At 72.3% G+C, this 224,887-nt stretch carries 213 protein-coding genes, 1 rRNA gene and 1 pseudogene (1 of these 215 cut by a window edge); 77 read left to right on the forward strand and 138 right to left on the reverse strand.

The features are described 5' to 3' along the window. The 4 genes from AOM07_RS08045 to AOM07_RS08060 all read right to left on the reverse strand — a co-directional run. Window positions 1-324: ribosomal RNA gene (locus AOM07_RS08045) — 16S ribosomal RNA — on the reverse strand; the annotation flags it as partial. 562 nt (window positions 325-886) lie between these two features. Next, window positions 887-2,152, reverse strand: coding sequence for a tyrosine--tRNA ligase (tyrS, locus tag AOM07_RS08050; protein ID WP_062312635.1), 1,266 nt, complete (start codon window positions 2,150-2,152; stop codon window positions 887-889). A gap of 45 nt (window positions 2,153-2,197) precedes the next feature. Beyond that, on the reverse strand, window positions 2,198-2,803 hold the full coding sequence (locus AOM07_RS08055) for a uridine kinase family protein (protein ID WP_156171872.1): 606 nt from the start codon (window positions 2,801-2,803) through the stop codon (window positions 2,198-2,200). Next, complete coding sequence (locus AOM07_RS08060; RefSeq protein ID WP_062312638.1) at window positions 2,800-3,090, reverse strand: putative quinol monooxygenase; 291 nt, start codon at window positions 3,088-3,090, stop codon at window positions 2,800-2,802. Before AOM07_RS08060 ends, AOM07_RS08055 begins: the two co-directional genes overlap by 4 nt. A gap of 70 nt (window positions 3,091-3,160) precedes the next feature. Between AOM07_RS08060 and AOM07_RS08065 the strand changes: the two genes are divergently transcribed. After that, a complete protein-coding gene (locus tag AOM07_RS08065) occupies window positions 3,161-3,643 on the forward strand; it encodes a YbaK/EbsC family protein (RefSeq protein ID WP_062312641.1) in 483 nt (160 codons plus the stop codon). On the opposite strand, the gene AOM07_RS08070 is transcribed toward AOM07_RS08065, so the two are convergent. The 9 genes from AOM07_RS08070 to argC all read right to left on the reverse strand — a co-directional run bounded on the left by AOM07_RS08070 (window position 3,630) and on the right by argC (window position 14,190). After that, window positions 3,630-5,630, reverse strand: a complete 2,001-nt coding sequence (locus tag AOM07_RS08070; RefSeq protein WP_062312643.1) for a C40 family peptidase — start codon at window positions 5,628-5,630, stop codon at window positions 3,630-3,632. The genes AOM07_RS08065 and AOM07_RS08070 overlap by 14 nt on opposite strands. A gap of 70 nt (window positions 5,631-5,700) precedes the next feature. Next, window positions 5,701-7,119: an argininosuccinate lyase gene (gene argH, locus AOM07_RS08075; RefSeq protein WP_062312645.1), complete on the reverse strand. Its 1,419-nt coding sequence runs from the start codon at window positions 7,117-7,119 to the stop codon at window positions 5,701-5,703. Window positions 7,120-7,193: 74 nt separating this feature from the next. After that, window positions 7,194-8,393, reverse strand: a complete 1,200-nt coding sequence (locus AOM07_RS08080; RefSeq protein WP_062312647.1) for an argininosuccinate synthase — start codon at window positions 8,391-8,393, stop codon at window positions 7,194-7,196. A 27-nt stretch (window positions 8,394-8,420) separates the two neighbouring features. Next, window positions 8,421-8,906 carry an arginine repressor gene (gene argR / locus AOM07_RS08085; protein ID WP_062312649.1) on the reverse strand — a complete coding sequence of 162 codons (486 nt, stop codon included), beginning with the start codon at window positions 8,904-8,906 and terminating at the stop codon, window positions 8,421-8,423. Then, window positions 8,903-9,844, reverse strand: a complete 942-nt coding sequence (gene argF / locus AOM07_RS08090) for an ornithine carbamoyltransferase (RefSeq protein ID WP_062312651.1) — start codon at window positions 9,842-9,844, stop codon at window positions 8,903-8,905. The genes argR and argF overlap by 4 nt, the downstream gene beginning before the upstream one ends. After that, a complete protein-coding gene (locus AOM07_RS08095; protein WP_062312653.1) occupies window positions 9,841-11,076 on the reverse strand; it encodes an acetylornithine transaminase in 1,236 nt (411 codons plus the stop codon). Before AOM07_RS08095 ends, argF begins: the two co-directional genes overlap by 4 nt. Continuing rightward, a complete protein-coding gene (gene argB / locus AOM07_RS08100) occupies window positions 11,073-11,972 on the reverse strand; it encodes an acetylglutamate kinase (protein ID WP_062312655.1) in 900 nt (299 codons plus the stop codon). Before argB ends, AOM07_RS08095 begins: the two co-directional genes overlap by 4 nt. After that, on the reverse strand, window positions 11,969-13,144 hold the full coding sequence (gene argJ / locus AOM07_RS08105; RefSeq protein WP_062312657.1) for a bifunctional glutamate N-acetyltransferase/amino-acid acetyltransferase ArgJ: 1,176 nt from the start codon (window positions 13,142-13,144) through the stop codon (window positions 11,969-11,971). Before argJ ends, argB begins: the two co-directional genes overlap by 4 nt. Beyond that, entirely contained in the window at window positions 13,141-14,190 is a 1,050-nt protein-coding gene (argC, locus tag AOM07_RS08110) for an N-acetyl-gamma-glutamyl-phosphate reductase (RefSeq protein WP_228374422.1), read from the reverse strand. Before argC ends, argJ begins: the two co-directional genes overlap by 4 nt. A 43-nt stretch (window positions 14,191-14,233) precedes the next feature. On the opposite strand from argC, the gene AOM07_RS08115 reads away from it, so the two are divergent. After that, window positions 14,234-15,223, forward strand: coding sequence for a quinone oxidoreductase family protein (locus AOM07_RS08115; protein WP_062312660.1), 990 nt, complete (start codon window positions 14,234-14,236; stop codon window positions 15,221-15,223). Between the two features lie 38 nt (window positions 15,224-15,261). After that, window positions 15,262-15,762, forward strand: coding sequence for a GNAT family N-acetyltransferase (locus tag AOM07_RS08120; RefSeq protein ID WP_062312662.1), 501 nt, complete (start codon window positions 15,262-15,264; stop codon window positions 15,760-15,762). Between the two features lie 8 nt (window positions 15,763-15,770). Here AOM07_RS08120 and AOM07_RS08125 read toward each other — a convergent pair whose 3' ends face one another. Beyond that, window positions 15,771-16,466, reverse strand: coding sequence for a hypothetical protein (locus AOM07_RS08125; RefSeq protein WP_156171873.1), 696 nt, complete (start codon window positions 16,464-16,466; stop codon window positions 15,771-15,773). Window positions 16,467-16,591: 125 nt separating this feature from the next. On the opposite strand from AOM07_RS08125, the gene AOM07_RS08130 reads away from it, so the two are divergent. From AOM07_RS08130 to AOM07_RS14715, 4 genes are all read left to right on the forward strand, one after another. Next, window positions 16,592-17,635, forward strand: coding sequence for an NAD-dependent epimerase/dehydratase family protein (locus tag AOM07_RS08130; protein WP_062312665.1), 1,044 nt, complete (start codon window positions 16,592-16,594; stop codon window positions 17,633-17,635). Between the two features lie 74 nt (window positions 17,636-17,709). Next, window positions 17,710-17,871 (forward strand): hypothetical protein, encoded by a 162-nt coding sequence (locus tag AOM07_RS14710; protein ID WP_156165474.1) that lies wholly within the window; start codon window positions 17,710-17,712, stop codon window positions 17,869-17,871. A gap of 40 nt (window positions 17,872-17,911) precedes the next feature. Beyond that, complete coding sequence (locus AOM07_RS08135; RefSeq protein ID WP_062312667.1) at window positions 17,912-18,901, forward strand: zinc-binding alcohol dehydrogenase family protein; 990 nt, start codon at window positions 17,912-17,914, stop codon at window positions 18,899-18,901. 285 nt (window positions 18,902-19,186) lie between these two features. Further along, window positions 19,187-19,552, forward strand: a complete 366-nt coding sequence (locus AOM07_RS14715) for a hypothetical protein (RefSeq protein WP_156171874.1) — start codon at window positions 19,187-19,189, stop codon at window positions 19,550-19,552. 42 nt (window positions 19,553-19,594) lie between these two features. On the opposite strand, the gene AOM07_RS08145 is transcribed toward AOM07_RS14715, so the two are convergent. The 4 genes from AOM07_RS08145 to tal all read right to left on the reverse strand — a co-directional run bounded on the left by AOM07_RS08145 (window position 19,595) and on the right by tal (window position 23,578). Beyond that, entirely contained in the window at window positions 19,595-20,728 is a 1,134-nt protein-coding gene (locus AOM07_RS08145; protein ID WP_062312671.1) for a DUF222 domain-containing protein, read from the reverse strand. A 219-nt stretch (window positions 20,729-20,947) separates the two neighbouring features. Next, a complete protein-coding gene (locus tag AOM07_RS08150; RefSeq protein ID WP_062312673.1) occupies window positions 20,948-21,862 on the reverse strand; it encodes a hypothetical protein in 915 nt (304 codons plus the stop codon). A gap of 112 nt (window positions 21,863-21,974) precedes the next feature. Next, a complete protein-coding gene (locus tag AOM07_RS08155; protein ID WP_062312675.1) occupies window positions 21,975-22,484 on the reverse strand; it encodes an O-acetyl-ADP-ribose deacetylase in 510 nt (169 codons plus the stop codon). After that, a complete protein-coding gene (gene tal / locus AOM07_RS08160; RefSeq protein ID WP_062312677.1) occupies window positions 22,481-23,578 on the reverse strand; it encodes a transaldolase in 1,098 nt (365 codons plus the stop codon). The genes AOM07_RS08155 and tal overlap by 4 nt, the downstream gene beginning before the upstream one ends. A 99-nt stretch (window positions 23,579-23,677) precedes the next feature. On the opposite strand from tal, the gene AOM07_RS08165 reads away from it, so the two are divergent. From AOM07_RS08165 to gnd, 3 genes are read left to right on the forward strand one after another with little or no spacing between them, the layout of a single operon-like run. Then, entirely contained in the window at window positions 23,678-24,640 is a 963-nt protein-coding gene (locus tag AOM07_RS08165; protein WP_062312679.1) for an SDR family NAD(P)-dependent oxidoreductase, read from the forward strand. Then, entirely contained in the window at window positions 24,637-26,040 is a 1,404-nt protein-coding gene (zwf, locus tag AOM07_RS08170; RefSeq protein ID WP_062312681.1) for a glucose-6-phosphate dehydrogenase, read from the forward strand. The genes AOM07_RS08165 and zwf overlap by 4 nt, the downstream gene beginning before the upstream one ends. A 1-nt stretch (window position 26,041) precedes the next feature. Beyond that, window positions 26,042-27,064 (forward strand): phosphogluconate dehydrogenase (NAD(+)-dependent, decarboxylating), encoded by a 1,023-nt coding sequence (gnd, locus tag AOM07_RS08175; protein ID WP_062312683.1) that lies wholly within the window; start codon window positions 26,042-26,044, stop codon window positions 27,062-27,064. Between the two features lie 7 nt (window positions 27,065-27,071). Here the strand turns inward: gnd and AOM07_RS08180 are convergent, their stop codons facing one another. Next, a complete protein-coding gene (locus tag AOM07_RS08180; RefSeq protein ID WP_062312685.1) occupies window positions 27,072-27,392 on the reverse strand; it encodes a DUF202 domain-containing protein in 321 nt (106 codons plus the stop codon). Between the two features lie 120 nt (window positions 27,393-27,512). On the opposite strand from AOM07_RS08180, the gene AOM07_RS08185 reads away from it, so the two are divergent. Beyond that, window positions 27,513-28,724: a LamG domain-containing protein gene (locus AOM07_RS08185; RefSeq protein ID WP_062312687.1), complete on the forward strand. Its 1,212-nt coding sequence runs from the start codon at window positions 27,513-27,515 to the stop codon at window positions 28,722-28,724. A gap of 39 nt (window positions 28,725-28,763) precedes the next feature. Here the strand turns inward: AOM07_RS08185 and AOM07_RS08190 are convergent, their stop codons facing one another. The 3 genes from AOM07_RS08190 to AOM07_RS08200 all read right to left on the reverse strand — a co-directional run bounded on the left by AOM07_RS08190 (window position 28,764) and on the right by AOM07_RS08200 (window position 35,050). Beyond that, window positions 28,764-29,789, reverse strand: a complete 1,026-nt coding sequence (locus tag AOM07_RS08190) for a CE1 family esterase (RefSeq protein WP_062312689.1) — start codon at window positions 29,787-29,789, stop codon at window positions 28,764-28,766. Window positions 29,790-29,865: 76 nt separating this feature from the next. Then, complete coding sequence (locus AOM07_RS08195; protein WP_084830200.1) at window positions 29,866-32,610, reverse strand: glycoside hydrolase family 3 protein; 2,745 nt, start codon at window positions 32,608-32,610, stop codon at window positions 29,866-29,868. Window positions 32,611-32,617: 7 nt separating this feature from the next. Then, a complete protein-coding gene (locus AOM07_RS08200; protein WP_062312692.1) occupies window positions 32,618-35,050 on the reverse strand; it encodes a glycoside hydrolase family 3 C-terminal domain-containing protein in 2,433 nt (810 codons plus the stop codon). A gap of 115 nt (window positions 35,051-35,165) precedes the next feature. Between AOM07_RS08200 and AOM07_RS08205 the strand changes: the two genes are divergently transcribed. Next, the gene (locus AOM07_RS08205) at window positions 35,166-35,753 is read left to right on the forward strand and encodes a TetR/AcrR family transcriptional regulator (RefSeq protein WP_062312693.1); all 588 of its coding nucleotides are present in this window, start codon (window positions 35,166-35,168) and stop codon (window positions 35,751-35,753) included. Between the two features lie 7 nt (window positions 35,754-35,760). Here AOM07_RS08205 and AOM07_RS08210 read toward each other — a convergent pair whose 3' ends face one another. Together AOM07_RS08210 and AOM07_RS08215 are read right to left on the reverse strand one after the other, a co-directional pair. Continuing rightward, the gene (locus AOM07_RS08210; RefSeq protein WP_062312695.1) at window positions 35,761-35,946 is read right to left on the reverse strand and encodes a hypothetical protein; all 186 of its coding nucleotides are present in this window, start codon (window positions 35,944-35,946) and stop codon (window positions 35,761-35,763) included. 238 nt (window positions 35,947-36,184) lie between these two features. Then, window positions 36,185-37,099 (reverse strand): radical SAM protein, encoded by a 915-nt coding sequence (locus AOM07_RS08215; protein ID WP_084830202.1) that lies wholly within the window; start codon window positions 37,097-37,099, stop codon window positions 36,185-36,187. A 1,129-nt stretch (window positions 37,100-38,228) separates the two neighbouring features. Here AOM07_RS08215 and AOM07_RS08220 point away from each other — a divergent pair. The 9 genes from AOM07_RS08220 to AOM07_RS08255 all read left to right on the forward strand — a co-directional run bounded on the left by AOM07_RS08220 (window position 38,229) and on the right by AOM07_RS08255 (window position 44,213). Then, window positions 38,229-38,741: a hypothetical protein gene (locus AOM07_RS08220; RefSeq protein WP_062312696.1), complete on the forward strand. Its 513-nt coding sequence runs from the start codon at window positions 38,229-38,231 to the stop codon at window positions 38,739-38,741. 245 nt (window positions 38,742-38,986) lie between these two features. Continuing rightward, entirely contained in the window at window positions 38,987-39,874 is an 888-nt protein-coding gene (locus tag AOM07_RS08225; protein WP_062312698.1) for a P22 phage major capsid protein family protein, read from the forward strand. Window positions 39,875-39,897: 23 nt separating this feature from the next. Next, the gene (locus tag AOM07_RS08230; protein WP_156160799.1) at window positions 39,898-40,275 is read left to right on the forward strand and encodes a hypothetical protein; all 378 of its coding nucleotides are present in this window, start codon (window positions 39,898-39,900) and stop codon (window positions 40,273-40,275) included. Window positions 40,276-40,510: 235 nt separating this feature from the next. Beyond that, the gene (locus AOM07_RS14720; RefSeq protein ID WP_156171876.1) at window positions 40,511-40,669 is read left to right on the forward strand and encodes a hypothetical protein; all 159 of its coding nucleotides are present in this window, start codon (window positions 40,511-40,513) and stop codon (window positions 40,667-40,669) included. Between the two features lie 318 nt (window positions 40,670-40,987). After that, window positions 40,988-42,028: a hypothetical protein gene (locus AOM07_RS08235; RefSeq protein ID WP_062312700.1), complete on the forward strand. Its 1,041-nt coding sequence runs from the start codon at window positions 40,988-40,990 to the stop codon at window positions 42,026-42,028. A 6-nt stretch (window positions 42,029-42,034) separates the two neighbouring features. Next, window positions 42,035-42,298: a hypothetical protein gene (locus tag AOM07_RS08240; protein ID WP_062312702.1), complete on the forward strand. Its 264-nt coding sequence runs from the start codon at window positions 42,035-42,037 to the stop codon at window positions 42,296-42,298. Continuing rightward, window positions 42,295-42,588 carry a hypothetical protein gene (locus AOM07_RS08245; RefSeq protein ID WP_062312704.1) on the forward strand — a complete coding sequence of 98 codons (294 nt, stop codon included), beginning with the start codon at window positions 42,295-42,297 and terminating at the stop codon, window positions 42,586-42,588. The genes AOM07_RS08240 and AOM07_RS08245 overlap by 4 nt, the downstream gene beginning before the upstream one ends. Before the next feature lie 40 nt (window positions 42,589-42,628). Beyond that, window positions 42,629-43,129, forward strand: coding sequence for a hypothetical protein (locus AOM07_RS08250; RefSeq protein WP_156171877.1), 501 nt, complete (start codon window positions 42,629-42,631; stop codon window positions 43,127-43,129). A 187-nt stretch (window positions 43,130-43,316) separates the two neighbouring features. Next, window positions 43,317-44,213 (forward strand): toll/interleukin-1 receptor domain-containing protein, encoded by an 897-nt coding sequence (locus AOM07_RS08255; protein WP_062312707.1) that lies wholly within the window; start codon window positions 43,317-43,319, stop codon window positions 44,211-44,213. A gap of 152 nt (window positions 44,214-44,365) precedes the next feature. On the opposite strand, the gene AOM07_RS08260 is transcribed toward AOM07_RS08255, so the two are convergent. The 4 genes and pseudogenes from AOM07_RS08260 to AOM07_RS08275 all read right to left on the reverse strand — a co-directional run bounded on the left by AOM07_RS08260 (window position 44,366) and on the right by AOM07_RS08275 (window position 47,459). Beyond that, window positions 44,366-44,662 (reverse strand): hypothetical protein, encoded by a 297-nt coding sequence (locus AOM07_RS08260; protein ID WP_156171878.1) that lies wholly within the window; start codon window positions 44,660-44,662, stop codon window positions 44,366-44,368. A gap of 10 nt (window positions 44,663-44,672) precedes the next feature. Then, on the reverse strand, window positions 44,673-46,394 hold the full coding sequence (locus AOM07_RS08265; protein WP_062312711.1) for a recombinase family protein: 1,722 nt from the start codon (window positions 46,392-46,394) through the stop codon (window positions 44,673-44,675). Window positions 46,395-46,462: 68 nt separating this feature from the next. Beyond that, window positions 46,463-46,681: pseudogene (locus tag AOM07_RS08270) on the reverse strand (Rv2578c family radical SAM protein); the annotation flags it as partial. Window positions 46,682-46,733: 52 nt separating this feature from the next. After that, a complete protein-coding gene (locus AOM07_RS08275) occupies window positions 46,734-47,459 on the reverse strand; it encodes a hypothetical protein (RefSeq protein ID WP_156171879.1) in 726 nt (241 codons plus the stop codon). A 223-nt stretch (window positions 47,460-47,682) separates the two neighbouring features. Between AOM07_RS08275 and AOM07_RS08280 the strand changes: the two genes are divergently transcribed. The 5 genes from AOM07_RS08280 (at window position 47,683) to AOM07_RS08300 (ending at window position 54,481) form a co-directional block, all read left to right on the forward strand. Continuing rightward, window positions 47,683-49,587 carry a DUF4914 family protein gene (locus AOM07_RS08280; protein WP_062312716.1) on the forward strand — a complete coding sequence of 635 codons (1,905 nt, stop codon included), beginning with the start codon at window positions 47,683-47,685 and terminating at the stop codon, window positions 49,585-49,587. A gap of 52 nt (window positions 49,588-49,639) precedes the next feature. Then, a complete protein-coding gene (locus AOM07_RS08285) occupies window positions 49,640-50,059 on the forward strand; it encodes a VOC family protein (RefSeq protein WP_062312718.1) in 420 nt (139 codons plus the stop codon). A gap of 82 nt (window positions 50,060-50,141) precedes the next feature. Beyond that, on the forward strand, window positions 50,142-52,853 hold the full coding sequence (locus AOM07_RS08290) for a cation-translocating P-type ATPase (protein ID WP_062312720.1): 2,712 nt from the start codon (window positions 50,142-50,144) through the stop codon (window positions 52,851-52,853). 9 nt (window positions 52,854-52,862) lie between these two features. After that, entirely contained in the window at window positions 52,863-53,477 is a 615-nt protein-coding gene (locus AOM07_RS08295; RefSeq protein WP_228374412.1) for a sugar O-acetyltransferase, read from the forward strand. Continuing rightward, window positions 53,474-54,481 carry a phosphotransferase family protein gene (locus AOM07_RS08300; RefSeq protein ID WP_062312722.1) on the forward strand — a complete coding sequence of 336 codons (1,008 nt, stop codon included), beginning with the start codon at window positions 53,474-53,476 and terminating at the stop codon, window positions 54,479-54,481. Before AOM07_RS08295 ends, AOM07_RS08300 begins: the two co-directional genes overlap by 4 nt. A 3-nt stretch (window positions 54,482-54,484) precedes the next feature. Here the strand turns inward: AOM07_RS08300 and AOM07_RS08305 are convergent, their stop codons facing one another. Genes AOM07_RS08305 through AOM07_RS08320 form a run of 4 tightly spaced genes read right to left on the reverse strand, consistent with a single transcriptional unit; the run spans window position 54,485 to window position 57,596 of the window. Continuing rightward, complete coding sequence (locus tag AOM07_RS08305; protein ID WP_062312723.1) at window positions 54,485-55,333, reverse strand: alpha/beta hydrolase; 849 nt, start codon at window positions 55,331-55,333, stop codon at window positions 54,485-54,487. Between the two features lie 52 nt (window positions 55,334-55,385). Then, window positions 55,386-55,784: an ACT domain-containing protein gene (locus AOM07_RS08310; RefSeq protein ID WP_062312725.1), complete on the reverse strand. Its 399-nt coding sequence runs from the start codon at window positions 55,782-55,784 to the stop codon at window positions 55,386-55,388. Between the two features lie 26 nt (window positions 55,785-55,810). Beyond that, window positions 55,811-56,728 (reverse strand): phosphotransferase, encoded by a 918-nt coding sequence (locus AOM07_RS08315; protein ID WP_062312728.1) that lies wholly within the window; start codon window positions 56,726-56,728, stop codon window positions 55,811-55,813. Window positions 56,729-56,747: 19 nt separating this feature from the next. Next, a complete protein-coding gene (locus tag AOM07_RS08320) occupies window positions 56,748-57,596 on the reverse strand; it encodes a phosphodiester glycosidase family protein (protein WP_062312730.1) in 849 nt (282 codons plus the stop codon). Window positions 57,597-57,702: 106 nt separating this feature from the next. On the opposite strand from AOM07_RS08320, the gene AOM07_RS08325 reads away from it, so the two are divergent. Next, window positions 57,703-58,608: an NAD(P)-dependent oxidoreductase gene (locus AOM07_RS08325; RefSeq protein ID WP_062312732.1), complete on the forward strand. Its 906-nt coding sequence runs from the start codon at window positions 57,703-57,705 to the stop codon at window positions 58,606-58,608. Between the two features lie 143 nt (window positions 58,609-58,751). After that, complete coding sequence (locus tag AOM07_RS08330) at window positions 58,752-59,204, forward strand: GNAT family N-acetyltransferase (protein WP_062312733.1); 453 nt, start codon at window positions 58,752-58,754, stop codon at window positions 59,202-59,204. A gap of 1 nt (window position 59,205) precedes the next feature. On the opposite strand, the gene AOM07_RS08335 is transcribed toward AOM07_RS08330, so the two are convergent. The 4 genes from AOM07_RS08335 to AOM07_RS08350 form a co-directional block, all read right to left on the reverse strand. After that, window positions 59,206-59,763 (reverse strand): hypothetical protein, encoded by a 558-nt coding sequence (locus AOM07_RS08335; RefSeq protein ID WP_062312735.1) that lies wholly within the window; start codon window positions 59,761-59,763, stop codon window positions 59,206-59,208. 382 nt (window positions 59,764-60,145) lie between these two features. Continuing rightward, window positions 60,146-60,901 (reverse strand): amino acid ABC transporter ATP-binding protein, encoded by a 756-nt coding sequence (locus AOM07_RS08340; protein ID WP_062313042.1) that lies wholly within the window; start codon window positions 60,899-60,901, stop codon window positions 60,146-60,148. A gap of 8 nt (window positions 60,902-60,909) precedes the next feature. Next, complete coding sequence (locus AOM07_RS08345) at window positions 60,910-61,872, reverse strand: amino acid ABC transporter permease (RefSeq protein WP_062312737.1); 963 nt, start codon at window positions 61,870-61,872, stop codon at window positions 60,910-60,912. Between the two features lie 74 nt (window positions 61,873-61,946). Next, window positions 61,947-62,861 (reverse strand): ABC transporter substrate-binding protein, encoded by a 915-nt coding sequence (locus tag AOM07_RS08350; RefSeq protein WP_062312739.1) that lies wholly within the window; start codon window positions 62,859-62,861, stop codon window positions 61,947-61,949. A gap of 228 nt (window positions 62,862-63,089) precedes the next feature. On the opposite strand from AOM07_RS08350, the gene AOM07_RS08355 reads away from it, so the two are divergent. From AOM07_RS08355 to AOM07_RS08370, 4 genes are all read left to right on the forward strand, one after another. Then, window positions 63,090-64,136, forward strand: a complete 1,047-nt coding sequence (locus AOM07_RS08355; protein ID WP_062312741.1) for a transglutaminase domain-containing protein — start codon at window positions 63,090-63,092, stop codon at window positions 64,134-64,136. Window positions 64,137-64,281: 145 nt separating this feature from the next. Continuing rightward, window positions 64,282-65,679: a hemolysin family protein gene (locus tag AOM07_RS08360; protein ID WP_062312743.1), complete on the forward strand. Its 1,398-nt coding sequence runs from the start codon at window positions 64,282-64,284 to the stop codon at window positions 65,677-65,679. Further along, window positions 65,676-66,725, forward strand: coding sequence for a hemolysin family protein (locus tag AOM07_RS08365; RefSeq protein ID WP_062312745.1), 1,050 nt, complete (start codon window positions 65,676-65,678; stop codon window positions 66,723-66,725). Before AOM07_RS08360 ends, AOM07_RS08365 begins: the two co-directional genes overlap by 4 nt. An 89-nt stretch (window positions 66,726-66,814) precedes the next feature. Then, window positions 66,815-67,939 (forward strand): DUF2510 domain-containing protein, encoded by a 1,125-nt coding sequence (locus AOM07_RS08370; RefSeq protein ID WP_062312747.1) that lies wholly within the window; start codon window positions 66,815-66,817, stop codon window positions 67,937-67,939. A gap of 6 nt (window positions 67,940-67,945) precedes the next feature. On the opposite strand, the gene AOM07_RS15190 is transcribed toward AOM07_RS08370, so the two are convergent. Continuing rightward, on the reverse strand, window positions 67,946-68,089 hold the full coding sequence (locus AOM07_RS15190) for a methionine/alanine import family NSS transporter small subunit (RefSeq protein ID WP_156171880.1): 144 nt from the start codon (window positions 68,087-68,089) through the stop codon (window positions 67,946-67,948). After that, window positions 68,086-69,693 carry a sodium-dependent transporter gene (locus AOM07_RS08375; RefSeq protein ID WP_062312749.1) on the reverse strand — a complete coding sequence of 536 codons (1,608 nt, stop codon included), beginning with the start codon at window positions 69,691-69,693 and terminating at the stop codon, window positions 68,086-68,088. The genes AOM07_RS15190 and AOM07_RS08375 overlap by 4 nt, the downstream gene beginning before the upstream one ends. A gap of 217 nt (window positions 69,694-69,910) precedes the next feature. On the opposite strand from AOM07_RS08375, the gene AOM07_RS08380 reads away from it, so the two are divergent. After that, entirely contained in the window at window positions 69,911-71,350 is a 1,440-nt protein-coding gene (locus AOM07_RS08380) for a hypothetical protein (protein WP_062312751.1), read from the forward strand. Between the two features lie 66 nt (window positions 71,351-71,416). On the opposite strand, the gene AOM07_RS08385 is transcribed toward AOM07_RS08380, so the two are convergent. From AOM07_RS08385 to AOM07_RS08425, 9 genes are all read right to left on the reverse strand, one after another. Further along, window positions 71,417-71,983: an HAD domain-containing protein gene (locus AOM07_RS08385; protein ID WP_062312753.1), complete on the reverse strand. Its 567-nt coding sequence runs from the start codon at window positions 71,981-71,983 to the stop codon at window positions 71,417-71,419. Window positions 71,984-72,311: 328 nt separating this feature from the next. After that, entirely contained in the window at window positions 72,312-72,800 is a 489-nt protein-coding gene (locus tag AOM07_RS14730; protein WP_156171881.1) for a hypothetical protein, read from the reverse strand. A 666-nt stretch (window positions 72,801-73,466) separates the two neighbouring features. Beyond that, entirely contained in the window at window positions 73,467-74,522 is a 1,056-nt protein-coding gene (locus tag AOM07_RS08395) for a phospholipase D-like domain-containing protein (protein ID WP_082101643.1), read from the reverse strand. Window positions 74,523-74,686: 164 nt separating this feature from the next. Further along, a complete protein-coding gene (locus tag AOM07_RS08400) occupies window positions 74,687-75,655 on the reverse strand; it encodes a hypothetical protein (protein ID WP_156171882.1) in 969 nt (322 codons plus the stop codon). Window positions 75,656-75,793: 138 nt separating this feature from the next. After that, a complete protein-coding gene (locus tag AOM07_RS08405; protein ID WP_062312761.1) occupies window positions 75,794-76,375 on the reverse strand; it encodes an HAD domain-containing protein in 582 nt (193 codons plus the stop codon). Next, window positions 76,372-76,893 (reverse strand): hypothetical protein, encoded by a 522-nt coding sequence (locus AOM07_RS08410; RefSeq protein ID WP_156171883.1) that lies wholly within the window; start codon window positions 76,891-76,893, stop codon window positions 76,372-76,374. The genes AOM07_RS08405 and AOM07_RS08410 overlap by 4 nt, the downstream gene beginning before the upstream one ends. A 34-nt stretch (window positions 76,894-76,927) precedes the next feature. Beyond that, window positions 76,928-77,710, reverse strand: coding sequence for a metallophosphoesterase family protein (locus AOM07_RS08415; RefSeq protein WP_062312765.1), 783 nt, complete (start codon window positions 77,708-77,710; stop codon window positions 76,928-76,930). Between the two features lie 92 nt (window positions 77,711-77,802). Further along, a complete protein-coding gene (locus tag AOM07_RS08420; protein ID WP_062312767.1) occupies window positions 77,803-78,516 on the reverse strand; it encodes a hypothetical protein in 714 nt (237 codons plus the stop codon). Next, window positions 78,513-79,736 (reverse strand): hypothetical protein, encoded by a 1,224-nt coding sequence (locus tag AOM07_RS08425; RefSeq protein ID WP_062312769.1) that lies wholly within the window; start codon window positions 79,734-79,736, stop codon window positions 78,513-78,515. The genes AOM07_RS08420 and AOM07_RS08425 overlap by 4 nt, the downstream gene beginning before the upstream one ends. A 101-nt stretch (window positions 79,737-79,837) precedes the next feature. On the opposite strand from AOM07_RS08425, the gene AOM07_RS08430 reads away from it, so the two are divergent. From AOM07_RS08430 to AOM07_RS08445, 4 genes are all read left to right on the forward strand, one after another. Beyond that, the gene (locus tag AOM07_RS08430) at window positions 79,838-80,413 is read left to right on the forward strand and encodes a metallophosphoesterase family protein (protein WP_062312771.1); all 576 of its coding nucleotides are present in this window, start codon (window positions 79,838-79,840) and stop codon (window positions 80,411-80,413) included. A gap of 137 nt (window positions 80,414-80,550) precedes the next feature. After that, window positions 80,551-80,997 (forward strand): hypothetical protein, encoded by a 447-nt coding sequence (locus AOM07_RS08435; RefSeq protein ID WP_156171884.1) that lies wholly within the window; start codon window positions 80,551-80,553, stop codon window positions 80,995-80,997. Continuing rightward, entirely contained in the window at window positions 80,994-81,428 is a 435-nt protein-coding gene (locus tag AOM07_RS08440) for a hypothetical protein (protein WP_062312775.1), read from the forward strand. The genes AOM07_RS08435 and AOM07_RS08440 overlap by 4 nt, the downstream gene beginning before the upstream one ends. 186 nt (window positions 81,429-81,614) lie before the next feature. After that, entirely contained in the window at window positions 81,615-81,944 is a 330-nt protein-coding gene (locus tag AOM07_RS08445) for a hypothetical protein (RefSeq protein ID WP_156171885.1), read from the forward strand. 82 nt (window positions 81,945-82,026) lie between these two features. Here the strand turns inward: AOM07_RS08445 and AOM07_RS08450 are convergent, their stop codons facing one another. The 6 genes from AOM07_RS08450 to AOM07_RS08475 form a co-directional block, all read right to left on the reverse strand. Next, window positions 82,027-82,839: a hypothetical protein gene (locus tag AOM07_RS08450; RefSeq protein WP_062312779.1), complete on the reverse strand. Its 813-nt coding sequence runs from the start codon at window positions 82,837-82,839 to the stop codon at window positions 82,027-82,029. Window positions 82,840-82,938: 99 nt separating this feature from the next. Beyond that, a complete protein-coding gene (locus AOM07_RS08455) occupies window positions 82,939-83,367 on the reverse strand; it encodes a hypothetical protein (RefSeq protein WP_062312781.1) in 429 nt (142 codons plus the stop codon). Between the two features lie 137 nt (window positions 83,368-83,504). Further along, a complete protein-coding gene (locus tag AOM07_RS08460) occupies window positions 83,505-84,431 on the reverse strand; it encodes a hypothetical protein (protein ID WP_156171886.1) in 927 nt (308 codons plus the stop codon). Window positions 84,432-84,494: 63 nt separating this feature from the next. Next, complete coding sequence (locus AOM07_RS08465) at window positions 84,495-85,358, reverse strand: hypothetical protein (protein ID WP_156171887.1); 864 nt, start codon at window positions 85,356-85,358, stop codon at window positions 84,495-84,497. A gap of 371 nt (window positions 85,359-85,729) precedes the next feature. After that, window positions 85,730-86,377, reverse strand: coding sequence for a HEPN domain-containing protein (locus tag AOM07_RS08470; protein WP_062312786.1), 648 nt, complete (start codon window positions 86,375-86,377; stop codon window positions 85,730-85,732). A gap of 30 nt (window positions 86,378-86,407) precedes the next feature. Then, window positions 86,408-90,121: a TM0106 family RecB-like putative nuclease gene (locus AOM07_RS08475; protein ID WP_084830206.1), complete on the reverse strand. Its 3,714-nt coding sequence runs from the start codon at window positions 90,119-90,121 to the stop codon at window positions 86,408-86,410. Window positions 90,122-90,986: 865 nt separating this feature from the next. Here AOM07_RS08475 and AOM07_RS14735 point away from each other — a divergent pair. The 4 genes from AOM07_RS14735 to AOM07_RS08495 all read left to right on the forward strand — a co-directional run bounded on the left by AOM07_RS14735 (window position 90,987) and on the right by AOM07_RS08495 (window position 94,235). Continuing rightward, window positions 90,987-91,943, forward strand: a complete 957-nt coding sequence (locus AOM07_RS14735; RefSeq protein WP_156171888.1) for a hypothetical protein — start codon at window positions 90,987-90,989, stop codon at window positions 91,941-91,943. 216 nt (window positions 91,944-92,159) lie between these two features. Further along, complete coding sequence (locus AOM07_RS08485; protein WP_156171889.1) at window positions 92,160-92,942, forward strand: hypothetical protein; 783 nt, start codon at window positions 92,160-92,162, stop codon at window positions 92,940-92,942. 136 nt (window positions 92,943-93,078) lie between these two features. After that, the gene (locus tag AOM07_RS08490; protein WP_062312178.1) at window positions 93,079-93,363 is read left to right on the forward strand and encodes a transposase; all 285 of its coding nucleotides are present in this window, start codon (window positions 93,079-93,081) and stop codon (window positions 93,361-93,363) included. A 20-nt stretch (window positions 93,364-93,383) separates the two neighbouring features. Continuing rightward, window positions 93,384-94,235, forward strand: a complete 852-nt coding sequence (locus tag AOM07_RS08495) for an IS3 family transposase (protein ID WP_084830207.1) — start codon at window positions 93,384-93,386, stop codon at window positions 94,233-94,235. A gap of 242 nt (window positions 94,236-94,477) precedes the next feature. Here AOM07_RS08495 and pheT read toward each other — a convergent pair whose 3' ends face one another. From pheT to AOM07_RS08520, 5 genes are all read right to left on the reverse strand, one after another. Next, on the reverse strand, window positions 94,478-97,060 hold the full coding sequence (gene pheT / locus AOM07_RS08500) for a phenylalanine--tRNA ligase subunit beta (RefSeq protein ID WP_062312794.1): 2,583 nt from the start codon (window positions 97,058-97,060) through the stop codon (window positions 94,478-94,480). After that, window positions 97,060-98,145 (reverse strand): phenylalanine--tRNA ligase subunit alpha, encoded by a 1,086-nt coding sequence (pheS, locus tag AOM07_RS08505; protein ID WP_062312796.1) that lies wholly within the window; start codon window positions 98,143-98,145, stop codon window positions 97,060-97,062. Before pheS ends, pheT begins: the two co-directional genes overlap by 1 nt. A gap of 238 nt (window positions 98,146-98,383) precedes the next feature. After that, the gene (locus AOM07_RS08510) at window positions 98,384-99,895 is read right to left on the reverse strand and encodes a GGDEF domain-containing protein (protein ID WP_062312798.1); all 1,512 of its coding nucleotides are present in this window, start codon (window positions 99,893-99,895) and stop codon (window positions 98,384-98,386) included. Between the two features lie 24 nt (window positions 99,896-99,919). Next, entirely contained in the window at window positions 99,920-100,375 is a 456-nt protein-coding gene (locus AOM07_RS08515; RefSeq protein ID WP_062312800.1) for a hypothetical protein, read from the reverse strand. A 10-nt stretch (window positions 100,376-100,385) separates the two neighbouring features. Next, a complete protein-coding gene (locus AOM07_RS08520) occupies window positions 100,386-102,140 on the reverse strand; it encodes a GGDEF domain-containing protein (RefSeq protein WP_169748144.1) in 1,755 nt (584 codons plus the stop codon). Between the two features lie 185 nt (window positions 102,141-102,325). Between AOM07_RS08520 and AOM07_RS08525 the strand changes: the two genes are divergently transcribed. Then, a complete protein-coding gene (locus AOM07_RS08525) occupies window positions 102,326-103,825 on the forward strand; it encodes an HNH endonuclease (protein WP_062312804.1) in 1,500 nt (499 codons plus the stop codon). Between the two features lie 289 nt (window positions 103,826-104,114). Here AOM07_RS08525 and AOM07_RS08530 read toward each other — a convergent pair whose 3' ends face one another. From AOM07_RS08530 to infC, 4 genes are all read right to left on the reverse strand, one after another. Beyond that, on the reverse strand, window positions 104,115-104,966 hold the full coding sequence (locus AOM07_RS08530) for a TrmH family RNA methyltransferase (protein ID WP_062312806.1): 852 nt from the start codon (window positions 104,964-104,966) through the stop codon (window positions 104,115-104,117). A 28-nt stretch (window positions 104,967-104,994) separates the two neighbouring features. Further along, entirely contained in the window at window positions 104,995-105,375 is a 381-nt protein-coding gene (gene rplT, locus AOM07_RS08535) for a 50S ribosomal protein L20 (RefSeq protein WP_062312808.1), read from the reverse strand. 37 nt (window positions 105,376-105,412) lie between these two features. Continuing rightward, window positions 105,413-105,607 (reverse strand): 50S ribosomal protein L35, encoded by a 195-nt coding sequence (rpmI, locus tag AOM07_RS08540; protein WP_062294442.1) that lies wholly within the window; start codon window positions 105,605-105,607, stop codon window positions 105,413-105,415. Between the two features lie 94 nt (window positions 105,608-105,701). Then, window positions 105,702-106,337 (reverse strand): translation initiation factor IF-3, encoded by a 636-nt coding sequence (gene infC, locus AOM07_RS08545; RefSeq protein ID WP_082101645.1) that lies wholly within the window; start codon window positions 106,335-106,337, stop codon window positions 105,702-105,704. Between the two features lie 414 nt (window positions 106,338-106,751). Between infC and AOM07_RS15015 the strand changes: the two genes are divergently transcribed. The 5 genes from AOM07_RS15015 to AOM07_RS08570 all read left to right on the forward strand — a co-directional run bounded on the left by AOM07_RS15015 (window position 106,752) and on the right by AOM07_RS08570 (window position 110,016). Further along, the gene (locus tag AOM07_RS15015) at window positions 106,752-107,054 is read left to right on the forward strand and encodes a DUF1844 domain-containing protein (protein ID WP_062313046.1); all 303 of its coding nucleotides are present in this window, start codon (window positions 106,752-106,754) and stop codon (window positions 107,052-107,054) included. A gap of 104 nt (window positions 107,055-107,158) precedes the next feature. Then, a complete protein-coding gene (locus tag AOM07_RS08555; protein WP_062312812.1) occupies window positions 107,159-107,908 on the forward strand; it encodes a hypothetical protein in 750 nt (249 codons plus the stop codon). Next, on the forward strand, window positions 107,905-108,654 hold the full coding sequence (locus AOM07_RS08560) for a S1 family peptidase (RefSeq protein ID WP_228374413.1): 750 nt from the start codon (window positions 107,905-107,907) through the stop codon (window positions 108,652-108,654). Before AOM07_RS08555 ends, AOM07_RS08560 begins: the two co-directional genes overlap by 4 nt. A 137-nt stretch (window positions 108,655-108,791) precedes the next feature. Next, window positions 108,792-109,313 (forward strand): hypothetical protein, encoded by a 522-nt coding sequence (locus AOM07_RS08565; RefSeq protein WP_062312814.1) that lies wholly within the window; start codon window positions 108,792-108,794, stop codon window positions 109,311-109,313. Next, window positions 109,306-110,016: a S1 family peptidase gene (locus AOM07_RS08570; RefSeq protein ID WP_062312816.1), complete on the forward strand. Its 711-nt coding sequence runs from the start codon at window positions 109,306-109,308 to the stop codon at window positions 110,014-110,016. The genes AOM07_RS08565 and AOM07_RS08570 overlap by 8 nt, the downstream gene beginning before the upstream one ends. A gap of 18 nt (window positions 110,017-110,034) precedes the next feature. Here the strand turns inward: AOM07_RS08570 and AOM07_RS08575 are convergent, their stop codons facing one another. From AOM07_RS08575 to AOM07_RS08610, 8 genes are all read right to left on the reverse strand, one after another. After that, the gene (locus tag AOM07_RS08575) at window positions 110,035-110,760 is read right to left on the reverse strand and encodes an SseB family protein (protein ID WP_062312818.1); all 726 of its coding nucleotides are present in this window, start codon (window positions 110,758-110,760) and stop codon (window positions 110,035-110,037) included. A gap of 31 nt (window positions 110,761-110,791) precedes the next feature. Next, on the reverse strand, window positions 110,792-111,283 hold the full coding sequence (locus AOM07_RS08580; RefSeq protein WP_156171891.1) for a hypothetical protein: 492 nt from the start codon (window positions 111,281-111,283) through the stop codon (window positions 110,792-110,794). 88 nt (window positions 111,284-111,371) lie between these two features. Beyond that, window positions 111,372-112,109, reverse strand: a complete 738-nt coding sequence (priA, locus tag AOM07_RS08585) for a bifunctional 1-(5-phosphoribosyl)-5-((5-phosphoribosylamino)methylideneamino)imidazole-4-carboxamide isomerase/phosphoribosylanthranilate isomerase PriA (protein WP_062312823.1) — start codon at window positions 112,107-112,109, stop codon at window positions 111,372-111,374. Between the two features lie 43 nt (window positions 112,110-112,152). Next, complete coding sequence (hisH, locus tag AOM07_RS08590) at window positions 112,153-112,809, reverse strand: imidazole glycerol phosphate synthase subunit HisH (RefSeq protein WP_062312825.1); 657 nt, start codon at window positions 112,807-112,809, stop codon at window positions 112,153-112,155. Beyond that, window positions 112,806-113,258 (reverse strand): hypothetical protein, encoded by a 453-nt coding sequence (locus AOM07_RS08595; protein ID WP_062312827.1) that lies wholly within the window; start codon window positions 113,256-113,258, stop codon window positions 112,806-112,808. The genes hisH and AOM07_RS08595 overlap by 4 nt, the downstream gene beginning before the upstream one ends. Beyond that, complete coding sequence (gene hisB, locus AOM07_RS08600; protein ID WP_062312829.1) at window positions 113,255-113,854, reverse strand: imidazoleglycerol-phosphate dehydratase HisB; 600 nt, start codon at window positions 113,852-113,854, stop codon at window positions 113,255-113,257. The genes AOM07_RS08595 and hisB overlap by 4 nt, the downstream gene beginning before the upstream one ends. Then, entirely contained in the window at window positions 113,851-114,945 is a 1,095-nt protein-coding gene (locus tag AOM07_RS08605; RefSeq protein WP_062312831.1) for a histidinol-phosphate transaminase, read from the reverse strand. The genes hisB and AOM07_RS08605 overlap by 4 nt, the downstream gene beginning before the upstream one ends. A 75-nt stretch (window positions 114,946-115,020) precedes the next feature. After that, window positions 115,021-116,286, reverse strand: a complete 1,266-nt coding sequence (locus tag AOM07_RS08610; protein ID WP_082101646.1) for an Nramp family divalent metal transporter — start codon at window positions 116,284-116,286, stop codon at window positions 115,021-115,023. 289 nt (window positions 116,287-116,575) lie between these two features. Between AOM07_RS08610 and AOM07_RS08615 the strand changes: the two genes are divergently transcribed. After that, the gene (locus tag AOM07_RS08615) at window positions 116,576-118,804 is read left to right on the forward strand and encodes a RecQ family ATP-dependent DNA helicase (protein WP_062312833.1); all 2,229 of its coding nucleotides are present in this window, start codon (window positions 116,576-116,578) and stop codon (window positions 118,802-118,804) included. Window positions 118,805-118,843: 39 nt separating this feature from the next. On the opposite strand, the gene hisD is transcribed toward AOM07_RS08615, so the two are convergent. From hisD to dnaE, 3 genes are all read right to left on the reverse strand, one after another. Continuing rightward, entirely contained in the window at window positions 118,844-120,148 is a 1,305-nt protein-coding gene (hisD, locus tag AOM07_RS08620) for a histidinol dehydrogenase (protein ID WP_062312835.1), read from the reverse strand. A 91-nt stretch (window positions 120,149-120,239) separates the two neighbouring features. Then, window positions 120,240-120,632 carry a DUF4260 domain-containing protein gene (locus tag AOM07_RS08625; protein WP_062312837.1) on the reverse strand — a complete coding sequence of 131 codons (393 nt, stop codon included), beginning with the start codon at window positions 120,630-120,632 and terminating at the stop codon, window positions 120,240-120,242. A 113-nt stretch (window positions 120,633-120,745) separates the two neighbouring features. Further along, complete coding sequence (dnaE, locus tag AOM07_RS08630; RefSeq protein ID WP_062312839.1) at window positions 120,746-124,288, reverse strand: DNA polymerase III subunit alpha; 3,543 nt, start codon at window positions 124,286-124,288, stop codon at window positions 120,746-120,748. 88 nt (window positions 124,289-124,376) lie between these two features. Here dnaE and hrpA point away from each other — a divergent pair, with 88 nt between their 5' ends. Both hrpA and AOM07_RS08640 read left to right on the forward strand, forming a co-directional pair. Continuing rightward, window positions 124,377-128,633: an ATP-dependent RNA helicase HrpA gene (gene hrpA / locus AOM07_RS08635; RefSeq protein ID WP_228374414.1), complete on the forward strand. Its 4,257-nt coding sequence runs from the start codon at window positions 124,377-124,379 to the stop codon at window positions 128,631-128,633. Between the two features lie 10 nt (window positions 128,634-128,643). Further along, window positions 128,644-129,612, forward strand: a complete 969-nt coding sequence (locus AOM07_RS08640) for an alpha/beta hydrolase (RefSeq protein WP_062312843.1) — start codon at window positions 128,644-128,646, stop codon at window positions 129,610-129,612. A 4-nt stretch (window positions 129,613-129,616) separates the two neighbouring features. Here the strand turns inward: AOM07_RS08640 and AOM07_RS08645 are convergent, their stop codons facing one another. From AOM07_RS08645 to mraZ, 21 genes are all read right to left on the reverse strand, one after another. Next, window positions 129,617-130,105: a GNAT family N-acetyltransferase gene (locus tag AOM07_RS08645; protein WP_062312845.1), complete on the reverse strand. Its 489-nt coding sequence runs from the start codon at window positions 130,103-130,105 to the stop codon at window positions 129,617-129,619. Beyond that, entirely contained in the window at window positions 130,105-131,022 is a 918-nt protein-coding gene (locus AOM07_RS08650; RefSeq protein WP_062312847.1) for an RluA family pseudouridine synthase, read from the reverse strand. The genes AOM07_RS08645 and AOM07_RS08650 overlap by 1 nt, the downstream gene beginning before the upstream one ends. Then, a complete protein-coding gene (lspA, locus tag AOM07_RS08655; protein ID WP_228374415.1) occupies window positions 131,015-131,653 on the reverse strand; it encodes a signal peptidase II in 639 nt (212 codons plus the stop codon). The genes AOM07_RS08650 and lspA overlap by 8 nt, the downstream gene beginning before the upstream one ends. Continuing rightward, window positions 131,650-132,102: a TraR/DksA family transcriptional regulator gene (locus tag AOM07_RS08660; protein WP_062312849.1), complete on the reverse strand. Its 453-nt coding sequence runs from the start codon at window positions 132,100-132,102 to the stop codon at window positions 131,650-131,652. Before AOM07_RS08660 ends, lspA begins: the two co-directional genes overlap by 4 nt. Window positions 132,103-132,202: 100 nt before the next feature. Continuing rightward, a complete protein-coding gene (locus AOM07_RS15045) occupies window positions 132,203-133,066 on the reverse strand; it encodes a DivIVA domain-containing protein (protein WP_084830210.1) in 864 nt (287 codons plus the stop codon). Between the two features lie 101 nt (window positions 133,067-133,167). Further along, window positions 133,168-133,464 carry a YggT family protein gene (locus AOM07_RS08670; protein ID WP_082101649.1) on the reverse strand — a complete coding sequence of 99 codons (297 nt, stop codon included), beginning with the start codon at window positions 133,462-133,464 and terminating at the stop codon, window positions 133,168-133,170. Between the two features lie 21 nt (window positions 133,465-133,485). Further along, the gene (locus tag AOM07_RS08675) at window positions 133,486-133,968 is read right to left on the reverse strand and encodes a cell division protein SepF (protein WP_062312851.1); all 483 of its coding nucleotides are present in this window, start codon (window positions 133,966-133,968) and stop codon (window positions 133,486-133,488) included. Window positions 133,969-134,025: 57 nt separating this feature from the next. Beyond that, entirely contained in the window at window positions 134,026-134,757 is a 732-nt protein-coding gene (locus tag AOM07_RS08680) for a purine nucleoside phosphorylase YfiH/LACC1 family protein (RefSeq protein WP_062312853.1), read from the reverse strand. Window positions 134,758-134,763: 6 nt separating this feature from the next. Then, window positions 134,764-135,936, reverse strand: a complete 1,173-nt coding sequence (gene ftsZ / locus AOM07_RS08685) for a cell division protein FtsZ (protein ID WP_062312855.1) — start codon at window positions 135,934-135,936, stop codon at window positions 134,764-134,766. Window positions 135,937-136,086: 150 nt separating this feature from the next. After that, window positions 136,087-137,139, reverse strand: coding sequence for a cell division protein FtsQ/DivIB (locus tag AOM07_RS08690; RefSeq protein ID WP_062312857.1), 1,053 nt, complete (start codon window positions 137,137-137,139; stop codon window positions 136,087-136,089). Further along, window positions 137,132-138,487, reverse strand: coding sequence for a UDP-N-acetylmuramate--L-alanine ligase (murC, locus tag AOM07_RS08695; protein ID WP_062312860.1), 1,356 nt, complete (start codon window positions 138,485-138,487; stop codon window positions 137,132-137,134). The genes AOM07_RS08690 and murC overlap by 8 nt, the downstream gene beginning before the upstream one ends. After that, window positions 138,484-139,596: a UDP-N-acetylglucosamine--N-acetylmuramyl-(pentapeptide) pyrophosphoryl-undecaprenol N-acetylglucosamine transferase gene (locus AOM07_RS08700; protein ID WP_228374416.1), complete on the reverse strand. Its 1,113-nt coding sequence runs from the start codon at window positions 139,594-139,596 to the stop codon at window positions 138,484-138,486. Before AOM07_RS08700 ends, murC begins: the two co-directional genes overlap by 4 nt. Beyond that, the gene (locus tag AOM07_RS08705) at window positions 139,589-140,800 is read right to left on the reverse strand and encodes an FtsW/RodA/SpoVE family cell cycle protein (RefSeq protein WP_062312863.1); all 1,212 of its coding nucleotides are present in this window, start codon (window positions 140,798-140,800) and stop codon (window positions 139,589-139,591) included. The genes AOM07_RS08700 and AOM07_RS08705 overlap by 8 nt, the downstream gene beginning before the upstream one ends. A gap of 8 nt (window positions 140,801-140,808) precedes the next feature. After that, window positions 140,809-142,185: a UDP-N-acetylmuramoyl-L-alanine--D-glutamate ligase gene (gene murD / locus AOM07_RS08710; protein ID WP_228374417.1), complete on the reverse strand. Its 1,377-nt coding sequence runs from the start codon at window positions 142,183-142,185 to the stop codon at window positions 140,809-140,811. Continuing rightward, window positions 142,182-143,267, reverse strand: a complete 1,086-nt coding sequence (gene mraY / locus AOM07_RS08715) for a phospho-N-acetylmuramoyl-pentapeptide-transferase (RefSeq protein ID WP_062312865.1) — start codon at window positions 143,265-143,267, stop codon at window positions 142,182-142,184. The genes murD and mraY overlap by 4 nt, the downstream gene beginning before the upstream one ends. After that, entirely contained in the window at window positions 143,264-144,652 is a 1,389-nt protein-coding gene (locus AOM07_RS08720; protein ID WP_062312867.1) for a UDP-N-acetylmuramoyl-tripeptide--D-alanyl-D-alanine ligase, read from the reverse strand. Before AOM07_RS08720 ends, mraY begins: the two co-directional genes overlap by 4 nt. Further along, the gene (locus AOM07_RS08725) at window positions 144,649-146,187 is read right to left on the reverse strand and encodes a UDP-N-acetylmuramoyl-L-alanyl-D-glutamate--2,6-diaminopimelate ligase (protein WP_156171892.1); all 1,539 of its coding nucleotides are present in this window, start codon (window positions 146,185-146,187) and stop codon (window positions 144,649-144,651) included. Before AOM07_RS08725 ends, AOM07_RS08720 begins: the two co-directional genes overlap by 4 nt. Before the next feature lie 2 nt (window positions 146,188-146,189). Further along, window positions 146,190-147,980, reverse strand: a complete 1,791-nt coding sequence (locus AOM07_RS08730) for a peptidoglycan D,D-transpeptidase FtsI family protein (protein ID WP_156171893.1) — start codon at window positions 147,978-147,980, stop codon at window positions 146,190-146,192. Window positions 147,981-147,985: 5 nt separating this feature from the next. Continuing rightward, window positions 147,986-148,375, reverse strand: a complete 390-nt coding sequence (gene ftsL, locus AOM07_RS14745; protein ID WP_062312871.1) for a cell division protein FtsL — start codon at window positions 148,373-148,375, stop codon at window positions 147,986-147,988. After that, window positions 148,372-149,382, reverse strand: coding sequence for a 16S rRNA (cytosine(1402)-N(4))-methyltransferase RsmH (gene rsmH, locus AOM07_RS08740; protein ID WP_062312873.1), 1,011 nt, complete (start codon window positions 149,380-149,382; stop codon window positions 148,372-148,374). Before rsmH ends, ftsL begins: the two co-directional genes overlap by 4 nt. Window positions 149,383-149,494: 112 nt before the next feature. Further along, entirely contained in the window at window positions 149,495-149,923 is a 429-nt protein-coding gene (gene mraZ / locus AOM07_RS08745; RefSeq protein WP_500778339.1) for a division/cell wall cluster transcriptional repressor MraZ, read from the reverse strand. A 238-nt stretch (window positions 149,924-150,161) separates the two neighbouring features. Between mraZ and AOM07_RS08750 the strand changes: the two genes are divergently transcribed. Genes AOM07_RS08750 through AOM07_RS08760 form a run of 3 tightly spaced genes read left to right on the forward strand, consistent with a single transcriptional unit; the run spans window position 150,162 to window position 154,560 of the window. Next, complete coding sequence (locus tag AOM07_RS08750) at window positions 150,162-151,157, forward strand: AAA family ATPase (RefSeq protein WP_062312877.1); 996 nt, start codon at window positions 150,162-150,164, stop codon at window positions 151,155-151,157. Further along, window positions 151,154-152,410 carry a DUF58 domain-containing protein gene (locus tag AOM07_RS08755; RefSeq protein WP_062312879.1) on the forward strand — a complete coding sequence of 419 codons (1,257 nt, stop codon included), beginning with the start codon at window positions 151,154-151,156 and terminating at the stop codon, window positions 152,408-152,410. The genes AOM07_RS08750 and AOM07_RS08755 overlap by 4 nt, the downstream gene beginning before the upstream one ends. Continuing rightward, a complete protein-coding gene (locus AOM07_RS08760; RefSeq protein WP_062312881.1) occupies window positions 152,407-154,560 on the forward strand; it encodes a transglutaminase TgpA family protein in 2,154 nt (717 codons plus the stop codon). The genes AOM07_RS08755 and AOM07_RS08760 overlap by 4 nt, the downstream gene beginning before the upstream one ends. A gap of 140 nt (window positions 154,561-154,700) precedes the next feature. Here AOM07_RS08760 and AOM07_RS08765 read toward each other — a convergent pair whose 3' ends face one another. Then, window positions 154,701-155,066, reverse strand: coding sequence for an SCO2097 family morphological protein (locus tag AOM07_RS08765; protein ID WP_062312883.1), 366 nt, complete (start codon window positions 155,064-155,066; stop codon window positions 154,701-154,703). A gap of 81 nt (window positions 155,067-155,147) precedes the next feature. On the opposite strand from AOM07_RS08765, the gene AOM07_RS08770 reads away from it, so the two are divergent. Then, the gene (locus AOM07_RS08770) at window positions 155,148-155,927 is read left to right on the forward strand and encodes a spermidine synthase (RefSeq protein WP_062312885.1); all 780 of its coding nucleotides are present in this window, start codon (window positions 155,148-155,150) and stop codon (window positions 155,925-155,927) included. Between the two features lie 85 nt (window positions 155,928-156,012). On the opposite strand, the gene AOM07_RS08775 is transcribed toward AOM07_RS08770, so the two are convergent. Together AOM07_RS08775 and AOM07_RS08780 are read right to left on the reverse strand one after the other, a co-directional pair. Continuing rightward, window positions 156,013-156,216 carry a cold-shock protein gene (locus AOM07_RS08775; protein WP_062312887.1) on the reverse strand — a complete coding sequence of 68 codons (204 nt, stop codon included), beginning with the start codon at window positions 156,214-156,216 and terminating at the stop codon, window positions 156,013-156,015. Between the two features lie 144 nt (window positions 156,217-156,360). Next, on the reverse strand, window positions 156,361-157,290 hold the full coding sequence (locus tag AOM07_RS08780; protein ID WP_156165437.1) for a PAC2 family protein: 930 nt from the start codon (window positions 157,288-157,290) through the stop codon (window positions 156,361-156,363). Window positions 157,291-157,440: 150 nt separating this feature from the next. Here AOM07_RS08780 and AOM07_RS08785 point away from each other — a divergent pair, with 150 nt between their 5' ends. Next, a complete protein-coding gene (locus AOM07_RS08785) occupies window positions 157,441-159,630 on the forward strand; it encodes a HelD family protein (RefSeq protein WP_062312889.1) in 2,190 nt (729 codons plus the stop codon). A gap of 140 nt (window positions 159,631-159,770) precedes the next feature. Here AOM07_RS08785 and AOM07_RS08790 read toward each other — a convergent pair whose 3' ends face one another. Beyond that, the gene (locus AOM07_RS08790; protein WP_169748143.1) at window positions 159,771-160,580 is read right to left on the reverse strand and encodes a hypothetical protein; all 810 of its coding nucleotides are present in this window, start codon (window positions 160,578-160,580) and stop codon (window positions 159,771-159,773) included. A gap of 96 nt (window positions 160,581-160,676) precedes the next feature. Here AOM07_RS08790 and serA point away from each other — a divergent pair, with 96 nt between their 5' ends. Both serA and AOM07_RS08800 read left to right on the forward strand, forming a co-directional pair. Then, window positions 160,677-161,882 (forward strand): phosphoglycerate dehydrogenase, encoded by a 1,206-nt coding sequence (gene serA / locus AOM07_RS08795; RefSeq protein WP_062313063.1) that lies wholly within the window; start codon window positions 160,677-160,679, stop codon window positions 161,880-161,882. A gap of 5 nt (window positions 161,883-161,887) precedes the next feature. Next, window positions 161,888-163,600, forward strand: coding sequence for a DEAD/DEAH box helicase (locus AOM07_RS08800; protein WP_156171894.1), 1,713 nt, complete (start codon window positions 161,888-161,890; stop codon window positions 163,598-163,600). Here AOM07_RS08800 and nrdR read toward each other — a convergent pair. Further along, complete coding sequence (gene nrdR / locus AOM07_RS08805; protein ID WP_062312893.1) at window positions 163,563-164,048, reverse strand: transcriptional regulator NrdR; 486 nt, start codon at window positions 164,046-164,048, stop codon at window positions 163,563-163,565. The genes AOM07_RS08800 and nrdR overlap by 38 nt on opposite strands. Before the next feature lie 82 nt (window positions 164,049-164,130). Continuing rightward, a complete protein-coding gene (locus AOM07_RS08810) occupies window positions 164,131-164,445 on the reverse strand; it encodes a LysM peptidoglycan-binding domain-containing protein (protein ID WP_062312896.1) in 315 nt (104 codons plus the stop codon). 177 nt (window positions 164,446-164,622) lie between these two features. On the opposite strand from AOM07_RS08810, the gene lexA reads away from it, so the two are divergent. After that, window positions 164,623-165,369, forward strand: a complete 747-nt coding sequence (gene lexA / locus AOM07_RS08815; RefSeq protein ID WP_062312898.1) for a transcriptional repressor LexA — start codon at window positions 164,623-164,625, stop codon at window positions 165,367-165,369. A 48-nt stretch (window positions 165,370-165,417) separates the two neighbouring features. On the opposite strand, the gene AOM07_RS08820 is transcribed toward lexA, so the two are convergent. Together AOM07_RS08820 and hflX are read right to left on the reverse strand one after the other, a co-directional pair. Beyond that, window positions 165,418-167,334: an ATP-dependent DNA helicase gene (locus AOM07_RS08820; protein ID WP_062312900.1), complete on the reverse strand. Its 1,917-nt coding sequence runs from the start codon at window positions 167,332-167,334 to the stop codon at window positions 165,418-165,420. Beyond that, window positions 167,331-168,833, reverse strand: a complete 1,503-nt coding sequence (hflX, locus tag AOM07_RS08825) for a GTPase HflX (protein ID WP_062312903.1) — start codon at window positions 168,831-168,833, stop codon at window positions 167,331-167,333. Before hflX ends, AOM07_RS08820 begins: the two co-directional genes overlap by 4 nt. Window positions 168,834-169,004: 171 nt before the next feature. Between hflX and AOM07_RS08830 the strand changes: the two genes are divergently transcribed. Continuing rightward, window positions 169,005-169,592, forward strand: coding sequence for a class I SAM-dependent methyltransferase (locus tag AOM07_RS08830; protein ID WP_062312904.1), 588 nt, complete (start codon window positions 169,005-169,007; stop codon window positions 169,590-169,592). 90 nt (window positions 169,593-169,682) lie between these two features. On the opposite strand, the gene AOM07_RS08835 is transcribed toward AOM07_RS08830, so the two are convergent. Together AOM07_RS08835 and dapF are read right to left on the reverse strand one after the other, a co-directional pair. Continuing rightward, on the reverse strand, window positions 169,683-170,267 hold the full coding sequence (locus tag AOM07_RS08835) for a YdeI/OmpD-associated family protein (RefSeq protein WP_084830214.1): 585 nt from the start codon (window positions 170,265-170,267) through the stop codon (window positions 169,683-169,685). A 1-nt stretch (window position 170,268) separates the two neighbouring features. Further along, a complete protein-coding gene (dapF, locus tag AOM07_RS08840; RefSeq protein ID WP_062312908.1) occupies window positions 170,269-171,141 on the reverse strand; it encodes a diaminopimelate epimerase in 873 nt (290 codons plus the stop codon). A 68-nt stretch (window positions 171,142-171,209) separates the two neighbouring features. On the opposite strand from dapF, the gene AOM07_RS08845 reads away from it, so the two are divergent. Continuing rightward, the gene (locus AOM07_RS08845; protein WP_062312909.1) at window positions 171,210-171,620 is read left to right on the forward strand and encodes a hypothetical protein; all 411 of its coding nucleotides are present in this window, start codon (window positions 171,210-171,212) and stop codon (window positions 171,618-171,620) included. Here the strand turns inward: AOM07_RS08845 and miaA are convergent. The 9 genes from miaA to pgsA form a co-directional block, all read right to left on the reverse strand. After that, a complete protein-coding gene (gene miaA / locus AOM07_RS08850) occupies window positions 171,602-172,546 on the reverse strand; it encodes a tRNA (adenosine(37)-N6)-dimethylallyltransferase MiaA (RefSeq protein ID WP_062312911.1) in 945 nt (314 codons plus the stop codon). The two genes, AOM07_RS08845 and miaA, sit on opposite strands and share 19 nt — an antisense overlap. Before the next feature lie 2 nt (window positions 172,547-172,548). After that, complete coding sequence (miaB, locus tag AOM07_RS08855) at window positions 172,549-174,048, reverse strand: tRNA (N6-isopentenyl adenosine(37)-C2)-methylthiotransferase MiaB (RefSeq protein ID WP_062312914.1); 1,500 nt, start codon at window positions 174,046-174,048, stop codon at window positions 172,549-172,551. 3 nt (window positions 174,049-174,051) lie between these two features. Further along, window positions 174,052-175,512 (reverse strand): ribonuclease Y, encoded by a 1,461-nt coding sequence (gene rny / locus AOM07_RS08860; RefSeq protein WP_062312916.1) that lies wholly within the window; start codon window positions 175,510-175,512, stop codon window positions 174,052-174,054. Window positions 175,513-175,539: 27 nt separating this feature from the next. Further along, on the reverse strand, window positions 175,540-176,094 hold the full coding sequence (locus AOM07_RS08865; protein ID WP_062312918.1) for a regulatory protein RecX: 555 nt from the start codon (window positions 176,092-176,094) through the stop codon (window positions 175,540-175,542). Between the two features lie 3 nt (window positions 176,095-176,097). Next, the gene (recA, locus tag AOM07_RS08870; RefSeq protein WP_062312920.1) at window positions 176,098-177,180 is read right to left on the reverse strand and encodes a recombinase RecA; all 1,083 of its coding nucleotides are present in this window, start codon (window positions 177,178-177,180) and stop codon (window positions 176,098-176,100) included. A 185-nt stretch (window positions 177,181-177,365) separates the two neighbouring features. Further along, window positions 177,366-177,599, reverse strand: a complete 234-nt coding sequence (locus AOM07_RS08875; RefSeq protein ID WP_062312922.1) for a DUF3046 domain-containing protein — start codon at window positions 177,597-177,599, stop codon at window positions 177,366-177,368. A 4-nt stretch (window positions 177,600-177,603) separates the two neighbouring features. Further along, a complete protein-coding gene (locus AOM07_RS08880; RefSeq protein ID WP_062313068.1) occupies window positions 177,604-177,915 on the reverse strand; it encodes a helix-turn-helix domain-containing protein in 312 nt (103 codons plus the stop codon). 91 nt (window positions 177,916-178,006) lie between these two features. Further along, window positions 178,007-178,489 carry a CinA family protein gene (locus tag AOM07_RS08885; protein ID WP_062312924.1) on the reverse strand — a complete coding sequence of 161 codons (483 nt, stop codon included), beginning with the start codon at window positions 178,487-178,489 and terminating at the stop codon, window positions 178,007-178,009. After that, window positions 178,476-179,045: a CDP-diacylglycerol--glycerol-3-phosphate 3-phosphatidyltransferase gene (gene pgsA, locus AOM07_RS08890; RefSeq protein ID WP_228374418.1), complete on the reverse strand. Its 570-nt coding sequence runs from the start codon at window positions 179,043-179,045 to the stop codon at window positions 178,476-178,478. The genes AOM07_RS08885 and pgsA overlap by 14 nt, the downstream gene beginning before the upstream one ends. Window positions 179,046-179,130: 85 nt before the next feature. Between pgsA and AOM07_RS08895 the strand changes: the two genes are divergently transcribed. Continuing rightward, on the forward strand, window positions 179,131-180,474 hold the full coding sequence (locus AOM07_RS08895; RefSeq protein ID WP_062312926.1) for a CapA family protein: 1,344 nt from the start codon (window positions 179,131-179,133) through the stop codon (window positions 180,472-180,474). A 10-nt stretch (window positions 180,475-180,484) separates the two neighbouring features. Here AOM07_RS08895 and AOM07_RS08900 read toward each other — a convergent pair whose 3' ends face one another. Next, window positions 180,485-182,269, reverse strand: a complete 1,785-nt coding sequence (locus AOM07_RS08900; protein WP_062312928.1) for a sugar phosphate isomerase/epimerase and 4-hydroxyphenylpyruvate domain-containing protein — start codon at window positions 182,267-182,269, stop codon at window positions 180,485-180,487. A gap of 134 nt (window positions 182,270-182,403) precedes the next feature. On the opposite strand from AOM07_RS08900, the gene AOM07_RS08905 reads away from it, so the two are divergent. From AOM07_RS08905 to AOM07_RS08935, 7 genes are read left to right on the forward strand one after another with little or no spacing between them, the layout of a single operon-like run. Beyond that, window positions 182,404-182,949, forward strand: coding sequence for a TRAP transporter small permease (locus tag AOM07_RS08905; protein ID WP_062312930.1), 546 nt, complete (start codon window positions 182,404-182,406; stop codon window positions 182,947-182,949). Then, entirely contained in the window at window positions 182,946-184,220 is a 1,275-nt protein-coding gene (locus tag AOM07_RS08910) for a TRAP transporter large permease (protein WP_062312933.1), read from the forward strand. The genes AOM07_RS08905 and AOM07_RS08910 overlap by 4 nt, the downstream gene beginning before the upstream one ends. Next, complete coding sequence (locus AOM07_RS08915) at window positions 184,217-185,122, forward strand: shikimate dehydrogenase (RefSeq protein WP_062312934.1); 906 nt, start codon at window positions 184,217-184,219, stop codon at window positions 185,120-185,122. The genes AOM07_RS08910 and AOM07_RS08915 overlap by 4 nt, the downstream gene beginning before the upstream one ends. Further along, window positions 185,119-186,174 carry a DctP family TRAP transporter solute-binding subunit gene (locus AOM07_RS08920; protein WP_062312937.1) on the forward strand — a complete coding sequence of 352 codons (1,056 nt, stop codon included), beginning with the start codon at window positions 185,119-185,121 and terminating at the stop codon, window positions 186,172-186,174. The genes AOM07_RS08915 and AOM07_RS08920 overlap by 4 nt, the downstream gene beginning before the upstream one ends. Before the next feature lie 26 nt (window positions 186,175-186,200). Next, a complete protein-coding gene (locus tag AOM07_RS08925) occupies window positions 186,201-187,160 on the forward strand; it encodes a phosphotriesterase family protein (RefSeq protein ID WP_228374419.1) in 960 nt (319 codons plus the stop codon). Between the two features lie 49 nt (window positions 187,161-187,209). Further along, window positions 187,210-187,857, forward strand: a complete 648-nt coding sequence (locus AOM07_RS08930; protein WP_062312942.1) for a TetR family transcriptional regulator — start codon at window positions 187,210-187,212, stop codon at window positions 187,855-187,857. A 14-nt stretch (window positions 187,858-187,871) separates the two neighbouring features. Then, window positions 187,872-188,405, forward strand: coding sequence for an IclR family transcriptional regulator (locus AOM07_RS08935; RefSeq protein WP_062312944.1), 534 nt, complete (start codon window positions 187,872-187,874; stop codon window positions 188,403-188,405). Window positions 188,406-188,415: 10 nt separating this feature from the next. Here AOM07_RS08935 and AOM07_RS08940 read toward each other — a convergent pair whose 3' ends face one another. From AOM07_RS08940 to AOM07_RS08960, 5 genes are all read right to left on the reverse strand, one after another. Beyond that, window positions 188,416-190,674, reverse strand: a complete 2,259-nt coding sequence (locus AOM07_RS08940; RefSeq protein WP_082101653.1) for a putative bifunctional diguanylate cyclase/phosphodiesterase — start codon at window positions 190,672-190,674, stop codon at window positions 188,416-188,418. After that, window positions 190,659-193,340, reverse strand: a complete 2,682-nt coding sequence (locus AOM07_RS08945) for an FtsK/SpoIIIE family DNA translocase (RefSeq protein WP_084830215.1) — start codon at window positions 193,338-193,340, stop codon at window positions 190,659-190,661. Before AOM07_RS08945 ends, AOM07_RS08940 begins: the two co-directional genes overlap by 16 nt. A 94-nt stretch (window positions 193,341-193,434) precedes the next feature. Then, on the reverse strand, window positions 193,435-195,117 hold the full coding sequence (locus AOM07_RS08950; RefSeq protein WP_062312946.1) for a ribonuclease J: 1,683 nt from the start codon (window positions 195,115-195,117) through the stop codon (window positions 193,435-193,437). 10 nt (window positions 195,118-195,127) lie between these two features. Beyond that, window positions 195,128-196,021: a 4-hydroxy-tetrahydrodipicolinate synthase gene (gene dapA, locus AOM07_RS08955; protein WP_062312948.1), complete on the reverse strand. Its 894-nt coding sequence runs from the start codon at window positions 196,019-196,021 to the stop codon at window positions 195,128-195,130. Window positions 196,022-196,133: 112 nt separating this feature from the next. Continuing rightward, the gene (locus tag AOM07_RS08960) at window positions 196,134-198,005 is read right to left on the reverse strand and encodes an alkyl/aryl-sulfatase (RefSeq protein ID WP_062312951.1); all 1,872 of its coding nucleotides are present in this window, start codon (window positions 198,003-198,005) and stop codon (window positions 196,134-196,136) included. A gap of 133 nt (window positions 198,006-198,138) precedes the next feature. Here AOM07_RS08960 and AOM07_RS08965 point away from each other — a divergent pair, with 133 nt between their 5' ends. The 9 genes from AOM07_RS08965 (at window position 198,139) to AOM07_RS09005 (ending at window position 204,814) form a co-directional block, all read left to right on the forward strand. Continuing rightward, window positions 198,139-198,816, forward strand: a complete 678-nt coding sequence (locus AOM07_RS08965) for a GAP family protein (protein ID WP_062312953.1) — start codon at window positions 198,139-198,141, stop codon at window positions 198,814-198,816. Between the two features lie 199 nt (window positions 198,817-199,015). Then, window positions 199,016-199,831 carry a hypothetical protein gene (locus tag AOM07_RS08970; RefSeq protein WP_062312956.1) on the forward strand — a complete coding sequence of 272 codons (816 nt, stop codon included), beginning with the start codon at window positions 199,016-199,018 and terminating at the stop codon, window positions 199,829-199,831. A 117-nt stretch (window positions 199,832-199,948) separates the two neighbouring features. Further along, on the forward strand, window positions 199,949-200,749 hold the full coding sequence (locus AOM07_RS08975; protein ID WP_062312957.1) for a thymidylate synthase: 801 nt from the start codon (window positions 199,949-199,951) through the stop codon (window positions 200,747-200,749). 7 nt (window positions 200,750-200,756) lie between these two features. After that, a complete protein-coding gene (locus AOM07_RS08980) occupies window positions 200,757-201,281 on the forward strand; it encodes a dihydrofolate reductase (protein ID WP_062312958.1) in 525 nt (174 codons plus the stop codon). Between the two features lie 60 nt (window positions 201,282-201,341). Beyond that, window positions 201,342-201,956 carry a GNAT family N-acetyltransferase gene (locus tag AOM07_RS08985; protein WP_062312959.1) on the forward strand — a complete coding sequence of 205 codons (615 nt, stop codon included), beginning with the start codon at window positions 201,342-201,344 and terminating at the stop codon, window positions 201,954-201,956. A gap of 42 nt (window positions 201,957-201,998) precedes the next feature. Continuing rightward, a complete protein-coding gene (locus AOM07_RS08990; RefSeq protein ID WP_062312960.1) occupies window positions 201,999-203,219 on the forward strand; it encodes a GNAT family N-acetyltransferase in 1,221 nt (406 codons plus the stop codon). Beyond that, window positions 203,216-203,899 carry an AzlC family ABC transporter permease gene (locus AOM07_RS08995; RefSeq protein ID WP_228374420.1) on the forward strand — a complete coding sequence of 228 codons (684 nt, stop codon included), beginning with the start codon at window positions 203,216-203,218 and terminating at the stop codon, window positions 203,897-203,899. Before AOM07_RS08990 ends, AOM07_RS08995 begins: the two co-directional genes overlap by 4 nt. Before the next feature lie 14 nt (window positions 203,900-203,913). Next, on the forward strand, window positions 203,914-204,219 hold the full coding sequence (locus AOM07_RS09000; protein ID WP_062313072.1) for an AzlD domain-containing protein: 306 nt from the start codon (window positions 203,914-203,916) through the stop codon (window positions 204,217-204,219). A gap of 112 nt (window positions 204,220-204,331) precedes the next feature. Beyond that, window positions 204,332-204,814 (forward strand): GNAT family N-acetyltransferase, encoded by a 483-nt coding sequence (locus AOM07_RS09005; protein ID WP_062312963.1) that lies wholly within the window; start codon window positions 204,332-204,334, stop codon window positions 204,812-204,814. 29 nt (window positions 204,815-204,843) lie between these two features. Here the strand turns inward: AOM07_RS09005 and AOM07_RS09010 are convergent, their stop codons facing one another. The 19 genes from AOM07_RS09010 to infB all read right to left on the reverse strand — a co-directional run. Further along, window positions 204,844-206,148, reverse strand: a complete 1,305-nt coding sequence (locus AOM07_RS09010) for an HNH endonuclease signature motif containing protein (RefSeq protein WP_062312965.1) — start codon at window positions 206,146-206,148, stop codon at window positions 204,844-204,846. Window positions 206,149-206,318: 170 nt separating this feature from the next. Continuing rightward, window positions 206,319-206,771, reverse strand: coding sequence for a tetratricopeptide repeat protein (locus AOM07_RS09015; RefSeq protein WP_082227088.1), 453 nt, complete (start codon window positions 206,769-206,771; stop codon window positions 206,319-206,321). 2 nt (window positions 206,772-206,773) lie between these two features. Continuing rightward, window positions 206,774-207,517, reverse strand: a complete 744-nt coding sequence (gene dapB / locus AOM07_RS09020) for a 4-hydroxy-tetrahydrodipicolinate reductase (RefSeq protein WP_062312966.1) — start codon at window positions 207,515-207,517, stop codon at window positions 206,774-206,776. Window positions 207,518-207,558: 41 nt separating this feature from the next. Continuing rightward, window positions 207,559-209,553 (reverse strand): efflux RND transporter periplasmic adaptor subunit, encoded by a 1,995-nt coding sequence (locus AOM07_RS09025; protein WP_062312968.1) that lies wholly within the window; start codon window positions 209,551-209,553, stop codon window positions 207,559-207,561. After that, window positions 209,553-210,461: a hypothetical protein gene (locus AOM07_RS09030; RefSeq protein ID WP_062312970.1), complete on the reverse strand. Its 909-nt coding sequence runs from the start codon at window positions 210,459-210,461 to the stop codon at window positions 209,553-209,555. The genes AOM07_RS09025 and AOM07_RS09030 overlap by 1 nt, the downstream gene beginning before the upstream one ends. Before the next feature lie 29 nt (window positions 210,462-210,490). Beyond that, the gene (locus tag AOM07_RS09035) at window positions 210,491-211,723 is read right to left on the reverse strand and encodes an ABC transporter permease (RefSeq protein WP_228374421.1); all 1,233 of its coding nucleotides are present in this window, start codon (window positions 211,721-211,723) and stop codon (window positions 210,491-210,493) included. Next, window positions 211,720-212,445, reverse strand: a complete 726-nt coding sequence (locus AOM07_RS09040; protein ID WP_062312973.1) for an ABC transporter ATP-binding protein — start codon at window positions 212,443-212,445, stop codon at window positions 211,720-211,722. The genes AOM07_RS09035 and AOM07_RS09040 overlap by 4 nt, the downstream gene beginning before the upstream one ends. Before the next feature lie 38 nt (window positions 212,446-212,483). Beyond that, a complete protein-coding gene (locus tag AOM07_RS09045; protein ID WP_062312975.1) occupies window positions 212,484-213,674 on the reverse strand; it encodes an efflux RND transporter periplasmic adaptor subunit in 1,191 nt (396 codons plus the stop codon). A gap of 189 nt (window positions 213,675-213,863) precedes the next feature. After that, window positions 213,864-215,183 carry a M16 family metallopeptidase gene (locus AOM07_RS09050; protein WP_062312977.1) on the reverse strand — a complete coding sequence of 440 codons (1,320 nt, stop codon included), beginning with the start codon at window positions 215,181-215,183 and terminating at the stop codon, window positions 213,864-213,866. Between the two features lie 231 nt (window positions 215,184-215,414). Further along, window positions 215,415-217,637 carry a polyribonucleotide nucleotidyltransferase gene (locus AOM07_RS09055; protein WP_062312979.1) on the reverse strand — a complete coding sequence of 741 codons (2,223 nt, stop codon included), beginning with the start codon at window positions 217,635-217,637 and terminating at the stop codon, window positions 215,415-215,417. Window positions 217,638-217,956: 319 nt separating this feature from the next. Beyond that, on the reverse strand, window positions 217,957-218,226 hold the full coding sequence (rpsO, locus tag AOM07_RS09060; RefSeq protein WP_062297203.1) for a 30S ribosomal protein S15: 270 nt from the start codon (window positions 218,224-218,226) through the stop codon (window positions 217,957-217,959). Window positions 218,227-218,349: 123 nt separating this feature from the next. Next, a complete protein-coding gene (locus tag AOM07_RS09065) occupies window positions 218,350-219,417 on the reverse strand; it encodes an amino acid ABC transporter permease (RefSeq protein ID WP_082101535.1) in 1,068 nt (355 codons plus the stop codon). Then, window positions 219,414-220,067: an amino acid ABC transporter permease gene (locus AOM07_RS09070; protein WP_062312981.1), complete on the reverse strand. Its 654-nt coding sequence runs from the start codon at window positions 220,065-220,067 to the stop codon at window positions 219,414-219,416. Before AOM07_RS09070 ends, AOM07_RS09065 begins: the two co-directional genes overlap by 4 nt. 57 nt (window positions 220,068-220,124) lie before the next feature. Further along, complete coding sequence (locus tag AOM07_RS09075; protein WP_439644854.1) at window positions 220,125-221,021, reverse strand: glutamate ABC transporter substrate-binding protein; 897 nt, start codon at window positions 221,019-221,021, stop codon at window positions 220,125-220,127. Between the two features lie 61 nt (window positions 221,022-221,082). Then, window positions 221,083-221,832: an amino acid ABC transporter ATP-binding protein gene (locus AOM07_RS09080; RefSeq protein WP_062312985.1), complete on the reverse strand. Its 750-nt coding sequence runs from the start codon at window positions 221,830-221,832 to the stop codon at window positions 221,083-221,085. A gap of 93 nt (window positions 221,833-221,925) precedes the next feature. After that, window positions 221,926-222,900, reverse strand: coding sequence for a bifunctional riboflavin kinase/FAD synthetase (locus tag AOM07_RS09085; RefSeq protein ID WP_062313079.1), 975 nt, complete (start codon window positions 222,898-222,900; stop codon window positions 221,926-221,928). Window positions 222,901-222,915: 15 nt separating this feature from the next. Next, window positions 222,916-223,860, reverse strand: a complete 945-nt coding sequence (truB, locus tag AOM07_RS09090) for a tRNA pseudouridine(55) synthase TruB (RefSeq protein WP_062312987.1) — start codon at window positions 223,858-223,860, stop codon at window positions 222,916-222,918. Between the two features lie 3 nt (window positions 223,861-223,863). Beyond that, on the reverse strand, window positions 223,864-224,307 hold the full coding sequence (rbfA, locus tag AOM07_RS09095; protein WP_062312989.1) for a 30S ribosome-binding factor RbfA: 444 nt from the start codon (window positions 224,305-224,307) through the stop codon (window positions 223,864-223,866). After that, window positions 224,307-224,887: the 3' end of a translation initiation factor IF-2 gene (gene infB / locus AOM07_RS09100; protein WP_062312991.1), read on the reverse strand. Its footprint extends 2,155 nt past the window's final position; 581 of the gene's 2,736 nt are visible here — the last part of the coding sequence; its start codon lies off the right edge, out of view; its stop codon occupies window positions 224,307-224,309. The genes rbfA and infB overlap by 1 nt, the downstream gene beginning before the upstream one ends.

Here is a 224,887-nt window from a genome sequence, read left to right on the forward strand (position 1 = left end):
CTCAGTTCCAGTGTGGCCGGTCGCCCTCTCAGGCCGGCTACCCGTCGTCGCCTTGGTGAGCCATTACCTCACCAACAAGCTGATAGGCCGCGAGTCCATCCCAGACCGAAAAACTTTCCCAACCCTCACCATGCGGTGGAGTCGCGTATCCGGTATTAGCCCCGGTTTCCCGAGGTTATCCCAGAGTCTGGGGCAGGTTACTCACGTGTTACTCACCCGTTCGCCACTGATCAGAAAAAGCAAGCTCTTTCATCACCGTTCGACTTGCATGTGTTAAGCACGCCGCCAGCGTTCGTCCTGAGCCAGGATCAAACTCTCCGTAAATGAATGGCGTACAACCACAGAACGTGGCATACAACATTACAGAGTACGTCTCCGAAGAGACTTATTTGACCTCTGACATCGAACAAAACATCATTGCTGACATTTCGTTGTCTACCAAAGGAATCCTGCACCCCCTCAAACGAAGGGATGCCGGGTTTTGGCATCGACATGTGGCACACTGTTGAGTTCTCAAGTTTCGGACGCGCACCGCCTCGACCCTTATTCAGGACCTCGCTCGGGGCAACCCTTCTAACTTACTCTCATCATTTCCCCGTGTCAAATCGGCCCCTCGGGCCTGACTTTCCACCAAAGAAACGAACAAGAGCTCGTCGGTGATCCTTCGAGTGGTGCGGGGCACGAATGCCCGCCGCTTCCATCGGATCATCGTCACCGGGGCGTCTCCTGCAGGACCTTGTTCAGTCCCTGCCTGGCGCGTTCCTTGCGGCGACGTGGAAAACATTACGGGCACCGTGTGCCACCGGTCAAATCGCGTGCATCCCGGGCGTGTCGCGAGCGTCACCCCTGGAAGACCCCCGGATGGACCGGAGGCCGGCCGCCTTGGTCAGGCGACCGGCCTCACGATTCCCACCGATTTCTTTCCGCGACGCACCACGACCCAGCCGCCGGCGAGCGCGTGGTCGGAACCGAGAGCGAGCTCCGGGTCGTCGACCCGCTCGTTGTTCACGTACGCACCGCCTTCCTGGACCGCACGCCGCGCCGCCGACTTCGAGTCGACGATGCCGGCCGCGACGAGCGCGTCCACGATCGTCGTGCCGGCGGGCACCTCCGCTCCCCCGAGCTCCTGCGCACAGCCGGCGAGCGTGGACTCGTCGAGCGAGCCGAGCTCGCCGCGTCCGAACAGCGCCTGCGACGCATCGACCGCACCCTGGGCCGCGGCCTCGCCGTGCACCAGCGTCGTGACCTCCCACGCCAAGGTGCGCTGGGCCTCGCGACGGAAGGGCTCCTCGGCGACCTTCACCTCGAGGGCCTCGATCTCCTCGCGCGTGAGGAAGGTGAAGACCTTGATGTAGTTGACGACGTCCGCGTCCGCCTGGTTGAGCCAGAACTGGTAGAACGCGTACGGGCTGGTCATGGCGGCGTCGAGCCAGACGGTGCCGGACTCGGTCTTGCCGAACTTGGTGCCGTCCGCCTTGGTGATGAGAGGCGTCGACAGCGCGTGGACGCTGACACCCTCGGCCTTGCGGGTGAGCTCGGTGCCCGACGTGAGGTTGCCCCACTGGTCTGAGCCGCCGGTCTGCAGCGTGCAGCCGTAGCGGCGGTACAGCTCGAGGTAGTCCATGCCCTGCATGACCTGGTAGCTGAACTCGGTGTACGAGATGCCCTCGTCCGAGTGCAGGCGACGCGCGACGGTGTCCTTCGCGATCATCGTGCCGAGGCGGAAGTACTTGCCCACGTCGCGCAGCAGCTCGATCGCGGACATGTCCTTGGTCCACTCGTAGTTGTTGACCATGCGGGCGGCGTTCTCGCCCTCGAAGGACATGAACGGCTCGATCTGGCCGCGGATGCGCTCGACCCAGGCGTGAACGACCTCGACCGGATTGAGGGTGCGCTCCCCCGCCATCTTCGGGTCGCCGATGAGTCCCGTGGCGCCGCCGACCAGCATGAGCGGCTTGTGGCCGGCCAGCTGGAAGCGGCGGACCGTGAGGATCTGGACGAGGTTGCCGATGTGCAGGCTCGGCGCGGTCGGGTCGAAGCCGCAGTAGAGGGTGATGGGTCCCTCATCGAGAGCCGCGCGCAGCTCGTCGTCGCCGGTGGTCTGCGAGATCAGCCCGCGCCAGGCGAGCTCGTCGAGAAGGTGCTCAGTCATGATGGGTGACATTGTGCCAGGACGATGCGGCGGTCGAGGCGGCCCTCAACCCGGGACCGGCAGGGTGCCGTCGACGGCCGCGTCCGCGGCGGTGCGCACGCCCGACGCCTCGAGGTGCGCGCCCTCGGTCTCGTTCCACCGCAGCCACTCGCCCCGCATCGCCTCACCGTCGCGCTCGAGGCCGCGGGCGAGCCGCGTCTCCCAGGGCGCGTCGACGTAGACGACGAGGGACGCGAGCTCACGCGCCTCCCGGGACGCGACGCCGACGCCCTCGATCACGAGGAACGGCCGCGGCGGCACCGGGACGGTGTGGGTGCGCCGCGATCGATGCCAGTCCCACATCCGGAACGCACCGGCATCTCCTTGCGCGAGCGGCGCGAGGATCTGGTCGACGAGGACGCGGTCGAGCGTGGCGAGACCGCTCCAGCCCTCGTACATGTCGTCGCCGTGCAGCACGTCGGGCGGCGGCGCCTCGGGGTCGAACGTGCCGGCGCCGGCCGAGGGCCGCCCGCCGAGCGCGACCGCGATCCGGTTCGCGAGCGTGGACTTCCCCGCCCCCGCGGGCCCGTCCACGAGCACGAGGCGTGTCCCGCCGAGCCGTGCCGGTGCTTCCCGTGCCGCGGCGGCAAGCGCGGAGATCGACGGATTCACGCGTCCAGGCTAGCGATGGGTCTCGTGACGACCCGCATCCCCATCCCGGTCAGGTGCGGCCGGGCCCGCGCGATCGCGGCCCGCACGGATGGCAGGTCGAGCGAGGCACGATGCTCCGCCTCCGACTCCCACACCTCCGTCACCCAGACCGAGGCCGGATCCTCGGCGTCCTCCGCGACGAGGTACGCGACGTTGCCCGGCATGTCGCGCGCCCCCTCGAGCAGGGCCGCGACGACCTCCGAGCGTCCCGCCTCCGTGGTCCGCAGCTGACCGATGAGCCCGTACATGGCCTCCCCCTTCCAATCCCGACCACGGTATGTCGGGGGTCCGACAAGGCTCCCGGTCTACGGTGGAGTCATGCACCCTTCGAGCGCGAAGATCATCGACCTGCTCGGCGCGCACGGCCTGCACTCGCAGGTGCGCACGCTCACCGACTCGACGCGGACGGCGGCGGAGGCCGCGGCCGCGCTCGGCTGCGAGGTGGGCGCGATCGCGTCGAGCCTCGTCTTCGTCGCGGACGGCGCGCCCATCCTCGTGCTGACGAGCGGCTCGCATCGCGTCGACACCGACCTCCTCGCGCGGCAGATCGGCGTGCGCGTGATCTCCCGCGCCGATGCCGCCACGGTGCGCGGCGCGACCGGGCAGCCGATCGGCGGTGTCGCACCCGTCGGGTACGCGAACCCGATCCCCACGTACATCGACGTCGAGCTCAAGAAGCACGGCGAGCTGTGGGCGGCCGCGGGCACGCCGCACTCGGTCTTCGAGATCGCCTACGAGGACCTTCTCAGCCTCACGGGCGCGACCGAGGTCAGCGTCGAGGAGGGCGTCACAGCGGAGTGACGCTCAGCAGCCACTGGCTCGGCGTGATCGCTGTGCTGCGCACCGTCGACCAGGCCGTGAGCCGCCCGCGCGTGCCGCCCCACGAGGCCCGCCACCCGTAGGCGCCGCCGTCCGCGGCCTTCCGGTTCACCCCGGTGAAATACAGGATGTCCGTGCTGCCGTCGCCGTCGACGTCGCCGAGCGCGAGCTCGCGCGACCGCGGCGTGATCCCCCGGTTGGTGGCCGCCTGCCAGCGGGTCATCGTCCCGTCGCCGCGTCCGTAGGCGATGCTCCACCCGTACGGCTCGCCCGCGGCGGCCTTCGCCTTCGTCCGACCCGTGAACCACAGCACGTCGGTGCGGCCGTCGCCGTCGAAGTCGCCGAGGGTGAGCGTGGACGATGCGGGGGTCACGTCGTAGTCGCGGACCGTGACCGCGGGCGTCATGTCGCCGCGCACCCCACCGTGCGAGAGCGTCCACCCGGCGCCCGTGAGGGCGAGCACGTCGGTGGATCCGTCGCCGTCGAAGTCGCCGAGCTCGAGCGCGGTCGCGGCGGGCGACGCGGTGCTGCCGAGCACGGTCGCCTGCCAGGTCATCGTGCGCGACTCGCGCCCGTACGAGACGACCCAGCCGTAGACCTGGCCGGCCTTGGCGTCGGCCTGCGCGCGGCCGGTGAACTGGATGACGTCCGTGCGGCCGTCGCCGTCGAAGTCGCCGGTAGCGAGCTGCTGACCCGTCGGCGTCGCGGTCGAGGCGAGCGCGGCCCTCCACCCGGTCATCGTGCCGCGCGGCCCGCCGTACGAGATCACCCAGCCCGACGGCTGCCCGGGCTCGGCCTCGGCCTTCGCCACGCCGGTGAACCACAGCACGTCGGTCGCGCCGTCGCCGTCGAAGTCGCCCAGCGTGAACTCGAGCGTCGCCGGGGTCATCGTGGTCTTGCGGACGCGCTCCCACGGCGTGAAGGCGCCCGTCTCGGTGCCGTACGCGACGAGCCAGCCGAAGTCCTCGCCGCCGCCGGCGTCGGCGCGCGTGCGCCCCGTGAAGTCGATGACGTCGGTGAGGCCGTCCCCGTCGAAGTCCCCGTACGCGAGCTCGCCGATGGCGCCGGCCGAGTCGAGGGCCGCGGTCCAGCGGCCCATCGAGGGAGACCCGCGGGACACCCGCCAGCCGCGCGACTCGCCGTCGGCGGCCCTCGCGGCGGTGACGCCCGCGAGGTCGACGATGTCGGCGCTGTCGTCGCCGTCCACGTCGACGACCCACTCGCGGACGCCGTGGCAGTACTGGCTCGACGCGTCGCGGTCGGGGTTGGCGCTGCCGCACTCGACCGTGCCGCCGGTCGTGGTGGTGATCGCGGACCCGACGGTTCCCGAGGTCGGCACTGCGCCGTCGAGCGTGCCTCGCTCCGCCTTGAGCCGGAAGTAGCCGATGAACCACCCGTCGCGGGTCGAGACGTTGCCGTACGCGGCGACGCTGCCGGGCGCGATCGCCTCGTAGTCGTGCCCCGTGCCGTCCGTGATCGACACGTGGGTGACGTTCCACCACACGCCGGTCTCGGGGTCGCGGAAGTCCTTCTGGGACGCCGTCCTCCCATCCCACACCTCGCCGAAGAACACGACGTCGCCGGGCAGGGCCGCGGCGTCCCCGAGCGGGTAGAACTGCGACACCTGCGTGTTGGTGCCGCCCTCGCCGAGGTCGATGCCGGCGCGCGAGTACGCGTACCTCACGAGTCCCGAGCAGTCGAGGAAGCCGTCCTTCCACGAGATGCGCACGTCCTCGCCCACCCCGGCGACCTTGGTGGGCCCGGCGCGCCGGGACGAGTGCCCGTAGCCGGTGGTCCTGCCGTAGCCGATCTCCCGCTCGACCACGTACGCGGCGCCGGCGACGATGGCTGCGCGCGAGCCCTGCACGACGTCCGGCTCGGCGGCCGCGGCGGGGCTGCCCACGGCCGTGAGGCCGGCGAGCGCGAGCACGACGGCGAGAAGCGTCGAGACGACAGGACGGACGGTCATGCCGGACATATCGGCGTGCCGGGGCGCGGCGTTGAGGCCGCGCGCCCCGGTCGCCGGACTATCAGGGACGTCAGGCCGTCGTCCAGGGACGGAAGTGGCGCACGCGCGCACGCGCCGCCTTGCCCTGCTCGACCACTTGGGACGGTGCGGTGCCGCCGGCGCCGTCGCGCGCGGCAAGCGAGCCGTCGACGGTGAGCACCTCCAGCACACCGGGCGTGAGCTCGGGGTGGATGGCCGCCATCTCGTCCTCGGTGAGCTCGTGGAGCTCCTTGCCGCGCCGCTCGCACAGGCGCACGCACGCGCCGGCGACCTCGTGGGCCTCCCGGAACGGGGTGCCGTTCTTCACCATCCACTCGGCGATGTCGGTCGCGAGCGAGAAGCCCGCGGGCGCGAGCTCGGCGAGGCGCTCGGTACGGAACACGAGCGTGCGGACCATGCCGGTGAAGGCCGGCAGGATCACCTCGAGCGTGTCGACCGCGTCGAACACGGGCTCGTGGACCTCCTGGATGTCGCGGTTGTACGCAAGCGGCAGGCCCTTGAGCGTGGCCAGCAGGCCCGTGAGGTCGCCGATGAGCCGGCCCGACTTGCCGCGCGCGAGCTCGGCGATGTCGGGATTCTTCTTCTGCGGCATGATGCTCGACCCGGTGGAGTACGCGTCGTCGAGCGCGACGAAGCCGAACTCGACCGTCGCCCACGCGATGATCTCCTCGGAGATCCGCGACAGGTCGACGCCGATCATCGCGGCGACCCACGCGAACTCGGCGACCACGTCGCGCGAGGCGGTCGCGTCGATCGAGTTCTCGCAGGGGCCCAGGAAGCCGAGCTCGGACGCCACGGCGGCGGGGTCGAGCCCGAGGGTGCTCCCGGCCAGCGCGCCCGCGCCGTACGGGGAGAACGCGGCGCGCGCGTCCCAGTCCGTGAGGCGCTCGACGTCGCGCAGCAGCGGCCACGCGTGCGCCATGAGCGCGTGGCCGAGGGTCACCGGCTGCGCGTGCTGGAAGTGGGTGCGGCCGGGCATGGGCGCGTCGATGTGGCGGTCCGCCTGGCCGAGCAGCGCGTCGACGAGGTCGAGCAGCTCGGACGCGATCAGGCGCGCGTGGCGGCGCAGGTACATGCGCGGCAGGGTCGCGATCTGGTCGTTGCGCGAGCGGCCGGCGCGCAGCTTGCCGCCCAGGTCGGGGCCGATCCGCTCGATCAGCAGCCGCTCGAGCGCGCCGTGGACGTCCTCGTCGGACTCGGAGGGCAGCAGGGTGCCGGCGCGGACGTCGACGCGCATCGTCTCCAGGGCCGCGACCATCTCCCCCGCCTCGGAGGCCGTGAGCAGCCCCGCCCGCTCGAGGCCGTGCGCGTGGGCGATCGAGCCGAGGAGGTCGTCGTCCGCGTAGCGCCAGTCGAAGTGCGTGGACTTCGACAGCCGCGCGAGCGCCGCGTCGGGCCCGCCCTCGAAGCGTCCGCCCCAGAGCGCTCCCTCGTTGGTCTCCCCTGCCATGACCTGCTCCTTAGATAGTGGTGCGGCGGCCGCGCCCTCCCCGGGCGCGGCCGCCGCGATGCCCTGCTCCGACCCTAGGACAGGCGCGACTCGCGCGCCGCCGCCTGCTTCGCGGCGAGGCCGTAGATCTCGATGAAGCCGCGCGCCGCCGACTGGTCGAAGGTGTCGCCCTCGTCGTAGGTCGCGAGGTTGAAGTCGTACAGCCCGGTCTCCGAGCGGCGGCCCGTGACCACGGCCTTGCCGCCGTGGAGGACCATGCGGATCTCGCCGTTGACGTGGCGCTGGGTCTCGTCGATGAACGAGTCGAGCGCGCCCTTGAGCGGGGCGTTCCACATGCCGTCGTAGACGAGCTCGGTCCACTCGTGCGAGACGCGGCGCTTGTAGCGCGCGAGCTCGCGCTCGAGGGTGACGTTCTCGAGCTCCTTGTGCGCCTCGATGAGCGCGATGGCGCCGGGCGCCTCGTAGATCTCGCGGCTCTTGATGCCCACGAGACGGTCCTCGACGATGTCGATGCGGCCGATGCCCTGCGCGCCGGCGCGGCGGTTCATCTCCTCGATCGCCTGCAGCGGCGACACGGCCTGGCCGTCGATCGCGACGGGGACGCCCTGCTCGAACGTGAGCACGACCTCGTCCGGGACGGGCGGGAAGGCCGGGTCGTCGGTGTAGTCGTAGATGTCCTTGGTGGGCGCGTTCCAGATGTCCTCGAGGAAGCCGGTCTCGACGGCGCGGCCCCACACGTTCTGGTCGATCGAGAAGGGGTTCTTCTTCGTGGTCGCGATGGGCAGCGCGTTGCGCTCGGCGTAGTCGATCGCCTTGTCGCGCGTGAGCGCGAGGTCGCGGACGGGCGCGATGCACTTGAGGTCGGGGGCCATCGACACGATGCCGACCTCGAATCGGACCTGGTCGTTGCCCTTGCCGGTGCAGCCGTGGGCCATGGTCGACGCGCCGAACTGGCGGGCCGCCTTGACGATGTGCTTGACGATGACGGGCCGCGACAGGGCCGAGACCAGGGGGTACTTGTCGTGGTAGAGCGCGTTCGCCTTGAGCGCCGGCATGCAGTACTCCTCGGCGAACTCGTCGCGCGCGTCGGCGACGTAGGCCTCGACGGCACCGCAGTCGAGCGCGCGCTGACGGATGACCTCGAGGTCCTCGCCGCCCTGGCCGACGTCGACCGCGACCGCGATGACCTCGGCGCCGGTCGCCTCCGCGATCCAGCCGATGGCGACGGAGGTGTCGAGGCCTCCCGAGTAGGCCAGCACGATGCGCTCTGCCATGTTCTTCTTCCTTACCTTGAGATGGGACTACAGACCGCTGGCGCGGTGCAGGAACTTGCTCGCGAGGCTCTCCCCGCCGTGGGGGTCCGCCGCGATGACGAGAATCGTGTCATCGCCGGCGACGGTTCCCAGGACCTCCGGGTCCTCGTGCGTGTCGATGGCCATCGCGAGGAACTGCGCGGCCCCGGCGGGGGTGCGCAGCACGGTGAGGTTGGCGCTGCCGGCCGCGGAGTGGAGCAGCTCGGCGCACAGGCGGTTGAGGCGCGCGCCGGTGTCCTCCATCGACTCGAGGATCGCCTGGGTCGCGTACGTGATGCGGCCCTCCGCGTTGCGCACCTTGACCGCGCCGATCTCCTCGAGGTCGCGCGACAGCGTCGCCTGGGTCGCGTGGATGCCCTGGCGCTCGAGGAGCACGGCGAGCTGGCTCTGCGACTCGACGGAGGCGGTCTCGATGAGCTGGCGCACGAGCGCCTGGCGGGCGGCCTTCGTCTGCGGGACGGTGTGGCCGCTCATCGCGTCACCAGCCACGTGAGGAGCGCCTTCTGCGCGTGGAGGCGGTACTCGGCCTCGAGCCACACGATCGACTGCGGGCCGTCGATGACCTCGGCGGTGATCTCCTTTCCGCGGTAGGCGGGCAGGCAGTGGAGCACCTGGACCCCCGGGTTCGCGAGCTCGAGCGTGCGGGCGTCGACCTGGAACGCACCGAAGACGCCGGCCCGCACCTGGTACTGCTCCTCGTCGCCCATCGACACCCACGTGTCGGTGGCGATGACGTCGGCGCCGGCGACCGCATCGTCGTGATCCGTGGTGACGGTGACGGAGCCGCCCTGCTCGGCCGCGATGCGCTTCGCGTCGAGGACGATGCGCTCGTCGGGCTGGTAGTCGGCAGGCGCCCCGACGCGGACGTGCATGCCGGCGAGCGCGCCGCCGAGCAGGTACGAGTGCGCCATGTTGTTGGCGCCGTCGCCCACGTACGTGAGGGTGAGCCCGGCGAGGGCGTCCACTCCCCCGCGCGCATCGGCCACGGCGGCGAGGTCGGCGAGGATCTGGCACGGGTGGAACGAGTCGGTGAGGGCGTTGACGACCGGCTTGCGCGAGTGGGCCGCCATCTCCTCGATGAGGTGCTGGCCGAAGGTGCGCCACACGATCGCGCTCACCATCGACTCGAGCACGCGCGCGGTGTCGGCGACGGGCTCCCCGCGGCCGAGCTGCGAGGTCGCCGAGTCGATGACGAGCGGGTAGCCGCCCAGCTCCGCGATGCCCGTCGAGAACGACACGCGGGTGCGGGTCGAGGGCTTGTCGAAGATCACCGCGACGGCCTGGGGCCCCGCAAAGGGCTGGTGAAGGTGGCGGTCCTGGCGGAACGCGAGCGCCAGCTCGAGGATCTCGCGCTGCTCGGCGGCCGTGATGTCGTCGTCGCGGAGGAAGTGGCGGACGGCGCTGTCGGTCATGGGTTCTCCGTGATGAGGCGGGTGCCGTGCTCGGCGAACCACGCGATGAAGAGGTCGGCCTCGGGCCGGGTGAGCGTGAGGGCGGGCACCAGGCGGATGGTGTCCGGCGAGGGCGGGTTGACGATGAAGCCGGCGTCGACCGCGGCGCGCGCGAGGGCGGCGCTCACGGGGGCCGCGAGGCCGATGCCGAGCATGAGCCCCTCGCCGCGCACCTCGACCACGCCGTCGAGGGCCTCGAGGGCGGTCCGCAGGTGCTCGCCCACGGCCTTCGCGTTCGCGATGAGCCCGAGCTCCTCGATGGTGTCGAGCGTCGCGTTGGCCGCGGCGGCGGCGAGCGGGTTGCCGCCGAACGTGGTGCCGTGCTCGCCCTTGGTGAGCAGCGCGCCGGCGCGCTCGCCGAAGGCGACGACGGCGCCCACGGGGAAGCCGCCGCCGAGCCCCTTGGCGAGGGTCATGACGTCGGGGTGCACGCCGGTGAGCTGGTGCGCGAACCAGGCGCCGGTGCGGGCGACTCCGGTCTGCACCTCGTCCATGATCAGCAGCGCGTCGTGCCGCAGCGTGAGCTCGCGGGCGGCGGCGAGGACGTCGTGGGAGACGGGCCGCACGCCGGCCTCGCCCTGGATGGGCTCGAGGATGACCGCGGCGAGGTCGTCACCCACCGACGCGACGGGCTCCTCGAGCGCCGCGACCTCGGGGGCGACGAAGACGACGCGCTCGAGCAGCGGCGCGAACGGGGCGCGGAGGGCCTCCTTGTGGGTCATGGACAGCGCGCCCATGGACCGGCCGTGGAAGCCGCCCTCGAGGGCGATGATCGTCCCCTTGCCCGTCTTGCGGGCCATCTTGAAGGCGGCCTCGTTGGCCTCGGTGCCGGAGTTGCAGAGGAAGACGCGGGAGCCGTGGGGCGCCTGCGCGAGCTCGATGAGGCGCTCGGCGAGGCGGATCTGCGGCTCGGTCGCGAAGAAGTTGGAGGCGTGCGCGAGGGTCGCGGCCTGGGTGGTGACGGCGGCCACCCATGCGGGGTGGGCGTGACCGAGCGCGTTGACGGCGATGCCGCCGAGCAGGTCGAGGTAGCGGTTGCCGTCGGCGTCCCAGACCCAGGACCCCTCGCCGCGCGTGAGGACGCGCAGGGGCTCGCCGTAGGTGCCCATGAGGGCGTGGTCGTAGCGCTGGAGCTCGACGCGGCCGCGCTCGAGGCCCGCCTCTCCGTGCGTCGCCAGCGGTTGCCCGTTCATACCCAGACCTCCTTGTCCTGGAGCACCATGGTGCCGAAGCCCGCGGAGGTGAAGACCTCGGCCAGGATCGAGTGGGCCTCGCGGCCGTCGATCACGTGGGCCTGCGGCACCCCTCCGCGGACGGCGCGCAGGCATGCCTCCATCTTCGGCCGCATGCCGGACTCGAGCGAGGGCAGCATCTCCTCGAGGTGGCTCGCGTTGATCTCGGAGATCAGGGAGTCCTTGTCGGGCCAGTCGCCGTAGAGCCCCTCGACGTCGGTGAGGACGATGAGCTTGCGGGCGCGCAGGGCGACGGCGACGGCGGCGGCGGCCGTGTCGGCGTTGACGTTGAGGACCGTGGTGGGGTCGTCGACGTCGGGCGCGACGGTGCTGACGACCGGGATGCGGCCGGCCTCGATGATGTCGACGATGGCGCCGGGGTTGACCTTGACGACGTCCCCGACGAGGCCGACGTCGACCGGCTCGCCGTCGACCACGGCGTGGCGGCGCTTGGCCTGGAGCATGCCGGCGTCCTCGCCCGACAGCCCGACGGCGTAGGGACCGTGGTCGTTGATGAGGCCCACGAGCTCGCGCGACACCTGGCCGGTGAGCACCATGCGGACCACGTCCATCGCCTCGGGGGTGGTGACGCGCAGGCCGCCGCGGAACTCGGACTCGATGCCGAGCTTCGACAGCATCCCGGAGATCTGAGGGCCGCCGCCGTGCACCACGACCGGGTGCAGGCCGAGCAGGCGCAGGTGGACGATGTCCTGCGCGAACGAGCGCTTGAGGGTGTCGTCGATCATGGCGTTGCCGCCGTACTTGATGACGACGGTGGCGCCGCGGAACGTCTCGATCCACGGCATGGCGTCGATGAGGACGCTCACCTTCTGCTGGGGCGTGAGGTCAAGGTTCATGAGGAGTACGCGCTGTTCTCGTGGACGTAGTCGTGGGTGAGGTCGTTGGTCCAGACGGTGGCCCGGGCGCCGCCGGCGTGGAGGTCGACCTCGACGAGGACCTCGCGGCCGGAGAGGTCGACGCCCTCGCGGGGGTCGCCGACGCCGGAGGCGCGGCAGACCTGGACCCCGTTGACGGAGACGTCCAGCGCGGTCGCGTCGAAGGGTGCCACCTCCTCGGGGACGGTGCCGGCGGCGGAGATGATGCGGCCCCAGTTGGGGTCGTTGCCGAAGATCGCGGCCTTGAAGAGGTTGGACCGGGTGATGGCGCGGGCGACGGCCTCGGCCGCGTCCTCGGTGGTGGCGTTGACGACGGTGACGGCGACGTCGTGGCTCGCGCCCTCGGCGTCGGCGACGAGGCCCCGGGCCAGGGTCGCGCACACCTCGGTGAGGGCCGCCTGGAAGGCGTCGGGCTCGGGGACGATGCCGGTGGCGCCGCTCGCGAGCAGCAGCACGGTGTCGTTGGTGGACATGCAGCCGTCGGAGTCGACGCGGTTGAAGGTGGTGCGGACGGCCTCCCTCAGGGCCTCGTCCGCGGTGGCCGCGTCGATCTGCGCGTCCGTCGTGATGACGCACAGCATCGTCGCGAGGCCCGGGGCGAGCATGCCCGCGCCCTTGGCCATGCCCCCGACGGTCCAGCCGTCGACCTCGACGGCGGCCTCCTTGGGTACCGTGTCCGTGGTCATGATGGCGAGGGCCGCATCGGCGCCGCCGTCGGCCGCCAGGGCCGCCACCGCATCGTCCACGCCGTCGAGGAGCCGGCCCATGGGCAGGCGCACGCCGATGAGTCCGGTCGAGCACACGGCGACGTCGCCCGGGCCGATGTCGCGGCCGCTCCCCTGGAGCGACGATGCGACGTGCTCGGCGGTGCGGTGGGTGTCGAGGAAGCCGTCGGGCCCGGTGGCGGCGTTCGCGCCGCCCGAGTTGAGGACGACGGCGTCGACCCGCGCGTCAGCGAGGACCTGGCGGGTCCAGGTGACGGGGGCGGCGACGACGCGGTTCGAGGTGAGGACGCCGGCGGCGACCTTGGAGGGGCCCTCGTTGACGACGACGGCGACGTCGCGCGCGCCGGTGCTCTTGAGGCCGGCGACGACGCCGGAGGCGAGGAATCCCTGTGCTGCGGTGACGCTCACGGTGCCACTCCGATCGTGGTGAGGCCGGTGGTCTCGGGCAGGCCCAGGGCGACGTTCATCGACTGGAGGGCGGCGCCCGCGGTCCCCTTGACGAGGTTGTCGATCGCGGCGACGACGACCACGCGGCCCGCCTTGCCGTCGACGGCGACCTGGATCAGGGCCGTGTTCGCGCCGAGCGTGGCGGCCGTCGTGGGCCACTGGCCCTCGGGCAGGAGGTGGACGAAGGGCTCGTCGGCGTAGGCGTCCTCCCAGGCGGCGCGGACGGCCTCGACGTTCACTCCCGTCGCGAGCGGCGCGGTCACGGTCGCGAGGATGCCGCGCGCCATCGGCACGAGGGTGGGCGTGAAGCTGAGGCGGACGTCGGCCGCCCCGGCGGAGGTGAGGTTCTGGACGATCTCGGGGATGTGGCGGTGGGAGCCGCCGACGGCGTAGGGCTGCGCGCTGCCGAGCGCCTCGGACGCCAGGTACGGCACCGCGAGCTTCTTGCCGGCGCCCGAGTAGCCGTTCGCGAGGACGGCGACCACGTCGGACGGGTCGACGACGCCGGCCGCGACGCCGGGCTGGAGGCCGAGGGTCACCGCGGTGACGTTGCAGCCGGGGACCGCGATCCGCTTCGTGCCCGGGAGCGCGTCGCGCTGGTGGCCGGTGGGCGTGATGAGCTCGGGCATGCCGTAGGGCCAGGTGCCGGCGTGATCGCCGCCGTAGTACTCGGCCCAGGCCTGGGCGCTCTCGAGGCGGTGGTCGGCACCGCAGTCGATGACGAGGGTCTCGGGCGGCAGCTGGGCGGCGATCTCGGCGGAGGCGCCGTGCGGCAGCGCGAGGACCACGACGTCGTGCCCGGCGAGGTTCTCGGGCGTGGTCTCGACGACCACCCGCTCGGCGAGGTGCCGCAGGTGCGGCTGGTGCGCGCCGAGCGCGTCACCCGCGCTCGAGTGCGCGGTGAGGGCGCCGAACTCCACGTCGGGATGAGCGGAGAACACGCGCAGGACCTCGCCGCCGACATAGCCGGAGGCGCCTGAGACGGCGACACGGATGCTCATATGCATAACCATACATGCCCATGCATGAGGCTGTGTAGCACGACGTACCATGCGTGATGTGAGAGCGATCCAGGTGACGCGGCCCGGTGGTCCGGAGGTGCTCGAGCTGGTCGAGCTCGAGCGTCCGGTCGCCACGCCCGGGCACGTCGTGGTGCGGGTCGAGGCGGCCGGCGTCAACTTCGTCGACACGTACCAGCGCTCGGGCGTATACCCCATGGAGCTGCCGTTCGTCCCCGGCAAGGAGGGCGCCGGCGAGATCGTCGAGGTGGGCGAGGGCGTCCACGACTTCGTCGAGGGCGAGGGGGTCGCGTGGGCCTTCACGCAGGGCTCCTACGCCGAGTACATCCGCGTGCCGGTCACCGACCTCTACCGGGTCCCCGAGGACGTCGAGCTCGACATGGCGGCGGCCGCGATGCTCCAGGGGCTCACCGCGCACTACCTCGTCACCTCGTCCTACGCAGTGATGCCGGGCGACACGGTGCTGGTGCATGCCGCCGCGGGCGGCGTGGGGCTGCTCCTCACGCAGCTGGCGGTCGCGCGCGGCGCGACGGTGATCGGCACGGTCGGCTCGGCCGACAAGGTGCGGATCGCAGAGCAGGCGGGCGCGTCGCACGTGCTGCGCTACGACCTCATGGACGACATCACCCGCGACCTCCCGGAGGCCGTGCGCCGCATCGTCCCCGAGGGCGTCGCGGCCGTCTACGACGGCGTGGGCCGCACGACGTTCGACGGCTCGCTCGCATCGGTGCGCCGACGGGGATCCATGGTCCTCTTCGGGGCCGCCTCGGGCCCGGTCGACCCGGTCGACCCGCAGCGGCTCAACTCCGCGGGCTCGGTGCTGCTGAGCCGGCCGACGCTGGGCGACTTCACGGCGGACGCCGAGGAGCGGGAGTGGCGCGCGAGCGACATCTTCCACGGGATCCTGCTCGGCGACCTCAGCGTGCGGATCGACCACGGCTACGCGCTCGAGGAGGCCGCGGAGGCGCATCGTGCGCTCGAGTCGCGCACGACGTCGGGCAAGCTCCTGCTCCACCCGTAGGACACATTCCCGACACATCGACCAGGCACAATGTGACCATGCAGAACCTGCGACTGCGCGTCATGCGCGCCGCCGACGTGCCGGCGGTCACGGCGCTCAACGCGGGCGCCTCGCCCGCGGTCAACCTCCTCGAGGAGGACGAGCTCGCGGCGCTGCACGCGATGAGCGACGTCGCGCTCGTCGCGACGAACCGGGACCGCGAGGTCATCGCGTTCCTGCTGAGCCTGGGCATGGGCCAGCCGTACGAGTCCGAGAACTACCGCTGGTTCGAGGACCGCGGGGTGCGTCACCAGTACATCGACCGGATCGTGGTGGCGCCGTCGGCGAAGGGCACGGGCGTGGGTCGCGCGCTCTACGAGTCGGTGTTCGAGCGGGCGCGCGAGCGCGGCGCCAGCGAGGTGACCACGGAGGTCCAGCTCGACCCGCCGAACCCGGGCTCGGTGACGTTCCACGAGCACCTGGGCTTCCAGCGGGTCGCGGAGCAGCGCACGCGGGGCGGGTCCGTGCTCGTCGCGCTGCTGGCGCGGGCGGTCTACTGACCCCCTGCCTACTTGGCGATGAACATCCCGGCGTTGCGGGCGCGCTCGTCGGCGACGCGGTGGAGGCCGTAGCTCAGCACGCGCTCGTCGGAGCCGAGGCGGTGCGCCGTCCGGCGGATGAGGTCGCCGATGGCGGAGCGGTCCATCGCGTCGACCACCTCGGCGTCCTCGGCGGATCCCGCGAGGGAATCCTTCACGAGGGCGACGACGTCGTCGTTGGGCGGGATGGGCGCGTGCACCATGAAGGCGATGGACGCCCAGGTGCCGGGGCCGAGCCCGCGGATCGAGAGCAGCAGCTTCGCGACCTCGTCGGTGCGGGTGCGGATCGCGTCCTGCATGTCGAAGGCGGACCTCACGCCCGAGTGGGTGAGCAGGCGGGCGGCCTCGTGGATGACGTCGGCGCGCCGGCGCGGGACGCCGAGCACGGTGGAGTCGCCCCAGCGGTCGCCGAGGATCGAGCGGAGGTCGACCGGATCGATCGCGGCGAGCTCGACGAGGTTGTCGAGGCTGCTGCCGGGTCGGCGGCGCATGACGGAGTCGGCGATGTCGCCGACCGCCTGCTCCGGCAGCTGCGATGCGAACACGCCCGTGATGAGGGCAAGCTCGCTCTGAGCGGGATAACCCCACGGCGCGGCGTCCCTCCAGCCGGCCGGGAGGATCCCCCCAAGCGCCGCCCTCAGATTCGGCACCAGGTCCTCGACCATGGACCCACGGTACTCCCCGGACTGCATCAGCGGCACCCGTGCAAAAGGGGCATATCCCACGACTTTCGGGGCCTCCGTTTCCGGCATCCGAGCGCGCTTCTCAGGGGCCGTCCTAGGCTCGGGGCATGCGCATCCTCATCGTCGGCGGCACGGGCCTGATCTCGTCCGAGCTCGCCTCCCAGGCCGCGGCGGCCGGCCACCATCTCACGCTCGTCACCCGCGGGCGCTCGCCGCTCGAGGCTCCCCCAGGCACGGCATCGATCCACGCGGACGCGACCGACGCATCGGCCCTGCGGGAGGCCCTGCACGGCATGCGGCTGCGGGGCGAGCGCTTCGACGCGGTGGTGCAGTTCATCGCGTTCACGCCCGAGCAGGTGGCGGCGGATGTCGAGACGTTCGCCCCGCTCACGGACCAGTACGTGCTGGTGGCGACCTCGGCCGCTTACAAGACGTTCGACCGGCTCCACCCGCTCACCGAGGACACGGAGCAGGAGAACCTCCACTGGGAGTACGCGCGCCTCAAGGCGGAGTGCGAGGCGGTGCTGCGGGCGAGCGGAATCCCGTGGACCATCGTGCGGCCGGCGCACACGTACGGCCCGTCGAAGATCCCGGGCTACACGGGCAACAGCTCGCATCCGTGGACGCTGGTCGACCGGATGCGGCGGGGCGCGGACATCGTGATCCCGGGCGACGGCACGTCGCTGTGGACGCTCACGCACGCGCGGGACGTGGCGGCGGGGATGCTGGGGCTGCTGGGGAACGAGGCGGCGCTCGGGGAGGCGGTCCACATCACCTCGGACGAGGCGCTCACCTGGAGGGGCATCCACGCGGCGATCGCGGCCGCGGCGGGACTGACGCCGGAGCAGTTCGCGGCGCAGGTGGTGTGCGTGCCGTCGGACGCGCTGGTGGCGGCGCGGCCGTCGGAGGCGGGCTCGATCTACGGCGACAAGATGCATCCGGCGGTCTACGACACCTCCAAGATCAGGCGCCTGGTGCCGGGCTGGGAGGCGCGGGTGGCGTTCGAGCAGGGCGTCGCGGAGGCGGTCGCCTGGTTCGAGGCGGACCCGGCGCGACAGCAGGTGAACGAGGACGCGAACGCGATGCTCGACGCGGTGGCGCGCATCTATCGGGACGCGCTCGACCGGGTGCGGGCCGAGGTGGGGCCCTGACCGGCGAGGAACCCCCGAAGGGACGGGACCCGGAGGTCGCGTTCCCGCTCGCGATCGCGTCGACGGCGCTGGGCGTGGTGGGCCTCACGGTGCCGACGCTCGCCTGGGTCGCGCTGCTGCTCGCGGTGGCGGGCTACCTCCTCAATGTCCGGCACGCCCCGACGCGAGCGTTCGCGATCGCGGGCGCGGCGTTCGCGCTGGTGGGGATCGTGACCGCGATCGTCGGGTCGGGCTGACCCTCCCGGGCGTACTGTCGAAGGGCGAGAAGGGATCGCCATGCACGCCATCGCCGCCTTCGCCGGGCTCCCGATCGAGAGCCACGAGGCGCTCGTCGACGTCGAGCTGCCGATGCCCGACCACGGTCCCCTCGACCTGCTCATCCGGGTCGAGGCGGTGTCCGTCAACCCGGTGGACGTGAAGGTGCGCGTCTCGCGTTCGACGCCCGACTCTCCGCGGGTCCTGGGTTACGACGGGGCGGGCGTGGTGGAGGCGGTCGGCGCGGAGGTGGCCGGCTTCGCCCCGGGCGACCATGTCTGGTGGGCCGGAGACATCGGCCGCGCGGGCTCGAACGCCGAGTACCAGGCGGTCGACCATCGGATCGTCGCACATCTGCCGTCGACCTGGACCTTCGCGGAGGCCGCGGCCCTGCCCCTGACGGCGCTCACCGCGATGGAGGCGTTCCGCGACCACCTGCGGCTCGAGCCACGCTCGGAGGGCACGCTTCTCATGGTCGGGGGCGCGGGCGGGGTGGGCTCGGCGGCGATCCAGCTGGCGAAGGCCACCACCGGCCTCAGCGTGCTGGCGACCGCGAGCCGCGAGGCCTCGGCCGAGTGGGCGACCGCGATGGGCGCGGACGCCGTCGTCGACCACCGGAACCTCGCGGCGGCGGTGCTCGGGGCCGCCCCGGAGGGCGTCGACCACATCTTCTCCGCCTTCACGCCGGGCAACATCGGCGCCTTCGCGGAGATCGGGCGCCCGTTCTCTCAGGTGGTCGTGATCGACGGCGGCTTCGAGGACATCGCGCCGCTCAAGCCCAAGTCGATGTCGGTGCACTGGGAGTACATGTTCGCGCGTGCCCTGCACGGGACCGCCGACCTCGGCCGCCAGGGCGAGTACCTCGCGGAGGTCGCCCACCTCGCGGAGCGCGGGCTTGTGCGAACGACCGCGAACGAGCTCCTCGAGGGGTTCACGGCGGCCAACCTGCGCGAGGCGCATCGGCGCGTGGAGTCGTCGTCGATGATCGGCAAGGTCGTGGTGCACCGGTAGCGGGCAGAGTTCTCCCGTGGTCATGCGGCGTCTTGTTCGTCGTGGTGGTCGTCGAGGTCGATGTGGAGTCGTGCGATGCCACCTTGGATGGGGGTCCGGGTGGGGTCGATGGTGGCCGGTGAGATGAACCATGGTCTGCCGTCGCGCATCTCGAGCTCCCAGTCGGTGGTGTGGAGCCTGACGTGGCAGCCGGTGCACAGCGGGACCCCGTTGGGCGCACATGCGGTGCGCCTGATCGCGCCGCGCGCTAAGCCCTGACGTCGGAGTGCTCAGTAGGCTCAGGGCATGCTGAGAGAACTTCGCGCCAATCGCGGCTGGAAGAGACTGCTCACGCCAATTCCGCAGTTCAGCGTCCACTTCTCGAAGGAAACATGCGCTTCGAGCCTTTGGGCCTATGGCGAGGATGACCTCGCAGACCGCGCACTGACGATGACCGACGCCGAACTGACTCACGTTCAGACCATCGCGTCGCACTTCGAGGATCCAGACTTCGCGCTGCCTGCGGCGGCCAAGCGCATCACGCACAATCACGTGATGGCACTCGCGGCGGTCGCGTACTTCGAGCGCCGGATTCGCCCGCTGGCACTCGGACGCCGCCGACCGCAGAAGCTCCGGCCCGCAAAGTTTGCCCCCACGGCTCCCGAGCTCTAGTCCCAGCCCGGCCACCGAGTGTCGCGACGCGCAGCCGGTGTATTAACGAGTTGCTCCGTCCTTGAGGTCGGTGCGGCCGCCGTCGCGACCCCAATAGCGCCAGTGGTGCACGATGCACCACGTCGGTGGTGCCAGGCACCACGCACAGCCGCCGTCACGTTCCATCAGCGCCTTGCGTTGATCGGCGGTGTACAGGCGGCGTGCACGACCCCAGTCCAACGGCACCGAGTCCCCACCCATCACGACGGGCAGGATCCGTGCGTCGACGGCCATCAGCCGCATCGTGCCCACGGTGATCGGGCCCGGCAGCGAGTCGCACGAGCCCATGGCCAGGTCGTCCTCCAGGTCGGCCTTGTTCACGCGGACGATGACCTCGGTGCGCACCCCCGACCCGGGCCGGTCGCAGCCCAGCCCATGCTGGGCGAGCATCGCCAACGCGTCCACCCTCACCTGCACCGCGGTGCGCCGATCCGCCTGCGCCAGCACAGGATCGTCCTGGCGCCGCTGGAAGGCGTCCTTGAGCTGGGCGTCGACCCACGCCACGATCGGTGCCGCCGACGCCACATCCAAACGCGCCGACAGCCGGGTCATGCCGTCGGCGTCACGCGAGATCACCAGCGCACGCTGGTCACGGTGGCGGCGCTCCTTCGCAGCCAACGCCTCCCGGTCCAGGCGCGCCCGCAGCTGCTCGCACGCCCGCCGCAGATCCCGCAACGACAACCGCTCCGCCTTCGCCACCAGCCTGGCCTCCAGCCCCTCAGGAACCTCGGTCAGGGAGTCGAGGGTGTCGGTCAACACCGTGACCGCGCCGGCTCCGATCCGTCCCTCCTCATGCGCGGCCGCGATCAGCGGATACCTCTCCTTCTTCGCCGAGTCGCCCGCATCGATGAGCTTCTGCGCCTCCCCCTCACCGATACCAAGATCCTCGGCGACCTTGCCCCGTGCGTTCGCGTGCCCGTGGCGGCGTGCCCACCCGTTCGCGCCCCGCTCGCGCGCCGAGCGTCGTTGCACGGCGGCCCCCGCGTCCGCCGCGGCCACGCCCGCGTGGCGGTACACCGACGCCACGCACTCCTGGAACAGCCCGAACTCCTCCTCGCCCAACGCATCCAGGTCCGCACCCTCGAAGTGGCGCAACGCGGCCAACGCAGTCGTGAGGCGGGCCGCGGAGAACGTCATGAACCCAGTCCACCACGAGGGTCTGACAACCACACCGGCCAGAATCCACAGGAATACCAGGGAGGATAACTTCCCCACCCCACGAGACCGGGGACATCACCCCGCGGCGCCACGACGCCGCGGCACCACCGCCGCGCGCACCAGGGACGATGCGCGAAACGCCCCCGCAAGGACTGGTCGAGAAGCCGACGCGAGGGCGGGCGCGAGTGCCCCGCACGTCTACGAACGGGGCGGGTTGACGGTGTCGCCGTCCCAGTCGAGCCGGTCGTCGGGGCCGACCTCGAACGCCTCGAGGCCCGGCTCCGCGAGCACCGCATCCACCACCCCGCGCGAGCCCGCGACGATGGTCGAGTCCCAGTCGATCTCGCTCGCGACGAGCCACCCATGGTCGGCGGGCCACGCGTACTGCGGCATCGGCTCGCGGAACGGCGCCCACCACCCGATCCCCGCCCCGAAGCCCCAGTCGGGGTCGGCGAGCTCGGCCAGCGCACCCGACAGCATCAGGTACTCGCGGCCCGTCCCCTCCATCCCAGGGATCTCGAGCAGCTCTCCGCGCGCGACCGCCTCGACCACGTCCTCCGCGAGCACGGGAACGTCCGGCGACGGACCGGCACCGGAGCCGCCAGCAGCGCCGGCACCCGCATCGACGCCTGCATCGTCGGCGCGGGTCGCGATGATCACGTGCCGCCCGCCGGGGTGCAGCTCGCTGTACCCGGCCCAGATCCCGAGCGTCACCGGCGAAGCCCCGTCGCCCTCCGGCAGATGAGGCACGAGCGCCGCCCAGAGACGCGGCTCGAGCCAGCCGTCGCGCGTGGGCCCGATCTCCCACCCGTCGTCGAGCCGGACGAACTCCTCGTCGCCCGCGAGCGCGTGCCACTGCACCAGCGGGTGCACGACCCCGCCGACCGCATCGGCCACCGACGCCCACGTCCACTCGCGCTCCTCGACCACGCGCGGGACCATGCCGCCGCCCGGGTCCTCCCAGGAGAGCCGTCGCGCGGGCACGGGGTGGAGGATGCGGGCGTACGCCTCGAAGCCGGTGCCGGCGACGCCACCCACGGTCGCCCACGTGCCGATGCGCCCGCGCAGCCATTCCCCCGCCTCAGCGGCGGCGGCGCCCCGCAGCGCCCTCACGGCCGCACCTTCACAGCAGCACCTTCACAGCAGCACCCCACGACCACGCACATTCACCACAGCACCCCGACAGCCTCGCGCCTTCACACCCGCACCCCCACGCCCAGGCACCCTACCGCCCGAGAAGCTCCCGGTAGATGGCCAGATCGGCGTCGGAGAACACGCAGAAGATGACCTCCTCGACCCCGGGCGCGGAGGCCAGCGCCCGCCCGACGGAGCGCACCGCCACGCGCGCGGCCTCCTCGGCCGGATAGGCGAACGCCCCGGTCGAGATGCAGGGGAAGGCGATCGACCGGCACCCGTGCTCCTGCGCGAGCGCGATCGACGTGGCGTAGGCGGACGCGAGCCGCGCCTCCTCGCCCTGGTCGCCCCCGTGCCACACCGGCCCGACCGCGTGGATGACGTGCCGCGCGGGCAGCGCGTGACCGCCGGTGATCTTCGCGGACCCGACCGCGCACCCGCGCAGCCCCATGCACTCCTCGAGCAGACCCGGCCCGGCCGCCCGGTGGATCGCGCCGTCCACTCCCCCGCCGCCCAGCAGCGACGAGTTGGCGGCGTTGACGATCGCGTCGACGCCGAGCGTCGTGATGTCGGCGCGCCGCACCGCCAGGACGGCGGTCACGCGAGCGCCTCGCCCACGGTCGCGAGCAGGCCCTCCCACGATGCGATGAACTTGTCGACGCCCTCGCGCTCGAGCTGCGCGGTCACGTCCGCCATGTCGATCCCGACCTTCTCCAGGTGCGCGAACGCGGACTGGGCCTCGTGGTACGTCCCCTCGATGGTGTTCCAGCCGCCCTCGTGCGCCTCGCCGTGGTCCTCGAACGCGCGCAGCGTCGCCTCCGGCATCGTGTTGACGACGCCGGGCGCGACCAGCTCGTCGACGTACATCGTGTCGGGGTACGCGGGGTCCTTGACCGAGGTCGACGCCCACAGCGGCCGCTGCGGCCGCGCGCCCTTCTCCGCGAGCGCCGCCCAGCGCTGCGTGGTGAGGACGTGCTCGTGCTGCTCGTACGCGAGCCGCGCGTTCGCGATCGCGGCGATCCCGCACAGCCCGGAGTTCGGGTCGATCGCGCGCAGCCGCTTGTCGACCTCGGTGTCGACGCGGCTGACGAAGAACGAGGCGACGGATCCCAGCCGCGACACGTCGCGTCCCGCCGCCACGGCGCCCTCGACCCCGGACAGGAACGCGTCCACGACCGCCCGGTAGCGGGCGAGCGAGAAGATCAGCGTGACGTTGACGGAGATGCCCTCGGACAGCGCGGTCGTGATCGCCGGCAGGCCCTCGACCGTCGCAGGGATCTTGATCATGAGGTTCTCGCGCCCGACCTCGTCCCACAGCTCCCGCGCCTGCTCGATCGTCCCGATGGAGTCGTGCGCGAGGCGGGGGTCCACCTCGATCGACACGCGCCCGTCGACGCCGTGCGTGTGCCGGTACACGTGGTGGAGGACGTCGCACGCGTCGCGCACGTCGGCCGTCGTGATCTCGCGCACGGCCTCCTCGGCGGTCGCCCCGCGCGCGGCGAGCGCGGAGAGCTGCTCGTCGTACTGCGACGACCCGGACACGGCGGCCTCGAAGATCGACGGGTTCGTCGTGACGCCCGCGAGCGACAGCGAGTGGATCTCCTCGGCGAGCGAGCCCGACGCGAGCCGGTCGCGGCTGAGGTCGTCGAGCCACACGGACACCCCGGCGGCGGAGAGCAGGTGCAACGCGCTCATGATGGCCTCCCAAGTCCCCCTCGCCCCACCCTAGGTCGCCCGGCGGAACATGCGCACCTCGTTCTAGGTTGGCCTGTGGGGACACACGAGGGAGCACACATGAGCTGGACCGCCGACGACATGCCCGACCTCACCGGCCGCACGGCCGTCATCACCGGCGCGAACGGCGGGCTCGGCCTCGCCTCCGCGATCGCGCTGGCGCGCCGCGGCGCGCACATCGTGATGGCCGCGCGCGACCCCGCCAAGACGGACGATGCGCGGGCGGCGGTCCTCGCGGAGGTCCCGGGGGCCTCGCTCGAGACCGTGCCGCTCGACCTGGCCTCGCAGGCAGGCGTCCGCGACGCGGCCGCGACGATCCTCGCGGCGCACCCGTCGATCGACATCCTCCTCGCCAACGCCGGCGTCATGGCGATGCCCGAGCGCCGCACGGAGGACGGCTTCGAGATGCAGCTCGCGGTCAACCACCTGGGCCACTGGACGCTGGTCTCGCGCCTCCTCCCCAGCCTCCTCGCGGCCCCGGCGGCGCGCATCGTCACCCTGACGTCGATCGCGCGCCTCAACGCGACGTCGGTCGACCCCGCCAACCCGAACCTCGACGGCGAGTACGAGGACTGGCGCGCGTACGGCCAGTCCAAGCTCGCCGCCCTGCAGACGGCCCTGGGTCTGGACGATGCGCTGCGCGCCGCGGGCGCCGAGGCCCGGGCCCTCTGCGCGCACCCCGGCATCTCGCACACCGACCTGCAGAAGCGCACCGTGCGCGAGGGCGGCGGCGGCAGGCAGGGACCGTTCTGGGAGGCGTACGCGGAGCAACGCGGCATGCCGCCCGAGCAGGGCGTGCTCCCCCAGCTGCGCGCCGCCACCGACCCGCACGCCCGCGGCGGCACGCTGTGGGGGCCGCGATGGGGGCTCTCGGGCCCGCCGACCCGCAAGCTGCTGGTGCGGCGCGGCCCGATCGAGGCCGGCATCCCCGGCCTGTGGGAGGCGTCGATGGCGCTCACCGGGGAACGCATGGACGTCGAGGCGGCCGCCGCGGCCGCCCGCGCACGGGAGGCGACCCCGTGACCACCGCCGAGCACTCCGACGTCCTCGTCTTCTTCGGCGCGACCGGCGACCTCGCGCGCAAGATGATCTTCCCCGCGCTCTACGGGATGGTCGTGGCCGACGAGCTCCACGTCCCCGTCGTCGGCGTGGCCTTCTCGGAGTGGGGCCTCGACGATCTCCAGCGGCGCGCACGCGAGTCCGTCGAGGCGGCCGTGCCGGACGCGGATCCCACGGCGCTCGACACCCTCGTCGGCCTGCTGCGCTACGTCGACGGCGACTACCGCGACCCTGCCACCTTCGACGCCCTCCGGGAGGCCGTGGGGGACGCGCATCGTCCCGTCCACTACCTCGCGATCCCGCCCGTGATGTTCGCGACGGTCATCGAGGGCCTCGCCCGCGCGGGGCTGAACACGGACGCGCGCGTGGTGGTCGAGAAGCCCTTCGGGCGCGACCTCGCCTCCGCGCAGGAGCTCGACGCGGTGGTGCGGAGGGCGTTCCCCGAGGAGTCGGTGTTCCGCATCGACCACTACCTCGGCAAGGAGGAGATCATGAACCTCCTCTACTTCCGCTTCGCCAACGGGTTCCTCGAGCCGGTGTGGAACCGCAACCACATCGCGAGCGTGCAGATCACGATCGCCGAGGACTTCGGCGTCCAGGGCCGTGGGTCGTTCTACGAGTCCGCGGGCGCGCTGCGCGACGTCCTCGAGAACCACATGCTGCAGATCGTCGCGCTGCTCGCGATGGAGCCGCCGGCGTACCAGGGCTACGGCGCGGTGCACGAGGCGAAGGCCAACGTGTTCCGCGCGATCCGACCGCTCACCAGGAACGACATCGTGCGGGGGCAGTTCGAGGGCTATCGGGACGAGCCGGGCGTCGCGCGCGGGTCGGACGTCGAGACGTACGCGGCCGTGAGGCTGTTCATCGACTCGTGGCGGTGGGCGGGCGTCCCCTGGTACCTCCGCACCGGCAAGAACCTGCCGGTCACGGCGCACGAGGTGGTCGTCGAGTACAAGAAGCCGCCGCAGGCGCTGTTCGACGACGCGATGATGGCGCAGCACCCCAACCACCTGCGCTTCCGGCTCAAGCCGGACGGGGAGATCGCGCTCGGCGCGCGCGTCAAGACGCCCGGCGAGGAGTTCGTGGGCGAGCAGCGCGAGCTCGTGGCGTCGACCGAGGGGGCGGCGGCGCGCCAGCCCTACGAGCGGCTGCTCGGGGATGCGATCCAAGGCGACCGCGCGCTGTTCACCTCGGAGGACTCGGTCGAGGCGGCGTGGCGCGTCGTCGATGCGATCCTCACCGACCACGCTCCCGCCATCCGCTACGCCCCGGGCACGTGGGGCCCGACCGAGGCGGACACGCTCATCGGGGCGGACGGCCCCTGGCACGACCCCACGGTTCCCGACTCCGACGGAAGGAAGTGACATGCAGCTGGGCATGATCGGGCTGGGGCGCATGGGCGCCGGGCTCACCCGCAGGCTGATGCGCGACGGCCACACGGTCGCCGTCCACGACGTCTCCCCCGACGCGATCGACGCGCTCGCCGCCGAGGGTGCGGTGCCCGTGCGCGAGCTCGCGGGCTTCGTCGAGGCTCTCGAGGCGCCCCGCGCGGTGTGGGTGATGGTCCCCGCGGGCGCCATCACCCAGCAGGTAATCTCCGACCTCGCCGCGGTCCTCGAGCCCGGCGACACCGTCATCGACGGCGGCAACAGCTACTACCGCGACGACATCGCGCACGCCGCCGCGCTGGCCGACAGCGACCTCCACCTCGTCGACGTCGGCACCTCGGGCGGGGTCCACGGCCTCGCGCGCGGCTTCTGCCTCATGGTGGGCGGGGACGATGCGGTGGTCGCGCGGCTCGCGCCCATCTGGCGGACGATCGCGCCGGGCGCGGACGCGGCGCCGCGGACCCCCGGGCTGACGGGCGACCTTGCGCCGGGCGAGGAGGGCTGGCTCCACTGCGGCCCCACCGGCGCGGGCCACTTCGTCAAGATGGTCCACAACGGCATCGAGTACGGGCTCATGGCCGCGTACGCCGAGGGCCTCAACGTGCTGCGCAACGCCAACATCGGCGCGCAGGAGCGCACCGCGGACGCGGAGACCGCGCCGCTCGCGAACCCCGAGTTCTACCGGTACGACGTCGACACCGCGGCCGTCGCGGAGGTGTGGCGTCGCGGCTCGGTGATCGGGTCGTGGCTGCTCGACCTCACCGCGCAGGCGCTGCGCCAGGACCCGGAACTCGACTCGTACTCGGGGCACGTGTCCGACTCCGGCGAGGGCCGCTGGACCTCGATCGCCGCGATCGACGAGGGCGTGCCCACCCCGGTGCTCACCACCGCCCTGTACAGCCGGTTCGCGTCCCGCGACCTCGACGACTACGCGCAGAAGACCCTGTCCGCCATGCGCAAGGGCTTCGGCGGCCACGAGGAGAAGCCCACCGGCGAGTAGCGACCCGTCAGGTCATCACCCAGCCGACGAGCAGGAGCAGCACGGCGACGACCACGCCCCACGCGATCCACGAGCCGATGCGCAGGTCCGGCGGGGCGTCGCCCGCAGCGCCCGCAGCGCCCGCATCGTCCCGAGCGGCGCGCGCGTGGGTGCGCCACGAGTAGATGCCCTGCGCCGCGCCGGCGATGGCGAGCAGCAGGAGCAGCCCCGCCGCGCCCAGCCGCCAGCCCTCGTCGATCGGGACGTCGAGCGCGACGAGAAGCAGCGCGGCGATCAGCAGCCCGACCGCCGTGCGGATCCAGGCCAGGAACGTGCGCTCGGCGTCCACAGCTCGACGCTACCCCGCGCGCACGATCCGAGAGGCGTAGTCTCGAGTCGGCCCGCTCCGCGCGCCTCGCACACGCCGCCCCGGGCCCGACGTCGATGTCGCGCTCCGGGGGGAGGCCGCATGTCGGAGAAGATCGCGTCGCGTTCGATCCACGCACGCCCATGGTGGCGCTGGGTCGCGGGAGTCGCTGCCGGCACCCTCGCGCTTGCCGTGCTGCCCGCGTGCGCTGCGGACGACCCGCCGGAACCGACGTGGGCCTGGCCGCTCATGGGGGACGGGGCCGCGTCCGCGGGCGGCGTCGACCTCGACTTCGCCGGCACGTACGTGCTCGACCCGGCCGGCCTCGCGCTCGACGGCACCTCCGGCTTCGCTGCGACGTCCACGCCGGGTCCCGTCGTCACCACGGAGAGCTTCACGGTCGTGGCGTGGGTCTCGCGCACGCCCGACCGCCTCGAGGGCGCCGCCGCGGTGAGCCAGATCGGCGAGGTCGCGGGCGCCTTCTACCTCAGCTGCGACGACGGCTCCTGCGACTTCACGATGAAGACCGCGGACTCCTCGGACTCGAGCACCACGTTTCGCGCCGCCGGGGAGGCACCCCAGGTGACGGACGGCGCGTGGCACCACGCGGCGGGCGTGTACGACGCGGAAGCGGGCGAGCTCCGCCTGTTCGTCGACGGCACGCTGACTGCGACCACCCCCTTCAACCGGCCGTGGCAGGCGACGGGGCCCCTCGAGATCGGCAGCTCGCTCAGCGACGGCGTCCCGGTGAACTTCTGGCCCGGCGCGATCGCCGGCGTGGCCGTCTACGACAGCGCGCTTACCGACGACGAGGTAGCGACGGTCGCGGCGACCGAACCGCCGTCCGCCGCTCCCCCGCCCGCTGCCGAGCCCGATCCCGCGACGTACGGTGACGGCGTCCTGACCGGCACGTGGGAGTTCGAAGCCCCGCCCGGGGAGCTCCACGACTGGCTCGCCGACACCGACACCGGGACCGGCGCCGAGAGCATCGTGCTCCGTGTATCGATCGAGGACAACCGATGGTGGCGCCGCTACGTGCTCGACGGCGAGGTGTGGGAGGACGGCGGCGAGCCCGTCGGCGACGTCGGGACCTTCACCGTCGACGGGGACCAGTTCACCATGCTCGGCGAGGACAGCGAGGAGAGCGTCACCTATGCCTGGAGCCTCGACGGCGACGAGCTCGCCCTGACCGTGGTGGAGTACTGCAACCTCATCCCGCCCGCGAACTGCGTGTCGGACCACAGCCTCGTCGCGACGCCGCTGCTCAACCTCATGGAGCACACGTACACCCGCGTGAGCGACGAGGCGGAGTAGGGGCGGGCGGGACGCCTCGCGCCCCGGCCGCCTTCCCCGTCAGGCGGCGCCGAGGAAGAAGTCGACCGCCGCGGCCGGGCCGTCGAGGTATGCGGTGGTGCCGCCCATGACGCGCGGCTGCGAGTAGACGGGGTTGGGGATGACGTGGCCGCCGCCGTCGACCGAGAACAGCAGCACGGGAGCCGCGCCGTCGTAGACGGTGACGGCGACGTCGCTCGTGCCCGCCGCGTCGGTGTTCGCGAAGGCCGCGATCTCCGGCGTCATGTCGAGGCCGTTGCGCTCGGCGACGAACGCGGCGCTCTCCTCCGCGGACATCACCTCGCCCAGGCTGCCGCCGACCGTGCCGGCCTCGCCGCCCTCGAAGGGGTTGATCGGGTCGTCGGTGCCGAGGACGAACATCGTGGGCACCGCGGCGCCGCTCGACTCGCACACGTTGTTGGACTCGGCGGGGTACGCGGCCGCGAAGGGCGCGATGCCCTGGACCAGGTCCGGGGCCTCCTCCGCGAGGCGGATCGACATGTGGCCGCCGTTGGACAGGCCGGTCGCGAAGACCATGTCGGTGCTCGCGCCGTCCTGCTCCGCCACGTCGGCGACGACCGCGCGGACGAAGGCGACGTCGTCGACGTCGTCGAGGCGGGCGGGGTACGGGGTCTCGGCACGGCAGCCGTGCCACGTCATCTCGTAGCCCTCGGGGTACACCGCGACGAAGCCGCGCTCGACGGCGAGCTCGTCGAAGCGGTAGCCGGCCGCGGCGCGGACGCCCTCGGCGTCCATGCGTGAGCCGTGGAAGGCCAGCACGACCGGTGCATCGTCCGGCAGGCCGTCGGGCACGACGGCGAGGTACTCGCGCGTCATGCCGTCGACCTCGAGCGTGCGGCGCTCGACGCTCGCGGCGAGGCCGGGCTCGTCGGGCGCGGGCGCGTAGAGGAACCACGCGCCGAGCGCGCCGCCGACCAGGACGAGGCCGCCGACGACGGATCCGGTGATGGCGAGCGCGCGCTTCCAACGCCGGCGGGGCTGAGGTGCGGACGCGGGCGCGTCCGTGGCGACGGTGGTGTCGGTCATCGGGGGTCGTCTCCTTGGACGAGGGAGGAACGGCGGGGCGGCCGCGTGGGCCGCCCCGCCGTCCTCCGGGGGTGGGTCAGCCGACGGCGTTCGTCTTCGCGATGGTGAAGAGGATCGCGTGGACGCGGTCGCGCAGGCTCGCGCCCATGCCCGCCGGATCCGCGTCGACGGCCGCCTTGGTGGCCTTGACCGTCGCCGAGGGGAACACCGCGAGCATCCAGTCGTTGCCGCCGCGGGCCGCGAGCTCGGGGGCCATCCAGCCGCCGAGCACAGCGTCGGTGGACACGAAGCCCTCGAAGCCCCACTCGCCGCGGAGGACCTCCTGGAGCAGGTCCTCATTGCCGCCGGCCCAGCTGCCGCCGAGGTTGATGAACGAGCTCATCGCGCCCGCCGCATCGGCCTCCTTGACCGCGATCTCGAACGGCTTGAGGTACAGCTCGCGCAGCGCCTGCTCCGACGCGAACACGTTGATGCCGGTGCGCGCGTTGACCTCCTGGTCGTTGAGCACGAAGTGCTTGATCGTGACCGGGACGCCCTGGTCCTGCGAGCCCGCGACCACGGCCGCCGCCATCTTGCCGGTGAGCAGCGGGTCCTCCGAGAAGTACTCGAAGTCGCGACCGCCCAGCGCGGTGCGGTGGAGGTTCATGCCCGGCGCGTACCAGACCTCGACGCCGTAGGCCTTGGCCTCGGTGCCGACCGACTCGCCCCACGCGTAGGCGAGGTCGTCGTTCCACGTCGAGGCGATGACGACCTCGGTCGGGTAGGCCGCGGAGTCGAGCGGCGAGAACAGCGAGTTGAGGCCCGCCGGGCTGTCGAGCATCGTGATCGACGGCACGCCGAGGCGCTCGATCGCGACGGACTGGTAGGCGCCGTACGAGAACAGGTCGATCTGCTCGTCCAGCGTGAGCTGGTCGAGGAACGCGTCCCACTGCGGATCGTCGTACGCGACGCCCGCCATGTCCGCGAGGGTGAGGCCGTTGTCCGCGCCGTAGGTGGGCGCGTCGCCGTCGGCGGGCTCGAAGGTCGGATCCATGAGCGCGAGCACCTCGTCGGAGGCCGTCTCGGTGCCGTCCGGCGCCGCCGGGTAGGTGCCGTCCCAGTCCGCGCGCGACAGGTACGTGAGGTCACCCTCGACGTAGTCGAAGCGGTTCTCGTACGCAACGCCGGTGTCGGCGTCCGCCTCGTAGGTCACGTCGTTCGCGACCGTCACGGTGGACGATGCGACGGGCGTGTGCACGTCGGTGCGCGCCGAGATCGCGTAGTCGCCCGCCTCGAGCACGTAGGCGCCGCCCGCGGCGGTGTCCCACGACGCCATGTCCTGGACAGCGAACGTCACCGTGACGGTCTCGGAGGCGCCGGGCTCGAGGACCGACGTCTTCGCGTAGCCGCCGAGCTCGATCGCCGACTTCTCGATGCCGCCGGATGTGTAGGGCGCGGCGAAGTAGACCTGGACCACGTCCTTGCCCGCGACCTCGCCCGTGTTGGTCACGGTGACGTCGACGGACACGGCGTCGTCGGCCACGACCGCCTCGGCGGCCTCCCAGGTGAAGTCGGTGTAGCTCAGGCCGTAGCCGAACGGGTACTGGACGGTGCCGGCGTATCCGGCCTCATCGCCCTCGAAACGGGTCTCGTAGTAGCGGTAACCGACGTAGATGCCCTCCTCGTAGTCGAGGAAGCCGCGCTTCACGTTGGTGTAGTTGTAGTCGCCGAAGTTCTCGACAGCCGGCGCGCTCGCGATGTCGTACGCGTAGGTGTCGGTGAGGCGGCCGGACGGGTTGACCTGCCCGGTGAGCACCTTCGCGAGCGAGGCGGCGCCCTGCGGTCCGGGGGTGCCCATCCACACCGCGGAGGTGATCTGCGGGTACTCGTCCAGGAAGCCGAGCTCCATCTGGTTGCCGGAGTTCACCACGACGATCACGTTCTCCTGGACCGCGGTGACCGCGTCGAGCAGCGCGCGCTGCTCCGCCGTGAGCTGGAGCTGCTCCTGCACCAGGTCCGAGCCCTCGACACCGTCGTTGCCGACCACGACGATCGCGGTGTCGGAGAACGACTGCGCCTGCGCGAGGACGTCGTCGGTGAGGTAGTCGGGGGCCGGCTCGTGGTCGGCGCCCGCGCCGGTGAGCGCGCCCGCAATCTGGACGAACGCGTTGGACGAGCCCTCGGAGTGCTCGGCACCCGCCTCGTGCATCGTCGCGTAGAGGTCGGCGTTGTACTCGACGCCCTGCGCCTCGAGCGCCTCGTAGAGCGTGGGCGCGCCCGCGGTGTTCGAGCCGCCGGAGCCGCCGCCGCCCAGGCGGAGGTTGAACGACGCGAACGAGAACACGTTGACGCCCCCGTCGAGGGGCAGGACGCCCGCCTCGTTCTTCAGCAGCACGATGCCCTCGTCCGAGATGCTCTCGGCGACGCCGAGCGCAGCCTCGCGGGCCGCGGCGGCCTCGGGGGTGTCGTCCGTGAAGCTCAGCGAGGCGACGCGCATGATGCCGCCGACATAGGGAGCGGCGAGCACGACGACGCCGACGCCGGCGGCGGCGGTGACGCCCCAGCCGATCGCGCGACGCGGACGGTGCTTGACCTTGCGGTACACCCGCTCGCGACGCTTCGCCTCGCGGCGCTGGGCGCGGTTCATCGTGGCGCGCACCTCCGCGCGCTCCTCCTTGGCCGTCCTCTTGGCGTCGCGGGCCGCGCTGCGGTCCGCGGCCTTCGCCGCCGTGCGCTCCTCGGGCGTCATCGCCTGGAGCTCGTCACGACGAGCGCGCTTCGCCGCACGCTCCTCGCTGACGCGTGCAACGGCTTCCTGCTTGATCTCTTTGCGCGTAGACATGTCTCTCTCAGTTGTTGCTCTGGACGCGCTCGCTCCTTCGCCGAGCGCGCCATGCCGATGCGACCTGGCGCACACCGCGCCAGAATCGGCCGTTGACCATGAGCAGGAGGCCGTCGAGCATCGCGTCGTCGACCCTTCCGCCGCTCATGCGCGCGACCGACCGGAACGGCAGGTCGAGCACGAATCGGGTGTTGTTGGCCGCGTGCGGCCGTCCCAGCGCCATGAGCAGCGCGTAGGCGCCCTCGATGAGCCGGTACAGGAGGCCCGCGAACCCGCCGCGGCCCCGCGTCTGGGCGATGATGTCGTCCCGCGTGAGCGGCTCGCCCATGGCCCACCGCGACGGCGGCAGGGGGCGGCCGAGCAGCGCCTCGAACTCGCGGTCGTTGACGCGGTCGACGCGGCCGTCGACGTAGTGCGGGAGCCGCTCCGCGTCGACCGCGGGCATCGGCTCGCCGTCGACGCCCAGCTCGCGACGCAGGCGGATGTCGCGGGACGATGCGCCGGCCAGGACGGCGTAGGTGCCGCCGACGGTGCGCCAGCCGTGGCGCTCGACGTCGTAGACGTCGAAGGCGTGCTCGGCGTACGGGATCTCGACCGTGGCGCTCTCCCCCGGCGCGAGCGCGACCTTCGCGAAGCCGCGGAGCTCGCGCGGGGCGCGGACCTCGCCCACGGCGGCGTCGGGTGCCTCGACGTAGAGCTGGACGGTCTCCTCGCCGGCCCGGTCGCCGGTGTTGGTCACGGTGACCCGCGCCGACGTCTCCCCCGCCTCGAGCTCCTCGTAGCGGAACCGCGTGTAGCTGAGACCGTGGCCGAACGGGAAGCGGACGGGGGTCTCGATCTTGTCGAAGTACCGGTAGCCGAGGTAGATGCTCTCGCGGTGCTCGGACGTGGCCTCGGTGCGCGCGAACGAGGTCGAGGACGGCACGTCGGCGTACACGAGGGGGTAGGTCTCGGCGAGGCGGCCGCTGGGGTTGACGCGCCCGGTGAGCACGTCGGCGACAGCCCGGCCGCCGCCCTGCCCCGCGAGGTAAGTGTGCACGATCGCCGCGGCCTCGTCGGCGAACGGCAGCTCGACGGGCGCGCCGCCCGCGAGCACCACGACCACCGGGACGCCCGACTCGATGAGCCGGTGCGCGAGCACCAGCTGGTTCTGCGCGAGGCGCATGTGGGCGCGGTCGACGCCCTCGGCCTCGGCGGACTCGTCGAGGCCGAGGAACAGCAGCACGACGTCGGCGCGACGCGCGAGCCGGGCGGCGCGGCGACGGAGGCGGCGCGAGGGCTTGTCGCGGCGCGCGAAGCCGGGCTCGTAGCCCACGATGTCGAGGCCGCTCGCGCGCAGGGCGTCGAGCGCCGAGTCCACGCGCGTGGGGTTGACGAGCGAGCTGCCGGCGCCCTGGTAGCGCGGCCGGGCGGCGAAGTCGCCGATGACCGCGACGCGGCCCGCGTCCGGCCCGAGGGGAAGGATCTCGAGCGGGTTGTCGAGCAGCACGATCGAGCGGCGCGCGGCCTCGACCGCGAGCTCGTGGTGGGCGTCGTGGTCGACCGGGGCCGGCGCATCGTCCCGGCGGGTGCGCGCGATGAGCGCGAGCACCTCCGCGACGCGGGCGTCGAGGACGTCCTCGTCGAGGTCGCCGTTCTCGACGGCCGCGACGATCTCGCGGTCGGTGACGCCGCTGGTCGACGGCATCTCGAGCGCGTTGCCGGCGACGAGGCCCGCGACGCGGTCGTTGTTCCCGCCCCAGTCGGTCACGACGAGGCCGTCGAAGCCCCAGGTGCGCCGCAGGGTGGTGTCGAGCAGCTCGACGTTCTCGTTCGCGTAGGTGCCGTTGACCTTGTTGTACGAGCTCATCACGGTCCACGGGTCGCCCTGGGCGAGCGCGATGCGGAAGCCTTCGAGGTACGTCTCGTGCAGGGCGCGCTCGTCGACGATCTCGTCGATCGTCATGCGGTGCGTCTCCTGGCTGTTGACCGCGAAGTGCTTGGCGCACGCGGCGACGCCCTGCGACTGGATGCCGCGGATGAGCGCGGCCGCGGAGGTGCCCGACAGCAGCGGGTCCTCGGAGAAGTACTCGAAGCTGCGGCCGGCGAGCGGGTTGCGCTTGATGTTGAGGCCGGGGCCGAGCAGGACGCTCACGTCCTCGGCGGCCGCCTCCGCGCCCAGCGCCGCGCCGACCAGCTCGAGCAGGCTCGGGTCCCAGCTGCTCGCAAGCGTCGCGGCGGGCGGAAAGCACGTGGCGGGGATGCTCGCGTTGAGGCCGAGGTGGTCGGCGGCGCCGCCCTGCTTGCGCAGGCCGTGGGGACCGTCGGTGAGCATGATCGACGGCACGTCGAGGCGCTCGACGGGCTTCGTGTTCCAGAAGTTCGCGCCGGACATGAGGGACGCCTTCTCGGCGAGCGTCAGCTCGGTCCGCAAGCGTCGTCGGTTGTCGGATATCGTCATCGCTCAGTACCTTGGTTCAAGTTCCACCATGTGGTGGACTTCTGCGGATGAGCGTAACAACTTCCACCGCTTGGTGGAAATCGCGGCCGTCCACCCTGGATTGAGAGGACCTCCGATGCCCGAGGGCTATGCGACCGGACGCGCGACCAAGCAGTCGATCGTCGAGAGCGCCGCCGCGGCCTTCGCGCAGAAGGGCTTCTACGGCGCCTCGCTGCGGAGCATCGCCAAGGAGGCCGGCGTCGACCACTCGACCCTCCTGCACCACTTCGGCAACAAGACCGCGCTGCTCCTCGCCGTGATCGAGTGGCACGACGCCCAGGGCATGCCGGAGGAGCTGCCCGAGACCATCAGCGCCGAGTTCATCGCCGACGGCTTCGCGGCGACCGCCGCGCGCAACGCGGAGACCCCGGGCCTCGTGCAGCTCCTCTCGGTGCTGTCGGCCGAGGCGGGCGCGGAGAACCACCCCGCGCGCGAGACGCTCCAGCGCCGCCACGAGCTCGTCACGACGCTGATCGCGTGGACCATCCGCACGCAGCGCGCCGAGCACGGGGGCCACGACGACCCGCTCAGCCCCGAGGACCGGGCCGCCGTGCTCGTGGCGAGCTGGGAGGGGATGCAGGTCTACGACGCCCTCCACCCCGGCCGGCTCGACGTGCCCGCGCTCGTACGGTCGATGCTGCGCGAGGCCTTCCTCCTCGACTGACGCCGCCTCAGGCCAGCCGCGCGCGGGCCTCCGCCCGCCGGGCGCGGGCGAGTGCGCGGGTCAGAGCGCGCACCTCCGCGGCGACGATGCGGCGGTGCAGCGCGCGGAACGGGCGGCGGGACGGACGCTGGGCGAGCGCCGCGCCCGCGAGACGCTGGGCCTGGGCGATCGCGATCGGGTCGGTGGTGAACATGGGTGCTCCTTCGCTGGGGCTGCGGAGGAGCTGTCGGACAGGACGCAGCGGGTGGTGTCGCGAGGGGCGGTGGGCCGACGCGGCCATCGGCGGCTCGCACTGTCGGCACGGGCGGGATCCGTCGGGGATCGCGTCCGCGGGTGGGCGGCGGGGCGGGAAGCCCTCTGCTCGTCTCACGAGGTCCGTGAGGACCTGATCCGACCTTATGACACCGCGCGACCGCCGCGCAAAACGGCGGTCAGAACAGGGTGAGCGGCTCCGCCCGCGGGGCCGGCGCATCGTCCCCGTACGCGCGGGTGCGGCGCCACTCCCCCTCGTCGTCGCGTGCGTTGGCCCGCGACGCGACGGTGCCGGTGTTGGGATCCTCGGGGGTGCGCTCCAGCCCGTGGGCGGCGATGAGCGGCTTGATGCGGGCGGCGAGCCACCGGCGGTACTCCTTCGGGGCGTACGCGCCGTCACCGTAGAGGTCGCGGTAGCGCCCGACCAGGTCGGGACGATGCGCGTGCAGCCACTGCGCGTACCACTCCTTCACGCCGGGGCGGAGGTGGAGCGCGGTGTACGTGACCGAGGTGGCGCCCGCGGCCTTGATGCGGCCGAGCGCGGCGTCGAGGTGCTCCTCGGAGTCGGTGAGGAACGGCAGGATCGGCATCATGAAGACGGCGACGTCGAAGCCGGCCTCCGCGGCGGCGGTCACGGTCGCGAGCCGCGCCTGCGTGGTGGGCGTGCCGGGCTCGATGGCCTGCTGGAGCTCGTCGTCCGCGATCGCGATCGACAGCGCGAGGTCGACCGGGGCCTGCTTGCGCGCCTCGGCCAGCAGCGGGAGGTCGCGGCGCAGCAGCGAGCCCTTGGTGAGGATCGACAGGGGCGTGCCGGAGTCCGCGAGCGCGCGGATGATCCCGGGCATGAGCCGGTAGCGGCCCTCGGCCCGCTGGTACGGGTCCGTGTTGGTGCCGAGCGCGACGTGCTCGCGGCTCCACGACGGCCTCGCGAGGTCCTTGCGCAGGGCGTCGGCGACGTTGATCTTCACGATGATCTGCCGGTCGAAGTCGACGCCCGCGTCGAGCTCGAGGTAGCGGTGCGACGGCCGCGCGAAGCAGTAGACGCAAGCGTGATGACTCTTGTCATCCGACTGGGCTCTCGCTCTAGTCGCCACCCGTCACCCCGTTTACACTAGACGGCCTGCCCCCGTCTGATCGGTGCCCCCCAGCGATCGCGGCGGGGGCTATCTCGTGCCCGGGCGACGTCGCCGGGAGGGGCGCCGGAGGCGGCCGGGAGTGGTGAAGTGACGAAAGTGACCCTGTTCCCTGTTACCCGCTATGGAGATCTCTTCTTCTTCTCATAGCGAGTAACTAGAGAGACCCTCACTTTCACCACTTCACCACGCCGCCCGCCCCGGCGCCCGCTCGGCGTCCCTTGATTGCGGCCCGGTAACGATGCGCATCCGCGCCCTCCGAAACCGCCCGAATCGGGCCCCTACGCGAGCACCCCGGCCTACTCCTACCTCGGAGGCAGGGAACCCGCCTCGTGAGCCGCTCGACCCTCTGGAGGTGCCCCCGTGTCCGACTCCCGCACGTGCGCTCTGTGTCGCGGCCCGATCCCCGCCGCGCTCCGTGCCGACGCCGTCCACTGTTCGGCCAAGTGCCGCTATCGCGCGACCTACATCCGTCGCCGCGAGTGGATGGAAGCAGGCCGCGCCGCGCTCGCGGCCTCCTAGATCTCACAGGCGCCGGACCGTCTCCTCATTCCGAGGGCAAGCGGTCGAGCGGACGGCTCCGGCGCCTGTACCCCTGTCCCGGGCTCCCTCCTTCGCCCGGGCACTCCCCCTCGGCGTGATGCGCCGTCGTGCCGGTTGTCGCGACGCGACGCACCGCCGAGGGGACTCTCTTCAGCGGGCCACGCGCCCGCCTCAGTAGTCCGGCCTAGGAACCGGATCAGCCCGCGTCGACCTCTCTCAATCGACGCGGGCGCCTCTCCGGTGGTGGGCTTGCTTACCCCGCCCGGGCAATCCGGAGAGGTTGCGGCTCGATCGCCGCGCTCGTTTCTTCAGGGGTGAAGGTGTGCGAGCACAAGCGCGATTGCCGCGACCCTGCCCAGACCGGGACGTGACTTTGGTCGGTCACCCGCCCCGCGTCCTCCTGGTCGCTCCGTCGTCGCCTCCCTCCCTCGGCGGCGACGGAGCGCGAGGACACCCCGCAGACTTCCCGGCCCGCCGCCCTCGGCGTGGCCCTCCCTCACCCGCGCCCGGGATCCCCGAGCGCCTACGTCCCAGGAGGACACCGAGCATGACCGAGCAGACTCCCGCCCCGGCGCCCGCCGCCGACGCGAAGGCCGCACCGTGGGGTGAGGACTTCGATCCGGCCCGGGCCTGGACCCTGGTCCAGAACCTCCGCGCCGAGCGCGACGAGGCCCGCGCCGCGCGCGACGCCGCGACCGCGAAGGCGACCGAGGCGACCGAGGCCCTGACCGCCGCCCAGGCCGCCCAGAGCGACGCCGAGCGCGCTCTCTGGCGCGAGTCCGCTCTCCGGCGCCACCCGCTCCCCGAGGGCCTCGACGCCGCCGCCGAGGCCGACGCGCTCGCGTTCCTGTCCGGCGACTCCGCCGAGGACGTCGAGCGCAAGGCCGCGACCCTCGCGGCGCTCCGTGGCGCCGCCGAGGTGCCCGCCCCGGGCTCGGATCTCCGGACCCGCCCGGAGCCCCGCCTCGCACCCGTCCCGGGTCACTCGTCCGGCGACGCCGATCCCGTGCCGACTGATCTCGGCGCCCTCGCGGCGAAGATCGCCGCCGAGCGGATCTAGCCCCCACCGACTCCCGCCTCGCGCTTCTGGGCTCGCGCGACGCGGTCGACGCACCGCCCCCGGCCGGACCCGTGAGACAGGTCCGCCGGGGGCTCTCGCGTCTCTGTCTCTACGAGCCCAGACCCCTCCGATCGCCAGGCGCGACGCGGAGCCCAGCCTCGCCCCCGGCCAGCGCATGACGCGGCCCGGCATCGCCGCTCGGCGAGGACGTCCCACCCTCACACCCCTCCCCGATTGGACAACAAATGTCGAACACCCTTCTGGATCCTCGCGACCTCGCGGGCGTGACCGCCGACCTGGCGAAGGCCGATTTCGGCCTCGCGGGCCTGGTCTACACCGAGGCCTCGATCGGCTTCGCGCCGGGCCAGGGCTCGACCGTGAACATCGCCGTGCCGGGCTCGACCTCGGCGTCGGAGCGCGCCCTCGGCGTCACGACCGACTACACGGTCGACGGCGTCGTCGAGCAGACGTTCCCGATCTCGGTCGACGCCGAGGCCTACTCGACCGTGTCGCTCTCGCTCTCGGAGTCGACGCTCGACCTGGAGAACTACACCCGCCAGATCCTCGCCCCGCAGGCCCGCGCGGTCGCGGGCAAGATCGAGGGCAAGGTCGCCGCGCTGATCGACGGCATGGCGACCGAGGCCTCGATCACCTACGACAGCGCCAACCCGAAGGCCGCGCTGGTCAAGGCCCGCGCCATGCTCCGCGCGAACCAGGTCCCCGGCGAGATCGTCGTCGTCGCGGGCTCGACCGCGTACGCCGACCTCCTCCTCTCGGGCGACGACGTCGACACCTCGGCGGCTGTGCCGAAGGTCGCCGGGATGACGATCGTCGAGAACAACCGCGTGGCGCCGACCGCCCTCGTGGTCATGGTCCGCGCCGCGATCGGCCTCGCGATCGTCGCGCCGGAGCCACTCGACGAGACCAACTCGGCCGCGCACCGCACCGCCGACGGCGGCTTCGCCGTGCGCGTGCTCCGTGGCACCAACCCGGCCAACGGTCAGAGCCTCTCGACCGTGTCGACCTTCGTCGGCGCCGCGCTCCTGCCGATCCCGAAGCACGACGCCGAGACCGGCGAGACCGTGCTCACCGACGGGATCGGCGCGGTCGCGATCAACACGACCGGCGCGTAAGCGTGGCGGCCCTGCCGCCTGACGTGTCCGCCCTGGAGACCCGCCTCGGCTTCGAGCCCGGCGGGCTCCAGGGCTCGGACCTCGCCCGCGCGGTCGCCGCCCTCGACGACGCTACGGCCGTCGTGCTCGCCACCGTCCCCGAGCGCGTCGCCGAGGCCTGGGAGGCCGACGCCCCGCCCCTGGCGCGCGTCATCACCCTGAAGGCCGCCCGGCGCGAGTGGGAGAACCCGCAGGGCCTCCGCTCGGAGACCCTCGACGGGAACGGCTTCACGCTCGACACGGCGACCGGCGTCATGCTCACGCACCGCGAGCGCGCCGACCTGAAGCGCCTCGCCACGGGCCGCCCCGGCGGCTTCGTCGGCGACGTCCGCACGCCCTCGGCCTACGACGCCACCGCCTGACAAATCGCAGGCGCCCCGCTCCCGCCCTCTCGCGTGCCACCCCTGCCCGGCCCTAAGCCTCGCAGGCCTGGCCGTGAGAGCGGCCCTGAGAGCCTCTCCGGCTCTCGCGAGCAGGCCCGGGCTTCCCGGCCTACTCCACCAACGCCAACGCCCCCGGCCCGGTCCTTAAAGGCTCGCCCGTGCCGGGGGCGTTGCGCTTGCCCTCGCTCCGTAACGCCTGCCCGAAGGACCCACGATGACCGCGCACCTCGTCGCCTGCCGCACCTGCCGCCGCCCCCTGCCCGTCGACGCCGACCCTCGGCGCGTGACGTGCTCCAACGCCTGCCGCCAGCGCGCCTATCGCCGCCGCCTCGCCGAGGCCCGGGCCGCTCTCGGCGCCCGGGTGACGAAGTGACGGTTCTAGGTGTGTTTCCTGTTAGTCGTTAAGGCTTCTTCTCTCCCTAGGTACCCCCTTGCCCCCTTGCCCCCTAGTGGCACCTAGCAGGAGCTTCTAAATCGCCGGCTGACCCCATGCCCAACCCCCCTTGCCCCCTGCCTCGCCGCCCTTATTAGTTGCGCTGGCAATGGCGCTGTTCAGGCGCCGGGGGTGGCTCCGCCACCTTGACCGGCCGGAGGCCGTTTACACACGCGGCTACTCCGTTGCGCGCCCATCTTCCGCCCGCCCTCAGTCCCGGGCACCGCCCGCACCCCACTCCGAAAGGCAACCCCGACCATGCCCTCGACCCCGCTCGCGGACGTCCTCGCCGACGCGCGCGCCCGCCTCGACCTCCCCGCCCTCCCGATCGCCGCCCCGGGCGGCCTCGTCGCCTGGTGCCTCGACGCCGACCTCGACGCCTCGCCCCTGCCGCCCCTCGCCGACCGGATCCAGCGCCGGACCGGCCCGCGCCCCTGGCGCGTCGGGCACATGCCCGCCGAGCCCCTCGCGGCTGACCTCGCCGCGCGCGGTCTGACGTACCGCCATGGCCTCGGCTACGCCGTCCACGGCGAGCCCGTCGAGCCCTCGCAGGCCGCTCGCCTCCTGGCCGACGTCCTCGACGATGCGGCCGCCGCTCTCGGCGCCCTTTCCAAGACGCGCGCCGCACTCGCCGACCAGGCCGCCGAGATCGCCCTCGTCGCCGAGTACGAGATCGAGATCGCGGAGTCGTCCGGCGAGTCCCTCCCGACCTCCTGGCTCGCCGCCGCGCGCGCCGCCGGGCGCGCGGATCTCGCCGCCGCCGGGACCTCGGCGTCCCTCCGCGACTGGCTCGCCCTGCTCGATTGGGCGACGCCCCTGGAGCGCGCGCTCGCCGCCGCCCTCCGCGCTCGCGGCGACGACCTGCCCCTCGATCCCGCGCGCGACGCCCGGCTCGCCGAGGTAGGCCTCGTCCCGGACGGACCGCCTACGACGCGCGGCGACCGCCTCGACTGGCACGCTGACGCCCTCCGCGCCACCGCCCTCGACCTCCGCGCCTCCCGCGCCGCTCAGGGCGCCGCTCTGGCCCTCGTCCGGCCGTACCTGCCCGACGGCCGCCCCGTGGTCGACGAGGACGCCGTCGCGGCGTTCCTGGCGACCTTCGACGACGCCGAGGCGATCGCCCGCCCGGACCTCGGTCGCGCCTACGTCGACGCGGGCGCTCCGGGCGGACTCGACGTGCTCCCGCTCTACGCCCTCGCCGCCGAGCGTTGGGGCGCCCCCGTGAAGCGTCGCGGCACGATCACGTTCCGCCCGGCGCCCCTGACCGACCGCCGCCCCGCTCTCCGCCTGACCCGATAGGACCCCATGCCGACCCTGACCCCCTGGACCGCCCGCCCGGCGGGCCCGCTCGACCCCGAGGACAGGGCCGCGATCGCGGTCGCGTCCCTGAGCAAGCCCGCCCGCCTGGCCGACTCCGTCGACGCCAGCACCCGACCGAAAGGACCCGCCCGCATGACCCCCACCGACCACGGCCTCGGCCGCCCCGCCCCGGCGCTCACGCCGACCCGCACGCCCGCCCACGACGAGCCGCTCCCGGTCCTCGTCGGCGTCCCGGGCCACCTCGGATGACCGCCCTCGCCCTGGCGCCCCTGGCCGCCCACGTCGACCCGCCCTGCCGCTACCCCGCCCGGAGCACGGCCCGCGCCCACGCGCGCCGCGCGCTCCAGCGCCGCCTCTCGGCGATCCTCGATGACAAGGCGCACGCAGCCGAGGCCCGCGAGATCCTCGACCGCCTCAACGGTCCGACCGTCGAGCGGATCTCCCTCGGCGAGTCCGTGGAGCGTGACGCCCGCTTCACGTCTGGGCCTCTCGCGACCCTCGGCGCCCGTGCCCGCGCCGCCGCCCTCGCCGTCGCGTAGGTCATTCCGCCGTGGCACCCGGCACAAGTAGCCTGGTGTCGTGGCGGAACCACTCACTGACGATGAGGTCGCGCGACTTGCCGTGTTCTGGGCGCATGCCGCACGCGCGCAACTAGCGCGACTCGGCAAAGCCCTGAACCGCCTCGACAACTCCTCGGGGCGCGGCGAGGCGTCACCTACCGTCGGCGACTGGTGGCAAGTCGCCGCCGAACGTCACTTCGCCCTCCTCGCAATCGCGCACGTCGTCAAAGCCTGCTCACGCCTGGAAGCCCTACCCCGTTTCCCGGATGCCGATCTCTTCACCTACCTCCGCCACTATGCCGAGCACTGGGAAGACCCGAGCGGACGGGCCGGGCGGACCCTCGCCGAGATCCGACCAGAGCACACCGAGGAGCCGATCGCATTCTGGCCGGAACGGTTCGCGCTTCACGGCGTGTTCAGCGATGACCTCGACGCGTGGCTCGCCGAGGTCGACCGCGTCGCGCGGTCGACCGACGGGTCAGGACTCCCAATGCCCGATCCGTCCACCCCGCTCGACTGACATCGCGGGGTGGGGGGAGGACTTCTACACCCCCTCGGCCAGAAGCCCAGTAGGCATAGCGCCTCACTACGCGCGCGGGATTGGGACTCGGCAACAATGCCGATCTTTAACTCACCCCTGGTAGTTGAACCTTCGCGCTACGATGCGCGAGCGAGAGGTTCAGAGATTGGCCCCGGGGGGCAACAGCATGGCTACGAAGGTGTTCATTAGTTGGTCGGGCGATACGGCGAGGTCTGTCGCGCGCGTACTGAGCCCATGGCTTCAGGACCTCATTCAGGCGTGCGCGCCGTTCATGAGCGAGGACGGTCTACAGAAGGGCGTTGGCTGGCCCGGCGAACTCCGCAAGGAACTAGGCAGCGCGCGCTTCGGCATCGTCATCGTCACGCCCGAAAACAGCGGCTCGCAATGGCTCCATTTCGAGGCGGGCGCGCTGGCGGTTGCTTTCGAGGACAACCGCGTCGTGCCGTTCCTCATCGGCACGACCACCGCCGATCTTGACGGCCCGCTTCGCCTCTTCAACGCTGTCACTTCACCCACACGGGAGGAAGTCTTCCGGCTTGTTTGCTCACTGAATGGCGCGCTAGAGACACCTCTCGAAACTGGACCACTCGACCGCGCGTTCGAGCGCCTGTGGCCCGAGTTGGAGCGCGACCTCGCACCGATTCTCGAAGCCGCTAACGCCTCGAAAGGCTCGGATCCTGCGCCCGCTGAGAAGGAACGCGACGACCGCCTCTTGACGCGGCTCGATTCGCTAGAGCGGCAAGTTGCCGCACAGCGCGTCCAAGGGCTACGGATGCCCTCAGGCCATGACGTGGCGCGCCTCTCGAATGCCATCAATGCGACGCTGAAGCGTGCCAACTGGCCGATGGGTGTCAACGTCGCGATCGACGGTGAGCGGATTCGCGTCGAGTTCACGGGCCCCCTGCCCGAGCCAGTCGTGCGAGAGGTTGAGAGCCACATTGACGCCCTGGGCGTCAACGCCGAGATGCTTGTCCCGGTTGACCGGGACCCATCGCTGTCGCAGGCTGAAGACCGGTCTATCGCGACCGCGACCGGCAGGAGACACTTCTTAACCGCGGGCTAGCCGATTCAACTTTCAGCACACTGCGCAACGTGTCCTAGTCAGGCAGTGTCCGACGCTCAGAGCCAACCCTCTCAGGCCCTCGGCCCGACACCCCTCCCAGGGTCCGGGTCGGGGGCCATTCGCGCACCCTGGGGGCTCTGGCGATTGCTGGGCTACGGCAGGAGCCGCGCGACCGCCGCCTCGGCCTCCAGGCGCTCGCGAGCGGCGATAAACGCGAGCATCATGGCGGCCCCGTCGGCGGAGGTCGCCCCGTCGGCCTGGGCGGCCTGGATCGTGTAGAAGCACGCCTTCGCGGCGGCCTCGGGGAGATCGGTCTCAGGGCGGGCCGCGATCGCCGCCAGAGCGGCCTCCACGGCCTCCGGAGCGGGCTCCGGGGACGGGTCCGGGCGGAAGCCCAGGGCGAGGAGGTGGTCGCGATCGCGCGGGTCGAGCGGCTCTCTGGCGTCCATGCCGCCGAACCTACCGGCGACCTCCGACCACACAACAGACCCCCCCGGCCGCATCATGGCGACCGGGGGCTCGGCAGGGTGTAAACGCGCTACGTGCGGCGACCGCCTCGGCGGGCGAGAGGATCTCGCGCGCATCCTCTCCCGTCAGACGCCAGTAAATCGTGACCCGCGACGAGTCGACGCGCGGCGTGCTCTTCGATGCCGGGGCCACCTCGACGAGGTCGATCCTCGCGGCGAGGAACGCGCGACGGTCGACCAGATCGGCAGACTCCCACGCCTCGGCGAACGTCTCGCCGGTCTCGCGGACGACCGTCCGCGTCTCCGGCGCGGCGACACCGAGCGCGTCGTGGCGCTCCCACAGCGCCGCCTCCTCCGAGAGCAGGCGCCGACGATCGGCCGGGCTTGCGGCGCGCTTGCGCGCCTCCAGATCCGAGAGCAGGCCGTCGACCTCCTCGCGCTCCGCCGCGAGCGCTGTGTCGTCGGCGACTTCTTCGACGATCGTCACCAGGAGTCGCCCATACGCCCCGAGGAACGCCTCCTCGACGATCGCGTCGAGGGCCGCCCGGCGAATGCTCACCCCCGAGCAGAGCGCGCCACCGCCGGGCCGGTCGCACCGATACGACGGCGAGCCGCCCGAGGTGCCGCCGTTCATAGTGCCGCCACAGAGCCCGCACTTGGCGAGCCCGTCCTTGCCCGAAAGGAGGCCGCTCGGCTTGCGGCCCTTCACGGGCCCGGCGGGTGCCTTGCGCGTCGACGCCGGGAATCGCTTCCGGAGCGCGCGCAGAGTCGAGCCGTCGACCACAGGCGACCATACGACCTCGGGCGCGCCGTGCGCGTCGCGGACGACATCGAGGCTCGCAGGGTCGGGCCGATCCTTCCCGATCCGCTCCGGGTCGCGCGTCATGTACCCGGCGAGCGCGTTCCCGCGCATAAGCGCGCGCACCGTCGAGGCGTTCCATTTGCCCCGGTCGAGCACCGCGAGATCCTCGACGGGTCGACCGTCGAGCGCGGCGAGTTGCGCGCGCCGGTAGGCCGATCGCGGCGCCGGGATGCCGTCCGCTGTGAGTCGACGCGCGATCGCGTTCGCCGAGCCGTGGCGCTTCGCGGGATCGGTCGCGGCGCCATGCGGGAGGAACTCCGCGACCATGCCGCGAAGGATCTCGACCTCGTTCGGGACCTGCACCAGGCCGCGCCCCTTCCCGCTCGGATGCGGCGCCGACCGATAGCCGTAGGGCGGGCGCGTGCCTGCCCACCGGCGGGCCTCGATTAGGTCCACGCGCCCCTGCTTCACACGGGCTTGGATGGTGGCCGCTTCCATTTCGGCGAACGCCGCGAGGATATTCGCGGTGAACCGTCCGCCGGGGGTCGAAAGGTCGAGCGACTCTGCGACCGAGACCAGGGCGACTCCGTGCCCCTTCGCCTCCTCGGCGAACGTATTGAAGTCCACGACGTTGCGCGCGAGGCGGTCGATCTTTGCGAAGATCACCACGTCGATATCGGCCCAGCGCTTGCGGATCTTCTTCAGACCCGGCCGGTTGAGGCGGTCCCCCTTGTCAGACCCCGACACGTCGAGGTCTTCGACGACCTCGACGACTTCCCAGCCCTTCGCCTCGGCGAACGCCTCACAGCGCTTGCGCTGTGACTCCGGCGACGTCGACGGGTCGGCCGCGCCCTGGTGGCGCGACAGACGCACATATACGACGGCACGTTTCGGCGTGGCGGTCGCGTTCATGGTGGGCCATCCTCTCATCCGGGCGTGCATCGCCCGATCGAGAGCCTAGATCGGAAAGGTCACTAAGCGCACGCATGCGTGCAGCCGCGGTACGGGTTGACGGTCCACGTGAACGGCACCGCGGTGCCCGGGCCGACGCGGTTGAGCGCGCTCTTGGCGAGCACCTCGTGGAACGTCACGCCGGCGAACTCGGGCGTGGTGACCGTCCGCACGAGGTTCGACATCCTCGCGAGCGCGGGCAGCGCGTCGTCGCTCTCGGCGCGCAGCGCCTGTCCCTCCCACCGCATGCGTCCATTCGAACACCTGTTCGAAGCGCGGTCAAGCAGGCGCGCGGGCCGCTCACCCCTCCGCGGCGGCCACCTCGACCTCGGACCGCCCCTCCGCGGGCGACTCGAGCGCGAACGTGAAGAGGGGCCGCGAGCCCTCCGCCACCTTGATCGCGAGGGTGTGCACCGTCGCGTCGAGCGCCGGCTGGCCCCCCACGACCCACGTGGCGGTCTCGCCGTCCTCGCGGGACTCGAGGGCGCCGTCGCCGTTGCACCACGAGTCGAGCACCCAGCCGCGACCGATCGGCTGCGGCTGCAGCTCCTCCTCCCCGGTGCAGGGCGCGAGCACCGTCGCGTCCGCGAGAAAGACGTTCGAGAGGTGCGGCTCCGAGGACGAGAGCGAGAGGGTCGTGGGGCCGGCGGCGGGAGCATCGACGGCGACCCGCATCGGCAGGGACCAGCCGTCCGTGGTGGTCCAGTAGGCGGTGACCGCCGCCTCGTAGTAGTCCGCGCTCGGGTCGAGGTCGTCCACGCGGTACACCTCGACGCACGCGTGGACGGCGCCGGAGGCGGCCACCTGGACGTCCAGGATCGCGTACCTGACCGGCGGCTCGTACCAGGACCCGGCGAGGCAGCCGCCGCCCACGCGCTCGCCGTCGAATCCCGCGCGCGCCACGCCCAGCTCGGGATCCATGGGCGGCGCCTCGGCCTCGGGCACGGCGCCCACGACCGCGCGAGCGGCGAACCACCCGGCCGCGGCGACGATCAGCACCGCGACGACGACGAGCACGCGCCTCATGATCCCCCCGATCGGCGACGCCCCCGCGCGCGGCCTGGCGCGAGCCTATCCGTCGGACCCTCGCCCAGCCAGCGCATCGTCCCTGCTCCCTGCCGTGTCCCGGAAGACAATTCATGACCCGTGACCTACGTCCCTTTTACCTTCCCTTTTGGATCGGCAGACTCGCCGGGACGGGCGCACCATGGACGATGACGCCTGCCACGCGAGCCGAAGGAGACGAGCGATGCACACCCTCACCGAGCTGGACCGCCTTGACCTCGCGCCGGAGGTGCGCGCCGCCCTCGAGGCGGCGCCCTCGGTGACCATCCCCGCGACGCGCGAGGAGCTGTACCGGCTGTCCCTGGGGCCGGAGGGCGGGCCGGTCTTCTGGGTCGACTACGACGTCGACGGGGAGGTGGTCACGGAGGCGACCGTGACCCGCTGCCGCAACGGCATCGCGGTCAACTACCCCGAGGACTACATGCGGCGCCGCGACCCCCAGTGCATGGTCATCGCGGACGACCGCCCCACCGACAAGACGCGCTTCCGCGACCGGTTCGGCCACCGCTTCGACGAGACCCGTGCGGAGACCCTCGCGTGGCTGTCGCACCAGGACCTCGTGGTGGTGCCGTTCAAGGCCGGCGGCCCGGTGCACGGCTCGCCGTCGCTCGCGATCGTGCCCGCCAACTCGGCGTTCTTCGCGACCGCGCTGGTCGACCTCCAGGGCTGGGTGACGTTCGAGGAGCTCGGCGAGTTCGCGCCGCGCTCGATCCTCTACGTCGCTCCCCCGTTCCGCCACACGCACTTCGACGGCAAGCAGGTGGTGGTCCACGACCGCTCGGAGACGCTCCACGAGATCTTCGCCTACAACCTCTACCCGGGCCCGAGCGCGAAGAAGGGCGTCTTCTCGGTGCTGCTCGACATCGGCGAGCAGGAGGGCTGGATCACGGCCCACGCGTCGGCGGTGCGCGTCACCACCCCGTACGACAACGAGACCGTCATCATGCACGAGGGCGCCTCGGGCGGCGGCAAGTCCGAGATGTGCCAGGAGCTGCGCCGCGAGGACGACGGCCGCATCCTGCTCGGCACCAACGTCGCCACCGGCGAGCCGTACCTCATCACCCTGTCCGAGACCTCGGACCTCGCGCCCGTCACCGACGACATGACGCTGTGCCACCCCGACGTCCAGGACGGCTCCGGGAAGATGGTGGTCGCGGACGCCGAGTCCGGCTGGTTCGTGCGCGTCGACAACCTCAAGTCCTACGGCGCGGACGTGCACTTCGAGCGCGCGGTCATCCACCCCGACGAGCCGCTCGTGTTCTTCAGCATCGACGGCGTCTCCGACGCGACCGCGCTGCCGTGGGAGCACACCTTCGACTCGACCGGGAAGCCGTGCCCCAACCCGCGCGTGGTGATCCCCCGCACCATGATCCACGGCATCGTGCACGAGCCCGAGCCGGTCGACGTCCGCACGTTCGGCGTCCGCATGCCCGCGTGCACCACCGAGAAGCCCAGCTACGGGATCATGGGCATGACCCACTTCGTGCCGCCGGCGATCGCGTGGCTGTGGCGCCTCATCGCGCCGCGCGGCGACAAGAACCCGTCGATCGGCGAGGCCGCGGACGCGGTGAAGAAGCTCGAGCACGGCGGCATGGTGTCCGAGGGCGTCGGCTCGTACTGGCCGTTCTCGACCGGCACCCAGGTCGAGGCCGCGAACCTCCTCCTCAAGCAGATCCTCGACTACCCGCGCACCCGCTACGTGCTCACGCCCAACCAGCACGTGGGCGCGTACAAGGTCGGCTTCTCCGCCGAGTGGCTCACGCGCGAGTGGCTCGCCCGCAAGGGCGGCGGCCGCATGCGCGCGGACCAGCTCGAGCCCGCGCGCTGCCCGCTGTTCGGCTACTCCCCCAAGGAGATGACGCTCGACGGCCAGCCCATCCGCCGCACGCTGCTGCGCCCCGAGAGCCAGTCCCACGTGGGCGACGCGGCCTACGACCAGGGGTGCGCGATCCTCACGGGCTTCTTCAAGTCCGAGCTGCAGAAGTTCCTCACCGACGACCTCGACCCGCTGGGCCGGCAGATCATCGAGACCTGCCTGCGGGACGGCACCGTCGAGGACTACGAGGCGCTCACGCCGATGTACCTGTAGCGGCCGCCGGCCAACGGTTGACGGCGCGGCCGGGGCGGCGCACGGTGGGCTCATGACCGAGCCCACCGGCGCCCTCCAGCTGCGCCTCGTCGTCCACGCGGAGGACCTCGACGCCGCCGTCGCGTTCTTCCGCGACGCGCTCGGGCTGCCCGCGGAGCTCGACCTCACCACGCCCGGCGACGGCGAGGACGCGCGCGTCGTGGTGCTCGACGCGGGCCGCGCGACGCTCGAGCTCGTCAACACGCCGCAGCGCTCCCTCATCGACTCCCTCGAGGTGGGCCGCGACGTCTCGCGCGAGATCCGGGTCGCCCTGGAGGTGGACGATGCGGCGGGCGCCACCGCGCGCGCCGTCGCCGCCGGCGCCGAGGAGGTCGCCCCGCCCACGACCACCCCGTGGGGCTCGCTCAACGCACGCCTCGAGGGCCCCGCGGGCCTCCAGCTCACGCTGTTCCAGCAGGTCGAGCCCGAATAGGGCGCGCTAGCGTGGAAGGCGAGGCGCCCCGGCCGCCTCGCGGACCGACGACGAGGCGGCGATGCCGCCGCTGGGAGGGGCGATGGCTGCAGCCGCGGTGACCGACCCCTCGACGCGCGACGCCGCCGAGGTCGCCCTCGCGCTCGACGCCGACCTCGACCGCGGCCTCACCCGCGCCGAGGCCGCCGCGCGGCTCGAGCGCGACGGCCCCAACCGGCTCGAGGAGGAGCGCGCGGTCCCCGCGTGGCGGCGCCTGCTCTCCCAGTTCGCGGACCCGCTCGTCTACCTCCTCCTCGCGGCCGCGCTCATCTCGCTCGTCGCGTGGTCGGCGGAGGGCGCCGAGGGCGTGCCGTACGACGTCCTCGTCATCATGGTCGTGGTGCTCGCCAACGCCGCGCTGGGCTTCATCCAGGAGCGACGCTCGGCGCAGGCGGTCGCGGCGCTGCAGCGGATGGCGGCCGCGAGCGCGGCGGTGATCCGCGACGGGGGCCTCGCGCGCGTGTCGGCGTTCGACGTCGTCGTGGGCGACCTGCTGGTCCTCGCCGAGGGCGACGCCGTGCCCGCCGACGCGCGGCTCGTCGACGGCACCCTGTGGGCCGCGGAGGCGCCGCTCACGGGCGAGAGCACGCCGGTCGCGAAGTCCCCCGCCCCCCTCGCCGAGCCCGCCGAGGTGGGCGACCGCACCTCGATGGTCTTCGCGGGCACCGCGATCACGCGCGGCACCGCGCGCGCCGTCGTCACCGCGACCGCGATGGACACCGAGACCGGGCGCGTGGCGCGGCTGCTCGGCGCGACCGAGTCCGACCCCACGCCCCTCGAGCGGGAGATCGCGCGCCTGGGCCGTGTGCTCGGCCTGGGGGTGCTCGGCATCGCCGCGGTCATCGTCGCGACCGTCGCGCTCACCCAGGACATCTCGTCGCTGCAGGACGGCGTCGACGTGCTGCTGCTCGGCGTCGCGCTCGCCGTCGCCGCGGTGCCCGAGGGGCTGCCCGCGATCATGTCCGTGGTGCTCGCGCTGGGCGTGCAGCGCATGGCCCGGCGCAACGCGATCGTCAAGGACCTCGCGTCGGTGGAGACGCTCGGCTCCGCCTCCGTCATCTGCTCCGACAAGACGGGGACCCTCACGCAGAACCGCATGGCCGTCACGCGCCTCGTCACCGCTGACGGCACCGCGGCACCCGGCGAGGCCGCGCGCGTCGCGCGCGAGGCGGTGGCCTTCGGCGCGCTGGCCTCGGACGCGACGGTCGCGGGCGACGGCGGCTTCGAGGGCGACCCCACCGAGGTGGCCTTCCTCGAGGCGGAGCGGGAGCTCGAGGCCGAGACCCTGCGGTCGGGCTTCGACCGCGTCGACTCGGTGTCCTTCAGCTCCGAGCGCCGCCGCATGTCCGTGCTCGCGACTCACGACGAGCGCGCCGACGTGCTCGCCGTCAAGGGCGCGCCCGACGTGGTGCTCGCGCGCTGCGCGCGGGTGCGCACCGAGGACGGGGACGTCGCGCTCGGCCCGGACCGCCGCGCGGGCCTGGACGCCGCGATCGACGCGCTCGCCGACGACGGCATGCGCACCCTCGCGGTCGCGATCCGGGAGGCCCCCGCATCGTCCGCGCGCGAGGAGCACGAGGCTGACCTCACGCTGCTCGGCGTCGTCGGCCTCGAGGACCCACCGCGCGACGAGGCGCGGGCCGCGGTCGCCGAGGCGCAGGCGGCGGGCATCCGCGTGGTGATGATCACGGGCGACCACCCGCGCACCGCGTCCGCGATCGCGGCGCAGCTCGGCATCGTGCCGCCGGGCTCCCCCGCCCTCGCCGGCGCGGCGCTGTCGCGCATGGACGATGCGGCGCTCGCCGCGGCCGTCCGGGACGCCTCGGTCTTCGCGCGGGTCGCGCCCGAGCACAAGCTCCGCATCGTCGACGCGCTCCAGGCGCACGGTGAGGTGGTCGCCATGACCGGCGACGGCGTCAACGACGCGCCCGCGCTGCGCAGCGCGGACATCGGCGTCGCGATGGGACGCGGCGGCACCGAGGTCGCGCGCGAGGCCGCGAACATGATCCTCACGGACGACGACTTCGCGACCATCGTCGAGGCGGTGCGCGAGGGGCGCGGCATCCTCGACAACATCACGCGCTTCCTGCGCTTCCTCATCGCGTCGAACCTGGGCGAGGTGCTCGCGGTGTTCCTCGGCGTGGTGCTCGCGGGCTGGCTGGGGCTGCGCGACGCGTCGGGCGCGGTGGTGGCGCCGCTGCTCGCCACCCAGATCCTGTGGATCAACCTCCTCACCGACCTCGCGCCCGCGCTGGCGGTGAGCGCCGAGCCGTACGCCGACGACCTCATGGAGCGCCGCCCCCGCCGGCCGGGTTCCCCGATGATCGGCCGCCGCATGTGGACCGGCATGGCCTTCACGGGCGCCGTCATGGCGGCCGTCACCCTCATCACGTTCGACCTGTTCCTGCCGGGCGGGCTGCTGCCGGGCTCCTCCGACCTCGACACGGCCCGCACCGCGGCCTTCACCGTGCTCGTGATGGCGAACCTCACCGTCGCGTTCGCGGCGCGCTCGGAGACCCGCAGCACGCTGCACCGGCTGTTCTCGAACCCGTGGCTGTGGGGCGCCGTCGGGCTGTCGCTCGCGCTCCAGGTGGCCGTGGTCCACCTGCCGGTGCTCAACGACGCGTTCTCGACCGCGCCGCTCACGCTCGCCCAGTGGGGGCAGTGCGCGGCGCTCGCAGCCGCCGTCCCGCTCGCGATCGAGGTTCGCAAGGCGGTGCTGAGGTCCCGCGACCGGGCCGCGGCGCGCGGGTAGGTTGGGGCCGTGACCAGCCCGCACGAGATGAAGGCCGCGATGGCCGAGGTCCCCGTCGAGGACCCCACGCGCACCGAGTACGAGAAGCTCCAGAACGACGAGTGGTTCAAGTACCGCTCGGGCCCCGAGCTCGCCGACATGCAGCGCGCTACGCTCGCGCGGCTGCGCGACCTCAACGGGGGCTACTTCGACGACCCCGAGGGCTCGACGGCGGCGCTGTCCGCGCTGGTCGGCGAGTGCGGCGAGGGCCTCGACTTCCGCCCGCCGATCTACCTCGAGTACAAGGAGCGCGTGCGCTTCGGCCGCAACGTGTTCATCAACTCCAACCTCATGATCTTGGGCTCGGGCATCGTCACCATCGGCGACAACGCGCTCATCGGCCCCGAGGCGCGCTTCTACACGGTCAACCACGCGTTCGACGTGGACATCCGCCGCGAGGGCTGGGAGCGGGCCTTCCCCATCACGCTCGAGGCGGACGTGTGGCTCGGCGGCTCGGTGGTGATCTGCCCGGGCGTGACGATCGGCCGCGGATCGGTGGTCGCGGCCGGGGCCGTCGTGACGAAGGACGTGCCGCCGATGTCGGTGGTCGGCGGCAACCCCGCGCGCGTGATCCGGACGCTGTGACCGACCTCCTCCCCACGCAGCGGCCGCTCGCACGCGACGAGCTCGAGGCCGTGCTCGCGCCGCTCGGCCGGGTGACCGACCACTGGCTGCTGTCAGGCGGCACCTTCTCCGCGGTCCAGGGCGTCGAGCTCGACGGCGGCGGCACCATCGTGGTGAAGACGTCGGTGCCGGAGGTCCGCGACGGCGCGGGCCGGTCGCGACTGCTCGGCTACGAGCACGACATGCTGCGCTCCGAGCGCGACAACCTCGCGCTCGTGGCGGGACTCGGCCTCCCGGCGCCGCGCGTCCTGCTCGAGGACTTCTCGCGCGCGGTCGCGGACGTCGACGTGCTGGTGATGAGCCTCGTCCCCGGCATGCCGTGGGACGACGCGACCGCCGTCATGACCCCCGAGGCGAACGCGCGCGCCTTCCACGAGGTGGGCGAGATCCTCGCCGCGCTCGGGGCCGTGCGCGGCGCGCGGTTCGGCTTCCCCGCGGGCGGCTTCCGCCTGGGGGACGACACCTGGCCGGGCTTCCTGCGCCGTCTGGTCGCCTCCGCGGTGGACGATGCGGCGGCCTGGGGCGTCGACGTCGAGGCGGGACGCCTCGCGGCCGCCGTTGAGGCCTCGTCCGGGGCGCTCGCCGAGGTGACGGCGCCGACCCTGGTCCACGCCGACCTGTGGCACGGCAACGTGCTCGTCGACCCGCAGACCGGCGAGGTCACGGGCGTGGTCGACTTCGAGCGCTCGCTGTTCGGCGACCCGCTGTGGGGCCTCGCGGGCGGCGAGACCCACTCCTCGGGCCCGTTCGAGCCGGCGAAGGTGCGCGGCTACGAGGCGGGCACCGGGCAGCCCCTCGTCATGGACGACGCCGCCGTGCGCCGGGTCGCGCTCTACCGCCTGTGGTCGATGGCGGTCCAGCTCACCGAGATCGAGCCGCGCGGCTTCGCAGGCGACTGGCTCGACGGCCACCGCGCGTCGATCCGCGCCAACCGGGACCGGCTGCACGCGATCCTCGGCGTGTGACCCCTAGCGGAAGCGCTCGAGGTACGCGATCACCTTGTCGGCGACCTCGGTCCAGCCCGAGTCGATCATGAGGGTGTGCCCGCGATCGGGGAGGTCGAGGAACTCGGTGTCGCACGAGTTGCGGCTCTGGATCCGGAACGTCTCCGCGCTGATCGCCGGAGCCACCAGGCGGCTGCGGCCCGCGGAGACGATGAGCATGGGTCCGCGGTCGCGGTTGACCGTGTCGACGCTCGCGGGGGCGCGGGGGTCGCGGCGCTGCGCGGCGAGCTCGAAGCCGACGCGCGCCGGGCCGGGCACGTGCCGCGTCTCCCACAGGTGGCGTGCCTCGTCCACGTTGACCGCGTTCGCGTAGGCGTAGCGGAACTCGGGGAAGGTCATCCGGATCGCCCGGTCGCGGTTCTCGGGATCGCGCAGCACGGGCGCGGCCGCCGCGAGCATCGAGTCCGGCGCGCGCGTCGACCCCTTCATGGGTGCGGGCGCGACCGCCACGGTCGCCCGTGCGAGCCCCTTGCCCGCGACCTGCTGCGCCGTGAGCGCGCCCACGCCGTGCCCCACGAGGAACGGCGGCTGCCGCAGCGCCGCGACGACGGCGAGCGTGTGCTCGCGCACGTCGACCAGGCTGATGCCCGCGACCGCGTCGGGGTCCGCGAGCGCCTCCGCGAAGGTGTCGGGCTCGCGCGGCCACGCCACGGCCACGGAGGAGAGGCCCGCCTCGGAGAGGCGCTCGCGCCACGGATCCCACGCCGAGGCGAGCGACCACAGCTCGTGCAGGAGCACGACGGCGGGGCCGTCCGCCGCGTTCGCGGCGTCGACCTGCTCCCGCTCGCGCGGCGTGAGGGACCGTGTGGACATGGCTCTCCCTCGAATCTAACGGCGTGCCAGGCTGCTCGCCACGGCAGGGGCGTCAGCGGCCGCGCGATCCGGCCTCGAGCCGCTCGAGGGCCGCGAGCGCGTCCTCGCGGCGGTCCCACGGCACGAAGACGTGGTCGTGGTGGAAGCCCGCGACCACGTTCGCGCTGACGCCCGCGTCGGCGAGCACCCGCGCGAAGGCCGCGGTGAGGCCGACGGCCTCGAGCGAGGAGTGGACCTCGAGGGTGATCCGCGCGGAGGGGAACTCGTATGCGAGGTCTAGCGCCGTCGCATCGTCCTCCCGCAGGACGACCGTGACGCCCTCGGACTCCTCGACCGTCACGACAGGGCTCCACCCCTCGGGGACGACGGACACCGAGGCCCACACGTACCGCTCCGGGTCGAGGCGGACGCTGAGGTTCGACAGCAGCTCCGCGAGGTCGGTGATGGCCATGGGGTCAGCGTAGGCGCGGAGAGGCCTCAGGCGCCCGCGAGCGCCAGCCGCTCGTCCCCGTCGCGCAGGATCTGCGCGGTCACCGCGCCGGGGCCGCCGTGGAGGTGCTCGAACGCGGCGTTGTAGCACGCGAGCCACGCGGTCGCGGCCCACGCGACCTCGCGGGCGTCCGCGTCGAAGGCGCGGCCGGCGACGTCCTCGTAGGCGGCGATGACGCGCTCCCCCGTCGCGACGTCCGCGATGGCGCCGGCGTCGGGGGCGGCCACGTGATCGACGGCGAGCGTCCCGACGAGGACCGCCTCGGGCAGCAGCGCGATCGAATCCCAGTCGTGGACGATCGGTCGGTCGCCGACCCAGCGCACGTTGAGGCCGTTGAGGTCCGCGTGCCCCAGCACCGGCGGGAGATCGGACGCGCGCAACCGCGCACGGGCTGCGCGGGCGATCACCGCGAGCGCGGGCGGCAGGTCCGCCTCGATGCGGTGGGGGTCCCAGCGGTCGGAGGCGGGCGGCGGCCACACCCGCCCGGGGGCGTCGTGCGCGTAGTGCAGCCACGGCGGCGGCTCGAGGCCCTCGGCGTCGACCGTCGCGAGCGCCGCGACGAGGTGTGCCAGCAGCCCCGCGAACAGCACGGGCGCGTCGCCCTCGGGGAGCAGCGCGCCCTCCGGCCGCCACTCCTCGGCGGTGAGCCACTGCTCCTCACCGGCGATGTCGGGACCGGCGAGCAGCGCGGGGGTGTCGATGCCGGCCCTCTCGGCGGCGCGGTGCGCGGCCGCGGAGATCGCGAGCCGCTCTCCCCCGCCGCGGCGCTTGACGGCGACCCGGCGCCCGTCCGCGAGCGCGACTCCCCACACCTCGGACATCGACCTCGCCTCGAAGAACACGCCCTGCGGGGCGGCGCCCAGGCGCGACTCGACCCAGGTCGCGACCGGCGCGTCGAGGGTCATGATCCGAGGCTAGCCGGGCTCAGCGCGGGTAGGCCGCGATCACCCCGGCATAGGGCCCGAGGTACGAGGTCGGCTCGGGCGCGCCCGAGACCCACAGCTGGGAGATCTGCCCGTCGAGGTAGAGCGCGTCCTCGACGCCGAGCTCGTCGCGGAACATCGCCGCGAAGTCCCAGAGATTGACGTACGTGCGGGTGATGGCCAGGTAGACGGTGCCGCCGTCGGGGCTCACCCCGACCCCCGTGCGCAGCGCGGTGTTCTGGCTGCCCTCGGTGAACTGCGGGTGGATCTCGCCGTCGAGCAGCAGCGCGGGGCCCGACTGGGTCGCCTGCGTCACACCCGCGGCGGCGTAGAGCGTCGAGTCGACGATGGCCGCGGTGCCGTCCTCGCGGATCTCGAAGACCGCGTTGGGCTTGAGGTGGAAGTTGCCGTAGCCGTCGGCGAGGTTGAGCGCGCGCAGCTCCTCGCCGTCCGCGACGAGGAGGCCGCCGGGCGTGAGGTCGTCCGAGAAGATGCCCGCGTTGGTGAGCACCGCGATGCCCGGGTGGTCGTCGATGTACTCCGCGAGGTCCGTGCCGTCCGGGTCGTCGGGCCAGTCGACCCGCACGTCCCACGCGTCGAGGTCGAGCGTGACGACGCCGTACGAGCCCTGCTCGGCCAGGTTGATCACGCGCGTCGGCACGTCGCTCGCGGACGATGCGGCGGTCGCCGAGGGCGTCGCGCTCGCCTCGGTCGCGGCGGGCGTCGCGGACGGTTCCGGCGCGGACCCCGACGCGGAGCGCGAGCCCGAGGGCGCCGCGCCCAGCAGCGCGCACCCCGAGAGAGTCGCGGCGGCGAGCGCTGCGACGGGGGCGAGGAGCAGGCGGGGCACGCGACGAGGCTAGTCGACCGCGGCCTCCTCGAGAGGCGAGGGAAGCCTCACGGGGTCCCGAGACGTTGTACCTCCGGACCGAAACCGTCGACCGCAGGAGCCCCCGATGACGCAGACCGCCCCCACGCCCTCTCCCGAAGGTGTGTTCCGCACGCTCACGATCGCGGTGCTCGGCACCGGGATCATGGGTTCCGCGATGACCCGCAACCTCGTGCGCGCGGGTCACGGCGTGCGGGTCTGGAACCGCACCCACGCCACGGCGGCGGCCCTCGCGGCCGACGGCGCCACGGTCGCATCGACCCCGACCGAGGCGGTCGCCGAGGCCGACGTCGTGCTCACGATGCTCCACGACGGCCCCGTCACGCTCGAGGTCATGCGCCACGCCGCGCCGGGCCTGCGCCCGGGCACCCTGTGGGTGCAGTGCGCGACCGTCGGGCTCGACCTCCAGCCCGCGATCGCCGCCCTCGCCGACGAGCTCGACATCACCCTCGTCGACGCCCCCGTGCTCGGCACCCGCGAGCCCGCGGAGCTGGGCACCCTCACCGTGCTCGCCGCGGGGCCGGAGGACGTCCGCGCCACCCTGGCGTCCGTCTTCGACGCGGTCGCGATGCGCACCTTCTGGGTGGGCGACGATGCGGCCGCCGGCGCGGCGCAGCGGCTCAAGCTCGTCGCGAACGCGTGGGTCCTGTCCATCAACAACGCCGCGGGCGAGGTGATCTCGCTCGCGCAGGGCCTGGGCGTCCCGCCGGAGCTGTTCTTCGAGCTCATCGAGAACGGCCCGCTCGACCTCGGCTACCTGCGCACCAAGGCCGCGCTCATCCTCGAGGACCGGCTCGCCGAGGTGAGCTTCGGCGCGACCACCGCGGCCAAGGACGCGGACCTCATCCTCGCGGCCGCGGGCCTCGCCGGAGTGCGGCTCGACGGGCTCGAGGGCGCGCGGGCGCGCCTCGACCGCGTGGTCGAGGACGGGCACGGCGCGGAGGACATGGCGGCGGCGTACCGGGCCAGCTGAGCCGGCCCGCCGCACGCCCGCCCCCCCGCCGGGGCGACCCGCGCCTCGCCCACCGATCCCCCGCTGCGGGGACCTCACCGACGGCTCCGAAGGTTCTCCGGCTCCCCTGGGAGATCGGCGACGCTGAGGCGTACCGTGGAGGGGTGATCCGCACGGCCGGGCCCGGCGATGCCGCCGAGGTCGCGAGGCTGCTCGACGCGTTCAACCGCGAGTTCGACACCCCGACCCCGGGACCCGACGTGCTCGAGGCGCGGCTGCGGCCGATGCTCGGCACCCCCGACACCGTCGCGTTCCTCGCGGGCGAGCACTCGGTGGGCCTCGCGCTCGTGACGTACCGGCCCAACGTGTGGCACGACGGCCCGGTGGCGCTGATCGACGAGCTCTACGTGCGCCCGGACTACCGGGACCACGGGCTGGGCACCGAGCTGGTGGACGCCGTGGTCGCCGACGCCGCCGAGCGCGGCTGCCGGATCGTCGAGGTGAACGTCGACGAGGGCGACGGCGACGCGCTGCGCTTCTACGCGCGCCACAGGTTCGCGCTGCTGCAGCCCGACACGGGCGAGCGGGCGCTCTACCTCGCGCGCGACGTGCGGTGAGCTAGAGAGCCGTGTAGCCGCCGAGCAGAAGGAACACCGCCGCCGGTACGCCGATCAGCGTGCCCAGCGCGGTGCCGGCGATGCGGAGCGCGAGCGCGGTGCGCGCTCCGAGCCTGGCTCGTGGTGTCACCGCGACCGCCGCCGCGTACAGCACTGTCGCCGAGACCGTCGCGGCCCAGTACGCCGCCAGCTCGCCGGCCGAGAGGCTCCCGGCGGTGACCAGCACGGCGATCGCAGGGCCCGCGACCGCGATGAGCGACCACCAGCGCGAGATCGACGTCCCCGCGTCGCGTCGGCGCACCACCCAGCGGAGCCCCAGGAACGTCCCCAGCAGCACCATCTGCAATGCCGTCACCACGACGGCGTCGAGCAGGTACCCGAACTCGCGCACGCCTCCCAGCGGGTCGCCCACGGCCAAGGGCGCCAGCAGGTAGCCCGCGACGAGCCAGCCGAGCGCCGCGGCGGCGAGGAGCGTGCAGACGAGGAACGCGGCCTCGGTCGTGAGCGACAGCGGCTGGCGGCCGGACCCTACGGCGGGCTCGACGACGGGCGTCTCCATGCCCCGCATCGTGCCCTATCCAGGCACGACGCCGCTAGGGCACGCGTGCGCACCACACGCACGCGACAGGGGGTGAGCGCGACAGCCGAGGCTCGGCGTTTCGTCGCGGGAGGCCCTGCTCGCTTCCGCGTATCTCACGAATTCCTGAAACAGCCGCTTCTCGGCGGCCGGTGCAGGCCGTCTACCAGCGCATTCGCGCCGCCGTCCGAGGCCATTTCAGCCACGGCTGGAATACGCGAACACGACGCACGCCGCGCTCCGCGACGGCCACGGCAGCCACGGCAGCCACGGCAGCCACCACGGCCACGACGGCCACGACGGCCACGACACACGCCACCGCGCCCGGAAGGTGGGGATGGGGGCGTGGGCACCCCGGCCCGAGCTAGAGCACGTGCGAGAGGAAGTCCCGCGTGCGCTCCTCGGCCGGCGCGTCGATCACCGCGGAAGGCGCGCCCTCCTCGACGACGACGCCCTCGTCCATGAAGACCACGTGATCCGCGACCTCGCGCGCGAAGCCGATCTCGTGCGTCACCACGACCATCGTCATGCCGCCGGCCGCGAGGTCCTTCATCACCGCGAGCACCTCGCCCACGAGCTCGGGGTCGAGCGCGGACGTGGGCTCGTCGAAGAGCATGATCTCGGGGTCCATCGCGAGCGCGCGGGCGATCGCCACGCGCTGCTGCTGACCCCCGGAGAGCTGCGCCGGGTAGTGGTGCATGCGGTCCGAGAGCCCGACGCGATCGAGCAGCTCGACGGCCTTGGCCCGCGCGGCCGCCTTCGACCGCTTGAGCACCTGGACCTGCGCCTCCATGACGTTCTCGAGGGCGGTCATGTGCGGGAACAGGTGGAAGCGCTGGAACACCATGCCGATGCGGGAGCGCTGCTGCGCGATCGCCGTCGGGTGGAGCCGGTGCAGCGTGCCGTGCGCGTCCTCGCGGTAGCCCAGCAGCTCGCCGTCGATCCGCACGGAGCCGCCGGTGAGCACCTCGAGCTCGTTGAGGCAGCGCAGCAGCGTGGACTTGCCGGAGCCGGACGGGCCGAGCACCACGCACACCTCGCCGGGCGCGACCGTGAGGTCCACCCCGCGCAGCACGTGGAGGTCGCCGAACATCTTGTGCGCGCCGCGCACCTCGACCATCGGGGTGGTCACGGGGTCACCTCCAGGAAGGGGTCGTCCTTGGCCGTGCCGGAGGCCTTGATGGCCGCCTGGCGTCCGAAGCGGGGCCGGCGCGGGCCGCCGCGCCTGGGGCGCTCGGATCCGGTGCCGCGGCCGTAGTAGCGCTCGAGGTAGCTCTGGCCGACCATGAGGACCGACGTGATGAGCAGGTACCAGAACGCGCTCACGATGAGCAGCGGGATGGGCTCGAAGAGCCGGTTGCCGATCGCGTTCGTCGCGTACGTGAGGTCGAGCGTGAACGGCACCGCGAGGACCAGCGAGGTGGTCTTGAGCATCGAGATCGTCTCGTTGCCGGTGGGCGGCACGATGACGCGCATGGCCTGCGGGATGACGATGCGCCGCAGGATCGTGCGCTCCTTCATGCCGAGCGCGCGGGCGGCCTCCTCCTGGCCCTTGTCCACCGAGCCGAGGCCCGCGCGGACGATCTCCGCGAGGTACGCGGCCTCGTTGAGGCCCAGGCCGAGCAGCGCCGCCCAGAACGCGGTGATGACCACGTCGGTCTGGAAGGTGACGAACTCGGGCCCGAACGGGATGCCCAGGCTCAGCGTCGGGTACAGGACCGAGATGAGGCCCCAGAACACCAGCTGCGTGTAGATCGGGGTGCCGCGGAAGAACCAGATGTAGAACCAGCTGACCGAGCGCAGCACGGGGTTGTCCGAGCGGCGCATGATCGCGAGGATCACCGCGAGCACGACGCCGATCACCATCGACCCGAAGGTCAGCAGCAGCGTCCAGCCGACGCCGCGGATCACGGTGACGTCGCGCAGGTACGCCCACACGATGTCCCAGCGGAACTTGGGGTTGGTGACCAGCCCGTGGACGGCCATCGCCGCGAGGACGACGACGATCGCGGCGGCGATCCAGCGGCCGGGCCGCGGGACGGGGCGGGCGTGGATGCGGTTGGGGACCGGGTCGTGCGCGGTGTCGCTCATGGGTGCTCCCTTGTCGGCGCTCGGGCGACCGGCGCATCGTCCCCGGCGGAGGGACGATGCGCCGGTCGGCCTCGCTAGGCCGGGTTGACCTCGGCGGTGGTGAGCATGCCGTCGGCGGCGCCCCACGCGTCGAGGATCGACTTCAGCGTGCCATCGTCCATGAGGCCCTGCAGGGCGGCGGCGACGGCGTCGGTGGCCTCGGAGCCCTGCGCGGTGACGACGCCCTGAGGGGCGGTCGCGAACGCGTCGCCGAGCTGCTCGAGCTTGTCGCCGGTCTGGGTGACGGCGTAGCCGATGATCGGCGAGTCCGCGAAGAGCACGTCGGCCTTGCCTCCGACCACGTTGGTGGCCGCGTCGGCGTTCGAGTCGTACGTGAGGATCTCGAGCGCGTCCTTGCCGGCGGCCTCGCAGTCGGCGGCCATCTGCATGGCCTCGTCCTGCTGGATCGTGCCGGTCTGGAGCGCGACGGTCGCGCCGCAGAGGTCGTCGGCGGAGATGCCGGCGGGGTTGCCGGCGGCGACCGCGAAGGCCTCGCCCACGGACAGGTACGAGGTCATGTCGGCGACCTCGACGCGCTCGGGGGTGATGGTGAAGGACGAGATGCCGGCGTCGTACTTGGTGCCGATGCCCGGGATGATCGAGTCGAACGCCGCCGACTCGATGTCGACCTCGAGGCCAAGCGCGGCGGCGACCGCGGCGGCGATGTCGACGTCGTAGCCGATCGGGGTGGTGCCGTCGACGTCGAGGTACTCGGCCGGGGCGTACGACGTCTCCATGCCCACGCGCAGCGTGCCGCGGTCCGCGATGTCGGCCGGCAGCAGCGCGGCGGCCTCCTCGTTGACGGCGACGGTGGCGACGTCGAACGCGTCCGCGGTCGCGGAGGCGCCGGCGGACGAGCCGGTCGCGGCGGTCTCCTGCGACGCGTACGTGCAGGCGGACAGCGAGGCCGCGGTCATCGCCGCGAGCATCACGAGGGCAGGCTTGCGCATGGGGGTGCTCCTTCGAGGGTGTGAGGGCGCATGGGACCGCGGGTCCGGGGTGGGGACTCCCGCGGGCGCCGCGCTGGCGGTGACGCCCGGCGGCGGTTCATGCATCGCTATGCATCATTATGCATGACTCCAGCCGGGACCCTGGGCCGCTTCGGCGTTTTCGCAGTCTCATCAGGGACGATGCGGTGGTAGCGTCCGGGGCACGCGCGACCGCATCGGGGGGATGGGATGGCGGAGTTCTGGGAACCGGGGTGGACGGATCCGCACGCCCCGCCGCCGCCCACGCAGGCGCCGCCTCGTCTCGCGCCCACGGTCGCGACCGCGTACGCGCCGCATCATCCCGCTCCCCCGCGCCGCTCGAGGCGTTCGGGATGGATCGCCGCCGCCCTCGTCGCCGCGGCCTACGGAGCGTGGCACTGGGGCGACCTCGCCGCGGTCGTCGACGCGCTGCCCTTCGGGCCCCAGCCGGCCTACGCGCTGCCCGCGGTCGAGACGCTGTCGGCGGAGGCGCCCGCGGAGGGCTACGCGGTCTTCGGCAGCGACGACCTGGTGCGCCACCTCGAGCGCGAGCTCATGGCCCACACCGCGCGCATCGACGTGACCGCGTGGGTGCGGCTCGACGACGACTTCGACGCGGTCTGGGACGCGTGGGACGAGGCGGTCGCCCAGAACCCGTACCTGTACGTCGACACGGGGCACGCGTACCGGGTGCCGGGTCGCGTCGAGCTGCGCCCCACCTACACGTATTCGGCCCGCGAATCCGAGCGGCGCCGCGCGCTCACGGTGTCGGCGGCGCGGGCCGGCCTCGCGGCGGCGGGCGTGGCGGAGGCCCCCGACGACGCGGCCAAGGTGGGGCTCATCTACGACTACATCGCGGCCGTCGCGGAGTACGACGACGACGCCGCGGAGGAGATCGAGCAGGACATCTCGTCCGGGCGCGTCGACCACTCGCAGGAGGCGTACGCGATCCTCGTCGACGGCTACGCGGTGTGCGCCGGCTACTCGAAGGCCTTCATCGCGATGGCGCACGAGGCGGGCCTCGAGGCCGTCGAGGTGACGGGCTCGGACACCGCGGGACGCTTCGGCGGCTCGCACGCGTGGAACAAGGTGCGGGTGGACGGGCGCTGGCTGCTCGTGGACATCACGTGGGACGACAACGGCGCGTACGCCGGCGACGACTACCTCCTGCTCCGCGACGACGCGGACATCCTCGACACCCGCACCGCGGACGAGTTCTGGATGACCGACGCGCGGCTCACGGACTACCGCGGCTGACACGCGCCCGCGCCGCTGCAGAGCCGGCGCGGTCAATTACACTCGACGCCATGTCCGACGGCCATAGTCCCGAGCGCCGGCGCGAGGTCACCGACCCGCAGCCGGCGCCAGCCCCCACCCGCCCCTCGCGCCACGGAGGCCGCCGATGACCGAGGCCTGGCTCCTCCTTCTCCTCGCGATCGTCCTCATCGCCGCGAACGCGCTGTTCGTCGCGGCCGAGTTCGCCTTCGTGACCGTCGACCGGCCCACGGTGGACCGCGCCGCCGAGACCGGCGATCGCCGCGCGCGCTCGCTCCAGGCGGGCCTCCGCAAGCTGTCGACCGAGCTGTCGGGCGCGCAGCTGGGCATCACCCTGTCGTCCCTGCTCGTCGGCTTCATCGCGGAGCCGTCGCTCGCGACGCTGCTGCGCGTCCCGCTCGAGTCCGCCGGCCTGCCGGAGGCGTCCGCGCTCGGCGTCGCGCTCACGCTCGCGTTCATCCTCGCGACCGGCACGCAGATGGTCTTCGGCGAGCTCGTGCCCAAGAACTGGGCGATCGCGGAGCCGCTGCGCATCGGCCGCGCCGTCGCCGGCGCGCAGCGCGGCTTCACGTGGTTCGCGGGCCCGCTCATCCGCGTCCTCAACGGCGGCGCCAACCGCATCGTCCGCATGCTCGGGATCGAGCCGCGCGAGGAGCTCGCGTCGGCGCGATCCGCGCGCGAGCTGCAGTCCCTCGCCGAACGGTCGGGCGAGCAGGGCACGCTCGAGCCGCGCGTCGCGCGCCGCCTCGCGCGCGCCGCCGAGATGCGCGAGCGCACCGCCTCGGACGCGATGACGCCGCGCACGCGCGTGCACTTCCTCGAGGCCGATGCGACGGTCGCCGACGTGCTCGAGCTCGCCTCGCGCACGGGCCACGCCCGCTTCCCCGTCATGGGCGAGAACGTCGACGAGATCGTGGGCGTCGCGCACTTCAAGCGCGCGCTCGCGGTGCCCGCCCGGTCGCGCAGGACCACGCCGGTGACCGAGATCGCGCTGCCCGTCGCGTCCGTGCCGTCGACGATGCCGCTGAGCGCGGTGCTCGCGGCGCTGCGCGAGGGCGCCCAGGTCGCCGTGGTGGTCGACGAGTACGGCGGCACCGACGGCGTCGTCACGCTCGAGGACCTCGTCGAGGAGATCGTCGGCGAGATCGAGGACGAGCAGGACCGGCCCGTGAGCCGCCACCGCCGCCTGCGCGACGGCCGCTGGTCGCTGTCCGGGCTGCTGCGCCCCGACGAGGCGGGCGAGGTCATGGGCCTCGAGCTGCCGGAGGCACGCGAGTCCGACACCCTCGGCGGCCTACTGACCGAGCGGCTCGAGCGCTTCCCGCGCGTGGGCGACGTGGTCGAGCTCGACGCGCGCGACGAGTCCGAGCGCGACGAGGACGGGCTCGCGACCCCGGTGATCGCGGAGGTCCGCGTCACCCGCCTCGACGGCCACCGCGTCGACCGCGTCGTGGTGGCGGTGGTCGCGCCGCCCGACGAGGACGCCGACGACGATGACGACACGACCGAGGAGGCCGGACGATGAACGACTACACCGCGCTCCTCATCGCCGTCGCGCTGCTGATCGGCAACGCGTTCTTCGTGGGCGCCGAGTTCGCGCTCATCTCCGCGCGCCGCACCCAGATCGAGCCGCGCGCGGCCGAGGGCTCGCGCGCCGCGCGCCTCACGCTCCGCGCCATGGAGCACGTGTCGCTCATGATGGCCGGCGCGCAGCTGGGCATCACCGCGTGCTCGCTGGGCCTCGGTGCCGTCGCCGAGCCCGCGGTCGCGCACCTGCTCGAGGTGCCGCTCGAGGCGATCGGCATCACCGGCGCCTGGGTGCACGGCATCGCGTTCACGATCGCGCTCGTCATCGTGGTCGCGCTGCACATGGTGCTCGGCGAGATGGTGCCCAAGAACATCGCGATCGCCGGCCCCGAGCGCGCGGCCATCGTGCTGGGCCCGCCGCTGTACGCGATCGTGTGGGTGCTCAAGCCGCTCATCTGGCTGCTGAACCAGTCCGCGAACGTGGTGCTCCGCCTGCTCAAGGTGGAGCCGCAGGACGAGGTCACCTCGACCTTCCGCGCGGAGGACGTCGAGGGCTACCTCGCCGAGTCGCGCTCCGAGGGGCTGCTGGACGAGCACGAGCACCAGGTGCTGTCGGGCTCGCTCACCCTGAGCTTCGAGAACGTGCGCGACGTCATGACCCCGATCGATGCGCTCGTGACGCTGCCGGCCGACGTCACGCCCCAGCGCGCGCAGAAGGAGTGCGTGCGCACCGGCTTCTCGCGCTTCCCGATCATCGAGGCCGACGGCACGTACGCCGGCTACCTCCACCTCAAGGACTTCGCGTCCGTGCCGCGCGGCGGCGCCACCAAGCCGGTGCCGGACGATGCGATCCGGCCGCTCACGGTGATCTCGCCCGACGCGTCGCTCGAGGAGGCGCTGACCGCGATGCAGGCGAAGGGCACGCACCTCGCGCTCGTGCGCGATCCGGAGACCGACGAGGTCCTCGGGGCCGCGATGCTCGAGGACGTCATCGAGCGGCTCGTGGGCGAGGTGGTGGACGCCGCGCAGGCCGTCGAGGCCTGACGGTGTGACGCACGCCCTTCTCCCCCGGCGTCGTCGCTGGTAGGTTCCGGCCAGGAGCGATGAGGGCGCTCCGGGCTGGGGGCATCGGGATGACGTTCGAGCCGGAGTTCGGCGGAGGGTCGCGCGCGCCCTACCTGCCCGAGCCCGGGTGGCGTCCCGACCCCGCGGATCCGGCGATCGACCGGTGGTGGGACGGCGCCGGCTGGACGGCCCGCACGCGCAACGCCTTCACCCAGGTCGAGCACACCGCGTACGCGCCGGCGCCGGCCCCCGCGAGGCCCGTGCGGCGCGGGCGCGGCCGGCTGGCGGGTCTCCTCGCCGTGGTCGTGCTCCTCGCAGGAGTGCTGGTCGCCGCGCGCGCGAGCGACGCGGGCCTGCTGCCCGAGTGGGCGAACGTGGGCCGGACCGCCGCACAGGCGCTGACCCCGACCACCGAGCCCGTCGCACCCGCGGTCGACTACCCCGTCTACGGCACGACCGAGCTCGTGCGCTACCTCGAGAGCGCGATGATCGCTCAGCAGGAGTCGATCGACGTCACCTACTGGGACACCGAGCTCGGCGGGCCGGCCATCGAGGACGCTCTGCGCGAGGCGGTCACCCAGAACCCGTACGCCTTCGTCAAGGGCTGGGTGTTCTGGGACACCGCGACCGGCGTCGAGCTGCGTCCCGTCTACACGTACGGGCGCGACGAGGCGGACCGCCGCCGGTCCCTCACGGCGACCGCCGTCCAGCTGGGGCTGAACGCGTCCCGGGCGACCGGCGCATCGTCCGACAAGGAGAAGGTGACGCGCATCCACGACTACCTGGTCTCGCTCGGCGAGTACGACTACGAGGCGTACGACGCGATCAACCGCGGCGAGGACACCGAGGTCGTCGACCGGTCGCAGGAGGCGTACGGGCTGCTGGTCGAGGGCACGGCCGTGTGCAACGGGTACGCGCAGGCCTTCCTCGCGATGGCGGAGGCGGCGGGGCTCGACGCGGTGCAAGTGACCGGCTCGGACCTCGCGGGCGCGACCGGCGGCGACCACGCGTGGAACAAGGTGCTGGTCGACGGCGAGTGGCTGCTCGTGGACGTCACGTGGGACGACCCGTCGACCAACCCGCGCACCAGCCACGACTACCTCATGCTCGCCGACGGCGACCCGCGGCTCATCACGCGCATCACCGACAGCGACTGGGTGGTGGACGCGCACCTGGGCGACTACTCGTCGTAGCGGAGTTCAGTCGGGGACGCGCGTGTCCTCGCCGCCCGAGGGCATGTGATCGTTCTCCGGCCTGCGCGCGAGCACGATGATCGAGCCAGCGAGGCCGCCCCAGATCAGCACGATCGACACCGTCAGCAGGGCCAGGGCCGAGCCGCTCATGATCCGCTCCTCGGGTCGTAGTCCTCGGTATGGCGCTCCCCCACCTCGGCCGGGAGCTTGAGCTGCTCACGCGTGGGCCAGGGGTGGAAGCGCGCGATGTCCTTGCGCCATCTCAGGAGCGGCATGAGGAAGGCCGCGAGCGCGAGGAAGGCCACGGTGCCCCATCCGAAGACCACGAGGTACCAGGTCGGGTAGCCCTCGTAGCCGTCGACGAGGAGCGACACGGCCTTGTCGACGAACATGTAGATGAGCAGCAGCGCGACGGCGCTCACCAGCCACAGCCAGGCCTTCCCCGGTCTGATCGTGGAGACCGCCGCGAGGTGGCGTTCGAGCTCATGGCCGCGCCTGCCGATCCAGATGGCCGCGGCGATCATCGTGATGGCGCCCGCGACGATGCCGAGCTGGTTGGACCACTGGTCGACCGTGTCCAGCAGGTACAGGCCCGTCGTGGTGCCGAAGCCGACGATCGACAGCACCGCCGACGTGCCGCCGACCGCGACCGCGGCGGTGCGCGGCTTGAGGTTGAGCTTGTCCTGGAGCGCCGACGACACCACCTGGAGCACGGAGACCAGCGACGTGAGGCCCGCGAGGACCAGCGAGGCGAAGAACAGCGCGCCGAAGAACTGGCCGCCGGGCATCTCCGCGATGACCGCGGGGAACGTGACGAAGGACAGGAACGGGCCCGCGAGGCCCTCGAGGTCCCCCACCGCGACGCCCTGCTGGCTCGCGAGGAAGCCCAGCGCGGCGAAGACGCCGATGCCCGCGAGCAGCTCGAACGAGCTGTTGCCGAAGGCCACCACGAGGCCCGGCGCGGTGATGTTGGAGCGCCGGCGGCGGTACGACGCGTACGTGATCATGATCCCGTAGGCCAGGGACAGCGAGAAGAAGATCTGGCCGTACGCGGCGATCCACACCTGCGGTTCCGAGAGCGCCGCGAAGTCGGGCGTGAAGAGCGCCTCGACGCCGTCGCCCGCGCCCTCGAGGAACAGCGCGCGGACCACGATCACCATGAAGGTCGCGACCAGCACGGGGATGCCGATGAGGTTGAGGCGCTCGACGCCCCTGTGGAGGCCCAGCGCCAGGATGACGATCGTGATGAGCCACACCGCGACCAGCGGGACGATGACGTGCGGCACGAACGACAGGCTCACGGTGCCGGCCTCGCCCAGCTGGAGGTAGTCGGCGGTGAAGAAGCCCGCGGGGTCGTCCGCGTAGGCCAGGTCGAAGCTGAAGAAGAAGTAGCTGAGTGCCCACGCGATGATCGCCGTGTAGTAGAGCCCGATGACGAAGCAGATGGCGACGTGCAGCCAGCCCACGCCCTCCGCGTGACGGTGGACGCGCTTCATCGCGAGCGGGGCGGATCCGCGGAAGCGGTGGCCGATCGCGTGCTCGAGGAAGAGGATCGGGATGCCCGCCGTCAGCAGTGCGACGAGGTACGGGATCATGAACGCCCCGCCGCCGTTGTCGTAGGCCTCGCCGGGGAAGCGCCAGATGTTGCCCAGGCCCACCGCGGAGCCGATCGCGGCGAGGATGAACGCGGTCTGGCCGCTCCAATGCTCGCGCTTCTCGTGGGTGTGAGGTGCTGCTGCGGGCTGCTCGGCCATGGCGGTCCTCCCCTCCTCCGCTCACGCTAGACCGGCGCCGCGCATCGTGCCTGGTGACGGTCGACGATGCGGCGGCCGGGCGGGTGCGCGGAACGCGCGTCGCGCATCGTCCCGACGAACGCGTGCGCCGGGGCCGTCCCGGGCCCTACGCTCAGATGGGGGAAGGCGTCTCACCAGGGGTTTCGGTGGCGCGCCGCGTGCATCGCGAGGAGGGGTCATGGCTGGACCGACGAAGGCGCAGATCGAGGCGAGGCTCGCCGAGCTCGAGGCGGAGAACGCGCGCCTGCGCGGGGCGCTCGAGGAGAACGCGACGCTGCGCGCGGCGGCGCCCGCCTCCGGGCCGGCGGCGACGGTCACGGTCGTGCCCGCGCCCCGGCATCGTGGCCGGGCGTTCCTGGGGATCCTGCTCATCGTGATCGCGACGCTGCTGGCGCCGGTGTCGACGGTCGCGGCGTTCGCGGCGCGCGAGGCGAGCGACACCGACGCGTTCGTGGGCACGCTCGCGCCGCTCGCGCAGGACCCGGCTGTGCAGGCGCTCATCGTCGACGAGGCGACGGACGCGATCGACCAGGCGCTCGACACCGATGCGCTGGTGAACGAGCTGCTCTCGCAGGTGATCGACGAGAACTCGACGCCGCGGCTGGCGAACGCGTCCGACCTGCTCGGTCCGCTGCTCGCGGACCAGGCGCGGGTCGCGATCCGCAGCGCGCTCACGACCGTGGTGCAGTCCGACGCGTTCGCCACGGTGTGGGAGGAGGCGCTGCGGCTCACCCACAAGCAGCTGGTCGCGGTGATGGAGGCGGACGCCGAGGGCGCCGTGTCGATCGACGACACCGGTGTGGTGTCGATCCAGCTCGCGCCGATCATCGCGCAGCTCAAGCCGGCGCTCGTGGACGCGGGCTTCACGCTCGCCGACTCGATCCCCGAGGTGGACGCGAGCATCACGGTCGCGGAGGTGCCGGCGATCGCGAAGGCGCGGCTGGGGTACTCGGTGCTCACCACCACCGGGAACGTGCTGCCGTGGGTCGCGCTGCTGCTGCTCATCGTGGGCGTCGTGGTGCACCCGCGCCGGCCGCGCGCGATCATCGTCGCGGGCACACTTCTGCTGGTGACGGGGGCGCTGCTGGCCGGTGCGATCGCGATCGGCGGGTCCGTCGCGGCCGCGATGATCGCGACGGAGGTGCCGACCGATGCCACGAACGCCATCTACGGCCAGCTCACGGGCGAGACCGCGGCGGTGATGCTCGCGTACGTGGTGCTGGGCGCGGTGCTGATCCTGGCGGGGATCTTCGCGGGCGGCTCGTCGCTGGGTTCGGGCGCGCGCGGAGCGGGGTCGTCGTGGCTCGCGCGCGGTTCTGGGGCGCTGGACGCGCGGGGCTGGCGCCCGGAGGGCGTGGGGCTCGTGCTGAGGCGCATGGGCTGGCTGCTGTGGCTGTGGCTGGCGTTCGTGCTCGCGCTGCTGGCGGCGACGCTGCGGCCGCTCAACGTCTGGGACGTGGTCTTCGGGACCGTGGTGCTCGGGCTCGCGGCGGCGGTGTTCCTGGTGTTCCGCGGGCCGGACGAGGTGGTCGTGGTCGAGGACGAGGTCGAGGTCGACGTCGTCGGGGAGCGTGCGGACGCTGACTTCGACGAGTTCGAGGACGAGCCGCAGATCTAGGTGGCGGCTCCCTCCTGACAGGATTCTGCGGAGCTGAGGGGCGTCGCGCCTCGCGCCGGCGGCGCGTCACCCAGCGAGCGCGCGCTCGATGAAGCGATCCGTTGCGTCGAGGTGAGCGGGCTCGAGGCCCCGCTCCGAATCTGGACTGATCATGAGCAGCCGCTCGGTGTCCCACCAGCGGGGGCCGGGCTCATCGAGCTCCTCGCGCGCCTCGAGCCAGCCCTGGATGAAGTCGTCGACCCAGACGACCGCGCCGAACTCCTCGAGCGCCTCCCGGGCGCGCTGCGCCTTCCACCACCCGGGCGAGACCGCGAACGCCCCGCCGGAGTCCTCGAGCCAGGGCCAGTCGGTGCCGAGCCCGATCTCGCGGCCCAGGACCTCGGGAGCACGGTCCTGCCAGGTGGTGCACCAGCGCATCGCGACGCCTGGGGTCGCGGCGATCGCGCGCAGCCGGTCCACCAGCGCGGACGACCACTCGACCTCGTAGACACCCCCGAACAGGAAGCACCGCCACGAGTCCGCGGGCCAGTGCGCGCGGTTCGCCGGCGTCGACGGGAACGGACTCACGACGCCGTCGACGTCGAGCAGGACGGCGACGATGCCGGCATGCTGCTTCCTCCAGAGGTGCCTCACCTCTCGATGCTCCGTCGTACGCCGCCGGGTGTCGAATGCGAGCCGGGCGGAGGGCGCAGCAGGACTCCATTCGGGTTAGTGCTGCGCTACGGAGTTTCCGCCAGTGTCAATGAGGCCTTGCTCGACCGCCAAGTCCGGCGATCACGTCGAGTATCCCGTTTCAGAGCCGGATCCGCATCTCTTTGCGAAGCGCGTTGACTTGAATGAGTGCTCATAGCGCGCATGTCCCTACACGCTCGGCAAACGATGCTGCGCGCGCTTTGGTGACTCTCCGGAGCCACGTGATGTAGCGCGCAGCCCGCCTCCGAACACTCGTGGACCGTAAGCGCTATGCCTCCGGGGGCTCACCAAAGACCGTGATGAGACAGGCCGCAGGCAGGTCACCAAGTCGAATGTTGAACATCGGGTGAAGACGCTTGCCACCGTGAATCTTCGCGATTCGCTTCTCGTAAATGTGTGCGTTGGCGAGCAACGCCGGACCCGGGACGCGGTCGATCCACGCAAGTTCATGCCCTGCCTCGCCCTTGATCGCACCCACGACATAGAGGTCGCGCATGGAACCGATCGCCATCTGAGTCTGGAGAGGATTCCAGCCCGCTCCACGGATCAGCGAGGGTCGCACGTTGACCTTGGAAGCCGCCACAGTGACCGTCTTTACCTGAGCGAGATAGCTGCCGCAGCCCTTGCATATGAGATCCAGTGAAGGGAAGCTGTCCTCAAGCGGAGTCAGCTTCTTGCGATGGCAAATCTGACACGGCACCTTGAGCGCGACTTCTCGCTCACCCCAGTCACCGAGTCCCTGCGCTTCAGTCCTCAACGGCAATCCTTATCTAATCAGCAGTGCGGTTACCGTCGCCGAATATACCGATCGGCTCCGACAACGCTTGCAGCACGGCGCTTTCGGTTGCCGCGCGAAATCCAGCTCCAGTCGGCGTTGCGCGACCCGTGCGGCCTTCTTTGCCATGACCGAATCTGACGGGTGTACTGACGAGTTGCTCCATTGGAGATGGAAGTAGATCCACGCGTGATGAGGGTTTCCATCCTCAGAGGGGCGCCCAAAACTTCATGGTGCCTGCTACGGTCCGACAAGATCGCTAGTGTCTCGTTGTACTGGGCTCCGAAACGCTCGAACAGACTGGGGTCATCATGCGCTGGGGATGGAGTGCTGCCGCGATCGGCTCGCTTGTCGGCGGGTTCACTGCTTACACCCGACTCTCGGCGTACACATGCCTCGCAAGAACAACGCCGAGCGGCGAGCCCCCGCATTGTGGCCTAGCGCTTGTCGACATTGTGGGCATGGCGTTCGTGGTGGGGGCAACTCTCGCGCTGTGCGGCTACTCCGTCTATCGCGCAGTACGCAAGACGCCCTAGCGCGTTGGCGCACCCGGGGCATGAAACACCCGCAGTCCTACTGCTCCGCGTGCAGGGGATGTATTCGCGAGTGGCGCCCTTCGGGGTGGATGTATGCCCGACGTCGCCGCGCTCAGTCCTCGCCCTCGCCGCGGACGTAGCGCGTGTGGAAGTCCAGGATCTGCGCGATCGTCTCGGGGCGCCTGGTCTCCATCGCGATCTCTCGCGTACCGAGACGCACGCCGCCCTCCACGAAGTTGTGCGAACCGGTGATCGCCGTTCGCGCGCCATCCTCGCGGAAGAAGACGATCGCCTTGGCGTGCAGGTAGCGCTGCCTCGTGTACATCGAGCGGTGGCCGGTCCACAGCATCGAGGAGGCGATGAGCACGCGATTCGCGGGGCTGGCGTTGCGCGGAGGGTTGAACCACAGCTCGTTCTCACGTTCGCTGATGACCTTGCCGAGCTCCCCCGTGGGGCAGTACTGGGACACGAGAAGCACCCGGTCCGACTGCCGCGCCAGCGACAGCGCCCGGCGGTAGATGATCGAGTCGCCGGGGATGCCGCCGTCCACCAGCACCCGGTCGGCGCCGTACCGGTACACGAGCGAATCGTGCCCGCGCTCATGCACGTTCATGTGCTGGATCTGGTGGTAAACGGTCTCCAGGTCGTCGGCGAGACGCGCATCGGCGATGCGGAGCATGAAGTCGGTGTTCTCGACGCCCTTGCGGTCGAGGTTGACCCCGCCGAACGCGTAGGCGGTGTCGTCCACCACGCAGAACTTCGTGTGCGTGCGGCCCCGCCACGGCAGTCCCTTCTCACGTCCCAGCCAGGAGAAGTGCACGCCTGCGTGGATGAGCTTCGAGGCCAGAGTGTCGGAGGCGCGCCACAGCTTGGTGCGGTAGCCGGTGGGAAGGAACGTGCCTGCGGCATCCGCATAGGTGAAGACATCGGCAGCGACGGACACCTCGACCCCGCGCCGCGCCGCATACACGAGCGCCTCGATGAGGTCGTCCGTGCGGTGGTCGTGCGCGATGGTCAACGTCGTCAGCAGTACGCGCCGCTTGGCATCGTGGATGCGGCGAGTCGCGTCGGCGACGTAGTCCTCGCCGCGGAGCAGTTGAGGCTGCGCGAGACCCCCGCGGCGGTCTTGAGAATGCTCGCCGTGTGCGGGTGCCGGTGCACTGGACACAGATCCACGCTTTCTTGCTTTGCCTCCAGTCTAGGGAGGCGCGCCGCACGGCGGCGACGCGGGAGCACCAACCGACGTCGGCCCGGGCGATTCCCACGCGCGTAGGCGTGCAACGGCGAGCAGCCGGCAGGGTCTCCCCCACCGGCCGCCGCCGGATCATCAGGTCAGTCGATCGGATCGGCGGGAAGCCGGTCGATATGCGTGCAGACACGCTGCATCCACGTGCGGTAGTCCCCGACCAGTCCTCCGGCAGGATCGGCGATGTACTCATGACGCGACCCCACGCGGAGCACCCAGCTCCGCACGTCCGTGGCATCGACCTCGCCGTCGGCGAGGACACGCCCGTCGATCTCGACGATGGGACCCGCCGTCACGCCAATGAGCGGGACCCACGTGCCGTCCCACGACGCGCGCGAATGGGGGCTGTCACCCGGATCGCGCATCATGCGCGCGCGCCCCTCGCCGCGCGTGTCGACGTAGTACACGGCGGTCGACTCCGTGCGAATGCGGTACATGCCGGGTTCGTTGATGACGTTCACCTCGTCGAGCGGGAAGGCACGGTAGCCGGCCAGCGGGTCGCCCTCGACCTGGCGCGTGAGCGCCGCGATCTCCCCTTGCCGGGTGAGGGCGCGCACCACCGTGGCGATGTCGTCGAGGCTGATGAAGCGCGGGTCGACTCCCGCGGCCTCGCAGATGCGACCGAGCCGGATCCAGTCCACAATCTCTCCGGGGTTCTCCTTGTCCACCGTCGCAGCGACGAGGTCCTCCCCCGTCCACTCGCGATTCGCGGCCTGGATCATCGCCTCGTCGGCATCGCCCTTCGTCGCGTGGACCGTCGGAAGCATGCTGTTGTGCCAGACCGTCACGTAGTCGTGAACCTCGGGCGACAACTCGGGTCCGTCGAGGACGGCGGAGCCGACGTCCCGGTGGATCGCAAAGCCCTCGTCGGCATCGATCACGTAGTAGTCGTCGAAGAGAACCACGTACATCTGCTCGGTCACGCGCATCACGAAGGAGCGCTCGACGTAGGTCGGGTCCTCTCGCGTCTCGTGGGCCGACACTTCACGATGCACGCCGATATCGGTGAACCATCCCCACGGCAGCTTGAGCCCCTCCTTGCGCTCGTCCTTCACCTCATCCACCCAAGTTTCCCCTCTCTCGTCACGAGCCGTGGCGATTGCATCGCCACCGGGCTCCAATAGCGTCGGACTGACGTGAGACTCGCGGCGCATGCGCGAATCCCAGAATCTCCCTGCTGACTCCTGCGCCCTTCAGCTCTGCTCCCCCGGCCCGGCGTGCGACGGATGCGCAGCAAAGAACTCCTCGACGCGATCCAGGTCGTCGTTGGTGAGTCCCCACATGGGGTCCGTCTGCACGGCGAGGTGTTCCACGGGCGTGCGGAGGCGCGACGGGTCGAACCACCGGACGGCCTCGTCGTCGATCCACACGAACGGCCGCGCCTCGTCGCCATTGATCCATTCGACGTGTGCGGTCTTGGCCGCGCCGTTCGGATCCCGCTCGTAGCCCCGGTGCCCCTGGCCGTCGGATGCATTCCACGCGATGTGGCCGTCGTCGAGGGTTCGGAGCGCCGGGCGGATCGTCTGCGGGCCGTGCTCGCGCCACGTCGTGAGCCACAGCCACTCGAATCCGTAGGCGACGCGCATGTGGTTGAGGCGTCGCACCACTTCCCACGAGTAGCGGACCCGATACGCCATGCCGTCCGCGTGGAGCAGCTTCTGCTGCCAGTGACGCGGCACCGCCGGGTTCTTCTTGTATGCGCCGCGCGACGCATCGATGTTGAGCACGCCGTCGAAGTCGAGGAGCAGGAGCGGACGCGCGGCGGCACCGGTCATCGGTGCCCTCCACGCTCGTGCCGCGGCACCGCGAGCGCCGCACGGGCTCGCTTGTCCGCCACACTCGTCGCGACGTGGAAGCCCGTTCCTCCGGGGCACTCGAACGCGTTCATGGTCGCGCCGCCCTTGGCCGACATCGCAAGCGCGGCCGCGTTCGCCGCGTCGCGGGTCGGATGCGTGCGCTTCCGTCCACCGTTCGCACTGTGGCACAGGCACGCGCGCCGGTTCACCTTCAGCTTCTTCGGCGGCTTCGGCACCGGATGGGTGGGGACGGGGCGCGGCCGGGAGGAACGATGCGCGGCGCCCGCCACACTGTCGATGAACCACTGCGCGCACACCAGCGCGTGCGCCCGCTCCCGATCGTCATCCGACTCGGTGGCCGCGAACGCGGCGCCCGCGTCGCTCCAGCGGACGCGATGTCCGTCACGATCCATGGTGGTCGCGCCGTCGCCGTCCGGCTCCGTCACCACGGCCCATTCCTGCTCGGCCCGGGCCAGCTCCTTCAGGTCGATCCGCATGGTCAGCACCCCTCGTTCATGTCGGTGTTCACGGTCATGGCAGATCTCCGCCCAGGAAGCCGGGCTCGAGCGTGTCGAGGTCGAGCACACCGAGCGAGAGCGGGTCCCCGTCGAGAGACAGGCCGAACACATGCGAGCGGAATCCGTCGAACTCCACGAGCTCGTCGACCGCGAAGTGGTAGTGGCCGTGCAGCAGCAGGCGCGGATTCACGGCCTCGAACGCCTCCGTGAAGCGGCTGCGCACCTGGTACGCGTAGTGAAGGTCGTCGCGATAGAAGTCGTGCGGATTGCCCGCAAGCTGTCGCTCGATCGACGGAACGCCGTGGGGAGCGTCGTGAGCGACCATGACCTCCGCATGGCCGCCGGCAGCGGTCGCGTCGACGTCGGCGAAGGTGATCTCCTCCTGGTGCCACCACGTCTTCTGGCCGGTCCTCGACTCGAGGTAACGACGCCAGCTGCGGTCGACGCTTCCCGCGCCGCCGAGCCAGACGAACGTGCGGCCACCCAGCTCGGTCCGGTGCCCGCGCGGCGCGAGCAGGATACGGTGCCGGAATCGCAGCCAGCCGTCGTCGCGCGACTTGAGCCGATCGATGCGGTCGTAGTCCTCGTGATTGCCCGGAGCGACGAACATCGTCTGGCTGTGGCTCGCGAGCAGCTCGTCGATCCGGTTCCACATCTTCCCGGCAAAGGGCCCCGACCAGACGCCCAGATCCCCCACCTGGATGATGGTGTCGAGCCCCGCCTTGGCGAACTCGTCGAGCGCGTGACGAATCCACGCCTCATTGCCGTGCGTGTCCCCCAGCAGTCCGACCTTCATGGTCGTTCCCCCTTCTCTTGCGCGGCGATCCTCGTTGTCGCCGCTGTCCTTCCTGGTAGGTCAGAGACTAGAGAGGGGGTCTGACATCGGGTCTAGCCCTCCTCGATCCACGCAAGCGCAAAGGACAGCGGGGTCGACGCGAGCACGGGTGCGTGGCACCATCCATCGTTCTGCTCGCAGTCGCAGCCACCGTCGGGCTGGCGGAACCCGCCGGCGGCTTCCCCAGACTTCGACCGATGCGATAGCTCACGTGCTGGCGCCCAGTGCTCCGCCCTCCAGTTGTCCAACTCGACGTCGACGAGATCGCGCGTGAGCGCGCCGTCGCCGAGCGCTTGCGCGATGCCGAGCCACCGACCAGTCACTTCGACCCCGAGCTCCCGCTCCATGGGACCCGCGGCAAGGCCGCTCGCGATCTCGCCCGCGATGACGTCAGATGCGGCGATCGCGATCTGAGCCGCAATCGCCGAACGTCGCCAATCGCCGCGTGCGGCGAGCTCGTCACGGGCGGCATTTGCGAGCCGAGGGACCTCTCGACGTTCTCGGGTGAAGAACCCTGCGATCGCCGTCGCCAGCCACCACCGTGCCCACACCGCGTCGAACCGCTCGGGCCGGTCGAAGCCGTTGGCGGCGGTATGGCGTTCCAGGAGGCTCAGGGCGGCCTGGCTCTCCCACGCCAGCCGCAGGAGCCGTCGCCCGCAACCGTGCAGCCAGCCGGGGCGGGCGTCGCCGTAGCCGGCGGCGTCCTCGAACGCGTCGACGGCCTTGCGCAGCTTCGCGAGCTCGACGTCGACGTGGATCGCGCTCACTGGGTGGGCTCCCTCTCCCACCACGGCTCGGCCGAAGGCACGTTCCACCATCCCCGGTCGGAGCGCGTCACCACGTCCATGAACAGGTGCGCGTCGCCCCCGTTCCGGAGCCGACGCAGCGCCTCGTTCCAGCAGGCGTCGATCCGCTCGTCCCAGCCGATGATGTGCAACGTGAGCGCCGCGAATCCGTTCTCGATCGCGACGCGCGTTCCGAGCTGGCGCGCGGTCGGCACGTCGACGCCGTTCGCGATGAGCCGCGCCATGTACTCGAGGGCCCGCTCGCCCGGATGGACGATGCTCGGGTCGGGCAGCGGCACGTCCGCAGCGTCCCCCATCCCGTCAGGCGACGGCGCCAGCCCGGCCCAGCGGAGCATCGTCCCGTAGCGGTGGCGCAGCACGGCGACACGGGCCACGTCGCTCTCCGCCAGGCCCACCGCCACCTCGCCCCCCGCGGCCGCGTAGAGGCCGCGCACCCGCGCATCGTCCACCCCCTGCGTGAGAGGAACGCCCAGTTCGACCACAAGGTCGTGGAAGATGTCGCGGCGCGCGTCGCGCGTCGCGTCACCAAGCTGCGAACCGACGGAGTAGTCCCAGTCGATGTGGATGCGGCGCTGCACCAGCAGGGGGTCGTACGTGACGCGCACGTCGTCGCGCACCCCGTCCAGCAGTACCTCGGGGTGCGCAGAGTGTCGCGGCTCCACCCCCGCGCGGTCGTCGGGGTAGCGGTGGGGGGCGGGGTCCGGATAGAGCGAGGTCGCGTGGGCGATGTCCTCCGCGGTGACGTCCCGGAACGGCTGGGTGGGCCCGCTGTCGATCACCGAAGGATCGAGGCAGGCGCCAGCCTTCTCGGCGAGCCAGGCGAGCGCCTCGGGGTTGTTGCGCGCGACGGGGCCGCGCTCGTTGAGCCACCACCAGAGGTAGGTCTCGGTGTCCTCGTCCTGGCCGAACCAGTAGTAGCACTCGTCACGGGGGCCGAAGTCCGCGGGGAACCCGTCGGCCCGGTGGACGCCGTAGCAGGGCACCATCGAGACCTGCTGGAGGTCCTTGTCGGGGTCCCTGATGTCGAACGGGATCTCACGGATCACCGTCACCGCTTCGGGACGCGCCTTGCCGACCCCGCTGTTGCCGATCGAGCACCAGGCGCACGCCCGCACCTCGGCATCGGCCAGATGCCAGCCGTCGACCTCACACCCCTCGAACGTGATGGCTCCCCAGGACATCGCTCCCCCTCATCTTGATGACTGCCAGCCAGTATGGCGAGGGGGTCTGACAGCGTGTCCGACATCTCGGGCTGTCTGCCGCCAGCGGTAGGGTCTCAGCCATGGCTCCGTCGATCTGGTTCACGTCCGACCTGCACCTGCGCCACCAGCTCGTCGCGGACGTCCGCGGTTTCGCGTCCACCCACGAGCACGACGAGGCGATCTGCAGCGCATGGTGGAACGTCGTGGACAACGAGGACATCGTGTACGTGCTCGGCGATCTCACGGTGCGCGCCCACGAGTACGCACTCAATCGCATCGCGACGCTCCCCGGCAGGAAGCGCCTCATCCTCGGCAACCACGACGAGGCGCACCCGATGTTCAAGGGCTACGAGCGCGCCGAGGCGCCGTACCGGGACGTGTTCGAGTCCGTCGGCACGCACGGCATGCGCACCGTCAACGGCGTCGACGCGATGCTCTCCCACTTCCCCTACGACGGAGACTCGCGCAGCGACGATCGCGGCGTGCGGCACCGCCTGCGCGACGTTGGCGTACCCGTGATCCACGGGCACACGCACTCGAAGGAGCAGCTCACGCGCTCGCATGCGGGCACGCTGCAGGTCCATGTCGGGCTCGATGCTCACGGGTATCAGCTGGTGCCCGAGTCCTGGGTCGCGAAGGCGCTCGCCGGCGCCTAGGCCGCGGTACGGATAGCGCGGCGGTTCGTCCGGGGACGATGCGCTGTCCGACACCGGCGCTAGGGTCACCGCAGGTAGGTGGCCGGGACAGGAACGGCCGCCGTACGAGTGGCGAGCGGGACGCGATGGTGACGCAGGTGGAGAGCCGCGATATGGAGAAGGAGAAGGTGCTCGCGCGCGTGCTGAGCTCGTCGAGCACCGTCGACTACGTCGACACCCGGGGTCGGGTGCCGCGGCGGACGCGCGCGGCGGGGGCCGGCCGTACGGACCACGGGCCGTACGACGACTCCTGCGTCGGCCTCGACGCCGTCGAGTCGGGTCCGCGCCTGTGGGATGGGACGCGCGAGCTCTCGCGTGACGAGATCGAGACGGGCGACTCGCGGTACTGGGCGCTGCGCGTTGGCTCGCGCCACGAGTACGCCTTCCGAGTGCCCGGTTTCCTGGGGCCGGACGAGCACGGGTGGACCCAACGGGTCGCCGAACGGATCAAGGTGATCGACGAGATGCCGCCCGGAGGTCACCGTTCCCGCGGCGCCGACGAGGTCGACTTCACCGACGGTCCGGCGGCGGGGGCGGTCGCGTGAGCCCGCTGAGCCGCGTCGAGGTCCTGGTCGAGCCCGGGCTCTACGAGCTGCGTTCGGTCACGTCGACCTCGCGCTACTACGTGGACACCCGGCTCGGAACGTCACCTCGACATCTGCGCGTCTCGGGCGTCGACAGCTTCTCGGGGCGTCTCGACTCGCGGTGGCAGCCGCTGCGACGCCTGGTCTCGCATCCTGTGCGGTGGGATGGCGAGCGATACCTCCACGACTCCGAGGTCGACGGCGCCGACAACCAGGAGTGGGTGCTCCGCGCGGGTTCGCAGCACGTGTTTCTCGCGCCCGACGACACCCCAGGCAAGCCGCCGTTCTACTGGGTGCAGTCGAGCGCATGCAAGGAGCTGCGGAAGGTCGAGGAGCTCCCTACGGAGGTTGTCGAGTGGCTCGCGACGGTCGAGGGCGCGCCGCTCGCCTGAGCACCGCGCCGAGCCACGGGAGGGCCCTGTCGGACACCACCGGTATGGTCGGGATTGTTGGGAGTACGTGAACGAGAGAGGACACGGGATGAGCCAGCAAACGCTGACATTCGGGTGCTTAAGATAGCCCGATCGCGAGCGCCAAGGCGGCGTTCAGACTTCCCGGGCTGCCGGAAAGCAGCGAACATGTCCCGGACAGACAAGGACCGTCCTCAGTGGGTGCGCGCCCAGGATCCCCTGGAGCGCCGCCTCACGGCGCACCAGTGCACACCGGCCTCGTGCCGGATCGACCTGCCCGCGCGCTCGCGCGTCGAGTGGTGGGGCCACGGATGCATGTACTACGTCGCTTCGAGCAAGTGGCACTGGGGCCGCGTCACGCACCGTGCCAAGGAGCGCGCACGTGTGCGCATGTACACCCACGCCGCGGTCCGGTGGCATCGCGCGGATCCGGATGGCTTCGCCGCCGACTTCGATCACGGCCCCCACGTGCCCTGGCGTGACTACTGGATGGACTGACGCTCGATGCGCGGCGCGTCGGGCGATCGAGCCTGGCGCGCTGCGGACGAGCATCCGAGAGCGACGGCGTCCGCGCCGCCATTCACACGAGAAGGTCGGTCCACGGAAGCACGGGCAGCAAGCATCGACCGCCCTGGTGTCTGCACTCGCTGCCCTCGTCGCGGATGAGGCGCGCGGTGTCCAAGGCAGCGAGACCCGCTCCCAACGCCGCTACGTCGACGGGCCGATTCTGGTCCACCGCAACCTTGAGCTCCGCCAACGCGACCGCCATCGCGTGCGCTTGTGTCTCGCCGAGGCCGAGCTCGAGGTGTGTGTCCCGAGCCGCGGTCAGATCCTCGAGCACGCGCTCAGCACGGACGTACTCATTCACCGCGCGTGCTGCCTCTCGCCACCACCCCGTGACCGACAGCAGGGTGGCCTGCTCGGTGGGCGCCGCGAGATCGCCTGCGATCTGCCCATAGATCGTGCGGGAGATCGCCTCGCTCACGCGAAGCGCAACCTCGCGACGCCCGCCGTCCGCTGCGTCCCCCTCGACCTCGAAACCCCACACCGCGTCGTCTGCGAACTCCTCGACGAGGTCCTCGCGAGTCGTCGGAACATCTCCACGCCGCTCGAGCTCAAGGTGCCAGAGCCACTCGCTGACGGCCGTCGCGAGCGCGAATTTCGCGGCGTCCCCCGGCGGCGCTTCGCAGAAGCACGCCTGGAGCCACGCCACGGACGGCTCGGTCCAGCGCAACGCATCGGCCACCTCCTCAAGCACGACCCCGCACGCCGAGAGCCGTCCCTCGGTGCCCGGCCGCCCGTAGCCCGCGGCTCGCTCGTAGGCCGCCACGGCCACAGCGACCGCTGCGAATTGCTCAGCCGTCGGGTTGGTGCTGAAGTTGTCCTCGTTCATCGTGCCCCTCGTTGTCTCAAGATCCCCACGTGCTTCTCGGCTGAGCCACGCGCACACGCACGTCGGTACCCGTGAAGCGCCGAGCGAAAGCGGTGGCGCCTAGACGAACCGGCTGTCGGCCACGAGCTTGTCTCGCGCACCCTTGAGCCCGACGACCACCCGGAAGAGCAGGTCAGGGACCGTGCACCGTTCGATTCCGGCAAGCAGCGCGATCGCCGTCAGGTCGGCGGCGTTGACAGCATCGACGACTTCATGGGTCTTCGTGGGAAGCGGCAGTCGGGCCGCGTGGATGAGCTCGTCGAGCTCGACGACGTCGACGATGTCGGTCACGTCTTCGACCCACATGAGCAGCTCGACGATGACATCGCGTCGACGCAGTTCCGAGGTGCGATCCGACAACGCCGTCGACGAATCCTCGCCGCACTGCAACACCGCGTCAATCGCCTGAGCCACCGCGATCTCGGCGGCGGGCTTCTCGAGCCCCTCCCCAAGAGCCGTCTGCTTCCGCCAGTTCCACCAGAACGTCATGCCAAGCCCCTCTCAGCGATGTGTGCGCCAAGCATGCCCGAGGGGTCTGACACCGCGTCCAAGAAAGAGCGCGAGCGCACCAGTCCCCCCTGATGCGCCGCAGAACCGCGCGCCGACGTCACCTCGCGCTGGTGCCGCTACGCGTCGCGAGCACCAGCATCGAGCACGTGCGTAGTCGCAACTCGCGCCTCAGCAGCGCCCGGCAACGTCGGCGCGCCCTCTGCCTGGTCAGTCACCTCACGCAGCACGATCCACAGGTCACGCAGGGAGGCGTCGGAGGCGATTCCGTGCTCCTCGATCCCGACGACTCGCCACGCGCGCGGGGCGAGCAGCACGTCGGCCGGCACGAAGAACGGCTGTTTGTCCCGTCCGATGTACTTGCCGTAGCGGGGTCCCTGGAAGAGGTAGCGGATCACGGGCTGCTTCATCGCGGCGACCTCGACGAGCGATTCCGGCGCGGGTCCGTAGTTGTCCGACTGATGGTCAAAGACCGCCGGGTCGAGCATTGTGCGAATGGTCTGATCGAACGCGAGGTCATCGCCGATGCGCAGGCCGCGGATCTGTTCAATCCGTGCCGCGGTCGTCGGGATGCTCGGGTGCGGGGTCTCCGTGTAGTGGAGGTAGACCTCGACCCCGTCCATCTGCACAACACCGTCGCTGTCGGGCGTCAACGACTGGAGATAGGCCTCGTCCTCGTCGTACTTGACCATGTCGTCTAGCGCGCATGCTTTGGTGCCCTGCTGGGCCTGCCACACGCAGTCGAAGGTCCCGTTCTTGTCGCCGCCGAGTCGCGGCGCATACGCCTCGACGAGCGCCTGGACCGCCTCGGACGGGAGGTCACCGTACAGCCCCGCGTCCGCCCGCACACCCTTCATGCGCCCGACCTCCGCGACCAGGTCGTCCCACGCGACCTGGATCTCAGGCGACGGCGCCGCCTCGCCATGGTCATGGCCGCACGTGCACTCCAGCACCGGACGATGCACGGGGCACCGAAGGCGCCCCCGTCGCGTCAGGTGGAACCCGGCCAGGGACCTGCACCCGGATCGGCGCTTGGACTCGGTCACGCGAACTCCCTCAAGAACGACATCCGCAACGCCAACCTTGGGGGACGGGCTGCGTCCAGCGACTCACGGGTTCGGATGGAGCGTCAATGCGAGGGCCAGGGCCTCAGGCTCGACACTCCCCGCAGCAAACCCGATGGCACCCGCAGCAACAAGCGCCTCCCACGCGCCATCGTTCATGGGGTCGAGCCGCATTTCCCCCCGAATCGAGCTGTCCAGGTAGTTGCGGTTGACGAACCAGCGAGACTCGTCCATGCGAGTGCCCTCCAGCCAGTACTCTCCCAGTCCCGCAGTGAGGTTGCCTGCGAACCCAAATTGGCGGCGGGCCGCCTCCACCGTCGAGTGCCGCGCCCCTCGCTCCCAATACTCGTCGGGTCCGTGCGGGAACCCGTTGTAGCCCGACGCCGCTCCAGTGATACGAGTCCGCAGATCGTTGAGCTGATTAGGGTATTCAACCGCGGGCTTGCCACCCCCACGGTGGCGCACGCCGTCGAGCCAGTACTCGCGGACACCGTCCGCAAAGTACCGTGCTGGCTTTCCCCCCGAGCGCGAACGCTTCCCATCGACCCAGTACTCCTCAAAGGACTGCTCGCACGGCAGCCCGCCCTTACGCACCGCGGTTCCGGTGCTGTCGAGCTTCGGATAGCTACTAGAACCGTCCGGCACGACCCACATAACTCGCGCACCTGTTGGCCTCGTCCGCAACACGGCGGGACTGTCGTTACCCCGATGCAGTTCACCGTGACGAAACCAGTATTTGTCGCCGTTGTCGCACACGACTGCGGGAAGGTCTCGATCGCGGTGATACCGCCCGTGAGCGTCGAGCCAGAATCGCTCCCCGGAGTTGATGGCGTAGTACGAACCGTCCGGCGAGATGGTGTCTTCAGCACCTGGACTCATCAAGAAGGCCAACTCGGGCCCCATAGGCATGCTTTCTCCTAGTGTTCGCGCCTGGTGCAATCCGTCGCCAACGCTATCGACACGCGCTGACATTGCACGACCTCAAGGCTTCGTTCTCGGCTCGGCGGCAGTAGTAGTTGGGTCTAAACGTTGACGGCTACAGCGCCCGAGCCGTGTGCGATCTGGCGGCGAGCGGCTTCCTCGCGCGGCGGAGGTGGTCGATCCCGAGGTTCACACCGTCCCGCACGAGTGAATATCGGTTCGGCGTCATCTTCGCCACAGTGACCGGCAACCAGCGGCACCGCGATGGCAGCAGCGGGCGCAGTCTTCGGCATCTGCCACGTCCATCTGCGAAGCCGTCGCTTCCCGGCCCTTCGGGCGCCGACCGATCAACGACTTGCTCACTCCACGACGGGATAATGGACAGGCCCCCAGTTCTCACCGGGGTGGTCCATGAGCGTCGCGACGATGAGCGGCACGAGGCGACCCAGCACTGCCGCACAGTCGCGCACCTGGTCTCGGTTGAGCTCCCCGTTCCAGGTGGCGCCACCATGCACGAGCTGGTTCCTGAGCGTGCAAAGTCGATGGACGACGATCTGGAGGAGCACCTCCGTGTCCCCTTCTCCGAGCGCGCGCTCAGCGGCACGCCGCGATCCTTCGAACTGACGCCTGTACTCGTCCTCTTCGATGCGTCCGTTGCGCCAGTCCCAGAACGGCTGGAACACGTACTGGTTCTCGAGTAGGACACGCACGCTGCCGGGGAACTCCTGCCAAACGAGTTCGCCGAATCGCTTGCCGTCGACGCGGCACAGCTGCCCGAGGAACGAGTGGAGCCGCTCGCGCTCACTCTGCGAGCCGTCGCCGGTCAGGTCCTGTGCGTAGGCGGCGTTGAACGCAACCCACAGGAGCATGAACTGCAGGTCCTTGTCGTCGCTCGACCGCTCAGCGCGGTCGAGCCAGCTCAACGCACGATGCACTCGCAGTGTGAGCGACGTCGGGTACCCGACCCGCTCAGCGCGGTGGCGCGCCTTCAGGCTTGCATAGTCCATCGCTGCAGTTCCTTCCGCTCCGAGTACGGATCACACCAGGGCGGACGCTGCGGACGCGGCCACGGCGCGCGTGTCGCCGGAAACGGATAGCCCCGACTCGCAGAGCCTCACGAACGCACCGAGCTCGACGAATGGCTCCGGCGTCGTCGGGATGGCCGCCGTCAGACTCCGCGAGCGGACGATGACCGCGAGCCACTGCGCGCGCGACACCGCAACATTGGTGCGATTGCGCTCGATGACGAAGCAGAGCCCCCGTGGAGACTCTGCGGGGGACGACGTCGCCGTCGTCAGGATCGCCACCGGCGCCTCGCGGCCCTGGAAGCGGTCCACGGTGCCGACCTCGATCTGCTCGTAGCCTGCCTTCGCGAGGCGATCCCGGACGAGCCCGACCTGAGCGTTGAAGGGGGCGACGACCAGGATGTCGCCCTCGCCGATAGGCCTCGTCGTCTCGCCGTCGAACCAGTCGCGCCCGATGACTCGTTCGACCTGCCGGACGACCGCATCGGCCTCCTCGACCGACGACGTCGCGTTGCCGGCGTGATCGAGCATGACCACCTCGAGGCCGGGCCCGATCCCTTCGAGCCGCCGTGCGTCGGTCGAGGGCGCGGAGTGGAGCTTCCCTCGGTACGACAGCCGCGAGACCGGCGCCGTGACTGCGCTGTGCATCCGGTAGGTGGTGTCGAGCAGGTAGCCGCGGCGCTCGGGCACGAGGCCGTCCTCCGCCACCCACGACAGCGCCGACTCGTCGACATGCTCGGGGTGCGTCGCATGGCTCACCTGGCCGAGTTGCTGCGGGTCGCCGAGCAGCAGGAGCCTCGCTGCGGCTCGTCCCGCTGCGATGGTGAACGCGAGCGAGTACTGGCCGGCCTCATCGACCACGATCAGGTCAAGCTCCTCCGCATCGAGCTTCGCGAATCCCCAGGCCGTTGCGCCGATGACGTAGCCACCCTGTGCGGGGCGCTTGTCGATCTTGTCGAGCCAGGTCCAAGGTTCGACGTTCTTGGGCCCTCCGACCTTGAACACCTGGGCCTTCGCGTCGATGTCAGGCAGCTTCGCGACGTCCTTGAGCATGTTCTCGACGGTCGAGTGGCTCTGACCGACCACGCCGACGCGCCAGCCGTGCTCGACGAGCGCGGCGATGACGCGCGAACCCGTGTACGTCTTTCCCGTTCCCGGCGGACCCTGCACGGACACGCAGGACGATGCGGGCGCAAGGGCGTCGATGATCGCGCCGGCGTAGTCGTGCCCGGCGACCACCGGAAGCGCTGCATCGGCTCGGCGCAGAAGGGACAGCGCCGCGGACTCTCCACACGCGCCGATCGCGCCGTACGCCGCGAGGGCCCGCGCGGCGACCTCGCGGACGGCGTCCTGGACCACCGTCGCGTCGGGCGGCGAGCCCGGCACGATCGCGAGCGGCCGGTCGGACCAGCCCTCCGGAGCCAGTGCCGTGTCGGCGCGCTCGGTCAGGCGCAGGACCGTGAGCGGGCCGCGCCGCTCGATCCACGGCTCGCCGTCGTCGTCGGTCGCGAGGCTGAAGGAGCCGCCGCCGGTCGCGTACTCCGCGAGGTCGGGTGCCCACGAGCCGGGATGATCGGTCCCGCCCGGGTACATCGACTTGATCGAGTCCAGCTTGGCTCCGGCGGGGAGATCGACCTCGGCCTCGAGCACGCGCGTGAGCTTCTTGCCTGTCTTGGTCCTGGTGGCGTCGTGCCACTCCTCGACCACCCCAACGCTCACGAACGGGATGTGCTCACGCGACTCGCCCCACTCGTCGATCGGTGTCTGGAGCCGACCGATGAGGTCCTGCCAGTAGACCTTCTTCTCACGATCGGCGTACTCCGCGGCGGCGCCCAGCATCGCGAGCGCTTGGAGGTCTGCCGATCGGGCCGAGACCCCGTGCTCGTCGTCGTGGGAATCCACGAGATCGCGGATCTGGTCGACGACGGACGGCCCGACAGAAATCTCGGCTTCTACCGCATCGTCCTTGGACTCGCGGGGAGCCCGCTCCACGGGCGCCACGTACGGCATCGACGACTCGGCGGCCCGCAAGCGCAGCCAGGCATCGAGCTCGAGGGTCGAGACGCAGTCGTACTCGTTGTAGTCGGCGATCCCAGCGAGCAGCCGATCGGCCACCTCTGTGTGCCCCGCCTCGACGGCGGCACAGTAGTCGGCGTACACGTTGACCGACGTCGCCGCGTCAGTGACTTCACCCGTGCGAAGGTGGTCGCCCATGTACAGCGGCTCGAGCTTCTTGATCGAGTAGGACGGTGCCGAGATGCGCAGGCTGCCGCGCACGACGGGCAGCAGGTCGACGAAGACCCCCTCGCGCAGCAGCCTGTCCACCACGTCCTCACACACCTGGTGGCGCATCGCGATCGAGAGCAGATGCGTCTTCTCGTATGGCGCGTAGTGATAGACGTGCATGTCGGGGTACGCCGAGCGGCGCTCCTCGACGAAGGCGATGAAGTCCTTGAGGGCCCTCTTCTCCTGGCGCAGGTCGTGGGCCCAGAACGCGGTGAACGGCGGCGCAGCGCCCTCCGCCTCGGGCCGCGTCACCAGGCCGAACAGGTAGTCGATGCCCCACTCGCCCGTGTCCGTGGACTGCCACAGCGGGTCGCCTTCGAAGTCGAAGTAGACGTCGCCCGCCGAGGGTGTGGGCAGCGCGTCGATTCGGCTCCGGCTGATGAGGCTCCAGCTGAGGTGGTGGGTCTCGTCAGCCTTGACGTACGCGACCGTGCCACCGTCCGGACCGAGGGGCGCGGCACCCTTCTGCATCGCGGCCTGGAATCGCAGGTTCTCGAACGTCTCCCGGCTCATGCCGGCTGGGGCGTCGGTCGCGGCTGCAAGGTCGGCAGCGGTGGTGAGACCCGCGGCGTGGAGCTTCGCGCGCTGCGGACGACGGAGGTTGGCGACCTGAAGCAGGTCGTCGTTGGCCTCGATGGCATCCTCGCAGTACGCACACGTGCCGCAGATGGCGATCGCGTAGTCGCCCCAGGCGACCGGCGCTTCGGTGACCTCGTGAGATGCCATCGTGGCCTGGAAGCGTGCCATCGCGGCCCGCGAGACCGCCTCGACTTCTCCGAGCGCGAAGTCCTCGTACTCCCCGGTACCGAGGATCACGCGCGCACTGTCTCCCAAGGCGACACCGGCGTCGCGCAGGACCGCGGCGTAGGAACCGATCTGCAGCAGGGCCGAGGTCTTGACGTGGCGCGCGACCTTGGAGTCGGCGACGACGTAGCGCGGCTTCGCGTCCGGCGTCCACTCTCCGCGCGCGACGTCCTCACGGAGCAGGAAGTCGGCGAAGCCGTGAAAGCCGTCCTTCATGACGGTTGCCTGGTAGACGATCGCCGCTCCGGCCTCAAGCGCTGAGAGTGAAACCCTCGCGGCTGCGGCGAGCTCGTCCGCCGTCGGACGGCGTTCGTCGGCGCCTGCCTCGATGGCGACGATGCGCGACGCGACATCAGCGGGCAGCGTTTCGTCGTCGCCTGGGCGCCACGTCCGCACGACAGCTTCCTCGGCCAGACCCGTGGCCTCCGCCAGCGCGTCCCGCATGTCCATGAGAACGTCGGCCTCGTGAAGGTCGCCGAGTGCACCGGCACGCTCGAGCATCGCGTCCGCCTCAGCCTCGAGGCGCGGCGAGCGACCGCGTACCTCGTCGAGGCGGCGCAGCGTCGCGTACTCGCATTCGGCGGCGCGCACAACGTCGGAGGCGCTCCACATCATGGTCTGTCCTGCCAGGTACATCTGCCTCCTCAGTCATCGCAGTGCGGCTACTGCCGTACCGTGCGTCGCAGCGGTGCGATCGTGCCAGACGGACCGGGTCCGTCACCAGACCCTTACCCGGTTTGCCCCTGTAGACGCAGAGTCCACGATTCAACTGACTGAGCAGCGCAACCAAGTGCACCGATCGAGGCGCGTCTCTTCAAGGAAATGTCAGGCAATGACATTAGTCTCTCGATTCGCGATGCAACGGTTACACCGCGGTCTGTCGCCAACTCGAGCACTATGCGGATCCACCGGAGGTACGAGACGGAGGACGCGCAGATCAGCAGCCCGCTGAGAGGAAACGTCAAACATGCAGATCCCCCCAGAACCTCCGCCCGCAGGCGAGGCGGACGAACCGTCTAGCGGGTCAGGGCGCGAGCGCGCGCGCCCGATCACCGAGCAAGAGGCGTCTGCGCCCGCCTCCCTCGCCCACAATTGGGCGGCCGTGTCGGTAGCCATCATCGTGCCCTACTTAAGCGAGTGGGCAGGGCCTCCACCGGCGAATCACATCGTGTACCAACGCGGAAATGCAGCGACCAGTTGGCGTCTGCGGGGCCTGTGGACGAAGGGTCGACGGGGCGGCGTCTACTCAACAGCGAATGGCGAAGATCCACACGACTGGTTCGTACGAGCACGGGCAATCGGCGCTCTTGCACCGTCGGCATGTTGGCACGCACCTCTCGGGCTCTACACGCACGCTCACGAGGGAAATCGGTGGAGGTTCGAGGCCCGGGGAATCGAACACTTCGACTTCGACCAGGACGCGGGCTTCCACGCGGAATACAAGTCGCGCTCATTCCTAGTCATCCACGGACGGATAGCCGGCACGGACCCCAGCGCTCCTATGCATTTCGTTCGCTGGATCAGCAAACCCGACAAGGGCGTCCACAACCCTGTCAGCCACTTCCTCAGGCTCAGCGGGATTGATGCGGCGCTCCACAGCAACGGCCACGTGTGGAAGCGATCCGGCAACATTGACGTCGAGCGATCTCGGAGACTGACGCCGTTCGTGGTGACGCACCTCGCAACGCACGATGAGGTTCCCAATCTGAGATCGGGCACGCTTCAAGCCCAGCGACCGACGGTCGAGATGTGGGCATCTCTTATGACGTCGCGCCACCCCCTTCAGCGCGGATATGTCGCACCGAGTCACGATGCCAACACCCCCGCACGCCATCATTCGCAGTTCGGTTCAACCCACGTCCAAGCGTCGCGCAACGCCCTCACGTTTATCACAACCGAGTCGTTTGAGACTCGGTCGAAGGCCCACACCACGCATTCCAGAATCTCCCAACTAGCTCACCTGCACGCGGTCCGCATGGCCATGCTCGCGATCCGCCAACGCGACTTCCTTGACGGCCACGCCGACGCACTGGCCAGGTTGGATTGGGGGCAGCCCGTCAAGACGATACGAGATCACGCCATTCGCCTTGAGAAGGCGCAAATGCAGTTCCAGAACAAGGTTTGGCTAGCGCGGATTCCAGAACGCCCGCAGTTCAACATGGTCATGACGCTGCTGAGCGAGGCTAGCGAGATTCAGGCTCTGCTCCGAGATATCTCGGACGAGTCAGCATCCATATCGCGCGTGTTGGAACTTGACAATGCACGCGAGTCCCACCGGTCGTGGGAAGCTCTCAACCGGCTGGTGGCGTATCTTGCACTGCCCGCAGTGCTGCTGAGTGCGGCGAGCCTATGGGCCGCCACCAACATGACGTTCGCGGCGCGCTCGTTGGGCATCGCAGTCGCGGCTGCACTCTCTGCGTGGCTGCTGATCGGATGGCATACACGGCGCGGCAACTAGCGGGGGCCCAGCCGCGCCACACTCGCCACCAGAACGGACGCCACGCTCCTGTCGTCGGGGTGCGGTACGTTCGCACGACAGTCCCTGCCGGTGCGGCTCGCGCTCACCTCGCATCCAAACCCGACATTGTAAGGAGCGGCAATGAGCAAGTGCACGGCACCGATAGTGGGACATCGACGTGGGGGAGCGGCTTCCTGTCCTGTGCACCGTTACAGCGTGTACGGCGGACAGGTCACGATGCCGTGGGCAGCGCCAACCGCACCGTCACCAGCCTCTGTCGCCGCGTGCATCGAGGCCGCGTGGACCAGCACGGACGCCACGCTGCTGATGCGGCTTTACGACCACAAGACCATGGCGGTCCGGTACGCGGTCGCGTCGAACGTGCACACGCCACCGTCGCACCTCATGGGCAAGTGCACAGACTGGCGTGACGGTACGGTCATGCTTGGAGCGCTGAAGAACCCGTCTGTGCCTGCCGACTTCCTCGACGAGATAGCTCGTGATCCGTGGCCCTACGGAGTCCTCGCCGCACTGGCGCAGAACCCGAGCTTGGAGACGAACACGGTGACATACTTGTGGCATCTCAATGACCCGTACCTGCGACGTAACTGCGCCGCGCATCCGGCGGCTGAGGAGTGGATGCTGGAGGTGGCGATGAACGACCCGGACCCCTACGTGCGCGCCGGCGCCGCCCGCAACCCCAACGCGCCGACCGGGTTCACTGAGCAGGCATCGAGAGGCACGGATCCGGACGCCCGTCTGTGCGCGGCAACGAACCCTACGCTGCGTGACGACCTGCTGAGCAATCTGCGCCACGACGACAGCAACCTGATCGCCAAGATCGCGGACTACACCTGCCGTGACCGTCTCATCGCACGCATCCCCGAACTCCAGGACAACCGCGAGGCACAGGACCAACTGCTGGATCAGCAGTGGTGGGTGCTGACCGAGGACGACCCCGAGGTCATCCTCGCGCTCAGCATGTACGGAGCCGCGTAGGCGCCGCGCGGTCGCGTGGCTCCATCATCGCAGACATGCGGGCGGCTTCCGTCACGGTATGAGGGGGCCCGATCCTGACGCTCTTCCGTGGACACCTGATCTGAGACGATGATCGTCTTGGAAGGGAGTTCCACGAATGCCCGCACCGAAGTCGCCGGAGTTCCGGCGTCGAGCATTGGACCTCGTCGCGCAGGGTGAACCTGTCGCGGCGACCGCCCGCAATCTTGGGATCAGCGAGTCGTGCCTGCGTCGCTGGATGGCTCAGGACGAGATCGACCGTGGCGACCGTGAAGGCCTGACGAGCGCTGAGAAGCGCGAGCTGGTCGAGCTGCGTCGCAAGAACCGGGTCCTGGAAACCGAGATCGAGATCCTCAAGCGTGCCTCGGCGTACTTCGCGCGCGAGAACATCCTCCCAAAATAGGGTTCCGGCTCGTCCAGGAGTTGGCCGCCGACGGCTTCGACGTCGCGGTGGCGTGCCGGGTCCTGAAGGTCTCCCGTACCGGCTACTACGCCTGGCGGACCCGTCCGCCGTCGGCGCGCGCCGTCGCCGACGAAGCGCTGACGACCACGATCGAGCGCATCCATCTGGACTCCCGCGGCACCTACGGCGCACCCCGCGTCCACGCCGAGCTGCGGCTCGGTCTGGGAGTGCGTGTGGGGCGCAAGCGCGTCGCCAGGCTCATGCGGACCGCCGATTTGCAGGGCGTATGCCACCGCAGGAAGCGTCGAGGCTGGAAGCCGGCCCCGGTCCCGCACGACGACCTCGTCAAACGCCAGTTCCGTGCCGACCGCCCCAACCGGCTGTGGTTCTGCGACATCACGCAGCACCGCGCGAAGGACGGCTGGGTCTACTGCGCAGGCGTCATCGACGCCTACTCCCGACGCATCGTGGGCTGGTCGATCTCGGACCGCATCACCGCGGACATCGTCGTCGACGCCCTCGACATGGCCCGCTGGCAACGCCGACCCCAACCGGGCACGATCGTCCACGCGGACCGAGGAGCCCAGTACACGTCCTGGGTCTTCGGGCATCGACCACGCCAGGCCGGACTGCTCGGGTCGATGGGGCGAGTCGCTTCGAGCGTGGACAACGCCCTGATCGAGTCGTTCTGGTCGACCATGCAGCGCGAGCTGCTCGACCGCCACGACTGGGATACCCGCACCGAGCTCGCATCCGCGATGTTCGAGTGGATCGCGGGGTTCTACAACCCTCGCCGCCGCCATACCTCGCTCGGGGACCTCAGCCCCGTCAAGTACGAAGCCCTTCACACCCGTGCCGCCATCGCGGCATGATCAACACACCACCCGTGTCCACGAGACCGGGTCAGGCTCCGGATGAAGTTGTGGCGTGCACGGCCTGACGAATGCGGCAGCCTTGGTGGAGGGCCCACGACACAGTCTTGGTGCGATCAGCTGATCGCTCTGTCGATCCGCGGACCCATCAACACGCTTGGATGACGTGATGGTCCCCGACGGGGGGCGGCCGGCAGGGATTCCTGTCGGCCGCCATCAGTGAGTTCCCCATGGGGCTTGAGTCAGCGCAGGACGGCCCCGAACTTCTCCCCTGCCTCCGCGATGATCGCGTTGCGGACCTCGAGCACCTCGTCGGCCGAGAGCGTGTGGTCCGCGTCGCGCATCCTCACGTTGATGGCCAGCGACTTCTTGCCCTCGCCGATCTGCTCGCCCGTGTAGACGTCGAACACGCGCGCGTCCTCGACCAGCCCATCCCCAGCGGAGATCACGGCGTCGACGAGCGAGCCCGCAGTCACGGAATCAGGAACCACGAACGCGAAGTCCTCCTTCGCCAGCACCTGGCCGGACACGGGCGACGCCGTCACCAGCACGCCCTCGGACTCGTCGATCAGCGGGTCGAGCAGCAGCTCGAACGCGACCGTGCGCGCGGGCAGGCCGAGGTTCTCGCAGACCTTGGGGTGCACCTCGCCGGCCACGCCGACGATCTGGCCCTCGAGCCGGTAGACCGCCACGCGGCCCGGGTGGAACGGAGCCGTCGACTGACGCTCCCCCGCCTCGTTCGAGATCTCGAGCACCACGCCGCACGCGCGCTCGACCTTCTCGACCATTGCCATCGCGTCCGTCCAGCGCCACGGGGTGGCGTGGCCGTCCCAGCCCGCGGAGACCCGGTTCCCGGCCATGACGCCGGCGACGCGCCGCACCTGGCCGGGGATGGCCTCGTTGAGCGCCTCGACGTCGTCCGGCGTGATGGACGTGCCCGAGTAGGTCGCCGGGATGGCGCCCACGAGGCGGCCCAGGTACGCGCGGCCCGTCTCGTACAGCGCCACGTCCTGCGCGCCGCGTCCGAGGTTGACCTTCACCGCGTCCACGAGCGTCTCGAGGATCGCGGTGCGCAGCAGCGGCTGCTCGGCCGACAGCGGGTTGGCGAGGCGGATGACGTCGCGACGCACGTCGTCCGCGGGCAGCATCACCTCGTCGAGGCGCGCCTCCGAGATGAACGGGTACGTGAGCACCTGCGTGAGGCCGGCCTCGGCGAGCGAGCGCGCCACCGACTTCCGGACCAGCTGCGAGTGCGTGTAGCCGCGCCCCGGAGGCGCGACGGGCAGCACCGACGGCAGGCCCTCGTAACCCTGCAGACGCGCGACCTCCTCGACCAGGTTGATCGGGCCCTCGAGGTCCGCACGCCACGTCGGGCGCGTGATGATGAGCACCTCGCCGTCGCGCTCCACCTGGCAGCCCACCTGCTCGAGCGAGTCGATGACCTGCTCGGCCGTGTAGGGCACGCCCACGATGCGCGACGGGAAGTCCCAGTCCATCTCGATGGGCTCCACGGCCGGGACGTTGTCGACGTCCGTGTAGACCTCCTCGATCACTCCCCCGCCGAGCTCGACCAGCAGGTTCGCCGCACGCTGCACCGCGACGGGCGGTAGCGCGGTGTCCACCGCGCGCTCGAAGCGGCGCGAGGCCTCCGAGCCCAGCTTGTGACGACGGGCCGTGCGCGCGACGGAGATCGGGTCGAAGTGCGCGCCCTCGAGGAGCACGTCGGTCGTCGACTCCGACACCTCGGTGAGCGCGCCGCCCATGACGCCGGCGATGCCGATGGCGCGCTCGGCGTGGCCGCCGAGCGAGTCCGTGATGAGCAGGTCCTCGCCGTGCAGGACGCGCGTCGCATCGTCCAGCGTGACGATGCTCTCCGCGGGCCGCGCACGACGCACCACGATGGGCGCGGTGAGGGTCGCGAGGTCGTACGCGTGCAGCGGCTGGCCCAGCTCGAGCATGACGTAGTTGGTGACGTCCACGGCGAGCGAGATCGAGCGCATGCCTGCGGCCTCGAGGCGGGTCTTCATCCACGTGGGCGACGACGCTGAGGGGTCGAAGCCACGCACGATGCGGGCGACGAACCGGTCGCAGCCGACGTTGCCGCGCACGGGCGCCTCGTCCTCGATGAGGATCGGGAAGCCCTCGCCCGCCTCGCCCGAGACGGGCAGGCCCGCGGGGTCGGTGAACGATGCGCCGGTCGCGTGACCGTACTCGCGCGCCACGCCGCGGATCGAGAACGAGTAGCCGCGGTCGGGCGTGACGTTGATCTCGATGGTCTTCTCGTCGAGGCCGAGGAGCGCGATCGCGTCCTGGCCCGGCGTCAGCTCGGAAGCGTCGAAGCCCATCTCGGTCAGCACGATGATGCCCGAGTGGTCGTCGCCGAGACCGAGCTCCTTCGACGAGCAGATCATGCCGTCCGACCAGTGGCCGTACGTCTTGCGGCCCGAGATCGGGAACGGGCCGGGAAGGGTCGCGCCGGGCAGCACGACGACCACCCAGTCGCCCTCGACGAAGTTGTGCGCACCGCAGACGATGCCCTTCGACGACGGGTAGTCGACCTTGTTGTCGGGCTTGTGGCCGGGGCCCTCGGGGTCGTTGTGGGAGCCGACGTCCACGCGGCAGTAGTTGATGGTCTTGCCGTTGGACTGCTCCTCCTTGACCAGCGACATCACGCGGCCGACGACGAGCGGTCCCTCGACACCCGAGCCGTGGATGCCCTCCTCCTCGAGGCCCACGCGGGCGAGCGAGGTGGCGATGTCCACCGGCGTGGCATCGGGCACCAGGGCAACCGACTCCGCGAGCCAGCTGAGCGGAATCTTCGGCATCAGATCTCCATCCCGAACTGCTGAGAGAAGCGCACGTCGCCCTCGACCATGTCGCGCATGTCGGTGACGTTGTGGCGGAACATCAGGGTGCGCTCGATCCCCATGCCGAACGCGAACGCGGTGTACTTCTCCGGGTCGATCCCGGCGGCGCGGAGCACGTTGGGGTGCGTCATGCCGCACCCGCCCCACTCGATCCAGCCGGTGCCGCGGCACGTGCGGCACGCCGCGTCGTCCCCGCCGCACACGAAGCAGCGCAGGTCCATCTCCGCGCTGGGCTCGGTGAAGGGGAAGAAGGCCGGTCGCAGGCGCGTGATCGCGTCGGGCCCGAAGAGCGCACGCGCGAAGTGGTCGAGCGTGCCCTTGAGGTGGGCCATGGTGAGGCCCTTGTCGATCGCGAGGCCCTCGATCTGGTGGAACACCGGCGTGTGGGTCGCGTCGAGCTCGTCGGTGCGGAACGTCTTGCCCGGGCACACGACGTAGATGCCGCGGCCCTCGTCGAGCGAGTCGCGACGCTCGAGCGCCGCGCGCACCTGCACCGGCGAGGTGTGGGTGCGCAGCAGCAGGCCGGACGACGGCGGGTCGATGAAGAACGTGTCCTGCATCTCGCGCGCCGGGTGGTCCGGGTCGAAGTTGAGGGCGTCGAAGTTGAACCACTCCGCCTCCATCTCCGGGCCCTCGGCGACCTCCCAGCCCATCGACACGAACAGGTCGCACATGCGCTCCTGCATCGTCTCGATGGGGTGGCGCGCGCCGGGGGTCTGGCGCGAGACGGGCAGCGTGACGTCCACGGCCTCCTCGACCAGGACGCGCGCGTCGCGCTCGGCCTCGAGCTCCGCGGTGCGCGCGGCGAGCGCGCGGCCCATGGCGGCGCGGGCGGCGCCCATGGCCTTGCCGGCGGCGGCCTTGTCGGACGGCTCGAGCCCGCCGATCTGGCGGTTGGCGAGCGTCAGCGGCGCCTTGTCGCCGGTGTGGGCGAGCCGCGCCTCCTTGAGCTCGTCCAGGGTGGATGCCGCGGCGAACGCGGCGAGCGCGGCCTGGACCGCGGCGTCGACGCCCGCGGCGTCGAGCGGGGAGAGTTCAGTCATGGATGGCCCTTCACAGCCTCGAAAACAACCGGGGGAAGTCTAGCGGGAGCGCGGGCAGGTCCGGCGGCTGGGCGCGGAGGGACGATGCGGGCGCGGGCATGCGGTCAGGCCCGGGGGATCTCCCCGGGCCTAGAGAAAGAGGCGCACGGCGGCGCGACGCGTGATGCGGGCCAGGCTCGTGCTCATGCGGCCACGGTAGCAGGACGATGCGCGGCGCCGGTAGGACGGGCGGCACGCCTCAGGCGGGCGCGCCCTCGTACGCGACCCCCTTGGTGGTGCGCTTGCCGGCCATCATCGCGTCGTCCGCGGCGCGCACGAGCGCGGGCAGGCGGTACTCGCCCGCGGTGGTGTCGACCCAGCCGGCGCTCACGCCGACCTCGAAGCGGTCCCCCACCGCGCGCTCGCGGGTCATGTGCGCGCTCGTGCGGAGCCGCTCGACCGCGGTGGCGGAGTCCTCGTCCGCGCTGAGCCACAGCACGGCCGCGAACTCGTCGCCGCCGAGACGGCCGACCACGTCCCGCGGGCCCGACGCCCGGGCGAGGCCGTCCGCGACGGCGCGCAGCGCATCGTCCCCCAGCTCGTGCCCGGCGCCGTCGTTGACGGACTTGAAGTTGTCGAGGTCGAAGACGGCGACCGCGACGACGGTGCCCCGGCGGCGCGCGGCCTGGAGGACGTCGTTGCCGCGCACCTCGAAGTGGTGGCGGTTGCTCAGCCCGGTGAGCGCGTCGGTGCGGGCGCGGACGGAGACCTCGCCGGCGGGGCGGCGCAGGGCCCACAGCAGGAGGCTCATGATGAGCGTCACCACCACGATGACGACCGTGTAGAGCAGCATCGTGCGATCGAGCGACGCGATGGCCGGGAGCACCTCGTCGCCGTCGACCACGACGGTGAGGGTCCACGGCAGGCTGGCGCTCACGGGCCGCTGGTACGTCACCACCTCGGTCACCGCGACGGTGCCCTCGGATGCCTGCTCGGTCGCCGCATCGTCCGGCAGCGCGAGCCCGGGCACGCCCGCGAGCGCGACGCCGTTCTCGCCCACGAGCGAGGCCTCGCCGTAGCTGGCCGCGGGCGACGCGGCCAGCAGGCGCGTGAAGATCTCGGAGTCGAGGCGCACCGACACCAGGGCGACCGTGGCGCCGGTCGCGTCGCGCGCGGCCATGGACGCGTGGACGACGGTGCGGCCGACCTCCGGGACGCGCTCCGGGTCGCTCCACACGACGTCGGTCGACCAGCGTGCCTCGTCGAGCCAGGCGCGCTCGGGTCGCGCGCGCTGCGGGGCGTCGCCGCGGGCCTCGACGGGCTCGAGGGACTCGTCGAGCACGGTGACGTCGACGGTGCCGTCCGCGCCGATGGTGCGGAACACGAAGCCGGGCTCGCGGCGGTCGATCTCGGTCTCGGAGCCGTCCTCCGCGAGGACGGTGATCGCCGCGATGGTGGACTGGCCGTCCATGAGGCGGCCGAGCTCGTCGAGCATGCGGGACGGGTCGTCGAGGAGGGCGCCGTCCGCGCCGATCGCACCCGCGACGGTGCGCACGGTGGCCTCGGCGGGCCGCGTCGCGCCCTCGAGCTGCACGGCGGTCGCGTCGCCCACGAGCGTGGTGCCCTCGATCGCGGCGTGCGCCGAGTCCGCGGTCACGCTCTCGCGCACCACCACCGTCGTGAGGCCGATGATCACCAGCGCCGCGATGACGACGCCGAACGCCCACGGCAGCGGGTCCGAGGGGCTGCGGACGGCGAGGCGGCGGGACATGGCCGGGGTGACGTCGCTCTGGACCTAGAAGAGGAAGCTCGGCACGCCGATCAGGGTGAGGGCCATGGCCATCACCGCCGTGTTGACGAGCGGCAGGCCCAGGCGCAGACCCATCGGCATCTGCGGGTTCTTCACCAGGATGATGTTGGTGAGGAGCATGAGCACCGTGAGGATCGCGCCGACGAAGCCCCACAGGAGCAGGACCACCGGCGCGAACATCGCGACCTTGACGGCGGGCTCGACGTGGGCGCCCATCTTGAGGATCGGCTCGCCCTCGAAGCGCAGGGTCTGGAAGCCGGGGATGACGCCGTTGGCGGACAGGGTCGCGGTCTTGCCGTTGCGCATCGGGATGGGCCAGCGGCCGCGCGTGCGCTTCACCACCTGGCCGTCGATGCGGACCTTGTAGAGGAGTCCCAGCACACCGTCGACCTCGACCTTGCCGCGCGCTCCGGGGATGTCGAGCCGGCGCGTGTTCTCCATGGGTCCTCCCTCAGTTCCCGGGGAGACTATCAGCCTGATGCGGGCGCCCCTCGGCACCCTCGCCTTCCTCGGTCCGGTCCGGCCCGCTGGTCGCGTCGCCGGTCGCTTGCCGGGCCGACGCATCGTCCGCCCGCCCGGCCGCCGCATCGTCCCGCGACGATGCGCTGCCCGCCGCGTGCCCGTACGCGTACGTGCGGCCCTTGCGGACGCGCTTGCCGGCGACGAGCGCCTCGTCGGCGGCGGTCTGGAGGTGGTGGGCGTCGTAGCCGACGTCGCCCGTGGTCGCGAAGCCGGCGGTGGCGCCGACGCCGGATGCGCCGGCGAAGGACTCGTGGATCGCGGTGGCGACGTCGTCGCGGAGGCGGCGCGCGAGTTCGACGGGCGAGCCGCGCTCCCCCAGGCGCATGACGACGACGAACTCGTCGCCGCCGACCCGCGCCGCGACGTCGCGCACGCGCACGGACTCGAGGAGCGTGTCGCCGACGGCCGCGAGGACCACGTCGCCCGCATCGTGCCCGTGGTCGTCGTTGACCTGCTTGAAGTTGTCGAGGTCGAGCGCGATGAGGAGGACGGTGTCCTCGGTGTGCTCGGCGGAGCGCAGGATCGCGCGCAGGCGGCGCGTGTACTCGTAGCGGTTGGCGAGGCCGGTGAGGGCGTCGGTGGCGGCGCGCACGCGCAGGGTGCGGATGGGGCGCCACAGGCGCAGGGCGACCGCGGCGGCGGCCATCACCATGACGATCGAGATGATGGTCACCCAGGAGGAGGCGCGCTTGAAGTCGTCGATCGAGGGGGTGAGGTCGGCGGCGCTGGCGTCGAGGTGGAGGACCCAGTCGAGGCCGGTGTCGGGGTCCATGGTGCGCTCGAGGCTGACGGTGTCGTCGCGCGTGCGGATGGCGTCGCCCTCGTCGTCGAGGGTGCTCGGGGCGACGGTGGGGAGGCCGAAGTCCCCGGCGTCGGGCAGGCCCTGGGTCTCGTCGAGGAGGGCCTCGAGCTCGTCGCGCCGGGCGGTGGGGGCGGCGACGATGGTGCCGTCGCCGGTGAGGATGAAGGCGCGGGCGTCGGCGCCGATGGGGATGTTCTCGAGCAGCGCGCCCAGGCGGTCAAGGTCGAGGTCCGCGCCGACCACCGCGGCGAGCTCGCCGTCGACCGTCACGGTCATCGCGGGCGAGACCACGATCTCGCCGGTGCGGACGGAGATGTACGGGTCCGTCCAGACGATGCCGTCCGCGGCGACCGCGTCCTCGTACCAGGGGCGCGTCTCGGCGGTGTAGTCGACGAAGCCGCCGTCGCGGCCGGTCTCGTCGAGGTTCTCGTCGAGGTCGATGCGCTCGAAGGCCGAGCCGCCGCCCGCGACGGGCGCGACGTCGAGGCGCGTGTAGCCGGAGTCGGCGCCGGCGAGGGCGATGAGGTTGCCCTCGGTGTCCGCGACGAAGATGGTGCCGACGGCGGGCTCGCGGTCGAGGCGGCTGGCGAGCGCGCGGACGAGGGCGTCCTCGTCCATGGCGCCGCCGCGGCGGACGAGCTCCGACGCGGTGCCCTCGACGACGTCCTGGGCCGACCCGGCGAAGTCGCCCACGCGCTCCGACATGAGGTCGCCGACGTACGTGTACGTGTCCTCGGCCGCGGCCTGCAGGGCACGGTCCGCGAGCACGGCGTTGAGGATCGAGGTGGCCATCTGGCCGATGAGGACCGTGGCGATGATGACCACGGCGACGATGACGCCGCGCGAGCGCGCCATCCGCAGCCTCAAGGTCCCGAACCACATGTCTCTATTGTCCGTTCTCCGCCGTGCGCACCGGGCGGAACCAGGGGTGGTCTTCGTCACAGGGTGTCTCTTTGGGGGTGGCCTGGCCGGCATTCTCCCCCGGCGCGCGGGGGCTCTCGCGACTGTCCACCATCCGCCCTGTGGAGAACGTCCGAATTGTCTGACCCTGGTGGTGGACTTGTCCCATGGCGATCTCCACGGCCCGGCTCGAGACCTCGGTCGAGGGCGCACGCGGGCTGGACGGAGCGGACCCGCGGGAGATGACGCGAGACGCTCTCCTCGACGGGGAGGCGGCGGCCGCGGCGGTGATGGCTGCGGCCAAGGTCGTCTACGCAGCGTTCGCGGCGGAGATCTCGCTGCGCTCCACGGGAGGAGCGATCGGGCTGGCCCGTCAGGAGGGCTTCTCGACGGCGGAGCGCATGATCGGGAGTCGCGCGGGCGTCTCGCCCGCCGAGGCGCGGCGGCTCGTCGAGGCGGGGCTCGCGATGCTGCCGCCCGAGCCCAATCCCGATCCTGGGCCGGATCCGGATCCGCAGCCGAACGGCACACCCGACCCGTCGCCCGACGACCCCGACGAGGGCTCGGGCGAGGGATCTGACGACGACGAGGACCTGGACGACGCGCCCCTCTCCCCCGTCGGCGAGGCGCTGCGCGCGGGACTCATCGGACCGGAGGCGGCGTCGCTCATCGTCCAGACCCTCGAGGGGATGGACGATGCGGCGGCGGCCGTGATCGAGGAGCGCCTGGTGAAGAAGGCGTTCCGGCTGGACATCCCGGACCTGCGTCGCGCGTGTCAGCGCGAGCGGGAGTCCTACGACCACCAGCGCTTCCTCGAGGACGAGCGGCGGCGACGCGAGGCACGCCACCTGCTCGTCCGCCAGGACGCGGACGGCATGGTGACGCTGACGGGCCGCTTCGACGCGGCGACCGCGCTGCCCATCGTGGCGTGGCTCGACGCCCAGGTGAAGGACTCGTTCCAGCGCCGGCGCGACCGCGAGCTCGACGATCATCGCACCGCCGGCCAGATCCGCGCCGATGCGCTCGCCGACCTCGCCCAGCACGGCCTCGACTGCTCGTCCATGACCACCGGCGTGAAGACCACCGTCGTGGTGCATGTGGACCTCGAGGACCTGCGCCGAGGCTCGGGGCTGGTCGATACGGAGCACCTGTCGACGCGCCTCAGCATCGAGTCGCTCCGCGCGATGCTGGCGGACGCGGGCGTGATCCCGGCGGTCATGGGCGGCCCGTCGGTGCCGCTCGACCTGGGACGACGGGAGCGGCTCTTCACGCGCTATCAGAAGCTCGCCCTCGCCCGCCGGGACGGGGGCTGCGCCTGGCGCGGGCGCCCGCCGGCCTGGTGCGACGCCCACCACATCCTCGACTGGAGCAAGGGCGGCCGCACGGACCTCAGCAACGGGGTGCTGCTCTGCCGCTCGTGCCATGTGCAGCTGCACGCCACGGGATGGGAAATCGTGGTGAGGGACGGCCAGGTGTGGTTCATCCCGCCTCCCGAGGTGGACCCGTCGCGGGAGCCGCGGATCGGCGGCAGCGCCCGCGTGGACTCGGTACCGCCGGACACCGGTCGACCGCCGCCGACGGGGAGCTCACCGCCGATCTCACCCTCCTCCGCCCAGGGGGTGAAGGCCTCGGCACCCACCCGAGGCGCGCCCGCGGGGCTGTTCTAGGGGTGGGGTGCGCGAGTCGGCGCACCGGTGTTGTCACATGCTTGAGCTTGTGCTCGCCAGGTCTGGGCGCGCCAGGTCTTGGTCGCGTCGCGTGGTCGCGTGGTCGCCATCAGCCAGGACGCTAGGCACGATGCACGATGCGCGGTCGCCGGTCGCTGCTCGCAGGAACGCCCTTCGACGGGATGCCGGGCGTCGAGACGCGAGGCACACTGCGCCGTCGCAGGTCGCCGGTCGCCGTCGCCGGTCGCCGTCGCCGGTCGCCGGTCGCCGGTCGCCGGTCGCCCAGACCCTACGCGTGCTGCGCGGTCGCCGAGGCGTAGAGGCACACCGCGGCGGCCGTGCCGAGGTTGAGGCTCTCCGCGTGGCCGTGGATGGGGATGCGGACCACGGCGTCCATGAGCTCGAGCTCGTCGGGGCGCAGGCCCCACGCCTCGTTGCCGAACACCCACGCGGTGGGACCCGCGAGCGACTCCGAGCCGCCCGCGCCGGCGCCCGCGGTCGGGTCGCCCAGCAGGTCCTCACCCGAGCCGTCCGCGGCCAGGACCGTGAGCCCCGCCGCACGCAGCGCGTCCACGGCCTCCGCGAGCGGCGCACGCGCCACCGGCAGGTGGAAGAGGCTGCCCGCGGTCGAGCGGATCACCTTGGGGTTGCCGGGGTCGACCGACTCGCCGGCGAGCACGACCGCATCCGCGCCCGCGGCGTCGGCGCACCGGATGACGGTGCCGGCGTTGCCCGGGTCGCGGACGTTCGAGAGCACGGCGACCAGCTTCGGCGCGGCGGCGACCACGTCGTCGAGCGACGTGCCGGTCGAGTCGAGCACAGCCACCACGCCCTGCGCGTCGGCGCTCATCGCGTCGAGCACCGCGTCGGTGCCGAGGTGCACGTAGAGGTCGGCGGCGAGCGCCTCCGCGGCGATCTCGGGGTAGCGCAGCGACGCGTCGGGCGAGAGGTAGACGTCGCGGACCCGCGGGGCGGCGAAGCGCACGGCCTCGCGCACGCCCTGCGGGCCCTCGACGAGGATGGCACCCGCCCGCGAACGCGCAGAACGCCCCGCCAGGGCCGCGACTCTCTTGACCCGTTCCGCCTTCGGATTCGAAAGCGTGACGGAGAGGTCTGCAGGCCCGGCGGGGCGTTCTGTCATGCGGCGGGTGCCTTCCTGGAGAGGCGTCTTACGCGGCGGGCGCGTTGACGTCGGCCGGGAGGGCCTTCTTCGCCGTCTCGACGAGGGTCGCGAACGCGGCCTCGTCGTTCACCGCGAGCTCGGCGAGCATGCGGCGGTCCACCTCGATGCCAGCGGCCTTGAGGCCCTGGATGAAGCGGTTGTAGGTCATGCCGTTCGCACGGGCCGCAGCGTTGATGCGCTGGATCCACAGCTTGCGGAAGTCGCCCTTGCGCTTGCGGCGGTCGTTGTACGAGTAGACGAGGGAGTGGGTGACCTGCTCCTTCGCCTTGCGGTAGAGGCGCGAGCGCTGGCCGCGGTAACCCGCAGCGCGCTCGAGGGTCGTCCGGCGCTTCTTCTGGGCGTTGACCGCCCGCTTGACGCGTGCCATTTCAGTTCTCCTAAAGGTACGTGTGAGAGGGCGGGGCTTACTTGCCCAGCAGCTTCTTGATCTTCTTCGAGTCGGCGTCCGACAGGATCTGGTCCTGGGCCACGCGGCGCTTGCGCGAGGAGTGCTTCTCCTCGAACTTGTGGACGTTCATCGCCGAGGCGTGCTTCACCTTGCCGGTGCCGGTGAGCTTGAAGCGCTTCTTGGCACCCGAGTGGGTCTTGTTCTTGGGCATTGCTGCCTCTCCTTCTAGGTCTGGCCGGGCCCGGTGGAGCCCAGCACGTTTCACGGGCGGCTGGCGCCCGAAGCCTGTATGCGTCTCGCGACGACTACTCGGCGGCCGACTCCTCGGCCACCTCGGCACCCTTGTGCGGCGCCTTGCGCTCCTCACGCGCGGCCGCCTCGGCGGCCTTGCGCTCCTCACGCACCTTGCGCTGCTCCTCCTTGGCCTCCGCCTTCTTCTTCAGCGGACCCAGGACCAGCGACATGTTGCGGCCCTCCTGGTTCGGCGCGTTCTCCACGACGCCGAACTCCTGGACCTCCTCCGCGAGCTTCATCAGCAGACGACGACCGAACTCCGGACGGGACTGCTCACGACCGCGGAACATGATCGTGACCTTGACCTTGTCGCCACCCTTGAGGAAGCGGACGACGTGACCCTTCTTGGTCTCGTAGTCGTGGTCGTCGATCTTGAGGCGGAAGCGCATCTCCTTGATCTCGGTGTTGGCCTGGTTGCGCCGGGCCTCACGCGCCTTGACCGCCGCCTCGTACTTGAACTTTCCGTAGTCCATGAGCTTGACGACGGGAGGACGCGAGTTGGGCGCCACCTCGACCAGGTCGAGCTCGGCGTCCTGCGCCAGACGGAGGGCATCCTCGATTCGGACGATGCCGACCTGCTCGCCCTTCGGACCGACCAGACGGACCTCGGGGACACGGATGCGCTCGTTGATGCGCGGCTCGTTGATAGCGGCTCCTTACCGTTGCTTCCTGTGCGACCTCCCGGCCGGCACCCGCCCCAGAAACGGGAAAAGGCCCCTGCCCGAACACGAGCAGAGGCCACCGCAGCAACGACGGCCCGTCCATACGGCGGCCGCCGGAACCGAGACCCTGGTCCTCATGGTCCTAGGGTGGGAGGTGGACTCCACTTGCGTGTTGCGACACCTGCCGCAACCGGTCGATGCACCAGAATAGCAAGCATGAGCAGCAATGACCAGGCAGCAGGTCCCGGTGCGTCCGGATCCGACCCCGGCGAGACCGCCGCAACGGGCCAAGAAGCATCCGTCGAGGGCGTCCCCGAGGGTCTTCCCCGGCACGTCGCGGGGGACGATGCGGCGGGCGCCGCGGGGGACGATGCGGGCCTCGCGGAAGCGGCGCGCGACATCGCGGACGTCGGCGCCGTGGAACTTATCACGACGGTGAGCGTTCATCTCCTGAGTGCCGCCGCGCTCCGGTGCGGACTGGCGGAGGAAGGCGAGGACCTCAAGGACCTCGACGAGGCGCGGACGATCATCAACGCGCTTGCGGGACTCGTCACCGCCGCCGCCCCGGACTTGGGTGACACTCACGCGCGCGTCCTGCGAGACGGGCTGCGGAGCGTACAGTTGGCATTCCGGGAGGCCTCGGTGGTCCCGGACAGGCCTGGAGACGGGCCCGGCGAGAAGTACACGGGGGCGGTCACGTAGTGACGACTGGGGAGGACAGCCGTCGAGGCGTCGCGAGGGGCGACCTCGCTACGTCGGCGAGCCCTCCCGAGGGCCTCGACCGGCCCCGCCTCCCCTTCCTCCCCGTGAACGACGAGCGCCAGGACGCCTCCGACCCGACCGACCACGTCGACACCGACGAGATCCCGGTCGTGGGCGCGCCGCTCCGTCACGACGACATCGGCCTCACGGTCCCCGATCAGGAGCCGGGCTTCGACGACGCGCACCGCTTCGGCGAGGACGACGACGCCGACCCCGTGGTCGCCGACGAGGACGACGAGACCGACGCCGAGGCCGAGGCCGAGGCGGCCTACGCGCATCGTCCCCGCCCGGTCGGGCTCCTCGTCACCGTCGCCCTCCTCAGCGTGCTGCTCCTCACCGCCTCGGCGCTCATCGCGTACCTGTGGCGCGTGTCCGAGGCCTGGGAGGAGCGCGTGGTCGAGATCACCGAGTTCAGCTACGGGCTCGGCTCCGACCTCGCGACCGAGCGCGACACCCTCACCACCACGCAGGAGCAGCTCGCCCTCGTCTCGGACCAGCTCGCCGCCTCGAAGGACACCGTGAGCCGCCTCCAGGCGGAGAACGCGCAGTGGGGCGACGATGCGGCGTACGCGCAGGAGCAGATCGCCGGCCTGCAGGAGATCATCACGGACGCGACGTCGGTGGCGAACTCGCTCGGCCGCTGCATCCAGGGCCACGAGCAGCTCGCCGAGTACCTCGCCAACCCCGACGACCTCAAGCCCAAGGAGCTGCGCAGCTTCGAGCAGAGCGTCGACGAGCTGTGCCAGGCCGCCGCCGACGCCAACCTCGAGTTCCAGCAGTCGGTGGCTCCGTGATCCGCACCCGGATCGCGGCCCTCTCCCTCGCCGGCGCCCTCGCGCTCACCGGCTGCGCCGCGCTGCCCCAGGCGCCCGGCGCGATGCCCGACGACTTCGTGCCCGAGCCCTCCACCTCGCCCGGCGAGGTCGCGGTCGCGCTCTCCCCCGACGGCTTCTCGGCGGCGCAGCGCATGACCGTGCGCGTGCGCAACGTCGGCTGCGGGTTCATCGCAACCGGCACCGGCTTCGCGCTCGACGACCACACGCTCGTCACCAACCGTCACGTCGTCGCGGACGCCAAGCGCATCACGCTGACGACGTACGACGGTCGCTCGATCGCGGCGACCGCCGCCTCGAGCACCACCGTCGCGGACATCGCGATCATCACGACCGAGGAGTCGCTGGGCTCCTCGTACGCCGAGCGCGCCGAGGAGGACCCCGCGGAGGGCGACGTCATCACCGTGGTCGGGTACCCGAACGGCGGCCGCCTCACCACCTCCGCCGGCGTGGTGCTCGGCGCGACGACGGACCCGCTCGGCGGCGCGGTCGGCACCGTCCTCGCCACGAGCGCGAAGGTCGAGCAGGGCTCGTCCGGATCGCCGGTGCTCGACGAGGGCGGCCGGGTCGTCGGCGTCATCTACGCGAAGAACTTCTCGAACCAGAGCTTCATCGTGCCGATCTCCACGCTCAACACGCTCCTGAGCGAGGCCTCGCTGTTCGTGCCCGAGTCGACCTGCACGTCCTCGAGCCTGGGATCGACGTGACCGAGCGGGATCCTCGCGGGGACGGGTGGTCGCCGGAGCCCGCGGACGAGCGCTCGCCCGGTCCCGCACCGTCGGCCGGACCCGAGCCAGCGCCCGACGGTGTGTCGGCGGAGGGTGAGACGCCCGCGCCCGGACCCATGCCCGACACCGCCTCCGACGCCACCCTCACCCCGGATCCCGAGTCCACGGCCGCCCCTGCCCCCGCCCGCCGCCGGGGCCTCGCGATCGGCCTCGCGCTGAGCCTGGTCGCGGTGGTCGCGCTCGCCGTGCCGCTCGCGCTGCTCGCCTCCGCCCGGTCCGCCTGGGAGGGACAGAACGCCGACCTCCGGGACCACGTCGAGTCGCTCACCGACGAGATCTCGGACCAGAACGCGCGCATCGCCGAGCTAGAGCAGACCGAGGCGCAGCTCGAGACGCTCAAGAAGGAGTACTCGTCGGCGGTCAACCAGGGCGCCCAGGGCACGGAGCTCGTCGAGGAGCTCGAGGACATCGCCGACGCCTACGACACGTGCATCGAGGCCCAGCAGGAGCACTTCGACGTGCTCCGCAACTCCGAGCTCTACGTGGAGTCGAGCATCGACGAGTCCGAGCGGTCGATCATCGACTTCTGCGACGAGGTGTCCGCCGCCTACCGCGACTTCCGGGAGAAGCATGGCTGAGCGGCGCCGCCTCGGCGTCGCGGCCCTCGCCGTCGCCGCAGGAGTCGCGCTCGCCGCGTGCGCGCCGCTCGCTCCCCCGCCCTACGCCACCCCGACGCCGGTCGAGGCCACGGCCACCGCATCGTCCGCCGACGGCTTCACCGACTCCGAGCGCATCGCGCTGCGCGTGTGGGCCATCAGTTGCGACGCGTACCGCAACGGCACCGCGTGGATGCTCGACGAGACCCACGCGGTCACCAACAGGCACGTCGTGCGCGACACGACGCTCATCCAGCTGACCGACTACCAGGGGCGCGAGTACCGCGTCGCGTCAGCGGAGTACTCGACCGAGGACGACCTCGCGCTCATCACGATCGACGGCACGTTCCCCGAGGCCGCGACGATCGGCGAGGAGGAGCCCGCGATCGGCGACGACCTCACGGTCAGCGGCTACGCGCTCGGCGGGCCGCTCGCATCCGTGACCGGGCCCTACGTCGACCTTCGCGTGAACGACCTCGACCCCACGGGCGCCGAGATCTACTACCTGCGGCTGCTCGCGCGCGAGGGCAACTCGGGCTCGCCGGTGACCGACGCGGCCGGCGACGTGGTGGGCGTCGTCTTCTCGTCGGACGGAGAGAAGTACGCCGGCGCCGTCACCCTCCCGCGCCTCGAGGCCTTCCTCGCGGACGATGCGGAGCGCACCGAGGTCGACGCGTCCTGCTGAACGCCCGGACGGGTGGGGCTACGCCTGCGCGAGACGCAGCTCGACGCTGTCGACGCGCTGCGCGACCACGTTGGAGCGCGCGAGGTCGTGCTGGACGCGCTCGACGACCGCGTTCACCTCGGGCTGCGTGAGGCCCGCGACCAGCCGCAGGACGATCGCGACCTCGGCGCCGCGGCCCGCGACCGCGTCGACGCCGCGCAGCGCATCGTCCAGCGCGACGGCCTCGGCGACGGCCGCACGGATGTCGTCCGCGACCTCGCCGTCGACGACCGCGGGGCGCCACGGCTCGCCCTGCCCGAGCGCCCACACCGCGGGGCGCGGGATGAGCACGGTCTCCATGCCGGGGTTGAGCACGAGCGCGCTCCAGCCCTCCGCGACCGCGGCGAGCGCCGCGCGCGGGCCCTCCGCGGGGATGGGGCGGGCGCGCTCGCTCCACGCCTTGACGGCGTCGACGTCCGTGAACACGGGCAGCGCGGTGCGGCCGTCGGGCATCTCGACCGCGACGACGCCGGTCGAGGCGACCTCGTCCTGCTCGAGCCCGTGCTTGCCGACGACGCGCTTCTCCCCCGACGCCATCACGGGGATGAGCACGCGCGCGTAGGCGAGCGCGTCCACGACGTCGGCGAGCGGCGTCTTGCCGTGCGAGAAGCGGATGAGGGCCTGGGCGAGGCGCGCGTCGGCGCTGCCGTCGTCGTCCGAGAAGATCGACTCCGGGATCTCCTTGCGGGGCTCGTCGTCGCTCATGGGTCCCAGCCTAGAGGCAGGCGCCGACCGTTCAGAGACCCGCGAGCGTGTCGAGATCGCCGATGACGCCGTCCGGGGTCGACAGCAGCCCCGGCTCGCCCTCGACGCGCGCCCAGCGGCACCCGTACGCGTCGACGACGATGCGGGTGAGGTCCTCGCCGTCGGCGAGCGTGAGCAGGTAGGTGGGCCCGAGCTCGAGGGTGCAGGGTCGGGTGAGGTCTGCGGGCTCGAGCGCGTCGACGATCTCGCGGACCCCGTCGAGGTCCTCGATGGGCGCGGGCCCCTCGGCCAGCGTCCACTCCTCGCCCAGGGCGTAGACGCACAGCCACGCGGCGTCGAACGGGCCGATGTCGGGGGCGGACGCCGCCGCCTCGGGTGTGCCGGCCTCGGGCGTGATCGTGTCGGGGCACGTCGGCGTCGCGGTCGCGCCGCCCGACGGGCCGCCGCCGGCGTCATCGGCCGCGCTGCACCCGGCCAGCACCGCGATCGCCATCGCCGCCACGGCCATCCCCCGCCCGCGCATCGTCGCCCCTCTCGACACCTCCACCGTATCGAGGCTCGGCCTGCGAGGCGCGAGCCGCCGGGTGCGGCGGGCGCTGCGGCGGCGGCCGCTACGGGCGGCCCGCGACGTCGAGCGCCTGCGGGAGCGTGAAGTTGCCGTTGTAGAGCGCCTTGCCCACGATCGCGCCCTCGATGCCGGCGCCCGTGAGGGTGCGCAGGGCGGCGATGTCGTCGAGCGAGCTGATGCCTCCGCTCGCGACCACCGGCGCGTCGGTGGCCTCGCACACCTGCTGGAGGAGCTCGAGGTTCGGGCCGGACAGCATGCCGTCCTTCTTGACATCCGTGACGACGTAGCGGGCGCAGCCGGCGGCGTCGAGGCGCGCGAGCACCTCCCACAGGTCGCCGCCCTCGCGGGTCCAGCCGCGGCCGGCCAGCGTGGTGCCGCGCACGTCGAGGCCCACCGCGATGCGGTCGCCGTACGCGTCGATCGCGCGGGCCGTCCACTCGGGGTTCTCGAGGGCGGCGGTGCCGAGGTTGACGCGCGCGCAGCCGGTCGCGAGGGCGCGCTCGAGCGACTCGTCATCGCGGATGCCGCCGCTCATCTCGACCTTGACGTCGACCGCCTTGACCACGCTCGCGAGCAGCTCGGCGTTGGAGCCGCGCCCGAAGGCCGCGTCGAGGTCGACCAGATGGATCCACTCGGCGCCGCCGTTCACCCAGTCCTGCGCAGCGGACAGCGGGTCGCCGTAGCTGGTCTCGGAGCCGGCCTCGCCCTGCGTGAGGCGGACGGCCTGGCCGTCCGCGACGTCGACGGCGGGCAGGAGCTCGAGGCGGGGGGTCTCGGTCATGGCTTCCTCTCGGGAGGGGTGGACGATGCGAGGGTACCGGGGATTACAGCGTCTCAACCCAGTTGCGCAGCAGCTGGAGGCCGGCCTCGCCCGACTTCTCCGGGTGGAACTGGGTCGCCATGAGCGGGCCGTTCTCGACGGCGGCGACGAAGCGGTCCTCGTCGCCCTCGCGCCCGGCGGTCGACCACGTGACGAGCGGCGCCGCGAAGCGGCCCGTGTCCTCGGTGGTGCCGAGCGGGAACGCGCGCGCGCCGTACGAGTGCACGAAGTAGAAGCGCTCGTCCTCGACGCCGTTGAACAGCGTGGATCCCTCGGGAGGCTCGACGGTCGCCCAGCCCATGTTGGGCACCACGGAGGTCTGAAGCAGCTCGACGGTGCCGGGCCACTGGTCGAGGCCCTCGGACTCGGTGCCGTGCTCGACGCCGCGCTCGAACATCACCTGCATGCCGACGCAGATGCCGAGCACGGGCCGGCCGCCGGACAGGCGCCGTCCCACGATCTGGTCGCCGCGCGCCTCCTTGAGGCCGGTCATGACGGCCTCGAAGGCGCCCACGCCGGGGACGACGAGGCCGTGCGCGTGCTCCGCGACCACGCGGTCCGAGGTGAGCTCGACGCGCGCGCCCACGTGCTCGAGGGCGCGGGTGGCGGAGCGGACGTTGCCGAAGCCGTAGTCGAAGACGCAGACGAGGGGCTGGGTCATGCGCCCATCTTCTTCCGCAGCGCGTTCGTCTCCTTGATGAGCTCGCGGTAGGCCTTGATGCGGCCGACATCCGTGCTGTGGACCTTGTCCTCGTGCGTCTCCGCGATCTCCTCGAAGGTGGAGGCGCGCGTGAGCAGCGAGGTCACCACGCCGGGCGAGTCCGCGAGCGCGAGGCCCGCGGGGACCTCGCGGTCGACCGCGCCGGCCTTCCACACCTGCACGCGGACGTTGCCCTCGCGGCTCTCCGCGAGCATGAACTCGGGTCCCTTGATGAAGGCGGACACCGTCCGGGCGGCCTTCTCCGCGGACTCGGGCGACGCATCGTCCAGGATCGCGATCGGTCCGCCGCTCGTCTCGAGCACGTGGCCGCCGATCTTGTTCACCGCGCACAGCGCGGTGAGGAAGCGGGGACGCGGGATCGGGGTGAGGATGATCGCGACGTCGCTCACAGGGCTCCCTTGGTCGAGGGGATGCCGGTGACGCGCTCGTCCTTCTCGACGGCGAAGCGCAGCGCGCGGGCGAGCGCCTTGAACTGGGCCTCGACGATGTGGTGCGGGTCGCGGCCCGCGAGCACGCGCATGTGCACGCAGATGCCCGCGTGGTGCGCGATCGACTCGAGCGCGTGGCCCGTGAGCGAGCCCGCGAAGTTGCCGCCGATGAGGTGCGTGGCCTGGCCGACCGGCTCGCCCACGTGGACGAAGTACGGGCGCCCGGACACGTCGACGACGCACTGTGCGAGCGCCTCGTCCAGCGGCACGAGCGCGTCGCCGAAGCGCGAGATACCGGCCTTGTCGCCGAGCGCCTGCTTGAGGGCCTCGCCGATGCAGATCGCGACGTCCTCGACGGTGTGGTGCGAGTCGATGTGGACATCGCCCGTGGCGCGGACCGTGAGGTCCATGAGGGAGTGCTTGCCGAGCGCGGTGAGCATGTGGTCGTAGAACGGCACGCCCGTGCTGATCTCGGTGCGGCCGGACCCGTCGAGGTCCAGCTCGACCAGGACGGACGACTCGCTCGTGGTGCGCTCGATGCGACCGGTGCGGCTCATGCAGTGACCTCCAGCAGCGCGCTGCGGAACAGCGCCATCTCCTGCGGCGTGCCGATCGACACGCGCAGCCAACCCTCGGGGCCGGTGACGCGGATGAGGACCCCGCGCGCGAGCAGGCCCTGGAATACCCTCTCACGATCCTCGAACGGGCCGAACAGCGCGAAGTTCGCGTCCGTGTCCGCGACCGTGTAGCCCTGCGCCCGCAGCCACGCGACGGTCTCGTCGCGCTCCGCGCGGATCTCGTCGACCTGCGCCTGGAGCTCGCGGTGGTGCGCGAGCGCCGCGCAGGCCGTCGCCTGGGTGACGGCGCTGAGGTGGTACGGCAGGCGCACCACGCGGAGCACGTCGATGAGCTCCTCGTGCGCGGCCAGATAGCCGAGGCGGCCGCCCGCGAGCGCGAAGGCCTTCGACATCGTGCGGCTCACCGCGAGGTTGGGGTGCTCGGGGATGAGCGAGGCCGCGCTCGGCACGCCCCGGCGGCGGAACTCGGCGTACGCCTCGTCCACGACCACGACGCAGCCGCCCTCGACGTCGTTCGCGGCCGCCATCAGCGCCTCGACGTGCGCGAGCGGCAGCGCGGTGCCGGTGGGGTTGTTGGGGCTCGCGACGATCACCATGACCGGCTGCACCTCGCGGATCGCGGCGGCGGCCGCGTCGACGTCGAGCGTGAAGTCGTCGCTGCGCGGGAAGGTGACGTACTCGGTGAGGGTGTCGCGCGCGTACTCGGGGTACATCGAGTAGGTGGGCGCGAAGCTCAGCACCGTGCGACCCGGGCCGCCGAAGGCCTGGTGGAGGTGGAGCATGACCTCGTTCGAGCCGTTCGCGGCCCAGATGTTGCGCGCCTCGAGGAAGTCGACGTGGCTCTCGGCCGCGAGGTACGTCGCGAGGTCCTGGCGGAGCGACAGGAAGTCGCGGTCCGGGTAGCGGTTGAGGCCCTCGGCCGCCTTGCGCACCGCGGTCGCGATGGCGTCGACCACCGAGTTCGGCGGGGCGTAGGGGTTCTCGTTGACGTTGAGGCGCGCGGCGACCTCGAGCTGGGGCGCGCCGTACGGCTCGAGCCCGGCCAGGTCGGGGCGGATCGGCAAGGTCATGAGGCGATTCTAGTGAGCGTCCGCGCGGCGCCCGAGCGCCGCATCGTCCCTGCGCAGGGGACGATGCGGGGAGGCCTACACCTGGCCGGCGAACGTGAGCACGATGAGCGCGGCGTTGAGCGCGACGATGAGCGCGACGATGGTCCACGCGACCACCTGCGTGGTGCGCGAGTTGACGTGCTCACCCATCACCTCGCGATCCGAGGTGAGCCGCACGAGCGGGATGACCGCGAACGGGATGCCGAGGCTCAGCACCACCTGCGAGATGACGAGCGCCCACGTGGGGTTCGCGCCCGCCCCCAGCAGCACGAGCGCCGGGATGAGCGTGATCGAGCGGCGCAGCCACACGGGGATGCGGCGGTGCAGCAGCCCGCCCATGATCGCGGCGCCCGCGTAGCAGCCGACCGAGGTCGAGGCGAGGCCCGAGGCCAGCAGGCCGACCGCGAAGGCGCCCGCGACGATCGGGCCGAGCGCGGACTCGATGGCGGCGTGGGCGCCCTCGATCGAGTCGGTGCCCGCGACCCCGCGCAGGCTGCCCGCGGCGAGCAGCAGCATGCCGATGTTGACCGAGCCCGCGATGACGAGCGAGATCGCCACGTCCCACTTGGTGGCGTGGAGCAGGCGCTTGAGACGCGGCCGGTCGTGGCCGACGCCGTGGCGGTCGCGCGACAGCGAGCTGTGGAGGTAGATGACGTGCGGCATCACGGTCGCGCCGAGCATCGAGGCCGCGAGCAGCACCGTGCCGGGGCCGTCGAAGCGCGGGACCAGGCCGCCGGCCGCGCCCGCCCAGTCCGTCTCGGAGATGACGAGGCCCGCCATGAAGCCGATCGCGATGATCGCGAGCAGGAACATGATGACGAGCTCGAACTGGCGCTGGCCGTGGCGGGACTGCACCGCGAGGAGCGCGAGCGAGACCAGGCCGACGATGAGGCCGCCGATCACCAGAGGCAGGTCGAACAGCAGGTACAGCGCGAGCGCGCCGCCGATGACCTCGGCGAGGTCGGTCATCGCGGCGACGATCTCCGCCTGGCCCCAGTACGCGAGGCGGCCGCGGCGGCCCAGGCGTCCCCGCAGCATCTCGGGCATCGAGTGCCCCGTGACGAGGCCGAGCTTCGCGGAGGTGTACTGGATGAGCACGGCCATGAGGTTCGACACGACGAGCACCCACACGAGCAGGTAGCCGTAGTCGGCGCCCGCGGTGAGGTTGGCGGCGACGTTGCCGGGGTCGACGTACGCGACCGCCGCGACGAAGGCCGGGCCGACCAGCGTGACGATGCGGCGGATCGGGCCGTGCGTGCGCTCGGCCTCCTCGCGGTTGCGCTCGACGAGCGTGTTCGACACCGGTGTCTCCCTCTCCTGCTGTCCTGCGGTCCTGCCGTGCTTCTGTGCTGCCGTGCTGCGGTCCTGCCGTGCTGCCGGGCCGGGCGGTCCTGGACCGCCTGCCGTTGGAAAGTTAGGTTAGCCGAACTTTGACGGTCGGTGGTGCGCGGCGGCGCGCGTGGCGCGGATGCGCGGCATCGGTCGCGGTGATGCCTCTGGGGGCTGGCGGCGGGTGCCGACGACAGGCCGGGCGGGGTGCGGCGGTGGACGATGCGCGGATGCTGTCGGTGTCCCGCCCTACCATCGGGGGATGGTCTCGTCCCCGTCCCCCGTCACCACCGCATCGTCCCTCCGCGAAGACGCCGAGGCCGCGCTCCGCGCCCTGGTGGGGCGCGACGACGTCGCGCTGCGCGAGGACCAGTGGACCGCGATCGACGCGCTGGTGTCGCGCCACGAGCGCGCGCTGGTGGTGCAGCGCACCGGCTGGGGCAAGTCCGCTGTCTACTTCGTGGCGACCCGACTGCTGCGCGACCGCGGCGCGGGCCCGACCGTCATCGTGTCGCCGCTGCTCGCGCTCATGCGCGACCAGATCGCCGCGGCCGGGCGGGCGGGGATCCGCGCGGCGACCGTGAACTCCGCGAACGTCACCGAGTGGGACGACATCCACGCGGCGATCGCGCGCGGCGAGGTCGACGTGCTGCTGTGCTCGCCCGAGCGGCTCAACAACCCCGCCTTCCGCGACGAGGTGCTGCCCCGGCTGGCGGCCGACGCCGGGCTCGTCGTCATCGACGAGGCGCACTGCATCTCGGACTGGGGACACGACTTCCGGCCCGACTACCGGCGCATCCGGACCCTCCTCGCCGACCTGCCCGCCGGCATCCCCGTGCTCGCGACCACCGCGACCGCCAACGCGCGCGTCACGGCGGACGTCGCCGAGCAGCTCGGGGTGACGGGCTCCGACGCGGCCGCCGAGGTGCTCGTGCTGCGCGGCCCGCTCGACCGCGAGTCGCTGCACCTCGCGGTGCTGGACCTGCCGGACCCGGCCGCGCGCGTCGCGTGGCTCGCGCAGTCGCTCGGCGGGATGGACGGCTCGGGGATCGTCTACTGCCTCACGGTGTCGGCGGCGGAGGAGGTCGCGTCGCAGCTGCGCGCGGCCGGCCTCGAGGTCGCCGCGTACACGGGGCAGACCGACCCGGCGGAGCGCGAGCGGCTCGAGGGCGACCTCAAGGACAACCGGGTCAAGGCGCTCGTCGCGACGTCCGCGCTGGGCATGGGCTTCGACAAGCCGGACCTCGCGTTCGTCGTGCACCTGGGGGCGCCGTCCTCGCCCATCGCGTACTACCAGCAGGTGGGCCGCGCGGGCCGCGGCGTCTCGCGCGCGGTGGTCGTGCTGCTGCCGGGACGGGAGGACCGCGCGATCTGGGAGTGGTTCGGCTCGCAGGCCTTCCCGCCTGAGGAGACCGTGCGTGCCACGCTCGCCGCCCTCTCCCCCGACGCGGCGACCTCCGTCCCCGCGCTCGAGGCGCGGGTGGACCTGCGGCGCTCGCGCCTCGAGTCGATGCTCAAGGTGCTCGACGTCGACGGCGCCGTGCGGCGCGTGCAGGGCGGCTGGATCGCGACCGGCGAGCCGTGGGCGTACGACGCGGAGCGCTACGCGCGGGTCGCCGCGGCGCGACGGTCCGAGGAGGCGACGATGCTTGCCTACCAGCGCGAGGACGCGTGCCGCATGGCGTTCCTGCGCCGCGTGCTCGACGACCCCGAGCTCGAGGACGGCTGGGCGTGCGGACGATGCGACGCGTGCGGCGGCGTCGAGCTGCCCGAGGCGCCGACGTCCGAGGCCGTGGCCGCCGCGCAGTCGGGGCTCGACCGCGTGGGCGTCGAGATCGTGGCGCGAAGGCAGTGGCCCACGGGACTGTCGGCGCTCGGGCTCGACCTCCGCGGCCGCATCCCGGCGGAGCAGCAGGCGTCGGCGGGGCGTGCGGTGGCGCGCCTCGACGGGCTGGGCTGGTCGGTGCAGCTGCGCGAGCTCCTCGAGTCGCGCGACGAGGACGGCCGTCCCGTGGACGGCGAGACGCCCGTGCCGCTGCGCACCGCCGCCGTGCGGGTGCTGCGCGACTGGGACGCGCTGTGGGTCGAGGGCGGGTCGGACACGGTGATCGACGGCGTCGTCGCGGTGCGCTCGGTGTCGCGGCCGGTGCTGGTCGACCATCTGGCGCGGGGTCTCGCGCGGTGGCTGGAGGTGCCCTTCGTCGGCTCCGTCGGCCCGGTGCCGGGGCGCGAGGCGCCGGAGCGGCACGACGTGAACTCCGCCATCCGGCTCGCGGGAGTGGTGCGGCGGCTCGGGCTGGAGCTCGAGGGCGGGCTCGACGGCGAGGGGCGCGCGACCGAGGGGCACGCGGGGGTCGCGGGGGTGGCGGGCCGGCGGCTGCTCCTCGTGGACGACTCCACCGACTCCGGCTGGACCCTCACCGTGGCGTCACGGCTGCTGCGCCAGGCGGGCGCCGAGGCGGTGCATCCCTTCGTGCTCGGGGTGCGGTAGGCGCATCGTCGCGCGTCGCCGGCGCGAAGGCGGTGGCGCTCAGCCCTCGAGGCGCGCCTGGATGGCCGCGCCGTGCGCCGGCAGGTCCTCCGCCTCCGCGAGCGCGACGACCTTGTCCCCCACCTGCGCGAGCGCGTCGGCGGAGTAGTCGATGAACGACACGGCCTTGAGGAACGCGGTCACCCCGAGGCCTGAAGCGAAGCGCGCCGTGCCGCCCGTGGGGAGCACGTGGTTGGAGCCCGCGAGGTAGTCGCCGAGCGGCACCGGAGAGTGCTCGCCCACGAAGATCGCGCCCGCGTTCCGGATGCGGCCGGCGACCTCGCGCGCGTCCGCGGTGTGGATCTCGAGGTGCTCGGCGCCGTACGCGTCGGCGACCGCGACCGACTGGTCGATGCCCGAGGTGAGGATGACCGCGCTCTGGCGACCCGTGAGCGCCTCCTTGGTGCGGGCGAGGTGCTTCGTCGCGTCCGCGAGCTCGCCGAGCTCGCGCTCGACGGCCTCGGCCAGCTCGGGCGAGTCGGTGATGAGCACGGAGCCGGCCATGGGGTCGTGCTCCGCCTGGCTCAGCAGGTCCGCCGCGACGAAGCGCGCGTTGGCGGTGCGGTCCGCGATCACGGCGATCTCGGTGGGGCCCGCCTCCGAGTCGATGCCGACCAGGCCGTTGACGGCGCGCTTGGCGGCGGCGACGTAGACGTTGCCGGGTCCGGTGATGACGTCGACCGGGTCGCAGAGGCCCTCGACGCCGTGCGCGAGCATCGCGATCGCCTGGGCGCCGCCCACCGCGTACACCTCGGTGACGCCGAGCAGGGCGCAGGCCGCCAGGATCGTCGGGTGCGGCAGGCCGCCGAACTCGCGCTGCGGCGGGCTCGTCACCGCGATGGACGGCACGCCGGCCGCCTGCGCCGTCACCACGTTCATCACGACCGAGCTCGGGTAGACGGCGAGGCCGCCCGGCACGTACAGCCCGACGCGCCCCACCGGGATCCAGCGCTGCGACACGGTCGCTCCGGGTGCGAGCTCGACGTCGACCGGCGGCGGCACGGTGGCGCGGTGGAAGCGACCCACGCGGTCGATGGCCTCCTCGAGGCCGTCGCGCACGGCGGGGTCGAGCGTCTCGAGGGCGCGCGCGATCTCGTCGGCGGGCACCCTCAGGTGCGCGGGGACCACGCGGTCGAAGCGCTCGCCGAGCTCCCGCAGCGCGGCCTCGCCGCGGGTGCGGACGTCCTCGATGATGGGCTCCACGACGGCGAGCGCGTCGCCGACGTTGACGTCGGCGCGCGGCACGACGTCGAGCAGCTCGCGGGCGGAGAGGTCCTGGTCGCGCAGATCGATCCTGGAAAGCACGGGTCGAGTCTAGTGCGGAGCGCGCCCGCGGCACCGCGTCACGTCACCGGCTCCACGTCTGCCGACACGCATGCGGTCACGGCCGGACCGGTCACGCGGCCTCCCCGGGATTCGGGGCGGCGGCGCGCCTGCCGCCGATCCAGCCCAGATGCGTGTGCTGGAAGTGGTCCGGGAGCTTGAGGCCGTAGCCGAGCGCGCGGTCGACGGCGACGTGGAACGCCCAGCACAGCGCGAGCAGCCCGAGCGCGGGCACGTTCGCGACGAGCGCGACCGCGCCGAGCGCCGCCGGCACTGCGTAGTTGTGCGCGGCGTTGTAGAGCACCGCGCCCGCACGGGGGCCGGCCGCGTAGCCCGCGGCGGACAGGTCGAAGGCGAGGAACAGGACGAGCGGCCACCACCACGCGAAGCCGAGCACGATGACGGCGACGTAGGCGGCGACGGCGACGACCGCGGCCTCGAGCCGCTGCCAGGCGATCGGTGTCATGGCACCAGCGTCGCCCACTTCCCCGCAGGAGTCGAGGGTCCGCCGGGGGCCTCGCCCGGCTCCCCGTGGCGCGGCGAGGACGCGGCACCGGTGCGGGGCGTGCCCCGCCCCGGCTACACCCCGGACAGGCAGCTCGGACCGAGCGCGGCCTTGAGGTCGCCGTAGAGCGCCGACGAGCGCGCCACCCGGAACTCGTCGCCGAGCCTCATGGTGAGCGGCTTGTCCGGCCCCGTCAGCACCATGCGCACCTCGATCGAGCCGGGGTGGGAGCGCAGGATGCCCTTGACCTGCTCGACCAGCGGCGGCGTGACGCGCGCCGCCGGCACCGTGATGGCGACCGGCGAGTTGTCCGTGACGTTGAGGTTGGGGATGCGCACGTCGATCGCCGAGAACTGAAGCCCGCCGTCGCCGCGCTCGCGCCCGCGCACCTTGATCGCGATGACGGCGTCCTCGGCGAGGTCCCGTGCGTAGGTCTCGTACGTCTTCGAGAAGAACGACACCTCGGTCTCGCCCGTCATGTCCTCGAGCGTGACGATCGCGTACGGGTTGCCCGACTTCGCGATGCGCCGGTCCACGCGCGTCACCAGTCCCGCGAACGTGATCTGCGAGCCCTCCTGCACGCCGTTCGCGGGCGTGGCGTTGAGGATCTGGTGCGTGGCCTCCTGGCGGATCACGTGGTCGAGGCCCGACAGCGGGTGATCCGACACGTACAGGCCGAGCATGTCGCGCTCGAGGTTGAGCTTGGTCTTCTTGTCCCACTCGTCGAGCGTGGGCACCTCGACCGTGACGCCGCCGCCCAGGTCGCCGGCGTCCGCGAACAGGTCGAACTGGCCGGTCGCCTCCTGGCGCTTCACGCCGATGACGGAGTCGATCGCCTGCTCGTGCACCGCGTTGAGCGCGCGGCGCGAGTAGCCGAGCGAGTCGAAGCCTCCCGCCTTGATGAGCGAGTCGATGGTGCGCTTGTTGCACACGGTCGCGGGCACCTTGTCGAGGAAGTCCGCGAACGACGTGAACGCGCCCTTCTCGGTGCGCGCCTTGACGATCTCCGCGACCACGTTCGACCCTACGTTGCGCACGGCCGTGAGGCCGAAGCGCACGTCGCCGCCGACCGCGGCGAAGGTCGCCTTGGACTCGTTGACGTCCGGCGGCAGCACCGTGATGCCCATGCGGCGGCACTCCGCGAGGTAGAGCGCGGACTTGTCCTTGTCGGTGCCCACCGAGGTGAGCAGCGCCGCCATGAACTCCGTCGGGTAGTGCGCCTTGAGGTACGCGGTCCAGAACGAGAGCACGCCGTAGGCCGCGGTGTGCGCCTTGTTGAACGCGTAGTCGGCGAACGGGAGCATCGTCGACCACAGCGCGTTGATCGCCTCGAGGGAGAAGCCGCGCTCGAGCGCGCCGTTCTTGAAGGGCTCGAACTCCTTGTCGAGGATCTCCTTCTTCTTCTTTCCCATCGCTCGGCGGAGCAGGTCCGCCGCGCCCAGGGTGTAGCCGGCGACGATCTGCGCGATGCGCTGCACCTGCTCCTGGTACACGATGAGGCCGTAGGTGATGCCCAGCACCTCCTTGAGCGGCTCGTCGAGCTCCGCGTGGATGGGCACGATCTCCTGGCGGCCGTTCTTGCGCTCCGCGTAGTTCGTGTGCGAGTTCATGCCCATCGGGCCGGGCCGGTAGAGGGCCAGCACTGCGGAGATGTCCTCGAAGCTGTCGGGCCGCATCTGGCGCAGCAGCTGGCGCATCGCGTTGCCGTCGAGCTGGAACACGCCCAGGGTGTCGCCTCGCGCGAGCAGGTCGAACGTGCCGTCGTCGGCGAGCGGCAGGTCCTCGAGGACCAGCGGCTCCTTGCCGTTGTCCACGATGTTCTCGAGCGCATCGTCGAGGATCGTGAGGTTGCGCAGGCCCAGGAAGTCCATCTTGACCAGGCCGAGCGTCTCGCACGTCGGGTAGTCGAACTGCGTGATGACCGCGCCGTCCTGCTCGCGGCGCATGATCGGGATGATGTCGATGAGCGGGTCCGACGACATGATGACGCCGGCCGCGTGCACGCCCCACTGGCGCTTGAGGCCCTCGAGGCCCTGCGCGAGCTCGAACACCTGCTGCGCCTCGGGGTCCTGCTCGAGCAGCGCCCGGAAGTCCTGGCCCTCGTGGTGGCGCGCGTGCGCGGTGTCGGTGACGCCGATGAGGGGCATGTCCTTGCCCATGATGGCCTCGGGGTAGGCCTTGGTGAGCTGCTCGCCCAGCGAGAACGGCTTGCCCAGCACGCGGGTCGAGTCCTTGAGCGCCTGCTTGGCCTTGATGGTGCCGTACGTCACGATCATCGAGACGCGTTCCTGGCCGTACTTGTCCGTGACGTACTGGATGACCTCGCCGCGCCTGCGCTCGTCGAAGTCGATGTCGAAGTCGGGCTTGGACTCGCGCTCCGGGTTGAGGAAGCGCTCGAAGTAGAGCTGGTGGACGATCGGGTCGATGTCGGTGATCTTCATCGCGTACGCGGCCATCGAGCCCGCACCCGAGCCGCGGCCCGGTCCCACGCGGATGCCGTTGTCCTTGGCCCACTGGATGAAGTCCGCGACGACGAGGAAGTAGCCCGGGTAGCCCTTGCCCGCGATGACCTCGATCTCGAAGTTCGCGCGCTCCTGCACGTGCGCCGGGATCTCGGGGCCGAAGCGCTCGTGCAGGCCCTTCTGGACCTCCTTGACGAACCACGAGTGCTCGTCCTCGCCCGGCGGGCAGTCGAAGACCGGCATGTAGTCGGCCTTGGTGTTGAACTCGACCTCGCACTGCTCGGCGATCGCGAGGGTGTTGGTGAGCGCCTCCGGGTAGTCGCCCCAGAGGTCCCACATCTCCTCGGACGACTTCACGTAGTAGCCGTCGCCGGAGAACGCGAAGCGCTTGCCGCCCTGGTCGTAGGTGGGCTCGTTGAGCGTCGAGCCCGACTGCACGCACAGGAGCGCCTCGTGCGCCTTCGCGTCCTCCTTGCGCGTGTAGTGGAGGTCGTTGGTGGCGACCAGCGGCGCGCCGATCGCCTTCGAGATCCGCAGCAGGTCCTCGAACACGCGCTTCTCGATGTCGAGGCCGTGGTCCATGAGCTCGACGTAGTACGCGTCCTTGCCGAAGATGTCCTGGAACTCCGCGGCGGCCTTGAGCGCCTCGTCGTACTGGCCCAGGCGCAGGCGGGTCTGCACCTCGCCCGACGGGCAGCCGGTGGTCGCGATGATGCCCTTGGAGAAGCGCTGCAGGAGGTCGCGGTCCATGCGCGCCTTGTAGAAGTGCCCCTCGAGCGACGCGTAGGACGCGAGGCGGAACAGGTTGTGCATGCCGGCGGTGTCGCGCGCCCACATCGTCGCGTGCGTGTACGCGCCGCCCGAGCTGACGTCGTCCTGCTCCTGGCCGCGCTCGCCCCAGCGCACGCGCGTGCGGTCGCCGCGGGCCGTGCCGGGCGTGAGGTACGCCTCGAGGCCGATGATCGGCTTGACGCCCGTGGACTGCGCCTTGTTCCAGAACTCGTAGGCGCCGAAGAGGTAGCCGTGGTCGGTGGTGGCGATCGCCCGCTGGCCGAGGCGCTCGGCCTCGCTGAAGAGGTCCCCGATCTTCGCCGCTCCATCCAGCATCGAGTACTCGGTGTGGACGTGGAGGTGGACGAAATCCTTGCCGGGCATGGGGATGATTCTAGGAGGCCCGGCCGACAGCGAGGGGACGATGCGGCGGCCGGTCGGGAGTGTCGGCGCGAGTTGGGAGAATGTCCGGGTGAGCGAGGACACCAGGGCCAGGCGCAACCCCCGGCGCGGGCGGGGCGGACAGCGCAGGGACGATGCGCGCGCGCCGCAGGAGCGCCGCCCCCGGGTGAGCCGGCGCGCCCTCGAGGCGGCCGCCGCCCGGCGTGCCGCGGTCGAGGTGCCCGCGATCGCCTACCCCGCGGAGCTGCCCGTCTCCGCGCGCCGCGAGGAGATCGCCGCCGCGATCCGCGACCACCAGGTGGTGATCGTCGCGGGCGAGACCGGCTCGGGCAAGACGACGCAGCTGCCCAAGATCTGCCTCGAGCTGGGCCGCGGCCGCGCTGGCCAGATCGGCCACACGCAGCCGCGCCGCATCGCCGCGCGCTCGGTCGCCGAGCGCATCGCGGAGGAGATCGGCACCGAGCTGGGCGGGATCGTCGGCTACCAGGTGCGGTTCACGGACCAGAGCTCCGACTCCACGCTCGTCAAGGTGATGACGGACGGCATCCTGCTCGCCCAGATCCAGCGCGACCCCGACCTGCTCGCGTACGATACGCTCATCATCGACGAGGCCCACGAGCGCAGCCTCAACATCGACTTCCTGCTCGGCTACCTCACCAACCTGCTGCCGCGCCGCCCCGACCTCAAGATCGTCATCACCTCCGCGACCATCGACTCCGAGCGGTTCGCGCGCCACTTCGCCGCCGGGGGCCCGCTCCCCCAGCCCGCGCACGTGGACGATGCGGCGGTCGCCGACGAGCGCGAGCACGACCCGCGCATGGCGCCCGTCGTCGAGGTCACCGGCCGCACCTACCCCGTCGAGATCCTCTACCGCCCGCTCGAGGGCGAGGCCAAGGGCGAGGAGAAGGACCTCGTCACCGGCATCGTCGAGGCGTGCGACGAGCTCATGACCTGGGGCGACGGCGACATCCTCGTGTTCCTCTCCGGCGAGCGCGAGATCCGCGACGCGGCCGACGGCCTCGAGGCGCACCTGGGCGACCGCGCCAGGGACCCGCGCCACCCGCGCCGGGTCGAGATCCTGCCGCTCTACAGCCGCCTGTCCGCCGCGGAGCAGCACCGGGTCTTCGAGCGGCACTCGGCCCGCCGCATCGTGCTCGCCACGAACGTCGCCGAGACCTCGCTCACCGTGCCCGGCATCCACTACGTCGTCGACCCGGGCACCGCGCGCATCTCGCGCTACTCCAAGGCCACCAAGGTCCAGCGCCTTCCCATCGAGCCGATCTCGCAGGCCAGCGCGCGCCAGCGCTCGGGCCGCGCGGGCCGCCTCGCGGACGGCATCGCGATCCGCCTGTACGCGGAGGACGACTTCGAGGCGCGACCCGCCTTCACCGAGCCCGAGATCCTGCGCACCTCGCTCGCGGCGGTGCTGCTCCAGATGATCTCCGTGGGCGTCGTGGCGAGCCCCGAGGACGTCGCGCGCTTCCCGTTCGTCGAGCCGCCGGACACGCGCGCGATCCGCGACGGCGTGCAGCTGCTGTCCGAGCTGGGCGCGATCAGCACGCGCGACGGGCGGACCGTGCTGACGGACATCGGCCGCCAGCTCTCCCGGCTGCCGATCGACCCGCGCCAGGCCCGCATGATCGTCGAGGGCGCGCGCCACGGCGTCGCGCGCGAGGTCGCGGTCATCGCGGCCGCGCTCAGCATCCAGGACCCGCGCGAGCGCCCGGCCGAGCGTCGCGAGGAGGCCGATCTCCTGCATCGTCGCTTCGCGGACCCCGGCTCGGACATGCTCTCCTACCTCAACCTGTGGGAGCACGTCCGCGAGCGCCAGCACGCGCTGTCGGGCAACCAGTTCCGGCGCCTGTGCAGGTCCGAGATGCTCAACTTCCTGCGCATCCGCGAGTGGCAGGACCTGGTCCAGCAGCTGCGCGAGGCCGCCAAGGGCCTCGACATCGCGATGGCGTACCGCAAGCCGTCGCCCGTCGAGGATCCCGAGGGCACGGGCGCGCTGCGCCACGTGTGGGACGACGACGCGATCCACCGGTCCATCCTCGCCGGACTGCTGTCGCAGGTGGGCGCGCAGGACGTGCTGCAGCTCAAGGCAAGCGCGTTCTCCCACCTCAAGGGCGAGGCCCGCGCCAAGGAGATGCGCCGGGCCCGCAAGCGCGCGTCGAACGAGTTCATCGGCGCGCGCGGCATCCGCTTCGCGATCAACCCCGGCTCGCCGCTGTCGAAGAAGCCGCCGGAGTTCGTCATGGCGGCCGAGCTCGTCGAGACGAGCCGCCTGTGGGCGCGCGACGTGGCCCGCATCGACCCGGCGTGGGCCGAGGAGCTCGCGGGCGACCTCGCCAAGCGCACGTACTCCGAGCCGCACTGGAGCTCGAAGCGCGGCGCGGCGATGGCGACGGAGAAGGTGCTGCTCTACGGCGTGCCCATCGTCGCGGACCGGCCGGTGCTGTGGGGCAAGGTCGATCGCGAGGGCGCGCGCGACCTGTTCATCCGCCACGCGCTCGTGCAGGGCGAGTGGACCACCCACCACCACTTCTGGCGCGCCAACCAGCGCGTGCTCGAGGAGGCCGCGGAGGTCGAGGCCCGCTCGCGCACCCGCGGCGTGATCGCCGACGAGGACACGCTCTTCGCGTTCTACGACGCGCGCCTGCCCGAGTCGATCGTGTCCGCCCGGCACTTCGACCGCTGGTGGAAGGACGCGCGGCGCGACCGGCCCGAGCTGCTCACCCTCACGCTCGAGGAGCTCGTGCCCGAGCATGCCGCGGTCGACGCGTCCGAGTTCCCCGAGCGGTGGCCGCAGCTCGACCTCGAGCTGCCGCTCACGTACCAGTTCGAGCCCGGCACCGCGGCGGACGGCGTGACCGTCCACGTGCCCGTGGGCGTGCTCGCGCGGGTCCTCCCCGACGGCTTCGACTGGCTCGTGCCCGGCATGCTGCCCGAGCTGGTCACCGCGACCATCCGCGCGCTGCCCAAGCCCGTGCGGCGCCAGCTCGTCCCCGCGCCCGATGCGGCGCGCGACATCGTCGCCTGGATGGGCACGCACCTGCCCGCCTGGGAGGACGTGGTCCGCGCGGGCGACATGGCCGAGCCGTTCCGCGACGCGTTCGCGCGCGCCGTGCGGGAGCTGCGTGACGTGGAGATCCCCGCGGACGCCTGGGACGGGCTCGAGGAGCGCCTCCCCGCGCACCTGCGCATGACGTTCCGCGTGGTCGAGCCGCGCGGGCGCGGCGAGAGGATGCTCGACGAGTCCCACGACCTCGTGCTGCTCCAGCGGCAGCTCGCGCCGCAGGCCGAGGCCGCGGTCCGCACCGCCGTCCAGCGGGCCGCCGACGCCGCCACGCGCGGCACGGGCGCACGGGACGATGCGCGGCGGGCCTCTCCGGCGGCCGTCGCCGCGGCCGGCCCCGCGCCCCGTCCGTCGAGTGCCGCGGTCGCCGAGGTCGACGCGCTGACGACGTGGCCGGACCTCGACGTCCTGCCGGACGAGGTCGAGGGCACCGTGCACGGTGTGGTGGCGCGCGGCTACCCCGCGATCGTCGAGGAACGGAAGGGTGGTCCGCGGGCCGCGCTGCGGGTGCTCGCCGACGCGGCCGAGCGCGACGCCGCCCACGCGCGCGGCGTGCGTCGGCTGCTGGTGACGGAGGTCGGGCTGCCGGTCAAGCGCGTGACCACGCGCTGGAGCCCCGCGGAGTCGCTCGCGCTCGGCGCGTCGCCCTATCGGAGCACCGAGGCGCTCGTCGACGACCTCCAGCTCGCGGCGGTCGCGCGGCTCGCTCCCGATGCGGGCGGCGTGCGCGACCGGGCCGCCTACGAGGCGCTGCGCGCCCGCGTGCGCGACGGCCTCGAGGACGCGGTGCTGGACGTCGCGCGCGAGGCCGCCGCCGCCCTCACCGCCGCGCGCGAGCTCGACGTGGCCGTGCGCGGCGCGACCTCGCTCGCGCTGCTGTCGACGCTGCAGGAGCTGCGCGAGCAGGCGGCGGCGCTCGTCGGCGACGGCTTCGTCCGGAACACCCCCGCCGCACGGCTCCCCCACCTGGCGCGCTACCTCAGGGCGGGCGCGCACCGTCTCGAGAAGGCGCAGCAGGACCCGTCCAAGGACGCGCAGCTCGCGTGGCAGGTCGCCCAGGTGGTCGAGGCGTACGACACCGTGCGCGCGGCGCACGCCAAGGGCCGGACCGATCCCGCGACGCTCGCCGCGCTCGACGGCGTGCGGTGGATGCTCGAGGAGCTGCGGGTGTCGCTGTTCGCGCAGCGGCTCGGCACCGACGGGCCTGTGAGCGAGCAGCGCATCCGCAAGGCGTTGGCCGCGATCGGCTAACGTGCCTGGCATGAGCGACCCCGCGGCCCCCGACACCGCCCGCACCGCGCCCGCGTGGCAGGCCTGGACCATCCGAGGCGTCGCCGCGCTCGCGGTGGCGACCTCCCTCGTCGTCGCGGCGCTCGCGTGGGGCGCCGTGGTGCACGGGCACCCCGCGTACGCGATCCTGCTCGCCGTCACCGTGCTCGTGGGCGGGCTCATGCTGGTCCGGTGGCGGCGCGCGCGGCGCGCCGGCGGCATGGGCCTGCTGCTCGTGCGTGCGACGGGGGTCGTCGCGGCGCTCGCGTGGGTCGCGCTCATCGCGTGGCTCAAGCCCTTCGTCGCGACCGAGCCCGCGCTCGCGTGGATGGAGGCCGCGTCCGAGGGGCAGCTGATCGACTACGGCACGGTCGTCTCCGAGACCGCCACGACCATCACCCTCGAGGCGGTCGGCCGCGAGTGCGACACCGCGGTGCTGTTCTACCCGGGCGCGCGCGTCGACCCGCGCGCCTACGTGCCTCACCTCTCCCTCCTCGCCGACGAGTGCGCGACCGTGGTGATCGTCAAGGAGCCGCTCGGCATCGCGTTCCTGTCCATGGGCGCGCTCGAGTCCGCGCAGGCCCGGTTCCCCGGTCACGACTGGGTCGTCGCCGGCCACTCGCTCGGCGGCACCGTCGCCGCCTTGGACGCGGAGCGCGCGGACACCGCGGGACTGCTGCTGTGGGCCTCGTACCCGGCCGGCGACATGACCTCGTACGAGGGCAGGGTCACCTCGGTGTCGGGCTCGAACGACGGCCTCGCGACGCCCGCGGACATCGAGGCGTCGCGCGCGGACCTGCCCGACGACGCGAGCTTCACCGAGATCGAGGGCGCGGTGCACGCGCAGTTCGGCTACTACGGCGCGCAGCCGGGCGACGGAGTGCCCACGATCGGCGACGACGAGGCCCGCGACGCGATCGTCGCGGCGAGCCTGCTGAGCGTCCACCTCCCACGACGGTGACGCGTCAGGCCACGACGTCCTTGTACGCGTCGTGGTGCGGGATGCCCTCGTCGAGATAGCCCTCGCCGTGCGCGACGTAGCCGAGCCGCGCGTAGAACGGCATCGCCTGGTCCTGCGCGCTCAGCTCGACGCGCACGCGGCCGCCGGCGCCGTGACGGGCGAGCGCCTGGGCCTCGAGCGCGTCCATGAGCGCGCGGCCGGCACCCGTGCCGCGCGCCTCCGCGGTGACGGCGAGGCGGCCGATGTGAGGGTTCGCGGGATCCATGGCGCCGTGGTCGGCGTGGAACGCGTCGGTGTGCGGCGCCAGCAGCCGACCGGTGCCGAGCACGACGCCGTCGTCGCGGCGGGCGAGCACGTGCACGGTGCGCGGGTCGTCGTCCAGGTCGTCGCGCTCCATGTCGGGCGAGACGCCCTGCTCGTCGACGAAGACCGCGAAGCGCACGCGCATGGCCTCGTCCAGCTGGGCCGTCGAGCCCACGACCTCGACGCGCATCAGCCGCGCAGGGTCTCGAGGGCCGCGGCGAGGTCGTCCGGGTAGTGCGACGTCACCCGCACCTCACCCCCGCGCGTGGGGTGCTCGAACGCGAGCTCGTGCGCGTGGAGCCACTGGCGCGTGAGGTCGAGGCGCTTCGCGAGCGTCGGGTCCGCGCCGTACGTGAGGTCCCCCGCGAGCGGGTGGCGCATCGCGGCCATGTGCACGCGGATCTGGTGCGTGCGGCCGGTCTCGAGGTGGATCTCGAGCAGCGAGGCCGCGGGGAACATCTCGAGCACCTCGTAGTGCGTCACCGAAGGCTTGCCGCCCTCGACCACCGCGAACTTCCAGTCGGAGCTGGGGTGACGCCCGATGGGCGCGTCGATCGTGCCCTCGGTCGGGTCGAGGTGGCCCTGCGCGACCGCGTGGTAGATCTTGTCGACCGTGCGCTCCTTGAACGCGCGCTTGAGGGCGCTGTACGCGGGCACCGTGCGGGCGACGACCATGAGGCCCGACGTGCCGACGTCGAGCCGATGCACGATGCCCTGGCGCTCCGGCGGGCCCGCCTCCGCGAGGCGGTAGCCGGACGCGGTGAGGGCGCCGACGACCGTCGGGCCGGTCCAGCCCGGCGACGGATGCGCGGCGACGCCGATGGGCTTGTTCACGACGACGATGTCCTCGTCCTCGTACGCCACCTCGAGGCCGCCCTCGATAGGCGGCTCGGGCGCCGCGGGGCGGTCCTCGGGGATGTCGACGGCGAGGATGCCGTCCGCGAGGCGGTCGGAGCGGCCGAGCGTGCGCCCCTCGAGCATGACGTTGCCGTCGTCGAGGAGCTCCGCGGCCTTGGTGCGCGACATGCCGAGCATGCGCGCCAGCGCCGCGTCGGCCCGCTCCCCCACGAGCGCGTCGGGGACGGGCAGGTAGCGGGTCTCAGCCACGCCGCTGCGCGCCGTCGGTGTCGGCGTCGGTGCCGGTGTCCGCGTCGGTGCCGGCCGTGCCGGGCCCGGCCGCCGCATCGTCCGCGGCCTCGCCCTCCGCGCCGGCGTCGGCGCCGTCCGTGCCGGCCCCAGCCGCCGCATCGTCCGCGGCCTCGCCGTCGGCGGGCTCGAGGATCGGCTTGGAGAACAGGCCGGCGGCCACGATGGCGACCGCAGCGCCGACGATCGCGATGTCGGCGACGTTGCCGACGAACTGGTCGGCGTAGTTGATCATGTCAACCACGTGGCCCTCGCCGAAGGACGGCTGGCGGAAGATGCGGTCGATGAGGTTGCCCAGCGCGCCTCCCAGGGCGATGCCGAACACGGCGACGGCCCAGGGCCGCTGCGCGCGACGGCCGTAGACGATGATGCCGACCGTGACGAGCGCCGCGACGATCGTGAGGATCCACGTCGTCTCGTCGCCGAGGCTGAACGCCGCGCCCGAGTTGAAGACCAGCTGGATCGACAGCAGGTCACCCAGGACCGGGTGCTTCACATACGGCTCGAGGGTCTCGAGCGCCCATTGCTTGGTGAGCTGGTCGACGACGACCACGCCCGCGGCGTACAGCCAGAACGCCGGCCTCCAGGTCAACGGCGCTCCTCGCGCTGCTTGCACGTGACGCACAGGTTCGCGCGCGGGAACGCCATGAGGCGCGCCCGACCGATGCCCTGGCCGCACGACTGGCAGGCGCCGTAGGTGCCCACCTTGATGCGGCGCAGCGCGTCGACGCTCTGCTCGAGCATGTCGCGCGTGTTGTTGACGATCGACATCTCCTGCTCGCGCTCGAGAGCGGTCGAGCCGGCGTCGGCCTGGTCGTCCCCCGCGCCCTCGGACGTGTGCAGCAGGTCGTCGAGCTCGTGCTCCGTGACGCCCAGCTCGGTGACGAGCCGCTCGACGTCGGAGTTGAGCACCTCGACGATCTGTCGAAGGTCCGAGATCTTCCAGGCGTCGTCGCCGTCGCGCACGGGAAGCTTCTTCACATCCGCCGGCTTCAGCTCGGCGGGGTCCACCACCACGATGGTCACATCGGTGCTGCTCATGACTGTCCTCGTCTCTGCCTGGTGAAAGGAGGGTAGTCCCCTCCGGAGCACATAGCAAAGCGCCGCGCCCGAAGGCGCGGCGCGTTGCGTGTCACAAGCGTCAGTCCTGCTTGTTCTCGTCGCCCTCCTCGGGCTGGCTCCACGGGCTCTGCGGCGTGTACGGCGTGCCGTACTGCGTCGCCTGCGGCTGGTACGGCTGCTCCGCGAGCTTGGGGGTCATGCCGGTGACCGGGGCGAACGGGTGCGGCTCGTCGGCCGGCTCCTCGGGGGCCTCGTCCTTCGGCTCCTCGGCGCCCTCCGCGGGGGCCTCCTCGCCCTCGTCGGCGGACTCGGCCGGGGCCTCCGCCGCGAAGTCCTCCTCGGGCGCCTCGGTCGCGGCCGGGGCCTCGTCCATGAGGTCCTCGCCCACGAAGGTCGCCGTCGGCGCGGGGGCGGTACCCTCCGCGTGGTCGAGGTCGCCCAGCAGGTTGGACAGGTACGACTTGAGGCGGGCGCGGTAGTCGCGCTCGAAGCGGCGCAGGTCGTCGATCTTCGTCTCGAGCAGCGAGCGCTCGGTGTTGAGCTCGTCCATGCGGGCCTGCGCGTCGGTCTCGGCGCGCTCGACGATGGACTCGGCCTTGGCCTTGCCCTCCTCGACGAGGCGCTCCTTCTCCTCCTCGCCGGCGGCCACGTACTCGTCGTGGAGCTTCTGCGCCATGGCGAGCATGCCGGTCGGGGTGGGCGGGTTGACGTCGGTGGCGGCCGCGAGCAGGCCGGTCTCCTGCGTCGGCTCGGCGGCGGGGGCCGGCGCACCGCCGCCCTCCTGCACCTTGGCGGCGAGCTCGTCGCGCTCCTGCGTGAGCTGCGCGATCGTGGCCGCGACCTCGTCGAGGAAGTCGTCCACCTCGTCCTGGTCGAAGCCCTCGCGGTACTTGGTCTTGGAGAAGGCCTTGTTGAGGACGTCCTCGGCGGTCAGCAATGCCATGTCGACTTCCACCTCACGCGGGTAGGGGCCGGTCTCCCGGCCTTGCGGATACTTCGTCACTGTACCGACAGATGTATCGGCACGCACTTGAGACTTGCAGGTCAGCGGCTCATCGCGACGGCGCTGACGACCTGGTAGAGCAACGACACCGCGAGGAAGACGATGAGGAAGGCCAGGTCGATGCGGACCTGCCCGAGCGACAGCGGCGGCACCACGCGGCGCACCGCCTTGATCGGCGGGTCGGTCACGGTGAGGACGCTCTCGACCGCGACGAGCGCCGCACCCGTGGGGCGCCAGTCGTGCGCGAAGGCCATGACGAGGCTGACGATGACGCGGCCGAGCAGCGCCATCATGAACAGGAAGAGCACGAACTGCAGCGCGCCGAAGAGGAAGGACACGCTGCGAGCCTACCGCGAGGCTCAGGCCTGGTTGTAGAAGGCCTGGTCCTGGACGGGCTCGTCGTCGATGCCGATCTCCACGTGCGCGGGCGAGAGCAGGAACACCGAGGTGGTGACGCGCTCGATCGAGCCGTGGAGGCCGAAGGACAGGCCCGCGGAGAAGTCGACGAGGCGCTTGGCGTCGGCGTCGGTCATCTCCGTGAGGTTCATGATCACCGGCACGCCCATGCGGAACGCCTCGCCGATGAGACGCGCGTCGTTGTAGCTGCGCGGCTTGATGGTCTGGATGCGGCGCAGGTCCTTCGCGGGCACCTCGGCGGCCTCGCGAGGCGCGCGGGCGTGCTTGGTCGGCGCCGCCTTCGGGCCATGCTGCGCCTGCTTCACCTCGGAGACGTCGTGCAGGTTGGTCACGGGCGCCAGGTCGGGCTCCGCGTAGCCGTACTCGTCCTGCTCGCTCACGTCGAAGCCGAGGTACTGGATCGCCTTGCGCATTGCGCTCATCATGACCCCCTGGTCGTGGTGCCGTTCAACGCCTTCACGGTAGGGCCGCGACAGGCCTGGTCAGCGGACCGACACGCCGCAGACGATGACGCCGGCGTGACGTCCCGTGACGCCGTCGCGCCGGTGCGAGAACAGCCGCGCGTCCTCGAGGGTGCACAGCCGCTGGCGCAGCACGCTCGAGAAGCCCAGCTCCCCCAGCCGCGTCTCGACCGCGCGGGGCAGGTCGAGCGCCGGCGTGCCCGCCCGCGTGGTCGACCGGGCCGTGGGATGACGCGACGCGACCGCGTCGCGCATCTCCTCCGGCACCTCGTAGCAGCGCCCGCAGGCCGCGGGGCCGATGCTCGCCGACATGCCCTCGCGGACGCGCCGCTGGGCGGGGCTGCGCAGGTCGAGCAGCGCAGCGACGGCGGCGTCCACCGCTCCCAGGCGCACGCCCTCGCGGCCCGCGTGGACCGCGGCGACGGCGCCCGTGGCGGCGTCGTGCATGAGGATCGGCACGCAGTCGGCCGCGATCGCCGCGAGCGCGACGCCCGGCGCGCGCGTGACGAGCACGTCGGCGACGGCGGGATCCTCGCCGGGGCGCGTCACCTCGGCGACCCGGATCCCGTGCTCGGCGTGGAGGAACGAGACGGGCGCGCCCGCCATGACGGAGACGGCCGCGCGGTTCTGCGCGACCGCCTCCGGGTCGTCACCCACGTGGGTGGCGAGGTTGAGCGACTCGTACGGGGCGGCGGAGACGCCGCCCGCCCGGGTGGTGAAGAACGCGCGAACCGGCAGCCCGGCGTCGAGCACCCCTCCCTACCGGAGGAACTCGGGCACGTCGAGCGTGTCGGCCGCCGGGCGGGCCGGCGGGGTCAGCGGGATCGCGTCGGTCGCGGGCGCCGGGTCCTTCGCCTCGGAGGTCGGGCCGGCGGGGATGACGTCGGTCTCGACCGGGGCGTCGATCGGCTCGAGCTCCTCGGCCTTGGGCGCCGGGTTGGACTCGATGGCGCCGAGCGCGCCGGCGTGGGCCCGGTGGGTCGGGGCGCCGCCGTCGAAGCCGGCGGCGATGACGGTGATGCGGAGCTCGTCGCCCAGCGAGTCGTCGATGACCGTTCCGAAGATGATGTTCGCCTCGGGGTGGGCCGCCTCGCGCACCAGGCGGGCCGCGGTCTCGACCTCCTTGATGCCGAGGTTCGAGCCGCCCGAGATCGACAGCAGCACGCCGTGCGCGCCCTCGATCGACGCCTCGAGCAGCGGCGACGCGATCGCGCCCTCCGCGGCCTCGAGCGCGCGCGACTCGCCGCGGGCGCTCGCCACGCCCATGAGCGCGGTGCCCGCGCCCTGCATCACGGACTTGACGTCGTTGAAGTCGACGTTGATGAGGCCCGGGGTGGTGATGAGGTCGGTGATGCCCTGGACGCCGCCCTGGAGCACCTGGTCCGCCGCGGCGAACGCGCCGAGCACGCTCAGCTGCGTGTCGGAGATGTCGAGCAGGCGGTCGTTGGGGATGACGATGAGGGTGTCGACCTCGTCGCGCAGCGTCGCGATGCCGTTGTCGGCCTGGTCCGCGCGGCGGCGGCCCTCGAAGCCGAACGGGCGGGTCACCACGCCGACGGTGAGCGCGCCGAGCGAGCGCGCGATGCGGGCCACGACGGGCGCGCCGCCGGTGCCGGTGCCGCCGCCCTCGCCCGCAGTGACGAAGACCATGTCGGCGCCGCGGAGGGCCTCCGCGATCTCGTCCTCGTGGTCCTCGGCGGCCTTCTTGCCGACCTCCGGGTCGGCGCCGGCGCCGAGACCGCGGGTGAGCTCGCGACCGATGTCGAGCTTCACGTCCGCGTCGGACATGAGGAGCGCCTGCGCATCGGTGTTGATCGCGATGAATTCGGCTCCCTTGAGGCCGACGTCGATCATGCGGTTCACGGCATTGACGCCGCCGCCGCCCACGCCGACGACCTTGATGTGCGTGATGTAGTTCTGCGGTGCGGCCATGGTGCCTGTCCCTTCAACCTTAACCCTCAAGTTGAGGGTTATAGTTATGTCAAGTCGTTCACTGACGAAGGTACGGGCGGGCCGCTCCGATGCCGCCGCCGACACGCGCGTGTCGCGAAAGAATTATCGGCGCGCGCGACGCGCCCCCGTTCAGCCGGTCGTGGTGGTCGGCAGCGTCGGCGCCGAGACGTCGATCGCTGTCACGCCGTCGGCCTGCCCCGAGTCGAGCAGCACCTGCAGGACGCGCGCCTTGAGCGCCGAGTCCTCGGCGCTCCCCCAGTCGACCTGGGGGCCGTTGCGCAGCACGAACGTCACGGTGTCCTCGGTGGTCGCGGAGATGTCCTGGACGCGGTTGCGCAGCTTGACGGGCAGCTGGTTCACGACGCCGAGCACGGACTCGAGGATGCGCTCGTTGCCCTTGCCCACGGGCACCGTGACGACGGGCAGCTTCTCGGGGGTCTCGGCCGAGTGGCCCACGCGGGTCGCCTCGGAGTCGAGCAGGTCGTAGCCGCCCTCGCCGTCGGGCACCGCCGCGACCGGCTCGCGCGACGTCAGCTCGATGAGCAGGCCGCGCGGCCATACGCGCTCGACCGTGGCGTCGCGCACGCCGGGCACCTCGCGCAGCTCGTCGGCCACGCGCGACGAGGCGAGGGTCGCGAGCGACCGCCCCTCGTGCGCCTCGACGACCTCGGCGACGTCCGCGGGGTCGACGACGGTGCCGTAGCCGGCGACCTCGACCTGCGCGGGGTCGAGCGCGAGCACGGGCGAGGCAAGCACCACCCACGCGAGCGCGCCGGCGACCACGACGTAGCCCGCGCGGCGGGCCCACACGATCGCCGACAGCCGGCGCTGCGCGGCGGCCTGCTCCTTGAGGCGCGCCTGGAGGCGCAGCGTCACGTTGCCGAGCTGCTCGGCGGCGGCCTCGGCGCCCCGCGTGGTGCGGCGCCGCAGCAGCCCGCCCCACCGGCGCGCGGGCTCGGCCGCCTCGGCGGGGCGGGGCGAGCGCCGGCGGTCGCCGTCCCGGCGCCATGGGCGCGCGAGCTCGTCGGACTCCGCGGTCACCGGCACGCCGGTCGAGCGCGGCCGGGTGCCGGTGGCGACGCTCCCCGAGCGGGGCCGCTCGGCGGACGACGCAGGCGCCGTCGGCGCGGAGCCCTGCTCCCGGCGCGCGGCCGGTCGCGGGGGGCGGCGGACCTCAGACATCGCGCTCCGCGAGGCGCGCGAGGATCCAGTCGGCGGCCAGGGTCACGGTGCCGGAGCCGACCGTGTAGACGATGTCGCCCGGGCGGGCCGCGTCCGCGGCGAGCCGCGCGGCGTGCTCGAGGTCGTGGGCGAGCGTGAGCGTCGAGCCCTCGGGCATGACCGCGTGCGCCGCGATCGACGCGGAGGACACGCCCGGGATGGGGTCCTCGCGGTCGCCGTGGACGGGTGCGAGCACCACGTCCGCGTCCGCGACCGACAGCGCGCGCCCGAAGTTCTCGGCGTGCATCTGCGTGCGCGTGAACAGCGCGGGCTGGAAGAGCACGACGATGTGGCCCGCTCCCCCGTCGCGCGCGGCGCGCAGCAGCGCGGCGACCTCGGTGGGGTGATGCGCGTAGTCGTCGATGACGCGCACCCCGGCGGCCTCGCCGCGCAGCTGGTAGCGGCGTCCGGTGCCGGCGAAGCGGGCGAACGATGCGGCGGCGGCCTCGGGGTCCGCGCCCATCTCGACCGCCGCGAGCCACGCGGCGGTCGCGTTGAGCCGGTTGTGCGCGCCGGGGGCGCTCACCGCGAGCGGGATCTCGCGCCCCTCGTACGAGATCGTGTCGGGGCCGACGACGGCGTCGGCGCCCGAGCCGGGCGAGCCGTACGTGAGCACCCGGGTGCCCGCCGCGCGGGCCCGGTCCGCGAGCCCCGCGACCACCGCATCGTCCACGCACGCGATCACGGTGCGCGACTGCGCGGCGAAGTCCGCGAAGGCGCGGTGGAGGTTCTCGACGGTGCCGTGGAAGTCGAGGTGGTCCGGCTCGATGTTGAGCAGGATCGCGACCTCGGGGTGGTAGCGCAGGAACGAGCCGTCGGACTCGTCGGCCTCGAGCACCGAGATCCCGGCGGTGCCGGCGTAGCCGCCCGCGACCGCGCCCTCGATGCCGAACACGCGCGCGCCGACGGCGAAGCCCGCGTCGACCCCGGCCGCGTGGAGCGCGTGGGCGACCATCGCGGAGGTGGTGGTCTTGCCGTGCGAGCCGGCCACCGCGACGAGCCGCTGGCCCTCGAGCGCGCGCACGAGCGCCTCCGAGCGGTGCCACACCGGGATGCCGAGCTCGCGGGCGCGCGCGAGCTCGACGTTGGTCTCGCGCACCGCGGTCGACACGACCACGGCGGCGGCGCCGTCGACGAGCGCGGCGTCGTGGCCCAGCTGGACGTCCATGCCCGCGTCGGCGAGCGCCTGGAAGTACGCGGTCTCGGCGAGGTTGGTGCCGGACACGGTGTAGCCGCGCGCCGCGATGAGCCGCGCGACGGCGGACATGCCGGAGCCGCCGACGCCGATGAAGTGGATCCGCTCGCTCACAGCGCCCCCTCGATGAGGTCCGCGAGGCGCGCGGCGCCGTCGGCGATGCCGATGCCGCGGGCCGCGTCGCGCATCGCGTCGCGGTGGTCCGCGTCGAGCAGCATGTGCTCGGCGTGCAGGGTGAGGGAGGTCGGGGTGAGGTCCGCGTCGCGCACGAGGACCGCCGCGCCCGCCTCGACGGCGGAGGCGGCGTTGAGCGCCTGCTCGCCGTTGCCGTGCGGCAGCGGGACGTAGAGCGCGGGCAGCCCGAGCGCGCCGATCTCGCACACCGTGGCGGCGCCCGAGCGGCACACCACGGCGTCGGCGGCCGCGAACGCGCTCGCCATGTCGTGGGCGTACTCGGACACCGCGTACATGCCGCGGTCGGAGGACGGCAGCTCCGCGAGGGCGCGGTAGGCCTCCTCGGTCTTGCCCTTGCCGGTGAGGTGGATGACGTGGACGCCGTGGGACACGAGCGTGCCGATCGCCTGCGAGAGGGCGGCGTTGAGGCTGGCCGCGCCGAGCGACCCGCCGAACGCGAGGAGCACGTGGGCGTCGGGCGCCCACCCGCGGGCCTGGCGCGCCGCGGCGGCCGCGGCGGCGCGGCTGTCCGGGTCGCCGAGCGTGCGCGCGAGCGACTCGAGCTCGGGGCGCAGCGGCAGCCCCGTCACGGTCGCGTGGCGCAGCGGGGTGCCGGGGAACGTGACCGCGACGCGCTCGGTGAGGCGCGCGCCCAGCCGGTTGGCGATGCCGGGCTTGGCGTTGGCCTCGTGCACGACGATCGGCAGGCCCCTGCGGCGCGCCGCGAGGTACACGGGCGTGGAGACGTACCCGCCGAAGCCGACGACCGCGTCCGCGCCGAGGCGGTCGATCGCGTCCTCGCACGCGCGGATCGCGCCGCGCAGGCGGCCGGGGAAGCGCAGCGCCGCGCCGTCGGGGCGGCGCGGGAACGGCACCTTGTCGATCTCGACGAGGTCGATGCCCGCGCGCGGCACGAGGTCCGCCTCGAGCCCGTCGGGCGTGCCGACGGCGGTGACGTCGTGGCCGCGCTCGAGCAGGGTCGCGGCGGTCGCGAGCAGCGGGTTGACGTGGCCGGCGGTGCCCCCGCCGGCGAGCAGGAGGCTAGCCACGACGGCGCCCCCGGGACAGCACGGACAGCGAGCGGCGGACCACGGACGGGCGGGCCGCGAACGCCTCGGCCGCGCCGGGCTCGTGGCGCGCGAAGGAGAGCAGGACGCCCATGGCGGCGAGCGACATGATGAGGGACGAACCTCCGGAGGAGACGAGCGGGAGCGGGACGCCCGTGACGGGCAGGAACTCGAGGACGACCGCGATGTTGACGACGGCCTGGATGACGATCCACGCGCCGATCGCGGCGCCGGCGATCTGCACGAAGCGGTCGGTGCTGCGGGTGACGATGCGCGTCACGGCGACGAGGATCATGGCGAAGGCGGCGAGGATGAGCAGCGTGCCGAGCAGCCCGAACTCCTCGCCGATGATCGCGAAGATGTAGTCGTTGTCCGAGGCCGGCAGCCAGCCCCACTTCTCGCGGCTCATGCCGGGGCCGAGGCCCCACAGCCCGCCCGAGGCGAGCGCCCACGTGCCGTGCGTCTGCTGCCAGCACGCGTCGCCGACGCACTCGCCGGTGAACCACTGCTCGATGCGCGCGACGCGCGACTTCGCGGAGAAGACGAGCGCGACGATGCCGACGGCGCCGAGGACGCCCGCGATGCCGAAGAAGCGGCCGGGCACGCCGGCGACCCAGAACGCGGTGGCGACCACGACGAGCAGGATCATCGCGGTGCCCATGTCGCGGCCGGCGAGCACGAGCACGAGGACGATCCCGGCCATGAGGCCGCCGGGCATGAGGATGTGCTGGGGGTGGGTGAGCCGGTCGCGGAACCGGGACAGCACCACGCCGAGGTACAGCGCGAGGCCCAGCTTGGCGATCTCGGACGGCTGGAGGCTGAAGCCGGCGATGCGGATCCAGGCCTTGTTGCCGCCGACCGCGAAGCCCGTCGCGAGCACGACCGCGAGCAGCGCCATGGAGCCGTAGAGCACGAAGGGTGCGGCGCGCCTCCAGAACGTCACGGGCATGCGCGCGCCGATGACGAGCGCCGTCATGCCGACGGCGAGCGCGATGAGCTGCGTGACGAAGCCGGCGTACGCGTTGCCGTTGTCCGTGCGGATCGACGCGATCGACGAGCTCGACAGCACCACCGCGAGCCCCACGAGCACGAGGATCCCGGTCGCCGAGACGAGCAGGTAGTACGACGTGAGGGGCGACCGCCAGGCGGAGACCGAGCTCTCGGGACGTGCCGCTGTCGCGGTCATGCCACCTCCTAGCGGTCCCACGCCTCCACCGCCCTGGTGAACGCCTCTCCTCGGTCCGCGTAGCTGCGGAACTGGTCCATCGATGCGCACGCGGGCGACAGGAGGACCGTGTCCCCCGCCTCCGCGAGCCCCCGGGCCGCCTCGACCGCCCGGCTCATCACATCCTCTCCCGGCGGCACGGGCACCACGGGTAACCCGGGCGCGTGTGTCGCGAGGGCCGCCGCGAGCGGCTCCTGGTCCACCCCGATGAGCACGACGGCACGGACGCGGCCCGCGATCGCCTCGATCAGGCCGCCGAACTCCTGCCCCTTCGCGAGGCCGCCGGCGATCCACACGACGGACCGCTCGGCGCGGCCGCCGAAGGCCGCCTCGACCGCGTGGGCGTTCGTGGCCTTGGAGTCGTCGACGTACGCGACGCCGTCGAGGTCCCGAACCCACGCGGTGCGGTGCTGGTCGAGGCGGAACGCGCGCAGCCCGTCGCGCACCGCCTCCTGGGGCACGCCGACGGCGCGGCACAGCGCGGCCGCGGCGAGCGCGTTGGTGACGAGGTACGGGGGCACGTCGCCCGCGACGAGGTGCGCGAGGTCGTCGACCTCGCCCAGCTCGGCCGCCTGGCGGTGGCGGTCCGGCACGAAGGCCCGGTCGACGAGGAGCCCCTCGACGAGGCCGAGCTGCGACGGTCCCGGCGAGCCGAGCGTGATGCCGATGGCGCGCGCGCCCTCGACGACGTCGGCCTCGGCGACCATCGACTCGACGAGCGCGTCGGCCGCGGGGTACACGCACGCGACCTGCACGTGCTGGTAGACCTTCGCCTTGTCCGCGCGGTAGGCCTCGAGGCTGCCGTGCCAGTCCGTGTGGTCGTCGTCGGCGTTGAGGCACACGGCCGCGTGCGGCGAGATGGTGTGCGCGAAGTGCAGCTGGAGGCTCGCGATCTCGACCGCGACGAGGTCCGACTCCTCGCGCGCGGCGTGGATGACGGGGATGCCCATGTTGCCGCACACGCGCACGTCGAGGCCGCCCGCCCGCGCGATCGCGCCGACCATCTGCGTCGTGGTCGTCTTGCCGTTGGTGCCGGTGACCATGACCCACGGGACGCCCGGGCGGCGCACGCGCCACGCGAACTCCATCTCCGACCAGATCTCGAGGCCCGCGGCCTCGCACGCGCGCACGGCGTCCGAGTGCGGCGCGAAGCCCGGCGAGGCCATCACCACGTCGAAGGACGCGAGGTCCACCTCGGACACGTCGCGGTGGTCCGCGGCGCCGTTCGCGTCGACCGTGACGGCGGTGCCGCCCAGCTCGCGCGTGACCTCGGCCGCGGAGGTGCCCGCGACGCCGACTCCGAGGACGAGGACGCGACGGCCCTCGAGGGTCGTCAGGTCCGTCACAGCGAGGCCACCCACTCCGCGTAGAAGATGCCGACGCCGAGGCCGGTGAACATCGCCGCGATGATCCAGAAGCGGGTCACGATCGTGACCTCGCCCCAGCCCATGAGCTCGAAGTGGTGGTGCAGCGGCGCCATCTTGAACAGGCGTTTGCCGCCCGAGATCTTGAACCAGCCGATCTGGAGCACCGAGCTGGCGACGACGAGCACGAACAGGCCGCCGACGATGACGCCGAGCAGCTCGGTGCGGGTCACCATCGTCATGCCGGCGATCGCGCCGCCGATCGCGAGCGAGCCGGTGTCGCCCATGAAGATCTTCGCGGGGCTCGCGTTCCACCACAGGAAGCCCAGGCACGCGCCCGCGATGGCGCCCGCGAGGATCGCGAGGTCCCACGGGTCGCGCACCTCGTAGCAGGTCGACCCGGCGCCGGGGGTGCCGCACGCCTGGTTGATCTGCCACAGGTTGATGAGGATGTACGCCATGAAGAAGATCACCGCGGTGCCGCTCGCGAGGCCGTCGAGGCCGTCGGTGAGGTTGACCGCGTTGGACCACGCCGTGATGAGCAGGTTCGACCAGATGACGAAGAGGATGAGGCCGATCGTCGGCCCCCAGATCGCGAGGTCGAGGCTCGTGTCGCGCAGGAACGAGATCGCCGTCGACGCGGGCGTGACGCCGCGGTCGTCGGGGAACTGCAGCGCGAGGATGCCGAACGAGATGCCGACCACGCCCTGACCCAGGAACTTCCAGCGGGCCCTGAGGCCCAGCGATCTCTCGCGGGAGATCTTGATCGCGTCGTCGAGGAAGCCGACGAGGCCCAGCCCCACCATGAGGAAGACGACGAGGATGGACGATGCGCTGGGCGCGCGGCCGACGAGGAGGTTGCCTCCCAGCCACGCGAGCACCGCCGCGATGATGATGACGACGCCGCCCATCGTGGGGGTGCCGCGCTTGACGTGGTGGCTCGCCGGACCGTCCTGGCGGATGAACTGGCCGAACTGACGGTGCGTGAGGTACCGGATGAGGACCGGGGTCGCGAGGAGCGACAGCAGCACTCCGAGCCCTGCCGCGAAGACGACCGCCTTCATCCGACTCCTCCCACGAGCTGGTCCGCGAGCTCCCACAGCCCGGAGCCGTGGGAGGCCTTGACGAGGACGGTGTCCCCGGCGCGCAGCGTGTCCTCGAGGAGGGCGCGCGCCTCGCCGATTGTATCGACGTACGCGGCCTCGTCGCCCCACGAGCCCTCGCGGACCGCCGCGACGTACGCCGGGCGGGCGCCCTCGCCCACGATGATCGCGTGGTCGATGCGCAGGCGCACCAGGTCGGTGCCGATCTGCTCGTGGATGCTGACGGACGACTCCCCGAGCTCGAGGATCGCGCCGAGCACGGCCACGGTGCGGCCGCCCTCCGCGACGAGCTTGAGCGCGCGCAGCGCGGCGCGCATCGACTCGATCGAGGCGTTGTACGCGTCGTCGATGATCGTCACGCCGTCGGCGCGCTCGGTCAGCGCCATGCGGTGCGCGGACACGGGGCCGGCCGCGGCGACGCGCTCCCACGCGTCCTCGGGGTCCAGCCCGCACTCGAGGCACACGGCGAGCGCGGCGAGCGCGTTCGTGACGTGGTGCTCGCCCACGAGGGACAGGGTGCGGCGGGGCAGCTCGAGCGGCGCGGCGCCGTCCTCGCCGGCGCGCACCACCTCGAGCGACGCTCGTCCCCGGTCCGTGGTGACGCCGCGGGCCGCGAGATCGCCGTGACCGATGCCGAAGAGGACCGCGCGCTCGGCGAGCGCCGCCATGGGGGCGACCCGCGCATCGTCCGCGTTGAGGATCGCGACGCCGCCGGGCACGAGGCCCGTGACGATCTCGCTCTTGGCGACCGCGACGTCGTCGGGCGAGGCGTACTCCCCCATGTGCGCGGTGCCGACGGTGAGCGCGACGGCGACGTCGAGCGGCGCGATCGACGTGAGGTAGTCGATGTGGCCCAGGCCGCTCGCGCCCATCTCGAGCACGAGGTGGCGCGTCGAGTCGTCCGCGCGGAGCACGGTGAGCGGCATGCCGATCTCGTTGTTGAAGCTGCCCACGGGCGCGACGACGTCGGGCAGCGCCTGCGACAGCAGGTCCTTCGTGGTCGTCTTGCCGTTGGAGCCGGTGATGCCGATGACGGTGATCCCGCCCTCGGCGCGCAGCAGCGCGAGGTAGGCGCGCGCGAGGGACCCGAGCGCGGCCTGCACGTCCGCGACGAGCACGTGGGGCGCGTCGACGGGCTCGGAGACCAGGCACAGCGCGGCGCCCGCCGCGACGGCCTGCGGGACGTAGTCGTGGCCGTCGACCCGCTCGCCCACGAACGCGACGTAGAGGAAGCCGGGCTCCACCGCGCGCGAGTCCTTCTCGACGCCGGTGACGAGCGCGTCCACGTCGGCGGCGAGCGTGCCGCCCACCGCGTTCGCGATCCACTGGGCGGTGACCGGCCTCACGCGCGCTCCTCGCGGACGCGGGCGAGGGCGGCGAGGAACGCCGCGGCGTCCGTGTAGGGGTGGTGCACTCCGTCGATCTCCTGCGTGGTCTCGTGCCCCTTGCCGGTGGCGATGATGGTGTCGTCGGGGCCCGCCATCCGGACGGCGGCCTCGACGGCGGCCGTGCGCGGGAAGACCTCGTGCACGTCGCGGCGGTCGCGACGCTCGGCGTCGACGCCCTCGAGGATGCGGGCCCGGATGTGCTCGGGCGGCTCGGTGCGGGGGTTCTCGTCGGTGACGATGACGACGTCCGCGTGGGTCGCGGCGGCGGTGCCGAGGCCGGGGCGCTTCGAGTCGTCGCGCAGGCCGTCGCAGCCGAAGACGATGATGATGCGTCCCGGCGTGACGAGGCGCATCGCCTCGAGCACGCTCGCGATGCCGTCGGGCGTGTGCGCGTAGTCGACGACGGTCATGGGCGTGTCGGCGTCGCGGGTGGTGACGATCTCGGTGCGGCCCGGCACGGGGCGCGCGGTCTCGACGCCGCGGATCGCGTCCTCGAGCGGGACGCCGAGCGCGTGCGCGGACACGATCGCGCCGGTCGCGTTGGACACGTTGATGAGCCCCGGCAGCGGGATGTCGACGTCGTGGCGCGAGCCGTCGGGCGCGAGGAGCACGAAGCGCATGCCGCCGCGCTCGGTGGGCCACGCCTCGACGGCGTTCCAGTCGGCGCGCGGCGAGCCCGGGCGGGTCGCGACGGTCTCGACGGGCACGGTGACCTCGTCGACGAGGCGCCGGCCCCACTCGTCGTCCACGAGCACGACCGCGCGCTCCGCGAACTCGGGCGTGAAGATGCGCGCCTTCTCCTCGAAGTACTCCTCCATCGTGTGGTGGAAGTCGAGGTGCTCATACGAGAGGTTGGTGAAGAGCACGACCGCGAAGCGGGTGGCCGTGACGCGCTCGAGGGCGATGGCCTGGGACGAGGCCTCGGCCACGGCCGCGGTCACGCCCGCCTCGCGCATGCGGGCGAGCAGGCCCTGGAGCATCGGCGCCTCGGTGGTGGTGCGCGCGGCGGGCGCGGCCTCGTCGCCGATGCGCATCTCGACGGTGCCGAGCAGCCCGACCTTGTCGTGGACGGTGCGCAGCGCGCCCTCGGTGAGGAACGCGGTGGTGGTCTTGCCGTTGGTGCCGGTGAGCCCGATGATCGGGACGTCGCGCGACGGGTCGCCGTAGACCTCAGCCGCCGCGAGCGCGCACGCGCGGCGCGGGTGCGTGGTGACGAGCACGGGCACGCCGGTGGCGCGGGCCTCGTCGGCGCCCGCGCGGTCCGTGAGGATCGCGGCGGCGCCCTGGGCGACGGCCTGCGCGGCGAAGCGCGCGCCGTGGACGTTCTCCCCCGGCAGCGCGCAGAAGAGGTCGCCGGGCTCGACCCCGCGCGAGTCGACGGTCGCGCCCGTGACCCGGACGTCGGGTCCGTGCAGGTCTGCGCCCACGCGCGCCTCGATGGCGGACAGCAGGGCGCCGGCGACGCGGGAGGGACGCATCGGGAGGTCCGGCATTCTCACTTCCAGGTGGTCGGGTACAGCGTGGGCTCCGTCGTGGACGGCGGCACCCGCAGGGACTGCAACGCAAAGGTTGCCACATCCTTGAAGACGGGGGCGGCGGTGGTGCCGCCCCAGATCTCGGTCTTGGGATCGAGCAGGATGACGGACACGACGATACGCGGGTCGTCCGCCGGGGCGATGCCGACGAAGGACGCGACGATGGACGTGAGGCGGCCGTCGGGGCCCGCGGCCTGCGCGGTTCCCGTCTTGCCGGCGACGCGGTAGCCGTCGATGCGCGCGAGCACGCCGGTGCCGCCGTCCTGCGTCACGTCCTCGAGCATCGTGAGCACCTGCGTGGCCGTCGACTTCGACACCACCCGCTCGGGCTCCTCGGTCTCGCGCGCCGTGAAGGTGCCGTCCTCGTCCTGGTAGCCCTTGACCACCGAGGGCTGGATCTTGAGGCCCTTGTTGGCGATGATCGAGAAGACCTGGCTGGTCTGCAGCGCGGTGACGGCGAGGCCCTGGCCGAACGTGGTGGTCCACTTCTGGCGGCCGTCCCAGTCGTCCCAGTCCGCGAGGATGCCGGCCGACTCGGCGTTGAGGCCCACCCCGGTGGTCTCGCCGAAGCCGAACTTCTTGAGGTACTTCCACCGCGTCTCCGAGCTCATGAGCTCGCCCACCTGCACGGTGCCGGTGTTCGAGGACGTCGCGAGGATGCCCGACAGCGTGAGCTTCTCCTTGTCGTGCTCGTGCGAGTCGGTGAAGGTCTGGTCGTTCTCGGTCGTGTACTTGTACGGCGCGGTGAAGTGGGTGAGCGGCGTCGCGACGCCCTCCTCGATCGCGGCGGCCATCGTGATGACCTTGGCGGTCGAGCCGGGCTCGAACACCGTCGACACCGAGCGCGCGCCGCGGTCCTCGGCGTCGGACGCCGCCGGGTCGTTGGGGTCGACGCTGTCGGAGTCGACGAGCGCGAGGATCTCGCCGGTCTGCGTGTCCTGCACCACCACGGTGGCCTGGCTCGCGCCGGTCTCGGAGACCGCCTCCTGGGCGCGCTGCTGCGCGTACCACTGGATGTCGCGGTCGATCGTGAGGACCACGTCCTCGCCGGGCACCGCCGCGGTCTCCTCCTGGACGCCCGTGGGGATGAGGTACGCGCCGGTGGAGTCGCGCTCGTACGTGAGGGAGCCGGCCTCGCCCTCGAGCTCGTCCTCGTAGGCCGCCTCGACGCCGGTGAGGCCCACCGTGCCGGTGCCCTCGGAGGTGCCGCCCATGAAGCCGACGACGTTGCCCGCGAGCGAGCCGTTGGGATAGACGCGCTTGGACACCGGCTCGGGCTCGATGCCGAGGATCTTCTCCGCGGCCACGAGCTCCCACGTCTCGGGCGAGATGTCCTTGACCAGGTAGGCGAACGTGCTGTCGCCGATCATCTTGGCGCCCAGCTCGGCGGCGTCGACGTCGAGGATCGGCGCGAGGATCTCGGCGGCGCCCGCGGGACCGGAGGCGACCACCTCGCCGTCCTCGGTGCGCGTGAACTCCTTGATCTTCTGCTGGTTGACGCCCACGTTGTAGCGCTCGACCGAGGTCGCGAGGACGACGCCGTTGCGGTCGACGATGTCGGCGCGCGGGACCGTCAGCTCCTTGGTGACGAGGCGCTGCGACAGCGCCTCGGACGCGATCGACTGCGAGTTGACCGCCTGGATCATCACCAGCCGGGCCGCGAAGACGACGAGCACGACGAGCAGGAAGCCCGTCATGAGCCGCTGTCGCAGCCGCGGGTCCGCCAGGCGGGGCGCGCGGGGCGAAGGCATCCGGTCTACTTCTTCCCTGTCTCGAGGACGATGCCGTCCGATAGTGACACGAAGCCCAGAGCCGCCGCGGGAGCCATGCCGAGCCGAGCCGCGCGCCGCGCGAGCTCCTCGGGCGAGGCGTTCGTGTCGAGCGTCTCCTGGAGCGCGGCCTGCTGGACGTGCAGGTCGCGGATCTGGATCTTGAGGTCGCGGCGCTCGTACGCGCCCTCGGCCATCGTCGTGTTGATGAGGAGCACCGCCGCGAGCGCCGCGAGCACGACGCCGACGCACGCGATCGCGAACGGCACGAGCGAGCGCGCCGTCGGGGGCGCCGCGACCGCGCGCAGGTGGCGTCCGGGCGACGCCTCCGGCCGAGGGGCGTAGGCACGCTGCTGACGCTGGGGTGCGGCGCTCATGCGAGCCTCCTCAGGCGCTCGGGCGGGGTGGGACGGAGCCTCTCGGCGGCGCGGAGGCGGACGGGCTTGGAGCGCGGGTTGGCCTCCGCCTCCTCGGGCGAGGCCTTCTCCGCGCCGCGCGTGAGCAGGCGCAGGTACGGCTGGTCGGCCTCGGGGACCACCGGCAGGCCCGGCGGTGCCTGCGTCTCCGCGCCGGCGGCGAACGCGCGCTTGACGATGCGGTCCTCGAGCGAGTGGTACGACTCCACCACCACGCGACCGCCGACGCCCACACCCTCGATCGCGGCGGGGATGGCGCGCTCGAGCACCTCGAGCTCGCGGTTGACGGCGATCCGCAAGCCCTGGAAGGTGCGCTTCGCGGGGTTGCCGCCGCCGGGCGAGCGAGTCGCGGCGGGGATGCACGCGCGCACGAGGTCGACGAGCTCGGCCGAGCGGGTGATCGGCGCGGTCTCGCGGCGGCGCACGATCGAGCGGGCGATCTTGGAGGCGAAACGCTCCTCGCCGTACTCGCGGAGGATGCGCGTGAGCTCGCGCTCGTCGGCGTCGCGCAGCAGGTCCGCCGCGGACACCGGGTCCTCGGGGTTCATGCGCATGTCGAGCGGCGCGTCCTGCGCGTACGAGAAGCCTCGCTCCGCGTCGTCGATCTGAAGCGAGCTCACGCCGAGGTCAAGCAGGATGCCGTCCGCGTGGTCGGCCCCCGCGGCCGCGAGCGCGCCGGGGATGTCGTCGTACTCCGCGTGGTGCGCGATGAAGCGGTCGCCGAAGCGCGCGAGCCGCGCGCTCGCGAGCGCGATCGCATTCGGGTCGCGGTCGATGCCGACCACGCGGGCCTGCGGGCAGCGCTCGAGGATGCCCTCGGTGTGGCCGCCCATGCCGAGCGTGCCGTCGATCGCGACGGCGCCCTCGTGGTCGAGCGCGGGTGCCAGGAGGTCGACGCAGCGCTCGAGCATCACCGGCGTGTGCCGCGACGCCGCGGCGTCCCGCGCATCGTGCTCCTGCTCGCCCATCGACCCTCCTCACCGGGTCCGGCCCGTGCCCCGTGGTCTCCCTCCGAGCTCCTCTGGCGGGGGGAAGTCCGCCAGAGCGATCCGGGAGGAGGCCACAGGGCACGCGCTCTCACTACATGTCGTCGAAGATCTCCGCCGCCGTCTCCGCATACGCGTCCTCGCCGGCCTCGAGGTACTGCTCCCACCTCTCCGCGTCCCACACCTCGACACGCGATCCCATGCCCACCACGGCCACCTCGCGCTCGAGCCCCGCATAGCGGCGCAACGGCTGCGACAGCAGGATCCGGCCCTGCTTGTCGGGGATGTCGTCGCTCGCGTGCCCGAGGAAGCTGCGCAGGTAGTCCCGCGCCGCCTTGTTCTCGAGCGGCGCGCGGCGCAGCCGGTCGTGGATGAGCGCGAACTCGTCCAGGGGGAAGAGGAAAACGCAGCGGTCGAGACCGCGGGTTGCGACCAGGCCTGACGACAGCCGGCCGCGGAACTTCGCCGGGAGGATGAGCCGCCCCTTGTCATCGAGGCGGGGCGTGAACGTGCCAAGGAACACGCCCGTGGGGCCAAGCCCGAACGTCGTGGTCTCAGACATCGGCCCTCCCCTCAGGCTCCCCGTCCCTCCCAGTGCCTCCACTTTACTCCACTTCTCTCCACCTGTCGCGGGATTTGCAGGGAAAACTTCGCAAGTTCTTTCAAACACGCAGGTAGATGGCGTGGAGTGCGGTGGAGGGAAATTGGCCCCCCACGGCGCTTTCTGCTCAACTAGGCTCGGAACAAGGGAGAGGGGAACCATGACGACGACCGTCCCGACCGCCGAGCAGCTCGCCGAGGTCGCCGATCTCGCCCGTCGTGTGCGCTCACAGCTGCACACGGTGCTGTCCGGCCTCGACGATGCGGTGGACGCGACGCTCGCGACGATCCTGGCCGAGGGCCACCTGCTCCTCGAGGACGTGCCCGGCGTCGGCAAGACCACGCTCGCCCGCGCGCTGGGGCGCGCGCTCGACACCACCGTCGGCCGCATCCAGTTCACGCCGGACCTGCTGCCCTCGGACGTCACGGGCGTGAGCGTGTTCCGCGGCGACGAGCACCGCTTCGAGTTCCGCCCGGGCCCCGTCTTCGCGAACATCGTCGTCGCGGACGAGATCAACCGCGCCTCGCCCAAGACGCAGGCCGCGCTGCTCGAGTCGATGCAGGAGCGCGCCGTGACCGTCGACGGCGAGACCCGTGCCCTGCCCAGCCCGTTCCTCGTGGTCGCGACGCAGAACCCCATCGACATGGAGGGCACCTATCCCCTGCCCGAGGCGCAGCGCGACCGCTTCATGACGAGGATCGCGGTCGGCTACCCGAGCACCGGCGACGAGATCGCGATGCTCGACGCGCACGACGGGCACGACCCGCTCGCCGAGGTGCGCCCGGTCGCCACCGCGGCGGACCTCCAGGGCGCGATCGCGACGGTGCGCGGCATCTACGCCTCGCCCGCGGTCAAGCAGTACCTCGTCGACGTGGTGCGCGGCACCCGCGACAGCTCGGACCTGCGCCTCGGCGCCTCGCCCCGCTCGTCGCTGCAGCTGCTCGCCGCCGCGAAGGCGCGCGCGGCGATGGCGGGCCGCGACCACGTGCTGCCCGACGACGTCAAGGCCCTCGCCGTTCCCGTGCTCGCCCACCGGGTCATCCCCGCGGCGCAGGCGCGCGCCGCCGGTCGCTCGGCCGAGGCCGTCATCCACGACATCCTCGCGCGCGTCGCGGTGCCCGCGGCGCGCGCCCCCGAGGCGCTGTCCCGGGGATGAGGCGCCGACCGGTCCCCGAGCGCCGTGCGGAGGGCGCGGAGACCGTCGTGACCCCGCGCGGGGTCGGGCTCGCGGCCGGCGGCGGCTCGCTGCTGCTCGTCGGGATCGGCTTCGCCTCCGCGCCGCTCGTCCTCATCGGCGCGACCGTGGTCGCCGCGGTCGGGGTGGCCGCCGTGTGGATCGTCGCCCAGGTGCTCGCGACACGCGCCCGCGTCGACACCGTGACCCGCGCCGTGGCGCCCGCGACGCTCAGCGCCGGCACCCCCGGCGACGTCGTGGTCCGCGTCGCCGCGCGCGGCGCCCTCGCGCGCGGCCTGCGGCTCCGCGAGCAGGCCGCTGCCGAGCTCACGGGCGGGGCCGGGACCCGCGCCGCGATCTCGCGCCGGCCCGGAGCCGTGGAGCTGCGCTACCGCCTGTCCCCCACCCGGCGCGGCCGGTGGCTGCTGGGGCCGGCGCTCGCGCGCACGGCGGACCCGTTCGGGCTCGCGTGGTCGGATCGTGCCGTGGGCGGCTCGCTCGAGGTCGCGGTGTGGCCCGTGGTCGTCGACCTTGCCGCGAGCGCGGGCGAGCTCATGGGCACCGCCGACCGCGCGCATGCCGGCGCCCGCACCCCGGCGGCGGACGACGCGTCGCTGCGGGACTACCGCGACGGCGACGACCTGCGCCGCGTCCACTGGGCCTCCTCCGCCCGGCGCGGCACGCTGCTCGTGCGCTCCGAGGAGCAGCAGGGCCGCACCGCCGCGACGATCCTGCTCGGTCTGCCGCCGGTGCAGACGGGTCTCGAGTGGGCGATCACCGCCGCGGCGTCCGTCGCGCTGTCGGTGGTCGAGGCGGGGCACCCGGTGCGGCTCGTCGCGGGCGCGCAGGAGACCTCCATCCACGACACGCACGGCCGCGCCGCCGAGTCGGCGCGCGCGACGCTGCTCGACTCGACCGTCGACCTCGCACCCACGGACAGCACCGCCGAGGCGGACCGGCTCATCGCCGCCGGCGCGGGCCGCCTGGACCCGGGACACCGCGACGTGGTCGTCGCGATCATCGAGCCGTCGGGTCCCGTCGCGCTGCGCGCGCTCGCACCCCTCGGCGAGTCCGGGCGCGCGTGGGCGCTCGTGAGGGCGCCGCAGGCGGCGCGGGCCCGGGCAGAGCGCACCGTCGAGTCGCTGCGCGCGTCCGGCTGGCGCGCCGTCGCGACGCTCGAGCCGGAGCCGCTCGAGGAGGCATGGGCGCGCCTGCTGTCGGAGGAGGAGCTGTGACCGGCGGGCGCTGGCGGCTCCTCGCCACACCTCTCATCGCGATCGCCGCGGGCCTCGGGGTGGGGGGCCTGTCGGGCCTCGTGGTGTTCGGGGACTGGCTGCGGCCCATGGGCGCCGTGCTCGGCGCGACCGCGGCCGTCGTGGTGCTCGCGCGGCTCGCGACCGGGCGGCCCTTCCTGCCGACCGTGGCGGGCGCGCTCGCCGGCGCGTGGCTCATCGTCGTCGCCTACGTCCCCACCGCCGACGGCGGGACCTCCTGGATCCCGCGCGGCGAGACGCTCGACGGGCTGCGGCTCGTGGCCGAGCGCGCGTACTGGTACGCCCAGTCCAGCGTCGCGCCCGCGGAGGTCGAGACGTCGCTCGCGGGCGCGATCACGCTCGCCGTCGTGGCCCTCTTCCTCGTGGTCGACGCGCTCGCCGTCGGCGCGGGCTTCGCCGCATCGTCCGGCTTCCTGCTCCTCGCGCCGTGGCTGCCCGCCCTCACGCTGGAGCGGCGCGTGCCGACCCTCGCCCTCGCGGGGGCGCTCGCCGCGTGGCTGGCGGTCATCGCGCTGTCCCGCCGCAGCGACCGCGGATCCTGGCGTGCGCGCGCCCGCGACGGCGCGTCCCCGGCGGCGCCCGGAGCCGCGCTCGCCGCGACCGCGGCCACCGTGCTCGTCGCGCTGATCGCGGCGCCGCTCGCGATCGGCGGGCCGGGCTGGGGCGCGATGCCGCGGCTCACGCTGCCGGCCGCCCTGGGCGGCACGTCGCGGCTCGACCTCGAGATCGACCTGCGGAACTCGCTCACCGAGCAGTCGGCCGAGCCGGTGCTCACCTACACGTCGGACTCGGGTCGCGTCGACGTGCTGCGCGCCTACTCGTTCGGAAGCTTCGACGGCACCCAGTGGGACCGTGACCCGGTGGGCGACACCGCCCCCGCCACCGGCGTCCTGTGGCCCGAGGACACGGGCAGCCCGCTCATCGCCGAGCCCGGCACGCTCGCGATCCGCTTCGGCAACAGCGCGGAGTCACGGGTCCTCGTGCCCGCCGCTCCCCGCACGCTCGCCGCCGGCAGCGAGTGGCGCTACGACGCCTCGACCGACGAGGTGCTCATCGACCGCCCCGAGGGCACGGCGGACCTCCGCTACACGGTGCGCCAGGCGGTCGACTTCCACACCGAGGAGTCGCTGCGCGCCGCGGACCCGCTCATCGACGCCGGCGGCGACTCCAACGTCCCGGAGCGCTACCTCGACCTCAACGAGCGGATCGACATCGACAAGGTGCGCAAGATCGCCGAGACGATCACGGCGTCCGCGACGGACCGGTTCGAGGCCTCGCTCGCGCTCCAGGAGTACTTCCGCGGCGCGAACTTCGAGTACAGCACCGAGGTCGCGCCGGCCGGCGGCGACTCGGTCTCCGCCTTCCTCGCGGACGGCCGCGGCTACTGCGTGCAGTTCGCGACGGCGATGGTGGTGATGGCGCGCACGCTCGACATCCCGGCGCGCATGGCGATCGGCTACCTCGGCGGCTCCTCGGAGGGCTCGGAGTGGGTGGTGCGCGGCCGCGACGCGCACGCATGGCCCGAGCTGTACTTCCCCGGCCACGGCTGGGTGCGCTTCGAGCCCACCCCCGCGGTGCAGACGGGCGACAGGCCTCCGTGGACGGACGTCGACGCCGCGCCGGAGGAGACGCTCGCCCCGGAGCCGACCGAGCGGCCCACGACCCTGCCGTCCCGCGCGCCGGTCCCGGAGGCGACCGTCGAGGCGGAGGCCGGCGGGGAGGACGGCTCGTCCGGCTTCCCGTGGGTGGTGGTGCTCGTGCTCGGGCTGGCCGGCGCGGCGGGCGGCGCCGCCCTGTGGGCGCGCACTCGCGCGCGGGCCGCGGCGGTCACGGATGCCGAGTCGGCCTGGGAGACGATGCGCCGGCGCCTGGGCGCGCGCGCCGGGGACGACACGCTCACCCCGGCCGAGACCGAGCTGTGGATCCTCGCGGAGGGCCCCGACCTGGGCGACGAGGCGCGCGCGTCGCTGGCCCTCCTGCGGGCGGCGGTCGAGGACGCGCGCTACGCGCCCGCCGGCAGCGCCGTCGAGACCGAGGTGCTGGCGGGGTGGGTCGACGACGTCGCCCACGCGGCGCGCGAGGCGGAGAAGGGCGCGCAGGCGGGTCGCTGACCGCCGCGGCGGACCTGCGATGGTCGGCGCCGCACGAGGAACGGCCAACGGCAACGCCTGTTGCCCGGACGCGACGGAACCACGCCCTCGGGCGTGGTCCTGTCAGCGCAACGCAGCTCCCTCGCTCAGAACTGCAGAAGTCAGATGTCGCCCTGCTCGCGGCGGCGGTCGAAGCGCTCCTCCATGCGGGTCATGAAGCTCTTGTCCGCCTTGCGGCGACGTGCCGGGGCGGAGCCCGGCGCGCGTCCGGCGGCCGGACGCGGGGTCAGCAGCGCCCACACGGCGGCGGCGAGCATCACGGCGAAGCCGGCGACGCCGACCACGATGAGCTGGCTCACGGCACCGGTGACCACGATGGCAAGGCCGGCGACCACTCCGACGCCGGCCCAGATGTAACGACCGCGGGGCCTCGACGCCCGCGCCATCGCAGAGCCGAGCTTCGCGTCCGAGCCAAGATCCCTCTCGAGCTGCTCGAGCACGCGCTGCTCGTATTCCGACAGCGGCATCTCGCCCTCCTTCCCTGCACCGTGTTGTCAAGTCTATCGGTCGCACGTCCCGCGTACCAGACGAGCGTTTATCGTGAGCCCATGCCCCGCCACCGGACCGTACGCGTCGCCCCTGACGTGCCTCGCGGCGTCGAGTTCGCCATCGCGACCGGAGTCGCCGAGCTGCGCGACGAGCCCGATGGGACAACGTTCCTATGGGTCAACGGAGTTCCCAGCTCCCCGCTCGACCCCGATCCCGACGCGCTCGCCTTCGAGTACATGCGCCACCTGTCCGCCGCGGTCGACGCGTGGGGCGCACCGCCGCGGATGCTGGCGCTCCATGTCGGCGCCGCCGCGTGCGCGTTCCCGCGCCACCTCGCGCACCGCCTGCCCGACTCGGGCCACATCGCGGTCGACGTCGACGCGACGCTTCCGGAGCTCGTGCGCACGTGGTGGGACCTGCCGCGCGCACCCCGCCTGCGCATCCGCGCGCAGGACGGGCTCGAGGCGGTCGCGACACGCCGGGACGAGAGCCTCGACCTCGTGGTCCGCGACGCGTTCGCGGGCGACTCGACGCCGGCGGCCCTCGCCTCCCCGGAGTGGTGGGCGCACGCCGCGCGGGCGCTGCGCCCCGGGGGCCTCGCGCTCGCCAACGTCGGCACGCGGCCGGGAGACCGCACCGCGGCCGCCGACGTGGCCGCCGCGCGGGAGGCGCTCGGCGGCGTCGTGGCGATCGGCGAGCACGCGGTCCTCAAGGGCCGCCGCCGCGGCAACGTGGTGATCGCCGCGGTCCGGGGCGGGAGCCTCGACCCGGGCGCGCTGCGCCGCTACGCCGCGTCCGCCCCGCTGCCCACCGGCGTGACGACGGACTGGGCGGGCTGAGCGCGCCTCGACCCGCGCATCGTCCCCGGGAACGACGACGGCCGCCGCCCCTCGCGGGACGACGGCCGTGCGACGAATCGACGCCTTAGAGCGGACGAACCTTCTCCGCCTGCGGGCCCTTGGGGCCGTTGGTGACCTCGAACTCGACGCGCTGCGCCTCGTCGAGGCTGCGGTAGCCGTCGGTCTCGATCGCCGAGTAGTGGACGAAGACGTCGGCGCCGCCGCCGTCCTGCGCGATGAAGCCGTAACCCTTCTCGGCGTTGAACCACTTCACAGAGCCCTGTGCCATGCCTGTCATTCCTTACCTTCTTGCCCGGAGGACGGGAAGGCGGGACCCCGTGCCCCGCCTTGTCGCCGCAATGCCACTCCCCGACCCAGGTGAGACAGGTTCCTGCACACTACGTTCTTGCAACCGCGCCAAGTGTGGCAGAAATCAGGGCTGAGTGGGGGGATCCCTGCGCTCTTGCGCCAGGAACTTCTCGAACTCCGCCGCGATCTCGTCCGCGGAGGGCAGACCGCCCTCGACCTCGAGTCCGCGCCCGCGCGCCTCGTGGAACGCGTCGTACTGGTTCTCGAGGGCCTCGACGAGCGCCTGGACCTCCTCGCTCTCCGCGAGCTGGCGGTCGATCTCCTCGCTCGCGATGGCGGCCGCGTCGTCGAGCGCGGCGGGGTCGAGGTCGAGGCCCGACAGGTCCTCGAGCCCCTCGAGCGCGCGCTGCGCGGCCTGTGGGTACGAGGACTGCGCGAGGTAGTGGGGCACGTGCACCGCGACGTTGACGGCCGGCAGCCCCCACTGGCCGAAGCGGTACTCGAGCAGGTTCTGCGCGGAGGCGGGCACCGTGACGGTGCCGAACATCGAGGCGGAGTCCGGCAGCAGGTCCGGGTCGGTGCCGTGGATGGTGACGGTGAGGGGACGCGTGTGCGGCACGGCCATGGGGATGCCGTGCGAGCCCAGCGTCAGCCCGACGCCCAGGCGGTCGACCGCCTCGCGCACCGTCGCGATGTAGCGCTCCCACTGGATGTCCGGCTCGAAGCCGTGCAGCAGCAGGAAGGACGAGCCCTCCTGGTCGTGCACGAGGTCGAGCGCGAGGTGCGGCTCGTCGTACGCCGTCCACTGGTTCACCGAGAAGGTCATCTCGGGGCGCCGGGAGCGGTAGTCGAGCAGCTGGTCGATGTCGAACGTCGCGATGCGCTGCGGGTCGCCGGTCTCGAGGATGTGGTCCGCGACGAGCGCGCCCGCGCGCCCCGCGTCGATGAAGCCCCTCAGGGAGTGGACCAGCACGGAGCCGTGCTCCGGCGCGACGTCGGCCCACGCCTGGACGCCGTCCGGGTCCCAGCTCAGCAGCGGTCGTTCCATGATCATCCATCCTTCCACCGTCGCCCTCTCGCGTCTGCCGTTCTCGCCCTCCGCGAAACCCTCGTGCGGCGAGGGTGCTTCCGAGGAGCGCCAGGACGCGCGATAATGAGGGACTGCCCTGCTGAAGTCAACACAGGGTGTGCGGAGGGAATGCCGATGGCGAACGAGCGCGGACTGACCGCCGAGCGGAGCGGCCTCGCGGCCGAGCAGGAGGTCGTGGACGGCCTGTACACGCGTCTGGACGAGCTGCGCGACGAGGCGGACGACCGCCTCGCCGCGATCCGTAAGGAGGGCCCGTCGGGCTCGCCGCAGAACCGCTCGGAGCGCGACGCGTTCGCGACGCTGTACGAGGACCGGATCTCCCAGCTCGACGCGGTCGAGGACCGCCTGTGCTTCGGCCGGCTCGACCTGCGAGACGGCGAGCGCTTCTACGTGGGCCGCATCGGCCTGTCGGACGCGGAGCACGTGCCGCTGCTCACCGACTGGCGCGCCCCCGCCGCGCGCGCCTTCTACTCCGCGACCGCCGCCAACCCGGGGCCCGTGGTCAACCGCCGCCACCTCACCACGCAGGGCCGCCGCGTCACGGCGGTCGAGGACGACGTGCTCGACGTCGACGCGCTGCGCGAGATGGGCGCCGACGAGGCCCTCGCGGGCGAGGGCGCGCTGCTCGCCGCGCTCGGCGCGCGCCGCACCGGGCGCATGGGCGACATCGTCGCGACCATCCAGGCGGAGCAGGACGCCGTCATCCGCGCACCCATGACCGGCGCGCTCGTCGTGCAGGGCGGCCCCGGCTCGGGCAAGACCGCCGTGGCCCTCCACCGCGCCGCGTACCTGCTCTACCACCACCGCGAGCAGCTCGAGTCGCGGGGCGTGCTGCTCATCGGCCCGTCCAAGACGTTCCTGCGGTACATCGACCACGTGCTGCCCTCGCTCGGCGAGACCGGCGCCGTGTCGACGACCCTTGCGGGCCTCGTGCCCGGGATCGACGTCACCGCCGTCGAGCCGGACGGGTCGGCGGAGATCAAGGGCCGCACCGTGATGGCGGACGTCGTCAAGGCCGCCGTCCGCGAGCGCCAGCGCGTCCCGCGGGCCGACAAGGAGATCCGCATCGACGGCCGCACCGTCGTGATCAAGCGCTCGGACGTCAAGGACGCCCAGGGCCGCGCGCGCCGCGAGGGCCGCCCGCACAACGAGGCGCGTGCCTCGTTCGCGAAGGACATGATCGGCCGCCTCACCAAGCAGCTCGTCGAGCAGCTCGAGGTGTACTCGGACGACGACCGCATCGAGCTCGAGCGGGACGTCCGCGACGACCGCAACGTGCGCATCGCCATCAACCTGTGCTGGCTGCCCATCACCCCGCAGCAGCTGCTGCGCGACCTGTTCTCCAAGCCTCACCTGCTCGACCACGCGGCGCGCATGCTGCCCATGCACGAGCGCGACCTGCTGCTGCGCCCGTCCGCGGCGCCGTTCACGGAGGCCGACGTCCCGCTGCTCGACGAGGCCGCCGAGCTGCTCGGCGAGATGCCGGGCGGGCGCGGCCGCCGGTCCGACGAGCCGTCGGACGAGGAGATCCAGTACGCGAAGGACGTGCTCGAGACCTTCGGCCAGGAGAGCATGATCCAGGTCGACGCCGAGACCCTCGCGGCCCGCATGAAGGGCGGCACGACGCGCCTGTCGGTCGCCGAGCGCGCCCGCGGCGACCGCACGTGGACGTACGGCCACGTGGTCGTCGACGAGGCTCAGGAGCTCAGCCCGATGGCGTGGCGCATGCTGCTGCGCCGCTGCCCCACGCGCTCGTTCACGATCGTCGGCGACGTCGCCCAGACCACGTCGGTCGCGGGCACCCGCTGGTGGCCCGAGACGATGGACCCGCTGTTCCAGACCGGCTGGGAGCTGCGCGAGCTCACCATCTCGTACCGTATCCCCGCCGCGGTGGCCGATGCGGCGCAGGCGTACGCCCGCAAGGCCCGCCTGCCCGTGAGCGAGCTGCGCGCGGCGCGCGAGCTCGACGACGCGACGGCCGCGACGCGCGACCGCGACCCGATCGCGGCCGCCGCGGGCATCGCGCACCGTCACGCCGCCGGCTTCGCGGAGGGCGAGGGCGGCCTGGTCGCCGTCATCGCGCCGCCGCGCCTGCACGGCGCGCTGCGGAAGGCCCTCGGCACGCCGACCATCGACGTCTACACGGCGCGCGAGTCGAAGGGCCTCGAGTTCGACGTGGCCGTCGTGGTCGAGCCCGCGGAGATCGCGGAGCGGCCCGGCGACCTGTACGTCGCGCTCACGCGCCCCACGCGCCGGCTCGAGGTCGTCCACGCGGAGGCGCTGCCCGCGGGGCTGTCGCTGTAGCAGGGACGATGCGCGCCCGGCGGGGCTGCGCAGCGTCGCCGGGGCGCGGGCACGAGTCGCGGTAGCGGCGACCGGCGCACCGTCGGGGCGCGGCCCGACGCTGGGGCGCGGCCCGCACGGACCTGCGCGCCGCATCGTCCCTACGGCGCCTCGCACTCCCCCGCGCCCGCGAGCGCGAGCCCCGCGAGGTCGCCCGGGCCCCAGTCGAGGAGGCTGAGGTTCGACTCGTGCATGAGCTCGTGCTTGTCCCCCACGTGCGCGAGGCCGACGACGTGGCCGAGCTCGTGCTCGACCACCGCCCTCGCGAGCTCGTCGCCGATGCCGTCCTCGCGGATGCGCGCGACGTCCTCCCAGTCGATGATGACGACCCCGGAGCGCAGGTAGCGCTCGGGCCCGTACGCGCCGGGCACCGCGCTCGAGCCGCCGAGGCCCGTGACGGTGCCCTCGAGGTCGGGGTTGTCGGCCTCGCTCTGGAAGCCGATGACGATGGGTGCGAAGCGGTCGCCGTAGCGCTCCTGGACGAGGTCGCGGTCGAACGAGGCCGGCTCGTCGGTGACGCCCTCGTACGCGAAGGCCAGCCCGGTCGCCGCGGACACCTCCGCGACCGCCTCGTGCACGACGGTGTCGAAGCCCTCGGGCATGTCCGCCGCGGAGATCACGTACGACAGGACCGTGCACGGGTCGTACCGGACGGGCCCGCCGCCGGCGCCGCCGTCGGGGAAGAGGAAGTCGTACGACCCGGTCGTCGAGACCGTCACCTCGGGCAGCTGGCGCCGCTCGGCGCCCTGCGCGACGGGGATGCGCACGGTCTCCCCCTCGGCCTCGATGACGTTGCGCGGCGTGCCCCAGTGGCGCACGTCCGACCACGTCACGCCCTGCCACGACGCGCCCGCCACGAACAGCGCGGCGCACGCGAGGGTGACCACCACCGTCCTGCCCGCGGAACCCATGCAGACACTCTGCCACGCCGCGGGACCCTCCCCGGCACGCCCGCGGGCCGTCCCGGACCCCGCCCGAGTTGGAGAAGGCGCAGGAAATGCGAGACGATAGCGCCCGTGCGCGCACTCCTTCTAGAGAACCTCTCCGTCAAGGCCACCGAGATCCTCGAGGCCTCCGGGATCGACGTCGAGAACCACGGCGGAGCCATGGACGAGGACGAGCTCATCGAGGCCCTCCAGGGGGTCCAGCTCCTCGGCATCCGCTCGAAGACGATGCTCACCGAGCGCGTCATCGACGCCTGTCCCGACCTCATCGCGGTGGGCGCGTTCTCGATCGGCACCAACCAGATCGACCTCGCCCACGCCGCCCGCAAGGGCATCGCGGCCTTCAACGCGCCGTTCTCCAACACCCGCTCGGTGGTCGAGATGGCCGTGTCCGAGATGATCTCGCTCACCCGTCGCCTGCCCGACCACAACCGCAGCCTCCACGAGGGCGTGTGGTCGAAGTCGGCGTCGGGCGCGCACGAGATCCGTGGCCGCACCCTCGGCATCGTCGGCTACGGCAACATCGGCTCGCAGCTGTCCGTCATCGCCGAGGCCCTCGGCATGAACGTGATCTTCTACGACAGCGCGGAGAAGCTCGCGCTGGGCAACGCCACCCCGATGCCGTCGCTGCAGGCCCTGCTGTCCGAGGCGGACGTCGTCACGCTGCACGTCGACGGCCGCAGCGGCAACCGCGGCTTCTTCGGCGCCGAGCAGTTCGCGACCATGAAGGACGGCGCGATCTTCCTCAACCTGTCCCGCGGCTTCATCGTCGACCTCGAGGCCCTCAAGGCGGGCCTCGAGTCGGGCGCGATCGGCGGCGCCGCCGTCGACGTCTTCCCGGACGAACCCAAGAAGACGGGCGACCCGTTCGAGTCGCCCCTCCAGAACATGCCGAACGTCATCCTCACGCCGCACATCGGCGGGTCCACCGAGGAGGCGCAGCGGGACATCGGCATCTTCGTCGCGACGCGTCTGCGCGACTACGTGAACCACGCGTCCACGTCGCTCAGCGTGAACCTCCCCAACCTCTCGCTCGACCAGGTCCAGGGCTCGCACCGCGTCGCCCACCTGCACGAGAACATCCCCGGCGTGCTCGCCGCGGTCAACCAGGTCTTCGCCGCCCACAACGTCAACATCGACGCTCAGCTCCTCGGCACGCGCGGCGAGCTCGGCTACGTGGTGACGGACGTGGCGTCGGGCCTCGACAAGGACGCGGTGGAGGCTCTGTCGAGCATGCCCGGCACCGTGCGTCTGCGGGTGCTCTCATAAACGCCATGGATTCCACCGACGCCGTCCCCTTCGCGGAGCTCGGGCTTCCCGACGAGCTCGTCGAGGCGCTGGAGCGCCACGACATCGTCACGGCCTTCCCCATCCAGGCGGCGACCATCGCCGATGCGCTGGCGGGCAAGGACGTGCTGGGCAAGGCCCGGACGGGCTCGGGCAAGACGCTCGGCTTCGGCCTGCCCGCGATCGTGCGCCTCGCCGCGGGGCCGCGCCCCGCCAAGCGTCGCCCGCGTGCGATCGTGCTCGTGCCGACGCGCGAGCTCGGCATGCAGGTGTCCGACGCGCTCGAGCCGTACGCGCACTCCATGCACGTGTCGCTCAAGCTCGTCGCGGGCGGCCTGTCGATGTCGAAGCAGGTCCAGGCGCTCGAGCGCGGCGTGCACCTCGTGGTCGCGACCCCGGGCCGCATGGCCGACCTCGTGCGCAACGGCCACGCCGACCTGTCCGAGCTCGAGCTCATCGTCATGGACGAGGCCGACCACATGGCCGACATGGGCTTCATGGACGAGATCACCGAGATCCTCGCGGGCGTGCCGGAGGGCGGCCAGCGCCTGCTGTTCTCGGCGACGCTGGACGGCGACGTCGACCGCCTCGTGAAGCAGTACATGCACGACCCCGTCACGCACGACGTCACCGGCGGCGACGACCAGCCCGCGACGATGCGCCACGTCGTGCTCAACGTGCCGCCGAACGCGAAGTACCAGATCGCGACCCGCATCGCCGCGCGCGAGGGCCGCACCATCGTGTTCGTGCGCACCAAGCTGGCGACCGAGCGCATCGCCGAGGAGATGCGCGAGGCGGGCGTGCTCGCCCTCGCGATCCACGGCGACCGCTCGCAGGCGGAGCGCAACTTCGCGATCAGCGCGTTCCGCGCGGGGGACGTGCCCGTCCTCGTGGCGACCGACGTCGCCGCTCGCGGCATCCACGTCGACCACGTCGACCTCGTGATGCAGATCGACCCGCCGGCCGACCACAAGGACTACACGCACCGCTCGGGCCGCACCGCGCGCGCCGGCGAGGAGGGCCTCGTCGTCACGCTGGTCCTCCCCCACCAGCGCCGCTCGACGGACCGCATGCTCGAGCGCGCGGGCGTCGACGTCACGTTCCGCAAGGTGCGCGGCGAGGACGCGGAGTCGCTCGCCATGGTCGACGAGCTCACCGGCGGCCGCGAGCCGTCGTGGGAGCCGGTCCGCGAGCCCCGTCCGCAGCGCCCCGAGCGCCGCGGCAGGTACGAGCGTCCCGGTCGGGGCGACCGTCCCGGACGCGGCGGCGACCGCGGCGGCCGGAACGAGCGCCGCTGGGAGGAGCGTCCGCCGCGCAAGTGGGACCGCGACGAGCGTCCCCGTCGTGACGACCGTCCGCGCCGCGACGACTCGCGCGCCGACGACATGATGGCCGCGCAGCAGCGCATGGAGGAGCGTCTCGCCCGCATCGAGCGCGACCTCGCGGACCGCGAGGCGGCGCTGTCGGCCCGCGAGGGCCGGCTGGCCGAGCGCGAGGCGCAGATGGACGACCGTGGCTCGCGCCGCTTCGACGACCGCTCGGGCAAGCACGGCAAGGGCGGCTACGACAAGGGCGCGCGCAAGGGCCGCGACGGCGACAAGCCGTACGGCAAGGGCGACAAGCCCTACGGCAAGAAGCCGGGCAAGGGCGGCTACGACAGCTCTACTCGGAAGCCTCGGAAGCCGAAGAGCGGGCGCTAGCCGCGTCCTCCTCGCGGAGGCGGGCGATCGCGGCCTCGAAGTCGTCGAGGGTGTCGAAGGCCTGGTAGACGCTCGCGAAGCGGAGGTAGGCGATCTCGTCGAGGTCCCTCAGGGGCGGCAGGATCGCGAGGCCGACGTCGAGCGCGTTGACCTCCGCCTGACCGCTCGCGCGGACCGTCTCCTCGACCTTCTGCGCGAGCAGGGCGAGGTCGTCGTCGCTGACGGGACGTCCCTGGCACGCCTTCTTCACGCCGGACACGATCTTGTCGCGGCTGAAGGGCTCCGTCACGCCGTTGCGCTTGGCCACCGACAGGCTCGCGGTCTCGACCGTGGTGAAGCGCCGGCCGCACGCCGGGCATTCGCGGCGGCGGCGGATCGACGAGCCGTCGTCCGCGGTGCGCGAGTCCACCACGCGGGAGTCCGGGTTCCTGCAGAACGGGCAGTGCATGCGATCACTTTGCCACGAAGCGCCGTGCCCGCCCAACACGCGCGCCGCACGGGACGCCCGACCGCGGACGCCCCCGTCGTCGTCACTCGACGGGCAGGTAGAGCTGCTCCCCCGCCATCAGCGCGGTGTCGGCCATCGCGTTGAGGTGCTGGATGTCGAGCATGGTGTCGCGGACGTCGTCGCCCGCGGGGGTGAGGGACGCGGCGATGTCCCACAGCGTCTCGCCGGTGCCGACCGTGTACACGTCGACCGCGACCGGCTCGACCGGCCCGTCGGACGCGAACGCCTGCGGCCCGACCACCGCGGCCCCGACGAGCAGCGCCGTCACCGCCAGGATGCGGCCGGTGCGGGTGCGCCGGGCCCGGGCCTCGGCGGTCTGCGGTGCGTAGATGCTCATCTCTGCCTCCTCGATTCGAACAGGTGTTCTATCGAACGTGTGTTCTAGTTGTAGCACCGTGCTCCGACACTGACAAGACACGCTCGAACATATGTTTGATTTCCACCAGGGATTGCCCTAGCGTCGTGAGACAAGAGGACCACCGGGGTCTGACATCCACCTGACGGGAGGCCAGGGATGACGCAGCAGGGCGCGGGACGCGGCGAGGGTCGGGAGGCGCAGCCGGCCGGTGCGACCGTGCACGAGCTGCGGGATCCCGCGACCGGCCTCACCGCCCGCCAGCGGGCGGTCGTCGACTTCATCCGGGCCACCGTGCTCGAGCGGGGCTACCCGCCGTCGATGCGAGAGATCGGCGACGCCGTCGGCCTCACGTCGCCGTCCTCCGTCAAGCACCAGCTCACCGCGCTCGAGGCGAAGGGCGTGCTCCGGCGCGACCCGCACCGCCCGCGCGCGATCGAGGTCGTGCTCCCGGGCGAGCAGCCCGCCGAGGCCGCGGCGCCCGCCGCCCCCGAGACGCCCGCGGTCCCCGCATCTTCCGGCGACGAGGGCGCCGTCCACATGGTCCCGCTCGTCGGCCGCATCGCGGCCGGTGGCCCGATCCTCGCCGAGCAGGAGGTCGAGGACACCTTCGCGCTCCCCCGCCAGCTCACGGGCGACGGCGAGCTGTTCATGCTCCAGGTCTCCGGCGACTCGATGATCGACGCCGCGATCTGCGACGGCGACTGGGTGGTGGTGCGCCGTCAGAACAGCGCCGACAACGGGGACATCGTCGCCGCGCTCCTCGACGACGAGGCGACCGTCAAGACCTTCCGCCGCAAGGACGGCCAGGTGTGGCTCATGCCGCACAACCCGGCCTACACGCCCATCGACGGCACGCACGCGCGCGTCATGGGCAAGGTCGTCTCGGTCCTGCGCCGCGTCTGACGGGGTGACGGGACCGGCGCCCGCATCGTCCCGTCGCGCCTTTCTCGGCTAGGACGCGGCGAGCCTCCGCAGCGCCCCCAGCGCCACCTCGCGGTCGGTGGTGGGCCACAGGTCGGGCATCGAGCGGGCGAGGAATCCCCCGTAGCGCGCGGTCGCGAGGCGCGGGTCGAGCACGGCCACGACGCCGCGGTCCGAGCTCGCACGGATGAGCCGGCCCGCGCCCTGCGCGAGCAGCAGCGCCGCGTGGGTCGCGGACACCGCCATGAAGCCGTTCCCGCCGCCAGCGGCGACCGCCTCGGTGCGCGCCTGCGCGACGGGCTCGTCGGGGCGCGGGAACGGGATGCGGTCGATCACGACGAGGCTCGCGGTGCGGCCCGGCACGTCGATGCCCTGCCACAGCGACGTCGACCCGAAGAGGCACGCGGACTCGTCCTCGGCGAAGCGCTTGACGAGCGTCGGCAGCTGGTCGTCGAGCTGGTAGAGCACCGGCACGTCGAGCCGCTCGCGCATCGCCTCGGTCGCGGCCTGCGCGGCCTTGTGCGAGGAGAACAGCCCGAGCGTGCGCCCGCCGGCCGCCCCGATGAGCGCCGCGAGCTCGTCGAGCGCCTCCTCCGAGATGCCGCCCATGCCGGGCTTGGGCAGGTGCTTGGCGACGTAGAGGATGCCCTGCTTGGGGTAGTCGAACGGGCTGCCGGCGTCGAGGGTGGTGGCGTGGTCGACGCCGAGGTGGCGCGAGATCGCGCCGAAGTCGCCGCCGAGCGCGAGGGTCGCCGAGGTCATGACGGACGCCTTCTCGTCGAGCAGCTTCTCGCGGATAAGGCCCGCGACGTCGAGGGGCGCGGCGACGATGCGCTCGGGCACCGGGGCGTCGTAGTCGCCGTCGCGCGGCGCGAGCCAGATGACGTAGCGGCCGTGCTCACCCTGGAGCTCCTCGCACACGTCGACGATCGTGCCGAGCGACGCGCTCGCGACCTTGCCGCCGGCGCCGAGCTCCTCGGAGCGCTTGGTGATCTCGGACACGAGCGCGCGGGCGGCGGCGCGCACCTCCTCGACCGCCATGGCGAGCGCGTCGGGCAGGCCGAGCCGGAGGCGGCCGGGAGAGCAGTCGCCGAGGGCGCCGTCGAGGTGGCGGGCGGCGCGGTCCAGGTCCTCGGAGACGATGCCGCAGCGGCGGGCGTCGCGCGCGGCGCGGTCGACGGCGATCACGGTGAGCTCGTGGGTGGCCGACGAGGTGATGCGGGAGACGAGCTCGTGCGCCTCGTCCACGATGAGGACGCTGTGGTCGCCGAGCATGTCGTGCCCGGTCGCCTGCACGCCCAGCACGGCGTGGTTGGTGACGACCACGTGGGCCTTCGCGGCGGACTCGCGGGAGCGCTGGGAGAAGCACTCGGCGAGAGCCGGGCACTTCGACTCGAGGCACTCGCGCCCGGTGACCGATACCTGCGCCCATGCGCGGCCGCTCACGCCGGGCACGAGGTCGTCGCGGTCGCCCGTGTCGGTCTCGTCGGCCCACTCGTTGAGCCGCAGCACCTCGCGGCCGAGCTCGCTCGTGGGGCCGAGCGGCAGCATGTCGTCGTCCGTGTCGTCGGGGTAGCCGCCGGCCATCTTGTGGACGCACAGGTAGTTGCCGCGGCCCTTGAGCAGCGCGATACGGGCGCGCTGGCCCAGGGCGGGCTCGAGGGCCTCCGCGACGAGCGGGAGGTCCTTGGTGAAGATCTGGCGCTGGAGCGCGAGGGTCGCGGTCGAGACCACGACCCGGCTGCCGGTGCGGACCGCGTGGGCGACCGCGGGCACGAGGTAGCCGAGCGACTTGCCCGTGCCTGTGCCGGCCTGGACGAGCGCGTGCTCGTCGCCGTGCAGCGCGTCCGCGACGGCACGGGCCATGAGGCGCTGGCCCTCGCGCGGCTCGCCGCCGAGCGCCCCGACGGCGCTCTCGAGCAGCGCGTCGGCGTCGTGCCCGCTCACACGGAGGCCGAGGGGACGCCGGCCTCCTCGAGGCGCGCGGCCAGGCCCGCATCCACGAGCGCGGTGAGGTGGGTGCCCTCGGGCACGTGCGACTGCGCGAGCACCTCGCCGTGACGGTGCACCTCGCTCACGAGGTCGCCGCGCGTGTACGGCACGACGATGTCGACGGTGACCTCGGGGCGCGGCAGCTCGCGGCCGATGAGCTCCATCAGCTCGTCGATGCCCGCGCCCGTGAGCGCGGACACCTCGATGGTGATCTCGCGGCGGCCGCGCAGGCGCATGAGCGTCTCGGGGTCGGCGATGTCCGCCTTGTTGAGGACGAGCACCTCCTTGACCTGGTCCGCGCCCGGCACGTCGGCCAGCACGTCGCGCACGGCGCGGATCTGGCTCTCCGGGTCGGGGTGCGACGCGTCGACGACGTGCAGCATGAGGTCTGCGTGCGCGACCTCCTCGAGCGTCGACGCGAAGGCGGCGACCAGCTGGTGCGGGAGGTTTCGGACGAAGCCGACCGTGTCCGACACGGTGAACTCGCGCCCGTCCGGGGTCTGCGAGCGGCGCACCGTCGGGTCGAGCGTGGCGAACAGGGCGTTCTCGACGAGCACGCCGGCGCCCGTGACGCGGTTGAGGATCGACGACTTGCCGGCGTTGGTGTAGCCCACGATCGCGACGTTGGGCAGGCCCAGGCGCCGCTCGCGGCGCACCGCGCGCGCCGGCTCCATCGCCTTGATGTCGCGGCGCAGCTGCGCCATGCGGGTGTGGATGCGCCGGCGGTCGAGCTCGATCTTGGTCTCGCCGGGGCCGCGGGAGCCCATGCCCGCGCCGGCGCCGCCCACCTGGCCGCCCGCCTGGCGGGACATCGACTCGCCCCAGCCGCGCAGGCGCGGCAGCAGGTACTCGAGCTGTGCGAGCTCGACCTGCGCCTTGCCCTCCTTGGACTTGGCGTGCTGCGCGAAGATGTCGAGGATCAGCGCGGTGCGGTCGATCACCTTGACCTTGACGACGTCCTCGAGCGCGCGGCGCTGGCTGGGCGCGAGGTCGTCGTTGACGATGACGGTGTCCGCGCCGACGGCGGCGACGATGTCGCACACCTCGCGCGCCTTGCCCTTGCCGATGTACGTGGCCGGGTCCGGGTGGGGCCGGCGCTGGAGCACGCCGTCGAGCACCTCGGAGCCCGCGGTCTCGGCGAGCGCGGCGAGCTCGCGCAGCCCGATCTCGGCGTCCTCGGCGGAGCCGTGCGACCACTGGCCCACGAGCACGACCTTCTCGAGGCGGAGCTGGCGGTACTCGACCTCGGTGATGTCCTCGAGCTCGGTCGACAGGTTGGCGACGCGGCGCAGCGCGGCGCGCTCCTCGCGGTCGTACTGGTCGCCGTCGTACTCGGTCGCGGCCGTGCCGCCCTCCGCGACGGCCGTGCCGGCGCGCGACAGCACCCGGTCGATCACCGCGTCGGCGCGGCTGGTCTCGGGCATGTCCTGGTCGTCTGCTGCTGTCTCGCTCATACCCGTCCATTGTCTCACCCCCGTCCGACGGTTCCGCGCGGCGTGTGGAGGACGCCGGAGGGACGATGCGCGGGCGCCGGCCCGGCGGGGATGCCGGCGGACGATGCACCGGACCCGGGTTGCCGATGCGCGGGACCCGCCCCGGCGCCGCGCGGCGATACGCTCGGGGGCGTGAGCGAGGACCACTACTTCACCGCGCGCCCCGCGTCCGCCGACGAGCGCCGCACCATCCGCGTCACGCTCGCGGGACGCGAGCGCGACGTCGAGACGGCGCCGGGGATCTTCTCCCCCGGCCACGTCGACCTCGGCACGCAGGTGCTGCTGCGCCAGGTGCCGGAGCCGCGCGGACGCGTCCTCGACATCGGCTGCGGCTGGGGCCCGATCGCGCTCGAGGCCGCGCTGCGCGGCGCATCGTCCGTCACCGCGGTGGACGTCAACGAGCGCGCGCTCGACCTGCTGCGCCGCAACGCCGCCCGCCTGGGCGTCGCGGTGGAGGCGTCGCTGCCGGACGACGTGCCCGCGGACGCCGTGTTCGACACCATCTGGTCCAACCCGCCCATCCGCATCGGCAAGGATGCGCTCCACGCGCTGCTCGCGACCTGGCTGCCGCGGCTCGCTCCCGGGGGCGAGGCCTACCTCGTCGTCCAGAAGAACCTGGGCGCGGACTCGCTGGCGAAGTGGATCGCGGCGCAGGGCTGGGGCGCGGTCGAGAAGGTCGGCAGCTCGAAGGGCTTCCGGGTGCTGCGGATCTCCGCCTAACCTCCCGAGGACGGCCGGGAGCCGTGCCTCCGGCGCGGTCGGCGGTTCCGCGCCGCGCGCCCTGCAGCGCCGCGCCGCACGGCGCGCGCGTCAGAGCCGCTCGCCCCGGGCAGCGGCCTCCGCGACGGCCACGATTCGGGCCGCGCGGGTCGCGGGACGCTTCGCCATCGCGACGTGCGCGAGCATCTGCTTGCGCGCCGACGGCGGGAACCCGACCCACGCCTCGCGCGCGCCCGGCCGGACGTCCAGGGCCGCGGCGAGGTCCGGCGGCACGACGAGGTCCTCGACGTCGTCGAGCAGCGTCCAGGAGCCATCGGCCTTCGCCGCCGCGATGACCGCGGCGCCCGCGGGAGCGATGAGCCCCGCCTCCTCGAGCTCACGGATCCGGGTCTTGTTGGTGCGTGCCCATCCGGAGCCGCGCTTGCGCGGCGCGCAGTACTGCAGCGTCCTGTCCGCGTCGAGCTTCCGCGTGACCGCGTCGATCCAGCCGAAGCACAGCGCCTGGCGCACCAGCTCGTCGTACGTGAGCCCGACGTTCCCCGATGCCTTGCGCCACGTCGCGACCCACACGCCGGCAGCGTCGGCATGATGCGTCTCGAGCCACGCGCGCCACTCCCCCGCGTCCTCGGGATGGATCCGAGGGACGCCGTCGTCGCCGGGCTCGACGGGGTGCATGTCAGGCGGGCGCGTCGACCTCGCCGGCCGCGACCAGCACGGCCGGGCCCTCGAGCACGGTGGTCTCGCCCTCGATCCGGACGGTGACGAGCCCGCCGGGCACCTCGATGTCCCACACGTCGGGCGCGCCCGCGCCCGCCCACGTGCGCATCGCGAGCGCGACCGCGCACGCGCCGGTGCCGCACGAGCGCGTCTCGCCCGAGCCGCGCTCGTGCACGCGCATCCTCACGCGGCCGCGGGACTCGCCGTCGACCTCGGCGTGGCCGAGCGCGACCGCGAACTCGACGTTGGTGCCGTGCGGCGGGACGGGGTGGACCCGCGGCGCCTCGGTGAGGTCGAGGCCGCGGAGCTCGTCGACGTCCGGCAGCGCGACCACGTGGTGCGGGTTGCCCATGTCGACGGACAGCGCGGGGCGCACGGGGTCGAGGCCGCGCGCGGCCACCTCGGAGTCGAAGCCGTCGGTCGCGTCGCCCACGACGTAGCGGCCCATGCCGATCGCGTAGCGTCCGCCGCCGAGCGCCGTCACGGTGCGCGGGCCTCCGCGCGTGCCGAACTCGAGCCCGCCGGCGAGCTCTTCCCCCGCCTCGGCCTCGAGGAAGGCGCCGAAGACGCGCGCGCCGTTGCCGCACATCTCGGAGGTGCTGCCGTCGGCGTTCCAGTAGTCCATGAACCAGGTCGCGGGCTCGAGCCCGGCTCCCGCCTCGAGCGCGCCCGCGCGGATCGCGCGGATGACGCCGTCGCCCCCGATGCCGGCGCGGCGGTCGCACAGGAACCGCACGAGCGACGGGCTGAGGTCGAGGTCCCCGTGGGGGTCGAACAGCAGCACGAAGTCGTTCTCGGTGCCGTGTCCCTTGGTGAAGGCGAGCGAGGTCATGCGTCAAGTCTAGGGAGGGCCCCGCACGGAGGCTTGCACGCCGCCGGTGGCTCGTGTTCGCTAGGGACATGCCTGGTAGCCCAGCACTTGCCCGCGCGCTCGCCGTCGCCGCGCTCGCGGCGCTCCTGCTCGCCGGATGCACGGGCGGCGGCGAGGACGGCTACGCGGACCTCGATCGCGAGGCCGCCGACGGCGACGCGCTTCCCGCCGCCGTGCTCGCCGAGGCCACCTACCTCGACGCGTCCTCGAGCCGCTACGTCGGCGAGGACGACGGCGTGGCGCTGTGGATCGCGCGCGGCGCGGACCCCGACGTGCACCTGTGCCTCGTCGCGGTCCCCGAGGACGAGGACTGGGTCGTCGGCTGCGGCTACGAGGTCTTCGGCCGATCGGTCGGCACCTTCGCGCTCCTCCCCGACGGCGCGGAGGCCCCCGACCACGCCACCCCGGTCTCCGCGAACGTCTACCGGCTCGAGGGCTGAGCGTCCGCCTCGGCCACGAGGGACGATGCGTCGGCGGCGGCCCGGGCGACGTCGCCGTGGTCGCGGGGCGCGTCGATCCACCGCACCCGCGGGTCGGGGCGGAACCACTGGGCCTGCTTCCGGGCCAGGCGGCGGGTGTGCTGCGCGATGAGGGCGCGCGTCTCGGCGGCGTCGAGCTCGCCGTCGAGGTGGCGGAGGGTCTCCGCGTAGCCGACGGCGCGGCGCGCGGTGACGCCGTCGCGCAGGCCCTGGGCCTCGAGCGCGCGGACCTCGTCGACGAGGCCCTGCTCCCACATCGCATCGACGCGGGCGTCGATGCGCGGGTCGAGCAGCTCGTACGGCAGGTCGAGCGCGAGGGTGAGCGCGGGCGCGGCGTACTCGTGCCGGGGCAGCGAGCTCTGGGTCGAGCCGGTGAGCGCGATGATCTCGAGCGCGCGCACGAGCCGCTTGACGTTCTGCGCGGGGATCTTGGCGGCGGCCTCGGGGTCGACCGCGGCGAGCTCGCGGTGGAGCACGCCGGGGCCCTCGGCCTCCGCGCGCGCCTCGAGGCTCGCGCGCAGCTCCGGGTCGGTGCCCGGGAACTCGAAGCGGTCGAGCAGCGCGCGGAGGTACAGGCCGGACCCGCCGACGACGATGGCGCGGCGTCCGCGCGCGTGGATCGCGGCGACGTCCGCGCGGGCCTCGACCTGGAACCGCGCGACCGAGGCGTCCTCGTGGACGTCGAGCGTGTCCAGCTGGTGGTGCGGGATCCCCCGGCGCTCGCCGACGGGGAGCTTCGCGGTGCCGATGTCCATGCCGCGGTAGAACTGCATCGAGTCGGCGTTGACGATCTCGCCGTCGAGCGCCTCCGCGAGGTCGAGGCTGAGCGCGGACTTGCCCGTCGCGGTGGCGCCGACGACCGCGACGATCACCGGCGCATCGTCCATGCTCACGCGCGGCGCAGCGTCGGGATGCCGAGGCCGACCGGACCCGCGGGGGCGCCGTCACCGGTGCCGCACGAGTCGCCGTGGTCGCCGCCCTGGGCCGCGTCCCACGCGTCTCCGGCGCGGGTGCGGCGGACGGCGTACGGACCGCCCTCGAGCCCCGAGTCGGCGATGAGGTGGTGCGGGGCGCCGTGCGTGACGCGCAGCGAGACCATGTCGCCCGGACGCGGCACGTCGGCACCCTCGGGCACCGCGAAGTGGACGAGGCGGTTGCCGGGCTCGCGGCCGCTCAGGCGCGCGGACTCGCCGTCCTTGCGGCCGCCCGAGTCGAGCACGAGCAGCTCGAGGTCGCGGCCGACGAGCGCGTGCGAGTCCTCGAGGGTGATGCGCTCCTGGAGCGCGATGAGGCGCTCGAAGCGCTCCTGGACGACGGCCTTGGGCAGCGGCTCGAGCTCGTACGCGGGCGTGCCGGGCCGCGGGGAGTACTGGAACGTGAAGGCGGACGTGAAGCGCGAGGCCTCGACGACGCGCAGCGTCTCCTGGAAGTCCTCCTCGGTCTCGCCGGGGAAGCCCACGATGATGTCGGTGGTGATGGCCGCGTCGGGCATCGCGGCGCGCACGCGGTCGATGATCCCGAGGAAGCGCTCCGAGCGGTACGAGCGACGCATCGCGCGCAGCACGCGGTCCGAGCCGGACTGCAGCGGCATGTGGAGGCTGGGCATCACGTTGGGCGTCTCGGCCATCGCGTGGATGACGTCGTCGGTGAACGCGGCCGGGTGGGGCGACGTGAAGCGCACGCGCTCGAGGCCCTCGATCTCGCCGCACGCGCGCAGCAGCTTGGCGAACGCGCCACGGTCGCCGAACTCGACGCCGTACGAGTTGACGTTCTGACCGAGCAGGGTGACCTCGACCGCGCCCTGCGACACGAGCGCCTCGACCTCGGCGAGGATCTCGCCGGGACGGCGGTCGCGCTCCTTGCCGCGCAGCGACGGCACGATGCAGAACGTGCACGTGTTGTTGCAGCCCACCGAGATCGACACCCAGCCGGACGCGATCGCGTCGCGGCGCGACGGCAGCGTCGACGGGAAGACCTTGAGCGACTCCTCGATCTCGACCTGCGCCTCGGCGTTGTGGCGGGCGCGCTCGAGCAGCACCGGCAGCACGTCGATGTTGTGCGTGCCGAAGACGACGTCGACCCACGGCGCGCGGTTGACGATCTCGCCGCGGTCCTTCTGTGCGAGGCAGCCGCCGACCGCGATCTGCATGCCGGGGCGCTGGGCCTTCACCGACGCGAGCTGGCCGAGGTTGCCGTAGAGGCGGGTCGCGGCGTTCTCGCGCACCGCGCACGTGTTGATGACGACGACGTCGGCGACGTCCTCGCCCGCGGGCGCGGCCGTGTAGCCGGCGCCCTCGAGGAGGCCGGCCATGTGCTCGGAGTCGTGCACGTTCATCTGGCACCCGAGCGTCCTGACGAGGTACGTGGGGGCGAGGGAAGTCTGGGTCATGCTCTAACCTGCGACGGCATCCGCTCGCAGCTCGCGGATCACCGTCACCTTGATCTCTCCGGGGAAGGTGAAGTCCTGGGTGATGTGCTCGGCAATTGTACGCGCCAGCGCCTGGGTCCCCTCGTCGTCGATCTCGTCGGGCTCGACGATGACCCGCACCTCGCGGCCCGCCGCCATCGCGAGGACGCGCGTGACGCCGTGGTGCTCGAGCACGAGCTTCTCGAGGTTCTCCATGCGGTTGATGTACGAGTCGAGGTCCTCGCGGCGCGCGCCGGGGCGGGCCGCCGAGAGCGCGTCGGCCACCTGGACGATGACGGCCTCGAGGGACTCCTGGGGCACCTCGTCGTGGTGCGCGGCCACCGCGTTGACGACGAGTGCGTCCTCGCCGTGCTCCGCGAGGAACCGTGCGCCGAGCGCGGCGTGGGTGCCGGACTGCTCGTGCGTGAAGGCCTTGCCGAGGTCGTGGAACAGCGCGCCGCGGCGGGCCAGGTAGACGTCGGCGCCGAGCGCGGCGGCGATGTCCGCGGCCAGCTGGGACGTCTCGACGAGGTGCGCGAGCACGTTCTGGCCGTAGGAGGTGCGCAGGCGCAGCTTGCCGAGCACGTCGACGATCTCGGAGGGGACGCCCGAGACGCCCGCCTCGGTGAGCGCGTCGAGCCCCGCCGCGCGATGACGCTGGAAGGCGCCGGCGACGGCACGCGCGTACGCGGCCTCGACCCGCTGGGGCTGGATGCGGCCGTCCTCGACGAGGGCCTTGAGCGTCACCTCGGCGATCTCGCGGCGCTCGGGGTCGAAGCTCGACAGCTGGACGGCGTCGACGCCCTCCTCGACCAGCACGGTCACTCCGGTGAGCGCCTCGAAGGCCCGGATGTTGCGGCCCTCGCGGCCGATGATGCGGCCCTTCATCTCGTCGCTGGGCAGGTCGATCCACGTGGTCGCGTGCTCGGCGGACGAGGCGGCGGCCTGGCGCTGCATCGCCTCGACGAGGATCTCCCGTGCCCGCTTGTCCGCGGTGGCCTCGGTGCGCCGCTCGAGCCGGCGGAGCTTGACCTCGGCGTCGTGGCGGGCCGAGTCGAGGATCTCCGCGACGAGCTCGGCGCGCGCCTCCTCGGGCGTGGTCTGGGCGACCTCGGCGAGGGCCTTGGCGCGGTCCTGCGCGATGCGGGCGCGATCGGCGGCGAGCCGCTTCTCGTCGCGCACGACGACGGCGGCCCGCTCCTCGAGCAGGCGCGCGTACTGCTGCGCGTGGCGGTGGTCGCTCGCGACCTCCTTCTCACGCTCGTGGGCGAGGTCCTCGCGCCGCTTCGCGTCCGCGAGGCGCGCCTGCGCGTCCTGGCGGAGCTGCTCGACCTCGCGGCGGCCGGCCTCGCGCTCGGCGGTCGCCTCGCGCCGCGCGAAGACCACCAGCAGCAGCGCGACGAGGCTGGCGCCGAGGAGCACCAGGATCGTCAGGGTCTGCCCCACCGGCGGCTCCTTCCCTGTCGCGCGAGACTAGTCATCCTCGCTATCGGCATCCCGCAAGTGTTTCACGAGGGCGAAAGCGAGAGAACTCGAGTATCCCTTGCGGCCGAGCATGGCCACGACGCGGCGCTCCCGCACCTCGACGGGGTGCGAGGCGAGCTGGTCCCAACGGCGCCGGGCCAGCGCGGCGGCGCGCTCACGCTCGTCGTCGTCGTCGATCTGGTCGAGCGCGGAGCCGATGGCGTCCTCGTCGAAGCCCTTGCGGGCGAGCTCGACGCGGATGGCGCGGCGGGACTGTCCGCGCTCCGCGTGGCGGGTGCGGACGATGGTCGCGGCGAGGCCCGCATCGTCCACGAGGCCCACCTCGACGTAGCGGTCGACGATCGCGTCGGCGAGGTCGGGCACGACGTGGCGCGCGACCAGCCCGTCGCGCAGCTGCGTGGTCGAGCGGGACGCGCGCGTGAGGATCCCCAGCGCGATCTCCCGGGCCCGTTCGGGGTCGGTGATCGGCTCGGGGGCCTGGTCCCGCGCGGGCGTGCGCCGGCTGCGACGCCGCCCGCGCGGAATCTCGGACTGCTCGGTCATGGCCTAGAAGTCGGCGTCGCGGCCCTTCTTGCCGCGGGCCGGGGCGGCCGCCTCGGGCTCGGGCGCCTCCTGGCTCTCCTCGCCCGCGGGGACGCCGACGCCGAGCTTGGTCTTGACCTTGCGCTCGATCTCGTCCGCGAGCTGCGGGTTGTCCTTGAGGAACTTGCGGGCGTTCTCCTTGCCCTGGCCCAGCTGGTCGCCCTCGTACGTGTACCAGGCGCCCGACTTCTTGACGAAGCCGTGCTCGACGCCGAGGTCGATGATGCCGCCCTCGCGCGAAATGCCCTGGCCGTAGAGGATGTCGAACTCGGCCTGCTTGAACGGCGGGGCCATCTTGTTCTTCACGACCTTGACGCGGGTGCGGTTGCCGACGGGCTCGGTGCCCTCCTTGAGGGTCTCGATGCGGCGCACGTCGAGGCGGACGGAGGCGTAGAACTTCAGCGCCTTTCCACCCGTGGTGGTCTCGGGGCTGCCGAAGAACACGCCGATCTTCTCGCGCAGCTGGTTGATGAAGATCGCGGTGGTGCCGGTCGAGTTGAGCGCACCGGTGATCTTGCGCAGCGCCTGCGACATGAGGCGCGCCTGGAGACCGACGTGGCTGTCGCCCATCTCGCCCTCGATCTCGGCCTTGGGCACGAGGGCCGCGACGGAGTCGATGACGAGGATGTCGATGCCGCCCGAGCGCACCAGGATGTCCGCGATCTCGAGGGCCTGCTCGCCCGTGTCGGGCTGCGAGACGATGAGGTTGTCCGTGTCGACGCCGAGCTTCTTGGCGTACTCGGGGTCGAGCGCGTGCTCCGCGTCGATGAACGCCGCGGTGCCGCCGGCCTTCTGCACGTTCGCGACCGCGTGCAGCGCGACCGTGGTCTTACCGGACGACTCGGGGCCGTAGATCTCGACGATGCGGCCGCGCGGGAGCCCGCCGATGCCGAGCGCGATGTCGAGCGCGAGCGCGCTCGTGGGGATGGCCTCCACCGCGACGCGCTGCTGCTCGCCGAGGCGCATGGCCGAGCCCTTGCCGAACTGGCGGTCGATCTGTCCGAGCGCCGCCTCGAGGGCCTTGCCGCGGTCCGCTGCTGCTGCCATGTCGCTTCCTCACATCCATCCGTGGCTGGTCTGCCGTGTGTCGAGGACGACGCTACGCCGACCCTCCGACATCGCGACGGCGCCGGTCCTCCTGGGGAGGCGCCGCCGCCGCGCGGCGTCCTGGGGAACACGGTATATCGAACAACTGTTCGAAGGGAAACGACACGCCGCCCGGGCGTGTCGGCTCAGCGCGGCGGGGGGACCATCCGCTCGCGGTCGCCGCCGTCGCGGCGGTCGACGGGCACGTCCATCTGCTCGCACCACGCGTGCCAGACGTCGCGCGGCGCGGTCCCGGCCTCGATCGCGGCCACCGGCGTGAGCGAGTCGAGCGCGTCGAGGGAGAGCTCGCGCGCGAGCGTGCGGGAGTACGCGGGCCCGAAGACCGCGTCGGCCAAGGACCAGAACTCGCTGAGCCGCACGTCCCTAGCGGGAGCGCATCGAGCTGAGCAGCTCGGGCACGGTGTCGGGGATCGACGGCATGACCGGGACGTCCGTGAGCGACTCGGCGTGCGCGAACCGGTCGGAGACCTCGCGCAGGATGTCGGACATGGGCAGGTCGAGCGCCTCGCAGATCGACGCGAGCAGCTCGGAGGACGCCTCCTTCTGCCCGCGCTCGACCTCGGAGAGGTAGCCGAGGGACACGCGCGCTCCCGAGGAGATGTCACGCAGGGTCTTGCCCTGCGTGAGGCGCGCGTCGCGCAGGACCTCGCCGATCTCGTTGCGAAGCACAGGCATGCGCCCTCCCCTCATCGTCGTCATGCGTCCCTTGTCCATGCTGACACAACGCACCATACCCCACCCTTGTTCCGTCCCGGTCGCGAGGGGGTTACAGCAATGTGACATCTCCCGCAAGGGACGAGAGGACCAGGGCGAGGGCCGCGTCGACGGTCCCGGCGCGCACCGCGGCGCGGTCGCCGGCGAGGTCGAGGCGCGTGCTCGCCTCGCCCGCGGGGCCCGAGACCGCGACCCACACGCACCCCGGGCTGCACCCGTCGTGCGGCTCCGGTCCGGCGACGCCGGTGGTCCCGACGCCCAGGGTCGCGCCCGTCGCGTCGCGCACGCCCCGTGCCATCGCCTCGGCCACGTCGTCGGACACGAGGCCCGCCTCCCGGATCACCTCCGGGTCGACGCCGAGGAGCCGTGCCTTCATGTCGGCCGTGTAGGCGACGATGCCGCCGCGCACGACGGCGGAGGCGCCCGGCACGGACACGAGGGCGGAGCACACCGCGCCGCCGGTGATCGACTCGGCGGTCGCGACCGTGACGCCGAGCTCCCGCAGGCGGGCGACGACCTCGTCAGGCAGCGGCATGGCCCTCGGCGCGCTGCTCGCGCGCCGCGCGCACGATCTTCACCGTGTAGTCGATGCCGGTGACGAGCGCGAGGGCCGTGGCGACGAGCAGCACCCACCACGCGGCGGTGTCGACCCACGCGGGCGCCCCCGGGATGAGGTAGAGCCAGATCGCGAGGAGCTGCGCCATGGTCTTGACCTTGCCGCCGGGCGAGGCGGGGATCACGGTGCCGGCCGCGACGAGCAGCCTGCCCACCGTCACCCACAGCTCGCGCACCGCGATGATCGCGACGGGCCACCACGGGATGCCGTCGACCACGACGAGCACCGCGAGGACGCCGAGCACCAGCGCCTTGTCCGCGATGGGGTCCGCGAGCTTGCCGAACGGGCTCACCACGCCCCAGCGGCGCGCCAGGTAGCCGTCGAAGAAGTCGGTGGCCGCCGCGATCATGAACAGCGCGAGCGCCCACCACCGGAGCGGGCCCTCCTCCCCCGCGTCGAGCGCGAGCAGGACGAGCACCACCGGCACCATGACGAGGCGCGCGACCGTGAGCACGTTGGGAACTGCGGAAGTCACGCACACACCTTAATGCGCCGACCGTCCCGCCGACGTCGCGGCGGGCCGTGACCGGGACCCTCCGTGGGGCGGCGATACTGGTGGCATGCCCCGCCACGACCGTCACGGCCATGCCCGCACGCCGGGCGCGACCCGGCTCGTCGCGGTGGCGCTCGTCGCCCTCGTGGCAGGTGCCGCCGTCGGGCTGGTGGGGGCGCGCGACCTCGGAGGGACGGCGGTCTCGGCGGCCGAGCCCGCCGCCTCCCCCGTCGCCGCCGTCAAGGCGGACGATGCGACCCCCGCCGCGTCCGCATCGTCCACCCCCGCGCCGAGCCCGACCGCGACGGTCGAGCCCGAACCCGAGCCCGTGCGCTTCACGTTCGTCGCGGCGGGCGACGTCCTCCCTCACACCCCCGTCAACGACTCGGCGCGCACGGCGGACGGCTACGACTTCGCCGCGCTGATGGCGGGCGTGCAGCCCTACATCGAGGGCGCGGACCTCGCGCTGTGCCACATGGAGGTGCCGGTGTCGCCGGCGGGGATCGAGCCCTCGGGCTACCCCCTGTTCTCCGCCCCCAAGCAGCTGGTGAGGGACCTCGGGAAGGTGGGCTGGGACGGCTGCTCGACCGCGTCGAACCACACCGTCGACCGCGGCACCGCGGGCGTCGAGGCGACGCTCGACGCGTTCGACGCGGCCGGCCTCCAGCACTCCGGCTCCGCGCGCACCAAGAAGGAGGCGGCCACCACCGCGATGTACGAGGTGACCGCCGGCGACCGCACCGTCACCGTCGCCAACATCAGCTTCGCGTACGGCACCAACGGCATGCCCGTCGCGTCGCCGTGGCAGGTCGACCTCTTCGACGCGGACGATGCGGACGCGGCGCCGATCATCGCGGCCGCCAGGAAGGCCCGCCAGCAGGGCGCCGACGTGGTGATCGCCTCGGTCCACTGCTGCGTCGAGTACCGCACCGAGCCCACCGACGCGCAGCGGTCGATCGCCACGCAGATCGCGGAGTCGGGCCAGGTGGACCTCTACGTCGGCCACCACGCGCACGTACCCCAGCCGATCGAGCTGCTCCCCGGCGGGCCGTCGGGCGACGGCATGTGGACGGCCTTCGGGCTCGGCAACTTCCTGTCGAACCAGGGCACGCAGTGCTGCATCGCCGCGACGTCCAACGGCGTGCTGCTGTCGGCGACGTTCACGGTCGACCCGGACGGCGCGGTCGGGGTCGACGCCTCGTGGACCCCCACGACGGTCGACCGCCTCGGCCGCCACGCCGTGCACGCCCTCACGGACATCCGAGACGGGGTGGGGACGCTGTCGGCCGCCGACGTGAGCAGCCGGCTCGCGGCGGTCCGCGGCGCCGTGGGCGACGAGGCGCGTCAGCGCTGGAACCCGGTCGAGCCGCTCGCCGACGACGTGGTCCTCGTGCCGCGCACCTCCGCCTGAGCCGCGCGCCTCAGCGGCGGCTGCGCTGGGCCGCGAGCCGCACCGGCGCGCTCGCCGCCCCGTAGCCGTCGTAGGCGCCGCGGCGCTCGAGGATCTCGACGAAGACCCCGCCGACGATCGGCGAGTAGAAGTGGAGGAACTCGCCGCCCGCGTCGCGGTCGTAGAAGAGGCCGAGCTCGCGCAGCTCGTCGAGCAGCGCGGGGTCGAGCGACGGCCCGAAGCGCGCCTCGAGGTCGTCGTAGTAGTTGTCCGGCACGGCGAGCGAGGCGAGGCCTGCCGCACGCGCCCGGCGGGCGGCGGCGCGCGCGTCGTCGCAGCGGATCGCGACGTGCCGCGTGGGGGCCGGCGCGCCCGACGGTGCGAGGTTGATCGGGACCCTCACGACGCCGTCGGCGGTGCGCATCACCTGGCTGCGCAGCAGCCCGACGGGTCCGGGCACGTCCTCGGTCGACTCCGTGGCGAGCGACAGCACCGAGCTCGCGAAGAGCACCGCCTCGTCGAAGTCCTGCCAGCGGTAGCCGAGGTTGATGTGGTCGACGACGCCGGCGAGGGGGCGGTCGACCTCCTCGCCGCCGACGAACTCGCCGATCCACGACCGGTCGTCCGGCCGGTCGTTCCAGTAGACCTCCGTGCCGTCCGGAGCGGCGACGGCGGGCAGCTCCTGCTCGCCCGCATAGGTGCGGCGGAACACCGCGGGGGCGCCGAGCGCCCGCGCCCGGGAGGCCGCCGCCTCGGCGTCGTCCACGGTGAGCCCGATGGCGGACAGCGCCGGCTCGTCGTCCTGGCGCTGCTCGTTGAGGATGAGGCGTGCCTCGCCCGCGCTCCACAGCCGCACGGGCTTGCTGCGGTGGCGGCCCCGGAAGGTGAAGCCGAGCTGGTCGAGGACGCGGTCGACCTCGTCCAGCCGCTCGCCCGCGATCTCGACGAAGTCGACGCCGCGCGCGGGCTGGGGATCCTCGAGACGGTCCTCCGCCCATCCCTCGCGCGCGGCCGTGCGGTCGGCGAGCCACGTGAGCGACCTCCGGGCGTGCGCCGCGGTACGCACGACGTCGGTCTGGCGGAAGGTGTCGTTGAAGACCTCGAGCGACAGCGGGCCGGCGTACCCGGCACGCAGCACGTGCGCGAGGAAGCCGGTGAGGTCGAACGAACCCTCGCCCGGGAACAGCCGATGGTGGCGGCTCCACGACAGCACGTCCATGCGCAGCGCCGGCGCGTCCGCGAGCTGCAGGAAGAAGATGCGGTCGCCGTCGATCTCCTCGATCCCGGCCGGGTCGTGGCCGCGCGAGAGGATGTGGAAGCTGTCGAGGCACGTGCCCAGGTTGGGGCGGTCCGCCCGCTGCACGAGGCGCCACGCGTGGCGGTAGTCGTCGACGTAGCGCCCCCACGCGAGCGCCTCGTAGGCGATGCGGACGCCGCGCGGCGCGGCCAGGTCCGCGAGCGCGGCGAGCTGCCGCGCGGCCACCTCGTCGTCGTCGACGGTCGCGGTGCCGGCGTTGCTGCACACGAGCAGCAGGTCCGCGCCCAGCCGTGCCATCACGTCGAGCTTGGCCTCCGCGCGGCGCAGGTTGTCCGCGAAGGTGGCGTCGTCGACGCCCTCGAGGTCGCGGAAGGGCTGGAACATCTCGATGCGCAGCCCGAGCCGGTCGCACAACGCGCGGATCTCCTCCGGGGACTCGTGCGCCGCCACGAGGTCCGAGTCCATGATCTCGACGCCGTCGAAGCCCGCCTCGGCGCACGCGTGCAGCTTCTCGACCAGCCCCCCGGAGAGGCAGACCGTCGCGATCGAGGTGCGCATATCGGCAATGTAACAGACGGTACATAGATTGGTGACAATCCGGTCACGACCCTTGCGCGGCTAATGTAATCACCGGTACGTTCACATCGGGACGCCGGCCCCGCGGCGCCCCACGGAGGAGACAAGGACGTCTCGTGACCGACAACGACGCTGGTCGACAGCCGTTCCATGCGGTGCGCCGCATCGGAGCCGTGATGGCCGCCATCGAGCTCACCCTCGGCGCGCTCGCGATGCTCACCATCCTCGTGCTGGTGTTCCACCAGGCCCTGCAGCGCTACCTGCCCATCGACCAGATCGCATGGACCGGCGAGGTCTCGCGGTTCTCGCTCGTGTGGCTCACGTTCATCGTCGCGGGCCTCCTCGTGACGATGCGCGGGCACATCACGCTCGAGATCGCCGACGCGATCCCCCACCCCATGGTGGTGCGCGCGGTCCAGGTCTTCGCCATGGCGGTGGTCGCGGCCACGGGCGTGGGGCTCACGGTCGAGGCCTGGGCGCTCGTCGACACCCAGAGCATCATCAAGTCGCCCGTGCTCCGCCTCCCCATGTCGTGGGTCTACGTCCCCGTGCTGCTGGGCGCCGTGTCGATCACGGTGCGCGCCGCGGTCGCCGCCGTCGACGTCGCGCTGCACGGTCCCGTGCTGCGCGACACCACCGAGTCCGAGGAGGCCTCCGCGTGACGCTCGCCCTCATGGCCCTCGCCATCGCGGTGCTCCTGCACCTGCGCGTGCCGGTCGCCTTCGCCTTCCTCGGGCCGTCGCTCGTCTACATGGCGACCATCGGCCAGTCGACCGGCATGTCCCTGCGCCACGTCACCAACGCCGCGGCGAGCTTCCCGCTGCTCGCGGTGCCGCTCTTCGTGCTGCTCGGCACGCTGGCCAACCACGCCGGCATCGCCGAGCGCTTCTTCCGCTTCGCGCTCGCGCTCCTCGCCCGCGTCAGGGGCGGCCTCGGCTACGTGTCGATCGGCACCAGCCTCGCGTTCTCGTGGATGAGCGGCTCGGCGGTCGCCGACGCGGCCGCGCTCGGCAAGGTGCAGATCCCCGCGATGCTGCGCCACGGCTACAGCCGCCGGTTCGCGACCGGCGTGTCCGCATCGTCCTCGCTCGTCGCGCCGGTGATGCCGCCCTCGATCCCCGCGGTGATCTTCGCGGGCCTCGCCGCGGTGTCGACGGGCGCCCTGTTCGCCGCCTCCGTCGTGCCCGCCTTCGCGATCGCGGTGGGCCTGTGCATCGTCGTCTACATCCTGGTCCGGCGCCGCGAGACCGTGACGTCCGGGGACTTCGACGCGCACGAGCTGCGGGAGTCCGCGAAGGGCGTGCTCCTGCCGATGCTCGCCCCGGTCATCATCCTCGGCGGCATCCTGGGCGGCTACTTCACGCCCACCGAGGCGGCGGCGGTGGGCGTCGTCTTCATCATCGTCGTCGGGCTGCTCCAGCGGTCCCTCTCGTTCCGCGGCTTCGTCGACGCGCTCAAGGACGCGGTCACCACCACGGCCGGGATCATGCTCATCGTCGCGACCGCGTCCCTGCTCGGCTACATCCTGGCCCGCGAGCGGCTGCCGCAGCTGCTCACCGAGCTCGCGTTCTCCGTCACGAGCAGCCCCACGATGTTCCTGCTCCTGTCCGCCATCATGATGCTGATCCTCGGCACCGTCATCGACGCGACCGCGATCCTCGTCCTCGTGGTGCCGATCCTGCTGCCGATCGCCGCGCAGTTCGGCGTCGACCCGATCGTCATGGGCGTCGTGCTGATCCTGTCGCTCATGATCGGGCTGCTGACCCCGCCGGTCGGGACGGTGCTTTTCGTCACCGCCTCGGTCTCGCGGACGCGGGTGGGAGAGGTGTTCCGCGGCACCCTGCCGTTCATCGTGCCGATCGCGCTGATCGTGCTCGTCATCATCCTCGTCCCGGCCTCCGTGCTGTGGCTCCCGGGGGTGCTCGGGCTATGACGACCGCAGCCGCGCGCCGCCCCTCCGTCCTCGTGGGGCTCATCGGCGAGGGCATCGCCCCCTCGCTGTCCCCGGCCCTGCACGAGCTCGAGGGCGCGCGCCACGGCATGAGCTACGTGTACCGCACGATCGAGATCACGGCGGCCGAGGCGGCGCCCGCCGGCATGGACGCGCTGCTCGACGCGGCGCGTCGCCTGGGCTTCGACGGGCTGAACATCACCCACCCCGCGAAGCAGACCGTCCTCGGCGCGCTCGACGCGCTCTCCCCCGGCGCCGCCGCGGTGGGAGCCGTCAACACGGTCGTGTTCGACGGCGGCCGGGCCGTGGGCCACAACACGGACGTCACCGGCTTCGGTGCCGCGATGGATGACGCCCTCGCGGGATGCGCCCGCGACCTCGTCGTCCTGCTCGGCGCGGGCGGCGCGGGCGCCGCGGTCGCGCGGGCGCTGCTCGACCGCGCGGTGGCGGACCTCGTCATCGTCGACGCCGACGAGCGGCGCGCCAGTGCGCTCGCCGAGGCGTCCGACGCGCGCGCGGCGACCATGGCCGAGCTGCCGGCGCTGCTCGCCGACGCGGACGGCCTCGTCAACGCCACGCCCATGGGCATGGCGGCGCATCCGGGCGCCGCCGTGGACGTCGCGCTGCTGCACGCGCGCATGTTCGTCGCCGACATCGTCTACCGCCCGGTCGAGACCGCGCTCCTCGCAGGGGCGCGCGAGCGCGGGTGCCGGGTGATGGCCGGCACCGGCATGGCCATGCACCAGGCCGCCGACGCGTTCGAGATCTTCACCGGAGAAGCTGCGGATCGGCGGGCGATGCTCGCCGATCTCGAGGACCTGATCGCCGCCGAGGCGGACGGGAGCCCCGCGTCGCGGGGCCACAGGAAAGGGGAGGAAGAATGACCGCAACACGAGCCCGGCGATCGACGTGGATCGCCCTCGCGGCCGCACCAGCCCTGGTGCTGGCCGCATGCTCCAGCGGCGACGGCGGGAGCACCGACGAGGAGTCGGGCACCGCGGACGCCGGGATGGAGACCACCGAGACGATCGAGATCACCCTCGCGCACAGCTACACCGAGGACCAGCCGCAGCACCGCTGCGGCGCGCAGGTGATCGCTGACGAGGTCGAGGCCGCGGACGTCGGCCTCACGATCGAGATCTTCCCGGCGAGCCAGCTGGGCGGCGACGCGGACCGCATCGCGTCCGTCGTCTCCGGCGACATCGACATGGACATCCAGGGCGCCTCCGCGCTCGGCGCCGTGTACGAGCCGATCAGCGTCATGGACGCCGCGTTCGGCTTCGACGACCCGGACCATCTCGCCGCGTTCATGGCGAGCGACGAGTCGTCGGTCCTGGTGGACGGCTTCGCGGAGGCGACCGGCGTGCAGACGCTCGGCGTCTGGTCCGCGGGTGCCCGCCACTTCACGACCGTCGACACCCCGATCCGCACGCCCGAGGACCTCGACGGCGTCCGGATGCGCTTCCCGGGCTCGCCGCAGTACCTCCTCAACGCGGAGGCGCTCGGCGCGACCGCGACCGAGGTCGCGTACGAGGAGCTCTACCTCGCGCTGCAGAACGGGACCGTCGACGGCCAGGAGAACCCGATCACGAACATCGTGGCGCAGAACTTCGCCGAGGTGCAGGACTACCTCAGCCTGTCCGCCCACCAGCTCAACACCAACCTCGTGATCATGAGCCCGATCTGGCAGGAGCTGTCGGCCGAGCAGCAGGAGGCGCTCACCTCTGCCGTCGAGATGGCGGTGACCGAGGTGACCGCGTGCGTCGCCGAGGACGAGGAGGTGACGCTCGAGGAGTGGCGCAACGGCGACGAGTGGGAGATCGTCGACGACGTCGACCGCGACGCGTTCTCCGAGAAGGCCGAGGCCTTCTTCATGGAGACCTTCACGGGCGAGTCCCTCGAGGTCTACGAGGCGATGCGGGCGACCGCGGGCTGATCGCGAGACCCACCATGGCGCACGACGTGCCCACCGTGACGGGCGTGGTGCCGGGCGACGAGCTCGGCACCACGCTCATGCACGAGCACGTCTTCGTCCTCGACCCGCAGCTCGACCGCGACCTGCCGCACCCCGAGTGGGACGAGCAGGCCGCGGTCGAAGCGGCGCGCGACACGTTCGCGCGTCTCGCGGCGCTCGGCATCGACACCGTCGTCGACCTCACGGTTCCCGGTCTCGGCCGCGACGTGTCACGCGTGCGCCGCGCGGCGGAGGGCGGGCCCGTCCGGGTCGTCGCGGCGACGGGCTGGTACGCGACGCACGTCCTGCCGCCGTTCTTCGGCACCCACGGGCCCGGCCGGCTCCTCGCGGGGGCCGATCCGCTCGAGGAGCTCTTCGTCCGCGACCTCGAGGACGGCATCGCGGGCACCGGCGTCCGCGCGGCGGTCGTCAAGGTGGTCTCGGACGTCGCGGGCATGACCCCCGATGTGTCCCGGGTGTTCTCCGCGGCCGCGGCGGCGCATCGGCGGACGGGCGCACCGATCATGACCCACTCGCACGCGGCCTCCCACGGCGGGCTGCCTCAGCAGGACGCGCTCGCCGCGCAGGGCGTGCCCCTCGACCGCGTCGTCATCGGCCACTGCGGCGACACGGACGACCTCGACTACCTCCTGCGGCTCGCGGACCGCGGCTCCTACCTGGGCTTCGACCGCTTCGGCATGGAGCACGTGCAGTCCGACGAGGTCCGGCTCTCCACCCTGCTCGCGCTCCTCGAGCGCGGCTACGCCCCGCGCATCGTCCTGTCGCACGATGCGGCGGTGTTCTCGCGCGTCACTCCCCCGTCGTGGCGGGCGCGGGCGACGCCGCGGTGGCGCATGGACCACCTGTCGACGACGGTGCTGCCGCGCCTGCGCGCGGCCGGCGTCGACGAGCCGACCCTCGACACCCTCATGGTCGCAAACCCCCGACGCATCCTGGCGGGCGCATGAGCGCGCCGGGTGCACGGGGGACGATGCGGCGGATCGGTAGGCTGACGCCGTGACCGAGACGACGCCGCGACGGCGCGACGCCGAGCGCACCCGGGCCGAGCTCCTCACCGTGGCAACCGAGGTGTTCGCGACATCGGGCTACGCCGGCACGCGCGTCGACGACATCGCGGCGCGCACCCGCACGACGAAGCGGATGATCTACTACTACTTCGGCTCCAAGGAGCAGCTCTACCTCGCGGTCCTCGAGAACGCGTACCGGGGCATCCGGGCCGCCGAGCGCGACCTGCACCCCGGCGACCTCCCCCCGCTCGAGGCGGTGCGGCGGCTCGCCGAGCTCACGTACGACCACCACCTCGGGCACTCGGACTTCATCCGGCTGGTGTCGATCGAGAACATCCACCATGGCGAGTACATCTCGCGGCTCGGGTCGCTGCGGGAGGTCAACCGCGACGCGCTCGGCATCCTCGACGGCGTGCTCGCGAGGGGCCGGGCGGAGGGCACCATCCGCGACGACGTCGACGCGCTCGACGTGCACCTCGTCATCAGTTCGTACTGCTTCTTCCAGGTGGCCAACCGCCACACGTTCGGCCACCTCTTCGATCGCGACCTGCTGGACCCGGCGCTGCGCGACCACCATCGCCGGATCATCGGCGACGTGGTCGCCGCGTGGCTCAGCGCCCCCGCGGCGGACGGCTAGGTCGACGGCCCGCCATGACCCCGGACCGACGAGCGCACGACGGCGAGGAGCCGCCGGTGCGCGGCCCGGCGCCAGCGGCGAGCGGCGAGGCGCTCGGGCTCGCGGCGGTCGCGCGACCCCACCTGGACAGGCTTGCCCGCGAGCTCGGCGCGCCCGTCGCGGCCGCGGTGCTCGCCGGCGGCGAGGTCGTCCGCGTCGTGGGATCCGGCGCCCACGGCGGCGACGACGCCGCCGCGACCGCGGACGACATCCCACCGCAGGCGGGCGCGCTCGGCCGGGTGCTGCTGAGCCTGCGGCCCGAGGCCGAGTGGGAGCCGGCCGCCGAGGCGGCGCTGCGCGAGACGCGGCTCCGCGGGTGGGCCGAGGGCGCGCGGTCGATCGCGGTGCCTGTCCGGGGCGTGTACGGGCTCCCTGCCGCTCTCGAGGTCGCCGCGCCGGCGCATGCGACGCGTCTCGAGACCGCCGCGGTCGTCGAGCGGCTGACCGCGGTCGCGCGCGCGATCGACGACGAGCTGAGAGCGTCGGCGCTGGAGCGCGGCGGCCGCTGAGCGACGCCGGCTACCGGTCGCCGAGAACCGGGTCGGGCTCCGCGGGGCGCGGGTCGATGAGGCTCGTCCCGGTGTGCGGGTGCTGGGACAGCGCCGTGGCGGCGGGCTGGGCGACGCCGAAGAGCCAGCCCTGGCCGTAGCGCCAGCCGCAGTCCGCGAGGAACTGGGCCTGCGCCTCGGTCTCGATGCCCTCCGCGATGGTCGCGAGGCCGAGCTCCCGGGCGAGGGCGCCGAGCGCGCGGGACACGCGCGCGCCGGCCGGGTCTTCGGGGATGCCGGCGACGAACGACATGTCGAGCTTGACGCCCGAGACGGGCAGGTCGCGCAGGTACGACAGCGGCGAGACGCCGGTGCCGAAGTCGTCGAGGAGGATCGGCACGCCCGCGTTGCGCAGCTCGGTGAGCTCGTGGCGGATGCGGGTGTTGGGGTTGACCAGCGAGGCCTCCGTGAGCTCGACCACGACGCGCTGCGGGCTGAGGTGGTGGCGCCCGATCGCGGCGAGCACGCCGTCCGCGAAGGCCGAGTCGCCGAGTTGGTCGGCGGAAACGTTGAGCGACACCCACACGGTGTCCGAGGGCGAGCGCTCGAGGAACTGGGCGGCCTGCTCGACGAGCGCGGCGCCGGCCGTCGAGGCGAGACCGCGGTCGGAGATGAGCGGCAGGAAGGCTCCCGGCAGCAGCAGGCCGCGCGTGGGGTGCTGCCAGCGCACGAGCGCCTCGTAGCCGACGACGGTGCGCGTCGCGAGCTCGAGGATCGGCTGGTAGTGGAGCACCAGGTCGCCATTCTCGATCGCGCGCGCGAGCTCCGCGGCGAGGGCGGTCTGGTTGTCGTCGGCGATCCGCATGGAGGGCTCGTAGACCTCGGTGCGGCTCTTGCCGGCGGCCTTGGCGCGGTACATCGCGGCGTCGGCGGCGCTCAGCAGGGCCGCGGACCCGCCGGCGATCGTGTCCTCGTCCGCCATTGCGATGCCGAGGGACGCGGCGAGCTGGATCTGGTGGCGCTTGACGCCGAGCGGCGCGCGCAGCCCGTCGTGGATGGCCGCCGCGATCTCGAAGAGCGCCTTCGAGCAGTCCGTGTCCTGCACGGCGATGACGAACTCGTCGCCGCCGAGGCGCGCGACCGTGCCGCGGCCGCCGGTCGCGGTGCGTAGCACGCCGGCGACGTGGACCAGCGCGTTGTCGCCGATCGCGTGGCCGAAGCGGTCGTTGAGCCCCTTGAAGCCGTCGAGGTCCACCGCGATGACGCCGACGCGGGAGTCCGCGTCGGGCTGGGCCAGCAGGTCGCCGAGCACCTCGTTGAAGAGGTTGCGGTTGGCCAGTCCGGTGAGCGGGTCGTGCATCGCGCGGTGCTGCATGAGCTCCGAGCGCATGCGCACCTCGGTGGTGTCGCGCACCTGCGCGACGTAGTGGTCGGGGGCGCCGCCCGCGTAGCGGACGAGGCCGACGTCGAGCACGGCCCACACGACGTTGCCGTCGGCCTTGACGTAGCGCTTCTCGACCGAGAAGTGGTTCTGGTGGCCGTCGTAGAGGCGCTGGAGCTGGTCGCGCTCGGCGTGGAGGTCCTGCGGGTGGGACAGCGCGCTGAACGGCGTGCCGCGCAGCGCGGCGACCGTCGAGCCCATCATCTCCGCGAAGGCCCGGTTGACCTCCATGAGGCGCCATTCGAGGTCGATGAGCGCCATGCCGGTGGGCGCGTTCTCCATCGCGCGGCGGAACTGCGCGTCGGAGCGGCTGAGCGCCTCGGCGGCCTCCCGCAGGCCGGTGGTGTCCATCACGGTGACGATCGTGAGCGGGCGGCCGTCCGCCGCATCGTCCACCGGGCGCGCGCGCACGTGGAGCCAGCGGATGTCGTCGGCGCCGCGGCGGCCGGGGACGCCGATGACGCGGGGCCGGCCGTCCTCGGTGCGGGCGAAGGCCGCGCCGGGGACCAGGGGGCGCATGTGCGCGTCCACCGCGCGGATGGGCAGCCGCGCGAGGGGCGTGCCCACCGACTCGCCCTGGCGCAGGCCGAGGATCGCGCACGCGGTGTCGGACACCAGCGCCACCTCGCCCGTCTGCGTGACGATGATGACGCCGTCGCGCGACGAGGTCATCACGGCCTCGAACTGGCGGCGCAGCGCACGCTCCTGCGCGAGGGCCCGGTCGCGGGCCTCGCGCTCGCGTCCGGACCGCCAGAAGAAGTAGAACGCGTTGAGCGCGAGCAGGATGAGGAGAGCGCCGACGCCGGCGACGAAGGCCGGCTGCGCGAAGAGCTCTAGGACTCCACCCATTCCCCGTCCTCTGGCTCGCGGTGTGCCGTGGTCGTGCCCACCGTAGCGCCAGAGTCGCCCCTCAGGACAGCAAGCGTGGAGGCGAGTTCGTCAGGTGTGACCAATACGTCACGCGCCTTCGAACCCTGCGACGGTCCGACGATCTCCCTGGTCTCGAGCAGGTCCATGAGCCGGCCGGCCTTGGCGAAGCCCATCTTGAGCTTGCGCTGGAGCATCGACGTGGACCCGAGCTGGGTGGTGATGACGAGCTCCGCGGCGGCGAGCAGATCCTCGAGGTCGTCGCCGATGTCGGCGTCCACGACGGCGCTCTGCTGCACCACCACGACGTCGTCGCGGTACTCGGGGTCGGCCTGACGCTTGGCGTGCTCGACGGCCGCGTGGATCTCGGACTCCGACACCCACGAGCCCTGGGCACGCATCGGCTTCGACTCCCCCATCGGCAGGAAGAGCGCGTCGCCCTGGCCGATGAGCTTCTCCGCGCCGGGCATGTCGAGCACGACGCGCGAGTCCGCGAGCGACGAGGTCGCGAAGGCCAGGCGCGACGGCACGTTGGCCTTGATCGTGCCGGTGATGATGTCGACGGACGGGCGCTGCGTCGCGAGCACGAGGTGGATGCCGGCGGCGCGCGCGAGCTGCGTGATGCGCTGGATCGACTCGTCGACGTCGCGCGGCGCGACCATCATGAGGTCCGCGAGCTCGTCGACGATCACGAGCAGGTACGGGTACGTCTTGATCTTTCGCTCGGAGCCGGGCAGCGGCTTGACCTTGCCGGCCCGGACCGCCTTGTTGAAGTCGTCGATGTGCTTGAAGCCGAACAGCGCCAGGTCGTCGTAGCGCATGTCCATCTCCTTCACCACCCACTCGAGGGCCTGCGCGGCCTTCTTCGGGTCGGTGATGATGGGCGTGATGAGGTGCGGGATGCCCTCGTAGATGGTGAGCTCGACGCGCTTGGGGTCGACGAGCACCATGCGCACCTCGTTGGGGGTGGCGCGCATGAGGATCGACGTGATCATCGAGTTGACGAACGACGACTTTCCGGCGCCCGTCGCACCCGCGACGAGGAGATGCGGCATCTTGGCGAGGTTCGCCATGACGTAGCCGCCCTCGACGTCCTTGCCGATGCCGATCGCCATGGGGTGGTCGTTGCGGGCCGCGACGGGCGAGCGCAGCACGTCGCCCAGCGCGACGGTCTCGCGGTCGACGTTGGGGATCTCGATGCCGATCGCGGACTTGCCGGGGATCGGCGACAGGATGCGCACATCGGCGCTGGCCACCGCGTACGCGATGTTCTTGCTCAGCTGCGTGATCTTCTCGACCTTGACGCCCGCGCCGAGCTCGACCTCGTAGCGCGTCACGGTCGGGCCGCGGGTGAAGCCGGTGACCTCGGCGTCGACGCCGAACTGCTCGAGCACGTCGCGCAGCGACGCGACCACCCGGTCGTTCGCGGCCGAGCGCTCCTTGTGCGGCGCGCCCTTCGCGAGGATCTCGAGCGCGGGCAGCACGTACGGGGTCGAGTCCTCGAGCTCGCCCTGCTCCCCCTGGGGCACGAGGTGCGTGACGGGCGGCAGGTGCGCGTCGTCGGCCTCCTCGCCCGCGACGTCGATGACCTGGGTGGCGGCGTCGTCGGGCGCGGGCGCGGGAGCGGGGTCCCACGGCGGCACGTCCTCGGCCATCTCGTACGGCGAGATCTGCTCGGTGACGGCGCGGCGCGACGCCTCGGGGTCGATGATCGCGTCGAAGTCCGTGTGGTCCACGGTCGCGGCGTGGGCGAAGGCCTCGTCCGCCTCGTACGAGTCGAGAGCGTCCTCGGGCGGCGGGTCGCCGTGCAGCGCACGCTCGATGAGGCGCTTGGCGCGGCCCCGGCGCTTGTGCTTGGGCTCCTTGGGCTCCTTGGCCTTCGGGTCGCCCGGGCGCTCGAGCGTGCGGTGCTCGGGCAGGTCGAGCGCGTCGTCGTCGCCCGACGCGCCGTCGTGGCGCACCTTGCGGCTCACCTCCGCGACCCATGCGGCCGCCTCGCGCATCGAGATGCCGGCGATGATGAGCACCGACAGCAGCGCGAGCAGCACGAGCACGACGACCGCGAGCGGCGCGGTGACGAGCGCCGCGAGCGGGGTGCCGATGCCGAAGCCGAGGATGCCGCCGGCGTCCTGGATGCCCTCGAGCCCGTCGGACGGGCTGGGGCGGTCGTGCGCGATGTGGATGATGCCGTCGACGGTGACGGCGAGCATGAGCGCGCCGAGCGTGATCCGGTGGTTGGTGTTCTCCTCCTGCGGCGCGCGCATGAGCCGCACCGCGATGACGAGGAGCACCACCGGGAGGCCGTACGCGAGGATGCCGAAGAGCCCGGCCCCGACGAAGTGGATCGCGGTGCCGGCCCAGCTGGGCAGCTGGAACCACTCGCGCGCGGCGATGAGGATCGCGAGGATGAGCAGCGTGATCGCCATGCCGTCGCGGCGGACGGCGGGCGGCACGTCGCGCGCGCCGTGGCCGATGCCGCGCACGCCGGAGCCGACCGCGTTCGCGGTGCCGCGGCCGACGGCGGCGAGGCCGCGCAGGAGGGCGGGGGGACGGCGCTTGGCCTGGGAGGCGCGCGAGCTCGACGAGGAGCCGCGCCGCGAGGACGGCGGCGCCTTCGTCGAGGGTCGGGACTGTCGCGTCTGTGCCATGGCACAGCACGGTAGCGCCCCGCACCGACACGGCGGGGTTGCCACCCCGCCGAACCCCCGCATCGTCCCCCGAAAGGGACGATGCGGGCGGGGGCTACGCCTCGATGACGATCGGGACGATCATCGGCCGGCGGCGCAGCTTGGTGCCGACGTACCGGCCCAGGACGCGGCGCGCGACCTGCTGGAGCTGGTGGGTGTCGGTCGAGCCGCCGCGCGCGGCCTCCTCGATGGCCTTCTTGATGTCGGGCAGGATCGCGTCGAACACCGCGTCGCCCTCGGCGAGGCCGCGGGCGTGGACCTCGGGCCCGTTGACCACGCGGCCGTTGCTCGAATCGACCACGGCGAAGACGGAGACGAAGCCCTCCTCCGCCAGGATGCGGCGGTCCTTGAGCTCGGTCTCGGTGATCTCGCCCACGGACGAGCCGTCGACGTAGACGTGGTGCACCTCGACCGCGCCGACGACGCGCGCGACGCCGTCCTTGAGGTCGACGACCGTGCCGTTCTCCGCGAACATCACGTTGTCGTGCGGGATGCCGGTGCGGATGGCCAGGTGCCCGTTGGCGAGCAGGTGGCGCACCTCGCCGTGGATCGGCATGACGTTCCTGGGACGCAGGATGTTGTAGCAGTACAGGAGCTCGCCGGCGCTCGCGTGGCCCGAGACGTGGACGCGGGCGCTGCCCTGGTGCACGACGGTCGCGCCGAGGCGCATGAGGCCGTTGATGACGCGGAAGACGGCGTTCTCGTTGCCCGGGATGAGGGACGAGGCGAGGATGACGAGGTCGCCCTCCCCCACCGTGACCTTGTGGTCGCCGCTGGCCATGCGGCTGAGCGCGGCCATCGGCTCGCCCTGCGAGCCCGTCGACATGTAGACGACCTTCTCGCCGGGCATGTCGTCGGCCTTCTTGGGGTCGACGAGGATGCCCTCGGGGACGCGCAGGAAGCCCATGTCCGCGGCGATGCCCATGTTGCGCACCATCGACCGGCCCACGAAGGCGACCCTGCGGCCGTGCGACTCGGCGGCGTCGATGACCTGCTGGACGCGGTGCACGTGGCTCGCGAAGGACGCAACGACGATGCGGCCGGTGGCCTGGGCGAAGAGGCGGTCGAGGACGGGGCCGATCTCGACCTCGGCGGTTGTGAAGCCGGGCACCTCGGCGTTGGTGGAGTCGACCTGGAAGAGGTCGACGCCCTCGGCGCCCAGGCGGGCGAAGGCGCGCAGGTCCGTGATGCGGCCGTCGAGCGGCAGCTGGTCCATCTTGAAGTCGCCGGTGTTGAGCACCGTGCCGGCGTAGGTGCGCACGAAGACGGCGAGCGCGTCGGGGATCGAGTGGTTGACCGCGACGAACTCGAGGTCGAACAGGCCGACCTTCTCGCGCTGGCCCTCCTTCACCGCGTGGGTGAGGGGCGAGATCCGGTGCTCGCGCAGCTTCGCCTCGACGAAGGCGAGCGTGAGCTGCGAGCCGAGGATCGGGATGTCGGGGCGCATCCGCAGGAGGTACGGGACGGCGCCGATGTGGTCCTCGTGGCCGTGGGTGAGGACGATCGCCTCGATGTCGTCGAGGCGGTCCTCGATGTAGCCGAAGTCCGGGAGGATGAGGTCCACGCCGGGCTGGTGGTCCTCGGGGAACAGCACGCCGCAGTCGATGACGAGCAGGCGGCCGTCGAGCTCGAGGACGTGCATGTTGCGGCCCACCTCGCCGAGGCCGCCGAGCGGGACGACGCGGAGCGTGCCCGGTTCGAGGGCGGGCGGCGGCAGAAGGTCGGGGTTGAAGCTCATTCTTCTCTTTTCAGGGATGGAGGCCGGCGGTCTCGAGGCGCGCGATCAGCGCGTCGTGCTCGGCCGGCGTGTTGGGAAGCAGCGGGAGCCGCATCGCGCGGCTCGGGATGACGCCGAGCCAGTGCATCGCGGACTTCGCGTTGGTGGCGCCCGGGCCGCTGAAGACGGCCTGGTGCACCGGGAGCAGGGACTCGTGGAGGCGCTCGGCCTCGGCGGTGTCGCCCGCGTCGTCCGCCGCGATCATCGCGGCGATCTCGCGGCCGACCACGTGGGACGACACGGACACGACGCCGACGGCGCCGGCCCGGAGGAAGTCGAGGGTGAGCGGGTCGTCGCCCGAGTACCAGGACAGACCGGTGCGCTCGATGCGCTCCTTGGCGGCCTCGACCCCGCCGGTGGCGTCCTTGACGGCGACGACGCGCGGGTGCGCCGCGAGCTCGTCGTACGACTCGTCGGAGATCGCGAGCGCGGTGCGGCCCGGGATGTCGTAGAGCATCGCGGGCAGGCCGGTGGCGCCGAGGATCGCGCGGAAGTGCGCGACCACGCCCGGCTGCGACGGCTTGGAGTAGTAAGGCGTGAGCGCGAGGATGCCGTCGGCGCCCGCCTCCTCGCCCTGCTCGGCCATGCGGACCGCGTGCGCGGTGTCGTTCGAGCCGGCGCCGGTGAGGATCGTGACGTCCGGGCCGACGGCCTCGCGGACCGCGGCGAGGAGGTCGACCTTCTCGGGGGCGTGGGTGGTCGGGGCCTCTCCCGTGGTGCCCGACAGCACGAGCCCGTCCGAGCCGTGCGCGACCAGGTACCTGGCCAGTTCCTGGGCGGACTCGAGGTCGAGGGCGCCTCCCTCGTGCATCGGCGTGACCATCGCGGTCAGGACCGTGCCGAACGGTCGCGAGGAGGAAGTCATGGGACTCAACCTACCGCGCGGTGGCACCGGGGAGGGCTCACCCCGGCGTCCCGGTGGGGACGATGCGGGGGTTCCGGCGCATCGTCCCGGGAGGTGCCGCGCGCCCGTGCGCCTACGGCACGACGATCTCGAAGTCGGGGTCGCCGGGGTCGAGGACGCCGAGGAGCCGGTCGAGCGCCGACGCGTCGCCCGCGATCGCGACCCCGGGCGCGTCGCGGTCGCCGGCGAGCACGGCCAGCAGGCGCGGCTTCGCGAGGCTGACGGTCGCCTGCGCGTCGCCCGATGGCGGCTGCTCGACCGCCACCAGCACCCCGTGGCGCAGCGTGACGCGGAAGGACCGGTCGAGGTCGGTGAGGACCACGTCGAGCGCGAGGTCGAGGTCCCAGGCCCGGGGCCCGTCCACGGTGATGGCGATCGCGTCGAAGATCTGCTCGGGGGTCAGCTGCGCGACGAGGTCGGGGGCCGCGGTCTGCGTCGGGGTGCCGAAGGTGCCCTCGCGCAGCTCGGTCGCGCCCGAGAGGTAGAAGTTGCGCCACGTGCCGTTCTCCGCGCCGTAGCCGAGCTGCTCGAGCGTGTCGGCGTAGAGCGCGCGCGCCGCCGCATGGCGCGGGTCCGCGAAGACCGCGTGGTCGAGCAGCGTGGCCGCCCAGCGCAGGTCCCCCTCCTCGTACGCGGCGCGGGCGAGATCGACCACCCGGTCGACGCCGCCGATGGCCGCGACGTAGCGCTGCGCGAGCGCCTGCGGCGGGTGGGGCCACAGCCGCGCCGGGTTGCCGTCGAACCAGCCCAGGTAGCGCTGGTAGATCGCCTTGACGTTGTGGCTCACCGAGCCGTAGTAGCCGTGCGTGCCCCAGACGCGCTCGAGCGCGGGCGGCATGGCGAAGTCCTCGGCGATCTCGGCGCCCGTGAGGCCCTTGTTGAGCTGCCTCAGGGTCTGGTCGTGGAGGTACTTGTAGAGGTCGCGCTGGATCCCGATGTACTCGACGAGCCGCTCGCGCCCCCAGGTGGGCCAGTGATGGGAGGCGAACATCACGACCGCGCGGTCGCCGAAGAGGGCGATGGCCTCGGTGAGGTAGTGCGCCCAGATGTTCGGATCGCGGACCAGCGCGCCGCGCAGCGTGAGCAGGTTGTGGAGGTTGTGCGTGACGTTCTCCGCCATGCACAGCGCGGAGTAGCGCGGGATGAGGAAGTGGAACTCGGCGGGGGCCTCCGTCCCAGGCGCCATCTGGAACTCGAGCTCGACGCCGTCCACGGTCACCCGCTCCCCCGTCGTCGTCACCTCATGCGTCGGCACCACGATGCCGGGGTGGCCGGTCGACGTGGTCTGGCCGAGACCGGCGCCCACCTGGCCCTGCGGGCCGCGGGCGAGAGCGGCGCCGTACATGTACCCGGCACGGCGCGCCATCGCGGTGCCCGCGTAGACGTTCTCGGCGACGGCGTGGGCGACGAGCCCCTCGGGGGCGAGGACCGGGACCCGGCCCGCGGCGGCGTCCGCCTTCGAGACGACGCCGAGCGCGCCGCCGAAGTGGTCGAGGTGGGAGTGCGTGTAGATCATCCCGGTGACGGGGCGGTCGCCGCGGTGCTCGCGGTAGAGCGCGAGCGCGGCCGCGGCGGTCTCCTTGGAGATAAGCGGGTCCACGACGATGACGCCGGTGTCGCCCTCGATGAAGGACATCACCGAGAGGTCGAGGCCGCGCGCCTGGTAGATGCCCTCGACCACCTCGTAGAGGCCGTGCTTGGCGGCGAGCGTGGACTGGCGCCACAGGCTCGGATGCACCGAGGTGGGGGCGTCGCCGGCGAGGAAGTCGTAGCTCGACGGGTCCCACACGACGGCGCCCGCGTCGTCCCGGATCACCGGGTCGGCGAGGGTGCCCAGGAAGCCACGGTCGGCGTCCTCGAAGTCCTGGGTGTCGTCGAAGGGCAGCGTCGCGAGGTGTCGCGCATGCGCCGCCTCGATGGCGGGGATGGGGTCGTTCTGGCGCATGGCGCGCTCCTGGATCTCGGGGGACTCCCTCCAGGCTCGCCCCGCGGCACCATCGCCGCAAACGCTCCGGCATCCAGCGCATCGTCCCTCCTAGATCTGGTGAGGACGACGACCCGAACCGTAGGCTGGAGGCATGGGAGCCGTGATCGGAGAGGTCCTGCCGCTGGCCGTGGGCGTGGCGGTCAGCCCCATCCCGATCATCGCCGCGATCCTCATGCTCCTGTCGCCGCGCGCGCGGGTCACAGGCGTCGGCTTCCTGATCGGCTGGGTGCTGGGCATCCTCGTGGCGACCACCGTGTTCGTCTCGCTCTCGGCCTCCTTCACCGAGGGCACCGGAGAGCCGGTCGCGGCCGTGGGCGTCGCCCAGCTCGCGCTGGGAGCCCTGCTGCTCCTGCTCGCGGTCCGCAGCTGGCGCGGTCGCCCGCGGGAGGGCGAGGAGCCGGCGATGCCGGCCTGGATGGGCGCGATCGACCGCTTCACCCTGCCTCGCGCGCTCGGCTTCGGCTTCCTCATGTCCGCGATCAACCCCAAGAACCTGGTGCTGTGCGCGAGCGCGGGACTCGCCATCGGCGCGGGGACCCTCGCCTGGATGCCGTCCGGGACCGCCGGGGCGGCCATCGCGGTGTTCACCGTGCTCGCCGCCTCGACCGTCGCGGTGCCCGTGATCGCCTACCTCGTCGCGGCGGACCGGATGCGCGGCCCGCTCGACTCGCTGCGCGCGTGGCTGGCGTGGAACAACGCGGTCATCATGGCGGTGCTGCTGCTCGTCATCGGCGTCTCGATGATCGGCAAGGGGCTCGGCCGGTTCTGAGCCCGGACCCTCGAGACCGCCTACCCCTATCTGCCAGCCCGATCGCGCCAACCGGGACCTTGGTCCCCGGGCACGCGGTGCCGTGGGCGTGGGATGGGGGTATGCGGCCGGGCAACGGAGCCGGTCGCAGGCGGTGTGGCAGCCGCCGTGCGTGCCTCACCGTCGTCACGGGAGGAGAGGGAACATGCACAGGAGAACAGTGGCTGCGATCGCGATGACGCTTGCGGCCGTGGCGTTCGCGGCCCCGGCGAGCGCTCAGGGCAAGCCCGACGGTGTCGGCGGAGGCGGCGGCAAGCCGCCGGGCGTCGGCGATACGGAGTACGGCAACAACCTGTCGACGCCGACGATCTTCGTCACCGGGGACGGGGACTCGCCGATGCCGACGCTTCGCGTCGAATGCGCGCTCTCGCCGCAGGCGCCTGGCGACGACGGTGAGGCCGCGGTCGGCGGCTACTGGCTGCAGAAGACCAAGGCGGAATGGAGCGCCAGCTGCACAGAGACGTCCGAGGCGGACGTCGTGATCGACTGGGGCGACAACCTCACGGGTACGACGGCGCTCAAGGCCAACAAGGTGATCCGCGTCGAGGCGGGGCTGTTCGCGCCCGCGGACGCCACCACCACCGGCTACCTCGTCTCGAAGCTGACCGACGAGATCGACCGGCTTGCCACCTACGGCACCGACGGGACCGTGCTCACGGACACGCTCACGCGGGTCTGGGACAACGACGCCCACCTCACGATCGACCGGAAGGAGTCCGACGGGAGCCTCACCACGCTCGTGGACGAGGCAGCGGTCGCCGAGATCAACTCGCTGGGGTCGGTGGTGTACGGCTTCAACTGGGGGCAGAAGGGCAACTTCCCGCAGCCCGGCAACTACCGGATCACGTTCACGGTCTCGGCCGCGACGGACATCACCGGCGTGGTCGACACGGTGGGCGACACGGACCTGCCGGACCTGCACACGGCGACGCTCGACCTGACGCTCACCCCGTCGGGAAGCAAGCGCGCGCGCTGACACGGGTGCCGGACCGGCCGGCGGGGGCGCCTTGCTTCCCGTCGGCCGGTTCTGAGGCGCGCCCGCGACCGTCGTGCCGCCGCCGCATCGTCCCTCCCCGCGCGTAACCTGGACCCCGTGACCATCCCCACCCCGTACGAGGACCTGCTGCGCGACGTGCTGGCGACCGGCACCCCCAAGGGCGACCGCACCGGCACCGGCACCGTCTCGGTCTTCGGCCGCCAGCTGCGCTACGACCTCTCGCAGGGCTTCCCGCTCATCACCACCAAGCGCGTGCACGTGCGCTCGATCGTGGGCGAGCTGCTGTGGTTCCTGCGCGGCGACACCAACGTGCGCTGGCTGCAGGAGCGCGGCATCACCATCTGGGACGAGTGGGCGGACGAGGACGGCGAGCTCGGCCCGGTCTACGGCTACCAGTGGCGGTCCTGGCCCGCGCCGGACGGCCGCCACATCGACCAGATCGCGGAGGTCGTCGAGCAGATCCGCACCAACCCGGACTCGCGCCGCCTCATGGTGTCCGCGTGGAACCCGGCGGACGTGCCGTCGATGGCCCTCGCGCCGTGCCACGCGATGTTCCAGTTCTACGTCGCGGACGGGAGGCTCAGCTGCCAGCTGTACCAGCGCTCGGCGGACCTGTTCCTCGGAGTGCCGTTCAACATCGCCTCGTACGCGCTGCTCACCCACATGATCGCCGCGCAGACGGGCCTCGAGGTGGGCGACTTCGTGTGGACCGGCGGCGACTGCCACATCTACTCCAACCACATCGAGCAGGTGGAGCTGCAGCTGTCGCGCGAGCCGTACCCCTACCCCACGCTCTCGCTGGCCACGAAGGACTCGCTGCTCGACTACGACATCGACGACGTGGTCATCGAGAACTACCAGCACCACCCGGGCATCAAGGCGCCCGTGGCCGTCTGACCCGCCCGTGACGGTCAAGGCGATCTGGGCGCAGGCGCGGGACGATGCGGGCCGCCCGGTCATCGGGCTCGATGGCACGATGCCGTGGCACCTCCCCGAGGACCTCGCGCACTTCCAGGCCCTCACCCGGGGCCACGCGGTCATCATGGGCCGGCGCACATGGGAGTCGCTGCCGCCGCGCTTCCGGCCGCTGCCCGGCCGGGTCAACGTGGTGGTCACGTCGGGCGCCGTCCCCGAGGGCGCGTTCCGGGCCTCGTCGCTGGACGATGCGCTGGCGATCGCGGCGGAGCACGCGCGCGACGCGGAGCGCTGGGTGATCGGCGGGGCCGGCCTGTTCGCCGAGGCCCTCGCGCACGCCGACGCGCTCGAGATCACCGAGATCGACGCCGTGGTCGAGGGCGACACGTGGGCCCCCGACCTCGTCCCCGACGACTGGGCCGTCGCCGCCGCGACGGAGCCCGCGGTCTCGTCGTCGGGCCTGTCCTACCGCTTCGTCACGTACGTGCCGGCCGAGTCCGCGCCGGTCGACTGACCCGCCCCCGCGCGCCGCGCCTCGGCCCGTTCGCGCACGGATCGTGCCACCATCGGTGGCATGTCCTGGTACGTGCCGGCGCGCATCGAGACCGAGCGGCTGATCCTGCGCCGCTACGAGCCGGACGATGCCGCGGACGTGTCCCGCGTCGTCGCCGCCAACCGGGACCGCGTGGTCCGCTTCCTGTCCTGGCCGGAGGCGCTGCCCTCGACCGGCGAGGTCCGCTCCGTCCTGGTCTCCCGCAGCATCGCGCTGCATCAGCACGGCCAGGAGTTCCCCATGGGGATCTTCGAGCGCGGCACCGAGGAGTTCATCGGCGGGGCCGGGCTGCACACGGACCGCGGCGCGGATGCGCTCGAGATCGGCTACTGGATCGCCGCGGATCGCGAGGGCGAGGGCCTCATCACGGAGGCGGCCCTCGCGCTCACGCGCGTCGCCCTCGAGGTCGCCGGCGCGGAGCGCGTCGAGATCTGGTGCGATCCCACCAACCGGCGGGCGAAGGCGGTGGCGCGGCGCTCGGGCTACGCCAACCAGGGGGTGCGGATCGACGAGGAGGGCGAGGAGCTCGAGGTGTGGGCCGCGAACGCCTCGACCCTGGACGGCGAGCCGTTCACGTCCGTGCCGCTTCCCCGCCTCGCCGATCCGGACGGCGACGAGATCCCCTGGCCCGTCTGACGCCCGTCCGACCCGCGGCGCCCGCGTGCCAGGATGAACGCCATGACCTGGCGCGTCCCCGTGATCATCGAGACCGAGCGGCTGGTGCTGCGGCGCCTCGAGCCGGAGGACGTGCCCGCGATGCACGAGGCGATCCTCGCGAACGTCGACCACCTGCTGCCGTTCATCCCCTGGGCGCCGTTCGAGCCTCAGACGCTCGAGCAGCGCGAGGCCAAGGTCGCGGAGTTCGCGGCCGCCTTCGACGCGGGTGAGGACTTCGCGCTCGGGATGTTCGACCGGGCGACGGGCGCGTACCTGGGCGGCACCGGCTTCCACACGCGGGTGGGTCCCGACGCGCTCGAGATCGGCTACTGGATCCGCGCCGACCGCGAGGGCGAGGGCCTCGTCAGCGAGGCGGTGATCGCGCTCACGGCGACCGCGCTGCTGTACGCGGGCGCGACGCGCGTCGAGCTGTGGTGCGACCCCGCGAACACCCGCTCGAACGCGGTCGCGCGGCGCTGCGGCTTCGACGCGGCCGGCCCGTCCGCGCGGGGCGACGAGGTCTTCGACGTGTGGGTCGCGGACCTCGCGACGCTCACCCGCGAGCCCGCCGCATCGTCCCCGCTGCCCCGGCTCGCCGACGGGGACGGGACCACGCTCGCGTGGCCGCTGTGGGACGTCCCCGCCCGGGTCGAGACCGAGCGGCTCGTCATCCGCCGCTTCCGGCACGAGGACGCTCCGGAGGTGTCGCGCGTCATCGCGGCGAACCGCGACCACCTGGTCCGGCACCTCTCGTGGGCCCGGGACGAGCCGAAGACCCCGGAGGAGCGCGCGGAGAAGATCGCGCTCAACATCGCCAACCACGAGGCGGGCGTCGAGTTCCTCATGGGGATGTTCGAGCGCTCGAGCGGGGCGTACGTCGGCAGCATCGGCCTGCACCCGTTCCGCGACCGGCACGGGCTCGAGATCGGCTACTGGATCGACTCCGCGCACGAGGGCCGCGGGCTCATGACCGAGGCGGTGGTCGCGCTCGCGCGCGTCGGGCTCGCGTATGCCGGTGCCGACACCGTCGAGATCCTCCACCACCCCGCGAATCCGCGCTCGGGCGCGGTGGCGCGGCGCGCCGGCTTCGTCGACCACGGGCTCACGCGCGACACCGACGACGGCGAGGAGGCCGCGCGCTGGGTCGCCGATGCGTCCGCGCTGGAGCGCGAGCCGCTCGCCTCCGCGCCGCTCCCCCGGCTGGCGGACGCCGCGGGCGACGGGCTCCCGTGGCCGGCGTGAGGCTCGACGCGACCCGTCAGCAGGCGCTGTCGGTGTCGCTCGCGACGGGGGCGTACGGGTTGAGCTTCGGCGCGCTGTCGGTCGCAGCCGGGCTGGACGTGTGGCAGACCGCGGCGCTGTCCTTGCTCGTGTTCTCGGGCGGCTCGCAGTTCGCGTTCGTCGGCGTGATCGGCGCGGGCGGCGGCGCGGCGGCGTCGGTGGCGACCTCGACCTTCCTGGGACTGCGCAACGGCTTCTACGGGGTGGGGCTCGCGCCCGTGCTGCGCCCGATGCGGGGGTGGCGCAAGGCGTGGGGCGCGCAGGTGACGATCGACGAGTCCACCGCGGTGGCGCTGGCGCAGCCCGCCGAGGATGTCGAGGCGAGGCGGGCGGGCTTCTGGTGGACGGGCGTGGGCGTGTTCGTCGCGTGGAACGCGATCACGGTGCTGGGCGCGCTGCTCGGCACGCGCATCGGCGACCCCGCCGACTGGGGGCTCGACGCGGCCGCGGCGGCGGCCTTCCTCGCGCTCGTGTGGCCGCGGCTCGCGCATCGTCGGGCGCAGGCGGTGGCCGCGGCCTCGTGCCTGCTCGCGCTGGCGCTCACGCCGATCGCGCCACCGGGCGTGCCTGTGCTCGCCGCGGCCGTCGTGGCGGTGGTGGCCGGCTGGGGGCACCCGCGTCCCGAGAAGGTGCCCGAGTGAGCGCGTACGCGTGGATGTGGGTCGCGATCGTGGCGGCCGGGCTGCTGTCCTGGGCGACCAAGCTCACGGGGCACTCGGTCCCCGAGGCGTGGCTGGAGAACCCGCGCGTGCACCGCATCGCGGCCTTCGTCACGGTGGCGCTGCTGTCCGCGCTGGTCGCGGTGCAGACGTTCGCGAGCGGGGGCGGCCTCACGGTGGACGCGCGGCTGGCGGCGGTCGCGGTGGCGGCGGTGCTGCTGTGGCGCCGGGCGCCGTTCATCGTGGTGGTCGCGGGCGCGGCGGCGGTGGCCGCGGGGCTGCGCGCGCTCGGCTGGGGCTGAGGGCCGCTCGCGCGCGGCCGGCGTGCCCGAGGCGCCGTACACCGTGACCGCCAGCGCGGTGACGAGCACTCCCATGCATCTGCGCTCTCGATGCGCCCCTAGGCTGGTCGGCATGATCCACGCCGATGTCTCCGCCCGCCCCGCCGTGCCCGGCGACGAGGACGCGATCGCCGCGATCCAGCTCGCCGCATGGCGCGGCTGGATGGGCGACGCGGCCGACGCGCTGCCCGCGGAGCAGGTGCTCGCGCAGTGGGCCGCCGCGATCGTCTCGCCCCCGAGCCGCGACCACCGGGTGTTCGTGGCGTGCGAGGGTCCGCGCGTCGTGGGCTTCGCGGCGATCACGCCCGGCGAGATCATGGCGCTCGAGGTCGCTCCCGAGCACCGTCGCGCGGGCCACGGCTCGCGCCTGCTTTCGGCATGCATCGACACCCTGCGGCTCCAGGGGCGCGACGACGTGCGCGCGTGGTCCCTCGAGGGCGACGATGCGCGGCGCGCCTTCCTCGCCTCCGCGGGCCTGGCGGAGGGCGGGCTGCGCCGCACCCTCGAGGGCCCCGACGGGGACCTCGTCGAGCTGATGTACCGCGCGGCGCTCTAGGCCCGGCTGGGGGCAGAGTTCTCCCGTGGTCATGCGGCGTCTTGTTCGTCGAGGTCGATGTGGAGTCGGGCGATGCCGCCTTGGATGGGGGTCCGGGTGGGGTCGATGGTGGCCGGTGGGATGAACCATGGTCTGCCGTCGCGCATCTCGAGCTCCCAGTCGGTGGTGTGGAGTCTGACGTGGCAGCCGGTGCATAGCGGGACCCCGTCCTTGAGGTCGGTGCGGCCGCCGTCGCGACCCCAATAGCGCCGGTGGTGCACGATGCACCAGGTCGGTGGTGCCAGGCACCACGCACAGCCGCCGTCACGCTCCATCAGCGCCTTGCGTTGATCGGCGGTGTACAGGCGGCGTGCACGACCCCAGTCCAGCGGCACCGAGTCGCCACCCATGACGACGGGCAGGATCCGTGCGTCGACGGCCATCAGCCGCATCGTGCCCACGGTGATCGGGCCCGGCAGCGAGTCGCACGACCCCAGGGCCAGGTCGTCCTCCAGGTCGGCCGTGTTCACACGGACGATGACCTCGGTGCGCACCCCCGACCCGGGCTCGTTGCAGCCCAGCCCGTGCTGGGCGAGCATCGCCAACGCGTCCACCCTCACCTGCACCGCGGTGCGCCGGTCCGCCTGCGCCAGCACAGGATCGTCCTGGCGCCGCTGGAACGCGTCCTTGAGCTGGGCGTCGAGCCACGCCACGATCGGTGCCGCCGACGCCACATCCAAACGCGCCGACAGCCGGGTCATGCCGTCGGCGTCACGCGAGATCACCAGCGCACGCTGCTCGCGGTGGCGACGCTCCTTCGCAGCCAACGCCTCCCGGTCCAGGCGCGCCCGCAGCTGCTCGCACGCCCGCCGCAGATCCCGCAGGCTCAACCGCTCCGCCTTCGCCACCAGCCTGGCCTCGAGCCCGTCAGGAATCTCGGCGGTCGCGGCGATCGCGTCGAGGGTGTCGGTCAACACCGCCACCGCTGCCGCTCCGATCCGTCCCTCCTCGTGGGCGGCCGCGATCAGCGGGTACCTTTCCTTCTTCGCCGAGTCGCCCGCATCGATGAGCTTCTGCGCCTCCCCCTCACCGATACCAAGATCCTCGGCGACCTTGCCCCGTGCGTTGGCGTGCCCGTGGCGGCGTGCCCACCCGTTCGCGCCCCGCTCACGCGCCGAGCGTCGCTGCACGGCAGCCGCCGCGTCCGCGGCCGCCACGCCCGCATGGCGGTACACCGACGCCACGCACTCCTGGAACAGCCCGAACTCCTCCTCGGCCAACGCATCCAGGTCCACTCCATCGAAGTGGCGCAGCGCGGCCAACGCCGTCGTGAGGCGGGCCGCGGAGAACGTCATGAAACAAGTCCACCACGAGGGTCCGACATCCACACCGACCAGAATCCACAGGAATACCAGGGAGGATAACTTCCCCACCCCACGGGACCGGGGACATCACCCCACCGCCACGACGCCGCGGCACCACCACCGCACACACCAGGGACGATGCCAAACACGCCCCGACGGGCTCAGCGCTGGGCGCGGTACAGCTGGGCCGCGTGGCGCAGCGCCTTGCGCGCCTCCGCCTTCTCCTCGACCGCCTCGTACGCGAAGGCGAGGTGGAACCAGGCCGCCCAGCTCTCGGGGTCGAGCTCGACCCCCGTGCGGGCGACCTCGTAGACGTCCTGCTTCGCCTGGTCGGTGAGCCGGCCGGCGGGCGTACGCTCCCCGTCGTGCAGCGGCAGCCGGCCCTCGGCCTCGAGGCGCGAGGCCATGCGCTGCACCGTGATGCCCGTGCGCCACTCGTTGACGAGGAACCACACGGCGATGAGCGGCAGGATGAGCACGAGCACGCCGAGCAGCTTGGCCACCGCCTCGGGCGAGCGCAGCAGCATCAGCGCGATGTTCGCGACGAAGCCCATGAGCAGCGCGAGCAGCGCCGTGGACGCGACCGCGGCGAGGAAGGCCGGGCGGCGCATCACGCTCACAGCGTCATGTACCGGTCGAGGCCGACCGCGAGGCCCGGGCGGCCGACCACCTCGCGCACGCCCAGCAGCACGCCCGGCATGAAGCTCACGCGGTCGAAGCTGTCGGTGCGGATGGTGAGCTGCTCGCCCGGGTTGCCGAGGAGCACCTCCTCGTGCGCGACGAGGCCGCGCAGGCGGACGGCGTGGACGTGCACCCCGTCGATGATCGCGCCGCGCGCGCCATCCGGGTCGTGCGTGGTGGCGTCGGGCGACGGGCCGATGCCGGCGGCGGCGCGCGCCGCCGCGATCCCCTGCGCGGTGTGGACCGCTGTGCCCGAGGGCGCGTCGACCTTGTCGGGGTGGTGCAGCTCGACGATCTCGACGGACTCGAAGTAGCGCGCCGCGGCGGCGGAGAAACGCATCGCGAGCACCGCGCCGAGCGCGAAGTTCGGGGCGATGAGCGCACCCAGCTCGGGACGCTCGCGCAGGTGCTCCTCGACCCGAAGGAGCGCCTCCTCCGTCCAGCCGGTCGTGCCGACCACCGGGTGGATGCCCAGGTCGATGAGGGCGTGCACGTTCGCCTCGGTCGCGCTCGGGACGGTGAAGTCGACCGCCACCTGCGCGCCCGCGCGGGCCGCCTCGGCGATGTCGTCGCCGTGGTCGAGCGCCGCGACCAGCTCGAGGTCGGGGGCGCCGTTGACGGCGTCCACGACGTGGGAACCCATGCGCCCGGAGGCGCCCAGCACGGCGACGGAGATCATGCGTCGAGCGTACCGGGCGCCTCGCGGGTGACGATGCGGGCCTAGCCGGAGAACCCGGGCGGCGCCATGCCGCCGCCCTGCTGCATCCCACCGCCGGGCATCTGTCCCATCTGCGGCCCCTCGGAGGACTCGTCGTCGCTGCTGAGGCCGGAGAGCAGGCCGCCGGAACCATCGCTTGCCTCCTCGTCGTCGGACGTGAGGTCCGCGGTGAGGTCGGCGAGGATGACCTCGTCGCCGTCCTCGAGACCGGAGGCGATCTCGGTGTAGACCGCGCCGATCGCGCCGGTCTCGACCGCGACGTCGGTCGCGAGGCCGTCCTCGCCGATCACCTGCACCGTGGCGTCGCCGGCGGCGTCCGCGACGGCGGACGTCGGCACGACGAGCACGCCGGACGCGCCCGCGACGGTGATGGTCATGCGGGTGGCCGCGCCGATCCGGATCGAGAAGCCCGGGTCGGGCACCGCGATGGTGACGGCGTACGACTGCGAGAAGTCGTTGCCCGAGTTGACGTTGCTCACGCTCGACACCACGCCGTCGACCACGTCGCCGCTGCTGCTCAGCGTGAGCTCGGCCTCCTGGCCGACCTCGAGCAGCTGGGCCTCGGTGAGGCTGACGGACAGCTCGACGAGGTACGAGTTGTCCGCGACCAGCGTGATGGCGGCGGTCGTGTCGCCGGCGCTCACCGTGCCGTCCTCGTCCATGCCGACCGCCACGATCGTGCCGGCCACGGGAGCGCGCAGCACCGCGTACTCGACCTGCTGCTGCGCCACCTTGAGCGCGGCACGCGCCGCCGTGATCTCGGCCTTGTCCGCGAGGATGTCCGCCGCGCTGGGCACGGTCTCCTCTTGGGCCGACCCACCGGACATGGCGTCCTGCGACTGGTCGTCGGAGCCGTCGTCGGACGAGCCGCCCAGCGAACCGGTCGCGTCGTCCAGCCCGCTCGTGCCGTCGAGGCCGCCCACGGCGCCGCTCGAGCCGTCCTGAGACTGGGCGGCGTCGTCGCCGGGCATCCCGGCGTCGCCGCCCTGGGAGCCGGTCGCGCGGCTGGAGTCGCCGGTCCCGCCGCTGGAGTCGCCGGAGCCGTCGCCGCCTGTGCCGCCGGCGTCGCCGGATGCCGCGATGGCGTCCTGAAGCGCCGCCACTGCCTCGTCGACGGCCGTCGCGAGCTCCATGAGCGACGCCTGCGCCTCGATCGACTCCTGCGACGCCGCGAGCGCCGCCGCCGTCGCCTCCTGGCAGGCCGCGAGCGCCTCGGCGGCATCGGTCGCGCCCGCGTCGTCGGACGCGTCGTCCGCCGCATCGTCCACACCGTCGTCGGAGCCGTCGTCCGTGCTCTCGTCGGCGGCCGTGAAGGCGGTGCAGATCTCCTGCGCGTCGGCGGCGGCCTGCTGCGCCGTCTCGAGGAGCGCCTGCGCGACGTCGTACTGGTCGAGCAGCGCCTGCTGCGCGGCGAGCAGCGCCGCGCGCGCCGCCTCGACCGCGTCGGCGGACGTGTCCTCGGCCGCCTGGACGATGCGCGTGTCGGCGGGCACGTAGACCGCCGAGACCACCGTCGCGGCGGTCACGCCCGAATCGGAGCCGGACCCCGACCCGGACCCGGAATCGGAGGAGTACGACGCCGACTCCGCGGTCGTGGTGCTCGACGTGGCCGAGCTCTGCGCCTCGAGGTCGTCGGCGAGCGCCTCCTTGGCGTCCGCGAGCGCCTCCTCGGCCTCTGCGACCGCGTCCTCCAGATCGCTCGTGTCGAGGCGGGCGAGCACGTCGCCTGCCTCGACCGTGTCGCCCTCGGCGACCTTGACCTTCGCGACCGTGCCGTCGACCTGGAACGCGAGGTCCTCCTGGGTTGCCGACGCGATCGCGCCGGTCGCGGTGAGCGTCTGGGTGACGTCGCCGGACTCGACCGACGCGGTCCGGTAGGTCGCCGAGGCCGACGATCCTCCCGTGAGCACCGCGACGGCCGCGACCGCGCCGACCGCGACGGGCGCGGCGATCAGCCGCAACCGCCAGCTCCGCACGAGCTCCGCTGCCTGCGCCATCACTCCCCGCTCTCGCCCATGGGGCCGCCGTCGCCGCGCTCGCCGGGCATGCCGCCCTGGCCACCGCCGAAGCCCATCGCGGAGACGCAACCGTCGTCTCCCCCGTCGAAGACGTAGATCTCGGTCGCCGCGTAGCCGCCCGCGTCGTCCGACTCGCCGTCCGCCGTCAGGCACAGGCCCGCGACGACAGCCTCGGCGTCGGCGCCCTCGGTGCCCGTGATCTCCGCATCGGCGTCGACCGCGACCTCGGTCTCCTCGCCGTCGGTGCCCTCGACGGTGAGCCCGTCCGAGCTCACCGCGGTGACGGTGCCCGCCACCCGCGACGAGTCGTCGAAGCCGCCGCCGGGCATCTCTCCGTCGCCCGGGGCGCCCGACGGCAGGTCGGACGGCACCTCGCCGAGCTCCGCGCCGTCCGTGGGCATGTCGCTGGGCATGTCGGTCGGCATCTCGCCCCCCTCGGGCATCTCGCCGCCCATGCGCCCGCCCGCGCCGCCGAAGCCCAGCGAGCACGAGCCGTCCTCGTCCGCCTCGGTCACGGTGATCGCGGTCGCCGAGTCGTCGTCGCCGAGCGTCGCGACCACGCACGCGCCGAGCGCGATGTCCGCGAGCGCGAGTTCGACCTGCTGCGTGAAGGCGGTGTCGTCGGTCCAGCTCACGGCCGTCTGCGTGGACCCGTCCTGGACCTGCGCGAGCCCGTCGGACACGTACGAGATCTCGCCGGTGAGGCCCGACGGCTCGCGCTCCATGGCCTCGCCTCCCCCGCCGCCCTCGATGGAGCCGAGCACGGCGTCGGACGATGCGGCGGGCGCCGACTCCTCGGTGGACGACGCGGCCTCGCCGGACGAGCAGCCGGCGAGCAGCCCGGCGCACAGGGTCGCCGCCACGATCGACATGCGGGTCTTGTTCATCTTCGATTCCTGTTCTCTGTGCTTCACGTTCACTGGTCGCGGAGGGCGTCGATGGGGGCCAGCCGGGCGGCACGGGCCGCGGGGTACACGCCGAAGATCGCGCCGATGCCGACCGCGACGACGACCGACACGACGAGCGCGAGGCCCGAGACGACGATGGTCGAGCCGAGCACCGACGGCAGGGCGAGCGCGAGGCCGACACCGATGATCACGCCGACCGCGCCGCCGCTGAGGCCGAGGATCATCGCCTCGATGAGGAACTGGTTGCGGATGTTCGCGGGCGCCGCGCCGAGCGCCTTGCGCAGGCCGATCTCGCGGGTGCGCTCGGTGACCGACACGAGCATGATGTTCATCACCCCGATGCCGCCGACCAGCAGGGCGAGCGCCGCGATGCCGGTGAGGAGCACGGTGAGCTTCTCGTACACCGACGTGGCCGCGTCGAGCAGCGAGTCCTGCACCTCGACGGTGAAGTCCGCGTCGTCCGCGCTGGCGATGCCGTGGAGGTTGAGCAGCAGCGCGGTGGTCTCCTGCGAGGCCGCGCTGAGCGAGTCGGACGAGGCCGCCTTGACGTAGATCGTGTCGACGGACTCGCTGTTGCCCGAGTCGTCGAGCCGCTCGACCATCGTGGTCATGGGGACCACGGCGATGTCGTCGAGCGAGGTCTCGCCCGACGAGCCCGCCTCGGCGAGGACGCCGACGACCTCGAGCGCCTCGCCGTCGATCGTGACCTCCTGGCCCACCACGCTGGTGGTGCCGAACAGCTCCTCGGCGGTCTCGGCGCCCAGGACGATGACGCTCGCCCCGTCCGCCGCATCGTCCTCCGTGAAGAAGCTGCCGTAGAGCAGATCGCGCGAGCGCACCTCGGGCCAGCTGGTCGACGTGCCCGTGACGTCCGTGGTCCAGTTGCTCTCGCCGTACTCGAGCGAGAGGCTCGACGCCTTCTCCGGCGCGACGTCCGCGGCGTCGGGCACCGCGACCTCGGACGCGAGCGCGTCGGCGTCGGTGAGCGTGAGCGTCTCGCCGCTGCCGAAGCCGCCGCGCATCCCGCTCTCGTCGGTGGACGAGCCCGGGGAGACGATGAGCAGGTCGGATCCGAGGGCCGCGATCTGCTCGCTCACGTCCTTCTGCGTGCCGAGGCCGAGGCCCACGGTGAGCACCACGGACGCGATGCCGACGACGATGCCCAGCATCGTCAGGGCGGACCGCATCTTGTGCGTGCGGATCGCTCGCCACGAGCTGGCGAGCAGGTCGGCGGGCCTCACTTGGCGATCTCCGTTCCCGCGCCGACGAACTGGCCGTCGGTGACGTTGTAGACGGTGCCGGCGCGCGCGGCGACGTCGGACTCGTGGGTGATGAGGACGATGGTGCTGCCCTCCGCGTGGAGGTCGTCGAGCATGCCGAGCACGTCGCGCGTCGAGTGCGAGTCGAGGTTTCCGGTGGGCTCGTCCGCGAGCACGATCGCGGGCTCGGTCACGAGGGCCCGCGCGATCGCGACGCGCTGCTGCTGGCCGCCGGACAGCTGGCCCGGGTGGTTGCGGCTCTTGTCCCCCAGGCCGACGCGCTGGAGCGCGACCATGGCGCGCTCGCGACGCTCGGCCGGGGCCACGCCCGCGTAGACGAGCGGCAGCTCGACGTTGCCCAGCGCGGTGAGGCTCGACAGCAGGTGGAACTGCTGGAAGACGAAGCCGATGCGGCGGTTGCGCGCGGAGGCGAGCGCCACCTCGTCCATCTGGGACACGTCCTCGCCGGCCAGGACGTACCGGCCGGAGGTGAGCACGTCGAGGCAGCCGAGGATGTTCATGAGCGTGGACTTGCCGGAGCCCGAGGGCCCGACGATGGCGACGTACTCGCCCGGGAAGATCCGGCAGTCGATGCCGCGCAGGGCCTCGAACTCGATGTCGCCCGTGTGATAGGTCTTGCGGGCGCCGCTCAGCTCGATCACCGGGGCGGCGACGTCGAGCGGATCCCTCGTGATGACGGTCATGTCGGTCCTTGTCGTTGTCGATGCGGGGGCGGGCGGGCCTACTGGCCCGGCATCGCGCCCGTGCCGCCGGGCATCTGGCCGCCGGTGGGCATCTCGCCGCCGCCGGGGAACTCGCCGTTCATGCGCAGGTCGCCGCTGTCGTCGTTGGAGTCCGAGCCGGAGCCGCCGGACGCCGCCGCCGCGACGGCGAGCAGCTCGCCCTCCTCGAGTCCGTCGAGAACCTCGGTGTAGCTGCCGATCGTGTCGCCCAGGGTGACCTCGCGCTGCTCCTCCGCGCCCGCATCGTCCACCACCGTGACGGTCGAGACGCCGTCCGCGGTGGTGACCGCGTTGGTCGGGATCGCGAGGACGTCGACCTGGCGGAGGTAGACGATGTCCGCGGTGACGGAGGTGCCCTCGTACAGGCCCTCGACGTCGCCGGTGACCTGGAGGTCGACCGCGTAGGTCGCGCTGCCGCCCGTCGTCGTGGGGAGGTTGGCGATGTCGGTGACGACGCCGAAGAACTCGCCGTCGACGTCGTCGGCGGTGAAGGTCACCTGGTTGCCCTCGGCGATCTGGGCGACCTCGTCCTCGGACAGGCTCACGGAGACGGTCCACTCGTCCTGTCCGACGATCGTCACGCCGCTGTCGGTCGAGGTGGTCGCCGCGGTGGTGGTCATGCCGCCCGCCTGGGTCGAGGAGCCGGAGCTGCCGGACGATCCCGCCGACACCACATCGCCGACCTCGTAGGGCTGCGCGGTCACGAGGCCCGCCATGTCCGCGACGAGCTCGGCGTCGCCCATCGCCGCGCGGGCCGTCCTCACGCTCTTCTTGAGCACGGCGACCTGCGCCTCGGCGGCGGAGATCTGCGCCGCGCTCGCGTCGGAGTCGTCGCCCGCGTCCTCGAGGTTCGCGAGCGTGGCCTTCGCCTGGGCGAGCTCGGCCTGCGCGGAGCGCAGCGCGGCGGTGAGCTGGAGCGTGTCGATCTTGGCGATCACGTCGCCCTCCGCGACCACGTCGCCGGCCTCGACATACACCGCGGTGACCTCGCCGGAGGCCTCGAAGGCGAGCGAGTCGGTCGCGACCGCGGCGAGCGTGCCGGACGCCGACACCGACTCCTCAAGGGTCTGGAGGCCCACGGTCACGGTCTGCGTGCCGGCGTCCTCCATGGCGAGTCCGCCCTGCTCCTGGTCACCTCCCCCGCCCCACAGGGTCATCGCGCCGGCGCCGAGGCCGGCACCGGCCAGCACGGCTCCAGCAGGGATCCCCCACGTCCGTACGCGGGTCCACCGGGAAGGGTTCTTGGGCATCGTCCGTCCGTTCGATCATCGCCGACTGTCGATGCGAAGGTATGGACGGTTCCTGGGAGATGGCTGGCAATCGGATAAGGGCACCATAAGCACCCGCGCAGGAGCGGGAAGCTCCTGCTAGAAGCCGGGTCAGGCGGGTCCGACGCGGACCGACACGCGCTCGCGTCCGGCGATGTCCGCGGCCAGCGAGCGCACCTGGTCGGCGGTCACCGCGTGGACGTCGTCGAGCATCTCCGCGATGGACCACAGGTCCCCGAAGACGAGCTCGGCCTTGCCCAGCCGGGACATGCGCGAGTACGAGTCCTCGAGGCGCAGCACCATCGAGCCGGCGATCTGGCCCTTGGCGCGCTCGAGCTCGCCCGCCGTCACGCCCTCGGCCATGCGCTCGAGCTCGATGCCCATGAGCCGCTCGACCTCGTCGACCTTCGCGGGCGTGCACGCGCCGTAGACGCCGAACACGCCGGTCTCGGTGCTGGGCGCGCCGAACGAGTACACGGCGTACGTGAGGCCGCGCTTCTCGCGGATCTCCTGGAACAGGCGCGACGACATGCCGCCGCCGAGGATCGCGTTGTACACGGCCAGCACGCTGCGGCGCTCGTCGGTGGCGCTGAAGCCGCGCGTGCCGAGCAGGACATGCGCCTGCTCGAGCTCGTGGCGGCGGATCCGCACCTCCGGGGTGAGGGACGCCTCGACGGGCGCGTGGCGGTCGCGGCGCCCGGCGGGCACGACGCCGTCGGCGAGATCCCAGCCGCCCTGGACCAGCGCATCGGCCACCATGGCGCACACGGCGTCGTGGTCCACTCCCCCGGCCGCCGTGACGATGAGCCCCTCCGGCGTGTAGTGCTGCCGGTAGTGCTCCCACACCGCGTCGCGGGTCACCGCCTCGATGATCTCGGGGGTGCCGCCGATGGGACGGCCCAGCACATGGCCGCCGAGCACGGCCTCGGTGAAGCGCTCGTGGATGACGTCGCCCGGGTCGTCCTCGTTCATCGCGAGCTCCTCGAGGATGACCCCGCGCTCCATGTCGAAGTCGGACTGGTCGAGCCGCGCGCTCGTGACCATGTCGAGGATGACGTCGATGGCCATCGGCAGGTCGGTGTCGATCACCCGCGCGTAGTAGCAGGTGTACTCCTTGCCGGTGAGCGCGTTGGACTCGCCGCCGACCCGGTCGAACTCCTCGGCGATGTCGAGCGCGCTGCGGCGGGCCGTGCCCTTGAACAGCAGGTGCTCGAGGAAGTGGGTCGAGCCGGCGTGCTCGGGGGCCTCGTCGCGCGAGCCCACGCCGATCCACGCGCCGAGCGTCGCCGAGCGCATGCCCGGGATCTGCTCGGTGAGCACGCGCACCCCGCCCGGGAGCACCGACCGGCGGATCACCGCGCCGTGGTCCTGCTCGATGGTGAGGTCGGAGCCGATGGCTCCCGCGTGCACGAGGGGAAGCATGTGGGGCATGAGGGCGAGCCTAGTCGCGGCGGGTTGGCCTCACCCACCGGCCCGTCCGGCACGCCTGGCGGACCGATCCCGGATGGATCCTGCATGCGTGCCGGTTCCGACCTCCATGACGGACGATGCCGGGGGACGTCCGCCATCCAGGCTGGCCCGGCCGCCGCATCGTGCCCCGGGAACGCCGCAGGGGCGGCCCGGCGAACCGGACCGCCCCTGCGGACGTGGAACGTGAAGCGCTTACGCCTCGACGGTCTCCTCGGCCTCGGCGGAACCCTCCGCACCGGCCTCCTCGACCACGCCGAGCGAGAGCTTGCCGCGCGGGTCGACCTCGGTGATCTCCACCTGGATCTTCTGACCGACGGACAGGACGTCCTCGACGTTCTCGACGCGCTTGCCGCCCACGAGCTTGCGGATCTGCGAGATGTGCAGCAGACCGTCCTTGCCCGGGGTGAGCGAGATGAAGGCGCCGAACGCGACGGTCTTCACCACGGTGCCGACGAAGCGCTCGCCGACCTCGGGGACGTGCGGGTTCGCGATCGCGTTGATCGCGGCGCGCGCGGCCTCCGCCGACGGGCCGTCGGTGGCGCCGATGTACACGGTGCCGTCGTCCTCGATCGAGATGTCGGCGCCCGTGTCGTCCTGGATCTGGTTGATCATCTTGCCCTTGGGGCCGATGACCTCGCCGATCTTGTCGACGGGGATGCGCACCGCGATGACGCGCGGGGCGTGCGGGCTCATCTCGTCGGGCTCGGAGATAGCCTGCGCCATCACGCCGAGGATGTGGACGCGGGCGTCGTACGCCTGCTGCAGCGCGCCGGCCAGGACCGAGGCGGGGATGCCGTCGAGCTTGGTGTCGAGCTGGATCGCGGTGACGAACTCGCTGGTACCGGCGACCTTGAAGTCCATGTCGCCGAACGCGTCCTCGGCACCGAGGATGTCGGTGAGCGCCGCGTAGCGGGTCTCGCCGTCGACCGTGTCGGACACGAGGCCCATCGCGATGCCCGCGACGGGGGCCTTGAGCGGCACACCCGCGTTGAGCATGGCGAGCGTCGAGGCGCAGACCGAGCCCATCGAGGTCGAGCCGTTCGAGCCGAGCGCCTCCGACACCTCACGGATCGCGTAGGGGAAGTCCTCGCGCGACGGGAGCACGGGCACCAGGGCACGCTCGGCGAGCGCGCCGTGGCCGATCTCGCGGCGCTTCGGGCTGCCCACACGACCGGTCTCACCCGTCGAGAACGGCGGGAAGTTGTAGTGGTGCATGTAGCGCTTGTGCGTCTCGGGCGAGAACGAGTCGATCTGCTGCTCCATCTTGAGCATGTTCAGCGTCGTGATGCCCATGATCTGGGTCTCGCCACGCTCGAAGATCGCCGAGCCGTGCACGCGCGGGACCACGGCGACCTCGGCCGACAGCGGACGGATGTCCTTGAGGCCGCGGCCGTCGATGCGGACGCCGTCCTTGAGGATGCGCTGGCGGATGGTCTGCTTGGTGACCGAGCGGACGACCGCCGAGATCTCCTTCTCGCGGCCCTCGAACTGGCCGGCGAACTGGTCGAGCGCGCCCGCCTTGATCTCGTCGAGGCGGTTCTCGCGGGTCTGCTTGTCGGCGATCTGGAGCGCCTCGGCGAGGTCGCCCTCGATCGCGGGCGCCACGGCGGCGAACACGTCGTCCTGGTAGTCGAGGAAGCGCGGGAACTCCGCGGTCTCCTTGGCGGCCTTGGCGGCGACGTCGGCCTGCGCCTCGCACAGCGCGCGGATGAACGGCTTCGCGGCCTCGAGGCCCTCGGCCACGACGGTCTCGGTGGGCGCCTGCGCACCCTCGGAGACGAGCTCGAAGGCGTTCTCGGTCGCCTCGGCCTCGACCATCATGATCGCGACGTCGTCACCGACGACGCGACCGGCGACGACCATGTTGAAGACCGCGTTCTCCATCTCCGACCAGCGCGGGAAGCACACCCACTGGCCCTCGACGAGCGCGATGCGCACGCCGCCGATGGGGCCCGAGAAGGGCAGGCCGGCGAGCTGCGTCGACATCGAGGCCGCGTTGATCGCGACGACGTCGTACTGGTCGTCCGGGTGGATCGCGAGGACGTCGACGACGACCTGGATCTCGTTGCGCAGGCCCGACACGAACGACGGGCGCAGCGGACGGTCGATCAGACGGCAGGTGAGGATCGCGTCCGTGGTGGGACGGCCCTCGCGACGGAAGAACGAGCCGGGGATCTTGCCCGCGGCGTACTGGCGCTCCTCGACGTCGACGGTCAGGGGGAAGAAGTCGAAGCCGTCGCGCGGCGCCTTGGAGGCGGTCGTCGCGGACAGCAGCATGGTCTCGCCGTCGAGGTAGGCGACGGCGGAGCCGGCGGCCTGCTTGGCGAGACGTCCCGTCTCGAACCGGACGGTGCGGGTGCCGAAGCGACCGTTGTCGATCGTGGCCTCGGCGAACTGGATCTCAGGACCCTCCATCAGGAGTTGCTCCTTGCCTATTCGTGGCAGGCAGGCGGATGCGGCTCGCGCCGCGTCACTGATCGTCAGTCGAAACGCGCAGAACGATCCCCGTCGAGGAGGGGGTTCTGATCGTCACCACCGAGGATCAGCATCCGGCTGGCCTGCCAGGTTGAGTTGGTCGGCTCGGACATCCGAGCCGCGTCAATCCTAACAGCACGGAGGGACGATGCGGCGGGCGGGGCGCGCGCGGAAAGGCCCGCGCATCGTGCCCGGATACGCGAAAGCCCGGCCGCTTCGACCCCTGAGGGGAGCGGCCGGGCGAACGCGTGGGCTGCGCTTAGCGGCGCAGGCCGAGACGCTCGATGAGCGCGCGGTAACGGTTGATGTCCGTCTTCGCGAGGTAGTTCAGGAGGTTGCGGCGACGGCCGACCATGAGGAGCAGGCCACGACGCGAGTGGTGGTCGTGCTTGTGCTCCTTGAGGTGCTCCGTCAGGTCCTTGATGCGCTGGGTGAGGACCGCGACCTGGACCTCCGGAGAGCCGGTGTCGCCCTCGTGGGTCGCGTACTCGGTCATGATGGACTGCTTCACTGCTGCGTCGAGCGCCACTGTGTACTCTCTCTCGTTCGTTGCGCGGCGCACCCGGGCATGTTCTCCGGGGCACTGGGATCCGCGGCCGTTCTACGGCGACTGTCCATGGTACAGGACGCGGGACGATGCGCGCGACCGGGGCTACCTCGCCCCGGGCTCGCCCCCGGTGTTGTGCCGGATCGACTGGGAGGTGGGATCACCGTAGTACGCCTGACGGCGTCTCTCCTCCTCGGTCTCCCCCGGCCGACGCTGCGGGACGGGCTGGGACTCGGGGCGTCGCCCCGCCGCGAAGACCGGGTCGCCCGCGTGGGCGCCCTCCTCGCGCGCCGGACCGCCGACCCCCGACTGAGGGATGGGCCCGGTCGGGCCGATCTCCGGCGGGGTGAGCCCGCGGCCGCCGCCGCCCTCGCGCAGGCGGCGCTCGATGAACGTCGCGAGGCGGGACACGCCCATGTTGATGAGGATGTAGATCGAGGCGCCCACGAGGAACAGCGGGATGACGTACTGGTCGCCGAAGTAGTCGCGGTTGTTCTTGATGGTCCGCAGCAGCTCGGGGTACGCGACGATGTAGCCGAGCGAGGTGTCCTTGAGCAGCACCACGATCTGGCTCACGAGCGCGGGCAGCATGATCCTCACCGCCTGCGGCAGCTCGATGAGCAGCGTGGTGCGCATGGTCGACAGGCCGATGCTGAGCCCCGCCTCGCGCTGGCCCTTGGGCAGCGCCGCGAGGCCCGCGCGCAGGATCTCCGCGACCACCGCCGCGTTGTAGACGACCAGTCCGAAGACCACCGACCACAGCGGCGACCACCCGAACACGAGCTTCGCGAGGAACATCAGCATGAGCACGGGCAGGCCGCGCGCGAGCTCGGTGGTGACGGCCGCGGGCCCGGACAGCCAGCGGGTGCGCGCGCCGCGCCGGATGATCGCGATGCCGCCGCCGATGAGGAGCGCGATGGGCGCCGCGATCGCGGCCGCCTTGAGCGTGTTGCCCAGTCCCCTCGCCAGCGACATCCACACGTCGGCCGCGGTCTGGTTCTTGGGCGGGTCCCACAGGATGGCCCAGCGGTCGTCGAAGATCCCGCGCTGGTACCAGGCGTACGCGATCCAGGCCGCGATCGCGACGAACGCCAGGGAGAACGTCCAGTTGAGGATCCGGTCGAGCCGCTTCGCGCGGGGGCCGGGGGCGTCGTAGAGGACCGATCCGCTCATCGTGCGAACGCCACCTTCCGCTCGACCTGCCCGGCGAGGACGCCGAGCGGGATGGTGATGACGAGGTACATGAGCGCGAGCCCGAAGAAGATGAAGAAGCCGTCGGACGGGTGCGCGTTGGTGAGGCGCTGCTGGATCGCGACGATCTCGGTGTACGCGAAGCCGGCCGCGACCGAGGTGTTCTTGGTGAGCGCGATGAGCACCGAGATGAGCGGCGGGATCGAGGTGCGCCACGCCTGCGGCAGCACCACCTGCGACAGCGTCTGGCCGAACGTGAGCCCGATGCTGCGCGCGGCCTCCGCCTGGCCGATGCCCACCGAGTTGACGCCCGAGCGCAGCGCCTCGCACACGAACGAGCTCGTGTACAGCGTGAGCGCGACGACGGCGGGCCAGAAGCCGAGCTCCGGGAACAGCAGCCCGAAGCTGGGGGCGACGAAGACCCAGAAGAAGAACATGAGCGTGAGCGGGGTGTTCCTCACGAGCTCGACGTACGCCGTGCCGAAGCTGCGCAGCGGTCCCACGGGCGACACGCGCATCGTCGCCAGGGCCGTGCCCCACACGAGCGCGAGCACCCCCGACACCGCGGTGAGCGTCAGCGTCGCGAGGAACGCGCCCCAGATGAGGCCGAACTCCTCGATGAACGTCGTCATGCGATCCTCCGGACGGGCCGTGCGGCCCCTCGGTCGAGGGGCCGCACGGCGATGTCGCTAGTTCTCGTAGCGGTCGACGGTCGGGACGTCCGGCTCCGGGAGCACGGTGCCCGCGGTCGCGTTCCACGCCTCCAGCCAGCGGCCGTCCTCGAAGATCTCCTCGAGCACGTCGTTGATCCAGTCGCGGAACTCGTCGTCGTCGTGCGCGAGGCCGATGCCGTAGGGCTCCTCGGTGAAGGGCTCGCCCACCACCTTGAAGTCCTCCGGGTACTCCGCCACGTAGCCGGCGAGGATGACGTTGTCGGTGGTGACCACGTCGACCTGGCCGTTGCGCAGCGGCTCGAGGCAGTCGGTGTACGCCGCGAAGAGCGACAGGTTCGCGTCGGGGTAGTTGTCCGCGATGTTCGCCGCGGGCGTCGACCCCTCGACGGAGCAGACGTTCTTGCCCGCGAGGTCGTCCGGGCTCATGATGTCCTCGTTGTCGACGGAGACCATGAGCGCCTGACCGGCGTTGTAGTACGGCCCGGCGAAGCTCACGAGCTCCTTGCGCTCGTCGTTGATCGTGTAGGTCGCCACGACGATGTCGACCGTGCCGTCCTCGATGAACGGCTCGCGGTTCGCGGACACGGTCTCGACCCACTCGATGCCGTCCTCGTCGATGCCGAGCTCGGACGCGATGATCTTGCCGATCTCGACGTCGAAGCCCTCGGGGTCGCCGCTCGGCGCGAGCAGCCCGAACAGCGGCTGGTCGAACTTGGTGCCGATGGTGATGGCGCCCGCGTCGGCCAGGGCCGCCATCGTGCTGCCCTCCGCGAACTCGCCCGCCGACATCGAGTCGTCGGCGCCCATCGAGCCCGACTCGTCGCTCTCGGAACCGTCGTCCGACGAGCAGGCCGCGAGCAGCGCCGCCGCCGCGACTCCCAGGGCGGCCGCTGCCGCCTTCCTCCGGATCATCATGGTCCTTCTCCTCTCCCCCGCCCGTGCAGGGCGTTGACTCGTGGAACTGCGGGAACCCCTAGTGCGTGAGGATCTTCGACAGGAAGTCCTTGGCCCGCTCGGACTGCGGGTTCGTGAAGAACTCCTCCGGCTCGGCCTCCTCCTGGATGAGGCCGTCCGCCATGAACACCACGCGGTTCGCGGCCTTGCGCGCGAAGCCCATCTCGTGGGTGACGACGATCATCGTCATGCCCTCGCGGGCGAGCGACACCATGACGTCGAGCACCTCGTTGATCATCTCGGGGTCGAGCGCGCTCGTGGGCTCGTCGAAGAGCATCACCTTGGGCTTCATCGCGAGCGACCGGGCGATGGCGACGCGCTGCTGCTGGCCGCCGGAGAGCTGCGCCGGGTACTTGTGCGCCTGGTTGGCCACGCCGACGCGCTCGAGCAGCGCCATCGCCTCCTGCTCGGCCTGCTTGCGCGACTCCTTCTTCACCTTGATGGGTCCGAGGGTGACGTTCTCGAGGATCGTCTTGTGCGCGAAGAGGTTGAAGGCCTGGAAGACCATGCCGACGTCGGCACGCAGGTGCGCGAGGGACTTGCCCTCCTGCGGCAGCGGCTGCCCGTCGATGGCGATGGATCCCGTGTCGATGGTCTCGAGGCGGTTGATCGCGCGGCACAGGGTCGACTTGCCGGACCCGGACGGGCCGATGACGACGATCACCTCGCCGCGCGAGACGGTGAGGTCGATGTCGTTGAGCACGTGCAGCTCGCCGAAGTGCTTGTTGACCTTGTCGAGCACCACGAGAGCGTCGGAAGCGTCTGACATCTTTCGACCATAGACCCGCGGACCGGACGCCGCTCGGCGGAGACCGGATCGTGACCGAGACTTAATCGCCTGGTAACACCGCCCTGCGGGACATCATGCGCGGACGGCGAGCACCTCGCGGCACCAGTCGACGTCCTCGCCGAGCGCGGTCACGAGCGCGTCCAGCGAGCCGAAATCGAGCATGGGACGGCGCCACTCGACGAGGTCGAGCGCGACCTCCGCGTCGTAGAGGTCGAGGTCGTCGCGGTCGATGACGTACGCCTCGATGCGCAGGTCCGTGCCTCCGACCGTGTAGTTCATGCCCAGGCTGATCGCGGCGGGCAGCCGCCGCCCCGCGACGGCCTCCGCGTGCGCGTTGCCGCGGGCGTCGAGCACCGTGAGCCACCCGGCGTACACGCCGTGGCGCGGGATCATGCCCGCGGTGTGGTCGAGGTTCGCGGTCGGGAAGCCGATCTCGCGGCCGCGCTTGTCCCCGTGGATCACCGTGCCGCGCACGCGGTGCTCGCGGCCGAGCACCTCGTTCGCGCCCGGCAGGTCGCCCGCGTCGAGCAGCTCGCGCACCCAGGTCGACGACCAGCGCCGGCCCGACTCGGAGACCGCGCACGCGTCGTCGATGATGTCGACCTCGAAGCCGAGCTCCGCACCCAGGTCGTGCATCGTCTGCACGTCGCCCGCGTTGCCGCGCCCGAAACGCGTGTCGCGGCCTACGACGACGCACGAGGCGCGCATGCCGCGCACGAGGTAGTCGGCCACGAACTCCTCGGGCGTCTGGCGCGCGAAGTCGAGCGTGTAGCGCACCACCAGGACGCCGTCGAGGCCGATGGCCGCGAGCCGCTCCAGCCGGTCGTCGAGCCCGGTGATGAGCTCGGGCTGGTGGGCCGGGTCGTGCACCGCCTTGGGGTGCGGGTCGAACGTCATGGCGAGGGCGACATGGCCGCGCGCGCGGGCGTCCGCGACCATGCGGCCGAGCACGGCCTGGTGGCCGCGGTGGACGCCGTCGAAGTTGCCGAGCGTGACCACGGCGGGGCCGAGGTCGGGGATCTCGGCCAGCGAGCGCCACACGTGCATGCCGGTCATTGTGCCCTACGCGTCCGCGCCGCCCGCGCCGGGGGACGATGCGGCGGCGGGCTCGAACACGACGACGGGCTTGGCGCGGCCCGCCTTGGGCTCGACGATGGCGACCGCGCGCGGTCCGGGCGCGATCGCGACGGTCGGGCCGTCGGGCCGCGCGTCGATCCACTGGCCGAAGCCGAGAGCGGTGGCGTCCCGCTCGGACACGTCGAGCACCGGGAGCGTGGCCGCGGCGGCCTCGGCGAGCCCCACGCGGGGCAGCGGCTCGCCGGACTCCACGACCGCGCCGAGATCCTCGAGCGTGCGCGCGAGGTCGAGCCCGATGCCGCCCACGCGCGTGCGGCGCAGCGCGGTGAGGTGCCCGCCGACGCCGAGCGCGGCGCCGAGGTCGCGCGCGAGCGCCCGGACGTACGTGCCCGAGGACACGTCGACGCGGACGTCGAGGTCCACCACCGCATCGTGCCGACGCACGTCGACCACGTCGAAGCGCGACACGGTGACGGGCCGCTCGGGGAGCTCGACTTCCTCTCCCCCGCGGACGCGCGCGTACGCGCGCTTGCCGTCGACCTTGATCGCGCTCACGGCGCTGGGCCGCTGGAGGATGTCGCCCGTGAGGCGGACGACCGCGGAACGGATGGCCTCGTCCGTGACCGTGGACGCGTCCACGGTCGCGGTGACCTCTCCCTCCGCGTCGTCCGTCACGGTCGACTGCCCGAGCCGGATGGTGGCGTCGTACGCCTTGTCGTGCCCGACGATGTACGTGAGCAGCTTGGTCGCACGACCGATGCCGACGACGAGCACGCCCGTCGCCATGGGGTCGAGCGTGCCGGCGTGGCCGACCTTGGAGGTCTGGGCCAGGCGCCGGACACGCGCGACCACGTCGTGGGACGTCCAGCCCTGAGGCTTGTCGATCACGACGATGCCGGGCGCCGGCTCGGGGCCGCCGCGGCGTCCCATCGGCTAGCTCTCGTCCTCGTCGGCGTCGTCCTCGGGGCGGCGGTACGGGTCCGCCTCGCCCGCGTACTGCGCGTTCTCGCGCAGCCGCTTGAGCTCCTCGTCCCGCACGTGCGCCTCGTGGAGGGCACGGTCGAGCGACGCGGCCGTCTCCGGCACGGCGTCGAGGTGGAACTCGAGCGACGGCGTGAGGCGGATGCCGAGCTGCGAGCCCACGAGGGAGCGCAGGCGGCCCTTGGCCTTCTGCAGCGCCTTCGCGGCGTCCTCACGCTCGGCATCCCCGCCCAGCACGGTGTAGAACACGGACGCCTGCTGGAGGTCGCCGGTGACGCGCACATCGGTCACCGTGACGAACCCCAGCCGCGGGTCCTTGATCTCGGTCTGGAGCGCGCGGGCGACGATCTTCTTGATCGTGCCCGCGAGCTTCAGAGCCCTCGCCTTGTCAGCCATCAGGACCTCGGGATCTCGACCATCTCGAAGGTCTCGATGATGTCGCCGACCTGGATGTCGTTGAACTTGCCGAGGCCGATACCGCACTCGTAGCCGTCGCGCACCTCGGTGGCGTCGTCCTTGAAGCGGCGCAGCGTCTCGATCGTCGGCTCGCCGATGACCACGCCGTTGCGCACGACCTTCGCCTTGGCGTTGCGGCGGATGACACCGGTGCGCACGAGCGAACCGGCGATGTTGCCGAACTTGGACGAACGGAAGATCTCCATGATCTCCGCGCCACCGACCTGCTTCTCCTCGAACTCCGGCTTGAGCATGCCCTTGAGCGAGGCCTCGACGTCCTCGAGCGCGCGGTAGATGACCGAGTAGAAGCGCATGTCCACGCCCTCGCGGTCCGCGAGCTCCTGGACGCGCTCGGCCGGACGCACGTTGAAGCCGAGGATGATCGCGTTGTCGACCGTCGCGAGGTTGACGTCGTTCTGCGTCACCGCACCGACACCGCGGTGGATGATGCGCAGGTCGACCTCGTCGCCCACGTCGATCTGGAGCAGCGCGTCCTCGAGGGCCTCGACGGCACCGGACA

It is taken from the genome of Demequina rhizosphaerae, from assembly GCF_000971255.1.
Taxonomy (GTDB): Bacteria; Actinomycetota; Actinomycetes; order Actinomycetales; family Demequinaceae; genus Demequina; species Demequina rhizosphaerae.

What these genes read in the sequence shown, in the direction of transcription:
- ftsZ (WP_062312855.1), bottom strand. Translation starts at nt 135,936, where the DNA reads ATGGCCGCACCGCAGAACTACATCACGCACATCAAGGTCGTCGGCGTG.
- lexA (WP_062312898.1), top strand. Translation starts at nt 164,623, where the DNA reads ATGACGCAGCAGGGCGCGGGACGCGGCGAGGGTCGGGAGGCGCAGCCG.
- AOM07_RS08325 (WP_062312732.1), top strand. Translation starts at nt 57,703, where the DNA reads ATGACGCAGACCGCCCCCACGCCCTCTCCCGAAGGTGTGTTCCGCACG.
- AOM07_RS08865 (WP_062312918.1), bottom strand. Translation starts at nt 176,094, where the DNA reads ATGACCGAGCAGTCCGAGATTCCGCGCGGGCGGCGTCGCAGCCGGCGC.
- AOM07_RS09055 (WP_062312979.1), bottom strand. Translation starts at nt 217,637, where the DNA reads ATGGAGGGTCCTGAGATCCAGTTCGCCGAGGCCACGATCGACAACGGT.
- AOM07_RS08785 (WP_062312889.1), top strand. Translation starts at nt 157,441, where the DNA reads ATGGCGAACGAGCGCGGACTGACCGCCGAGCGGAGCGGCCTCGCGGCC.
- AOM07_RS09025 (WP_062312968.1), bottom strand. Translation starts at nt 209,553, where the DNA reads ATGGCGCAGGCAGCGGAGCTCGTGCGGAGCTGGCGGTTGCGGCTGATC.
- AOM07_RS08580 (WP_156171891.1), bottom strand. Translation starts at nt 111,283, where the DNA reads ATGCGCGGGCGGGGGATGGCCGTGGCGGCGATGGCGATCGCGGTGCTG.
- AOM07_RS08945 (WP_084830215.1), bottom strand. Translation starts at nt 193,340, where the DNA reads ATGGCACAGACGCGACAGTCCCGACCCTCGACGAAGGCGCCGCCGTCC.
- AOM07_RS08780 (WP_156165437.1), bottom strand. Translation starts at nt 157,290, where the DNA reads ATGATCATGGAACGACCGCTGCTGAGCTGGGACCCGGACGGCGTCCAG.
- AOM07_RS08900 (WP_062312928.1), bottom strand. Translation starts at nt 182,269, where the DNA reads ATGCGCACCTCGATCGCGACGGTCTGCCTCTCCGGGGGGCTGGTCGAG.
- rsmH (WP_062312873.1), bottom strand. Translation starts at nt 149,382, where the DNA reads ATGGGCGAGCAGGAGCACGATGCGCGGGACGCCGCGGCGTCGCGGCAC.
- AOM07_RS08410 (WP_156171883.1), bottom strand. Translation starts at nt 76,893, where the DNA reads ATGCGGATCGACCTGAAGGAGCTGGCCCGGGCCGAGCAGGAATGGGCC.
- AOM07_RS08770 (WP_062312885.1), top strand. Translation starts at nt 155,148, where the DNA reads ATGCCCCGCCACCGGACCGTACGCGTCGCCCCTGACGTGCCTCGCGGC.
- AOM07_RS08260 (WP_156171878.1), bottom strand. Translation starts at nt 44,662, where the DNA reads ATGGACGCCAGAGAGCCGCTCGACCCGCGCGATCGCGACCACCTCCTC.
- AOM07_RS08375 (WP_062312749.1), bottom strand. Translation starts at nt 69,693, where the DNA reads ATGGCCGAGCAGCCCGCAGCAGCACCTCACACCCACGAGAAGCGCGAG.
- AOM07_RS08350 (WP_062312739.1), bottom strand. Translation starts at nt 62,861, where the DNA reads ATGCGCAAGCCTGCCCTCGTGATGCTCGCGGCGATGACCGCGGCCTCG.
- AOM07_RS08240 (WP_062312702.1), top strand. Translation starts at nt 42,035, where the DNA reads ATGCCGACCCTGACCCCCTGGACCGCCCGCCCGGCGGGCCCGCTCGAC.
- AOM07_RS08205 (WP_062312693.1), top strand. Translation starts at nt 35,166, where the DNA reads ATGCCCGAGGGCTATGCGACCGGACGCGCGACCAAGCAGTCGATCGTC.
- AOM07_RS08455 (WP_062312781.1), bottom strand. Translation starts at nt 83,367, where the DNA reads ATGACGTTCTGGTGGAACTGGCGGAAGCAGACGGCTCTTGGGGAGGGG.
- AOM07_RS08790 (WP_169748143.1), bottom strand. Translation starts at nt 160,580, where the DNA reads ATGGGTTCCGCGGGCAGGACGGTGGTGGTCACCCTCGCGTGCGCCGCG.
- AOM07_RS08950 (WP_062312946.1), bottom strand. Translation starts at nt 195,117, where the DNA reads ATGAGCTTCAACCCCGACCTTCTGCCGCCGCCCGCCCTCGAACCGGGC.
- truB (WP_062312987.1), bottom strand. Translation starts at nt 223,860, where the DNA reads ATGGGACGCCGCGGCGGCCCCGAGCCGGCGCCCGGCATCGTCGTGATC.
- AOM07_RS08275 (WP_156171879.1), bottom strand. Translation starts at nt 47,459, where the DNA reads ATGAGGCGCGTGCTCGTCGTCGTCGCGGTGCTGATCGTCGCCGCGGCC.
- AOM07_RS08965 (WP_062312953.1), top strand. Translation starts at nt 198,139, where the DNA reads ATGGGAGCCGTGATCGGAGAGGTCCTGCCGCTGGCCGTGGGCGTGGCG.
- argB (WP_062312655.1), bottom strand. Translation starts at nt 11,972, where the DNA reads ATGAACCTTGACCTCACGCCCCAGCAGAAGGTGAGCGTCCTCATCGAC.
- AOM07_RS08465 (WP_156171887.1), bottom strand. Translation starts at nt 85,358, where the DNA reads ATGCCTATGGGGCCCGAGTTGGCCTTCTTGATGAGTCCAGGTGCTGAA.
- AOM07_RS08235 (WP_062312700.1), top strand. Translation starts at nt 40,988, where the DNA reads ATGCCCTCGACCCCGCTCGCGGACGTCCTCGCCGACGCGCGCGCCCGC.
- AOM07_RS08125 (WP_156171873.1), bottom strand. Translation starts at nt 16,466, where the DNA reads ATGGTCGAGGACCTGGTGCCGAATCTGAGGGCGGCGCTTGGGGGGATC.
- AOM07_RS08570 (WP_062312816.1), top strand. Translation starts at nt 109,306, where the DNA reads ATGGCTGAGCGGCGCCGCCTCGGCGTCGCGGCCCTCGCCGTCGCCGCA.
- AOM07_RS08115 (WP_062312660.1), top strand. Translation starts at nt 14,234, where the DNA reads ATGCGTGATGTGAGAGCGATCCAGGTGACGCGGCCCGGTGGTCCGGAG.
- AOM07_RS08810 (WP_062312896.1), bottom strand. Translation starts at nt 164,445, where the DNA reads ATGAGCATCTACGCACCGCAGACCGCCGAGGCCCGGGCCCGGCGCACC.
- AOM07_RS08135 (WP_062312667.1), top strand. Translation starts at nt 17,912, where the DNA reads ATGCACGCCATCGCCGCCTTCGCCGGGCTCCCGATCGAGAGCCACGAG.
- AOM07_RS09000 (WP_062313072.1), top strand. Translation starts at nt 203,914, where the DNA reads ATGTGGGTCGCGATCGTGGCGGCCGGGCTGCTGTCCTGGGCGACCAAG.
- AOM07_RS08885 (WP_062312924.1), bottom strand. Translation starts at nt 178,489, where the DNA reads ATGCCGCTGCCTGACGAGGTCGTCGCCCGCCTGCGGGAGCTCGGCGTC.
- AOM07_RS08450 (WP_062312779.1), bottom strand. Translation starts at nt 82,839, where the DNA reads ATGAACGAGGACAACTTCAGCACCAACCCGACGGCTGAGCAATTCGCA.
- tyrS (WP_062312635.1), bottom strand. Translation starts at nt 2,152, where the DNA reads ATGACTGAGCACCTTCTCGACGAGCTCGCCTGGCGCGGGCTGATCTCG.
- AOM07_RS08730 (WP_156171893.1), bottom strand. Translation starts at nt 147,980, where the DNA reads ATGCCTTCGCCCCGCGCGCCCCGCCTGGCGGACCCGCGGCTGCGACAG.
- AOM07_RS09085 (WP_062313079.1), bottom strand. Translation starts at nt 222,900, where the DNA reads ATGCACGTGTGGCGCTCGCTGGCCGAGATCCCCGACCTCGGCCCCGCC.
- dapB (WP_062312966.1), bottom strand. Translation starts at nt 207,517, where the DNA reads ATGATCTCCGTCGCCGTGCTGGGCGCCTCCGGGCGCATGGGTTCCCAC.
- recA (WP_062312920.1), bottom strand. Translation starts at nt 177,180, where the DNA reads ATGGCAGCAGCAGCGGACCGCGGCAAGGCCCTCGAGGCGGCGCTCGGA.
- AOM07_RS08060 (WP_062312638.1), bottom strand. Translation starts at nt 3,090, where the DNA reads ATGTACGGGCTCATCGGTCAGCTGCGGACCACGGAGGCGGGACGCTCG.
- AOM07_RS09050 (WP_062312977.1), bottom strand. Translation starts at nt 215,183, where the DNA reads ATGCCCCACATGCTTCCCCTCGTGCACGCGGGAGCCATCGGCTCCGAC.
- AOM07_RS08755 (WP_062312879.1), top strand. Translation starts at nt 151,154, where the DNA reads ATGAGGCGCCGACCGGTCCCCGAGCGCCGTGCGGAGGGCGCGGAGACC.
- AOM07_RS15045 (WP_084830210.1), bottom strand. Translation starts at nt 133,066, where the DNA reads ATGGCATTGCTGACCGCCGAGGACGTCCTCAACAAGGCCTTCTCCAAG.
- AOM07_RS08365 (WP_062312745.1), top strand. Translation starts at nt 65,676, where the DNA reads ATGAACGACTACACCGCGCTCCTCATCGCCGTCGCGCTGCTGATCGGC.
- AOM07_RS08575 (WP_062312818.1), bottom strand. Translation starts at nt 110,760, where the DNA reads ATGAGCGACGACGAGCCCCGCAAGGAGATCCCGGAGTCGATCTTCTCG.
- AOM07_RS09065 (WP_082101535.1), bottom strand. Translation starts at nt 219,417, where the DNA reads ATGAGCGGATCGGTCCTCTACGACGCCCCCGGCCCCCGCGCGAAGCGG.
- AOM07_RS08145 (WP_062312671.1), bottom strand. Translation starts at nt 20,728, where the DNA reads ATGACGTTCTCCGCGGCCCGCCTCACGACTGCGTTGGCCGCGTTGCGC.
- AOM07_RS08290 (WP_062312720.1), top strand. Translation starts at nt 50,142, where the DNA reads ATGGCTGCAGCCGCGGTGACCGACCCCTCGACGCGCGACGCCGCCGAG.
- rbfA (WP_062312989.1), bottom strand. Translation starts at nt 224,307, where the DNA reads ATGGCTGACAAGGCGAGGGCTCTGAAGCTCGCGGGCACGATCAAGAAG.
- AOM07_RS08725 (WP_156171892.1), bottom strand. Translation starts at nt 146,187, where the DNA reads ATGCCGGACCTCCCGATGCGTCCCTCCCGCGTCGCCGGCGCCCTGCTG.
- AOM07_RS15190 (WP_156171880.1), bottom strand. Translation starts at nt 68,089, where the DNA reads ATGAGCGGCTCGGCCCTGGCCCTGCTGACGGTGTCGATCGTGCTGATC.
- AOM07_RS08415 (WP_062312765.1), bottom strand. Translation starts at nt 77,710, where the DNA reads ATGAAGGTCGGACTGCTGGGGGACACGCACGGCAATGAGGCGTGGATT.
- argH (WP_062312645.1), bottom strand. Translation starts at nt 7,119, where the DNA reads ATGGCAGGGGAGACCAACGAGGGAGCGCTCTGGGGCGGACGCTTCGAG.
- AOM07_RS08445 (WP_156171885.1), top strand. Translation starts at nt 81,615, where the DNA reads ATGTCCCGGACAGACAAGGACCGTCCTCAGTGGGTGCGCGCCCAGGAT.
- tal (WP_062312677.1), bottom strand. Translation starts at nt 23,578, where the DNA reads ATGAGCGCGTTGCACCTGCTCTCCGCCGCCGGGGTGTCCGTGTGGCTC.
- AOM07_RS08195 (WP_084830200.1), bottom strand. Translation starts at nt 32,610, where the DNA reads ATGTCTACGCGCAAAGAGATCAAGCAGGAAGCCGTTGCACGCGTCAGC.
- AOM07_RS08960 (WP_062312951.1), bottom strand. Translation starts at nt 198,005, where the DNA reads ATGCGCCAGAACGACCCCATCCCCGCCATCGAGGCGGCGCATGCGCGA.
- dapF (WP_062312908.1), bottom strand. Translation starts at nt 171,141, where the DNA reads ATGACCTCGCTCGCCTTCACCAAGGGACACGGCACCGAGAACGACTTC.
- AOM07_RS08200 (WP_062312692.1), bottom strand. Translation starts at nt 35,050, where the DNA reads ATGACGATATCCGACAACCGACGACGCTTGCGGACCGAGCTGACGCTC.
- AOM07_RS08185 (WP_062312687.1), top strand. Translation starts at nt 27,513, where the DNA reads ATGTCGGAGAAGATCGCGTCGCGTTCGATCCACGCACGCCCATGGTGG.
- dnaE (WP_062312839.1), bottom strand. Translation starts at nt 124,288, where the DNA reads ATGCCCGGCAAGGATTTCGTCCACCTCCACGTCCACACCGAGTACTCG.
- AOM07_RS08915 (WP_062312934.1), top strand. Translation starts at nt 184,217, where the DNA reads ATGACGACCGCAGCCGCGCGCCGCCCCTCCGTCCTCGTGGGGCTCATC.
- AOM07_RS08615 (WP_062312833.1), top strand. Translation starts at nt 116,576, where the DNA reads ATGGTCTCGTCCCCGTCCCCCGTCACCACCGCATCGTCCCTCCGCGAA.
- AOM07_RS08565 (WP_062312814.1), top strand. Translation starts at nt 108,792, where the DNA reads ATGCCCGACACCGCCTCCGACGCCACCCTCACCCCGGATCCCGAGTCC.
- AOM07_RS08265 (WP_062312711.1), bottom strand. Translation starts at nt 46,394, where the DNA reads ATGAACGCGACCGCCACGCCGAAACGTGCCGTCGTATATGTGCGTCTG.
- AOM07_RS08690 (WP_062312857.1), bottom strand. Translation starts at nt 137,139, where the DNA reads ATGTCTGAGGTCCGCCGCCCCCCGCGACCGGCCGCGCGCCGGGAGCAG.
- AOM07_RS08340 (WP_062313042.1), bottom strand. Translation starts at nt 60,901, where the DNA reads ATGGTCGAGGTGCGCGGCGCGCACAAGATGTTCGGCGACCTCCACGTG.
- AOM07_RS08985 (WP_062312959.1), top strand. Translation starts at nt 201,342, where the DNA reads ATGTCCTGGTACGTGCCGGCGCGCATCGAGACCGAGCGGCTGATCCTG.
- AOM07_RS08210 (WP_062312695.1), bottom strand. Translation starts at nt 35,946, where the DNA reads ATGTTCACCACCGACCCGATCGCGATCGCCCAGGCCCAGCGTCTCGCG.
- AOM07_RS08305 (WP_062312723.1), bottom strand. Translation starts at nt 55,333, where the DNA reads ATGTCCACACGGTCCCTCACGCCGCGCGAGCGGGAGCAGGTCGACGCC.
- pheS (WP_062312796.1), bottom strand. Translation starts at nt 98,145, where the DNA reads ATGACTGAACTCTCCCCGCTCGACGCCGCGGGCGTCGACGCCGCGGTC.
- hisH (WP_062312825.1), bottom strand. Translation starts at nt 112,809, where the DNA reads ATGACCCAGCCCCTCGTCTGCGTCTTCGACTACGGCTTCGGCAACGTC.
- AOM07_RS08120 (WP_062312662.1), top strand. Translation starts at nt 15,262, where the DNA reads ATGCAGAACCTGCGACTGCGCGTCATGCGCGCCGCCGACGTGCCGGCG.
- ftsL (WP_062312871.1), bottom strand. Translation starts at nt 148,375, where the DNA reads ATGAGCGCCGCACCCCAGCGTCAGCAGCGTGCCTACGCCCCTCGGCCG.
- AOM07_RS14715 (WP_156171874.1), top strand. Translation starts at nt 19,187, where the DNA reads ATGCTGAGAGAACTTCGCGCCAATCGCGGCTGGAAGAGACTGCTCACG.
- AOM07_RS08520 (WP_169748144.1), bottom strand. Translation starts at nt 102,140, where the DNA reads ATGTGGTTCGGGACCTTGAGGCTGCGGATGGCGCGCTCGCGCGGCGTC.
- AOM07_RS08095 (WP_062312653.1), bottom strand. Translation starts at nt 11,076, where the DNA reads ATGAACGGGCAACCGCTGGCGACGCACGGAGAGGCGGGCCTCGAGCGC.
- AOM07_RS08165 (WP_062312679.1), top strand. Translation starts at nt 23,678, where the DNA reads ATGAGCTGGACCGCCGACGACATGCCCGACCTCACCGGCCGCACGGCC.
- AOM07_RS08845 (WP_062312909.1), top strand. Translation starts at nt 171,210, where the DNA reads ATGCCTGGTAGCCCAGCACTTGCCCGCGCGCTCGCCGTCGCCGCGCTC.
- AOM07_RS08475 (WP_084830206.1), bottom strand. Translation starts at nt 90,121, where the DNA reads ATGTACCTGGCAGGACAGACCATGATGTGGAGCGCCTCCGACGTTGTG.
- AOM07_RS08775 (WP_062312887.1), bottom strand. Translation starts at nt 156,216, where the DNA reads ATGGCACAGGGCTCTGTGAAGTGGTTCAACGCCGAGAAGGGTTACGGC.
- AOM07_RS08225 (WP_062312698.1), top strand. Translation starts at nt 38,987, where the DNA reads ATGTCGAACACCCTTCTGGATCCTCGCGACCTCGCGGGCGTGACCGCC.
- AOM07_RS08255 (WP_062312707.1), top strand. Translation starts at nt 43,317, where the DNA reads ATGGCTACGAAGGTGTTCATTAGTTGGTCGGGCGATACGGCGAGGTCT.
- AOM07_RS08660 (WP_062312849.1), bottom strand. Translation starts at nt 132,102, where the DNA reads ATGAGCAGCACCGATGTGACCATCGTGGTGGTGGACCCCGCCGAGCTG.
- AOM07_RS08645 (WP_062312845.1), bottom strand. Translation starts at nt 130,105, where the DNA reads ATGCGCGTCGAGGTCGTGGGCTCGACGGCCCAGCTGGACGAGGCCATG.
- AOM07_RS08130 (WP_062312665.1), top strand. Translation starts at nt 16,592, where the DNA reads ATGCGCATCCTCATCGTCGGCGGCACGGGCCTGATCTCGTCCGAGCTC.
- AOM07_RS08490 (WP_062312178.1), top strand. Translation starts at nt 93,079, where the DNA reads ATGCCCGCACCGAAGTCGCCGGAGTTCCGGCGTCGAGCATTGGACCTC.
- AOM07_RS08065 (WP_062312641.1), top strand. Translation starts at nt 3,161, where the DNA reads ATGCACCCTTCGAGCGCGAAGATCATCGACCTGCTCGGCGCGCACGGC.
- AOM07_RS08280 (WP_062312716.1), top strand. Translation starts at nt 47,683, where the DNA reads ATGCACACCCTCACCGAGCTGGACCGCCTTGACCTCGCGCCGGAGGTG.
- AOM07_RS08245 (WP_062312704.1), top strand. Translation starts at nt 42,295, where the DNA reads ATGACCGCCCTCGCCCTGGCGCCCCTGGCCGCCCACGTCGACCCGCCC.
- AOM07_RS08360 (WP_062312743.1), top strand. Translation starts at nt 64,282, where the DNA reads ATGACCGAGGCCTGGCTCCTCCTTCTCCTCGCGATCGTCCTCATCGCC.
- AOM07_RS08625 (WP_062312837.1), bottom strand. Translation starts at nt 120,632, where the DNA reads ATGACACCGATCGCCTGGCAGCGGCTCGAGGCCGCGGTCGTCGCCGTC.
- AOM07_RS08370 (WP_062312747.1), top strand. Translation starts at nt 66,815, where the DNA reads ATGACGTTCGAGCCGGAGTTCGGCGGAGGGTCGCGCGCGCCCTACCTG.
- AOM07_RS08675 (WP_062312851.1), bottom strand. Translation starts at nt 133,968, where the DNA reads ATGATGAGCGCAATGCGCAAGGCGATCCAGTACCTCGGCTTCGACGTG.
- AOM07_RS08835 (WP_084830214.1), bottom strand. Translation starts at nt 170,267, where the DNA reads ATGCACCCCGTCGAGCCCGGCGACGACGGCGTCCCTCGGATCCATCCC.
- priA (WP_062312823.1), bottom strand. Translation starts at nt 112,109, where the DNA reads ATGACCGAGACCCCCCGCCTCGAGCTCCTGCCCGCCGTCGACGTCGCG.
- AOM07_RS08800 (WP_156171894.1), top strand. Translation starts at nt 161,888, where the DNA reads ATGGATTCCACCGACGCCGTCCCCTTCGCGGAGCTCGGGCTTCCCGAC.
- AOM07_RS08315 (WP_062312728.1), bottom strand. Translation starts at nt 56,728, where the DNA reads ATGACCCTCGACGCGCCGGTCGCGACCTGGGTCGAGTCGCGCCTGGGC.
- rplT (WP_062312808.1), bottom strand. Translation starts at nt 105,375, where the DNA reads ATGGCACGCGTCAAGCGGGCGGTCAACGCCCAGAAGAAGCGCCGGACG.
- AOM07_RS08190 (WP_062312689.1), bottom strand. Translation starts at nt 29,789, where the DNA reads ATGACCGACACCACCGTCGCCACGGACGCGCCCGCGTCCGCACCTCAG.
- AOM07_RS08425 (WP_062312769.1), bottom strand. Translation starts at nt 79,736, where the DNA reads ATGTCCTGGGGAGCCATCACGTTCGAGGGGTGTGAGGTCGACGGCTGG.
- AOM07_RS08750 (WP_062312877.1), top strand. Translation starts at nt 150,162, where the DNA reads ATGACGACGACCGTCCCGACCGCCGAGCAGCTCGCCGAGGTCGCCGAT.
- mraY (WP_062312865.1), bottom strand. Translation starts at nt 143,267, where the DNA reads ATGAAGGCGGTCGTCTTCGCGGCAGGGCTCGGAGTGCTGCTGTCGCTC.
- AOM07_RS08430 (WP_062312771.1), top strand. Translation starts at nt 79,838, where the DNA reads ATGGCTCCGTCGATCTGGTTCACGTCCGACCTGCACCTGCGCCACCAG.
- AOM07_RS08220 (WP_062312696.1), top strand. Translation starts at nt 38,229, where the DNA reads ATGACCGAGCAGACTCCCGCCCCGGCGCCCGCCGCCGACGCGAAGGCC.
- hisB (WP_062312829.1), bottom strand. Translation starts at nt 113,854, where the DNA reads ATGAGCCGCACCGGTCGCATCGAGCGCACCACGAGCGAGTCGTCCGTC.
- AOM07_RS09070 (WP_062312981.1), bottom strand. Translation starts at nt 220,067, where the DNA reads ATGACGACGTTCATCGAGGAGTTCGGCCTCATCTGGGGCGCGTTCCTC.
- AOM07_RS09080 (WP_062312985.1), bottom strand. Translation starts at nt 221,832, where the DNA reads ATGTCAGACGCTTCCGACGCTCTCGTGGTGCTCGACAAGGTCAACAAG.
- nrdR (WP_062312893.1), bottom strand. Translation starts at nt 164,048, where the DNA reads ATGCACTGCCCGTTCTGCAGGAACCCGGACTCCCGCGTGGTGGACTCG.
- AOM07_RS09005 (WP_062312963.1), top strand. Translation starts at nt 204,332, where the DNA reads ATGATCCACGCCGATGTCTCCGCCCGCCCCGCCGTGCCCGGCGACGAG.
- AOM07_RS09010 (WP_062312965.1), bottom strand. Translation starts at nt 206,148, where the DNA reads ATGACGTTCTCCGCGGCCCGCCTCACGACGGCGTTGGCCGCGCTGCGC.
- AOM07_RS08765 (WP_062312883.1), bottom strand. Translation starts at nt 155,066, where the DNA reads ATGCCGCTGTCGGAATACGAGCAGCGCGTGCTCGAGCAGCTCGAGAGG.
- hflX (WP_062312903.1), bottom strand. Translation starts at nt 168,833, where the DNA reads ATGAGCGAGACAGCAGCAGACGACCAGGACATGCCCGAGACCAGCCGC.
- AOM07_RS08990 (WP_062312960.1), top strand. Translation starts at nt 201,999, where the DNA reads ATGACCTGGCGCGTCCCCGTGATCATCGAGACCGAGCGGCTGGTGCTG.
- argF (WP_062312651.1), bottom strand. Translation starts at nt 9,844, where the DNA reads ATGACCGACAGCGCCGTCCGCCACTTCCTCCGCGACGACGACATCACG.
- AOM07_RS08920 (WP_062312937.1), top strand. Translation starts at nt 185,119, where the DNA reads ATGACCGCAACACGAGCCCGGCGATCGACGTGGATCGCCCTCGCGGCC.
- AOM07_RS08310 (WP_062312725.1), bottom strand. Translation starts at nt 55,784, where the DNA reads ATGGCCATCACCGACCTCGCGGAGCTGCTGTCGAACCTCAGCGTCCGC.
- AOM07_RS08380 (WP_062312751.1), top strand. Translation starts at nt 69,911, where the DNA reads ATGGCTGGACCGACGAAGGCGCAGATCGAGGCGAGGCTCGCCGAGCTC.
- argC (WP_228374422.1), bottom strand. Translation starts at nt 14,190, where the DNA reads ATGCATATGAGCATCCGTGTCGCCGTCTCAGGCGCCTCCGGCTATGTC.
- AOM07_RS08285 (WP_062312718.1), top strand. Translation starts at nt 49,640, where the DNA reads ATGACCGAGCCCACCGGCGCCCTCCAGCTGCGCCTCGTCGTCCACGCG.
- AOM07_RS08895 (WP_062312926.1), top strand. Translation starts at nt 179,131, where the DNA reads ATGCCCCGCCACGACCGTCACGGCCATGCCCGCACGCCGGGCGCGACC.
- AOM07_RS14720 (WP_156171876.1), top strand. Translation starts at nt 40,511, where the DNA reads ATGACCGCGCACCTCGTCGCCTGCCGCACCTGCCGCCGCCCCCTGCCC.
- argR (WP_062312649.1), bottom strand. Translation starts at nt 8,906, where the DNA reads ATGAGCGGCCACACCGTCCCGCAGACGAAGGCCGCCCGCCAGGCGCTC.
- AOM07_RS08530 (WP_062312806.1), bottom strand. Translation starts at nt 104,966, where the DNA reads ATGACAGAACGCCCCGCCGGGCCTGCAGACCTCTCCGTCACGCTTTCG.
- pheT (WP_062312794.1), bottom strand. Translation starts at nt 97,060, where the DNA reads ATGCCGAAGATTCCGCTCAGCTGGCTCGCGGAGTCGGTTGCCCTGGTG.
- miaB (WP_062312914.1), bottom strand. Translation starts at nt 174,048, where the DNA reads ATGACCCAGACTTCCCTCGCCCCCACGTACCTCGTCAGGACGCTCGGG.
- AOM07_RS08935 (WP_062312944.1), top strand. Translation starts at nt 187,872, where the DNA reads ATGACCCCGGACCGACGAGCGCACGACGGCGAGGAGCCGCCGGTGCGC.
- AOM07_RS08470 (WP_062312786.1), bottom strand. Translation starts at nt 86,377, where the DNA reads ATGGACTATGCAAGCCTGAAGGCGCGCCACCGCGCTGAGCGGGTCGGG.
- gnd (WP_062312683.1), top strand. Translation starts at nt 26,042, where the DNA reads ATGCAGCTGGGCATGATCGGGCTGGGGCGCATGGGCGCCGGGCTCACC.
- AOM07_RS14735 (WP_156171888.1), top strand. Translation starts at nt 90,987, where the DNA reads ATGCATTTCGTTCGCTGGATCAGCAAACCCGACAAGGGCGTCCACAAC.
- AOM07_RS08510 (WP_062312798.1), bottom strand. Translation starts at nt 99,895, where the DNA reads ATGTCCCGCCGCCTCGCCGTCCGCAGCCCCTCGGACCCGCTGCCGTGG.
- AOM07_RS09040 (WP_062312973.1), bottom strand. Translation starts at nt 212,445, where the DNA reads ATGACCGTCATCACGAGGGATCCGCTCGACGTCGCCGCCCCGGTGATC.
- AOM07_RS08070 (WP_062312643.1), bottom strand. Translation starts at nt 5,630, where the DNA reads ATGACCGTCCGTCCTGTCGTCTCGACGCTTCTCGCCGTCGTGCTCGCG.
- AOM07_RS09075 (WP_439644854.1), bottom strand. Translation starts at nt 221,021, where the DNA reads ATGATCCGGAGGAAGGCGGCAGCGGCCGCCCTGGGAGTCGCGGCGGCG.
- AOM07_RS08880 (WP_062313068.1), bottom strand. Translation starts at nt 177,915, where the DNA reads ATGCCTGTGCTTCGCAACGAGATCGGCGAGGTCCTGCGCGACGCGCGC.
- AOM07_RS08605 (WP_062312831.1), bottom strand. Translation starts at nt 114,945, where the DNA reads ATGACCTTGCCGATCCGCCCCGACCTGGCCGGGCTCGAGCCGTACGGC.
- AOM07_RS08515 (WP_062312800.1), bottom strand. Translation starts at nt 100,375, where the DNA reads ATGGAGAACACGCGCCGGCTCGACATCCCCGGAGCGCGCGGCAAGGTC.
- miaA (WP_062312911.1), bottom strand. Translation starts at nt 172,546, where the DNA reads ATGGACGATGCGCCGGTGATCGTCGCGGTCGTCGGCGCCACCGCGACG.
- AOM07_RS08705 (WP_062312863.1), bottom strand. Translation starts at nt 140,800, where the DNA reads ATGACCGCGACAGCGGCACGTCCCGAGAGCTCGGTCTCCGCCTGGCGG.
- AOM07_RS08335 (WP_062312735.1), bottom strand. Translation starts at nt 59,763, where the DNA reads ATGGAGACGCCCGTCGTCGAGCCCGCCGTAGGGTCCGGCCGCCAGCCG.
- AOM07_RS09030 (WP_062312970.1), bottom strand. Translation starts at nt 210,461, where the DNA reads ATGAACAAGACCCGCATGTCGATCGTGGCGGCGACCCTGTGCGCCGGG.
- rpmI (WP_062294442.1), bottom strand. Translation starts at nt 105,607, where the DNA reads ATGCCCAAGAACAAGACCCACTCGGGTGCCAAGAAGCGCTTCAAGCTC.
- AOM07_RS08355 (WP_062312741.1), top strand. Translation starts at nt 63,090, where the DNA reads ATGGCGGAGTTCTGGGAACCGGGGTGGACGGATCCGCACGCCCCGCCG.
- AOM07_RS08525 (WP_062312804.1), top strand. Translation starts at nt 102,326, where the DNA reads ATGGCGATCTCCACGGCCCGGCTCGAGACCTCGGTCGAGGGCGCACGC.
- dapA (WP_062312948.1), bottom strand. Translation starts at nt 196,021, where the DNA reads ATGACTTCCTCCTCGCGACCGTTCGGCACGGTCCTGACCGCGATGGTC.
- AOM07_RS08345 (WP_062312737.1), bottom strand. Translation starts at nt 61,872, where the DNA reads ATGAGCGACACCGCGCACGACCCGGTCCCCAACCGCATCCACGCCCGC.
- AOM07_RS08405 (WP_062312761.1), bottom strand. Translation starts at nt 76,375, where the DNA reads ATGACCGGTGCCGCCGCGCGTCCGCTCCTGCTCCTCGACTTCGACGGC.
- AOM07_RS08640 (WP_062312843.1), top strand. Translation starts at nt 128,644, where the DNA reads ATGAGCGACCCCGCGGCCCCCGACACCGCCCGCACCGCGCCCGCGTGG.
- AOM07_RS08940 (WP_082101653.1), bottom strand. Translation starts at nt 190,674, where the DNA reads ATGGGTGGAGTCCTAGAGCTCTTCGCGCAGCCGGCCTTCGTCGCCGGC.
- AOM07_RS08080 (WP_062312647.1), bottom strand. Translation starts at nt 8,393, where the DNA reads ATGGCAGAGCGCATCGTGCTGGCCTACTCGGGAGGCCTCGACACCTCC.